Origin of the sequence: Algicella marina, assembly GCF_009931615.1 — a bacterium.
In the GTDB taxonomy this organism is placed as follows: domain Bacteria; phylum Pseudomonadota; class Alphaproteobacteria; order Rhodobacterales; family Rhodobacteraceae; genus Algicella; species Algicella marina.
Window position 1 is genome coordinate 3,166,937 of sequence record NZ_CP046620.1, and the last position, 230,686, is coordinate 3,397,622.

At 60.6% G+C, this 230,686-nt stretch carries 198 protein-coding genes, 3 tRNA genes and 1 pseudogene (2 of these 202 cut by a window edge); 80 read left to right on the plus strand and 122 right to left on the minus strand.

Annotated features, from left to right (window positions below):
• Nucleotides 1-919, minus strand: partial view of a quinoprotein relay system zinc metallohydrolase 2 gene (locus tag GO499_RS15630; RefSeq protein ID WP_161863050.1) — the 5' portion only. Its footprint begins 107 nt before the window's first position; only the first 919 of its 1,026 coding nucleotides appear in the window; the start codon lies at nucleotides 917-919; its stop codon lies beyond the left edge, outside the window.
• Nucleotides 920-1,040: 121 nt separating this feature from the next.
• Here GO499_RS15630 and GO499_RS15635 point away from each other — a divergent pair, with 121 nt between their 5' ends.
• Nucleotides 1,041-1,847: a quinoprotein dehydrogenase-associated SoxYZ-like carrier gene (locus GO499_RS15635; RefSeq protein WP_161863051.1), complete on the plus strand. Its 807-nt coding sequence runs from the start codon at nucleotides 1,041-1,043 to the stop codon at nucleotides 1,845-1,847.
• A 22-nt stretch (nucleotides 1,848-1,869) separates the two neighbouring features.
• Here the strand turns inward: GO499_RS15635 and GO499_RS15640 are convergent, their stop codons facing one another.
• The 23 genes from GO499_RS15640 to GO499_RS15750 form a co-directional block, all read right to left on the minus strand.
• Nucleotides 1,870-2,217, minus strand: a complete 348-nt coding sequence (locus GO499_RS15640; protein WP_284154773.1) for a hypothetical protein — start codon at nucleotides 2,215-2,217, stop codon at nucleotides 1,870-1,872.
• Nucleotides 2,217-2,867 (minus strand): hypothetical protein, encoded by a 651-nt coding sequence (locus GO499_RS15645; protein WP_161863053.1) that lies wholly within the window; start codon nucleotides 2,865-2,867, stop codon nucleotides 2,217-2,219. Before GO499_RS15645 ends, GO499_RS15640 begins: the two co-directional genes overlap by 1 nt.
• 65 nt (nucleotides 2,868-2,932) lie before the next feature.
• Complete coding sequence (locus tag GO499_RS15650; RefSeq protein ID WP_161863054.1) at nucleotides 2,933-5,164, minus strand: ATP-binding response regulator; 2,232 nt, start codon at nucleotides 5,162-5,164, stop codon at nucleotides 2,933-2,935.
• Entirely contained in the window at nucleotides 5,161-6,330 is a 1,170-nt protein-coding gene (locus GO499_RS15655) for an FIST N-terminal domain-containing protein (protein WP_161864020.1), read from the minus strand. Before GO499_RS15655 ends, GO499_RS15650 begins: the two co-directional genes overlap by 4 nt.
• A 6-nt stretch (nucleotides 6,331-6,336) precedes the next feature.
• The gene (locus GO499_RS15660; protein WP_161864021.1) at nucleotides 6,337-7,059 is read right to left on the minus strand and encodes a response regulator; all 723 of its coding nucleotides are present in this window, start codon (nucleotides 7,057-7,059) and stop codon (nucleotides 6,337-6,339) included.
• A 119-nt stretch (nucleotides 7,060-7,178) separates the two neighbouring features.
• Nucleotides 7,179-7,796: an S-(hydroxymethyl)glutathione synthase gene (gfa, locus tag GO499_RS15665; protein ID WP_161863055.1), complete on the minus strand. Its 618-nt coding sequence runs from the start codon at nucleotides 7,794-7,796 to the stop codon at nucleotides 7,179-7,181.
• Between the two features lie 74 nt (nucleotides 7,797-7,870).
• The gene (locus GO499_RS15670) at nucleotides 7,871-9,121 is read right to left on the minus strand and encodes a BatD family protein (protein ID WP_161863056.1); all 1,251 of its coding nucleotides are present in this window, start codon (nucleotides 9,119-9,121) and stop codon (nucleotides 7,871-7,873) included.
• Nucleotides 9,115-9,810, minus strand: a complete 696-nt coding sequence (locus tag GO499_RS15675; RefSeq protein ID WP_284154774.1) for a hypothetical protein — start codon at nucleotides 9,808-9,810, stop codon at nucleotides 9,115-9,117. Before GO499_RS15675 ends, GO499_RS15670 begins: the two co-directional genes overlap by 7 nt.
• Nucleotides 9,807-10,730 (minus strand): vWA domain-containing protein, encoded by a 924-nt coding sequence (locus GO499_RS15680; protein ID WP_161863057.1) that lies wholly within the window; start codon nucleotides 10,728-10,730, stop codon nucleotides 9,807-9,809. Before GO499_RS15680 ends, GO499_RS15675 begins: the two co-directional genes overlap by 4 nt.
• The gene (locus GO499_RS15685; protein WP_161863058.1) at nucleotides 10,727-11,680 is read right to left on the minus strand and encodes a VWA domain-containing protein; all 954 of its coding nucleotides are present in this window, start codon (nucleotides 11,678-11,680) and stop codon (nucleotides 10,727-10,729) included. The genes GO499_RS15680 and GO499_RS15685 overlap by 4 nt, the downstream gene beginning before the upstream one ends.
• On the minus strand, nucleotides 11,673-11,921 hold the full coding sequence (locus tag GO499_RS15690; RefSeq protein ID WP_161863059.1) for a hypothetical protein: 249 nt from the start codon (nucleotides 11,919-11,921) through the stop codon (nucleotides 11,673-11,675). Before GO499_RS15690 ends, GO499_RS15685 begins: the two co-directional genes overlap by 8 nt.
• Complete coding sequence (locus GO499_RS15695; protein ID WP_161863060.1) at nucleotides 11,914-12,291, minus strand: hypothetical protein; 378 nt, start codon at nucleotides 12,289-12,291, stop codon at nucleotides 11,914-11,916. Before GO499_RS15695 ends, GO499_RS15690 begins: the two co-directional genes overlap by 8 nt.
• 1 nt (nucleotide 12,292) lies before the next feature.
• Nucleotides 12,293-13,186: a DUF58 domain-containing protein gene (locus GO499_RS15700; RefSeq protein WP_284154775.1), complete on the minus strand. Its 894-nt coding sequence runs from the start codon at nucleotides 13,184-13,186 to the stop codon at nucleotides 12,293-12,295.
• Nucleotides 13,183-14,142 carry an AAA family ATPase gene (locus GO499_RS15705; protein WP_161863061.1) on the minus strand — a complete coding sequence of 320 codons (960 nt, stop codon included), beginning with the start codon at nucleotides 14,140-14,142 and terminating at the stop codon, nucleotides 13,183-13,185. Before GO499_RS15705 ends, GO499_RS15700 begins: the two co-directional genes overlap by 4 nt.
• A 90-nt stretch (nucleotides 14,143-14,232) precedes the next feature.
• The gene (locus GO499_RS15710) at nucleotides 14,233-15,189 is read right to left on the minus strand and encodes a hypothetical protein (RefSeq protein WP_161863062.1); all 957 of its coding nucleotides are present in this window, start codon (nucleotides 15,187-15,189) and stop codon (nucleotides 14,233-14,235) included.
• Nucleotides 15,190-15,313: 124 nt separating this feature from the next.
• On the minus strand, nucleotides 15,314-17,017 hold the full coding sequence (locus tag GO499_RS15715) for a thiamine pyrophosphate-requiring protein (protein WP_161863063.1): 1,704 nt from the start codon (nucleotides 17,015-17,017) through the stop codon (nucleotides 15,314-15,316).
• Nucleotides 17,014-18,372 carry a TRAP transporter large permease gene (locus tag GO499_RS15720; RefSeq protein ID WP_161863064.1) on the minus strand — a complete coding sequence of 453 codons (1,359 nt, stop codon included), beginning with the start codon at nucleotides 18,370-18,372 and terminating at the stop codon, nucleotides 17,014-17,016. The genes GO499_RS15715 and GO499_RS15720 overlap by 4 nt, the downstream gene beginning before the upstream one ends.
• Nucleotides 18,369-18,887, minus strand: a complete 519-nt coding sequence (locus tag GO499_RS15725; protein ID WP_284154776.1) for a TRAP transporter small permease — start codon at nucleotides 18,885-18,887, stop codon at nucleotides 18,369-18,371. The genes GO499_RS15720 and GO499_RS15725 overlap by 4 nt, the downstream gene beginning before the upstream one ends.
• A 1-nt stretch (nucleotide 18,888) precedes the next feature.
• The gene (locus GO499_RS15730; RefSeq protein ID WP_161863066.1) at nucleotides 18,889-19,923 is read right to left on the minus strand and encodes a TRAP transporter substrate-binding protein; all 1,035 of its coding nucleotides are present in this window, start codon (nucleotides 19,921-19,923) and stop codon (nucleotides 18,889-18,891) included.
• On the minus strand, nucleotides 19,920-20,714 hold the full coding sequence (locus GO499_RS15735) for a GntR family transcriptional regulator (protein WP_161863067.1): 795 nt from the start codon (nucleotides 20,712-20,714) through the stop codon (nucleotides 19,920-19,922). Before GO499_RS15735 ends, GO499_RS15730 begins: the two co-directional genes overlap by 4 nt.
• Nucleotides 20,715-20,966: 252 nt before the next feature.
• On the minus strand, nucleotides 20,967-21,800 hold the full coding sequence (locus GO499_RS15740; RefSeq protein ID WP_161863068.1) for a 3-oxoadipate:acetyl-CoA acetyltransferase: 834 nt from the start codon (nucleotides 21,798-21,800) through the stop codon (nucleotides 20,967-20,969).
• A 23-nt stretch (nucleotides 21,801-21,823) separates the two neighbouring features.
• Nucleotides 21,824-22,399 carry a hemerythrin domain-containing protein gene (locus GO499_RS15745; protein WP_161863069.1) on the minus strand — a complete coding sequence of 192 codons (576 nt, stop codon included), beginning with the start codon at nucleotides 22,397-22,399 and terminating at the stop codon, nucleotides 21,824-21,826.
• A gap of 84 nt (nucleotides 22,400-22,483) precedes the next feature.
• Entirely contained in the window at nucleotides 22,484-23,659 is a 1,176-nt protein-coding gene (locus GO499_RS15750) for a cytochrome P450 (RefSeq protein ID WP_161863070.1), read from the minus strand.
• A gap of 124 nt (nucleotides 23,660-23,783) precedes the next feature.
• Here GO499_RS15750 and GO499_RS15755 point away from each other — a divergent pair, with 124 nt between their 5' ends.
• Nucleotides 23,784-24,527: a GntR family transcriptional regulator gene (locus tag GO499_RS15755; protein ID WP_161863071.1), complete on the plus strand. Its 744-nt coding sequence runs from the start codon at nucleotides 23,784-23,786 to the stop codon at nucleotides 24,525-24,527.
• 218 nt (nucleotides 24,528-24,745) lie between these two features.
• On the opposite strand, the gene GO499_RS15760 is transcribed toward GO499_RS15755, so the two are convergent.
• On the minus strand, nucleotides 24,746-25,936 hold the full coding sequence (locus tag GO499_RS15760; RefSeq protein WP_161863072.1) for a multidrug effflux MFS transporter: 1,191 nt from the start codon (nucleotides 25,934-25,936) through the stop codon (nucleotides 24,746-24,748).
• Between the two features lie 1,490 nt (nucleotides 25,937-27,426).
• On the opposite strand from GO499_RS15760, the gene GO499_RS15765 reads away from it, so the two are divergent.
• Together GO499_RS15765 and GO499_RS15770 are read left to right on the plus strand one after the other, a co-directional pair.
• The gene (locus tag GO499_RS15765) at nucleotides 27,427-27,975 is read left to right on the plus strand and encodes a TetR/AcrR family transcriptional regulator (RefSeq protein WP_284154777.1); all 549 of its coding nucleotides are present in this window, start codon (nucleotides 27,427-27,429) and stop codon (nucleotides 27,973-27,975) included.
• Nucleotides 27,976-28,129: 154 nt separating this feature from the next.
• Nucleotides 28,130-28,969 carry an alpha/beta fold hydrolase gene (locus tag GO499_RS15770; protein WP_284154778.1) on the plus strand — a complete coding sequence of 280 codons (840 nt, stop codon included), beginning with the start codon at nucleotides 28,130-28,132 and terminating at the stop codon, nucleotides 28,967-28,969.
• Nucleotides 28,970-29,350: 381 nt separating this feature from the next.
• On the opposite strand, the gene mtgA is transcribed toward GO499_RS15770, so the two are convergent.
• The 7 genes from mtgA to GO499_RS15805 form a co-directional block, all read right to left on the minus strand.
• The gene (mtgA, locus tag GO499_RS15775; protein ID WP_161863074.1) at nucleotides 29,351-30,091 is read right to left on the minus strand and encodes a monofunctional biosynthetic peptidoglycan transglycosylase; all 741 of its coding nucleotides are present in this window, start codon (nucleotides 30,089-30,091) and stop codon (nucleotides 29,351-29,353) included.
• A gap of 55 nt (nucleotides 30,092-30,146) precedes the next feature.
• Nucleotides 30,147-34,673, minus strand: coding sequence for a glutamate synthase large subunit (gltB, locus tag GO499_RS15780; protein WP_161863075.1), 4,527 nt, complete (start codon nucleotides 34,671-34,673; stop codon nucleotides 30,147-30,149).
• Nucleotides 34,674-34,743: 70 nt separating this feature from the next.
• A complete protein-coding gene (locus tag GO499_RS15785; protein ID WP_161863076.1) occupies nucleotides 34,744-35,583 on the minus strand; it encodes an alpha/beta fold hydrolase in 840 nt (279 codons plus the stop codon).
• A gap of 15 nt (nucleotides 35,584-35,598) precedes the next feature.
• Nucleotides 35,599-36,243 carry a hypothetical protein gene (locus GO499_RS15790; protein ID WP_161863077.1) on the minus strand — a complete coding sequence of 215 codons (645 nt, stop codon included), beginning with the start codon at nucleotides 36,241-36,243 and terminating at the stop codon, nucleotides 35,599-35,601.
• Between the two features lie 10 nt (nucleotides 36,244-36,253).
• Nucleotides 36,254-36,688: a GFA family protein gene (locus GO499_RS15795; RefSeq protein WP_161863078.1), complete on the minus strand. Its 435-nt coding sequence runs from the start codon at nucleotides 36,686-36,688 to the stop codon at nucleotides 36,254-36,256.
• The gene (locus GO499_RS15800; RefSeq protein WP_161863079.1) at nucleotides 36,681-37,121 is read right to left on the minus strand and encodes a GFA family protein; all 441 of its coding nucleotides are present in this window, start codon (nucleotides 37,119-37,121) and stop codon (nucleotides 36,681-36,683) included. Before GO499_RS15800 ends, GO499_RS15795 begins: the two co-directional genes overlap by 8 nt.
• 134 nt (nucleotides 37,122-37,255) lie before the next feature.
• Nucleotides 37,256-38,728 (minus strand): NAD(P)-dependent oxidoreductase, encoded by a 1,473-nt coding sequence (locus tag GO499_RS15805; RefSeq protein ID WP_161863080.1) that lies wholly within the window; start codon nucleotides 38,726-38,728, stop codon nucleotides 37,256-37,258.
• A 390-nt stretch (nucleotides 38,729-39,118) separates the two neighbouring features.
• On the opposite strand from GO499_RS15805, the gene GO499_RS15810 reads away from it, so the two are divergent.
• The gene (locus GO499_RS15810; RefSeq protein WP_161863081.1) at nucleotides 39,119-39,922 is read left to right on the plus strand and encodes an undecaprenyl-diphosphate phosphatase; all 804 of its coding nucleotides are present in this window, start codon (nucleotides 39,119-39,121) and stop codon (nucleotides 39,920-39,922) included.
• On the opposite strand, the gene GO499_RS15815 is transcribed toward GO499_RS15810, so the two are convergent.
• Complete coding sequence (locus GO499_RS15815) at nucleotides 39,923-40,912, minus strand: complex I NDUFA9 subunit family protein (protein ID WP_161863082.1); 990 nt, start codon at nucleotides 40,910-40,912, stop codon at nucleotides 39,923-39,925.
• Nucleotides 40,913-41,081: 169 nt separating this feature from the next.
• Here GO499_RS15815 and GO499_RS15820 point away from each other — a divergent pair.
• A tRNA-Leu gene (locus GO499_RS15820) sits at nucleotides 41,082-41,168 on the plus strand.
• Nucleotides 41,169-41,209: 41 nt separating this feature from the next.
• Here GO499_RS15820 and GO499_RS15825 read toward each other — a convergent pair.
• Nucleotides 41,210-42,052, minus strand: coding sequence for a M15 family metallopeptidase (locus GO499_RS15825; protein WP_161863083.1), 843 nt, complete (start codon nucleotides 42,050-42,052; stop codon nucleotides 41,210-41,212).
• 256 nt (nucleotides 42,053-42,308) lie between these two features.
• On the opposite strand from GO499_RS15825, the gene GO499_RS15830 reads away from it, so the two are divergent.
• Nucleotides 42,309-44,609, plus strand: a complete 2,301-nt coding sequence (locus GO499_RS15830) for a serine/threonine protein kinase (protein ID WP_161863084.1) — start codon at nucleotides 42,309-42,311, stop codon at nucleotides 44,607-44,609.
• Here GO499_RS15830 and GO499_RS15835 read toward each other — a convergent pair.
• The 20 genes from GO499_RS15835 to GO499_RS15930 form a co-directional block, all read right to left on the minus strand.
• Nucleotides 44,574-45,329: a PP2C family protein-serine/threonine phosphatase gene (locus GO499_RS15835; protein WP_161863085.1), complete on the minus strand. Its 756-nt coding sequence runs from the start codon at nucleotides 45,327-45,329 to the stop codon at nucleotides 44,574-44,576. The two genes, GO499_RS15830 and GO499_RS15835, sit on opposite strands and share 36 nt — an antisense overlap.
• Nucleotides 45,326-46,003, minus strand: coding sequence for a type VI secretion system-associated protein TagF (tagF, locus tag GO499_RS15840; protein WP_161863086.1), 678 nt, complete (start codon nucleotides 46,001-46,003; stop codon nucleotides 45,326-45,328). The genes GO499_RS15835 and tagF overlap by 4 nt, the downstream gene beginning before the upstream one ends.
• Nucleotides 46,003-49,566, minus strand: coding sequence for a type VI secretion system membrane subunit TssM (tssM, locus tag GO499_RS15845; RefSeq protein ID WP_161863087.1), 3,564 nt, complete (start codon nucleotides 49,564-49,566; stop codon nucleotides 46,003-46,005). Before tssM ends, tagF begins: the two co-directional genes overlap by 1 nt.
• The gene (tssL, locus tag GO499_RS15850) at nucleotides 49,563-50,990 is read right to left on the minus strand and encodes a type VI secretion system protein TssL, long form (protein ID WP_348520784.1); all 1,428 of its coding nucleotides are present in this window, start codon (nucleotides 50,988-50,990) and stop codon (nucleotides 49,563-49,565) included. Before tssL ends, tssM begins: the two co-directional genes overlap by 4 nt.
• Nucleotides 50,991-50,995: 5 nt before the next feature.
• Entirely contained in the window at nucleotides 50,996-52,336 is a 1,341-nt protein-coding gene (tssK, locus tag GO499_RS15855; protein ID WP_161863088.1) for a type VI secretion system baseplate subunit TssK, read from the minus strand.
• Between the two features lie 63 nt (nucleotides 52,337-52,399).
• On the minus strand, nucleotides 52,400-53,707 hold the full coding sequence (gene tagH, locus GO499_RS15860) for a type VI secretion system-associated FHA domain protein TagH (RefSeq protein ID WP_161863089.1): 1,308 nt from the start codon (nucleotides 53,705-53,707) through the stop codon (nucleotides 52,400-52,402).
• Nucleotides 53,708-53,715: 8 nt separating this feature from the next.
• Nucleotides 53,716-54,003 (minus strand): PAAR domain-containing protein, encoded by a 288-nt coding sequence (locus tag GO499_RS15865; protein ID WP_161863090.1) that lies wholly within the window; start codon nucleotides 54,001-54,003, stop codon nucleotides 53,716-53,718.
• Entirely contained in the window at nucleotides 54,003-54,602 is a 600-nt protein-coding gene (locus GO499_RS15870; RefSeq protein WP_161863091.1) for a DUF6931 family protein, read from the minus strand. Before GO499_RS15870 ends, GO499_RS15865 begins: the two co-directional genes overlap by 1 nt.
• Nucleotides 54,603-54,609: 7 nt before the next feature.
• A complete protein-coding gene (locus tag GO499_RS15875; protein ID WP_161863092.1) occupies nucleotides 54,610-56,649 on the minus strand; it encodes a type VI secretion system Vgr family protein in 2,040 nt (679 codons plus the stop codon).
• 33 nt (nucleotides 56,650-56,682) lie between these two features.
• Nucleotides 56,683-59,391 carry a type VI secretion system ATPase TssH gene (gene tssH / locus GO499_RS15880; RefSeq protein WP_161863093.1) on the minus strand — a complete coding sequence of 903 codons (2,709 nt, stop codon included), beginning with the start codon at nucleotides 59,389-59,391 and terminating at the stop codon, nucleotides 56,683-56,685.
• A gap of 44 nt (nucleotides 59,392-59,435) precedes the next feature.
• Nucleotides 59,436-60,452, minus strand: coding sequence for a type VI secretion system baseplate subunit TssG (gene tssG / locus GO499_RS15885; RefSeq protein WP_161863094.1), 1,017 nt, complete (start codon nucleotides 60,450-60,452; stop codon nucleotides 59,436-59,438).
• Nucleotides 60,416-62,287 carry a type VI secretion system baseplate subunit TssF gene (tssF, locus tag GO499_RS15890; RefSeq protein ID WP_161863095.1) on the minus strand — a complete coding sequence of 624 codons (1,872 nt, stop codon included), beginning with the start codon at nucleotides 62,285-62,287 and terminating at the stop codon, nucleotides 60,416-60,418. The genes tssG and tssF overlap by 37 nt, the downstream gene beginning before the upstream one ends.
• Before the next feature lie 6 nt (nucleotides 62,288-62,293).
• Nucleotides 62,294-62,791, minus strand: a complete 498-nt coding sequence (gene tssE / locus GO499_RS15895) for a type VI secretion system baseplate subunit TssE (RefSeq protein ID WP_161863096.1) — start codon at nucleotides 62,789-62,791, stop codon at nucleotides 62,294-62,296.
• The gene (locus tag GO499_RS15900) at nucleotides 62,784-63,587 is read right to left on the minus strand and encodes a type VI secretion system accessory protein TagJ (RefSeq protein WP_161863097.1); all 804 of its coding nucleotides are present in this window, start codon (nucleotides 63,585-63,587) and stop codon (nucleotides 62,784-62,786) included. The genes tssE and GO499_RS15900 overlap by 8 nt, the downstream gene beginning before the upstream one ends.
• Nucleotides 63,588-63,662: 75 nt before the next feature.
• The gene (locus GO499_RS15905; protein ID WP_161863098.1) at nucleotides 63,663-64,154 is read right to left on the minus strand and encodes an Hcp family type VI secretion system effector; all 492 of its coding nucleotides are present in this window, start codon (nucleotides 64,152-64,154) and stop codon (nucleotides 63,663-63,665) included.
• Between the two features lie 90 nt (nucleotides 64,155-64,244).
• Nucleotides 64,245-65,732 (minus strand): type VI secretion system contractile sheath large subunit, encoded by a 1,488-nt coding sequence (tssC, locus tag GO499_RS15910; protein WP_161863099.1) that lies wholly within the window; start codon nucleotides 65,730-65,732, stop codon nucleotides 64,245-64,247.
• 1 nt (nucleotide 65,733) lies between these two features.
• On the minus strand, nucleotides 65,734-66,255 hold the full coding sequence (gene tssB, locus GO499_RS15915; protein WP_161863100.1) for a type VI secretion system contractile sheath small subunit: 522 nt from the start codon (nucleotides 66,253-66,255) through the stop codon (nucleotides 65,734-65,736).
• 39 nt (nucleotides 66,256-66,294) lie between these two features.
• Nucleotides 66,295-67,314, minus strand: coding sequence for a type VI secretion system protein TssA (tssA, locus tag GO499_RS15920; RefSeq protein ID WP_161863101.1), 1,020 nt, complete (start codon nucleotides 67,312-67,314; stop codon nucleotides 66,295-66,297).
• A gap of 159 nt (nucleotides 67,315-67,473) precedes the next feature.
• Entirely contained in the window at nucleotides 67,474-68,925 is a 1,452-nt protein-coding gene (locus GO499_RS15925; RefSeq protein ID WP_161863102.1) for a caspase family protein, read from the minus strand.
• A gap of 261 nt (nucleotides 68,926-69,186) precedes the next feature.
• Entirely contained in the window at nucleotides 69,187-70,071 is an 885-nt protein-coding gene (locus GO499_RS15930; RefSeq protein WP_161863103.1) for an adenylate/guanylate cyclase domain-containing protein, read from the minus strand.
• A 246-nt stretch (nucleotides 70,072-70,317) separates the two neighbouring features.
• On the opposite strand from GO499_RS15930, the gene GO499_RS15935 reads away from it, so the two are divergent.
• On the plus strand, nucleotides 70,318-71,397 hold the full coding sequence (locus tag GO499_RS15935; protein ID WP_284154779.1) for an OmpA family protein: 1,080 nt from the start codon (nucleotides 70,318-70,320) through the stop codon (nucleotides 71,395-71,397).
• Nucleotides 71,398-71,571: 174 nt separating this feature from the next.
• Here the strand turns inward: GO499_RS15935 and GO499_RS15940 are convergent, their stop codons facing one another.
• Both GO499_RS15940 and GO499_RS15945 read right to left on the minus strand, forming a co-directional pair.
• Nucleotides 71,572-72,936 carry a sensor histidine kinase gene (locus tag GO499_RS15940; protein WP_161863104.1) on the minus strand — a complete coding sequence of 455 codons (1,365 nt, stop codon included), beginning with the start codon at nucleotides 72,934-72,936 and terminating at the stop codon, nucleotides 71,572-71,574.
• Complete coding sequence (locus GO499_RS15945) at nucleotides 72,933-73,613, minus strand: winged helix-turn-helix domain-containing protein (RefSeq protein WP_161863105.1); 681 nt, start codon at nucleotides 73,611-73,613, stop codon at nucleotides 72,933-72,935. Before GO499_RS15945 ends, GO499_RS15940 begins: the two co-directional genes overlap by 4 nt.
• 156 nt (nucleotides 73,614-73,769) lie before the next feature.
• On the opposite strand from GO499_RS15945, the gene GO499_RS15950 reads away from it, so the two are divergent.
• Entirely contained in the window at nucleotides 73,770-75,197 is a 1,428-nt protein-coding gene (locus GO499_RS15950; protein WP_161863106.1) for a Do family serine endopeptidase, read from the plus strand.
• A gap of 136 nt (nucleotides 75,198-75,333) precedes the next feature.
• Nucleotides 75,334-76,629 (plus strand): MFS transporter, encoded by a 1,296-nt coding sequence (locus GO499_RS15955; protein ID WP_284154780.1) that lies wholly within the window; start codon nucleotides 75,334-75,336, stop codon nucleotides 76,627-76,629.
• Nucleotides 76,630-76,751: 122 nt separating this feature from the next.
• Here the strand turns inward: GO499_RS15955 and GO499_RS15960 are convergent, their stop codons facing one another.
• Entirely contained in the window at nucleotides 76,752-77,963 is a 1,212-nt protein-coding gene (locus GO499_RS15960) for an ROK family transcriptional regulator (RefSeq protein WP_161863107.1), read from the minus strand.
• A gap of 158 nt (nucleotides 77,964-78,121) precedes the next feature.
• On the opposite strand from GO499_RS15960, the gene GO499_RS15965 reads away from it, so the two are divergent.
• The 5 genes from GO499_RS15965 (at nucleotide 78,122) to GO499_RS15985 (ending at nucleotide 84,426) form a co-directional block, all read left to right on the plus strand.
• Nucleotides 78,122-79,147 carry a sugar ABC transporter substrate-binding protein gene (locus GO499_RS15965; protein ID WP_161863108.1) on the plus strand — a complete coding sequence of 342 codons (1,026 nt, stop codon included), beginning with the start codon at nucleotides 78,122-78,124 and terminating at the stop codon, nucleotides 79,145-79,147.
• 75 nt (nucleotides 79,148-79,222) lie between these two features.
• The gene (locus GO499_RS15970) at nucleotides 79,223-80,311 is read left to right on the plus strand and encodes an ABC transporter permease (protein ID WP_161863109.1); all 1,089 of its coding nucleotides are present in this window, start codon (nucleotides 79,223-79,225) and stop codon (nucleotides 80,309-80,311) included.
• A complete protein-coding gene (locus GO499_RS15975; protein WP_284154781.1) occupies nucleotides 80,308-81,078 on the plus strand; it encodes an ATP-binding cassette domain-containing protein in 771 nt (256 codons plus the stop codon). Before GO499_RS15970 ends, GO499_RS15975 begins: the two co-directional genes overlap by 4 nt.
• Before the next feature lie 251 nt (nucleotides 81,079-81,329).
• Nucleotides 81,330-82,793, plus strand: coding sequence for a phosphate ABC transporter substrate-binding/OmpA family protein (locus GO499_RS15980; RefSeq protein WP_161863111.1), 1,464 nt, complete (start codon nucleotides 81,330-81,332; stop codon nucleotides 82,791-82,793).
• Between the two features lie 307 nt (nucleotides 82,794-83,100).
• Nucleotides 83,101-84,426 (plus strand): aspartate aminotransferase family protein, encoded by a 1,326-nt coding sequence (locus tag GO499_RS15985; protein ID WP_161863112.1) that lies wholly within the window; start codon nucleotides 83,101-83,103, stop codon nucleotides 84,424-84,426.
• A 4-nt stretch (nucleotides 84,427-84,430) separates the two neighbouring features.
• Here GO499_RS15985 and GO499_RS15990 read toward each other — a convergent pair whose 3' ends face one another.
• Nucleotides 84,431-84,781 carry a DUF2794 domain-containing protein gene (locus GO499_RS15990; RefSeq protein WP_161863113.1) on the minus strand — a complete coding sequence of 117 codons (351 nt, stop codon included), beginning with the start codon at nucleotides 84,779-84,781 and terminating at the stop codon, nucleotides 84,431-84,433.
• Nucleotides 84,782-85,118: 337 nt separating this feature from the next.
• Between GO499_RS15990 and GO499_RS15995 the strand changes: the two genes are divergently transcribed.
• From GO499_RS15995 to GO499_RS16015, 5 genes are all read left to right on the plus strand, one after another.
• Nucleotides 85,119-86,699 carry a gamma-glutamyltransferase family protein gene (locus GO499_RS15995; RefSeq protein ID WP_161863114.1) on the plus strand — a complete coding sequence of 527 codons (1,581 nt, stop codon included), beginning with the start codon at nucleotides 85,119-85,121 and terminating at the stop codon, nucleotides 86,697-86,699.
• 174 nt (nucleotides 86,700-86,873) lie between these two features.
• Entirely contained in the window at nucleotides 86,874-87,374 is a 501-nt protein-coding gene (locus tag GO499_RS16000; protein ID WP_161863115.1) for a L,D-transpeptidase family protein, read from the plus strand.
• 339 nt (nucleotides 87,375-87,713) lie between these two features.
• On the plus strand, nucleotides 87,714-88,931 hold the full coding sequence (gene hemA, locus GO499_RS16005) for a 5-aminolevulinate synthase (RefSeq protein WP_161863116.1): 1,218 nt from the start codon (nucleotides 87,714-87,716) through the stop codon (nucleotides 88,929-88,931).
• Nucleotides 88,932-89,048: 117 nt separating this feature from the next.
• A complete protein-coding gene (locus GO499_RS16010; protein WP_161863117.1) occupies nucleotides 89,049-89,543 on the plus strand; it encodes a pseudoazurin in 495 nt (164 codons plus the stop codon).
• A 156-nt stretch (nucleotides 89,544-89,699) separates the two neighbouring features.
• Nucleotides 89,700-91,100, plus strand: coding sequence for an MATE family efflux transporter (locus tag GO499_RS16015; protein WP_284154782.1), 1,401 nt, complete (start codon nucleotides 89,700-89,702; stop codon nucleotides 91,098-91,100).
• Here GO499_RS16015 and GO499_RS16020 read toward each other — a convergent pair.
• Both GO499_RS16020 and GO499_RS16025 read right to left on the minus strand, forming a co-directional pair.
• Nucleotides 91,090-92,418, minus strand: a complete 1,329-nt coding sequence (locus GO499_RS16020) for a GH1 family beta-glucosidase (protein WP_161863118.1) — start codon at nucleotides 92,416-92,418, stop codon at nucleotides 91,090-91,092. The genes GO499_RS16015 and GO499_RS16020 overlap by 11 nt on opposite strands.
• A gap of 2 nt (nucleotides 92,419-92,420) precedes the next feature.
• Nucleotides 92,421-93,461, minus strand: a complete 1,041-nt coding sequence (locus tag GO499_RS16025) for a substrate-binding domain-containing protein (protein WP_161863119.1) — start codon at nucleotides 93,459-93,461, stop codon at nucleotides 92,421-92,423.
• 210 nt (nucleotides 93,462-93,671) lie between these two features.
• Here GO499_RS16025 and GO499_RS16030 point away from each other — a divergent pair, with 210 nt between their 5' ends.
• The 10 genes from GO499_RS16030 (at nucleotide 93,672) to GO499_RS16075 (ending at nucleotide 102,651) form a co-directional block, all read left to right on the plus strand.
• Nucleotides 93,672-95,033 carry an ABC transporter substrate-binding protein gene (locus GO499_RS16030; RefSeq protein WP_161863120.1) on the plus strand — a complete coding sequence of 454 codons (1,362 nt, stop codon included), beginning with the start codon at nucleotides 93,672-93,674 and terminating at the stop codon, nucleotides 95,031-95,033.
• A 73-nt stretch (nucleotides 95,034-95,106) separates the two neighbouring features.
• Nucleotides 95,107-96,108, plus strand: coding sequence for a carbohydrate ABC transporter permease (locus tag GO499_RS16035; RefSeq protein WP_161863121.1), 1,002 nt, complete (start codon nucleotides 95,107-95,109; stop codon nucleotides 96,106-96,108).
• Nucleotides 96,108-97,259 carry a carbohydrate ABC transporter permease gene (locus GO499_RS16040; protein WP_161863122.1) on the plus strand — a complete coding sequence of 384 codons (1,152 nt, stop codon included), beginning with the start codon at nucleotides 96,108-96,110 and terminating at the stop codon, nucleotides 97,257-97,259. The genes GO499_RS16035 and GO499_RS16040 overlap by 1 nt, the downstream gene beginning before the upstream one ends.
• The gene (locus GO499_RS16045; RefSeq protein WP_161863123.1) at nucleotides 97,259-98,911 is read left to right on the plus strand and encodes an alpha-glucosidase; all 1,653 of its coding nucleotides are present in this window, start codon (nucleotides 97,259-97,261) and stop codon (nucleotides 98,909-98,911) included. Before GO499_RS16040 ends, GO499_RS16045 begins: the two co-directional genes overlap by 1 nt.
• 57 nt (nucleotides 98,912-98,968) lie before the next feature.
• Nucleotides 98,969-100,060 (plus strand): ABC transporter ATP-binding protein, encoded by a 1,092-nt coding sequence (locus GO499_RS16050; protein WP_161863124.1) that lies wholly within the window; start codon nucleotides 98,969-98,971, stop codon nucleotides 100,058-100,060.
• 100 nt (nucleotides 100,061-100,160) lie between these two features.
• Nucleotides 100,161-100,520 (plus strand): ArsR/SmtB family transcription factor, encoded by a 360-nt coding sequence (locus GO499_RS16055; protein ID WP_161863125.1) that lies wholly within the window; start codon nucleotides 100,161-100,163, stop codon nucleotides 100,518-100,520.
• Entirely contained in the window at nucleotides 100,498-100,962 is a 465-nt protein-coding gene (locus GO499_RS16060) for an SRPBCC family protein (protein ID WP_161863126.1), read from the plus strand. Before GO499_RS16055 ends, GO499_RS16060 begins: the two co-directional genes overlap by 23 nt.
• A gap of 174 nt (nucleotides 100,963-101,136) precedes the next feature.
• Nucleotides 101,137-101,247, plus strand: coding sequence for a VOC family protein (locus GO499_RS19795; protein WP_284154783.1), 111 nt, complete (start codon nucleotides 101,137-101,139; stop codon nucleotides 101,245-101,247).
• A 46-nt stretch (nucleotides 101,248-101,293) separates the two neighbouring features.
• Nucleotides 101,294-101,983, plus strand: coding sequence for a 6-phosphogluconolactonase (pgl, locus tag GO499_RS16070; RefSeq protein WP_161863127.1), 690 nt, complete (start codon nucleotides 101,294-101,296; stop codon nucleotides 101,981-101,983).
• Complete coding sequence (locus GO499_RS16075) at nucleotides 101,983-102,651, plus strand: RluA family pseudouridine synthase (protein ID WP_161863128.1); 669 nt, start codon at nucleotides 101,983-101,985, stop codon at nucleotides 102,649-102,651. Before pgl ends, GO499_RS16075 begins: the two co-directional genes overlap by 1 nt.
• Nucleotides 102,652-102,657: 6 nt before the next feature.
• Here GO499_RS16075 and GO499_RS16080 read toward each other — a convergent pair whose 3' ends face one another.
• A complete protein-coding gene (locus tag GO499_RS16080) occupies nucleotides 102,658-103,629 on the minus strand; it encodes an endonuclease/exonuclease/phosphatase family protein (protein WP_161863129.1) in 972 nt (323 codons plus the stop codon).
• A 116-nt stretch (nucleotides 103,630-103,745) separates the two neighbouring features.
• On the opposite strand from GO499_RS16080, the gene hslV reads away from it, so the two are divergent.
• Nucleotides 103,746-104,306: an ATP-dependent protease subunit HslV gene (gene hslV, locus GO499_RS16085; protein WP_161863130.1), complete on the plus strand. Its 561-nt coding sequence runs from the start codon at nucleotides 103,746-103,748 to the stop codon at nucleotides 104,304-104,306.
• Between the two features lie 40 nt (nucleotides 104,307-104,346).
• Here hslV and GO499_RS16090 read toward each other — a convergent pair whose 3' ends face one another.
• On the minus strand, nucleotides 104,347-104,730 hold the full coding sequence (locus GO499_RS16090) for a DM13 domain-containing protein (RefSeq protein ID WP_161863131.1): 384 nt from the start codon (nucleotides 104,728-104,730) through the stop codon (nucleotides 104,347-104,349).
• Nucleotides 104,731-104,886: 156 nt separating this feature from the next.
• On the opposite strand from GO499_RS16090, the gene hslU reads away from it, so the two are divergent.
• The 3 genes from hslU (at nucleotide 104,887) to GO499_RS16105 (ending at nucleotide 109,001) form a co-directional block, all read left to right on the plus strand.
• Nucleotides 104,887-106,194 (plus strand): ATP-dependent protease ATPase subunit HslU, encoded by a 1,308-nt coding sequence (hslU, locus tag GO499_RS16095; protein ID WP_161863132.1) that lies wholly within the window; start codon nucleotides 104,887-104,889, stop codon nucleotides 106,192-106,194.
• Between the two features lie 89 nt (nucleotides 106,195-106,283).
• Nucleotides 106,284-107,771, plus strand: a complete 1,488-nt coding sequence (locus tag GO499_RS16100; protein WP_161863133.1) for a DUF2125 domain-containing protein — start codon at nucleotides 106,284-106,286, stop codon at nucleotides 107,769-107,771.
• 6 nt (nucleotides 107,772-107,777) lie between these two features.
• Entirely contained in the window at nucleotides 107,778-109,001 is a 1,224-nt protein-coding gene (locus GO499_RS16105; RefSeq protein ID WP_161863134.1) for an MFS transporter, read from the plus strand.
• Here GO499_RS16105 and GO499_RS16110 read toward each other — a convergent pair.
• On the minus strand, nucleotides 108,985-109,599 hold the full coding sequence (locus tag GO499_RS16110) for a Smr/MutS family protein (RefSeq protein WP_161863135.1): 615 nt from the start codon (nucleotides 109,597-109,599) through the stop codon (nucleotides 108,985-108,987). The two genes, GO499_RS16105 and GO499_RS16110, sit on opposite strands and share 17 nt — an antisense overlap.
• Before the next feature lie 15 nt (nucleotides 109,600-109,614).
• Complete coding sequence (locus GO499_RS16115; protein ID WP_161863136.1) at nucleotides 109,615-110,280, minus strand: Tim44/TimA family putative adaptor protein; 666 nt, start codon at nucleotides 110,278-110,280, stop codon at nucleotides 109,615-109,617.
• Nucleotides 110,281-110,397: 117 nt separating this feature from the next.
• Between GO499_RS16115 and GO499_RS16120 the strand changes: the two genes are divergently transcribed.
• On the plus strand, nucleotides 110,398-110,895 hold the full coding sequence (locus GO499_RS16120; RefSeq protein WP_161863137.1) for an FxsA family protein: 498 nt from the start codon (nucleotides 110,398-110,400) through the stop codon (nucleotides 110,893-110,895).
• 41 nt (nucleotides 110,896-110,936) lie between these two features.
• Nucleotides 110,937-111,440 (plus strand): protein-export chaperone SecB, encoded by a 504-nt coding sequence (secB, locus tag GO499_RS16125; protein ID WP_161863138.1) that lies wholly within the window; start codon nucleotides 110,937-110,939, stop codon nucleotides 111,438-111,440.
• Nucleotides 111,441-111,510: 70 nt separating this feature from the next.
• On the opposite strand, the gene dnaQ is transcribed toward secB, so the two are convergent.
• The 5 genes from dnaQ to GO499_RS16150 are packed head-to-tail and all read right to left on the minus strand — an operon-like array spanning nucleotide 111,511 to nucleotide 115,042.
• Nucleotides 111,511-112,200 carry a DNA polymerase III subunit epsilon gene (gene dnaQ / locus GO499_RS16130; protein ID WP_161863139.1) on the minus strand — a complete coding sequence of 230 codons (690 nt, stop codon included), beginning with the start codon at nucleotides 112,198-112,200 and terminating at the stop codon, nucleotides 111,511-111,513.
• Nucleotides 112,193-112,789, minus strand: coding sequence for a dephospho-CoA kinase (coaE, locus tag GO499_RS16135; RefSeq protein ID WP_161863140.1), 597 nt, complete (start codon nucleotides 112,787-112,789; stop codon nucleotides 112,193-112,195). Before coaE ends, dnaQ begins: the two co-directional genes overlap by 8 nt.
• Nucleotides 112,789-113,625: a shikimate dehydrogenase gene (locus GO499_RS16140; RefSeq protein ID WP_161863141.1), complete on the minus strand. Its 837-nt coding sequence runs from the start codon at nucleotides 113,623-113,625 to the stop codon at nucleotides 112,789-112,791. The genes coaE and GO499_RS16140 overlap by 1 nt, the downstream gene beginning before the upstream one ends.
• A complete protein-coding gene (locus tag GO499_RS16145; protein WP_161863142.1) occupies nucleotides 113,622-114,227 on the minus strand; it encodes a Maf family protein in 606 nt (201 codons plus the stop codon). The genes GO499_RS16140 and GO499_RS16145 overlap by 4 nt, the downstream gene beginning before the upstream one ends.
• Nucleotides 114,224-115,042, minus strand: coding sequence for a pyruvate, water dikinase regulatory protein (locus GO499_RS16150; RefSeq protein ID WP_161863143.1), 819 nt, complete (start codon nucleotides 115,040-115,042; stop codon nucleotides 114,224-114,226). Before GO499_RS16150 ends, GO499_RS16145 begins: the two co-directional genes overlap by 4 nt.
• Before the next feature lie 455 nt (nucleotides 115,043-115,497).
• Between GO499_RS16150 and hemJ the strand changes: the two genes are divergently transcribed.
• The 7 genes from hemJ to GO499_RS16185 all read left to right on the plus strand — a co-directional run bounded on the left by hemJ (nucleotide 115,498) and on the right by GO499_RS16185 (nucleotide 122,884).
• Nucleotides 115,498-115,941 carry a protoporphyrinogen oxidase HemJ gene (gene hemJ, locus GO499_RS16155; RefSeq protein WP_161863144.1) on the plus strand — a complete coding sequence of 148 codons (444 nt, stop codon included), beginning with the start codon at nucleotides 115,498-115,500 and terminating at the stop codon, nucleotides 115,939-115,941.
• 141 nt (nucleotides 115,942-116,082) lie between these two features.
• The gene (gene rho / locus GO499_RS16160; RefSeq protein WP_161863145.1) at nucleotides 116,083-117,354 is read left to right on the plus strand and encodes a transcription termination factor Rho; all 1,272 of its coding nucleotides are present in this window, start codon (nucleotides 116,083-116,085) and stop codon (nucleotides 117,352-117,354) included.
• Between the two features lie 45 nt (nucleotides 117,355-117,399).
• Nucleotides 117,400-118,704: a tRNA uridine-5-carboxymethylaminomethyl(34) synthesis GTPase MnmE gene (gene mnmE, locus GO499_RS16165; RefSeq protein WP_161863146.1), complete on the plus strand. Its 1,305-nt coding sequence runs from the start codon at nucleotides 117,400-117,402 to the stop codon at nucleotides 118,702-118,704.
• A 3-nt stretch (nucleotides 118,705-118,707) separates the two neighbouring features.
• The gene (gene mnmG, locus GO499_RS16170; protein WP_161863147.1) at nucleotides 118,708-120,585 is read left to right on the plus strand and encodes a tRNA uridine-5-carboxymethylaminomethyl(34) synthesis enzyme MnmG; all 1,878 of its coding nucleotides are present in this window, start codon (nucleotides 118,708-118,710) and stop codon (nucleotides 120,583-120,585) included.
• Complete coding sequence (rsmG, locus tag GO499_RS16175) at nucleotides 120,585-121,199, plus strand: 16S rRNA (guanine(527)-N(7))-methyltransferase RsmG (RefSeq protein ID WP_161863148.1); 615 nt, start codon at nucleotides 120,585-120,587, stop codon at nucleotides 121,197-121,199. The genes mnmG and rsmG overlap by 1 nt, the downstream gene beginning before the upstream one ends.
• Nucleotides 121,186-121,989: a ParA family protein gene (locus GO499_RS16180; protein ID WP_161863149.1), complete on the plus strand. Its 804-nt coding sequence runs from the start codon at nucleotides 121,186-121,188 to the stop codon at nucleotides 121,987-121,989. Before rsmG ends, GO499_RS16180 begins: the two co-directional genes overlap by 14 nt.
• A 1-nt stretch (nucleotide 121,990) precedes the next feature.
• Nucleotides 121,991-122,884 (plus strand): ParB/RepB/Spo0J family partition protein, encoded by an 894-nt coding sequence (locus GO499_RS16185; protein ID WP_161863150.1) that lies wholly within the window; start codon nucleotides 121,991-121,993, stop codon nucleotides 122,882-122,884.
• Here the strand turns inward: GO499_RS16185 and hemW are convergent.
• The 3 genes from hemW to rph are packed head-to-tail and all read right to left on the minus strand — an operon-like array spanning nucleotide 122,874 to nucleotide 125,345.
• Nucleotides 122,874-124,025, minus strand: coding sequence for a radical SAM family heme chaperone HemW (gene hemW, locus GO499_RS16190; protein WP_161863151.1), 1,152 nt, complete (start codon nucleotides 124,023-124,025; stop codon nucleotides 122,874-122,876). The genes GO499_RS16185 and hemW overlap by 11 nt on opposite strands.
• Nucleotides 124,018-124,629 (minus strand): RdgB/HAM1 family non-canonical purine NTP pyrophosphatase, encoded by a 612-nt coding sequence (gene rdgB, locus GO499_RS16195; protein ID WP_161863152.1) that lies wholly within the window; start codon nucleotides 124,627-124,629, stop codon nucleotides 124,018-124,020. The genes hemW and rdgB overlap by 8 nt, the downstream gene beginning before the upstream one ends.
• Nucleotides 124,629-125,345: a ribonuclease PH gene (gene rph / locus GO499_RS16200; protein WP_161863153.1), complete on the minus strand. Its 717-nt coding sequence runs from the start codon at nucleotides 125,343-125,345 to the stop codon at nucleotides 124,629-124,631. The genes rdgB and rph overlap by 1 nt, the downstream gene beginning before the upstream one ends.
• A 129-nt stretch (nucleotides 125,346-125,474) precedes the next feature.
• Between rph and hrcA the strand changes: the two genes are divergently transcribed.
• Entirely contained in the window at nucleotides 125,475-126,548 is a 1,074-nt protein-coding gene (gene hrcA / locus GO499_RS16205) for a heat-inducible transcriptional repressor HrcA (RefSeq protein WP_161863154.1), read from the plus strand.
• A gap of 46 nt (nucleotides 126,549-126,594) precedes the next feature.
• Entirely contained in the window at nucleotides 126,595-127,188 is a 594-nt protein-coding gene (gene grpE / locus GO499_RS16210; RefSeq protein ID WP_161863155.1) for a nucleotide exchange factor GrpE, read from the plus strand.
• A gap of 3 nt (nucleotides 127,189-127,191) precedes the next feature.
• On the opposite strand, the gene mutS is transcribed toward grpE, so the two are convergent.
• The 6 genes from mutS to GO499_RS16240 all read right to left on the minus strand — a co-directional run bounded on the left by mutS (nucleotide 127,192) and on the right by GO499_RS16240 (nucleotide 135,125).
• Nucleotides 127,192-129,825 (minus strand): DNA mismatch repair protein MutS, encoded by a 2,634-nt coding sequence (mutS, locus tag GO499_RS16215; protein WP_161864030.1) that lies wholly within the window; start codon nucleotides 129,823-129,825, stop codon nucleotides 127,192-127,194.
• Nucleotides 129,826-129,918: 93 nt separating this feature from the next.
• Nucleotides 129,919-130,521 carry a glutathione S-transferase family protein gene (locus GO499_RS16220; protein WP_161863156.1) on the minus strand — a complete coding sequence of 201 codons (603 nt, stop codon included), beginning with the start codon at nucleotides 130,519-130,521 and terminating at the stop codon, nucleotides 129,919-129,921.
• 8 nt (nucleotides 130,522-130,529) lie between these two features.
• A complete protein-coding gene (gene holA, locus GO499_RS16225) occupies nucleotides 130,530-131,561 on the minus strand; it encodes a DNA polymerase III subunit delta (protein WP_431309873.1) in 1,032 nt (343 codons plus the stop codon).
• Complete coding sequence (gene lptE, locus GO499_RS16230) at nucleotides 131,549-132,046, minus strand: LPS assembly lipoprotein LptE (protein ID WP_161863158.1); 498 nt, start codon at nucleotides 132,044-132,046, stop codon at nucleotides 131,549-131,551. Before lptE ends, holA begins: the two co-directional genes overlap by 13 nt.
• Nucleotides 132,033-134,606: a leucine--tRNA ligase gene (leuS, locus tag GO499_RS16235; protein ID WP_161863159.1), complete on the minus strand. Its 2,574-nt coding sequence runs from the start codon at nucleotides 134,604-134,606 to the stop codon at nucleotides 132,033-132,035. Before leuS ends, lptE begins: the two co-directional genes overlap by 14 nt.
• 27 nt (nucleotides 134,607-134,633) lie before the next feature.
• Nucleotides 134,634-135,125, minus strand: coding sequence for a DUF3576 domain-containing protein (locus tag GO499_RS16240; protein WP_161863160.1), 492 nt, complete (start codon nucleotides 135,123-135,125; stop codon nucleotides 134,634-134,636).
• 243 nt (nucleotides 135,126-135,368) lie between these two features.
• Here GO499_RS16240 and GO499_RS16245 point away from each other — a divergent pair, with 243 nt between their 5' ends.
• Complete coding sequence (locus tag GO499_RS16245; RefSeq protein ID WP_161863161.1) at nucleotides 135,369-136,280, plus strand: porin; 912 nt, start codon at nucleotides 135,369-135,371, stop codon at nucleotides 136,278-136,280.
• Nucleotides 136,281-136,689: 409 nt separating this feature from the next.
• On the opposite strand, the gene GO499_RS16250 is transcribed toward GO499_RS16245, so the two are convergent.
• Entirely contained in the window at nucleotides 136,690-138,564 is a 1,875-nt protein-coding gene (locus tag GO499_RS16250) for a polysaccharide biosynthesis protein (protein WP_161863162.1), read from the minus strand.
• A gap of 223 nt (nucleotides 138,565-138,787) precedes the next feature.
• On the opposite strand from GO499_RS16250, the gene GO499_RS16255 reads away from it, so the two are divergent.
• The 5 genes from GO499_RS16255 to GO499_RS16275 all read left to right on the plus strand — a co-directional run bounded on the left by GO499_RS16255 (nucleotide 138,788) and on the right by GO499_RS16275 (nucleotide 148,982).
• The gene (locus tag GO499_RS16255) at nucleotides 138,788-140,494 is read left to right on the plus strand and encodes a bifunctional sulfate adenylyltransferase/adenylylsulfate kinase (protein ID WP_161863163.1); all 1,707 of its coding nucleotides are present in this window, start codon (nucleotides 138,788-138,790) and stop codon (nucleotides 140,492-140,494) included.
• Between the two features lie 152 nt (nucleotides 140,495-140,646).
• On the plus strand, nucleotides 140,647-142,545 hold the full coding sequence (locus GO499_RS16260) for an autotransporter assembly complex protein TamA (protein WP_161863164.1): 1,899 nt from the start codon (nucleotides 140,647-140,649) through the stop codon (nucleotides 142,543-142,545).
• A complete protein-coding gene (locus GO499_RS16265; protein WP_161863165.1) occupies nucleotides 142,545-147,167 on the plus strand; it encodes a translocation/assembly module TamB domain-containing protein in 4,623 nt (1,540 codons plus the stop codon). The genes GO499_RS16260 and GO499_RS16265 overlap by 1 nt, the downstream gene beginning before the upstream one ends.
• 58 nt (nucleotides 147,168-147,225) lie before the next feature.
• A complete protein-coding gene (locus GO499_RS16270) occupies nucleotides 147,226-148,182 on the plus strand; it encodes a YihY/virulence factor BrkB family protein (protein ID WP_161863166.1) in 957 nt (318 codons plus the stop codon).
• Nucleotides 148,183-148,274: 92 nt separating this feature from the next.
• Nucleotides 148,275-148,982 carry a Crp/Fnr family transcriptional regulator gene (locus GO499_RS16275; RefSeq protein WP_161863167.1) on the plus strand — a complete coding sequence of 236 codons (708 nt, stop codon included), beginning with the start codon at nucleotides 148,275-148,277 and terminating at the stop codon, nucleotides 148,980-148,982.
• A gap of 3 nt (nucleotides 148,983-148,985) precedes the next feature.
• Here GO499_RS16275 and GO499_RS16280 read toward each other — a convergent pair whose 3' ends face one another.
• On the minus strand, nucleotides 148,986-149,786 hold the full coding sequence (locus GO499_RS16280) for a metallophosphoesterase (RefSeq protein ID WP_161863168.1): 801 nt from the start codon (nucleotides 149,784-149,786) through the stop codon (nucleotides 148,986-148,988).
• Nucleotides 149,758-151,260 carry a CpsD/CapB family tyrosine-protein kinase gene (locus GO499_RS16285; RefSeq protein ID WP_161863169.1) on the minus strand — a complete coding sequence of 501 codons (1,503 nt, stop codon included), beginning with the start codon at nucleotides 151,258-151,260 and terminating at the stop codon, nucleotides 149,758-149,760. Before GO499_RS16285 ends, GO499_RS16280 begins: the two co-directional genes overlap by 29 nt.
• A 251-nt stretch (nucleotides 151,261-151,511) precedes the next feature.
• Between GO499_RS16285 and GO499_RS16290 the strand changes: the two genes are divergently transcribed.
• From GO499_RS16290 to GO499_RS16315, 6 genes are all read left to right on the plus strand, one after another.
• A tRNA-Arg gene (locus GO499_RS16290) sits at nucleotides 151,512-151,588 on the plus strand.
• Nucleotides 151,589-151,645: 57 nt separating this feature from the next.
• Nucleotides 151,646-152,524, plus strand: a complete 879-nt coding sequence (locus tag GO499_RS16295; protein WP_161863170.1) for a tetratricopeptide repeat protein — start codon at nucleotides 151,646-151,648, stop codon at nucleotides 152,522-152,524.
• Between the two features lie 214 nt (nucleotides 152,525-152,738).
• Nucleotides 152,739-155,936: a glycosyltransferase gene (locus GO499_RS16300; RefSeq protein WP_161863171.1), complete on the plus strand. Its 3,198-nt coding sequence runs from the start codon at nucleotides 152,739-152,741 to the stop codon at nucleotides 155,934-155,936.
• 288 nt (nucleotides 155,937-156,224) lie between these two features.
• On the plus strand, nucleotides 156,225-157,568 hold the full coding sequence (locus tag GO499_RS16305; protein WP_161863172.1) for an 8-oxoguanine deaminase: 1,344 nt from the start codon (nucleotides 156,225-156,227) through the stop codon (nucleotides 157,566-157,568).
• A gap of 83 nt (nucleotides 157,569-157,651) precedes the next feature.
• Nucleotides 157,652-159,085, plus strand: coding sequence for a DUF6212 domain-containing protein (locus GO499_RS16310; RefSeq protein WP_161863173.1), 1,434 nt, complete (start codon nucleotides 157,652-157,654; stop codon nucleotides 159,083-159,085).
• A complete protein-coding gene (locus GO499_RS16315; protein WP_161863174.1) occupies nucleotides 159,082-161,715 on the plus strand; it encodes a glycosyltransferase in 2,634 nt (877 codons plus the stop codon). Before GO499_RS16310 ends, GO499_RS16315 begins: the two co-directional genes overlap by 4 nt.
• 100 nt (nucleotides 161,716-161,815) lie before the next feature.
• Here the strand turns inward: GO499_RS16315 and GO499_RS16320 are convergent, their stop codons facing one another.
• From GO499_RS16320 to ubiE, 8 genes are all read right to left on the minus strand, one after another.
• Nucleotides 161,816-162,478: a class I SAM-dependent methyltransferase gene (locus tag GO499_RS16320; RefSeq protein ID WP_284154785.1), complete on the minus strand. Its 663-nt coding sequence runs from the start codon at nucleotides 162,476-162,478 to the stop codon at nucleotides 161,816-161,818.
• Nucleotides 162,456-163,679, minus strand: coding sequence for a BtaA family protein (locus tag GO499_RS16325; RefSeq protein ID WP_161863175.1), 1,224 nt, complete (start codon nucleotides 163,677-163,679; stop codon nucleotides 162,456-162,458). Before GO499_RS16325 ends, GO499_RS16320 begins: the two co-directional genes overlap by 23 nt.
• Nucleotides 163,676-164,497 (minus strand): UDP-2,3-diacylglucosamine diphosphatase, encoded by an 822-nt coding sequence (locus GO499_RS16330; RefSeq protein WP_161863176.1) that lies wholly within the window; start codon nucleotides 164,495-164,497, stop codon nucleotides 163,676-163,678. Before GO499_RS16330 ends, GO499_RS16325 begins: the two co-directional genes overlap by 4 nt.
• Before the next feature lie 175 nt (nucleotides 164,498-164,672).
• On the minus strand, nucleotides 164,673-165,776 hold the full coding sequence (locus GO499_RS16335; RefSeq protein WP_161863177.1) for a site-specific DNA-methyltransferase: 1,104 nt from the start codon (nucleotides 165,774-165,776) through the stop codon (nucleotides 164,673-164,675).
• A gap of 86 nt (nucleotides 165,777-165,862) precedes the next feature.
• Nucleotides 165,863-166,381 (minus strand): ribonuclease HII, encoded by a 519-nt coding sequence (gene rnhB, locus GO499_RS16340; RefSeq protein ID WP_431309874.1) that lies wholly within the window; start codon nucleotides 166,379-166,381, stop codon nucleotides 165,863-165,865.
• A 76-nt stretch (nucleotides 166,382-166,457) separates the two neighbouring features.
• On the minus strand, nucleotides 166,458-167,102 hold the full coding sequence (locus tag GO499_RS16345) for a phosphoribosylanthranilate isomerase (protein ID WP_161863179.1): 645 nt from the start codon (nucleotides 167,100-167,102) through the stop codon (nucleotides 166,458-166,460).
• Nucleotides 167,103-167,108: 6 nt separating this feature from the next.
• Nucleotides 167,109-168,641: a 2-polyprenylphenol 6-hydroxylase gene (gene ubiB / locus GO499_RS16350; protein WP_161864032.1), complete on the minus strand. Its 1,533-nt coding sequence runs from the start codon at nucleotides 168,639-168,641 to the stop codon at nucleotides 167,109-167,111.
• Nucleotides 168,638-169,387: a bifunctional demethylmenaquinone methyltransferase/2-methoxy-6-polyprenyl-1,4-benzoquinol methylase UbiE gene (gene ubiE / locus GO499_RS16355; RefSeq protein WP_161863180.1), complete on the minus strand. Its 750-nt coding sequence runs from the start codon at nucleotides 169,385-169,387 to the stop codon at nucleotides 168,638-168,640. The genes ubiB and ubiE overlap by 4 nt, the downstream gene beginning before the upstream one ends.
• Before the next feature lie 394 nt (nucleotides 169,388-169,781).
• On the opposite strand from ubiE, the gene mutM reads away from it, so the two are divergent.
• The 11 genes from mutM (at nucleotide 169,782) to GO499_RS16410 (ending at nucleotide 181,480) form a co-directional block, all read left to right on the plus strand.
• Complete coding sequence (gene mutM, locus GO499_RS16360; RefSeq protein WP_161863181.1) at nucleotides 169,782-170,633, plus strand: bifunctional DNA-formamidopyrimidine glycosylase/DNA-(apurinic or apyrimidinic site) lyase; 852 nt, start codon at nucleotides 169,782-169,784, stop codon at nucleotides 170,631-170,633.
• 141 nt (nucleotides 170,634-170,774) lie between these two features.
• A complete protein-coding gene (locus GO499_RS16365; RefSeq protein ID WP_161863182.1) occupies nucleotides 170,775-171,551 on the plus strand; it encodes an enoyl-CoA hydratase in 777 nt (258 codons plus the stop codon).
• Between the two features lie 107 nt (nucleotides 171,552-171,658).
• On the plus strand, nucleotides 171,659-171,931 hold the full coding sequence (gene rpsT / locus GO499_RS16370; protein ID WP_161863183.1) for a 30S ribosomal protein S20: 273 nt from the start codon (nucleotides 171,659-171,661) through the stop codon (nucleotides 171,929-171,931).
• 354 nt (nucleotides 171,932-172,285) lie between these two features.
• Nucleotides 172,286-172,735, plus strand: coding sequence for a rhodanese-like domain-containing protein (locus tag GO499_RS16375; RefSeq protein ID WP_161863184.1), 450 nt, complete (start codon nucleotides 172,286-172,288; stop codon nucleotides 172,733-172,735).
• Nucleotides 172,736-172,835: 100 nt separating this feature from the next.
• Nucleotides 172,836-174,233: a chromosomal replication initiator protein DnaA gene (dnaA, locus tag GO499_RS16380; protein ID WP_161863185.1), complete on the plus strand. Its 1,398-nt coding sequence runs from the start codon at nucleotides 172,836-172,838 to the stop codon at nucleotides 174,231-174,233.
• A 134-nt stretch (nucleotides 174,234-174,367) separates the two neighbouring features.
• The gene (gene dnaN / locus GO499_RS16385) at nucleotides 174,368-175,483 is read left to right on the plus strand and encodes a DNA polymerase III subunit beta (protein WP_161863186.1); all 1,116 of its coding nucleotides are present in this window, start codon (nucleotides 174,368-174,370) and stop codon (nucleotides 175,481-175,483) included.
• Between the two features lie 91 nt (nucleotides 175,484-175,574).
• Nucleotides 175,575-176,669 (plus strand): DNA replication/repair protein RecF, encoded by a 1,095-nt coding sequence (recF, locus tag GO499_RS16390; RefSeq protein ID WP_161863187.1) that lies wholly within the window; start codon nucleotides 175,575-175,577, stop codon nucleotides 176,667-176,669.
• Between the two features lie 75 nt (nucleotides 176,670-176,744).
• On the plus strand, nucleotides 176,745-177,179 hold the full coding sequence (locus tag GO499_RS16395) for a VOC family protein (RefSeq protein ID WP_161863188.1): 435 nt from the start codon (nucleotides 176,745-176,747) through the stop codon (nucleotides 177,177-177,179).
• Nucleotides 177,176-177,796, plus strand: a complete 621-nt coding sequence (locus GO499_RS16400; protein WP_161863189.1) for a LysE family translocator — start codon at nucleotides 177,176-177,178, stop codon at nucleotides 177,794-177,796. Before GO499_RS16395 ends, GO499_RS16400 begins: the two co-directional genes overlap by 4 nt.
• A gap of 171 nt (nucleotides 177,797-177,967) precedes the next feature.
• The gene (gene gyrB, locus GO499_RS16405; RefSeq protein ID WP_161863190.1) at nucleotides 177,968-180,382 is read left to right on the plus strand and encodes a DNA topoisomerase (ATP-hydrolyzing) subunit B; all 2,415 of its coding nucleotides are present in this window, start codon (nucleotides 177,968-177,970) and stop codon (nucleotides 180,380-180,382) included.
• A 120-nt stretch (nucleotides 180,383-180,502) separates the two neighbouring features.
• Complete coding sequence (locus tag GO499_RS16410; protein WP_161863191.1) at nucleotides 180,503-181,480, plus strand: GGDEF domain-containing protein; 978 nt, start codon at nucleotides 180,503-180,505, stop codon at nucleotides 181,478-181,480.
• A gap of 51 nt (nucleotides 181,481-181,531) precedes the next feature.
• Here GO499_RS16410 and GO499_RS16415 read toward each other — a convergent pair whose 3' ends face one another.
• Both GO499_RS16415 and GO499_RS16420 read right to left on the minus strand, forming a co-directional pair.
• The gene (locus GO499_RS16415) at nucleotides 181,532-181,822 is read right to left on the minus strand and encodes an HU family DNA-binding protein (protein ID WP_161863192.1); all 291 of its coding nucleotides are present in this window, start codon (nucleotides 181,820-181,822) and stop codon (nucleotides 181,532-181,534) included.
• A gap of 136 nt (nucleotides 181,823-181,958) precedes the next feature.
• Nucleotides 181,959-183,446, minus strand: coding sequence for an AMP nucleosidase (locus tag GO499_RS16420; protein ID WP_431309875.1), 1,488 nt, complete (start codon nucleotides 183,444-183,446; stop codon nucleotides 181,959-181,961).
• Nucleotides 183,447-183,981: 535 nt separating this feature from the next.
• Between GO499_RS16420 and GO499_RS16425 the strand changes: the two genes are divergently transcribed.
• Nucleotides 183,982-184,587 carry a Crp/Fnr family transcriptional regulator gene (locus GO499_RS16425; protein WP_161863194.1) on the plus strand — a complete coding sequence of 202 codons (606 nt, stop codon included), beginning with the start codon at nucleotides 183,982-183,984 and terminating at the stop codon, nucleotides 184,585-184,587.
• Here the strand turns inward: GO499_RS16425 and GO499_RS16430 are convergent, their stop codons facing one another.
• Nucleotides 184,588-185,424: a carbon-nitrogen hydrolase family protein gene (locus GO499_RS16430; protein WP_284154787.1), complete on the minus strand. Its 837-nt coding sequence runs from the start codon at nucleotides 185,422-185,424 to the stop codon at nucleotides 184,588-184,590.
• 69 nt (nucleotides 185,425-185,493) lie between these two features.
• On the opposite strand from GO499_RS16430, the gene GO499_RS16435 reads away from it, so the two are divergent.
• Together GO499_RS16435 and GO499_RS16440 are read left to right on the plus strand one after the other, a co-directional pair.
• Entirely contained in the window at nucleotides 185,494-185,652 is a 159-nt protein-coding gene (locus tag GO499_RS16435; protein ID WP_161863196.1) for a hypothetical protein, read from the plus strand.
• Complete coding sequence (locus GO499_RS16440; RefSeq protein WP_161863197.1) at nucleotides 185,645-187,141, plus strand: ankyrin repeat domain-containing protein; 1,497 nt, start codon at nucleotides 185,645-185,647, stop codon at nucleotides 187,139-187,141. The genes GO499_RS16435 and GO499_RS16440 overlap by 8 nt, the downstream gene beginning before the upstream one ends.
• A gap of 37 nt (nucleotides 187,142-187,178) precedes the next feature.
• Here GO499_RS16440 and GO499_RS16445 read toward each other — a convergent pair whose 3' ends face one another.
• From GO499_RS16445 to puuE, 4 genes are read right to left on the minus strand one after another with little or no spacing between them, the layout of a single operon-like run.
• A complete protein-coding gene (locus GO499_RS16445; protein ID WP_161863198.1) occupies nucleotides 187,179-188,621 on the minus strand; it encodes a uracil-xanthine permease family protein in 1,443 nt (480 codons plus the stop codon).
• 24 nt (nucleotides 188,622-188,645) lie between these two features.
• On the minus strand, nucleotides 188,646-189,152 hold the full coding sequence (locus tag GO499_RS16450; RefSeq protein ID WP_161863199.1) for an ureidoglycolate lyase: 507 nt from the start codon (nucleotides 189,150-189,152) through the stop codon (nucleotides 188,646-188,648).
• Nucleotides 189,149-189,973 (minus strand): bifunctional allantoicase/(S)-ureidoglycine aminohydrolase, encoded by an 825-nt coding sequence (locus tag GO499_RS16455; RefSeq protein WP_161863200.1) that lies wholly within the window; start codon nucleotides 189,971-189,973, stop codon nucleotides 189,149-189,151. Before GO499_RS16455 ends, GO499_RS16450 begins: the two co-directional genes overlap by 4 nt.
• The gene (gene puuE / locus GO499_RS16460) at nucleotides 189,970-191,385 is read right to left on the minus strand and encodes an allantoinase PuuE (protein ID WP_161863201.1); all 1,416 of its coding nucleotides are present in this window, start codon (nucleotides 191,383-191,385) and stop codon (nucleotides 189,970-189,972) included. The genes GO499_RS16455 and puuE overlap by 4 nt, the downstream gene beginning before the upstream one ends.
• Before the next feature lie 132 nt (nucleotides 191,386-191,517).
• On the opposite strand from puuE, the gene uraH reads away from it, so the two are divergent.
• A complete protein-coding gene (uraH, locus tag GO499_RS16465; protein WP_161863202.1) occupies nucleotides 191,518-191,880 on the plus strand; it encodes a hydroxyisourate hydrolase in 363 nt (120 codons plus the stop codon).
• A 2-nt stretch (nucleotides 191,881-191,882) separates the two neighbouring features.
• Entirely contained in the window at nucleotides 191,883-193,109 is a 1,227-nt protein-coding gene (locus GO499_RS16470) for a urate hydroxylase PuuD (RefSeq protein WP_161863203.1), read from the plus strand.
• Here the strand turns inward: GO499_RS16470 and GO499_RS16475 are convergent.
• Nucleotides 193,103-193,783 carry a GntR family transcriptional regulator gene (locus GO499_RS16475; protein WP_161863204.1) on the minus strand — a complete coding sequence of 227 codons (681 nt, stop codon included), beginning with the start codon at nucleotides 193,781-193,783 and terminating at the stop codon, nucleotides 193,103-193,105. The genes GO499_RS16470 and GO499_RS16475 overlap by 7 nt on opposite strands.
• Nucleotides 193,784-193,800: 17 nt before the next feature.
• Entirely contained in the window at nucleotides 193,801-194,316 is a 516-nt protein-coding gene (locus tag GO499_RS16480; protein ID WP_161863205.1) for a hypothetical protein, read from the minus strand.
• A gap of 132 nt (nucleotides 194,317-194,448) precedes the next feature.
• Between GO499_RS16480 and GO499_RS16485 the strand changes: the two genes are divergently transcribed.
• Nucleotides 194,449-195,114 carry a hypothetical protein gene (locus GO499_RS16485; RefSeq protein WP_161863206.1) on the plus strand — a complete coding sequence of 222 codons (666 nt, stop codon included), beginning with the start codon at nucleotides 194,449-194,451 and terminating at the stop codon, nucleotides 195,112-195,114.
• A 5-nt stretch (nucleotides 195,115-195,119) separates the two neighbouring features.
• Nucleotides 195,120-195,653 carry a hypothetical protein gene (locus tag GO499_RS16490; protein ID WP_161863207.1) on the plus strand — a complete coding sequence of 178 codons (534 nt, stop codon included), beginning with the start codon at nucleotides 195,120-195,122 and terminating at the stop codon, nucleotides 195,651-195,653.
• A gap of 18 nt (nucleotides 195,654-195,671) precedes the next feature.
• On the opposite strand, the gene mtaB is transcribed toward GO499_RS16490, so the two are convergent.
• On the minus strand, nucleotides 195,672-196,940 hold the full coding sequence (gene mtaB / locus GO499_RS16495) for a tRNA (N(6)-L-threonylcarbamoyladenosine(37)-C(2))-methylthiotransferase MtaB (protein WP_161863208.1): 1,269 nt from the start codon (nucleotides 196,938-196,940) through the stop codon (nucleotides 195,672-195,674).
• On the minus strand, nucleotides 196,937-197,767 hold the full coding sequence (dapF, locus tag GO499_RS16500) for a diaminopimelate epimerase (protein ID WP_284154788.1): 831 nt from the start codon (nucleotides 197,765-197,767) through the stop codon (nucleotides 196,937-196,939). The genes mtaB and dapF overlap by 4 nt, the downstream gene beginning before the upstream one ends.
• Nucleotides 197,768-197,892: 125 nt before the next feature.
• Here dapF and GO499_RS16505 point away from each other — a divergent pair.
• Both GO499_RS16505 and GO499_RS19925 read left to right on the plus strand, forming a co-directional pair.
• A tRNA-Lys gene (locus GO499_RS16505) sits at nucleotides 197,893-197,968 on the plus strand.
• Between the two features lie 364 nt (nucleotides 197,969-198,332).
• Nucleotides 198,333-198,467, plus strand: a pseudogene (locus GO499_RS19925) (RidA family protein); the annotation flags it as partial.
• 283 nt (nucleotides 198,468-198,750) lie between these two features.
• Here the strand turns inward: GO499_RS19925 and GO499_RS16515 are convergent.
• The gene (locus tag GO499_RS16515; protein ID WP_161863209.1) at nucleotides 198,751-199,128 is read right to left on the minus strand and encodes a winged helix-turn-helix transcriptional regulator; all 378 of its coding nucleotides are present in this window, start codon (nucleotides 199,126-199,128) and stop codon (nucleotides 198,751-198,753) included.
• Between the two features lie 76 nt (nucleotides 199,129-199,204).
• Between GO499_RS16515 and GO499_RS16520 the strand changes: the two genes are divergently transcribed.
• On the plus strand, nucleotides 199,205-200,119 hold the full coding sequence (locus tag GO499_RS16520; protein WP_161863210.1) for a DMT family transporter: 915 nt from the start codon (nucleotides 199,205-199,207) through the stop codon (nucleotides 200,117-200,119).
• Nucleotides 200,120-200,132: 13 nt separating this feature from the next.
• On the opposite strand, the gene GO499_RS16525 is transcribed toward GO499_RS16520, so the two are convergent.
• The 20 genes from GO499_RS16525 to GO499_RS16620 are packed head-to-tail and all read right to left on the minus strand — an operon-like array spanning nucleotide 200,133 to nucleotide 227,448.
• Entirely contained in the window at nucleotides 200,133-200,684 is a 552-nt protein-coding gene (locus tag GO499_RS16525) for a hypothetical protein (protein ID WP_161863211.1), read from the minus strand.
• A 21-nt stretch (nucleotides 200,685-200,705) separates the two neighbouring features.
• The gene (locus GO499_RS16530; protein ID WP_161863212.1) at nucleotides 200,706-204,113 is read right to left on the minus strand and encodes a DUF6519 domain-containing protein; all 3,408 of its coding nucleotides are present in this window, start codon (nucleotides 204,111-204,113) and stop codon (nucleotides 200,706-200,708) included.
• 18 nt (nucleotides 204,114-204,131) lie between these two features.
• Nucleotides 204,132-206,279, minus strand: a complete 2,148-nt coding sequence (locus GO499_RS16535) for a hypothetical protein (RefSeq protein ID WP_161863213.1) — start codon at nucleotides 206,277-206,279, stop codon at nucleotides 204,132-204,134.
• Nucleotides 206,276-209,107, minus strand: a complete 2,832-nt coding sequence (locus GO499_RS16540; RefSeq protein ID WP_161863214.1) for a putative baseplate assembly protein — start codon at nucleotides 209,105-209,107, stop codon at nucleotides 206,276-206,278. Before GO499_RS16540 ends, GO499_RS16535 begins: the two co-directional genes overlap by 4 nt.
• The gene (locus tag GO499_RS16545; protein ID WP_161863215.1) at nucleotides 209,104-211,656 is read right to left on the minus strand and encodes a putative baseplate assembly protein; all 2,553 of its coding nucleotides are present in this window, start codon (nucleotides 211,654-211,656) and stop codon (nucleotides 209,104-209,106) included. Before GO499_RS16545 ends, GO499_RS16540 begins: the two co-directional genes overlap by 4 nt.
• On the minus strand, nucleotides 211,653-212,015 hold the full coding sequence (locus GO499_RS16550; protein ID WP_161863216.1) for a GPW/gp25 family protein: 363 nt from the start codon (nucleotides 212,013-212,015) through the stop codon (nucleotides 211,653-211,655). Before GO499_RS16550 ends, GO499_RS16545 begins: the two co-directional genes overlap by 4 nt.
• 4 nt (nucleotides 212,016-212,019) lie before the next feature.
• Nucleotides 212,020-212,340, minus strand: coding sequence for a hypothetical protein (locus GO499_RS16555; protein ID WP_161863217.1), 321 nt, complete (start codon nucleotides 212,338-212,340; stop codon nucleotides 212,020-212,022).
• Between the two features lie 12 nt (nucleotides 212,341-212,352).
• Nucleotides 212,353-212,862: a phage baseplate assembly protein V gene (locus GO499_RS16560; protein WP_161863218.1), complete on the minus strand. Its 510-nt coding sequence runs from the start codon at nucleotides 212,860-212,862 to the stop codon at nucleotides 212,353-212,355.
• Nucleotides 212,859-213,986: a hypothetical protein gene (locus GO499_RS16565; RefSeq protein ID WP_161863219.1), complete on the minus strand. Its 1,128-nt coding sequence runs from the start codon at nucleotides 213,984-213,986 to the stop codon at nucleotides 212,859-212,861. The genes GO499_RS16560 and GO499_RS16565 overlap by 4 nt, the downstream gene beginning before the upstream one ends.
• Nucleotides 213,983-214,345, minus strand: a complete 363-nt coding sequence (locus tag GO499_RS16570) for a hypothetical protein (protein WP_284154790.1) — start codon at nucleotides 214,343-214,345, stop codon at nucleotides 213,983-213,985. Before GO499_RS16570 ends, GO499_RS16565 begins: the two co-directional genes overlap by 4 nt.
• Entirely contained in the window at nucleotides 214,342-214,998 is a 657-nt protein-coding gene (locus GO499_RS16575; protein WP_161863220.1) for a hypothetical protein, read from the minus strand. The genes GO499_RS16570 and GO499_RS16575 overlap by 4 nt, the downstream gene beginning before the upstream one ends.
• Before the next feature lie 2 nt (nucleotides 214,999-215,000).
• Nucleotides 215,001-218,042: an eCIS core domain-containing protein gene (locus GO499_RS16580; protein WP_161863221.1), complete on the minus strand. Its 3,042-nt coding sequence runs from the start codon at nucleotides 218,040-218,042 to the stop codon at nucleotides 215,001-215,003.
• Nucleotides 218,039-219,754, minus strand: a complete 1,716-nt coding sequence (locus GO499_RS16585) for an eCIS core domain-containing protein (RefSeq protein ID WP_161863222.1) — start codon at nucleotides 219,752-219,754, stop codon at nucleotides 218,039-218,041. The genes GO499_RS16580 and GO499_RS16585 overlap by 4 nt, the downstream gene beginning before the upstream one ends.
• Nucleotides 219,751-219,981 (minus strand): hypothetical protein, encoded by a 231-nt coding sequence (locus tag GO499_RS16590; RefSeq protein ID WP_161863223.1) that lies wholly within the window; start codon nucleotides 219,979-219,981, stop codon nucleotides 219,751-219,753. Before GO499_RS16590 ends, GO499_RS16585 begins: the two co-directional genes overlap by 4 nt.
• Nucleotides 219,978-221,867: an ATP-binding protein gene (locus GO499_RS16595; RefSeq protein WP_161863224.1), complete on the minus strand. Its 1,890-nt coding sequence runs from the start codon at nucleotides 221,865-221,867 to the stop codon at nucleotides 219,978-219,980. Before GO499_RS16595 ends, GO499_RS16590 begins: the two co-directional genes overlap by 4 nt.
• Nucleotides 221,864-223,195: a Pvc16 family protein gene (locus GO499_RS16600; RefSeq protein WP_161863225.1), complete on the minus strand. Its 1,332-nt coding sequence runs from the start codon at nucleotides 223,193-223,195 to the stop codon at nucleotides 221,864-221,866. The genes GO499_RS16595 and GO499_RS16600 overlap by 4 nt, the downstream gene beginning before the upstream one ends.
• Complete coding sequence (locus tag GO499_RS16605; RefSeq protein WP_161863226.1) at nucleotides 223,192-223,938, minus strand: hypothetical protein; 747 nt, start codon at nucleotides 223,936-223,938, stop codon at nucleotides 223,192-223,194. The genes GO499_RS16600 and GO499_RS16605 overlap by 4 nt, the downstream gene beginning before the upstream one ends.
• Nucleotides 223,935-224,618, minus strand: a complete 684-nt coding sequence (locus tag GO499_RS16610) for a hypothetical protein (protein WP_161863227.1) — start codon at nucleotides 224,616-224,618, stop codon at nucleotides 223,935-223,937. Before GO499_RS16610 ends, GO499_RS16605 begins: the two co-directional genes overlap by 4 nt.
• Nucleotides 224,619-224,634: 16 nt before the next feature.
• Entirely contained in the window at nucleotides 224,635-225,150 is a 516-nt protein-coding gene (locus tag GO499_RS16615) for a phage tail protein (protein ID WP_161863228.1), read from the minus strand.
• A gap of 18 nt (nucleotides 225,151-225,168) precedes the next feature.
• Nucleotides 225,169-227,448, minus strand: coding sequence for a phage tail sheath C-terminal domain-containing protein (locus GO499_RS16620; RefSeq protein WP_284154791.1), 2,280 nt, complete (start codon nucleotides 227,446-227,448; stop codon nucleotides 225,169-225,171).
• A 413-nt stretch (nucleotides 227,449-227,861) separates the two neighbouring features.
• Between GO499_RS16620 and fzlA the strand changes: the two genes are divergently transcribed.
• Nucleotides 227,862-228,527, plus strand: coding sequence for an FtsZ-binding protein FzlA (gene fzlA, locus GO499_RS16625; protein ID WP_161863229.1), 666 nt, complete (start codon nucleotides 227,862-227,864; stop codon nucleotides 228,525-228,527).
• Nucleotides 228,528-228,547: 20 nt separating this feature from the next.
• Here fzlA and GO499_RS16630 read toward each other — a convergent pair whose 3' ends face one another.
• Nucleotides 228,548-229,735 (minus strand): Hint domain-containing protein, encoded by a 1,188-nt coding sequence (locus tag GO499_RS16630; protein WP_161863230.1) that lies wholly within the window; start codon nucleotides 229,733-229,735, stop codon nucleotides 228,548-228,550.
• 206 nt (nucleotides 229,736-229,941) lie between these two features.
• Between GO499_RS16630 and queG the strand changes: the two genes are divergently transcribed.
• Nucleotides 229,942-230,686: the 5' portion of a tRNA epoxyqueuosine(34) reductase QueG gene (gene queG, locus GO499_RS16635; protein ID WP_161864036.1), read on the plus strand. 254 nt of this gene lie beyond the right edge of the window; 745 of the gene's 999 nt are visible here — the first part of the coding sequence; it begins with the start codon at nucleotides 229,942-229,944; its stop codon lies off the right edge, out of view.

Below are 230,686 nucleotides of genomic sequence, written 5' to 3' on the forward strand. Positions count from 1 at the left end.
GTGCAAGGCTGGCACCGGCCGCAACCTCCCGGCGGGCGTCGCCTTCAAGAACGTCGAGATAGTGGCGAACCGGGGCGGCGGCGGCAGGCCAGTCCAGCACCGGCCCCCCGTGGCCCGGAACGACGCGGGCGGCCGGGATTGCTGCCAGTTCCTCCAGGACCGATTGCCAACCACCCAGCGATCCATCCAGTGCCGGCGTATGGACATGGAAGATCAGATCGCCGGTGAAGAGCGTGCCAGAGGTCTCATCCAGCACCGTCAGGTCGGTGCCGGTATGCGAGAGCGGCCAGGTGCGCAGCGAAATCATGCGGTCGCCGAGGTCGATTTCCATACTGTCTTCGACGGTAATCGTCGGTACGGCCACACTCGCCGGCAGTGTGTCCGCGGGATCGAGGCGGCCGATATAATTGGAGAGATAGGTCTGTTGACGGTCGCGCAGCGCATTCTCCAGCGCGTGATGACCGACGATTTCCGCCCCTGCGTCGACGAAGACCGGTGCGCCGAAGATATGGTCCGGGTGCATATGGGTCAGAATCAGGTGGGAGATCGGCAACTGGGTGCGGGCGCGAATGGCGCGGTAGAGTTCCTCGCCCGCGCGGGCGGAACCGCCCGAGTCGATCACGGCGACCGAACGCGCACCGATAATGAAACCACTGTTGGAGATGTCGCCGTAGGTTTCCGGCTCTGCATCTGCGATATGGCCGTGGTGGACGAAGACACCGGGGGCGGCCTCCGTCACCTCGGCGACGGGCCCCGTCGGGCGGCATTCCGTTCCTTCCACGGAATGGCCAAGCGGAGGGTACAAGACGAAAGGAACTCCGCATTCGGCCTGTGAGTCCGCCTCATGCCCGGGCACGAGGACCGCGCGGCAGACTTCCGGCTGCGCAAGCAGGCAGAGCGTGACGATTGCTTCGAACATCTATCCCCCCATCCCCACCGGTGCCGGGCTTGTGAACGCCGAGCCTAAAGGCGAGATTTATTTTTTTCACATTCAATGCTAATGTTGCGACCGGTTTATAGCGTTTTCCGGAGTTTTAGCCATGAAGTCTCTTCTCGCCGCCTCCCTTCTCGCCCTGATGGCTCAATCGGCGCTGGCCGCCGACACGACTGTCCGCAATCCGCTGACAGACGAGGGCAGTTGGGAGTATCTGCGCGAAGAGATGATCGGTGACGCGGTGGCACAAGACGGCGCAGCCGTGTTCGAAGTTGAGGCCCCTTACCGTGCGCATGATGCCGCGACGGTGCCGGTGACGATCCACCAGACTGGCGATGTGCCGATCAACAACTTCAAGGTGATCGTTGACGAGAACCCGGCGCCGATGGCCGGTCATTTCACGGTTGGCGAGGCGATGCTGCCGCTGGATTTCGAGCTGCGGGTGCGGGTGGACATGTATTCCAACCTGCGGGTCGTGGCGGAAACACCGGATGGCGTGTTCATGGACGGCCGGTTCGTGAAAGCCTCCGGCGGATGCTCTGCCCCGGCGACGAAAGACGCAGCGCTGGCGCTGGCCTCGATGGGCCAGATGAAGCTGCGGCAATTTGGCGATGCACCGATGGCCAGTGGCCAGAAACGGGAAGCGCAGATCATGATCCGCCATCCGAACTATTCGGGAATGCAGCGCGACCAGATCACGCAGTTGTTCATGGAAGCGCATTTCATCAGCGATCTGGAAGTCTACCAGGGTGATGACCTGCTGTTCACGATGGAAGGTGGCATCTCGATCAGCGAGAATCCGGTGTTCCGGTTCACCTACACCGACAATGGCGCACCGACGTTGCGCATCCGGGCCGAGGACACGGAAGGCAACGTGTTCGAGCAGGAACTTGCGAAAGACGCCCGGACCTGACGGACCGGGCAGTACCGCCACTTCAGAAACAGACGATTTCGGCTTCGGCCTGCGCCCGGCGCAGGTCTGCCACGGGCAGTTGCGCAGCCGGTGCGGAGCGGAAGATCGCCATGCGCTCCCCTCCCACCTGCTGCATGGAGAGAACGGTCTCCGCCTCCACGTATTTCTCATAAGGCAGGATCGACGCGATGGTGTCGATCGAGCATGAGCATCTGATGAGCACATCCTGCCCCTGCCCGTTGGCTGCCATGCAACCAAAGACATAATCGGCGCGGGCGGCAGTGGGATAGTCGTTCAACTGTTCCTCGATGCTCTGAGCACCGGCGGCAGTGGCGAAAAACGCGGCGGCGATGATTGTCAGGCAACGCATCATTCGGCCTCCTGCGGCATCAGGACGAGAGTCTGGAAATAGATCGGCTCCTCGCCTTCGTCACCGGGAACGGAGGCCGTGAGGGAATGATACCAGCCCGGAACGGCATCCGACATCACTACGGTCAGTGCCAGATCGCCATAGCCCTTCATTCTGTCCACGTTCGGGTCGCCTTCGAACGGTCTCAGCGTAATGCTACGGGTCGGGATTTCCTCGTCGCCAAACGGCTGCACGGCCTCGCGCACCTCCGATGGCTGCACCAGCGAGTCCTTCACGCGGTTGCGGATATAAAACGGGCTGCCGCCGGCCTGCTGGGCTACATCGCGGATGACGGATTCGTAAAAATACATGATCATCGGGTTGCCGACACTTGCGGGGAAGCTGCCGATCCGGCGGCTGCGGTCATCCTTGTGAAAGGAAAGGTCGGCCATGTTCTCATCGGTGATGGCGAGTTGCACGGAGCCGGTGGCATTTTCGGCCTGACCGGCGTCGGCGGCGATTTCCGTCGTCTTGGCGTAGGTGAGGGTGGTTTCGCGGCTCAATTCATCGAGCGTGCCTTCCTTGAACAGCAGGTCATAGGTCTCTGCTGATTGTGCAGGCAGGGCGAAGGCAATCGCCAGGATTGCCAGAGTGCGGGTGAAGCGATGCATTTCTCTCTCCTGTCTGGTGCGACCATACTCTGCGGCAGGTTCGTGTCACCGGATACTTTCGTCTTTTAACTTACGCCGGCAGCGCGGGTTTTCCAGTCTATCAGCGAGCGCAGGCGTGAAGGTTGCACGGGCTTGGTGAGGACCGAGAAGCGGTGGATGCTGCCGGCGGTGAGCAGGCTCTCCTCCCGGTTGGCGGTGATCATGATGGCCGGTATGTCGGTGCCGGTGCCGGAGCGGATCGCCCGGATCGACTTCATGCCGTTGTCGTCGTCATCAAGCTGGTAGTCCGCAAGGATGATGTCGGGCGCCATGCCGATCTCATCGACCAGTTTCAGGGCGGCCTCCGTGGAATCTGCACCAAGCACGCTGGCGCCCCAGCTTTCCAGCATCTGGGTGGTGGCGAAGAGGACGTTGGGGTCATTCTCTATGATCAGGACGATCAGATCCATGTCCTGATTGCGCGGACTGGGGGCTGGCGCTTTCTGTTCACTCCTGCCGAGACCTGCCTGAACGACCGGCAACTCAATTGAAAAGACGGAGCCGACACCCGGTTTCGAGCGGACCCGGACCTTATGGCCGAGGTGGCGGCACGCCCGTTCCACGATCGAGAGACCGAGACCCATTCCATAACCGGACTTGCTGGGGCCTATGCGGGTGAACTCCGTAAATATCCGATGCTGATCTTTCTTGGAAATGCCGATGCCTGTATCCCAGACCTCCAGCGCCACTGTGTCGCCCCGACGCCGACACCCGACGACGATACGACCTTTTTCGGTATACTGGATCGCGTTGACGACGAGGTTCTGGAGCGAGCGCAGCAGATAGCGCTGATCACTTCGCACCCAGAGGGAAGACGGCAAGATGGAGAGCATCAGGTCCTTTTCCTCGGCCATCTGGGAAAAGTCTTCCCGGATCGTGCGCAGTATATCCTCCACTGGGAAGTCGTTGACGGTAAGTTCGGTTCCCGTGGAGTCCAGCCGGGACACATCCAGCAACGCGTGCAGCAACTGTTCTATGGAGCGGAAAGAGCCTTCGAGACGGTTCACCGTCTCCGAGAGTTTCTCATCGCCGTTGAACTCCAGAAGATTGGAGATCAGAAGCTTGGCGGCGTTGATCGGTTGCAGGAGGTCGTGGCTGGCGGCGGCGAGGAAGCGCGTCTTGGAGGAGACGGCGGCCTCGGCCTCTTCCTTGGCGAGCCGCAACTGCTCTTCCACCTTGGCCTGTTGCTGATGCTGTTCACGCAGGCGGGCGTTTGCTTCCGTCAACTCGGCGGTGCGGTCCTGCACACGCTTCTCCAGCATCTCGGTTGTCTGGTATTCGACCGTCACGTCCATCACGTTGACAATGAAACCGCCATCCGGCAGCCCGTGGACCTGAATGTCGAGGATGGCGCCGTTGGCATGGCGGATGCGGCTGGCCAGCGTGCCCTTGACCCGCAAAATCTCCGCCCATCGCTCTATTCCCTGATCAGGATCGGCGGTGGCGATAAGCTGGTTCTTCTTGACGAATTCGAGGATCTGGACGATGGCGGTGCCCTCGCGGGTCAGGGCGAAGGGCAGGCCGAGGATCTCTCCGAACCTTGCATTGTTGATCAGGAGCGTGCCTTCGGCCGAGAACGTGCACACGCCCTGCGCCATGTGATCGAAGGCCGCCTGCAGGAAATGCGCCTGCTCGTCGATCAACCTGTCCTTTTCCAGCCTGTTGCGGCGAACGACGGAGGTGATTTCCGTCAGCAGGACCACATTGTTCTCGGAACTGGTCTGCTTGTGCGAGACCTGAAACCAGCGATCGTTGCGCAGCGCGATGACGAATGGTGCTGCGTGAGAGGGCTTGCGGTTGACGGAGGGCCTGCGGTTGCCCTCTCTGCTGATCTTGACTGAAGGGCTGGATTCCAGCGCACTGAAGAAATCATCGAAGGCCAGACCCGGCTGAATGGTCTCGGATATGTCAGGGATCAGTTTCTTGAACAGGTCGTTGAAGATTCTCAGGTGCCCGTCGGTAAAAAGGGCGAACCCGCCTTCCATGGAATCCAGCGCATCGCCGAGGTTGCGCTGCATCTGTTCGCGGGCAGTTTCCGCAGTTTCCAGCTGGTAGGAAGCGCGGCCAAGGGTGTCGAGGGCACGTTCAAGGTCGCGGGTTTTCTCCGAGACCTCGCCTTGCAGGGCGATGGCCGACTGGAACAGCGAGTAGGCGGAGCCGCCGATGTCGTGCTCTCTGTTCGCGCGGGAGATCAGCGCATCGATGATCTTGGACTGCTTCCTTACCTGAACCTCCAGCGGGTCTCGCGGGTCGATCAAAACGGCAGCCTCTCGGTCGTCGGGAAAAAGGCGATACCCACGAATGTCTGGTTCACGTGGACGCCCCGGTGCTGCTCCCCATAGGTGTTGAAGCCGAGGACACGGTGGGATTTCAGCAGTTCAGAAGCCGGCTTCGTCAGCCCGTTCTGCTCGATCTCCAGCCGGCGCAGGAAGCAATCGAAGCCGAGGATGAAATCGGGCTTCGCCCCCGCGCGATCCGGCAGGGAAAGACAGGTATCCATGGTCCGCAGTATCTCCTGGCCACGGCCAAGGGTGAGCAGGAGACCGTCGTCGATGGCGGAAAAGAAGGAGAGGGCGTTATCGCCGACGACCTGCTGGATCGCGCGGACATGCCAGGCATTGTGATTGCGCACGAGCACCGGGTTCTCGGCAAAGACCTGCGGCGAAAGATCGGCGATGTCGCGTTCGATGAGGCGGGCGTATTCCTGCGCCGCCGGGGAGCCGTTGATCTCCAGCACAAGCCGTTCCTCCGGTACCGCACGGGTAACGACCATGCGTTTTTCTGTGGGAAGAAAATGATCGAATCCGAGTTCGAGGAAGGAGAGATCGGTCTCCAGCAGCACGAGCAGCGCGGCATTGCCGTGGGCCTGGCCGCCATGAAGTACGAAAGTCTCGTCAAAGGCGAGGCCATGGCCGGCGGAACCGCCGCAGACAGGGACATCTTCCAGCCCTGCCTCCAGCGCGGCCACCAGAACGTCCTCCTGCTTGGAAAGGCCATCGGCGAAGATGAGGGCGAGACGGTTCCAGTTGGCCGTCCTTTGGAAGCGGGTGGAAAGGCGGCGTGCCTCTGTCGCCGTCTGCTCTATGGACACTGGCTTCAGCGGCTTGATCAGTGTGGAAGCACAGCGGAAATGATCCTTGGGAAAGGCGATGAGCAGCAACGCGTCATCCTGATATCCGCTGTTGGTGATCTGGCCTGCGGTGGTGCAGCCGAAGACCGGCGTGGAAGGCAACAATCGGCCCATTTCGCTGACGACGATGTGCGGATCAAGCGCATCCGGCACGAAGGCGAGGACGAAGCAGGAGCCGGTTTCGCGCAGGGATGCCAGCGCCTCGCGTACGGCGGCCACGGGATCCCGCGCATGGGAAACGCCCACCCCGACGAGTGACGGGCTGGGTTGTGTCTGGTGCACCGCTGCGTCCATCACTGGCTAGCTCAGCAGCGCGCGGGCATCCGCTTCGGAAAGGCTGGAATTCTCGTCGAAGCTGGCACTGCGGACCAGAACGGCGGCCTGTGTGCGGTTGTTTACACCCAGGCGGCGCAGCAGGGCTGTGATGTGTGCCTTTACCGTCGCTTCCGCCAGCGAGAGTTCATAGGCGATCTGCTTGTTCGGCTTGCCCGCGCAGATCAGGCGCATGATGCGGCTCTGCTGCGGAGTCAGATCTGCGATGCGCTGGGCGATTTCCTGCGCCGACATTTCCTCGGGCGTGGGTCGGGCAGAGGAAGAATATTGCGCCGGCAGGTACTTGCGCCCTTCCCGGATCGTCATGAGAGCTTCCTGAAGCACCTTGTGCGAGGAGTCCTTGGTGACGAAACCGGCTGCGCCTGCGGACATCATCGCCTGAATCGCCTCGGTCGAGGACTCCGCCGAGATCACCAGAACCGGCACATCGGGCAACTTGTCCTTGATCTTCAGAAAGCCCGAGAGGCCAGTGACGTCCGGCAAACGCAGATCCAGGATCACGAGATCGGGCGAGAAGCGTGCGCCGACCAGTTTCAGCCCCTCGTTGAGCGAGTTGGCCTTCTTGATCGAGCGCGCATCGTAAATCCGCTCCAGACTCGACGCGAGAGCGTCACAGTAGAGCGGATGATCGTCGATCACGAGAACCGACTGGATAATGACTTTGGTGTGCGTTTCCTTTTCAGAAATCATCACGCGGGCCCTCCCTAGGCTATGGAGAATTAAGACATCGCGCCCCGGGGGAGTCAACTCGATCGCGGCCTTTCCCACCTTGCAGGAAAGGCCCAAGCGACCATGCGGGGCTGTGGATGTCAGGTGCGGGACTTGGCCACGTGGGTTGCGATCGCATCCATCAGGGGCGGCGAGAGGCAATCATAGGGCTCCAGCCCCAGTTCCCGCAGGCGGCCGCGCACACCATCCATCCGCGACGGGTCCACACCGGTTTCGATGATCGAGGACACGAAGGCCGCGAACTCGGGCTGGGACCAGCCGGACTGGTCCGACAATTCCGTGTGAACGAAGTCGAGGCCGTGGAACGGGTGGCCGGTGTTCTCGATGCGGCCATACATATGGACTCCGCAGCCCTTGCAGGCATGGCGCTGGATCGCGGCGGTTGGGTCTACAACCTCCAGCTTGTCTTCGTTGGCGGTAACCTTCACGTGGTCACGACCGACAACTGCGACGACGGAAAAGATTGCGCCGTCCGGCTTCCAGCACTTGGAACACCCGCAGGCATGGTTGTGTGCTGTCTGCGCGGAGATTTCCACAATCACGGGATCGGTCGCGCATTTGCATTTGATAGTTCCGCCGGAAAAACTGCTTGATCCGGGTTTCACCCCTTTGTCTACGGCGGGGTGGATTTTCACAGATGCATATTGGTTCGCAGGCGGTTTTGCGCCGCCACCAAACAGGCTGTCGAAGAGACCCATTGTTCGCTCCCTATAAATTATTGGTTCTTGTTGGTCGTGCGCGAATGGTCTCTCAACCATTGGTATTAGGCAACTCAGCCAAAAGACTTGGTTTTGCTGCGTGGAAAATCACGGAAATCAAAGGCTTTTGCACTCTCTCCGCCGGCAAGTGACGCCCTGAACGACTTGTCGAAGGCCTTAAGGTCGAAGCCGGTATCGCGCTCGGCGAACAGGGCGCTGTCAAGCTTCCGGAGGAGTTCGAACCGTTCCTCGTTCGCCGGACGACGCGCAGAGAGTTCGCGGGCCGCACGGCGCAACGACGGGAGGTTACCGGCGGCTACGGCACGGCGATAAGCCAATTGGCGATGGCAGTCAGCGGCCATTTGCCGGGGCGCGGCGAAGGAGAGGACGCGACCCTGGCCCAATACCAACAGAAAACCCCCGATGACCGCAAGAAACAGTGCTGCCCGAACCGGCAGTGCGGCGAGATTGACGGGTTCGGCCGAGGCGACGGCACCGGGTGGCGGCAACTCGCCTTCCGCGTAGGCTACGCGCTGAGAGGAGATGACGACGTCCCGCATCAGCCGGTTTTCGGTATCAAAATAGGAGAAGGTGATTGGCTCAAGGATCGCTGAAGGCGGGTTCGCAGGCCGGATGGTCCATCGCCAGAAGGCGCGGGACACGGGGCCATGTGGCGAAAGTTCCACCAGCCGTTTTTCAGGATGGGGAAAGATATGAGCGCTGGGGCTGCGCAATTCCGGCATCGGCGGGATCATGTCCGGCGAGGCACCGACGGCTATGACCGTGATGATCCGCAACACGCCGTCGCCTTCGCCCAACTGGTCCGGTGCATTGGACCATGAATCTGAAATCTGCAACCTGCGTACCGGAAACCACCAGTCCTCCACGGCCGGTGCGGGCGCGACATCGAGTTGGACCGGTTCGGAATGGATGTCGTATTCGAACCAGTTGTTGTTGTCGTCCAGAAGGGTGAGGTGGTGGGTGAAGCTGCCGATCTCGATCTTGCCTTCCTCGTCGGGAAAGAGGGCCATGCGCCGTCGCATGTTTTTAACCGGCAAACCATCGACCATGCTCTCATACCAGTGATCGGAACCGAGTTGCATCCAGTTGAAGCCCGCAAGGTCCGGCATCACCAGCTTTTCACGGGTGATGTGGCGGCGATAGGTGCCGTGAATGGTGATCAGCACCATTTCCTGCTGAAAGGGCGTGACGTTCTGCTGGTCCAGCGTCACCGTCAGGCTGAAATCTTCCGGGTCCACCTCCGTCTGGGCGAGAGCGATGCCGGGCAGGAGGAGAAAAAGGAGGGCGGCAAAGACTCTCACCATGGTTCCTCCGCTTCCGGCTGACCGATTCCCGCCGCCTTGCGCCGCTTGTATTCATGCTTGATCCGCTCCGCCAGATAGGTGCCGGGCACGTCTTCCAGCGTTGCGAGCCAGCGTTCGTTGGCGACAACGAACTTGTCATCGAACACCTTGCGAACGCGGGCCTCGCCGGTGCTCTGCAATTCGGGCAGGCCAAGCAGCGGTGCGGCGTTGGTGATGCCGTCGCCGCCACCCGCCGCTCTTGCCGTGCCCTGAGCGACATCAGCTGCGACCACCTCGTCGCCCTCCTTATCCTCGAACCATTTGACCGGGGCCTCTGCCGATACGGCCGTTCCGGCGTAGAAGGCACGGACGAGGTCGAAGTTGGCCTGGGCCTCCTCGTCCGCCGGATTGGCGAGCAGGGCAATGTCATAAGCCTCCAGCGCGGCTGCGTAGCGCCCTTCCATCGCGGCAGCATTGCCGCGATTGAAAGCCGTGGCCATGCCACCGGTTCTGAAACTCTCGTCCGCCTGCGCGAAGTAACCAGCGCGGTACTGGGCAACACCCTGCCACGCCGGATCGTCGAAAGCGTGCGCCGCCAGCCCCGGCAGACCCAGCGAGAGCGCGAGACGACCAAACGGCGCGGTTCCGCCGAGCAGGTAGGCGGCAAGGAGGCTGATAACGGCGAGAGTGAAGAGGATAAGGCGGTTCATGCGCTTTGCCTTCGGAAAAAGCCGAGGGCGGGAAGCAGGGCCAGAAGCAGAAGGTAACGACCGAAATCTCGCCAGACCAGAAGTTGGTAGCTCTGCTGTTCCAGTCGCGAGGTGGCATCATTGCTGAGATCGGCAGCCAGCGCATTGGCTTCGTTCAACTCATAGAGTCGGCCGCCGCCGAGACTGGCAAGCGTTTCTGCCTGAGCGCGCATCTCGCCCGTTTCACGGGCCCGCTCCGTCGGCGCGTAGACGACAGAAAGCCGGCCGCCGATATCCGCGATCTCCGCAGCCTGTGCCAGCGCTTCGGGGCCAAGCCCGGCACCGTCTGTCATCAGCACGACATCGCCGGCCAGAATGCGGGCCTCGCGCAAAAGCTCCGCCGCACGGGAGAGACCGAGCGCCGGTCGCGTTCCGGTGTCCGGTACGGTTTCATCGTTGAGCAGCGTCATTGTGAAACCCAGATTGCGGGTGTCGGCCGTCAATGGTGCGGCGAGGTAGGCATCGCCCGCATAGACGATCAGGGCCCCCGGCTTCGTGGACAGAGCGTTCACCCCGACGCGGCCCATGGTGACGGTCGCGGGCCAGAGTGCACTGCCGGTCATCGAGGGGGAGACGTCCATCACGAAAATTACGCCATCGAGGTTGCGGAATGACAACGCATCGCGCCGTTCCAGCGCCGGGCCGGTCAGCGCAAGGGCCGTAAGTGCGGCGGCCAGCAACGGCAGGTGGTTGGCGGAGTGGCGCGGCGAAGTTTCCACCCGGCCGAGCGCCCGCATTGCCGCCATAAGGTCCGGGTCGATCACGCTTTCCCAATCGCCGATGCGGTTGCGACGTCGGTAGAGGCGGACAGCAAGAATGGCTATGGCCACGATCGCCAGCAGCCAGAACGGGCGAAGGAGGGAAAAGACCGCCAGTGTCATGCCCGCTCCCTCCACCCCAGCAGCAGGCAGCCGAGACCGGCGAGGATTGCCGGATAAATCCAAAGGTCATGGTAGATGGCCGCCGAGAGACCGGCGCTTTCGGTCGATTCCAGCCGGTCGAGATCCTGCGTCACGGCGACAAGGTCATCGGAGGTGCGGACGCGAAACATCGTTCCACCGGAAAGATCGGCCATGGACTGGAGCGTGGTGGCATCGACAACACCGCGTTCGTTCGGGCTTTCCTCCACCGATTTTGGGCCGAACGCGATGGTGTGCACGCGTACTCCCAGTTCGGCGGCCAGCTTGGCGACATCCCGCGGCGTTGCGGCGCCGGCGTTGCTGGCACCATCGGAGAGAAGGATGACGACGCGGCTTTCGGCCTCGGAAACAGACAGGCGTTTGAGGGCGATGCCCAGCGCGTCGGAAATGTTGGTGGCGCGACCGGAAACGCCGATCACGGCTTCCTCCACCGTTCGGGCGACGGATTCCACATCAAAAGTCAGGGGCGAGGCGAAATAGGCTTCCGACCCGAAGACGACGAGGCCCACACGGTCACCGCCACGGCGGCGGATGAAGTCGGCGCCAACTGTTCGGACAACGTCGAGACGGCTGGCAGTCTCGCCATCGAGCTCGAAATCCTCGCGCACCATCGAACCGGACAGGTCCAGCGCGATGACGAGATCACGGCCGGACATCGGCAGGGCACCGGAAGGTTGCAGCAAGCGCGGGCCGGAAATGGCCGTGACCAGCAACACCCAGATCGCGATGGGTAGCAACAGATTGGCGGAGCGGGCTCGGCCTTCAGCCCGGGACTGCCCGAGGATCGAACGGGCGACGCCTTCGGGGACGGTAAGAAGGGCTCCTTCGGCGGGGCGCGGGGCAAGCAGAAACCAGGCAAGTAGCGGCAAGGGCAGCAGAAGCAGCGCCCAGGGGTCCGCCAGTTCAGGCATTGCGCGCTCCGTTGACCATGGCTTCAAGATCGTCGTAATCGGGCTTGGCCGATTTGGCCTTGCGGGCCCCGTCCTCTGCCTCTTGCAAGGTGCGGACGAGACTGACTATGCGGGCGTCCACTGGCTCGCCGGTTCGGGCAGGTTTGCCGGTGTTGGTAGCGGGCATAACCCGGCGGAACAGCGTCAGCGGCAGCAGCACGAGAGCAGCAATTGCGAGGCGAAGCGTCGTTGTGTCAGGCATTGCTGATCCCCCTGATACTGGCCACGAGCCGCTCAGCATCCGGCAGCGGGCCTTTACGGTACAGTTCTTCGGTAAATTCGCGGGCGCGCGCGGGATCATGCGACCGCAGGATATGCAGGAGGCCAATGACGCGCATGTCCTCCGGCAGGCCGTCAAGACGGCCCATGCTTTCCTCCGCCGTGGGCGGACGTGGCGGTTGCTGTCGGCGGGTGACGAGCGGCAGGACAGCGCTGAACAGCAAGGCGACCAGCAATCCGAGACCGATGGCAACGGCCAGATCAGCAATGAGGCCGCCCGGCGCTTCGGCGGGCAGGCGGATATCCTGCATGGCGGCGATCATGTCATCCCGTGTCAGCCCCCGCTCCGACATTTCAGCCCCCCAGCGTCCGGATCATGGCCTCGGTGGAACCACCGGCGTCGAGGGTGATGCATGGGATATCGGCGGGCAGGGTGGCCCCGCGCGGTTCGGTCGCGCCCCGCCCGGAAACGCGGGCCCGCATGCGGCGGCCGCCGACCGCCATAGGGTACTGACCTGCGGGCAGATTGCCGAGGATACTGTCGCCGATCATCAGCACCCGCGGGTTGCGGCGGCGCGAAAGATCGCCAAGGACGTCGGCCAGCCCATCGCCCGGGGTGTCGAGGCCCGAGGCCAGCACGATCTCCGCACCGCTGGGTGTGATGCGGGAAATGCCGGTCAGTGCCTGATCGAGCGGCGGATCTGCTCGCGCGCCCGAAGGACCGGCCAGCGCGGCCTCGTGCGCCCGCGCCAGACCGCCAATGACGGCGAGCATTCCCCGGCTCCGCCCGCGTGGCGATACGGCGAAGGAGCCATCTGCCGTGAGGGCGAGCAGGGCCACACGCTCACCCGCCTCCACTGCCCGCCAGCCGGTGATTGCCAGCGCCTCGGCGGCGGCGACGGAGCGAAAGGCCCTTTGCATTCCCCAGAGCATGGAGGGTCGGAAATCAGCGACCAGCAGTGTCACCCTGTCGCGTTCCTCGTGGAAGCGGCGAATATAGAGATGGCCAGTGCGTGCCGTCGCGCCCCGGTCGATGTGGCGAAGGTCGTCGCCCTCGGCATATATGCGGTTGTCGGCGACTTCCTGGCCATTGCCGCGCCGCTTGATGACAAAACCGCCCGGCATTGCGGACACGGGTCCAGCGTCGCGGTTTTCAGCGCCGAGCATGTCCGCCCGCAAGGCAATCAGCACCGCCGGATCAACATGGGTTCCGGGGTGACTGAATGCCGATGCGGGCTGCGGCTTCACAGGGCTTCCGTTGCCGACAGGATGTCGGCGATGATGCCACGGGCCGTGCGGCCGTCGGCTGTCGCCCGCCAACTGAGCACCAACCGGTGAGAGAGAGCATCGCCGGCAACGGCTTCCACGTCTTCCGGAAGCGCATGGTCGCGGCCGCGAAGGTAGGCACGGGCCTTTGCACAGGCCGCAAGGGCAAGCGACCCACGGGGAGAGACGGGATGGTCGATTTCGGATCGGAACGGTTCGTCCCGCGTGGCCATGACCAGGCGGACGATGAAATCCCGCAACGCCGGTGACAGATGCACCGCCATCGCCTCTGATCGGGCGGCAGTGATGTCACCGAGATCGAGACTGCTGATCGCCCCGCCTGTGCCGGATTGCTCCGCTTCCACAAGATCGAGGATTTGCCGTTCCGCCACGGCGTCTGGCAGTTCGAGCATGATGTGGAGGAGAAACCGGTCGAGTTGGGCCTCCGGCAAGGGAAAGGTGCCTTCATGCTCTATCGGATTCTGGGTGGCGACGACGGTAAAGGGGTCGGGCAGCGGATGGGTTTCGCCGCCACTGGTGACCTGCTGTTCTGCCATCGCCTCCAGCAGGGCGGATTGCACCTTCGGAGGTGCGCGATTGATCTCATCGACCAGCAGCAGGTTGTGGAACACCGGGCCGGGCGAAAACTCGAAGGAGCCCGTCTCCGGGCGGTAGACGTGTGTGCCGGTCGCGTCCGAAGGCAGCAGATCCGGTGTGCACTGGATACGGGCAAAACTGCCGCCCTGTGCGGCGGCCAGCAGCTTGACCGCGCGTGTCTTGGCAAGGCCGGGTGCGCCTTCCACCAGCACGTGGCCGCCAGCGAGGATGGCAATCAGCAGGCGTTCGATCAGGACGTCATGGCCAATAAGCCCGGCGGTGAGCGTTTCACCAAGGCTGGCAATCTTCTGCGCGTGCAGCGCAGAACCGGTTTCCGGCATCATTCCCTCCCCCGCCCGTTAGCGGGCTTATCGGTTTGTTGGTGCGAGTGTGCGATTCCCGCGCCACCAGCACCATACAGCTTTTCGTCTTTATTTTCGTGTGTCGAGTCCGGCAAAGCCCGGCATGTGGCCGCATTCCGGGTCGACGATTTCGTCGGCGATTCCATCCGCCAGTGTCCTGTGCGCCATCTCCTCCAGATCGGTGAAACGGTCAGAGATGTATTGTAGGAATGCAGGCGAATTGGATGAGGTGAGGCGGGTTCGGGCGAGGGCGTGCAGCATGAAGAGATCGAACTCGCACAAACCGCCCGGGTTGCTGCTGAGCATACCTTCCATGTAGCGAGGATCGTTCCAGTTCATATGGCGGAGGTTGACCGGGGTTTCCTGGATCTTGGACAGGAAAGGGCCGGTGGGCTCGAACACGAGTATGTCGACGCCAAAGGAAAAGGCCTGGAACAGTTCCTCTGTCAGGATGGAGCGGTAGAAGCGCCGCTCAAGTTCACTTGGCTCAGGGCCACGCGGCTGTTTTACCAATAGATAGACGGCAGTGCCCTTCCGGCCGAAGTAGGTGATGGCCTGCGCGGGAGAAAATATGCGGTGATCACGATCCTTCGGCAAGCCGATGTCGAATGTCTCGTCGATCCAGCGCAGATCCCGGTTATAGGCGATGAACGGCGGGCGGCCGCTGTAAAGGCGGATGTAGGTTTGCGCCGGTCCGCATGCCGATGCGTCGGCACCACTGCTCAGAAAGCCTTCGCTGCGGTTGAAGATGTTCCGCAGAAGGCGGTCGAAAGTTGCCAGTGTGGCGCGGGTTTCGTTGTGGGGTTTCTCGCCGATCAGGCAGACAGAGCCCTGCGCGATTTTCTTGCTGTCCAGGCGCACCGGCGGCATGGAGGCATCGCGCCGAAGGACCGAGGACCGAAGTTCGTAGACCCAGCCTTTCTGGGCGAGGCTGAGAAACGCTTCCTTGTCCGGCTCGGCCGCGGCGGCACCGGCGAAAGCCGAGGCCAGGGAGAGAAACAGAACCGTCAGGAACGATTTTGACATGATTGAACTAGAATGCGCGTCCGGTCATTTGTCCAGAAATACGCAAGGAAATGCCATATGGATCACGATCAAGCCCTCGTGACCTGCAATCGTGGCGCGTCGGACAGCCTTGCCTTGACCTCGTTCAATCCGGAAGGATGCGGATATCCAGCAAAGCGAGCCTGCCCTTGGCGGTTGCGGCCAGCGCCTTTTCCAGCGCCGGGATAACATCTGCGGGTTCCCGGACGGTGCGTGTCCACGCCCGGCTCGCCTCTGCTGTTTTCGTGAAATCCGGAGAGGGTTTCAATGCCGTCAGCGGCATGCGGTTGGCGCGGGAGGCGAAACCGTCTGGATAGACGCCGGTGACGGAGTGCCGCACGGCGCCCCATTCCTCGTTGTTGAGAACTATGACCAGGATGCCGAGTTCGAGTGCCTCGGCGATCTGGTGGCAGACTGTTGGGTTGGCGAACATGTAGGAGCCGTCGCCCATCGTGGCGACGACCGTGCGCGTTGGATCGGCAAGTTTCGCGCCGAGCGCTGCCGGGAAGGACCAGCCTAGGCCGCCGGAATGCGGCTCCACCAGCCAACTGAGATGCTCTCGCCGTTCCAACGGGCCCAGGATCGTGCCAAGTTCCGACAGAACGGTGGACGTTTCGCCTGCCAGAACCTCGCCCAGACAATGGCTGACATAGGCTTTGGTGATGCCCTTGGCGGTGCTGGCGGTGGCCAGTTCGTGGCGGACTTTACGCTCGGCGGCAGCGGCCTTTGCCAAGGCAGTGCGGCGGGTGGGCAGTTCCGCGCCACGCGGCATGTCCGACATCTCCGCCATCAGCGCCTCCATAATCGGAGCTACCTCTCCGGTCAGCGTAAGATCCGATCGGAAGGTCCGGGTGGGGAAACGGCTGAACAGCGGGTCTGGACCGATATGAATGACTTTGGCATCCGGGTTTACCGAGTGCTTGTCAGGCCACCACGGTGCGAGGGCATTGATGACCACTACGACATCCGCCTCTTCCAGCCAGTGGCCGGGTTCCGGGCCAATGTGGCAGGGATGATCGGTTGGCAGGGCCAGCTGGGTGATCCACCAGCTTGGATAGGCGATGGCCCAGTCCTCCAACCATGCGCCGAAGGCCGTGAATGCCTCGTCGGATCCGAGACCGCGCTGCGCGAAGACGATGGGGCGTTTCGCATCCGCAATCATCTCCGCCGCAGCGCGGATGGATGCCGGGCTGGCCATGGTTTCTGATGGCTGGATCGCAGGCGGTGCGAACAGGCCTTGGGTATCGATCTGCTCACACAGAACTTCGCGTGGCAGTGACAGATAGACGGGCCCTTTCGGGGTTGAGTTGGCAATCGCATGTGCACGATCGAGCAGTGGGGCCATCTGTTCGGGGAAACGGAGTTCGTTTTCCCACTTGCAGGCCTCGCGCACCAGCGCCGCCTGGTCGAACATTTCCTGACCCCAACCGATCGGCACGGTGCGGGAGCCGAGTCGACCCGCCTCCGTCACCGGCGTCCGCCCCGACATCAGCAGCATGGGAATATGTTCGCATGCAGCGTTGATCGCGCCGATGGCCCCGTTGGCCAGACCGACATTCGTGTGCAACATCACCGCCTGCGCGCGTCCTGTCATCAGGTAGTAGCCGTGGGCCATGCCCATCGCGGCATGCTCGTGCGGGATCACCAGCGCCTGCGGCAGCTCCTGCCCACGCGCCCCTGCCTCGGCCAGCCCCTCGATAATCGGCGGAAAATCGGTGCCGGAATTGGCGAAGACATAATCGACGCCCAGCGCCTTCAGGCGTGGGAAGATGGCTCCGCCGGCCGTCATCTGTTCGTTTGCATCCGTCATCCCGCCAGCACTCCCGGCAACCAAAGTGTTATCGCTGGGAACGCCAGCAGTACGACGACACGGACAAGCTCGGCGCCGAAGAATGGCGCAACGCCCTTGAAGGTCTCGATCATTGGCGTGTCCTTGGCCAAGGCGGAAATGACGAAGACGTTCATTCCGACAGGCGGCGTGATCAGCCCCAGTTCCACGACGATCAGTGCAAGGATGCCGAACCAGATCTTGAGATCTTCCGTGCTCATCCCGAAGCCCGCTGTATCAGCCGTCGCGTACAAACCGCCGTTGAGATCGACCAGAACCGGCCAGAAGAACGGGATGACAAGCAGGATCATCGACAGGCTGTCCATCAGACAGCCGAGGAAGATCAGGGCGATCAGCAGGATGATCATGACCGTCATCGGCTCCAGCCCGCTGGCAATTATCCACTCGGCGGTGGCCTGCGGCAGGCCGATCCGGCTCATGTAGATCTTCATCAGTTCGGCGCCGAGCAGGATGAGGTAGATCATGCCGGTCGTGCCTGCCGTTTCCTTCAGCGACTGGATCAGGATGGCAAACCCGATTTCCCCACGGAGCGTGCCATAGAGCCAGACGAGCGCGACACCGATGGCGGCAGCAGGCGTCGGATTGTAGAGACCGGCATAGATGCCACCGAGGACGATACCGAAGATCAGCATGACCGGGATCAGGCCGGCAGTGGCGGCGATGAATTCCTCCCTGTCCACGTGGCCGCTGCGCGGGGCCGCGTCAGGGCGCAACGTGACGTAAAGCGCGATGGTGATTATGAACAGGATCACGGCCATGATGCCAGGGAGCAGAGCGGCCGCGAACATGGTGACTATGTTGGCCTCGACAATGATCGCGTAGATGATCAGCACCACCGAGGGTGGGATCAGGATACCCAGCACGCCACCGGCAGCCAGCGACCCTGTGGCCAGCGCACCGGAATAGTTGTAGCGCCGCAGTTCCGGCAAGGCGACCTTGCCCATGGTGGAGGCGGTGGCGAGCGAGGAACCGCAGACCGCCCCGAAGCCGGCACAGCCGGCAATGGCCGCCATCGCGGTGCCGCCACGCAGCCAGCCGAGCCACGCGTTTGCGCCCCGGAAAAGTGCCGAGGAGAGACCGGCGTGCGAGGCCAGTGCGCCCATCAGTATGAACATGGGTACGACCGAGAGGTCGTAGGTGGAGAACTGGCCATAGGCGAGCGTCTTGAGCTGGTTCAGCAAAAGGCCCGGTCCGTTGACCACGGCGATACCGATGCCGCCGACAAGGATCATGGCGTAGGCGATCGGCATGCGGATACCGATGAGCACAATCAGCGCGACGAGCGACCCTATGCCCAGCAGGATTGAATCGATCATTGTCTGTCAGCGTCCAGTACGGTCCCGCCGTTCTCCAGCAGCGTCAGGCAAGCGGCGACGGCGAGAAGGGCGAGAGAGACGAGGATGGGAATGAAGGCCACCCACGTCGGAAATTGCAGGATCGCGGTGGTGTACTCGTATTCCTTCTGGCTCTGCATGTTGGCGTAGTTGCGCCAGAGCAGCAGAAGGCTGAATATCACCGCGACGATGGAGCCGAGCAGCTTGAAAAACGCAATTGTGCGCGGTCCTGCACGGGCTGTGAAGATGTCCGCCGTGACATTGCTGCCTGTCAGTTCGCAATAGGGCAGAAACATGAAAACGGCGACGGCGACGCCGATTTCCGTCATCTCGAAATCGCCCGGTAACGGCACCCAGACGGCAGCGCCGATGACGGACAGCACATTCATGATCACAACGACCAGCAACAGGGCCCCGCCGAGCACCGCCCAGAGGGTTATGAGGCTGGCTGCCGCCCCGGAAATCCCGGAGCGGCTGGTTTCGAAGGAGTCGGTCACGTCAGCTCGCGCCGCCATTGGTGGCGATCAGTTCGCGAGCCTTTTCGACAAGACCGGCGCCATCGATGCCCTTGGATGAGACATCGTCGATCCAGCGGTCGACCACGGGCGCCAGGGCTTCGCGGAAGGCTGCGGTTTCCTCCTCCGACAGAGTGGTGTGTGTGTTGCCGGATTTGACGGCAAGTTCGATGCCGAAGTCATCGGTCGCGCGCCACACGTTGCCGACTTCGCCCCACCATTCGCGGCCGGATGCATCCTTGAATGCCTGCTGGATTTCCGGCGGCAGGCTTCCCCAGCGATCACCGTTCATGGACACCTGGAACGTGGTGGTGCCAAGGCGTTCCTTTTCCGCGCCTTCGATCTGGAACTCTGTCTGTTCCTGAATCTTCAGGGGTGCGATGATTTCCCAGGGGATCAGGGCGCCATCTACGACGCCCTTCTGCAGCGCGGGCGGAAGTTCAGGTACCGGCATGGCCACCGGGCTGGCGCCGAGTGCTTCGATCACCCATGCGCCGGTGCGCGTCGGAATGCGGAGCTTCTTGCCTGCGAGATCCGCCGGGCTGCGAACGTCGTCCGAACGCATGTGGATGGCCTGGCCCGCGTGGACGTGCAGGAACATGACTTCCAGACCCTTGTAATCGTCCTTCAGCGACTCCTCGAACATGTCGTACATCGCAAGGTTCGCCGCAACCGGGTCATTCTTGAAGACGGTGGGCAGTTCAAAGACTTCGGTACGGGGGAACAGGCCGGGTGTGTATCCGTTCACGGTCCAGATCAGATCCACAACACCATCGCGGGCCTGCTGAATGAGTTCGGGCGGGCGGCCGCCGAGGGTCATGGACGGGAAGATTTCGATCTTCACCTTGCCGCCGGAGTTCTCCTCCACGGCGCGGGCCCACGGCTCCAGCATCTCCGTATGCGAGGGCGCCTTGGCGCTGAGCATGTGATGCAGCTTGAATGTGTACTCCTGCGCCAGCGCACTGGTCGTCATGACCAGCGACGCCCCGAGGGCTAGTGCCACTGTCTTGATGTTCATTCTCTTCTCCCTTGCTGAACAGGTCGGTCGCTGCGCATGTTGGATTCTGCGGCAGTCACCATGGAAAGGCCCGGAATCATTTCTGCCAAGTCCTGATTGTCGAGCATCACGTAATCGAGATTGATCCGGGCAAGACGCGCGTGTTCCCGCGCTATGGCCTCTGCGCGCGCGCCCTCCCGGCTGGCGATCGCGGCAAGTATGTCCTTGTGCTGCTCCTGCCCGCGAAACAGGGAACGGCGGACATCCGGCACGTTGAAGTGGCTATGCAACAGCGCGTTCGGCGACGCGAGCGGCAGGCGGTAGGATCGCAGCACCTCACGCTCCAGCGTCTCGGAGCCGGAAAGAGCAGCGAGAGTGTCATGGAACTGTGCGTTGAGTTCGGTGTAGCGCTGGAAATCTGCGACAGCTTCATTCGTACCGAGCGCCGCGTCTATTTCAGCGGCGATTTCCTGGCAGCGGGCGAAGGCCGCCGGCTCCGGCCCGCGCTCCGCTGCAATGCGGACCAAAGTGCCTTCAAGCACGCCGCGGACTTCGATGGCATCAACGACGTCGCGGCGGGTGTGCCGACGAACCGTGCAACGGCCGGTCTCCGTGCGGGAGAGCAGGCCCTCTTCGACCAGCCGCGCCATCGCCTCGCGCATCGGCGTTCGGGAGATACCGAGAAGGTCGGCGGCGGCAGTTTCGGAGATGTGCTGGTCGGGGAGGAATTCACCGGACAGAATTCGGGAGCGCAGAGCGCGCAAGGCACGTTCCGACTGGTGCGTCTTACCGGAGTCCGCAGAATCGCGCACTGTCCCCCCCTGATGTTTTGTTATCTTTTTCCAAACGCATAACTTGTATACCGTTGGTCGTCAAAGAGAGATTTGATCGTTTCGCACCCTTGGGCATCTTGGCGAAAAATTCGCGCCTAAGAGCGGCGCTCTTGACGATAATCCGAGCTTAATGCGTAATGAAACTTAGGTTATGAAATTGGCTGCAATTCCGGCATCGACCATTTGCCGATGCCGAATTCGATCCGGTACATGCGTGCTTTGGTATACTGTTCAGGCCGCGAGGCCGAGGATCTGCCGGGCCTGCGCGACGGTTGCCACGGGACGTTCATACTTCGCACATAGGTCCGCCGCCCGGGCCACAAGAGCTGCATTCGATGGCGCAAGATTGTCGCGATCCAGCCGTACGTTGTCCTCCAGACCGGTGCGGGCATGGCCCCCTGCCGCAATTGACCACTCGTTGACCTTGATCTGGTTCGCACCGATCCCCGCCGCACACCACGGCGCGCCCGGCAGCAGGCGGTTCGTGGTGTGGACATAGAAATCAAACACCTCCTTGTCCGCAGGCATTGCGTTCTTCACGCCCATGACAAACTGGATGTAGGGGATGTCGCGGATCTTGCCTTCGGCATGCATTGCCGCCGCACGAAATATGTGGCTGAGATCGAAGGCCTCGATCTCGGGCTTGATATTGAAGGTCACCATTTCGGAGGCGAGCCACTCCACCAGATCGGGCGGGTTTTCATAAACGCGGGTCGGAAAGTTGTTGGAGCCGACAGTGAGCGATGCCATATCCGGCGCGAGCGACAGCATCCCGCCGCGCTCCTGCCCGGCTCCGGAGCGCCCACCGGTGGAAAACTGGATGATCATTCCAGGACAATGTTTCTCCAGCCCTTCCTTCAGCAACGCGAACTTCTCCGGGTCGGACGTTGGTGTTTCATCGGGGTTGCGGACATGCGCGTGACAGATGGTGGCCCCGGCCTCGAAGGCCTCCTGGGTACTTTCCACCTGCTCTGAAATCGTCACCGGAACGGCCGGATTGTCCTTCTTGCGCGGGACAGAACCCGTGATGGCCACGCAGATAATGCAAGGGTTCCTGTCTGACATGTTGGCGCTCCCGTTCTAGATTTTCAGACGAATTGCTCTGGTGCATATTTGAGCAGTACCGGCACGACAAGGTCTTCCTCGTCCACGAGGTGCCTGTCCAGCAGGCTTTCGAGACCGCGAACCTCACCCAGAAATGTGGCCAGCGGCTTGTCTGCCGCCTTGGCATCCTCGCTTTGCAACACACCGTTTGCCCGCTCGGCAAAGCGTTGCAGCAACGGGTCAAGCGCGTGGTGATCGGCCTCCAGGATGTCAAAGCCGCGCTCCAGGCGGGTATCCAGTTTCTGCAAGACCGGGAAATAATGCTGGTCTTCAATGGTGTGGTGGCCGTGAAGCTCCTGAAGCAGGACGGATCCGCGCCGGGACAGGACGGCACGATAGCGATCAAACTCCTTCCGGCCATCCAGCATCGCCTCGGTTTCCTGTCTGATCGCCTCCAGAAACGAACGGAAACCGAGGTGTCTGTCGAGCCAGAAGGAAATCAGGCCCGAGAAGTTTGGATGATCGGCCCATGCGTCCCTGTCGAACTCCGCAGTCAGAACGCGGAGGGCGTCGGGCAATCCTTCACGCTCCGAGAGAGCCAGATTTTCGCTGTCTTGCAAGTTCAAGCCTCCGATTGGGCTATCCGGTTTCAGCCATCAGGGTCTGTCAGCGTCTAGGATTCTGCAACCTGAGCCGCCTGGTCGTCACTCGAGGATCACAGGCATGTTTATGGGGCCGCGAAAACCGAAGCCTCGCCAGACCACGGATTCAGGCTCCGGCAAGCGCATGTTCGGGAAGCGTTCGAACATCATCGGCAGCATCACGTCGGCCACCGCCCGTCGCGCAACGTGGGTGCCCTGACAGAAATGCGGACCGTTGCCGAAGGCCTGATGGGGGTTGGAGGGACGATAAACCTGAAACTCCTCGCCGTTCTCGAAGAGTTCTTCATCCCGGTTGGAGGACGCCTGAATGGTCATCACCGTGTCGCCCTTCGGAATCTCATGACCGCGGATTTCCGTATCCTCGGTAACGAGACGGGACGAGGCCTGTATCGGCGCCACCCACCGCACACCTTCCTCGAAAGCTGCACGCCAATCCTGCCGGGCAACGACCTCTTCCTTCTGGTCGGGGTTGGTCAGCAAGCCATAAATTATGGTGCAGAGCGCATCGCGCGGCTCATTGATGCCACCGCCGATGGCTATCTTGATGTTGGCGTAAATCTGCGTCATCGGGATCGGATCATCGGCGTTGACCATGACGGAAAGAGCACTCTCGTTCGGTTCCGATCGCCATTTTTCCGCGAGTTTGTCGAAGAGCGCATCCATCTCGGCGTTGGCCTTGTCCGTCGCCTCGAAAAGCTCCGGCTGCCAGCCGAAATTGCCGGCACCGTCGATGAGGGTCTGGCTCCAGCGCTCCATTTCCTCGTCCGTTGCCTCTTCAGTGCCGAGCAGGATCGCGAGACCACGGGCGGCATAAGGCGCGGCAAGGGCGGAGAACAGGTCGACGACCTCGCCTTTCGGCAGACGGTCGAGGTAGTCGGATGCAACCTCCTGATACTTGGGAATCCACGTGCTCTGGATCACCTTCGGCGAAAAAGCCGGTGCCATGGCCATGCGTTCGCGCATGTGCTCCTTGCCATCCTTGCGCATGAGCGTCTGGCTGTTGAAGGCGCGTTGCATCGGCGTGTTGGGATCGTCGGAACTGAAGAGGACCGGATTGTCCTTCACGTACTTGGTATCGGCGGCCTTGGTCAGAAGCGTGCGGCCGACGGATTTTACCCGCAGTACGGGCGCCTCGGCGCGGAGGCGCCGGTAGATCGGATAGGGATCGTTCGTCAGTTGGTCGATGGTGATGGTTTCGTCCAGCGGGGCCAGGGCCATGATTTCCTCCGATATCCTTTGTTGGAATCGTTCTACGCCGATTTTCAATTTTGTCGACATTTTCGTGTTAATAATGCTAGATTCAAGCCGTGAAGTGGAAAAACGTATACATTTTGGGTGCGTAATGGCTGAATTGTCCAAGAAGAGGAGCTTCCAGCGGGCTTTGGAGCAACTGCGCTGCGACGTCATGGCGGGGCGATTCGATTCCGGGCAGAAACTTTCGGAGACGAGCCTCGCTTCGGCGATCGGCGTATCGCGGACGCCGCTGCGGGAAGCGATTGCGCAACTGGTTGAGGAAGGGCTGCTGGAACGGATGCCGAGCGGGGGGACACGGGTGCGGCGCATGACACGCGCCGACGTGGCCGACACCATCGAGTTACGGGGCACGCTGGAGGGGCTGGCGCTGCGCCGGGCGGCGGAGGCAGGGGTGGACGCCGGGCGTTTGCGGGGCTGCTCCGATATTCTCGATCGGATCGACGTGCTGCTGCAGGCGTCTGAAAACACCTTTGACTTCAATGGCTACGCGCGCGCTAACGAAGCTTTTCACACAGCGTTGCTGGCGCTCTGCCCCAGCTCCGTTCTGGCGGAGGAGGTGACACGGGTGTCCTTGATGCCACTGGCGGGGCCAAGTTCCTTCCTTGGCGGACAGGCGGAGCAACCGGAACTCCGGCGCTCCCTTCAAGTTGCGCAGGCGCAGCACCGGGCGATGGTGGAGGCGGTGGCGGCGCGGGAAAGTGCGCGGGCGGAAGCGCTGGCACGGGAGCATGCGCGACTGGCGCGAAGCAACCTCGAGTTCTTCCTTGGAGAGGGTGTCGGACAGGCCGACCGCATCCCCGGTTTCGCCCTGCTGAGCACCGCTGCGGAGTGACTTTCCGCCTATGGATTGGGTATGGTTGCGGTAAGGGCAATTGCCGACGCCGGATCTTGCGAAATCGCGTGATGGGGTTACCCCCAAGCAGCGGCTGCACCGTGCGACGATCTGCCTGCAACAGGCAACAGGATTGCTGTTTGTCGGAGGTTTCGTTGAAATTGCCCGGAAACCCTCGGCATTTCTGACAGGTCGCGAGTAATCGGATCAGACGGCGTTCAGGCCGAGTTTTCGGCTTTGATCCGCATCGCCCAAAGCACCGAAACCAATCCCGCACCGGAAGCCGCCAGCATCAACGAATGAAGGATCACTCCACCGCCTTCTTCGGGCAACACCAGGCCAGTCAAGGTTGTCAGTATTGCCCCACTGGCAACGACCAAAGCACCGTTCAGACCGGCGGCACTGCCTGCGAGACTGGGCCGAACCGACATCGCGCTCGTGTTGCTGCTTGGCATGGTAAGGCCGTTGCCGAGGCCCACAAAGATTGTACTGCCAAAGAAAATGATCGGGGTCAGGAATCCTGCCGTCATCACCAGGAGGCCGACAGCAAGCCCGATGCAAGCAGTGAGACGGCCCGTCAACATCATTGTTGTTGGCTCGTACTTTGGCGCGAGGCGTCTGGACAGGAAACTGCCAAACATGAAGCCTGCCGTGATCGTTCCGATGAAGAACCCCAGTTGGGCCGTGCTCACGCCGAACTCTGATGCAGCGACAAGTGGCGCACCTGTCAGGAAGATATAGAAGGCCCCCGTGGAGAATGCCGTGCAGAGTGAGTAAGCCCAAAACAACGGTTCCCTGAGGAGGGTCCGAAAGCGCTCCGGCGGTGCGAACCCGTGCTCGGCCCGGGCAGGCCTTGTTTCACCCAGATCTATCCAACAGATGACCAGCAGAACCAGACCGAGAACAGCGTATAGATAGAAGTTGGCGCGCCAACCGAAAGCGGTATCCAGCAGACCGCCGAGCATCGGGCCCACCATCGGGGCAATCGCCATGGTCATGCTTATGTAGCCAATAAGACCGGCCGCTTCACGCTCTGAAGTGGTATCTCTGACTATCGCAAGGGACAGTGCATAGCCGGAAATGATGCCGCCCTGAAGCATTCGGAAAATCAGAAATGTCCGGACATCCTGAGCGAGCGAACAGGCGACCGACGCGACAAAAAAGGAGGTGAGCGCAGCCAACAGAACGGGGCGCCTGCCTATGCGATCAGACAGTGGCCCGACAACAAGCTGAACAATGGCGGTTACAGCGAGATAGCCCGCGACCGCGAGACTGACCAGCCCATAGTCAGCCCCCAGATCGGCAGAGATGTTTGCAAGTGACGGCAAGAACATATTGAGCGACAGCACCGAAAACGCCGGCAGCAGAATGAGGGTTGCAAGGTGAGGCGGGGTTTTGGTTCGGGGCATGGCGGAAATCTTTGGCTTGGAAACAAAAAAGCCCCCGAACACGGTCGGGGGCGCATGGTAATGGATATGGAAACCCTTATCGGACCATGCACCTCTGGCTCACCACGACGACAGTTGTCAGTTTCATTTCCGGTCTCCTGCTGGGCTGAACGTAGGACGACAGCATAATTTTGGCAATGTCCGCGTTCGACGGATGTTTCGACCCGACAGGAACGTCGGTCGCGCCCGGCTTCGGTCAAATAGGGTGTGGAACGTTGTGCACCGTTGAGTCGGTGCCGCATTTTCTGAATCTTCAGTCGGGCGCGTCAAGCAATACTGACCTAAACGTCAAGCATTTCTGACCCAGACCAGACTTTGACTGCGACCAATCCAAGGATCTGGTCGCGGACTTTGCTGACCTTCCCGGATACAACTCGAATGTCGGCTAACAGTGTCCAGTTCGGAAGGTCTGTTGGATCGCAAGGAAACCAGTTAAACCATGTTCCCAGCTTTCAGGCCGTTTTCTTCTTGGCAGTGAGATATTTGATTACGCGCGGTTTGAGAGCGCTCGACAGAAATCGCGTCAGTGGATTGGCCAAATGACTCACGAAACAAAAAATTCATTCTCAAGAACAAATCGAAATTTGGTTCGGTATGTAGTATTTCCAGTCGCGGTACTGGCGTCGGCGGCCCTCATTGTTTGGTCGGCAGCCAGCTATTGGTGGTTTGACAGATATACGACAACATTCGTGGTCACCGCCCCGATTGACGTCATGTCGAATTGCACATGGGAGATAATCCAAAGTGGTTATGGCGACCCTGTTGCCAAGTTACCGGCATTCAACTGGGCGACATTCAAATGCGGTCTCGTCAAAACAGACGCCGGTTACTTCGCGCTTCCACAGAGCGGACATAGTTTGGTTCGCGACACTCGATCGGCGATGTTGGAAAGGCTCCAACAAGGTAAAAGCTATCACGCGGTTTATCATTCTCCCCAGCATGTGCCAGATCGTGACGGAAAGTTCGTAGGGAAAGACGGACAAATTAGGCTGGCGTCTCCGCCTCCTACTCTTCTTCGGCTTCTTGAAAGCTCTGAGTAGTTCTTGGTCAGAACAAGCGCCCCGATACGTAAACGGCTTTCGGTCATGTTTCGACCCGACAGGAACGTCGGTCGTGCCCGGCTTCGGTCAAATAGGGTGTGGAACGTTGTGCACCGTTGAGACGATGCCGCATTTTTCTGAATCTTCAGTCGGGCGCGTCAAGCAATACAGACCTAAACGTCAAGCATTTCTGACCCAGACCAGACTTTGACTGCGACCAATCCAAGGATCTGGTCGAGGACAAAGCTGCCTGCAAATCCAAACACTCGAAATTCTGCTTTGATCTATTCGGGCTTAGGGATGCTTTGGTGGGGCGTGGAGCCTTTGGCAAAACTCGGATAGATTTACCGGGCGGGTCGGTTGCACGGTCGCCGGCCAACATCGACATCAAACAGTATTTTCGGAGAAATCATGCCCCGCCCCAAGACCGTATCTGATGAGGAAGTTCTAGGTGCAGCTTTGGATGTCATGGCAAGCCGCGGTATGATTTTCACGTTGTCTGACATCGCACGGCATGTGGGTCTATCTCGGGCGACATTGATCCAGAGGTTCGGTGATCGGGATTCGATCCTCCGCAGGATTGCCGAGCAAGAGGTTGAAGCGACCCGTTTATGGCTTGAAGGACTTCCGATTATCGAGGGCGACGATGCGCTTTGGCAGTTTCTCGAAATGATCGTCAGCAGCATGGGACAGGGAGATGGCTTTTCTGCACGTGTTCAAATCGCAGCTTTCGAGTCGCGCGACGCCAAATTGCGATCACTGGCTGCCCAAAGATATGCCCTTGTCCAGAAGGCCATTGCTGCCCGGATTCCGAACAACGCGGAACGGTTTGAAACGTCGCAGCACCTCCACGCGATCATTGCCGGAGCCACAATGCAGTGGGTTGTCACTGATGGATCCGAAGGATTGTCCGATTTCGTCCTTCGCAGGCTTCGTTGGGCGGTGGACAACCTCGCGTAAGACTTGACCGTGCTTTAACTTAATCGATATATAACCAACATGTAGGTTATATATTTCGGGATTCGAGATGTACCGTCGGGGATTTCTTGGTGGGCTGGTTGCTTTTGGGGCATTGCCGCAGACCACTTTAGCTCAAATGAACGGGGAGCAAGATATGAGGATGATCAAGTCTCAGGGCATCCTTATCGCCACGCAAGTATTCGGCGTACCTGACGATCCGGCTCTGATTCTGGTGATGGGCGCGACGGCCTCGATGCTGGGGTGGCCCGATGCATTTTGTACCGCACTAGCGAACCGTGGGTTTTACGTCATTCGGTTTGATCATCGCGACACGGGGCAATCGACAACGGTGCAGCCCGGCGAGGCAAGCTATGCGGTGGAAGACTTGGCAGCCGATGTTATCGGGGTTATGGACGGCTACAATCTAGACAGCGCCCATATTCTGGGCATGTCTTTAGGTGGGTATATCTCGCAGATCGTTGCCCTGACCCATCCCGGCCGTGTCCGATCGCTCACGCTCCTTGCTTCGGAACCCCTCGGCTGGGACGGCCCCGCGCTGCCTCACATCTCGCAAGAATTCCTCGATCATTTTGGGATTCTGGCGTCTCTGGATTGGGCGAGCGAGACGGCAACAATAGAATTCCTGCTGACCAGCGAACGACTGAGCGCCGGGTCGGGCCAGGCTTTTGACGAAACCTACATGCGCGGCCGCATCAGGCAGATACTTGCGCGCACGACCAGCCCCGCCAGCATGTTCAATCATGCGATACTCGATACACGACAAGACTGGATAGGCCGTTATCGCGACATAACCGTTCCGGTTCTGATCCTCCACGGTTCGGATGATCCAATCCTCCCAGTTAAAAACGGTGAAGCACTTGCCGCAGGTATCGCAGGATCGGAGTTGATCGTCGTGGATGGTGTAGGGCACGAATTGCCTCTTTCCAAAGTCGAAACGATTGCCGACCTCATAGCGGGCGGTATCCCGCAATAAGGCGGCCTTCGACATTCCTTCAGGGACGCTCGCAAGCAGCCATTCGCTGCATAGCAGAAGATGGTTAAAGTGGGCTCGTAGTTGCAATTAGCTGCGGTGTTCACCGGTGATCACAACGCGGGGCTTTGCTACCGTTCGTCAGCTGATTGGAATATCAGCTATGAGATTGGCAGCTCGAAAGTCGCTTTCTCCGTTGAAACCATGATGGAAGTCCGAAATTTTTGGACATTCTTGTCTGCATAAATAATTGTGCGTGAAAGTCTCGTAGCCGGGGATGTCCTTTGCCATGACGACGAGGATGAAATCCGACTCGCCCGCAATACACTAATCGGCGTGCCCAGGGCCAAAACGCCAGAGCGGCCCCCCGTGCATCTCTTCCCCTCAGCCAAAGCGGAAACAGGCCGCCCGCCCCTCCGCCTCCAGCGTCCGCGCCCCGGCGGCAATACTCCGTGCCCGCCGCTGCAACCCGGCGGTCGGCTGGCTGGCGGAGCGATCCTTGGGGTTGGGCAGCACTGCCATCAACGCCGAGGAACGCTGCGGGCCCAGGTCCGCCGCTGCCATCCCGAAGTAGTGCTGCGCCGCCGCCTCCACCCCGAACACGCCGGTATCGAACTCCGCGACGTTCAGATACACCTCCATGATCCGCCGCTTGCCCCACAGCCCCTCGATCAGCACCGTGAACCCGGCCTCCAGCCCCTTGCGCACCCAGCTTCGCCCCTGCCACAGGAACACGTTCTTCGACACCTGCTGGCTGATGGTGCTGGCACCACGCCGCGCGCCGCCCTCCAGCGCCTCCTGAATGGCATCAAAATCAAACCCGTAGTGATCGCAGAACTTGGCATCCTCCGCCGCCGCCGCGCTCAGCGGCAGGTGGCGCGACATCCGCTCCAGCGGCACCCAGTCCCGCCGGAACTCGCCGTGTCGCACCCATTCGGCTGCCTGATAGTAGTTGATCGGTGGATTGACGAAGCGGAACATGCCCACGAAGAGCAGCAGGAAGACGCAGACGCCGACAATCGTCATCCCCGTCCACCGCAGCAGCCGCCGCCACAGTGCCGGTTTCTTCTTGCCCTTTGATTTCGCAGGCTTCTTCGCGGTCTTCGCCGGTTTTGCCTTCGCCATGCGCTGCCTTTCAATCCCCCCGCCGGGTCCACCCTAGCGGGAGGATTGTGTCAAGTCACTCGGCTGGTATCGCCGCTTCCTCGTCGGACAGCGGGTGCGACAGGCGGCTCAGCATCTCCTTCGGACAGATCTGCACGAAATTGCCAAGCTCCTCGTCCCAGTTGCGCAGGATATCTGCACCGCGCGGGCTTCCCGTCTCGGCCACATGGCTCTCGATCAGCTCCCTCAGCACGCTTTCCCAGTGGGCGGATTGTACCGTCTGGGAGATAATGCTCTCAGGGTTCATCCGCTCCTCGATCTCACCGTTGGGATCGTACAGATAAGCCATGCCGCCCGTCATCCCGGCGCCGAAATTGTCGCCGATGGCACCGAGGATCACGGCAACTCCACCCGTCATGTACTCGCACCCGTTGGAGCCGCAGCCCTCCACCACCACGTGGGCGCCGGAGTTGCGCACGCAGAACCGTTCGCCGGCACGGCCCGAGGCGAACAATTGCCCCGCCGTCGCGCCGTAGAGCACCGTGTTGCCGATGATCGTGTTCTCATGCGGCACCAGCGGGCTGCCAAGCGGCGGCCGCACGACGATACGCGCACCGGACAGACCTTTGCCCACGTAGTCATTGGCATCGCCGGAGACCTCGATCTTCAGCCCCGGAGCCCCGAAGGCTCCAAGGCTCTGCCCGGCGGAGCCCTGCAACTTCACCGTCAGATGGTCCTTCTGTAGCCGGTTCTGCATCCCGAAACGCTGCACGATGTGGCTGGAAACCCGCGTGCCGATGGTCCGCAGCGTGTTCTGCACCGCATAGGAAAGCTGCATCTTCTCGCCATCCTTGAAGAACGGCTCCGCATCCGCAACGATCTGGGCATCCAGCGTATCGGGCACCACCTGACGCGGCTTGTTGCGGTCATAGTGGATCGCCTCCGCCGCATCGACAGAGATCAGCAGCGGGTTGAGGTCGAGGTCGTCGAGATGTTCGGAGCCACGGCTAACCTGCGTCAGCATGTCGGCCCGCCCGATCACATCGTCGAGGCTGCGCGCACCAATGGATGCCAGAACCTCGCGCACTTCCTGCGCGTAGAAGGTGATCAGGTTTACCACCTTGTCGGCGTTGCCGGTGAACTTGGCCCGCAACTCGTCCTTCTGGGTACACACGCCCACCGGGCAGGTGTTGCTCTGACACTGGCGCACCATGATGCAGCCCATCGCGATCAGGGCGGCGGTGCCGATACCGTATTCCTCGGCGCCCATCATGGCAGCGATAACGATGTCCCGGCCCGTCCGCAGCCCGCCATCGGTGCGCAGCGTCACCCGGTCACGCAGCTTGTTCATCGCCAGAACCTGATGGCCCTCGGTCAGCCCCATCTCCCACGGCAGACCCGCGTATTTGATGGAAGTCTGCGGGCTGGCGCCGGTTCCGCCATTGTGGCCGGAAATCAGGATGACATCCGCCTTCGCCTTCGCCACCCCGGCGGCGATCGTGCCGACGCCGGACTGGCTGACCAGCTTCACCGTCACCTTGGCCCTCGGGTTTATCTGCTTCAGGTCATAGATCAGCTGCGCCAGATCCTCGATTGAATAGATATCGTGATGCGGCGGTGGCGAAATCAGCGTGACCCCCGGCGTCGAATGCCGCAGCCGTGCGATCAGTTCCGTCACCTTGATGCCGGGCAACTGCCCGCCTTCGCCGGGCTTGGCACCCTGCGCCACCTTGATCTCCAGTTCCTCGCACTGGTTCAGGTATTCCGCCGTCACCCCGAACCGGCCGCTGGCCACCTGCTTGATTTTCGCACTCGGATTGTCGCCATTCGGCTCCGGGTGGAAATGCGCCGGGTCCTCGCCGCCCTCGCCGCTGTCGGATTTGGCACCGATGCGGTTCATGGCGATGTTCAGCGTCTTGTGCGCTTCCGGGCTCAGCGCGCCCAGGCTCATTCCCGGTGTCACGAACCGCTTGCGGATCGAGGTGATGCTCTCCACCTCCTCGATGGGAATCGGCTCGGAAACCGGCTTGAAGTCCAGCAGGTCGCGCAGGTGGATCGGCGGTGCCGAACGCATCATCTGGGAATACTGTTTCCACAGATCATAGGAAGACCGGTCGCAGGCGCTCTGCAGCACATGCATCGCCTGCGCGCCCCAGGCATGGGTCTCGCCGGACCGGCGGGACTTGTACAGCCCCCCGATCGGCAAAACATCCTGTCCCAGCTTCCAGCCCTTGGCGTGAACCGCCTCCACCTGTTTCTTGATGCCTGAGACCCCGATGCCGGAAATCCGGCTCAGCATGCCGGGGAAGTATTCCGCAACCATTGCCCGCGAAAGCCCCACGGCCTCGAAGTTCAGGCCGCCGCGATAGGACGAAATCACCGAGATTCCCATCTTCGACATGATCTTCAGCAGGCCCTGGTTGACTGCTTCGCGGAAGCGCTCCACCGCCACGTCCAGCGTCTGGTCAAGCAGGCCACGCTTGATCCGGTCGGCAAGACTGTCCTCCGCCAGATAGGCGTTCACCGTTGTCGCACCGCATCCGATCAGCACCGCGAAATAATGCGGATCCATGCACTCGGCAGACCGGACGTTGAGGGAGCAGAAGGTCCGCAATCCCTTGCGCGTCAGCCATGAATGCACCGCGCTGGTCGCCAGGATCATCGGCATCGCCACCCGGCTCTCGCTCTGGCCCGCATCCGACATCATGATGTGCTTGGCACCGGCCCGCACTGCTTCCTCTGCCTGCTGGCGGATGTCCTCCAGCGCCTCGCGCAGGGTATTCCGCTCGCCGCCGGCGGGGAAAGTGCAATCGAGCGCCACCGCATCTTCGCCGAAATAGGTCGCCATCGCGTCAAATTGCGCGTTGGAAACCACCGGGCTGTCCAGCGTGACGATCTCGGTCTGGTTGTTGTCCTCGTCCAGCACGTTCTTCAGGTTGCCGAACCGAGTCTTCAGGCTCATCACCCGATGTTCGCGCAGACTGTCGATCGGCGGATTGGTAACCTGGCTGAAGTTCTGGCGGAAGAAGTGGCTCAGCGGCCGGTACTGTTCGCTCAGCACGGCCGACGGCGTGTCGTCACCCATCGAACCGATCGCTTCCTTGGCATCCTCCGCCATCGGTGCGAGGATCGTCTCCAGATCTTCGAGGCTGAACCCGGCCGCGATCTGACGCTTGCGCAACTCGTTGCCTTCGAACAGCGGTGCTTCCGCCTCCGTCTGCAGCACATCTTCCAGCGCGTTGATGGATCCGACCCACTCTCCGAATGGTCGCGAGTTCGCCAGCAGGTCTTTCAATTCGGTGTCGTGGAACAGCCGCTGCTCGGTCATGTCCACCGCCAGCATCTGCCCCGGGCCCAGCGCCCCACGCTCCACCACCCGGCTTTCGTCCACCGGCACCATGCCCGTCTCCGAACCGGCGATCACCAGCCCGTCGTTCGTCACCACGTACCGCATCGGCCGCAGCCCGTTGCGGTCCAGCCCCGCACAGACCCAGCGCCCGTCGGTCATCGCCAGCGCCGCAGGTCCGTCCCACGGTTCCATCACGGCGTTGGAATAGTTGTACATGTCCACCCAGGCCTCTGGCATCTTCGTGGCGATCTTGCTCCACGCCTCCGGCACCAGCATCGCCTTTGCCATCGGCGCCGACCGCCCGGCCCGCACCATAACTTCGAACACGCCGTCCAGCGCCGCACTGTCCGACGCCCCGGCCGCGACGATGGGCTTGATATCCTCCTGCAGATCCCCGAACGCGTCCGACGCCATCCGGATCTCGTGGCTCCGCATCCAGTTGATGTTGCCCTTCAGCGTGTTGATCTCGCCGTTATGCGCCAGCATCCGGAACGGCTGCGCCAGCCACCACTGCGGGAAGGTGTTGGTCGAATACCGCTGGTGATAGATCGCGAACGCACTCTCGAACCGCTCGTCCTTGAGGTCGGGGTAGAACTCCGCCACCTGCTCGGCCAGCATCATCCCCTTGTAGATGATCGACCGGCACGACAGGGATGCGAAATACAGGTCCTTCATCCCTGCCGCCTGCTTTTCGATCCGCCTGCGGATGACGTACAGTTCCCGCTCGAACGTCTCCTCGTCCACGCCCTTGGAGTTGCGGATCAGGATCTGCTCGATCTCCGGCCGCGTCGCATTCGCCTTCTCCCCCAGCACCGAGATATCCACCGGCACGTGCCGCCAGCCGTAGATGGTATAGCCCATCCGCAGCACCTCGGTCTCCACGATGGTCCGGCACGCCTCCTGCGCGCTGAAGTTGGTGCGCGGCAGGAACACCATGCCCACGGCCAGCATCTCGTCGCCCGGCTCGTGGCCGGTGCGCCGCACCTGATCGCGGAAGAAATCCACCGGAATCTGCACGTGGATGCCCGCGCCGTCGCCCGTCTTTCCGTCCGCATCCACGGCCCCGCGATGCCAGATCGCCTTCAGAGCCGTGATCCCGGCCTCCACCACCTGCCGCCGCGGCTGCCCGTCGATGGCCACCACCAGCCCGACCCCGCAGGACGAATGTTCCTGCTCTTCGCGGTAAAGACCGTCCTTCGCCAGACGCGTCCGTGCCGCTTCCATCTTCTCGGCCCAGTTCATGTCGTTCGTCATGGCTTCAACTCCTCGCTCGGGGAAGGCCGCTGGCCCTCCGGTAATGCTATGCCGGGTGCAATGCACCGTCTCATTGCGCCGCTCCTCGAACATCATCGGGATGCGGCACTTTCAGAATTTCCTTGTAGTACCAGTGGTTTGGATGCGTCTCCCAGGTCTCACCCGGCTGGCGCAGTCGTGCCTTCACCTGCCAGATCACCTTGCGGAACTTCTGGAAACGGTCCTCGAAGGCGGCGTCGAACAAGGCTGGCAGCGCGCCAGCCTCCTTCAACTTCGGCGTCACAGCATGGCCGATCATCGGCACGATGAAATGGCGGATGTTGGGGCCCTGCGGAAACCGCGACCAGTGCAGGATGTCGCACCCCTGCCGCCCGTGCAGCACGTAATAGGCGATGTCGTCGCTCATCTCTTCGCCGACGGGTCCGAGCGTGAATTCGGCAATCGCCCCCCGCTCCTCCGGCCAGCGCGGATCACCGGGCACCAGTTCGGGGTCCGGGTGATACTGCGGCCCGAAGGCCAGCACCGAATGCACGCCGAGCCGCTTCGCCAGCCGCATGGCGCCATAGGCCCCCATCGAGTAGCCCACCGCCAGCACCCGCTGCGACCCCCAAGCATCCAACTGCCCGCGCACGACCTCCACGACCTTTTCGGCCAACCCCTTCGTCTGATACCAGCTCTGCGTCTTGTCGGTCACGAAGATGCAGGCCCGCTCGCCGCCCTTGGAGGCCGTGCCGATGAATTCCGACTGCCCGCCACGCGCCGCGTAATTTCCGTTGAGCGAGGTGAACACCACCACTGCCTCCGTCCCGGTGCCGGGAATGGCGGAGATATAGAGCGTGCCGTCCTCGAAAAGACACTCCGTCCGCAGCCGCTCCCGTATCCGCTGTATGCCCTTGCGCAGGTTCAGCATGGCGTCACCCGATCCTCACTCATGCAAAGGCTCTCCGGGCTCGATCAGAAACTCGAAATTGGCGACCTCGGCTGCGATGCCACTCGCGCGCTCCAGCGCTGCCTGCGCTTCTTCGGACAAGACGACCGTCAGGCAGATATTGTGCGGGGAGGTGGGCAGATAGCATGTGCTCATTTTGGCATATCGCAGCGCCGGATACTCTCCCGCCGCCTCTTCCGGAAATACAGCCCTGAAGCCGGAACCATCGTGGATCGTCACGATGCCACCGCTCTGCCGCTCCCAGCCGAAGGGCTGCCTGCAGAACAGCAGATCAAAATCCGCGAAAACAGGCAACGCGTCTTCGATGACCACGTTAATCTCAAAAATCTCTTTGGTCAGCCCGCGCGTGACGGCCATCCTTTTTCTCTGCTCGGTCCGCGCGGGAATCCCCTCACCACGAACGCGAAACGGGCGTTCCATCCCTTCGCATCCCTCGTCGGGGAACGTGACCGTGGCCGTATTGGGTGCAACGTCTTCCGCACTCTGTGCAGCAGCAGGAAATACTCCGGTCAACAGCAGGCAAGCCAGGGCCACCGAAATCGCCCGCACGGAATTAAAGGCGAAGCCCGCCCTCCGGCCCGCCGCTGCGCTGTGATGCCCTGAATTGTTGCGGAACTTCACCACCGGAATCCTACTCCCCCGCCCCGATGGACTTCATGAATTCCTTCTCGGTCATCCGCACGTGATCGCCCGCGAAGGCGTAACCGTCCGGCTTGCTGTCCACGAAGATCTCCTTGGCCAGCGGCAACCCGTCGCGCGCATCCAGCGTGCCCACGCCCATCGCGTAGACGCCCTTGTGCGGGCCCTCCATCGTCAGCCGGTAATAGAGGTGCGAGCCGCAGGTCTTGCAGAAGGCCCGCTCCGCCCAGTCGGAAGACTGGTAGGCCGTGATGTTGTCCACACCCTCGAAGGTCACGCCGGCGGGGCTGGTGTCGAAGCCCACATGCACGCCGCCGCCCCAGCGCTGGCACATGCCGCAATGGCAGGCCGTCAGTGCATTGATCTCGTCCGTCACGGTGAAGGTCACGGCGCCGCACAGGCAACGCCCGGTTCTCGGTTCAGCCATCCGCCTTTTCCTTCTCAAGAAATGCCTCGAGTTCCGCCAGTTCTTCCGCCTCCGTCGTGCGCGATGTTCCGTCCACAAGTTGCATCCATGGCGCACGCTGGTCCACGAAGATCTCGGACTCCATGGTCAATCCATCCTGATCGTCCAGCAAGCCCGGCGCGACATAGGCCACGGGCCGGCCCTGCATCCGCCAGTAAAGCGTGGTACCGCAGGTGCCGCAGAAAGTCCGCTCACCCCAACCGCTGTGGCGATAGCTCGCGATGGCGGCCTCTCCGGTCGTTTCCAGAACGTCGGCCCGGATGGAATAGAGCGGCCCCCCGCCTGTCCAGCGGCGGCACTGGCTGCAGTGGCAGGCACTCACGCCACCGCCTTGCACGGCGATGCGCAGAGTAACCGAACCACAGAGACAGCGGCCTGTCCGGATATCGCTCATAAATCGCCCGTCCTCTCGTCGGTTGCCGAATTTGGTAATGATCGCTGACCTGTCGGTTTTCGAAACTTCGGCAAAACCGGCAAATCAGCCATACCAAACCCATACCAAACCCATACCAAACCCAGATCGGGCTTTTACTCCGCCGCTACGCTCTCGGCGGCCTTGGCGTTCAGGCTCTGGATGATGCTTTCCGCGGCCTCGCGACCGTCGCGGATCGCCCACACCACCAGCGACGCCCCGCGCACGATATCCCCGATGGCATAAACGCCGGGCAACGCCGTTTCCTTGGTGCCGAAATCGGCCTTCACCGTGCCCCAGCGCGTCACTTCCAGCCCCGGTTCGTCCCACAGTTTCGGCAGTTCCTCCGGTTCGAAACCCAGTGCCTTGATCACCAGGTCGGCGTCCTCGGTGTAGTCCGCACCCTCGATCACTTCCGGGCTCTGGCGGCCGGTGGCATCCGGTGCACCCAATCGCATTTTTGCGACGCGCACCCCTTTCACGCTGCCGGTCGGCGTTTCGCCGTCCGGGCCATTGCCTTCCCCGACGAAGCCGCGCGGCGCGGTCAGCCAGACGAATTCCACGCCTTCCTCTTCGGCGTTTTCCACTTCCCGCTGGCTGCCGGGCATGTTTGCCCTGTCGCGCCTGTACAGCAGTTTCACCGATTTCGCGCCCTGCCGCACAGAGGTACGCACGCAGTCCATCGCCGTGTCGCCACCGCCGATCACGACCACGTTCTTGCCGTCGGCGTTCAATTCGCCGCTGTCGTACTCGGGCACCTCGTCGCCGAAGCTCTTGCGGTTGGAGGCGGTCAGGAAGTCAATCGCGCGTACGATACCGTTCAGTCGCGCACCCGGCCCGCCCAGTTCGCGTGACTGGTAAACGCCGGTGGCGATGATCACCGCGTCATGTGCTTCCCGGATCTCCGCGAAACTGATGTCCTCACCGACATTGCAGTTCAATTTGAAGGTGATACCGCCCGCTGCCAACTGGTCGTTGCGGCGCGTTACCACGTCTTTTTCCAGCTTGAATCCGGGGATGCCGTAGATCAGCAACCCGCCTGCCCGGTCGTACCGGTCGTAGATCGTCACCTGAAAACCCTGCCGCCGCAGCATGTCCGCTGCCGCCAGCCCGCCCGGCCCCGCGCCGATGATGCCGATGGATTCCTTGCGTTCCTGCCCAGGCTGTATCGGCTTCACCCAGCCCTTTTCCCAGGCCGTGTCCGTGATGTATTTTTCCACCGCGCCGATTGTCACCGTGCCGTGGCCGGACTGCTCGATCACGCAGTTGCCTTCGCACAGCCGGTCTTGCGGACAGATGCGCCCGCAGATTTCGGGGAAGGTGTTGGTCGCCTGGCTGACCTCATAGGCCTCCTGCAACCGCCCCTCCGCCGTCAGTTTCAGCCAGTCGGGGATGTTGTTGTGCAGCGGGCAATGCGTCTGGCAGTAGGGCACGCCGCACTGGCTGCACCGCCCGGCCTGTTCGTTCGCCTTCTCCGCCGCGAATTCCCGGTAGATCTCGTCGAAATCACCCTTACGCTCTTCCGCCGCCCGCTTTGGCGGCGTGGCGCGGGCTACATCCACGAACTGCAACATCCTATTTTGCGCCATCAACCGGATCTCCCGAGACCATATGTTTCGCACCAAAGGACCGGCGACACGCCAGCCCACCAACCGCCCGAAACGGTCGTAACCTTTACAGATCAGCAGACATTTCCGCCTGGAATGCAGCTTTCATGATGCCCGGGCCGCAACCATCACCGCGCCAACCCAAAACACCAAAAACAACCCACATCCCCTGTGAGACCCGAGTCATAGCGCGGTCTAAAATAAAAATAAAGTCATACTTGCTGACCTAAATGACCGCGATTTGCACTTCTTCGCCAAAAACTCGCGCAATTTTTTCTATTTTAGGTATCAAACCGGACCTATCTATCACTCTGGCCCTGTTTACACTGAGATGATAGCACACGCTCATAAACATCGTCAGAGTTTTTCCACATGACCCTCGCACATCTTCTGATTCTTGCCATCGTGCAGGGCATCACCGAGTTTCTGCCTGTTTCTTCATCAGGACACCTGATCCTGCTGCCTGCGGTTATGGGCTTTGACGATCAAGGAACCGCCCTCGACATCGCAGTTCACGTCGGCACCTTGGGCGCAGTCATGCTCTATTTTTGCGCCGACATGATGCGGATGATCAGGGGAATCGTTCCGCTGTTGAGAGGAAATCTTGCGGATCCCGACGCCCGGCTAACTTTCCTGCTTGTGATAGCAACGATCCCAGTCGTCATTTTTGGACTGGCGCTGAAACTCACGGGTTTCGTCGATGCGCTCCGCTCGCCGGTCGTGGTCGGATGGTCGACCCTGATCTTCGGACTCGTTCTCTACTGGGCTGACCGCACCAACCCCGAAATCCGAACGGCAAAGGTTTGGACGGTGCGCCACGCCATAACCATGGGCCTATGGCAGGCCATTGCCCTCATTCCTGGCGCTTCCCGCTCCGGCGTCACGATCAGTGGAGCGCGTGCGTTGGGATACACGCGAACCGAAAGCGCCAGATTGGCGATGCTGATGTCCATCCCGACCATTCTTGCATCCGGCACACTCCTCGCAGGAGATGTCGTGGGCGAAGCAGACTGGAACCTTGCCAGACAGGCCGCCATAGCGGCTGCCTTTGCATTCGTTGCAGCCCTTGTAGCCCTAATACTGATGATGCGCCTGCTCCGCAGCATCAGCTTTACGCCCTATGTCGTCTACCGCATCTTTCTCGCCGTAGCGATCCTGGGCTACGCCTATCTTTGATCAGGCTTTCATGTGCTTGGCGGATTCAGTGATGTCGGAATACTGACCATACGGCCGGTAGCTGTACAGGTACTCTTCCAGAACGCCTGCCATTTCCACCGGTTCAATACCGAGTTCGGCGAATCCCTTCGCACCCTCGGAAACTACGTTGTCGTTCTCCAACAATGTCACCTGGTCGCGCGTCACGGGCGCAGGTAGCAAACCGCCGGACATCCTGCTGAGAAAATCAAATATCGAGCCCTGAACCCGCGCGACACCAAATGGAATTGGGGCAATCCATTTTCGGCGGCGAACCACCTTCAGCACTCGCTCCATCAATCCGCGGAACGTATCGACCTCCGGGCCACCAAGTTCATAAACTCCTGCTTCAACTTTTCCCATAGCGGCTTTCTCCGCAGCCTTGGCAATGTCGTCCACGTAAACAGGTTGAAATCTTGTGTCCGCTCCTATCACAGGTAAAAATGGTGCAATCCGCGCCATTCCGGCAAAACGGTTGAAGAATTGATCTTCCGGACCAAAGACAATTGAGGGCCGAAGGATGACCGCGCCAGGAAAGGCTTCGATCAAAAGTTTTTCACCTAGCGCCTTCGAACTCGCATAATCGCTCTCGCTGTCTGAGTCTGCGCCGATCGCCGAAATATGCACCAGGCTGGCCACGCCTTCTGCGGTAGCTGCCCGAGCAATTCGTCCTGCGCCGTCCGCCTGCACCTCTTCGAACGTCTGCTTTCCGCTGGGTGCAAGAATGCCAACCGCGTTGACCACCGCGGAGGAACCCAAAACTGCGGCAGCAACGCTCGCATCATCACGTATATTGGCGAAGACAGGCTCAACCTGCCCGACTGTACCATAGGTGCGGACGAACAAAGCCTCGTTGGGACGTCTCACAGCAACGCGAACCCGCCAACCTGATCGCGCCATGCGTCGCGCAATATAGCGGCCTACAAAACCGGAGCCACCGAAGATCGTTACGAGGGGTGATGCGTTTGTCATGACGAGCGCCTTCCTGAGGTTTCTCCCGAAATACCGCTCATGATCTAATGCAACAAGGATGAATTCCGGATGAAGCCAGATGGATCAGGTCGACCGCCGGGAAAACCTGCTGTTATCCCGTTGACACCCGTTTCCAGCGCGGCTAAACGGCAGGCTCCGAACAGCACCTGCCCAGGTGGCGGAATTGGTAGACGCGCTGGCTTCAGGTGCCAGTGTCCGAAAGGACGTGGAAGTTCGAGTCTTCTCCTGGGCACCACCGGTTCGAAACTCTAGGCACCAGTTTCGACAGAAAGGCTGTCAAAGCTTGCCTTCGGTACGCCATTTCAGAACCTGTTCCTGACTCACTTCGAAATGCATACTGTCCTCGCGCGAGAAGCCTGCACCCCAAATCCATCCCTCACTTCTAAAGAAATCGGCTAGGATCGTCAGGCCAAGTTGGGTGTAGCCGTCACCAAGTGTGTCTAGGTGGCCATCGATATTCAAATCGACCGCTAGTCCGAATGAGTGACTTGAAAGCGCGTTCCGACTCCCCCGAATTCGCCGTACACAGAGTGAGCCCGCTGTACTGATCCGGTCATGCAAGTCCGGGTCGCTGTCTCGGACATTTTCGAACACACGACGAAGGGAGTCGACCGCCGGGTCGAGCATTCGAACCTTGATAGGCCCAACGTCCGCGACGACAAGCTTGCCCTTCAGGGTTGGGTTCGTCATTGGCTCGCAAGTATCGCCCAACTCCTCCCGGGGGCGGCCCAGCGTTTGCTCAAGAAACCGCGGTCCGGCAACCGAAATGCCCTTGTTTACGTTTCTGCGGTTGGCAATCAGCACAACCTGCGCGTAGGCATCGATAATGGAATTGACACCGTCTCCCGGCAGGATTTCCTCCTGAGGTGAGCCAAGAGACACTGGAGGTATGGCAGAAGGTGACGGTGCCGGCGGTCTTTGCTCCAGCGCAGTCATCCTTTCCTGCATCGCTTCAATCTGCTGGCGAAGGTTCTCGATTTCGATGCGGGCACCGCTATCGACGGCTGGGCCACCAAAACTGTCTACTGGCGCTTCCGAGAGTAGCTTTGGTAACACAATCCAGACGACAGGTACCATTATGATGGCAACCGCTATCAGGATCGCTGGCAAAAACCGCATTTCCTTCCTTTCACTCGCCGCAAAAACGGGGCAAATACCTTGTAGCCACTTGCCAGACCGAAATTAAGGACATTGTTCGAGGTGTCATGTTCCGGCAATGGCGTTGTTCTGGTTCACACAGTCGTATAGTCTCTCGCAAGTAAGAACGGGCATCAGATGCAATTGAATTCAGGAACAATTTTTCCGGCTCTGGTTGGCCTTCAACCTCATCGAGGGGTCTTGATGCGGGCCTTTGTGCTCCCGGACATGTTGACCAATGCTTGAGAGTCGGCCGAGCGATACTTTTCAGCCTGACATGGTGTTGAACAACACCTATCGGATTGAGGGTATCATCGGGCGCGGCGGCACGTCGGAGGTATATCGAGCGCGCAGCGAGATCTCCCAGCGTGTCGTGGCGATCAAGGTCTTGAGATCCGAGTTTTCCGGCAATGAAGATTACCTTCTGCTGATGAAGCGGGAAGAGGAGATCCGGGAGATCCGGCACGATGCGATCGTCCGTTATTCCGAGAACCATCTGACACCGGAAGGCCATGTTTATCTGGTAATGGATTATGTGGACGGTCCGGGATTGGATGAGAAGCTGCACAGTGGCGGCCTGCCGGCAGACGATCTGATGACAATTGCCGCACGACTTGCCGATGGTCTGTATGTCGCACATGCCAGAAACATTGTTCACAGGGACCTTTCGCCGGACAATATCATTTTGCGCAATGGAAATCCGACCGAGGCCGTGATCATCGACTTCGGCATTGCCAAGGACAGCAACCCCGGCGCCGGTACGATTGTTGGTAACGAATTCGCGGGCAAATACTCCTACGCGGCCCCTGAACAGCTGAACGGAACATCGGATTCGCGGTCGGACATCTATTCTCTTGGAGCATTGCTGTTGGCTTCGTTCCGAGGCGAAACTCCAAACGTCGGACGTAACCCGATGGAGGTGATCGCCAAGAAAAACGAGCCGCTGGATACAAGTGGCGTGCCGGAACCGCTGAAATCGCTCATTGATCGGATGACACAACCGAACCCGGATGAAAGGTATCAGTCGGTTCTGGAGATTCTGGACGAGATCGACCCAGCTTTCCAGCAAACCGTAATAGGCGCACGACCAATCAGTGTGGTGCCGAGGCCCGAACAATCAACTGTTGGCATGACAGGCATTCCGCGGGAACCACAGTCGGCCAATCCCGCACGAAAAAAGGTTCCGGTTGTCATTCTTCTGATACCTCTGGCGATCGTCGCCGTGGCTGCAGGAACCTATTTTTCGGGCATCCTGGATCGTGACCAGCTCACTACCTCCGAAATGCAGCCCGTTGCAGAAAAGCCGATCGCCCAATCTATCCCACCCGCCGATACTGAAACAGTAGCAGTGTTACCGGCGGAGCAAGTGCCTGTTGTCGAACCGGAGCCGGAACCGACGCGCACTGCCGCGCCCGAGCCTGAATCCGCGCAAGGTATTCCCCGTGCCGACCCCTACACCTTAATCGGCGAGCGTAAGTCGGGCCAAACACTTCGTCTCGTCGGATATGCGCCGGACGTGGAGACCCGCGATGCGCTGGTTTCTCTCATCGAAGCCGAAGGTGGGGTGGCCGCCGTGGAAATTGCCTCAGGCGACATTTCCGATAACTGGGGCGATACGATGGTTGCCTTGATCACCGAACTTCGCGACTTGCCAGAATGGCGCTTTCTCGCCAGCGGAAACTTCGCCCGGGTGACAGGTGAAACATCGGACCCTGCATTGGCTGAGCGGATCGAAGTGGCATTTAGCCCGGTCTCTATGGACGAGGGATTGCGGGGCGTGGCCACAATCGACATCGTCGGCAATGTGATTCCGCGCGCTTCTGTTCAGGCTGTGATTGACAGGTTTGCCGATTGCGGCCCGTTGTTTCTGCCGCAATCCCCGAATGCAGGTTACGGCGAGGGCGCGGAAGTTTTGGTGGCAGGAACCATGGCGACTGCTGCCCGCAGAGACGAACTTTCGGCTACGCTGCAGAGCCTTGTGGGTGCGCGACCGATCCGAATGCGAACACAAATTCTGGGCGAAGACCTCTGCCGCATCGACCAGATGTTGCGCAACGTTCCGTCGGCGGGTATCCAGATCATCTACGGCTACGGCGCAAAGGACGACCTTAACGCGTCGAATGTCTACCGGGTAGGCGAAAACCCGGTGATTGCCATAAACCTGCCGGAGCAGATTCTTGACGGTTACGTTTGGGCATCTTTCGTCGACGTCACCGGCACCGCCTATCACCTCTTGCCGCATGCCAACCGAGCAGACAATAGCGTTCAGAGCCTGCGGGATGGCGAACGTGGATCAGTTGAGATCCGGCTGACCTGGCCCGTGGAGGATGCCCTGAGCCCGGACAAGATGGCATTCGTGGTGGACGACACAGCGCTCGGTACGGGCAAGTTGGTGGTTCTCCTTTCATCCGAGCCGCTGTTGCAAACGAACCGACCAGCCAGCGAGCCGGTAAGTGACTTCGTTTCAGCGCTGCAGGAAGCGGGCGTCGCCTCGGGAATAATCTCATTCGACAGCAGGCTGCTGATTACCCGCAGATGACCCGTCAGAAGGCACATCCACAACGATGATGGAGATGTTGTCGGCTCCACCACCGGCCAAAGCTATCTGAAGCAGTCGATCACAAACGGTCGTAATCGGCGTCTGCGCGATTTCGGATCTCAGCATTTCCATTGTCGTATATTTGGTGAGGCCATCGGAGCACAGCAGGAACCTGTCACCGGGTTTCACGTCTCCGCGAATTTTGTCCAGTTCCAGTTCATCGCCGACACCTACCGCCCGGGTAATTGCATTGGAATTGGGATGCAATTCCGCCTCGTCCCATGTCATCTGGCCGGCGAGGACCAGGTCGGCGACGATTGAATGATCGGTCGTGAGAAATTCGATTTCATTGTCGCGGAGCCGATAAAGACGACTGTCGCCTGCCCAGAACGCCACAAAATGCGATTCCGTCAACATAAGCGCCACGACGGTCGCGCCTATTGTAGAACCGCCGCGCTCTTTTGCTTCCTGAAGGATTGTATTGTGGGCACCATGGATGGCCTCACGCACCGCCCGCATCTGATCTCCTGGCGATAGTTCCGGAGAAAGCATTGCCACGGATTCCGCAATTGTCTGGCTGGCAAAATCACCAGAGGAGTGGCCCCCCATGCCGTCAGAGACGAGCCACAGTCTTTGTTCCGGCAAACTGAGGATACTGTCCTCATTGATCGTGCGCACTTTGCCTACATGGGTAACGGCACTGCAAAGAAATTCGGTCATTCTTCGGGCACCTCACTGCCGATCCAACCGATATCCAGAAACGCCTTCATATCGCTGGCTTCAGGCATACCCGTATGACACACCATGTATTCGGTTTCGCTCACTCTCGCGCTCCAGACGCTTACCTCCGGATACTGCGATTTAAGAAACCTTGCCGCAAGCATGTCTCGAATGTTTGTTGCACGGCCCGAAAGCCTCCAGCCATTTTCCGCCATTTTGCAATTGCGTCGGGAGACAACAGGAATTTCCCAATTCAATGCGGAGAGACGTTCCTTCAAAACCTCTCGGGACATAGTGTCTTCAAGCGCATCCAGCGCAACGCATTCCAGCGTCTCGAAGAGAGCCGTACCTGAGAGGTGAGCAAATACGGGACACTCGCCCTCTTCGAGTTGAGCTGCCAAAACCAGCGGAAATTGGCGGCCAACTCTGTCGACGGAGTTCATCATTACGCCGATCACGGGTGATGGGCCGGCCAGACCACCGGCCAGACCGAAACGCCAGATGGGGGCGGAGTTGTATACCTCGTTCCAGTTCGGACCGAAGTCGCCCTTTACCTGAACCATCCATCGCTGGATCCATTCGTCGAATGGGCCGACGAAGGCGGCAGGCAGTTCGATCCGAAAGAAATCACCCAATGCCGGCATTTTGCCGTAGGCGCCGAACGAACGCGGCATCAGAGTGACTTCGGACAATTGAAGGTAGAGAGCGCTGGCAGCGTAAACGGGTTCAGCACCGAACCTGTCTGCAAACGAAAAATTGCGATCCTGCCACCGATATTGAATATAACGCGGCTCCTGTCCGATGCATTGGTTTTGCGAACCTCGGCGCTGTCCAACAATCGGAACCAACCCCAAGGTCCATCCCTCACTATATTATTCTCACGCCCCGGCTCGCTGGGGGCGATCGCGACCTTTGCAATCCCGACGGCACCTGGCCAGCTGATGGCTTGAGGCGTCGGTTGGCCGCTGCGGTGATTGAATCCGACCTGCTGACCGTCAATTTCGAGAACCACTGCCAGCGCGTTGGTGTCGAGCGCTTCCGGCGTGATCTGGAAACTGATGGCTGGTGCCGCCCCCGAAGCAAAAAAAGTGTCGCGGATTTCTGCAGCCTTTTGCATCTCTTCCAGCACCTTCTGGGATATGCCAAGGTCGGCGCCGCCATTGGCTTGCTTCCAGGACCAAGGCCGGGTGCGTGTATCGACGAACTCGGACAGATTTTCCGCGAAGAACTGATCGATCATTCCTTGCGGTGCAAACAGGCGGGCAAAATCCTGCATGGCAACATCCGCCTTGGCGCGTCGGTTGATTGGATATCGATCCGAAAGAGCCTGCGTGCAGAATGGCAAGACCTGAGCCTGCCAGCGCGCATTGATCTGTGCGCGGGCTCCATCCGCAGTGATGTCCGAGGAACCCGACGATATTTGGTTCGACCACCGCTGGAGCGGACCATCAAGCCGGGCCGTCGCCTCCCGGAACCGGAACAATGCAGAGTTATCACCAGCTCCGCCGCCGCCTGCCAATTCGATTTTATTCAGTTCACGGTACACGTCACCGAGGATTGCGATGATGCCATCCAGTTCCGAAGGTTGGCCGTCAACCCGGGCGACTAAACTGGAAAGCCAGGCAAACCGCTCTTCCACATAACTACCAGGAGGCGCGGGCTGTCCGTCTGCACCGCTACCTGCGGCTTGGGAGAGCGCGCGGAGAAGAACGGCGTTCGTTCCTCTCGCCCGCTGCCGGACGAGTTGGCCTGCGACGGCTGTAGCACCATCGGGAACTTCGATTTCGGCAGACTGCGGCGGCTCGGCCAGCCGAGTCTCTTCGCTGATCGCGGTCAGAATGTTCACGACCGGCGATGTCGGCCCGGACAGTACGTTTGTTACGTCAACGGCTTGGCGGAGGCTGCCGAGCGGAATGATATCAACATCGCCCAGAATACTTTCATACCGCTCAGCGTAATCGGTGTAGTAGAGATCCAGCACGTCGCGGCTCATGGTCAGAAGTGCTGCCTCACTTTGCTCCGCCTCGCCACGCGGACCCAAGACCCAGCTTTCACGCTGAACCCTTTCGGCAACACTGAGTGCCTCATTCAGGAAGACCTCGTGAAACCCTTTCCTTGTGAAGATGCCTTCAATGCCCTCCGATAGCGGCTTCCCGGAGGGGCGGACGAGAACACGGCTGACGGCAGGACCTCCAATATCAGTCAGGCGCCATTCAGGTAGAGCCGTCGCCGCCGGGCTGTTGACGATGCCACTGTAGATTCGTTCCGCCAGTGGCAATTCGCTCAATAGAACTTGTACCTGCTCTACCAGAGGGCCATTCAATTCGATTGCAAGCATCGGCTGGGATAGCAGTTCATCGAGGTGGAAGGCGAAATCAGCACGGACTTGGACATTGGCCTCGCCCGGATAGGTCAGAGACCAGTCGATCTCCATCCAATCCTTGATCAGATCGCTACTCATCGGCCCCTGTAGCCCCAGCATTAGGTAGACCTTCAGGGCCTCATAGAGGAACTCGGAATTGTTTATGTTCCCCTGCATTTGTTCTTCTAGGCGGAGCAGTAGCCGAGGGAGAAAGTGCTGGTTGAGCGCGGAGCGGTAAGTCTGCGCGACTTGGTTTCCAACGTGCTCACCCTGATAGAGCCCAAAGCCAAGCCGGGCTGGAACTACGGCATCCGTGACTGCTGGGTTGGCAGGCAGATCCCTTAAAGTGTTAAGAGCCGGGAGGGCGTTCAGTAGATCGGAATCGCCAATCGGATTGCCCGGTATCGCAGAGCTTAGTGCGCGGTAGCGATCTATATCGGCTGTAGCAGTTGCCAAGAGCTGTCTGTTGCCGATGAAGCTATTCGCCCAGAATGCACCGCAGCCGATAGAAACGGCCAAGGCGGCGGCAATGGCACCGGCCCGAGCCCAGCGATAGCGACGTTCTACCTTGTCATCGGCGGAAACGAGACCAGCCTCGGGGAACATCACCTTGTCAAACAGGTTTGTGAGGAAATAGGACCGCCCTGTTCCCTGTCCAGAACCTATGGCCTGCCGGCCAATACCGAACGTTCGAGCCATGCCCATCATCAGGCGGTCGATTGGCGTGCCTTCCTGAGTGCCGGAAGTCAGATAAACACCACGAACGAAGTGCATGTCTTCAAAACGGCTGCCCTGAAAAACCTCGGTAAGGAAGTCTTTTGCAATCGCACGGATACTGGCCATCTGCATTGGGAAACCAGCAACCAGTGCCCGTCTTTCCGGGTCCGACTCTTCCTTGATACGTTTCAAGGATTGCGCGTTGAGCTGTCCGAGCAACGCGGAAAACTCTTCGTCGAAACGGGCGAGGATAGCCGGTTCGCCATCGTTCCCCTCAATCGGTAGCGTAAAGCCCCAAACCTGTTGGCGATCTTCCCTGCCAAGCGGCTCAAAAAACTCTGCAAAACCAGCCACTAGATCGGCCTTGGTAAAGAGAACGTAAATGGGAAACCTCACGCCTAGCCGTTCTCTCAGTTCCTGCAAGCGCGTTCTAACAGCCAGCGCGTGGCTCCTTTGTGTCGACGCGTCCTGCAACGCAAGATCCGACAGGGAAATAGAAACGATGGCTCCGTTGATGGGCTGGCGAGGCCGGTACTTCTTGAGCATCGTCAGAAAGCCCAGCCAGGCGGATTTGTCTGCTTCCCTGTCACTCTCCTGCGTGGTGTAGCGGCCTGCAGTATCCAGCAGTACGGCTTCGTTGGTGAACCACCAGTCGCAATTACGGGTACCGCCGACGCCACCTATTGCCGATTTGCCGATTTCCTCCGACAAGGGAAACTGGAGTCCGGAGTTCACTATCGCTGTTGTTTTTCCGGCCCCGGGTGGGCCAATCATTATGTACCACGGAAGTTCGTAAAGATGGCCTCCGCCTCGATTGGCCTTGCGAAGCTGCGTAATCGCCTGACGAAGCTTTGTGCGCAGGTCGCCAAGCTCGGCTGTCACCACATCGTCGCCCGTCGCTTCCTGGGCGACAATTTCCTCCTCCATCCTCTTGTCCTTACGGGCATTGCGCCACAGGATCAGAGCGATAAAGACGAGAGCAGACAGGCAAAAAGCGGCAACAGAAAAACCACGGGCGAGGCGGCTGTCAAATGGTCGGGCGTCACCGATAGCCAAGAGTGGACCGAAGAACCATATTGACAGGCTCAGCGCGATCGTCACGTAAATGATGATAGCCGGCGAAGAGACGAATGCCCGAAAGAACTTGCCCGCCTTCATTGCGCATCCGTCCTGACGATCGCAATCTCGATCCGGCGGTTCTTGGCGCGACCTTCAGGCGTATCATTCGCCGCAATCGGGGCATTGTCGGCAAGACCTTCTGCGCTGACGCGCGAAGGGTCTGTCAGTTTACCCGCCATTGTCTGCATGACGGATTTTGCCCTCGCTAGCGAAAGTGCCCGATTGTTCGGAAACCGCGCAGTGTTGATTGGAATATTGTCTGAATGGCCAACGACAATGATCGGGCCCGGTTCGTCATTAAGTGCTTCGGCAACCCGGTTTACTGCCGGAAGAAACTTGTCCTGCAGGCTGTCGGACGCCGAACTAAACATACCGTTGCCGGTCAACCTGATCGTGATGGTGTTGCCATTCTGGAAGATGGTCACGAGGCCCTCGGCAACCTCTTCTTCCAGAAACGCCTTCACCTTGTTTATCTGTTCAACCGGAGGCGGAGGCGGAGGCGGAGGAGGCGGCGCTCTTCTCAGAAGTTCCGGTCTCCCGACGGGCTCCAGAACGGACAGTTGACCCACAACCCGTTCTGTCTGGCCGCTGAGGGCATAGAGCAAGCTCGTGTATCCGACACCCAATAAGGCGGCGAGCGCACCGAATGCGATCAGGAGCGGGCGCCAAGCGGATCTGGCCTTATGCGCCTTTTTAACGCCATGCCAATGCGGAGATAGGTCATGCTCGATTTCCGACCGCTGTGCCTGAATGACCTCGGCGAGATTGCTGCGTATCTGCTGATGCTTGTCGCGACCATTTTCAGCAATGCGCAAGCGTCCCTCAAAGCCGAGCGACATGCACATGAACATGAACTCAAGCACGTCGACGTTTTGGCCGGGTTGTTGCTGAAGTTTGGCAAGCAGATCGTAAAATCTGTCTCCGCCCACAGTTTCACGATGGAAGGTGGCGACGAGCGACTGTAGGGCCCAGATGGATTGTCCGCCCCATGGTGTATTCAAGACCACATCATCCAGGGTGGCACAGATTGCATATCGCGCCATCTTCACCTGTTGTGGATCAATGCCAATTTGCAGAGCACGGCTCTCGAAGTTACGCACCTCGCCCACGACCGAGCGGCGCAATGCTTCCGCGTCGCGGTGCTGAGCGCGGTTACGGATCCGGCTGACAAGCGCAAAGAGCGTCGACCCGCAGGCATTGAGCCGATTCATACCAGTCATCGCCTGTGAAACCGGCGTTTCCTGCTGCCGGGGCGCAGTCGATACCGGACCAGCCCCTTGTGGCAGGCCGTAATCCTGCACCTCGGCTTGCCGTGCCTGCACCGGAGGGTCCTGCGGTGCAGGAGTTGCAGCAGCAACAGGCGGAGCAAGAGGCGCGACGGGGCGACGACCACCCGGATTGGGGCGGATCACTGTTTTTTCAGTGTCATCCGGCTCTGCAAAGGGGTCGTCGTCGGACATCATGCAATTCAGCCTTCCTGAATAGCCCAGAGTTCCATGGAAAGACCGGGGTACTCTCCCGAAACATGCACGGCGATCCCTCCCGAGGTCGTCATTTTTGCCCAGTGAGGACTGGAGCGGTCTAGTTCACAGTATACGACACCAGTGTGGTACGGAATTTGACGCGGAGCGACCGGTAGCGGCCGGATAGCAATACCCGGCAGAGCAGAGTTGACCATCTGCCGTATTTCCTCGACCGATCCGATCTTGGAATGGCCAGCGAAGTTTCGGCGAAGGTCTTCCGCCGGAACATCGGCCTTTACAGCGAGAACAAAATTCGCACCATCAATCAACTTGCGATCACCGATGACACCGACACTGATGCCGTATTTTCTGGGTTCGAGCGGGATTGAAACGGCATTTTGCTCCAGTACCGCTGAGAGGTACTGTCGCAAGATCCGCATCACGGGCGCAAACGAAGCGGCCAGATCATCGTGCCGATAGCCTGGAAACTCCGGCACTTGTCTTTCTGACGCCATGAAGGAAGACAGTTCGCCGGCAAGTGCCACGAATTGCTGAAATAGCCGTTCCGGGTGCAGTGGCTGGACTGTCAGAAAATGACGGATAACGGGCAAATTTCGGTTCACCGTTTGCAATAGCATGAAATCAGATACGTTAGATGCACCCTTTGCCGACCCCGCATCTGCCATGCGCGCAGACAAAGCGTTGGCACGGTGTCGCAACATACCCTCTAGTTCGGTGAGGAACGTTGCCAGCGGAGGCGCGGCACGGCAATCAAGACACGACGGTATGAACCCCTTGTCGAGTATAACTTCTCCGTTCGGACCAACTTCAATTATCCGGGCGACGGGGATTCTGAGCATGTCGGCAAGATCATCCGTTGCCAGGCCAAACGCCAGTCGGAGCTTGCCGACAGCCACAATTGATGCCTTTCGGTCCCGGCTCATGGTGTCCGTAATTTCCAATTCCGACGGAACAAAACGGGCAGCAGACGCCGTTGCGCCTGAAAGATCGACTTCCGCCGCCCCACGACGGCGCTCCGGAATGGTAATGAAAACAACGCAATCCTTGGAGTTGGCGGGCACTTCCAGCGCCACCGGATGATCCTCCGTCTGTGGAACGCGGAAAACCGCTCCATCCTGCGTCAGGCCTGTGCAGGCATGGATAGCGAATTTGCCCAGCTTCAGCGCATCCTCATCCAATTCGATTTCAGCAACGCCCCACGAATAAGGTGCAATGGATCGGGACAGGCCAGCCACCAGTGCCTCTGTATAGCGATCCGACTGCTGGAAATGATGGGGCTCCATCAAAAGCCCCTCTGTCCACAAGACCTTGCTATCCCAGGACATGGACCGCTCCCTCATTTACGACTGAACAACCACTGGGATCGAATTCCGATTGCGCGCTTGTTCTCATTTCAAACGGTCCAACTGATCCTGATATGCTCGCGCGAACTCTTTGCTGAAGAGCTCCTGAAAATCGTTCTCGGCTTGATCCGAGAGTTCACCATACATCTGCTCGTATTTCTCCCAATAGTTGGCCTTCTTGTTCTTCAGAAGGCCACCGCTCCCGCCCGTTTCCTCCATTTTTTTGACCACCGCCGCTGGATCAAGGCGCGAAAGCAGATTGTTCAGCGCCGCCTCCATCCCTGTGATCATTGCGATTTCGTGCGCTTTGATGTCGTTCAACGCTTCCTCTACGGCCTCTTGGGGCGGAAGGTATCCTCGCTGAGTTGGCTGCACGATCGCGTCTATGGCCTGCTCCGGACTGACTGAAAACTTCAACGGATTGTTGTGGCCCGAGGTGATTTGCGTCTGTTCCATTCGGAACTCACTTTTGATCGAACTGCGCGTCATCAGGATTTCACGCATCCCGATTATGCTGAGGCGCATGATCTGGCCAAGCCGAGCCATTGTGGCCGGCAGCTCCTGCTCAGGAATCTTTGCCAAGTCCGTCCCAAGCATTGCGAAGAACGCCGTCAGCGGATCTGTGTCGCCGGAAACCGGGCGCACATGCGGAGGCATCTGGGTCGCGGCAGGCAGGGGCTGTGTACGCACTTGCCCCTTTTCGGGGAGTGGCACTTGACGCTCCTGCTGGGAAGCGGTGCTCTGAAAATCATCTTCCCAGTCGTCCGGTATGATCGCATTGGACGGCCTGAAACTGTCGTCCACACCGTCGCCATGCTGCCCTGAAAACTGCGGTGCATCCTCTTCTTGTTTATTTTCAGCTGCCGGAGGCAGCAATTCATCCAGAGGATCGTTCGCAGGAACATGCCCTGGTCCCTTGGGAGACGATCCCCTGCCGAGAATATCGTCGAGAAAGTCATCATCGTCGTCCGGGAGGCTATGAGGGGCGTTCCGTTGAGGGCGGACAGGTGTCGGTGTCATCGGTGCCGCCGGCTCATCCTCAGTAATCTCCACTACCAGCTCATAGGTTCCAAGGACGAGGATGTCTCCGGATTTCAGTGGTTTGGGAGACGCTCCGACTGGAGACTTTGCGTAGTTCAGAAACGTTCCGTTGGTGGAAAGATCTACAACGAGGATCGAGCCGCCGTGATCCTCCAGAGCGCAATGTCGCTTGGAGATCAACCGTTCGGGGTCCGGTAGAACCATGTCGTTCTCCGGCCCGCGCCCAATCGTAAGGGCGCCGCCTGTCATTGTTACAGGTGCGCCGGTGCCGGGCACTGTACCCGTTGTCTGAAATCGGACCGTCACGGACATTTTGTCCCTTATCCTCCCGTCAGCACCGTCGGAGCCCCCAGCGTTACGGCTCCCCCCAGCGAACAGAGGTCGGTCAGTCTGGCAGCCGGCAGGTTCGAGATGAGAACCGTCATCGAACCCTTGGCAATGGGGTGGGGCGCCGGAGGGATCACACCCGGCACCATGTCAGTTACACGTGCTGCGGGCAAGCCGCAGACGAGAACCGTCGGAGCGCCCGGACCGGAGATCGGTGTCGGTGCACCCTGAGTTGCAGGGCAGATATGAATGTCGGTCAGGCGGGCTTGAGGAAATCCCATCATTCCTCCCCCTTCGCTTCGAAATCGTTTGGCAGACCATTGCCACCCCGGGCGATATCCACCGCTCTGTCGATAAGCCTGTCTGCAAACATTTCCATTTCGTCGCCATGCAACGCGAGGGCCTTCATGTTCACACCGAACGCCGCCATTTGAGAGGCGCCTGGCGGGGCAGGGTACTTGGAGAGTTCTCCTGGACCGAGCGTATCATCAGAATAGGCTACGGCGGTGGCGCAAAGTTGCGCGTCATCATCCAGTTCGGCGATGTCCAGAGCAGTCATCGCTTCCTGCCGCGTCGAGTCGCTCGGCTTGAAAACCCAAGTCTCAGCCGCTTCAAGCGTCGGAGATGGTCCGCTCGCCTCGACAATATCGCGGCCCGCCAGACAGGCCCACCAGATCCGCTCTCTTACCGGCAGAGAGACGGCAAGCAACCGCAGCATGTCGAGATGTGCCTGTTTTTCCTGCAACTCATCCAAGACGGTGGCAACAGGGGCGTTTGCGGGTGCATCAAGCTTCGTGTCCAACTTGACGTTGGCCATAGCAAGAATCCGCGCGGCCGGCTGACCCGATATTTTCGTCAGTCCCTCAAAACGTCCGGTCATGTGTCACTCAGTTTATCATTGTAAGCGACCCTTTAAGGGTCAGAATACCGTTTGCATTGACGGTTGTCATCGGCGCCTTCACATCAGCACTTATCTTGCCCTCGACAGCGACGGTGGGTGCCGAGATCTTCACACCTGAAGGATCAATCTTGATCGAACTCCCGCCCACCGTCAAAGTTATGGATTGTGCTGCAGTGATATCGATCTTGCCTGCCTTCACATCAACACTGTAGTTGCCCTGTTTTATTGTCGAGGACATGTCCTTCGTGACTGTAAGATCGCTCTTGCCCTCGACCGTCTCGTCTTTGTCCTTTTTGACAGCGAGGGTCTGGTTGCCATCCTTCACTGTGAATGTGTGGTTGCCGGTTTCCAGGCTCTCGGTCTTATGACGATAGATCGTCTGTGTCAGATCGCCTGCGTCCTGATGCTCCATACCGATGGTGATATCGGCATTATTCTTGATGATCTGGGTGTAGTCCCGCTCCGACTGGAAACGAACGAATTCGGAGTCTTTCTTGTCTTCGAATACAAGCTCATGAAAGCCGTTTCCACCTTGGGAAGAGTTGGTTTTCAGGCCGCTCTGCGTCTTGTTTTCCGGTAACGCATAGGGCGGCATGAACTTGTCGTTGTACAGCATGCCCGTGCATATCGGTCTGTCCGGATCACCCTCCTCGAACTGGATTACCACTTCCTGTCCCATGCGGGGCAACCACATCATGCCCCATTTCTTTCCACTCCATGGCATGACGGTGCGTACCCAGCAGGACGATCTTTCATCCTTTTGCCCGTCGCGATCCCAATGGAACTGTACCTTGATCCGCCCGAAACTATCGGTGTGAATTTCCTCTCCGTTCTTGCCGACCACTACTGCGGTCTGAAGGCCGGAAATGCTGGGTTTCTCTGTAGTTGATGGCTGGGCAAATCGGGTTTCGTAAGGGATTGCACGGAACTGGCATTCGAAGCTGCTCTTGCCAGGCTCTTCGGCCATTTCTTCCAACTCATGCCGGGCAACACCCTCTAACCGGAATTGCGCGTGTGTAATGGTGAACATTTTTCCTTTGTCTGCGCCATCTTCCGGTTGAAAACGCTGTCCAACGGCCATCATGCGCACATTGGAAACCCCGTTGCGAACCTCCTGCCGCGCTGCCCAACTTTGTTGGCGGGCAAGGGCACGACTGGAGCCCAAGTCTGCAGTCCTGTGGATACCGGGGTAGTCATACCGCTCTATCGCGGGAACCTTCTTTTTCGCGCCGCCGTCTTTGGGCGTCGGTGGAAGCTTCTTGGCCACGAGGTCCGTCGTCGATTTCTCGAAATCGTAGTCCGTCAACGTTACCGCCAGTGAAACCGAACGTTTTCGGCTTGACCAGTTCAGGATGTGTTGGTCCAGAAGTGCATTGCCAGAATTTTGTTCGTGGATTTCGATCTGCGCATGACCAGGGATGTCCTGATGGCAGGACACCTCGTCACAGAGGGTCATCACTGCTTCGCCACTAGAATGGTCAAAATAATAGTAGATGCCTTCCATCTCCATCAGCCGGCTGATGAAATCGAAGCTGCTTTCCCTGTACTGGACGCAATAGGTCCGCGCTTCGTAGCTGTTTTTCAAATTCAATTTGACAGAGCTCTCCAACCCGGCATCGCGGACAACTTCCATGATGATGTCGGTCGCAGACATTTCTTGAAAGATCCGGCAGTCAAAGTCCTGTGTCAGTCGCCAAACAAGCGGTTGGAGATCCACTTGAAACTGGGTGTATTTTCTCCGTTCGACGGGCACCCAGACCTCGCCGATTTCGGCGGCGGCGATGCAGATACCACTGAAATGTCGCCTGTCAGTGCCGTCCGGGCCGGCAGTTACCTGGAGATCAAACCCCGCTTCGAGCAAGTCGGCGGGGTTCACGCTGCCACTGGGCGCAAGAAATTCTACTGAGAAGTCCGGCAGTTTGCTAAATTGCTCCTCCACGGAAGCGGTGAGAAACAGAAGATCTTCACTCAGGTTTTTGCCTGAGAGCTGCACGGAGAGCGCATAGTCCTGATCTACAATTGCCATTTCACACCTTCTGGCCGCAGGTTTGCGGCGTAGTTACGCGTTAAAACTGTAAGTGAATTCGCCACCGGTCACGTCTATCGCCACCTGATCGATCTCACCGCCTTCCATCATCCGCTTGAGGAATTCCGCCGAAATTTCCGGCAGCATCGTATTTGTGACGATGGCATCTATCATCCTGCCACCGCTTTCCAGCTCCTGACAACGTCCCACGATTTCCTCCACTACCGCATCGGAGTAGGAGAACGGTACGTTGTGCGTTTCTGATACGCGTTTCTGGATGCGGCCAAGCTGAAGCTTGGTAATTTCGGCAATCATTGAAGGACTGAGCGGGTAGTAGGGTATCGTCACCAAACGCCCGAGAAGTGCCGCCGGAAAGATCTTCAGCAGTGGCTCGCGAAGGGCCTTGGCAATACCATCGGGCTCTGGCATCAGCTCCGGATCGGCGCAGAGATCCATTATCAGATCCGACCCTGCGTTCGACGTAAGCAGGATCAGCGTGTTCTTGAAATCGATGACCCTGCCTTCCCCGTCTTCCATCACGCCCTTGTCGAAGACCTGAAAGAAAATTTCGTGGACATCCGGATGCGCCTTTTCGACCTCGTCCAGAAGTACCACAGAGTAGGGTTTGCGTCGCACAGCTTCCGTCAGCACGCCGCCTTCGCCGTATCCTACGTAGCCCGGGGGTGCGCCCTTCAGGGAAGAAACGCTGTGCGCTTCCTGATATTCCGACATGTTGATCGTGATGACGTTCTGCTCTCCGCCGTATAGGGACTCGGCCAGCGCCAACGCGGTCTCCGTCTTGCCGACACCGGAAGTTCCGGCGAGGAGGAAGACACCGATGGGCTTGTTGGGATTGTCTAATCCCGCCCGGCTGGTCTGAATGCGTTTGGCGATCATTTTCATGGCATGATCCTGCCCGATAACCCGCCGGGAAAGATGTTCGTCAAGCGACAAAACCGTCTGAATTTCATCGCGGACCATCCGCCCGACAGGAATACCCGTCCAGTCACCCACGACTGTGGCCACGGCCTGAGCATCGACGATGGGCAGAATAAGCGGGTTTTCACCCTGCAACCCCGTAAGATCGTCATTTCTCCGCCGAAGCTCTGTCATCAGTTCTTCACGCTGTTCGACAGTCAGCGGACTTGACGCAACCTCTGCGGTTTCCGCAGGCGCATCCACCGCTGCTCCACCCTCTCGCAGTTTCGCGCGAAGGTCGATGATGTCACTGACAACGGCCTTCTCGGCATCCCAGCGTTCCGTCAAGCCTTTCAGGCGCTCCTCCTCACGGGCTTTCGCCTCTTCAGCAACTGCCCGGCGTTCAGCAGTATTGTATCCAGCGGTTTCATCACGCCCGATGATCTCCAATTCCGTCTCCAAGGTGGCAATGCGGTTTCGACTGTCGTCCACTTCCGCAGGAACGGCGTGCTGGCTTACGGCAACGCGGGCACAGGCTGTGTCCAGAACACTTACGGACTTGTCCGGCAACTGGCGCGCGGGAATGTATCGGGCCGAGAGCATGACGGCTGCCTCCAATCCTTCGTCCAAAACCTGCACCCGATGATGCTTCTCAAGCATTGATGCGATGCCACGCATCATCAATACGGCTTTGGAAATTTCCGGTTCCTCAACCTGAACAACCTGAAACCGACGGGTGAGAGCCGGGTCTTTCTCTATGTGTTTCTTGTACTCGGCCCAGGTCGTGGCGCCAATCGTCCGCAATGTGCCCCGGGCGAGGGCCGGTTTCAGAAGGTTCGCCGCATCTCCGGTACCGGCCGCGCCGCCCGCCCCGACCAGAGTATGCGTTTCATCCACGAACATGATTATCGGCACCGGGCTAGCCTGTACCTCGTCGATCACGCCGCGCAGGCGATTTTCGAACTCGCCCTTCATCGAAGCGCCGGCCTGCAGTAGCCCGACATCAAGAGCCAGAAGACGGGCCTCTTTCAGCGCCGGCGGCACATCGCCGCGCGCGATCCGCAGCGCGAAGCCTTCGACGACGGCAGTTTTGCCTACACCTGCCTCTCCTGTCAGAATCGGGTTGTTCTGTCGGCGCCGCATCAGCACATCCACGATCTGTCGGATTTCCTCGTCGCGTCCAACGATCGGGTCTATTTTTCCGTCGCGCGCATCTTGCGTCAGGTCCGTACAGAATTGCTGCAGCGCCTCTTCCTTACCCATCTGTGCAGGCGCCATTGCCTGTGAGTGGGTGCCCGGCGCCACACCGCCGCCAGTGTTGGAGCCACCCTGCGGTCGCAGACCTTCTTCAGGCGAACCGTTTGTGGCTGCTGCAAAGTCTTCTGCCAGATCGTCAGTCTTGATATGTCTGAATTGCTCCGAAACGCCAAAAAGCACGTTCCGTAGTCCGGGCGTCTTCAACATCCCCAAAAGGAGATGCCCTGTCCGCACCTGATTGGAGCTGTAGAGCAATGAACCGTAAACCCATCCACGCTCCATTGCGTCTTCAAGGTGGCTGGAAAGATCGGAGATTGCGCTGGCTCCACGTGGCAGGGCATCAAGTGCACGCGTCATGTCCGCCGCCACCCTACCATGATCCAAATCGTAGTGCGCGATGATCCTGTGCAGGTCACTGTCCTGCCCCTGAAGTATCTGGTAGAGCCAGTGAACGACCTCCACGTAGGGATTGCCCCGCAGCTTGCAGAAGACGGTGGCGCTTTCGACCGCCTTGTAGCCAAGGGAGTTCAGTTTTCCAAAAAGGGCGACGCGGCTGATTTCACTCATGGGTCTACACTTCTTCTGTCTGGGTGCGCTTGCGCATGTGGATTTCAGGAGGAATTTGGATGAAGCAAAAGGTCGTCGGCATCACGAGCGTGGGGGCCGGAGCCGATCCAGCCAACATGGCCGAGCCTGACATTTTTACCCAAAACCGGCTTGGGCACTTCTTCGGCACCGAGAACTAGGTTCAGGTCCCAGTCCAGCCTGTCACCGACGTGGTTGCGGACCACCGCTCTCAGGCGTTTCAGGGATTCGCCTCCCGGCAGAAGGCGCTGATAGTCCGCCAGCGCCATTGGTCCAATGACGATGCGAAATTTGGACGCGCGTGACCACACGCGGTTGCCTATCAGACTGCCCCGGCCAAGGCCGGTGGGCACGCCAATTCTCCAGCAATCCTCCGGCTCCAGTTCCAGCCAGCTTCCGATGAACTGCTGAACGCGCACTGGCGCCTCGAAGAATGCGGAGAGCATGTGCGCCAGACCTTCAGCGCTCTTGGTCTGCCGGCCCATGGTGGCGGCGAAATGCAACTTCACAGAATCGGGCATCGCATCGCGGTCAGCCATTGCCTTGCCGTGCAAACCAGCCAGAGCGGCAACATGGGATGAGAAATCATCCGAACCCTCTCGGTCATGCGAGGGGGCAGGCTGACCGGACGTCCATGCACGGAAAAAGAGGGTCATCAATCGGTGAATGAGCATGTCACCGAAGGCAATCAGGGTGCGGTCACCCTCATGCCGCTGACGATTTCTCGCATATTCGGTCATGTGAAGCGGCAGCGGTCCGTGTGGTCCGAACAGGCCAAAGAACCGATTGATCACCAGTGGCGGCCGCTTCCCCGTCGCCTTCAGGATTGACGCGAGGGTGGATGGTGGGAACGCAAGTTCTGCCTCCTGCCCCAGGCGCACCGGGTCATCCTTTGGCCTGCGGGTTTCCCCCATGCGCGGCTTGCCGCGGGAAGATGCATCAAGAATCCGCAGGGCGTGGAAGAGATGGAAACGCTCCGGCCTGGCCTGAAGCGCTTCCATCTGCTTCAGATCATTTGGCCGAGGCCCGTTTCCGGTCGCCATCGCGCGATTTCCCCTCTCTGCTGTGTCCTGAGAACCGTTTCAGTAAAACTGTTCAACGTGGCATACTTACGGAAGAAACGTTCCAGCACCGCTGCCATCAGATATGTGCTGGAGCCTTCGTAATTGTCCTCATCGAAGGTCAGTGTAATTTCCAGACCACGAACAGCAGTGGACAGAACTTCGTCGTACATCCGCCGTACGATCGGGCGGGTGGAGACGGAGACGAGACCCTCAAGTTGCTTGTCCACTATCCGGTCGCCAGGTGGTGCATAGATTGCGATCAACTCACGCAGGGCCTCGACGCCACCGTCTTCTTCCACAAGGGAAAGGTAGTTCAGGCTTAGATGGCTGATCAGCCGCCAAGCTGTATCTGCCAGCGCAAGTGTCGGCCGCGGACGCGTCGGGCTGACGGGAGTTGCGACCTTTGTAACGGGGCCGCCATCTGCCAGCTGGAACAGGTTGTCCGCCCCGGTAGCCAGCAGCAATGGCAGATCGCGGTTCGTACAACGGACCTTGACCGCAAGTTGGCTTAGGTTGGGACTGTAGGGAGCCTGGTTTCTGTCAACGAGTGAAAGAAATACCTCGGAGCCCAGGTAGGTCGTGCGCGCACCGGACAACCTTTCCCGTTCCGTACGTTGGCGCATCCGGCGGTTTTGGGCAAAATAGGCCCGCTGAAAGTTGCCCGCCGCCGTCACGTCGGTGCTGGAATAAAACGGATGAAAATCGACATCTTCGTCTCCATCGTTGCTGATGCCACGCACAGATTGGATGTCGTAAACCTCATAGTCGAGCGTGGCGGTCCTATCGACCACCACCTGATGTTCGGTCTGTCGTGCTGTCACCGGAACCCTGTCACACCGCTTCTCGAACAGGTTCACGGCAGGCACTGCGTGCAGATCGAACGCATCAGGTGTCACCATAGGAGCGATGCCGTCCATGCCGTCTCGCAGCAGGATGTAAATGTCCACCTCTGCTCCCTCTGCGCGGCTGATGCCCGAGGCCAGACCTGCCAGTTCAACGAAATGAAATCTTTCCGGCATCGCGAAGTATTCTTGCAACAATCGATATCCGTCCAGACTCTGGCGCGGGTTCGGTAACAGCGACTCCTCCGGCTCAAAGCCTTTGGGCTGCAAGGATGAATTCGTCAGGTGGTCCACCCAGTCATCCCGTCTGTCCGTTGAGCGGGCAACCAGACCAGTGTGTGCGGACATCAGCAATTCATGCAGTTGCCAGCCGCTGGCCCCTTTTTCACCGAGATAGATCGAGAGTTTGTCGAGCGGCAGTTCCGAAATCTTGCCTTCGTCCAACCGGCGCAGACGCAGCCGGATGGCCGCACGTGCCGGACGGTTGCCAGCCACGCCGGAGGCAACGAGTTCGCCGCGCCCATCGATATACTCCGCTTCCACCACCTCTAAAGGCCAAAGAGTCAGATCGTGCGAAGTACGAAATTGACAGGCTGTCTGCTGTCCTTCTCCGATCACTGAACGGAGTACGGTTTCACGTGGAAGCAGGTACCCTTCGGCAAGCCCACCGCCTACGTAATCCGGCGTGAAAGAAGCAATCATCATTGACGGTGTCGGCGCGAGATAGTGCGGATAGACGATCTCAAGCAAGTTTCGGGTGAATTCGGGAAACTGCTGTTCGATCTCCAACTGAACGCGGGCAGACAGAAAGGAGACGCCTTCCAGAAGGCGCTCGACATACGGATCTAGCACTTCCAGTTCATCCATCCCAAGCCGGGACGCTATTTTTGGGTAGGATTGCGCGAATTCTTCACCCATTTCCCGCAGGAAGGCGAGTTCGCTCTCGTAGTGCTTCAGAAGGCGCGTATCCATAATGCTTCAGCCCCTCCCGTCCAGTCTTAACTCACCGGTGGCGACGTCCACCTCGCTTCGCAGATAGACTTCCAACGGTAACGGTTCGGCCCACATGTCCGCCCGTATGTCGTAACTGACGACAGACGCCGTCTTCGTCTCCTCCGTTCTTAGGGTCACATGCAGTGAGTTGGGCAGGATGCGGGGTTCAAACCGAAGAATCGCTTCGTGGATCGCCTTGCGGATCGCGGCAGCCTTCTCCACTCCGGAAAACTCGCCGGCCACCTTGGAGATCCCGTAGTTCAGCACTGAGTTTGCGGCGTGGGGAAACAACTCCTCATCTATGAAAAACTCGGCATTCGACGTATTCAGGAGCCATGCCAGATCGCGGCGGAGGATCTCCCGTAGCTTTCGTATGTTAATCACACGCGAATCGCGGTTCTCCCGCATCTCCTCTGGCGCCTCGTCGGTCAGCCGATCGAGAAGCGATGGCTGAAGACGGTCCAGGATTGTCTGGTCAGCCATTGGAAGCGGGCCCATCAAAAGTGATCTCGCGGATGTCCATCAATGGAAAATCACCTGCCTCGGTAGCCATCATCCGCTGGCCGATACCGACAAACGTTTCTCCACCCAAATCCTGCCATTCCGTGCTGCGGGACAGTTTGGCCGCATCTGACCCGGTGGTCGCGGTGCCTGCGTAACGAGTTGGTATCAGGGCAACAATGTCGCTTGAGTTTGCCAAAGTCACATTGGCTGGCATCCAGACGCTGTCGCGCAGATCTTCCGGCTCTGTGAGCGTGATCTTTGTCAGCTGGTCCATTGGCACCCAAAAATATCGGCCGTTTATGACCATCTCGAACAGCGGCCCTAGGCGGGTGTCGGCATCGGCGAGCCACTCGAAAGGCTGCCCGTTGAGGGTACCCGAAACGATCGGTGCTGCTTCAAAAGCTTTATCGCGAAGTTCTGCTACAGTTTCTGTCTTTCCGGCTGCCAAAGTCTTCAGAGCCTCGATCAGAAGTGCGACCCATTCCTGCGGCTCACCGAAAATCAGCGGCTCTTTCTCACCCGCGAACACCTTTTCACGATAGACCTCACAGATAATCCCTTCCCGATATGTTTGAGCCATGGGAATTGCCAGGGCATCTAGTTCCGCGGAAACCTTGAGCTGAGCGACCGCCCGCTGCCAGTCTCCAAGGACACAGAGCAATTGGCTGAGGAAAATGCGGTGTTTCGCGGCTGATGGGTCAGATCTAACCGTATTCTGCAGTTCCGCGAGTGCGCCGGAAAGGTCTCCGTTTCTGAGCAGTTCTTCCGCTGACATGTGAGCCGTACCTTCCCTCAAAACGCAAATCTCCCGCGCCACCAGATGAACGGCGGCGCGGGAGTTTATTGGAGTTTATCCGTCGAACTTGGATTCCTGTGCGGCGATATCGTAGATCACCGTAACAGGCGTGTCGCCCGTGCCATCAGGCTTTTGCGGCACATATTCAAACTTCATCTGGCTGAAGTTCAGGGCTATGTTCTCGGTCAGTCGGTCCTCACCACCGGAGCCGCCCGTGGAAACGGAAGTCACGATGATGTCGTTGAGGTGGTAGACAATGTACTCCAGTTGCTTGCCGCCAGCCTTGCGGACATAGAGTTTGCCCTTTTTGATGTGCGAACCGAGGATGCTGGTTTCCATCAGTTTCGGCGAGGACTTGTCGACATACTTGGTGACGGAAATGTCGCCGAAGTTTGCGCGACCAGCGCCGCCGCCACTGCCCATGTGGGTGGTGCCGGAATTGCTGACGCCGAAGGACCAGGCAAGGATGTCGATGTGATCCTTGTGCGTCTTGTCCTGAGCCTCACCCTTGATGCCATCGAGTTCGAGGAACATGTCTACAGCCATTGGAATATCTCCTGTGTGTTACGTTGAACGCTATGAAGACTTTCTAGCGCAGGTTCTCCGCGGCAATCGTCCCGCGCAGAACACTTTTCCTTATTTTTCAGAAGGAAGTTTGGAGACGAGGCGCAAAGAGACAGAAAGGCCTTCCAGTTGGTAGTGCGGGCGAAGGAAAAACTTGGACGAGTAGTATCCGGGGTTGCCTTCAACTTCTTCGACCACCACCTCTGCCGCTGCCAGCGGATGGCTGGCTTTGTAGGCTTCGCTGGAAACGTCAGCGTTGAAATCGACGTAGTTTTCGATCCACTTCTGTAGCCAAGCTTGCATGTCATCGCGGCTCTTGTAGGAGCCGACCTTGTCCCGCACGATGCACTTCAGGTAATGGGCAAATCGCGTTGTCGCAAAAAGGTACGGCAGGCGGGCCGCAAGATTTGCGTTGGCGGTTGCGTCCGGGTCGTCGTATTCAGCCGGTTGGTGCAATGACTGTGCACCGATGAAGGCGGCAACATCGGAGTTCTTCCGGTGAATCAGCGGCATCAGACCGCTTTTGGCCAGTTCCGCCTCTCTCCGGTCAGATATCGCGATTTCCGTCGGACACTTCTGGTCGACGCCGCCATCATCCGTGGGGAAAGTGTGTGAAGGCAAGCCTTCAAGCGCCCCACCGGATTCGATCCCCCGGATACGAGAACACCATCCGTACTCCTTGAAGGAACGGTTGATGTTGAGTGCCATGCCATACGCGGCGTTCACCCAATTGTACTTGGCGCTGTCGGCACCCTCCGTATCTTCCTCGAAGGCAAATTCCTCCACCGGCTCCGTCTTGGCGCCGTAGGGCAGACGGCCGAGGAAGCGCGGCATGGCGAGGCCGAGGTAGCGGCTGTCCTCGCTTTCGCGCAGGCTCCGCCAGGATGCGTATTCCGGCGTTTGAAAGATCTTGGTGAGATCGCGTGGGTTGGCCAGTTCGGCCCAGCTGTCCATCTGGAAGAGCGAAGGCTCGGCTCCGGTGATGAAGGGCGCATGCGCTGCCGCGGCCACCTTCGACATCTCGCCAAGCAGTTCCACATCAGGTGGGCTGTGATCGAAATGATAGTCACCGACGAGGCATCCGTAGGGTTCGCCACCAAACTGCCCATATTCCTCTTCATAGAGCTTCTTGAAGATCGGGGATTGATCCCATGCTGTGCCCTTGAACTTCTTGAGCGTCTTGGACAGGTCCTTTTTCGATATATTGAGGACACGGATCTTCAGCATTTCGTCGGTTTCGGTATTGTTCACCAGATAATGCAGCCCACGCCAGGCGCTTTCCAGTTGCTGGAATTCCGGGTGATGCATGATCTCGTTGATCTGGTCCGATAGCTTCTGGTCAATCGCCGCCACCAGCCCCTCAATTGTATGGAGAGCGTCTTCTCCGATCAGAGCCGTGTTGGCTAGGGCCTGTTCAGCCAAAGTGCGGACGGCGTCCTCCACAGCCGCCTTGGCGTGATCGGATTTCGGGCGAAATTCCTTTTGGAGCAGATCAGCAAAGTCCGATGCCTCGATTGCTTCGCCGGCTGCGCCTTCGACCTGGGTTTCCTGTTCAGCCATATTACTCTGCGTCCTCTGCTGTATCGTCGCCCTCGGGTTTCGGTGCGGACGAAAGGGCCTTCATCAGTTCGGGGTCCTGCATCACCTTGACAATCAGTTCTTCCGCGCCTGTCTTTCCGTCCATGTAGGTGGCGAGGTTGGAAAGCTGGCTACGGGCTTCCAGCAACTTGCGTAGCGGTTCGACGTTGCGGGCGATCGCGGCGGGCGAGAAATCGTCCATGCTCTCGAAGGTAATGTCGACGGCCATGTTTCCCTCACCCGTCAGCGTGTTGGGGACGGAGAAGGATGCGCGGGGTTTCATGGATTTCATGCGATCATCGAAGTTGTCGACGTCGATCTCCAGAAATTTCCGGTCAGCTACGACTGGCTGCGGAACTTCCGACTTGCCTGCAAGATTGGACATGACCCCCATCACGAAAGGCAATTGCACCTTCTTTTCGGCGCCATAAAGCTCCACGTCATACTCAATTTGAACGCGCGGCGCTCGGTTGCGAGCGATGAACTTCTGTGAACTGTCGGCCATCTGAAACTCCTTGTTGGTCTGTTGGTAGGAGGCGGAGAGTTATTCGCTTTCCTCTATGCCGCCGATAAGATTGACGTTGGAAACGCCTTCCGGCGCCATATCCTTCATGATTGTCAGGAAGTCCGCGTTTACGAGCCGTTTGGCGCGGGCAAGCAGGACGGGAAGTGGGCTGGAGGGCTCATGCCGTTCGTAGTAAGCCATGATCCTTTCCAACGCGGCGGTGACGTCCGATCGTGAATTGACAGTACCGGGGGCGGACTGGCGGGTAGCCGCAGGTGCCGCACCCTCATCCGAAACTTCCACCTGTGCCTCCTCGATTTCCTCCAACGACGTTCCGGATGCGGCGCCAAGCCGGCTTTCAATCTTGCGAAGCATTTTGAGAACCGGCTCAAGTTCCGGGCCGTACCCAGGAGTCTTTTCGGCGAAAACCGCATCAACCGCAGCAATGTCTGCAAGCGCCGCGTGAGCAGCAGCATAGAAGCTTGTCAGCACGTCTGGGTCCGTGTCCTGAAATGCCGCGGAAATTGCGTTGGTATCAGGCGCGGGTTCCGCATCTGAAGGCAATTCGATTTCACCTTCGGCAATCAGTATCTCGCGCAATGAGAATCGTCCAAACGCCCGACTTTCTGTGAGTGGTGCCCTTTGCAGGCCACGCATTATTCCGGCCGAGTCGGTCAGCGAGAGAACAGCATTAATTCGCATGGTCGCGTCGCCATCATCCTCGTCGAGTTGCGGATGGCATGTGTCCCAGAAATTCTCAAGGCAACCGCGTAGATATGCCGTTGCTTCGGCAAAACCGGGTAGTCCGTTGAGGTGGAGATTTGCGCGGGCCAGATGAATGGCGGCGCGGAGGTCGTGGCTCTGCTCCAGAACCACTTTTGCCTTGGCGGCGACATCCATGTAGTCCGGCTCTTCGGCAGCAAGAACCCTGTCGCCTATCTGCTGCTCTTCTCGGGGCGCGGCCGCCAGTTGCAGGTCTGTAAATGCGGTTTCGTACTCGAGATTCTCGCCGCTTGGGTGCTCTTCCGAATGCGGTTGGAGAAGATCTAGCAGGCTCATGGTCCGTCCCTGGTCTCTTTGGCGCAACGTCGCTGCGCTTGGTCAGTTTCTCTACAACTGCACCCTAATCAAGCCCCCGGACGAAGAATGTAACGGAAGTGAAACTGACGACCCGAAAAGAAAAAACATATTCGCCAGATACTTGCGACCATGCGCGATTCAGCGGCAATCGTTACTGGCCCAGAGTTGAAGGTGTTTCTTGAAAGCGCCTCCGAACGGGTGTTGTTTGCTGAGCGAGCGCTCCTGGTTGGTGCCGAGGTAGACTTGCGCCTGCGTGCACAGTCGTTCCGGATTCCACTGGTGACAATCGCTGCAGGTCTTCTCGGCCCAGAACTCCTCTGGAAGATCCTCGATCGGTGGAAATAGCGGGCGGCTAAGGATAATTTCGGGAATTGTCATGCCGACCAGCTGTTCCGGGCCGGCGGCGACCGGGCTTGTCAGGGTGACCGGTGCCGTTTCTGAAGGTGCAGTCGCCACAGTTGCCGCAGGCACCGGTGATGGCAATGTTTCTCCGTTCTCGGCTGCCTTTTCCCTCAGGACCGAAACTTCGTACTGCGCGAGTTCGGCATAGGTGCCATTTGGGTAAGCCTGCAAATAGGCCTCGTAGTCGGATAGTGACCCGCTGACCCGGGCGGCTTCGATGAGATCTTCCTCACTGGCAATGGGGGCGGCCGTACGAGTGCTTGCCACGTCGGTAGGTGCAAGTTCTTCGGCGATCACTTCTGCCAGCAGGCTGCGCGCCTCATCAAAGAAGGCACTGTTGGGATTGCTGCGCATGAAAAGGGTGATCTGAAGCGCATCCCGCGATTGGCGGACGGCTTCCCAAGCCTGTAGTTCCGGATCGCTCGACGGTGCCGGCTCGTCACTCTTCGCGAAGATGAATTCGTCCGTCAGAGACGATGTCGACCATGGTGTCTGAGCACCGCGTGTCTGTGCCAGAACGTCGACACGTACCGTCTTAAATACCTGCTCGATGGGTGAGTTCTCAACCGACAGCGCCTTCGCGAGCGCTGCCGAAAAGGCACTGTTGCCGCCGCTTCGGCCATCCATTGCCACCGCGCCCGGCGCCGTGGCAAAGGCCATATAAGTGCCTGTTGGTGCCTTCATTTCCGCGAGACCCGTATCGCTGAACTCCGGAATGGATTCGAACGGATTGTCGCGGCAGGCATCCAGAATGAAGATATTGGTCTTGTTCTTGGCGGAAAACATCTGCCGAAGTACCGACCCCGCTTCAAGCGCCACCAAATCCAGATCCGCAGCGTCGGTGAGTTCCGTGTCCACTGGCAGGATATAGTTGGTTCCGAAGGACTGGACGCCGTGGCCAGCATAATAGAACAACCCGGTGGCATCACGACCGGCAGACCGGAGTTCCCTGCCGAAATCCGCGATTGTCTTGCGAAGCTCCTGCAGGTTGCTGTTGCTGGCCAGAGTCACCTCGAAATCCAGCTGTTCGAGTGTACTGGCAATTAGTTCCGCATCAGCGACCGGGTTCTTCAGCGAAGCGATGGTTTCATAGTCTCCGTTGCCGATCACCAAAGCGATCCGCTTCTCTGCGGAGACGACGGTCGCCCAGCTGCACATCGCCAGGCCCAAGACAATCATTCTCAGCATAGTCCGGAAACTCCTTTTCCTATGAGTCCTCTAATTGCAAATTACACAAATCATGCAATCAAGATGTGACTCACGTTACTATTTGCGTTTTCACACGACAATCGTGGCAAATTCACGGCGCTTTGCCGCGGCTATCAGTAGTGGCTCTTTCCTACCAAGTGCACAAAAGGCCGAGTCGGTTAAGAGTACAACCTCATTCTTACCTCAATTTCGGCTAGTTCTGCAGGGAAGGCGACGAAAATCACACTTGTCGTATTACTGTCAGGCCGGGGGCCTGGCCCGGATTTCCGCGATTTCGAAACTGATCGGCATGGCCGCCGGTTCAGAGTGGGGAACGCCGAGTGAGATGCTGCCCGCGCCGGTCAGCGCTATCGACTGGCGGCAGATCTCGATTTCCGACTGGTCGCCATTGATGACGAAACTGCCCGTGGAACTGTGGTCGACCAGTTCGACCAGACCACGCGTCACGGTCAGGCGGGCATGCTGGCGCGATACCCAGGCCTCTGGCAGTGAGAACGTGCAGTCTTCTGCCCGACCTATGGTGAATATCTCGCCCTCCGAGATGCGCCACTTCCGGTCGCCGCACGACAGGAGAGCGTAACTGTCGCGTTCGATGCGCATGGCGCGGGGATGCATCGTGACTGTGTGGACGAAAGCCGATCCCACCTGAACGTAGGAGTGTACTTCGGTCGGCTTCGGCTTACCCTTCAGGTGAAGAGTACCGATCGGGGTGAGCATTGCCTTGTTTTCCGGACTAAGCATCTGAAAACATTGGTCTCCCAGCAATACTTCACCGGGTTTGGCCAAGGATGCGAGGCGAGCGGCTGTATAAACCGGCTTGCCGTAGACATTTTCGTTGGAATGTACCATTTCGCCCCAGTAGATACCCGCATGGATCGAAAGCACATCCTCGGCGTGGCGCCTTAACATCTCAATGGAGGCCGTGAGGGCGTTGTTCGGGCCGTCAAACAGGGCAAGGACATCATCACCCTTGGAACTTACGAACTCGCCTCCTGTCTGGCTTATCACCTCTTTCAAGCTCTCGAGGCAGCGGTTGATTTCCGCGAGTGCGGCCGTGTTGCCCAGTTTTTCATAGAGCGGCGTGCTGCCGGAAATGTCCGCAATCAGTACGCAGGCGGCAGTCATGACAAACGAATTCCCCAAAATTCACTTAAAGATCACTCGATGAAACATCCTATTACAAGATACTTTTGCGCTAGAAATGACGCTCGTCACAGTTTTGCGCCTTTGTTGCAGATAATTTGCCGTTAAAGGCGTCAGGACGGAAACTAGGGAAGCGGAGTCTCCTAATCTGTCGCAATTGAAACAAAAGGGCTGTATGGCTTATGAAAGTCTGGCGAAATCGGTGGAATGAAAGAGATGATACCACAAATGCGTAATTCTTGGTTAAGTTTGCTATCCATTTTCGCCGCCACGCTGATGCTGGCAACCGGTGGCGCCAAAGCTCAGGATGGGCCGTTCGGCGATGGCTGGGTCCTAGACCGCTCGCAATCCACGCTCACCTTTCAATCGATCAAGAACAATTCGGTGGTCGAGGCCAGTACGTTCGCGACCTATACCGGAACGATCGACCAGTCCGGAACGGCGCAGGTGGAGGTTCAGCTCGACTCCGTCGATACCAAGGTCGATCTGCGAAATGTGCGTATGCGCTTTCTGTTTTTTGAGACATTTCAGTATCCTACGGCTACCATCACGGCGCAATTGCGGGAGTCTGATCTTGCCGACCTGCAGACAGTTCGTCGCAAGAACATCTCTCTGCCCTTCGTGATGGACCTTCATGGTGTCAGCAAGGATCTGACGGCGGATGTCACCATCACGCTGCTCGGGCCCAACCTGGTCTCTGTTGCGACCACCACACCACTGGCGCTGAACGTGGCGGACTTCAATCTGATGCCCGGAATCACGAAACTGCAGGAAGCGGCGAATGTTCAGATCGTGCCGTCCAGCACTATCACTTTCGATTTCGTCTTCGCCCGGAATGGTACCGAAGGTGCCGCTGTCGCGAGCGCGGTGACGAGCGATCCAGTTGTAGCCGAGGGTGACAGTGGGTCTTTCGCGTTGGAAACACAGGGAGAATTCGGGGCGGAGGAATGTGTGGGCCGGTTCGAGATCCTGTCACGGGCGGGGAACATCTACTTCGTTCCGGGCGGTGCCCAGCTCAACGATGCCAGTGTCGCACTGCTCGATACGCTGTACGACGTCGTCTCGCGCTGCCCGCAGATGATGATCGAAGTTGGGGGCCATACGGACTCTGACGGTTCCAGTGCCCTCAACCAGCGGCTTTCGGAGGCTCGGGCGCGGTCCGTGGCCAACTATCTGACAGGAAAAGGAATTCAGGCTGAACGGCTGGAGGTTCGCGGCTATGGCGAAGGCTCTCCGGTTGTTGCGAACGACACGCCGGAGAACAAGGCGCGCAACCGGCGCATCGAATTCAAGGTCGTCGGTCAGTAGCAATCGCGTGCAGTCCGCCCCTTCGGGGCCGGACGTGCCGTCGCCGTTTCCGGGGGGTTCGGCGGCGGCACAATTGTTTTTGGAACCTGCATTAACATGTCCTTGGCCCAATATGGATTTGATATGGGTTTGGTATGGTTTCGGTATGGCACCCGGTTCCGGGGCTGATTGCCGTTAACGAATTGGGTCAGCCGCGCCGGACACGGGAAACTCCAGCACTGCCCGGAGACCGGGGCTGTTGTCCTCCAGCAGCAGGCTTCCGCGATGCAATTCGGCGACCGCCTTGACGAGACTGAGGCCGAGACCCGCGCCTTCCGTCTGCCTGCTTTCATCCAGACGCACGAACCGTTCGGTTACCCGCATCCGCGCGTCCGGGGCTATGCCGGGGCCGGTGTCGGCAACGACCACGCGAGCCCGCCCACCATCGGCACCGACGGAAACGTTGATGGTAGCCCCTGAACCCGGGGCGTGTTTGAGCGCGTTGTCGAGGAGATTTGCGATGGCCTGTGCCAGCAACTGCCGCTCCCCGCGTATGCAGACGGCACTGGACAAAAGAGCAAGCGACATCTCCCTGTCTTCCGCCACCGGCTGGTATAGTTCGACGGCATCGCCGACTACCTGATCAAGAGAGATATCGGCGAACTGAGCGCTGTTGCCGGCTTCCGCCTGTGCAATTTTGAGCAAGTTCTCGAGGATTGCGGTGGCGGCATCAACCTCCTCCATTGCTTCTCCCATCACGTCCGGATCGCTGGCGGCAGCCAATTCCAAACGCGCGCGCAGACGGGTGAGAGGCCGGCGCAGGTCGTGGCTGATGCTGTCGGTGGCGATGCGCATTCCCTGCATGAGGCGCTCAATCCGATCCATCAACGCATTGACTGACCCCGCGAGCCTGTCGAACTCATCACCGGAAGGACCGATGGGCAAGCGACTGTCAAACCGGCCGGCGGCGATTTTCTCGCCAGCTTCGGCGGCAGCGGCGACGCGGGCGAGGACGCGGCGGGAAAGATAGAGTCCGGTGACGAGACCGAAAATAATCGTGGCGGCACCGATCCAGAGACCGGCGGTTACGAAAAGTCGCCGGGTCTGGGCCAGTTCTTCGGCATCACGGCCAACGAGCAGACGGTAGCCGCCCGAGAGGGTGAAACTTTGCGCGAAGGCAGAACGGGAAACCTCTCCGGTGCCGGTGGTGCGAATGATGGGCATCTCGAACGCGCCGTTCTCCGGCGCGGATTTGGGCCAGCTTGTCAGATTGCCGGCCAATGAGGCGTAGCCGGGCGTGACCAGCAGGTAGACGGAGTTGGTGCCGGGCTCGGCGCGGCTGCGCTGGCGTATGGTGGCAGCCAGACGGGACAGGCCACCAGCGGCAAACTGTTCCGACAGGCCCTGAACCTCGGCATCGATGGTGGCACGGGTCTGCCGTTCCACCAGACCGATTGTCGAGAAGTAGAGCGCGGTCAGTGCCAGTGCCATCGCAACAGTGAAGGCCAGCGAGTAGAGCGCTGCCTGCCTGAACGCGGAGGTGCGCCAAAGGCCCTTCACCCCTCGGCCCGAAGCATGTAGCCGGATCCGCGGATGGTGTGTAGCAGTTCGCGCTCGAAACCCTTGTCGATCTTCTGACGCAAGCGGGAGATATGGACATCGATGACGTTGGTTTGCGGATCGAAGCTGTAATCCCAGACACCCTCGAGCAGCATCGTGCGGGTGACCACGCGCCCAGCGCGGCGCAGGAGGTACTCGAGGATCTTGAATTCGCGCGGTTGCAGATCCAGCGTCTTGCCACCGCGGGTGACGGTGCGGGCGAGCAGGTCCATTTCCAGATCGGCGAGCGAAAGCCTTGTCGCCTCGGCCTGCTGGGGCGCGGCGCGGCGGGTCAGTACGGACAACCGCGCCTCCAGTTCCGAGAAGGCGAAGGGCTTCGTCAGATAGTCGTCGCCGCCTGCCTTGAGGCCCTTCACCCGATCATCGACCTGCGACAGTGCCGAGAGGATGAGCACCGGGGTGGCGTGGCCTTCCTCCCGCAATGTGCGGACAACGGAGAGGCCATCCATGTTGGGCAGCATTCTGTCCATGACGATGACATCGTGTGACTGGGAGAGCGCTGCCTCCAGCCCCTCGGGCCCGGTGGCTGCGAGATCAACCGTGTGCCCGGCCTCCCGCAGGCCCTGCGCGAGATAGGTGGCCGTATCGGCATCGTCTTCGACTACGAGTACGCGCATCTTCCGCTCCTGTTCCGAAAGGATATTTCGCACCTTGGAGCATAAATCTCAACGCGCGGCGGGTGCGCATGAACAAAGTTTAATCCGCCGGACAGGTGGAGTTCAGAGTGAGTGGCCAGCTTTGATGGCGAAGAAGACTGAACCGGAGTTGTAAACATGATCCTCAGAACATCCTCCCGCGCGGCGCTGCTGATCGCGGCGGCGATGGCCGCCGCCCCGATTGCAAGTGTGCCTGCGTTCGCCCAGGTGCCCGCGGGTTTCGAAGAACCGTCCTTCGCACCGTTGGTCAAAGCCGCGAAACCGGCCGTGGTTACCGTGATGGTAAAGGGAGCATCCGGCCCGGTGGCGCAGCCCGGCGGACAGAACGTGCCGCCGCAGTTGCGCGAATTCTTCGAGCGTTTTGGCCAGCCGTTCCCTGAATTCGAGCAGCGCACACCGCGCCAGCAACAGGGTATCGGTTCGGGTTTCATACTTGAATCCGATGGGCTGATCGTGACCAACAACCATGTGGTCGAGGGTGCCGAAGAGATCACGGTGCGGCTGGATGACGGCCGCGAACTGAAGGCGGAACTGATCGGTCGTGACGACAAGGTGGATCTTGCCGTCATCAAGGTCGAGGCGCAGGATCTGCCGGTGCTGGAATGGGGCGACAGTGACGCCGCCGAAGTTGGTGACTGGGCGATGGCGATCGGCAATCCGTTCGGCCTTGGCGGCACTGTGACGACGGGGATCGTCTCTGCCCGCGGGCGTGATATCGGTTCCGGCCCGTACGACGACTACATTCAGGTGGATGCCGCGATCAACAAGGGGAATTCGGGCGGACCGCTGCTGGACTTCGAAGGCAAGGTGATCGGTGTGAACACCGCGATCTACTCGCCTACCGGCGGCAGTGTCGGGCTTGGATTCTCCATTCCCGCCAAACAGGCGAGAGCGATCGTCGATGAGCTGGTGGCCAACGGCACGGTGGAACGCGGCTGGATCGGCGTGCGCATTCAGCCTGTGACCGACGAGATTGCCGAAAGCCTCGGGCTGGCAGGAGCCTCCGGCGCACTTGTGGTCGAGGTGACAGAGGGCAGCCCCGCGGAGAAGGCAGGATTGAAGTCGGGTGACGTGATCACCGGCTTCGCGGCTTCGGAGGTCGTTGAACTGCGAGACCTTACGCGGATTGTCGCTGAATCCGAGGTCGGCCAATCGGTGAAGATCGCCGTCTGGCGGAGCGGCGAGCAGATTACACTGGACATCGCGCCGGCGCTTCTGGAAACCGCAGCGCTTTCCGGACCGGGCGGAGCGACCGAGCCTGCCGGCCTCGGCATGAGCCTGCGGCCTTTGACCGGTGACGAACAGACTGCGCTGGATATTGAGGGCGGCCTGATCATCACCGGCGTCAGCGGCGGACCAGCGGCGGAGGCCGGGCTGGGCGAGGGTGACGTGGTACTGAGCGTCAACCAGCGGCCGGTGAATGCCCCCGAGGATGTCGCCGCCGCGGTGGACGCGGCGAAAGAGGCGAAGCGTGGTGCGGTGCTGCTGCAGGTTGTCCAGGGTGGTCAGCCAAGGTTCGTAACGATGAGTCTGCCTGTCTCCTGATCGTTCCATCCCTCGGAACACTGGAGTGTCCCACCTGTCCGGCATGGGGAGCTGAGCCCCGTGTCGGACTTTTTTTGTTTGGTTGGCTGTATCGGGTGGGGTAGCGTGTGCGCATACTCAAGGCCTTGATACGTATATGAATATTACGCCATTTAGCCGCTTCGTTGCCGCGAGCGGACTTACCAATCTCGGCGATGGGGTGGCTACGCTGGCCTGGGCTTGGCTGGCAACGCACCTGACAAGAGACCCGATGCTGGTGGCCAGCGTGCCGGTAGCATTGCGGCTGCCGTGGTTTCTGGGGGCGGTGCCGGCGGGGCTGGTGACGGACCGGGTGGACCGGCGGCACCTGATCCTGTGGATGGATGCCGTGCGGGCGGCGGCATTTCTGATCGTGACACTGGCGGTCTGGGCCTCACTGCCGCTGTCCGATGCGCCGGAGCGAGGCGTGGCGATGCCGTGGCTGTTCGCGCTGCTGCTGATTGCGGCGCTGGTGGTCGGACTGGCCGAAGTGTTCCGGGACAACGCGGCGCAGACAATGCTGCCGGCGCTGGTGCCGCACAATACGCTGGAGCGGGCGAACGGGCGGTTGTGGAGCGTGGAACTGGTGGGCAACCAGTTGGCCGGGCCGGCAATGGGGGCGCTGCTGATCGCATGGGCCTTGCCATTGCCGTTCGGCCTGAATGCGCTGGCCTATGCGATTGCGCTGGTTCTGGTGTGGCAGGTTCGCGGCTCGTTCCGACCGGAAGCGACCAAGGTGCGCAACTGGCGGCGGGAATTGCGGGAAGGGTTCGACTTCCTTGCCGGCGCGCACCTTTTGCGGACGCTGGCGCTGATCACCGGCGCGTGGAACCTGTTGTTCTCGATGGTTACGATCGCGCTGGTGCTTCATGTGCAGGAGAACCTCGGCCTTGGCGCCCCGGCATACGGGTTGATCCTTTCCGCGGGTGCCGCGGGCGGGATTATCGGTGGGCTGTGGGGCGGGATCGTGGTGCGCTGGCTGGGGCCCGGGAAGACGGCGCAATGGATGCTGGCGGTATCGGCGCCGGCCTTTCTGGCCATGGCACTGGCGTCTGGCCCGGTGACTCTGGCGATCGTGATGGTGGCCTTCCAGTTCAGCGGCATCGTCTGGAACATGGTTTCAGTTTCCTACCGGCAACGGTTCATTCCGAACGCGTTGCTGGGGCGGGTCAACAGCCTCTATCGTCTGCTGGCATGGGGCATGATGCCTGTGGGGCTGCTGCTGTCCGGGCTGTCTGTCCGGTTGGCCGAACATGTGGTGGAGCGGAGCGTTGCGCTGACAGTTCCGTTCGGACTGGCGGCGGTTGGCGCGCTTGCACTGGTTTTGGTGGGATGGCGAGCCCTTGGACGCGGGTTTGCCGAGACGGGCACCGTGAGGCCGCACAGTCGCCAAGAGACGGGCGCATCAGCATGAGCGAGAATACGACAAACACAGCGGCGATGGCCGGACCGAGGACACTTCGTGACGAGCGAGGAATATCGGCGAGGGGATAATATGGGAACGAGGGAACACCGGGTACGGCTGCGCCCGGTGATTCACTGGCGGAAGAGGACGCCGCTGTCGATCAGGAAACGGCCCATGAGCGGCAGGCTGGCAGAGCCGAGAGCCTGCGCTTCGTTGCCAAGGCTGCCTTCCTCGACGACGAACGGGCTGATGCCGCTGAGATCCTGGGTGGTGAGGGCTGCGGTGACGGCAGCGACAAGGCGGCTGCGGACGTGATCGGGGAATGGTCCGTCGATCATGACTGCGTCGAAATCTATCACAGAGCAGATGGATACCATCGCTTCGGCGATGCCACGGGCTGCCCTCTCCAACCACGTATCGAGGTGTGATCCAAAGGCCAGCCAGTCGCCGCCATCCTGCCAGAGAGGCTGCGGATCCATGCCGTCGGCGACGATCGCATCTTCGAGGAGATGCAGCGATGCACAATCGAGCAGTGAGACGCTCTTGCCAGCTTCGGTTATCCGAACGGTCGCGAAACCACCTGCATTGCCCGTCGTGCCCGGCCAGAGCGTGTTTTCGAGCACCACGCCCCCGCCAATGAAGTAGCCCGCGTGGACATAGGCATAGTTCGCGTGGTTGCTGCCGCGCCCGAACAGCAGTTCAGCGCCGCAGGCTGCCGTACAGTCATTCTGCGGAAAGACGGGCATGCGCACTATGGGTTCAAGCTGGGCCGCGAGGTCCAAGCCTTTCCAAGCAGCCATTGATCCGGGTTTTGCGCCGAGTTGCTTTTCCCAGTTCTCCATATTGAAGGGGATGGCGATGCCGAGACCGGCAAGGCGGCCTTGTTTGCGGACCGGCAGTTCGGCAACCATTGCCGGAAGCGTCGATCGGACGAAATCCACCACGGCCTCCGGTGTCGGATAAGCGTAGGTGCAGCCGAGGCTGTGGCGAATGGTTCCGGTGAAATCCATCAGGTACATTTCGGAAGACCGCCGATCGACCTTCAAGCCGATGGCGAACGCGCCCTCCGGATTCAGGCGCATCGGCGTCGATGGCTGGCCGACCTTGCCGCGTATGGGCTGGCCCTTGAGCAGAAGGCCGTCCGCCTCCAACTGGCGCATTATGACGGTAACGGTCTGGGCCGAGAGGCCGCTTCGGCGCGCGATATCTGCCTTGGAGAGTTCGCCATGCCAGCGCACGAGCGACAGCACGAGGCGTTCGTTATAGACGCGCACGCGCGCCTGATTGGCTCCACCCGTCGGATCAACAACCTGAGAGTGCGTCCCGCTCTTGCTATCTGGCATTCGTTACTCTTCCGGAAATTGTTTCAAAACTAGAATGTAGAGGTTTCGATAATTAGTCAATTCAATTTACCAATTGACAACATCGATGGTTTGGTGTGGGATAAAACCATAACCTGGCCCGGGACACTATAGGGCCAAAAATCTCTGGGAGGAGAGCCATGTCACTTCGCAAATACCTGTTCGCAGGAGCTGCCGCCTTTTGCAGCTCCGCGTTGCCAGCGCTGGCCGATGGCCACGAGATCGGCGCATGCCTGATCACGAAAACGGACATCAACCCGTTCTTCGTCAAGATGAAGGAAGGCGCGAGCGCCAAGGCGGACGAGTTGGGCATCAGCCTTAAATCTTACGCGGGCAAGGTCGATGGCGACCACGAAAGCCAGGTTGCGGCCATCGAAACCTGCATCGCCGACGGCGCAAAGGGTATTTTGCTGACGGCCTCGGACACCAAGGCGATTGTCGGGGCGGTACAGAAGGCACGTGAGGCCGGCCTGCTGGTCATTGCTCTCGATACGCCGCTGGAACCGATCGACGCGGCCGACGCGACCTTTGCCACAGACAATTTCAAGGCCGGTGAATTGATCGGTGCGTGGGCGAAAGCCAAGCTGGGCGACGCCGCCGCGGATGCGAAGATCGCCATGCTCGACCTGAACGAGAGCCAGCCTTCCGTCGGTGTGCTGCGCGATCAGGGCTTCCTGACCGGTTTCGGCATTGATGTCGGCGATCCGAAGAAGTGGGGCGACGAAACCGACGAGCGCATCGTCGGCAACGAGGTCACACAGGGCAACGAGGAAGGTGGCCGCAAGGCAATGGAAAACCTTCTGCTCAAGGATGACGGTATCAATGTGATCTACACGATCAACGAGCCCGCGGCGGCAGGTGCCTATGAAACGCTGAAAGCCTTCGGCAAGGAAGAAGGCGTGCTGATCGTGTCCGTGGACGGCGGCTGCCCGGGTGTGCAGAACGTGGCCGAAGGCGTTATCGGCGCAACTTCTCAGCAGTATCCGCTGTTGATGGCGTCTTTGGGCATCGAAGCCATCGCCGCATGGGCACAGGACGGCACCAAGCCGGAAAACACCCCCGGCCTCGACTTCTTCGACACCGGTGTGAACCTCGTGACCGACCAGCCTGCTGACGGTGTGGATAGCATTTCCGTCGATGAAGGTACGGAACGCTGCTGGGGCTGACATGCCCTGACTTCTGAAAGCAACGGATACGGCCTGCGCCGACGCGGGCCGTATTGATTACGAAGGGGGAGCGGAATGAGCGAACAGGCAACCGATAGCGGCGACAGCGGCCTGACCGGCGCTGACACGCGTCAGGCAGAGTTCGAGGTGCACAACAAAGGTGTTCTCGGCCATATCCAGCACGCGCTGCACGTAAACCCGACGCTGGTGCCGGTGATCATCCTGCTCCTCTCCGTCGCCGTGTTCTACGTCGCGACGGACGGCAAGCTGCTGACCGGACTGGCCATCAAGGTAACGCTGGAGCAAACGGCGATTGTCGGAATTCTCGCCTGCGCCCAGACGCTGGTGATCCTGACGGCCGGTATCGATCTCTCGGTGGGCGCTGTAATGGTTCTGAGCTATGTCGCGATGGGACATCTCGCCGTGACCTATGGTGTACCGACGCCTCTGGCCATCATCGGCGGCATGCTGGTTGCGATGTTGTGCGGTCTGGCCAACGGGCTGCTGGTGACGCGCTTGCGGCTGCCACCGTTCATCGTGACACTGGGGACCTGGCGGATCGTGCTGGCAACGGTGTTTCTGTATACCGGTTCGCAATCCATCCGGTCGCAGGATATCGATGCCGAAGCCCCCGCGCTGAAATTCTTCGGCGAACGGGCCGAACTGTTCGGCCTGCAATTCAAGATCATGGGCGTGCCGCAAATCTGGGCGCTGGTATTGATGATCGGAGTCTTCGTTGTCGGCTGGTATGTGCTGCACCGAACGGCGTGGGGCCGGCATGTTTACGCGGTGGGCGACGACGCACCGGCGGCTGAACTGGCCGGTGTCGCGACAAGCCGGGTTCTGATTTCGGTATACGTGGTCGCGGGGGCTGTCTGTGGCCTTGCAGCCTGGGCCGCGATCGGACGCGTGGGTTCAATATCGCCTTCGTCCTTTGCAGAAGCAAATCTCGAAAGCATCGCAGCCGTGGTGATCGGCGGCACTTCACTGTTCGGCGGGCGCGGCACAATTCTGGGCACGCTGTTCGGCGCACTTACCGTAGGCGTGTTCACGACCGGGCTGAAACTGGCCGGGGCAGACCCGCAATGGGTATTGTTCGCTTCCGGATGTCTGATCATTGTGGCGGTGGCCATCGACCAATGGATCCGGAGGGTTTCATCATGACGGACGCAGTTCTTCAGGCGCGCGGGCTGGTAAAGCGGTATGGCCGCGTCACAGCGCTCGACCATTGCGACTTCGACCTGATGCCGGGGGAAATCCTCGCGGTGATCGGAGACAACGGCGCGGGGAAATCGACACTGATCAAGGCTCTGTCGGGTGCGGTTCAGCCCGACCATGGTGAAATCTGGCTGAACGGGCAGACGGTGCGTTTCGGCTCTCCCATCGCCGCGCGCGAACACGGGATCGAAACCGTATATCAGACGCTCGCACTCTCGCCCGCGCTCTCGATTGCCGACAACATGTTCATGGGCCGCGAGATCCATAAGTCTGGCGTTCTCGGCAACATTTTCGGAATGCTGGACCGCACGAAGATGGAGACGCAGGCGCGGGCGGCGCTGAACGATCTGGGGCTCATGACCATTCAGAACATCCGCCAGCCGGTGGAAACTCTTTCTGGTGGGCAGCGGCAGGGTGTGGCCGTGGCACGGGCTGCCGCATTCGGATCAAAGGTCATCATCCTGGATGAACCTACGGCTGCCCTCGGCGTGAAGGAAAGCCGTCGGGTTCTGGAATTGATTCAGGATGTGAAATCACGCGGCATTCCGATTATTCTGATCAGCCACAACATGCCTCATGTATTTGAGGTTGCAGACAGAATTCACATTCACCGGCTTGGAAAGCGGCTGACCGTGATCAATCCGAAGGATTATTCGATGTCGGATGCCGTGGCGCTGATGACCGGGGCGATGCAGGCTGAAAACGCAGCCTGACGCGGCCTTTGCACCACTTAATTCTGTGTCCCAAATGTGGGGAAGTTCGGGCGAAATGTCGGGAACGTCACATTTGACCGGGTAATTTTCTTGCTTGGAAAGACATACGGAGCGCAGAATGTGAGCGTAGCATAGCCCAATAAATAGTGTGTTGTTCCATGTACCCAGTCCAGTATCGGGAGGTCCGGACCCGCTTTTCCGGCATATTCAAACCGCTTTCAGTTTCCTCCGCGGCGCTTGCAGTCGCGCTGATGTGCACGGCGCCGTCCGTTGTTTCGGGCGAGGAAGTTGTTCTGAAATCAAATGATGGCTCCACGTATCTCAAGGGCGACCTGCTCTCGTACGATGGAGAAATGTTCCGCCTCGGCACGACGATAGGCACCCTGCAGATCGCCGCGCTTTCGGTGGAATGCGAAGGGGCCGCGTGCCCCTCTGCCCGGACTTCCGAAATGCCATTGCGCGTGCTGGGGGGCACGCCAAAGGTCGCCGATCTTATCGGTGCTCTGGTTTTCGGATTGGGCGAGGAAATGAACACGCGGCCCCAACAACGGATGATCTCGCCTGAAAAAATGAGCTTTTTGCTGAATGGCACGGACCCGGATGATCCTCACCAGATCGTGGTGGCATCTGGTGACGCGGCAGCAGATACGCGAGCACTGCACGACGGACATGCGGACATGCTTATCGGCTCTCGGCTCGAGGTCGAGGGCGAGGATATGGCCAAGTACCTTCTGGCTCATGACGCGATGGTCGCGCTCGTTTCACCGCAGTCACCGCGAAACGCCCTGACCCTTCAGGATCTGTCCGGCGTCTTACGTGGAACCGTAACCAACTGGTCTGAGCTTGGCGGTCCAGACCTGCGTATCGTTCTGGCCTGGCCGGAGGACGACCCGGAACTGATGTCGGCTTTGACCGCAAGGTTCGGGACGTTAACCGAGCATGGACGACGCATGTCGGCGGACCGGATGGCGGACTTCGTGCGGCGCACACCCGCGGCAATCGGTTTTTCCCGCTACTCCAATCGCCGCTCCGCCAAACCGATGACCCTGGTCTCCGACTGCGGTCTTGTGACGGCAATCACTGATTTTACCATCCGGACAGGCGACTACCCTCTGTCCTTGCCGGTGAACCTGTATCACAAGGCGGGCGGTGGCGGTCCTGATGCGAATTCGCTGATCAAGTTCGCCATGTCGAGGGAAGGGCGGGAGTTGATAAGTGATGCCGGTCTGATCGCACCGGGCATGGCGACCACGGGGATCGATGCCCTGGGACCTTTCATGATCTCGGCAGTTACAGCGGCGCGCGGAGAGGCGGAACTGGCGGATATTCAGGATCTGTTCAACCATCTCGTGGGAGCGGAGCGCACATCTGCCGTCCTGCGGTTCGACTCCGGTTCCTATCGGATCAACGTGGCGACACATGGCGATCTCTCGGAGCTTGCCGCGGACCTTGCCGGAAGACTCGGTGACCATTCGGAACTGGTGATCGTGGGATTCACCGACGAAGTCGAGGCCAGTCAGCAGCGGCGGGATCTGGCGCGGGCACGCAGCGAAGCGGTGCGGGATGGACTGCTGGCAGCGGGATTGCCGGAGAACACGACCGCCAGGATACAGACCTTGGCTTATGAAGCCATAGCACCGATCGGCTGCAACAGTGACCCGGAGGGCAGGGCGCAGAACCGGCGTGTGGAACTCTGGGTGCGGCAGGCTTCGTGAGAGACCGTGGCGCACGCAATGTTAAGTCGGTGTTAAGCACTTAACCATAATTCTCTCCGTGTTGCGTTGATCGTAAAGGAGAGTTGTTGTGTTCGATCTGGCCACTTTCGCCGAACTTGGGAACGCCATGCTGGTGATTGGCGGGGCGGCGACCCTGCTATATTTCAGCTAAAGGCATTCCTGACCCGGACTGCGGCGGCAGGGAAGCCCCCGAGGGGTTTTCCGTTTCCAGCCGTGGCCCGACTCCGGGAGTGACAAATTCATCCCGATCTGGCCTCATGGCGCGGACACTGAAAAGGTCCCTGCCATGAGCCATGTTTTTCCCCGCCACTGCCACAGCAAACTTCCCACAGCTGTTGGGGGCGAGGGTTGCTACCTGATCGACAGCAACGGGAAACGTTATCTCGACGGATCCGGAGGCGCAGCCGTTTCGTGCCTCGGGCACGGCAATCCGGCAGTGACAGCGGCAGTGGCGGAGCAGATGCAGGCGGTCGCCTTTGCCCATACCGGTTTCTTCACGTCCGAACCTGCGGAAATGCTGGCGGACTACCTGATTGCACGGGCACCCGGCACACTCGATCGCGTCTATTTCGTGTCGGGCGGATCGGAGGCAGTGGAGGCGGCCATCAAGCTGGCGAGGCAATATTGCCTGGAACGCGGAGAGCCGGAACGTCGGAACGTCATTGCGCGGCGGCAGAGCTATCACGGCAACACCATCGGTGCGTTGGCGGCCGGCGGCAATGCGTGGCGGCGGGAGCCGTTTTTGCCGATCCTGCCCGAAATGAACCACATCGACCCGTGTTATGCCTATCGCTACCAACGCGACGGCGAGACAGAAGAGGCCTATGGGCAGAGAGCCGCGCAGGCGCTGGAGGAAGAAATCCTGCGGCTGGGACCGGAGAGCGTGATGGCCTTTATCGCCGAGCCGGTGGTTGGTGCCACTCTCGGAGCCGTGACAGCGGCAGCAGGCTATTTCACCGCTGTCCGTGAAATTTGCGACAGATATGGTGTCTTGCTGATCCTTGACGAAGTGATGTGCGGGATGGGCCGCACGGGTCACCTATTCGCCTGTGATGCTGACGGCGTAGCGCCGGATATCCTGTGCATAGCCAAGGGTCTTGGAGCGGGATACCAGCCCATCGGCGCAATGCTGTGCTCGAAGCAGATCTTCGACGCGATTGCGGACGGCAGCGGCTTCTTTCAGCACGGCCACACTTACGTCGGTCATCCAACGGCAACAGCAGCCGGGTTGGCGGTTGTGCAGGAGATCGAGTCGCGAGATTTAATTGCCCAGGTACGGCAGCGTGGACACGTCCTGCGATCAGCGTTGGAGGAAGCTTTCGGACAGCATCCCAACGTTGGCGACATTCGGGGGCGCGGGTTGTTCTTGGGGCTTGAACTGGTGGCCGACCGCCAGAGCAAGGAGCCGCTGGATCCGGCGATGAAGGTGGCGGCGCAAGTGAAGGCGGCGGCGTTCGAAGCCGGGCTTATCTGTTATCCGATGCCTGGCACGGTCGATGGGCGCAAGGGCGACCACATCCTGCTGGCGCCACCGTTCATCATCGAGGAAGCGCAGGTCGGGGAACTGGTAGAGAAACTGGATACGGCAATGCGTGCCGTGCTGCCGGGCTGAGCGGTCAGGCTCCGTCGACCGCGCGGATCAGCTTCCGCTCCAGTACCCGCATGACCGTCCGCAGATCATTGCCACGCTTGAGGATGTGACCATCCATGGCAATGACGGCGTATTGTCCCTGGGCATTCGCAAGTTTCGGACGTTTCTCGATGCGGTATAGCGGGTGTTCGGCGGTATGACGGAAAATCGAAAAGACAGCGACGTCCTTGAGCATGGCAATTCCGTAGTCCCGCCATTCGCCGGCGGCGACCATGCGCCCGTAGACATTGAGGATCACTGAAAGTTCGCGGCGGTGAAAGGCGACCTGCCCCTGCGGCTGCGGAAACGGGACAACGGTACTGACACGTTTGTTCATGAAAGGGAGTGTTCCCGATAAGCTTTCATTTGGCAAGTAACGCTACGTCAGCGGCAAAAATCGCACCCGCCCCAGATTGACCACATTCCGAGCAACACCTTGCCCCGAATCCTCGGGATAAGAAACTCGTTGCTCAGGCGAGCATTGTCCCGGCAGGTTGGTCATAAGCCCCCACTCATACCAGCCTGTCGGGGCCGCTCGCGGGGCAACGCTAAACCCCCCTCTCAAAATCAGTGCCGCAAACGCCTGTTTTGCATGCAATCCTGCCATTCGGGCTGGTAGCCGCATGCGCCCCGTCTATAGTGCCGGGCAATGTGAGAATGAGGGACCCGACAAGATGCGTGATTTCCAGATACCAGGCCGTTCCATGGTGATTGCCGATAACGGCATGGCGGCAACCTCGCATCCATTGGCCAGCAAGGTGGCGGTGCAGATCCTGGAGCAGGGTGGCAATGCGGTCGATGCCGCCATTTCCGCTGCCGTTCTTCTGGGCATTTGCGAGCCGCAGATGACGGGGCTCGGCGGGGATTGTTTCGTTTTGGTAAAGCCAGCGGGCGAGGAGCGTGTCATTGGGCTGAACGGCTCCGGTCGGGCACCCGCCGCTTTGGATGCCGGCGCCTTGCGTGCGAAGGCCGCTGTCATCGACGAAGGCAGCGCTGATGCCGTGACCATTCCCGGCGCCGTCGACGCCTTCGTGACTTTGGCAAAGGATTGGGGACGGCTGGGGCTGAAGACCTGCCTTGCCCCGGCAATTCACTATGCGGAACAGGGTGTGCCCGTGGCACCACGCGTGGCCTTTGACTGGGCGGAGGCCGCGGACAGCCTTCAGGGCACAGCGCGGGAGGATTTCCTGCTGGCAGGAAAGGCTCCGATGGCGGGACAGGTGTTTCGCGCACCCAAGCAGGCCGAAGCCTTGCGGGAAATCGCACTTGAAGGGCGGGCCGGTTTCTATGAAGGCGCGGTGGCCGAAGATATGGTGGGGGCGTTGCGCGCAGCCGGCGGCTGCCACACGCTGGAGGATTTTGCCGAGCAGCGCTGCGAGTACGTCGAACCGATCACCGGCACCTACAAGGGGCATGAGCTGATCGAGATGCCGCCCAACGGTCAGGGTGCCGTGGCGATCCTGCTGGCGAACATGCTTGCCGAGTTCGATATCGCCTCGATGGACCCGTTCGGGGTAGAGCGGACCCATATTGAGGCGGAGGCTGTGAAGCTGGCGTATGACGCACGAAATCGATTCATCTCCGATCCCTCCGAGGCCGGGAAGTATCTCGACCACATGCTTTCGACCGAAACGGCACGCAAGCTTGCGGCACTGATCGACATGGAGCGGGCGATGGACGGGCCGGGAAAACTGGCGGAAGCGGTTCACAAGGACACGATCTATCTGACGGTGGTGGACAGGGACCGCATGGCGGTATCGCTGATCTACTCGATATTCCATTCCTTCGGGTCCGGGCTGTCGTCCGACAAGTACGGCATACTGTTCCAGAACCGCGGCGCGGGATTCACACTCACCGAGGGTCATCCGAACGAGGCCGGGCCGGGCAAACGGCCGATGCACACTATCATTCCGGCGATGCTGAAGAAGAACGGGCGGATCATGCTGCCGTTCGGCGTGATGGGCGGACAGTACCAGGCGGCAGGACACGGGCGGTTTTTGACCAACATCGTGGACTTCGGCATGAATCCGCAGGCGGCAATTGACGGCCCGCGCGCGTTTCCGCACGACGGTGTGCTCGACCTCGAACGCGGCTATTCCGAAGCGGTCGGCCAAGGGTTGGCGGCGAAGGGCCACAAGCTGGCGACGCCAGAAACCGCGATCGGCGGGGCGCAGGCGATCTTGATCGACGAAGAGGGCGGATTGCTCTGGGGTGCATCAGATCCGCGCAAGGATGGTGCGGCGCTGGGTTACTGACGGATGCGGGAAGGGAAGGATGCCAGGCAAGGCGGGTTGTGTTCTCCCGTTGAGCCGTGGCGACATCGCATCAAATCCGGGCTTTTCACCAAATGCTAACTTGTTTTGCGACAAATTCTTGCCTTAAGGTTGCAGCCAAGCTGCGGCAAAGCAGCGTTCGAGGCAGAGACTGAGATGACACATGTACTGACAAAGCGCGGCCTGCTGGTCGGCGCCGCGGCCCTTACCGTATCCGCCTGTTCACAGGATATTTCCAGGTTGGCGACAGCTGATGCCGTCGTCGTATCCAAATCCAAGAGGGAGCTCTATGTCGTTTCCGGCGGCAAATCCGTGAAGAGCTACCGCGTGAACCTCGGTTTTTCACCGCAGGGCCACAAGGAAAAAGAAGGCGACGGCCGCACGCCCGAGGGCTTCTACTTCATCGACCGCAAGAACCCGCAGTCCGACTTTCACCTGAGCCTCGGGATCAACTATCCCAATGCGACCGATGTCGCCCGAGCGGAAGCGATGGGCGTGAAACCGGGCGGCGACATCTTCATTCATGGTGGCCCGCGCCCGAAAATCGACAAGGGTGGACCAGACTGGACGGCCGGTTGCATTGCCGTGAGTGACCGCGAGATCGAGGAAATCTACGCGATGGTGCGCATGGGCACGCCGGTACAGATACTGACCTGAACGTGGCCACCGGCCCGGGAAGAGTTGAATTTCCCGTGATCCAGATCACTGAATTCCGAATTCTCCACACTAAAACATTAATATGGTCAGCGCGTTGAACGCTGACCATTTGAGTGTTCGGAAGGGGAGAATGGCACTATTTGCAGGTATTCCAGCAATTCGGCCGAGTTCGGAAAGTGCAACGAGAGTCGCAAAACCGGTTGAAATGTGTATCTCTGGCGGAAGCAGGACCAGCCATTGGCCACGCTCCACGGGGTGGGTCTAGTGCGGCTTTGTGGCGCTGGATTCCTTTGGCACCCGATGCAATAAGGTTGTCCGGTAAAGATGAGAGAAGACGTGATGGATTTTGACGCGCTGTTCGAAGCCCAACTTTCCACCCTCCGCGCGGAGGGCAATTACCGTGTGTTCGCGGAACTGGAGCGCAGCAAGGGAGCCTTTCCCAGCGCCGTGAAACATGAAGAGGGCGGCAGTACCCGCGACGTCACCGTCTGGTGCTCCAACGATTATCTTGGCATGGGCCAGCATCCATCTGTCTTGCAGGCGATGCATGACGCTCTCGAACGCTCCGGCGCCGGCGCTGGCGGGACGCGTAATATCTCCGGTACCAATCACCATCACGTCGAACTGGAACGCGAGCTTGCCGATTTGCATGGCAAGGAAGCCGCGCTGCTGTTTACTTCCGGCTATGTGTCCAACTGGGCAACCCTGTCCACACTTGGCACTCGCCTGCCAAATGCGGTGATCCTCTCCGATGCGCTGAACCATGCGTCGATGATCGAGGGCATTCGCCATTCGAAATGCCAGAAGAAGATCTGGAAACACAACGATATGGCAGATCTGCGCGCCAAGCTGGAGGAATGTGGCCCGGACACGACCAAGATAATCGCGTTCGAAAGCGTCTACTCAATGGACGGCGACATCGCCCCCATCGCCGAAATCTGCGATCTGGCCGACGAGTTCGGTGCGATGACGTATATCGATGAAGTTCATGCCGTCGGCATGTACGGACCTCGTGGTGGCGGCGTGGCCGAACGGGAAGGATTGATGGACCGGGTGACCTTGATCGAGGGCACGTTGGGCAAAGCCTTTGGCGTGATGGGCGGCTACATCACCGGCTCCGCGGCGCTGTGTGATTTCATCCGGTCCTTCGCCTCGGGATTCATTTTCACTACCGCGCTGCCACCCTCGGTCGCCGCCGGTGCCCTTGCTTCCATCCGCCATCTGAAAGAGAGCGAAATGGAGCGGCAGCGGCAGCGCCGGCAGGTCGTCAAGCTGCGCGATACATTGGACAGGGCGGGCATCCCCCATCTGGACAACCCCAGCCACATCGTTCCGGTGATGGTGAAGGACCCTGTGAAGTGCAAGATGATCTCCGACATCCTGCTGAACGATTATGGCGTCTACGTGCAGCCGATCAACTATCCGACGGTGCCCAAGGGCACCGAGCGACTTCGCTTCACACCGGGGCCCGCGCATACGGACAAGGATATCGAGCATCTGGTGTTCGCGCTGGGTGAGCTGTGGAAGCATTGCGCACTGGCCCGCGCCGTAGCCTGAACGGCTTACCGCTTACCATCACGATTTCTCCGGATCGGTAAAGTTTCCGATCCGTTACTTTCCTGCTGCGTTTCTTCCGTTATCTAGAGCGCAGAGATATCCGAGGGAGATAGCCGAATGAAACTGACACGCCGTGAACATCTTGGTCTGATTGGCTCCGCATTTGTGGTGACGGCCAGCGGTTTACCGCTGGCTGCACGGGCAGAACCGAAAACGATCGAAGTGATGATGCTGAACAAGGATCCGGACGATCCCTCTCAGCGGATGGTCTTCAAGCCGGCGGTCGTGCGGGCCAATCCGGGAGACACGATCCGTTTCGTTTCTGCCGACAAGAACCACAACACCGAGTCGACGGCCGGAATGCTTCCGGAAGGTGGCGAGGAGTGGCGATCCAAGCTCAACGAGGATTTCGATGTCACTGTCAGTTCCGACGGTACCTACGGATTTCACTGCACGCCTCACAAGGCGCTGGGAATGGTGGGCCTGATCCTTGTCGGTGATGCCATGGTCAACTTCGAGGAGGCGAGGGGCGTGCGTCAACGCGGCAAAGCCAAGGCACGATATGAGGACTATTTTACACAGGCCGAGGAAATGCTGAAAGGTGAATCCTGACGCCACCGGCCACGACAACCAAGCCTCCAACGAAGCCCCGGTTCAGCCGGGGCTTTTTGCAATGAAGGCGTACGATTGCCATGGAGGTTGTTTTCTACTAGAGGGTTGGGTCCGGCCCCGGCGGCCGGAACCTGCCATTTTCAGAGAGCAAGCTGCTTGACCGTCGCCGAGACAGTACCGCCCCCGATTCAAGACCCGAGCTGGCCCGGACATTTCCGCGCAACCCTGAAACTTGGGCTGCCGCTGATCGGTGTGCAACTGGCGCAGATGGCCATTCATGTGACCGATACGGTGATGATCGGCTGGCTGGGAGCGGAGGATCTGGCCGCGAGCGTGCTGGCAACGCAGCTTTTCTTCGTGGTCTTCATCATTTGCACCGGCTTCGCCCACGCATTGGTGCCCCTCGCCTCGGCAGCGGCGGCGCAACACGATGCCCGGGGCGTGAGGCGTGCGACGCGGATGGGCATGTGGGCAGTCATGGGCATGGCGTTGATACTGGCGCCGGTGCTGTGGTTCTCGGATGCGCTGTTGCGGTCACTGGGGCAGAATCCGGAACTGACGATCATTTCGCAGGATTACTTGCGGATCGCCTTTCTCGGGATATTCCCGACGGTGATCGTGGCCGTTATGCGCAGCTACCTGGCAGCGCTCGAACGTGCGGGGATCGTTTTCGGGGCAACTATATCCGGCGTCGTGCTCAACGCCTTTCTGAACTGGGTGCTGATCTTCGGCAACCTGGGCGCACCGGCACTTGGCATCGAGGGTGCAGCCATTGCCTCAGTTGGTACGGTGCTGCTGACATGCATCGTGCTGGTGATATATGCCCGCTCCAAATCCGACCTGCGGCGATACGCGATCTTCGTGCGGATGTGGCGTCCCGACTGGGAAGCGCTGCGCGAGATATTTCGCATGGGGCTGGCTATCAGTGCGACGTTGCTGGCCGAGGTGGGCCTGTTCGCCGCCGCATCGCTGATGATCGGACGGATCGGCACAATCGAGCTGGCAGCGCATGGCATCGCTCTGCAGGTGATCTCGGTCATATTCATGATCCCGCTTGGTCTTTCATCGGCAGCGACAGTGCGGGCGGGACGGGCCATCGGCCGCCGAGACAGGATCGGGCTGGGCAGGGCCGGAGCGACAGTGCTTCTGCTGGCCCTGACGATCGCGACCCTGGCCGCGGTCTTGCTATGGATCATACCCGTGCCGCTGATCGGGCTGTTCCTCGATGCCGAGACCAATTCGGAAACGGCTGCGATCATTGCCTATGGTGTGCCGCTGCTTGCGGTGGCAGGCGCCTTCCAGATTGTCGATACCTTACAGGTAATCTCTGTCGGCTTGCTGCGCGGCATCAAGGATATCAAGGTTCCGATGCTGATGGCTGTAATCAGCTATTGGGGCGTGGGCGTACCGACCGCCTGGTTTCTGGCCTTTCGCATGGACATGGGTGGCGTCGGTGTCTGGACAGGGCTGGCCGTGGGACTTGGACTGTCATCGTTGTTGTTGACCGGACGGTTCCTGATGCGGGACCGCCTGCACCTGGTGAAGTTCAGCGCTTAAGTCCAGCCGTGAAATCATGCCAGCTCTGCTTGGGTGTGCGTGCCTGGGTTTCAAAATCGACATGGATCATGCCGAAACGCTTGTCGTAGCCGAAGGCCCACTCGTAATTGTCGAGCAGTGACCAGACGAAATAGCCTTTCAGCGGTACGCCGTTGTCGATGGCTTTGCGCGCAGCTTCGAAATGCGCTTCTAGAAAGGCGCTGCGGGCAACATCATCTATGCGGCCATCGGTGCCGATGACATCGGCAGAGGCCATGCCGTTCTCGGTTATGAAAAGTGGTGTGTCGCCGGTGTAGGCGCGGACAACCCTGTTGAGGAATTCGGTAAGACCCTCCGGGTAGATCTCCCAGCCCATTGCAGTTTTGGGCAGCGGTCCGGGGACCGTTACAATATCCCCGAAAAGGCCGCTCTCGCCACTCGTGACGAATTGACGGGTGTAGTAGTTGATGCCCACCCAGTCGACCGGCGCACCGATAGTGGCGAAGTCGTTCTGCCAACCGGCCGGCAGGTGACGTTCCAGACCTGCGAGCGCTGCCTGCGGATACTCCTTGTTAAATACAGCACCGAGGAACCATTGGTTGAACAATGCGTCGTGCAGGGCGGCGGCGGAGTTGGCCCTATCGCTGTCCGCCGCAGGAAATGTGGCCTCGAGGTTGGCGACGAGACCGAGATTGCCGATGCCCTGTGCGCGCAGGGCTTCCACGGCCGTACCGTGGGCAAGCAGGGTGTGATGCATGGCACGTGCCGCGGCGCGAAGATCCCGCAGACCGGGGGCATGATGCCCAAGAAAATGACTGAGCCAAGCAACGCACCAGAATTCGTTGATCGTCGCAGTCGCAGCCACGCGATCGCCGATGCGGGCCATGACGACCTGCGCATAATCGGCAAACCATTTGGCTATATCGGGGTTGCGCCAGCCCCCTCGATCCGCCAACGCCGCCGGCAATTCCCAGTGGTAGAGAGTGGCATAGGGCGCGATGCCACGAGCTAGCAGGCCGTCGACCAGGCGGTCATAGAAATCCAGGCCGTCAACGTTGACTGCGCCTGTGCCTTCCGGAAGTACCCGCGCCCAAGAGGTCGAAAAGCGATAGGCGTCCAGGCCGGCAGCCGCCATGAGATCGAGGTCTTCTTCCCAGCGGCGATAATGATCACAGGCGATCGCGCCATGCTGCCCGCCAACCACATTGCCGGGGCCGGTTGCGAAACTGTCCCAATGGGTCGGGCCGGCACCACCGTGCGCATGTCCCTCGATCTGGTAGGCGGAGGTGGCAGCCCCAAAGAGAAAGCCCTCCGGGAATGAACTGCGGGAAAATTTCATGGCTAGGCTGTCGCCCTTTCATTGGCAAACGGGCCCGGACCGATTGAAGGGCCATCAAGTTGTTCCACTTCCCACAGATCGGTTACCGGGCCGGGTTTGCGTTCCTCGATCAGGTCGATGAGGATCTCGGCCGCGCGCCGCCCGTGCCCCCTTATCGGTGAGCGAATGGAGGCGAAGACAGGACTGTCGCCGCCGTTGGGGAGGAAAGGCAAAGCGTCATCATGGGTAATGACGGAGATGTCACGACCAAGCATGAGGCCCCGTTCCGTGATTGCGCGATTGATACCAAAGGCGATCATCAGACTGGACGCGAGAAACGCCGTCGGTGGGTCGGCGAGGTCCAGCATTTCGTTGGCAGTCTCATAGCCATAGGGCTCTGTCATATCGGAGTGGCGTACCAATTCCGGCGCAACACTCAGACCGGCGGATGAAAGGGCATCGCAGTAACCGGCGTGACGGCGTTGTGCGAAGGTCATACTCTTCATTCCGTTGATCAGCCCGATCCTCCGATGACCGCAATGAATGAAGCGCTCCGTCGCCTGTCGGAAAGCCTTTCGGTTGCGGATATCCACCCAGGAGTATCTCGCTGCATCCTCTCCGCGTCCGTGCGCGACAAACGGCAGGCCCAAAGCCTCCAGAACCTCGAAGCGGCGGTCGTTAGCCAGCGGTGCATGAACGATAACCCCGTCAACATTTTGCGATGCGGCCATGGACTGGTAGGCCTCGATCTCGCGCTCCACCGAGACGACACTGACGATCATGTTGTAGCCACTGCTGCTGTAGACTTCGCCTGCGCCAGCCAGGAAATCCGCAAAGATCGGATTGATCATATCGTGTTCCGCCAGCGGCACGACGTGGCCTATGGCCATGGCGCGGCCAGTCGCCAGCCGTCGCGCCATGGTGTTGGCAGCGTAGCCATGACTTTTGGCTGCGGCCAACACGCGCTTGCGTGTTTCTGCGTTCACCTCCGGATAGCCGTTGAGAGCACGACTCACGGTAGTAGGCGAAAGCTCGAGAAGCTCCGACAATCGTTTCAGGTTCACTCTGCTGCGACCCTCCCAGGACCGTGGGAGGTTAGCCCCGAAGAGCTGTTTCGCGCAACCCTCGGGTGCAACTTCGGTGCGCGCGGCAGTTGACTGACCACGTCGATGGCTTCAAGCTTAGTGTTTCCAAAGCGGTTTGAATGATGGCGTCTGTTTGCGAATCGGGTGCTAATGGTTTTGACTGCAACAAGTCTTTAGGGAGAAAGCACAATGAAAAATATTCTTCTGGGGTGCAGCGCTGCGCTGGCGATTTCGGCAGGCGCCGCCTGGGCCGACAGCCATGTCGACCTGCTCTTCGCCCCCGGCGAGGATGATCAGTTCGACTGGGAGAGTTTCGAAGCGTTGAAGGAAACTCAACTGGATGGCGAGCAATTGACTGTGTTCGGCCCATGGCTGGGGCCGGATCAGGAACTGATTGAAAACGTGCTGGCTTACTTCGCCGCCGCCACTGGCGCCGATGTCAAATATACCGGTTCCGACAGTTTCGAACAGCAGATCGTGATTGATGCGGAAGCGGGTTCCGCGCCCAATGTGTCGGTGTTTCCGCAACCGGGTCTTGCCTCGGACATGGCATCTCGCGGCTTCCTGACGCCTCTCGGCGAAAAGACGGCAGCCTGGGTCGCGGACAATTACGCGGCCGGTCAATCATGGGTCGATCTTGGCACTTATGCCGGGCCTGACGGATCGGAAGCGCTGTACGGGTTCTTCTTCAAGGTCGATGTGAAATCGCTGGTCTGGTATTCGCCCGAGAATTTTGAGGATGCAGGCTACGAAGTTCCGGAGACGATGGAGGATCTGAAAGCGCTGACGGAGCAGATCGCTGCGGATGGAGAGACGCCCTGGTGCATCGGCCTTGGCTCCGGCGGCGCCACGGGCTGGCCGGCGACGGACTGGGTGGAAGACATGATGCTGCGCACGCAGCCCCCCGAAGTCTATGACGGCTGGGTGAGCAATGAGATTCCGTTCGATGATCCGAAGATTGTGGAAGCAATTGAGGAATTCGGGTGGTTCGCCCGGAACGACGATTTCGTGGCCGGCGGCTCCGGCGTTGTTTCTTCTACGGACTTCCGCGACAGCCCCAAGGGTCTCTTCTCGTCTCCGCCACAGTGCTACATGCACCATCAGGCATCGTTTATTCCCGCATTTTTCCCGGAAGGAACCGAAGTGGGCCTCGATGCCGACTTCTTCTACTTCCCGGCCTATCAGGGCAAGGATCTGGGTTCACCTGTTCTGGGTGCGGGCACATTGTTCGCCATCACCAAGGACAGCCCGGCAGCTCAGGCACTGATCGAGTTCCTGAAATCACCGATCGCGCATGAAGTCTGGATGGCGCAGCAAGGCTTTCTGACACCACACAAGGGCGTCAACACGGATGTTTATGCAACCGATACGCTCAAATCCATGGGCGAGATCCTTCTCGACGCCACGACGTTCCGGTTCGACGGATCGGACCTGATGCCGGGCGGTGTCGGTGCCGGTACTTTCTGGACAGGCATGGTGGACTACGCAGGCGGCAAGGATGCCGCGACCGTCGCCTCTGAGATCCAGTCTTCCTGGGAAGCGCTGAAATAAACACCCAGGCGTTACAACACTGGGGTATCCGGCACATCGGGTACCCCCCATAACAGATAAAAGGGAGTTGGCCATGCATCCGGCGTTGCAAGGCGTAATCACAATCATCCTCGGGGTCGGAGGGTGTATCGGCTACTTCTATTTTTCAAATCAGTTGCTGGACAAGGTGATATATCCGGCCAAGGGGCCGAATATCGGGCGCAACATCAACCGTGCGAACATGATCCGGCCCTGGCTGTTTCTTGCTCCCGCGATTCTGGCGCTTGGTCTGTACCTCGCCTACCCGGTGTTCGAGACGTTACGGCTATCGCTGACCGACCGCTCTCAGGGTGGAGCGTTTGTCGGGCTTGCCAACTACAACCAGATGTTTGGAGAACCCAAATTCTGGGAGGCCATGCGCAATAACATGCTGTGGCTGATCGTGGTGCCTGCCGCTTCCACCGCTTTCGGCTTGCTCGCAGCGCAGCTCACTGACCGGCTAAGCTGGGGCAACATCGCGAAGTCCCTGATCTTCATGCCGATGGCGATTTCGTTCGTGGGTGCATCCGTTATCTGGAAGCTTGTGTACGACACCCGACCTGTAGATCAGGATCAGATCGGGGTTCTGAACGCCATATACCTTTCGCTTGGAGGCAGCGAGCCTCAGACCTGGCTGACCAATCCTCCGTGGAACAGCTTCTTTCTGATGGTAGTGTTGATCTGGATACAGACAGGCTTTGCCATGGTTATCCTTTCGGCAGCATTGCGCGGGGTGCCGGAAGACACCATCGAAGCTGCGATCCTTGACGGGGCGTCGCCCATGCAGATTTTCTTCAAGATCAAGGTACCGCAGATCATGGGCACAATCGTTGTGGTGTGGACGACGATAACGCTGGTTGTTCTGAAAGTGTTCGACATCGTCTTCGCGATGACAAATGGCCAGTGGGAGACACAGGTCCTGGCCAATTACATGTACGACAAACTGTTCCGGGCAAATGATTGGGGGCTGGGTTCTGCCAGTGCCATGATCATCATGCTGCTGGTTACGCCAATTCTGGTGTGGAACGTCTACAGTGCCCGGAAGGAGATGCGGTGATGAGCAACATAGCCGGCACCAAATCGTCGCTGACCTGGGTCGTACAGATCTGCACCGCGCTAATGGTGTTCCTGTGGCTGTTCCCGACGGTCGGCCTGTTCGTATCCTCGTTTCGCACCGCCGACCAGATCGCCTCCAGCGGTTGGTGGAACGCGATGTTCCCCACCGAGCAGAACCTGACGCTGCGCGCGGCGGCTGCCGATGCGCAGGTTCAGGTGGGTGATCTATATGTGATCGAGGGCAATCTCTACGAGGACGGCGCCAGCAGCGGCACGATCTCGGTCTGGGGCACGTCCTCCCGCGATATTGCCGCCTATCAGGCAGGCGAGACGGCCGATCTGGAAGAGGACGGGATGCTTACCGTGATGGCCAACGGCGACTACCGGATCGAGAATACGCAGGAGTTCGAGGGTCGGCGTGGCCAGCGGGTTTTCGTTTCAGCAGAAACGCCGCCACAGTTTACGTTGCAGAACTACCGCAACGTACTGTTCGCGGGCAACAACACCGACAACATGGCCAAGGCTTTCTTCAACACCCTGACAGTTACCATTCCAGCGACGATCATCCCGATCCTCGTCGCGGCCTTTGCCGCATATGCCCTTGCTTGGATGGAATTTCCGGGACGGGCCCTGCTGATTGCAGCGGTGGTCGGCCTGCTGGTGGTGCCGTTACAACTGGCGTTGATTCCACTGTTGAAACTTCACAACGAGATCGGGATCGGGAAGGGCTACCTGGGGGTGTGGCTGGCGCATACCGGGTTCGGGATGCCATTGGCGATATACCTGTTGAGAAACTACATGGTCGGGTTGCCGCGCGACATCATCGAGAACGCACGTGTCGACGGAGCAACCGATTTCCAGATTTTTACCAAGATTATCCTGCCGCTTTCCTTCCCGGCCCTTGCGTCTTTTGCCATTTTCCAGTTTCTCTGGACCTGGAACGACCTTCTGGTCGCCAAGGTTTTCCTGATCGACGCGACGGGTGAAACCACGGTGATGACCAACCAGATTGTCGAACTGCTCGGTACCCGTGGCGGCAACTGGGAAATCCTGGCGACTGCTGCATTCGTTTCCATTGCCGTGCCGCTGGTGGTGTTCTTTGCGATGCAGAAATACCTGGTGCGCGGCCTACTCGCAGGATCCGTCAAGTAATGAACTTTGCCCTTCCCGTCGGCCAGCAAAGCGCCGTGACCAAAGACCCGGACTGGTGGCGCGGTGCCGTCATCTATCAGATTTACCCGCGCTCCTATCAGGACAGTAATGGTGACGGTGTGGGAGACCTATCCGGGATCATCCACCGGCTGCCTTATGTGGCGAGCCTCGGCGTCGATGCGATCTGGATTAGCCCGTTCTTCACGTCGCCGATGCTGGATTTCGGTTACGACGTTTCCAACTATCGAGACGTTGATCCGATGTTCGGGTCTCTGGGCGATTTCGATGCATTGATCGAACGCGCGCACGAGCTGGGCCTACGGGTCATGATCGACCTCGTTTTGAGCCACACCTCAAGCGAGCATGCGTGGTTCAAGGAAAGCCGCTCCAGCCGGGACAATCCGCGGGCGGACTGGTATGTCTGGGCTGACGCTAGGCCCGATGGTACACCGCCGAACAACTGGCTGTCGATTTTCGGTGGATCTGCCTGGCACTGGGACGCAGAGCGGTTGCAGTACTATCTGCACAATTTCCTTGTCAGCCAGCCAGACCTGAATTTCCACAATCCCGACGTGCAGAACTCGTTGCTGGATGTTGCCCGTTTCTGGTTGGACCGTGGGGTGGACGGGTTCCGTCTCGACACGATCAACTTCTATTTTCACGACAAGGAATTGACGGGCAATCCAGCATTGGAACCGGGGGAACGCAATGCTTCGATTGCGCCGGCGGTGAACCCCTACAATTTCCAGAACCATCTGCATGACAAGAACCAGCCGGAGAACCTGGAGTTTCTCGAACGATTCCGCTCACTTATGGATGAATACGAGGATATTGCTGCCGTAGGTGAAGTAGGAGATGCACAGTACGGGCTGGAGATCATGGGCCAGTACACCGAGGGCGAAAAGCGGATGCATATGTGCTATTCGTTCGATTTCCTGAGTCCGGAGCATATCGATGGCCGGCGGGTTTCCGAAGTTCTCAAACAATTTGCCGACAAGGCGCCGGACAGTTGGTCCTGCTGGGCGTTTTCCAACCATGACGTGATGCGCCATGCCAGCCGGTGGAACCTCGGGGAACCGGCGGTACGCTGTCATCTGGCCCTGTTGATGACGCTGCGCGGCTCGGCCTGTATTTACCAGGGTGAGGAACTGGGGCTGACTGAGGCATATGTTTCCTATGAGGAATTGCAGGACCCGTATGGCAAGGAGTTCTGGCCGAAATTCAAGGGCCGCGACGGTTGTCGGACACCGATGCCCTGGTCTCCGGAAGGACCGAATGGCGGCTTTACCGACACCAAGCCCTGGCTTCCGATGGCGATGGAACATCTGCCCAAATCCGTTCAGAGTCAGGAAGGCGATCCGAACAGCACGCTGAACTTCTATCGCAACCTCATCGCATTCAGACGGATGCGGAAGGTACTGGCAAAGGGAACAATCACCGTGCTTGATGCCAGTCGCGAAGTTCTGACCTTCACGCGGGACATGGAGGGTGAGGCCTCGATTTTCTGTGCGTTCAACCTGAGTGGCGCGGCACAGGTGGCACATTTGCCGCCGGGGCCGTGGGCAGAAGTGGAAGGCACAGGTTTCACGAGTATGCGGCAGGAGGGCCAGATAACCTTGCCCCCCTTCCAGGCGTTTTTTGCCGAAGGATAATACAAAGCGCCGGGGGCTGAACGCCCCCGCAGAAGGCGCGTCAGGGGAGGAAGACAAATGGCATCAGTTGAGCTGAGCAATGTCAGTAAATCCTATGGCGAGGTGGAGGTTCTGCGGAACATCAATCTCGCCATTGAGCAGGGTGAGCTTGTTGTCTTCGTCGGCCCATCCGGTTGCGGCAAGTCCACGCTTCTTCGAATGATTGCGGGACTGGAAACAATTACCGGCGGAGAACTGCAGATCGACGGCCGGAGGATGAACGAGACACCGCCAGCCCAACGCGGTATCGCCATGGTTTTCCAGACCTATGCGCTCTATCCGCACATGACCGTGCGGGACAACATGTCGTTCGGAATGAAGATCGCAAAGAAATCCAAAGCCGAGATCGACGCGGCGATAGAAAATGCAGCGCGAATTCTGCAACTGGACCAATATCTTGACCGCCTGCCAAAGGCACTCTCCGGCGGCCAGCGGCAGCGGGTGGCAATCGGTCGTGCGATCGTGCGCGATCCGAAGGTATTTCTGTTCGATGAACCCCTTTCGAACCTCGATGCCGCCCTGCGCGTGGCGACACGGATAGAGATTGCGCAGCTTAAGGAATCGATGCCGGAAAGCACGATGATCTACGTGACTCACGATCAAGTGGAGGCGATGACGCTGGCAAGCCGTATCGTCGTGCTTCATGGCGGCGATATCGAACAAGTGGGTGCGCCGTTGGAACTCTACGAGAAACCGCGCAACATTTTCACCGCTCGGTTTATCGGCTCCCCCGCCATGAACATGCTGGCTGGCGTTGTCGAACAGACGGGACCGGAGACCGTAGTAAAGACGGTAGAAGGTGGCCATGTAACGGTGCCCATTGCCTCCAATTCGGCAGACAACGGAGCGAAAGTCAGCCTTGGTATTAGGCCTGAGGACCTGGTGATTACCGATGGGGACACCTTTGCCTATGAGGGCGAGGTGAACATTGTCGAAGGGCTGGGCGAAACAACTGTCCTTTACTTCGATGCTCAGGGTAGCGACGGGGCGCTGGTGGCCAAGATTCCCGGTATAAACGCCTTTTCCAAAGGTCAGAAGGTACGGCTGACCGCCGCGCCGGAGAAATTCCACCTTTTCGACGCTAACGGTCTTTCCTTTCTTCACAGGTAGTTGCGTACGAGCACTAAGGGGTCGTGACGCTGATAGATAAAAGTTAGCCACTCAGCTAAGTTTTTGCTGGTATTCCACGCCATACGGGATACAAAGGCACATGGCTAAGTATGATTCTCTCCTGGACCTGCATTTTACCGCCCTCGGCGATCCCACACGCCGAGCGATCCTTACCCGCCTTGCCCGTGGTGAAGCGACAGTCAGCGAACTTGCCGCGCCCCACGATATGGCGCTGCCATCGTTTCTGGGACATTTGAAGAAACTGGAAGATGCCGGGCTTATCACCTCTCGCAAACAGGGGCGCATCCGCACCTGCACACTTTCACCCGATGCCTTCCTGCCGGTGCAGGACTGGTTGAGCGAGCAGAGAGAAATCTGGAACGGACGACTCGACCGGCTGGACACATATGTAACGCGCCTGATGAAGGAGAAGCAAAATGGAACTCGACCCGAAGACTGACCTGAAACTGGAGCGGACCATCGCGGCCCCGAGGCAACTGCTTTGGGAGTGCTGGACAACACCGGAGCACATCAAGCATTTCTTCGTACCGAAACCTCACAAGGTAACGTCCTGCGAGATCAATCTGCGGGTCGGAGGACGTTTCAACACGACGTTCGACGTAGAAGGCAATGAAATGACTAATGATGGCGTGTGGCTGGAGATAGAAGACGGCTACAAGCTGGCCTTCACCGACAGCTACACCGAGGGCTGGAAACCGAAGGCCGACCCGTTCATGACAGCGATCATTCTGTTAGAAGACATCGACGGTGGCACGAAGTACACCGCAATTGCCCGCCACCGCAGCGAAGAAGCGCGTCAAACACACGAGGACATGGGTTTTTATGATGGTTGGGGTACGGTCGTTGATCAGCTGGAGGCGTATGCCCAGAGCATTGATTGATTAACGCCGATCGGACCGTCGATCTTTGACGGGAGGAGGTGGGATTGGCTTTTTTCGCACGGATATCATGCCCAGAACGGAAAGTGCCGGCCGGTACTCAGGTTCTACCTGTGCCTTCTCCCCGACTGCGAAATTGACGACGCTCAGCGGCTGAATTCCGTTTTTGAAGCGCTGTTGGATGGCGGCAGGGTCTTCATGCTAGCGGACAGCTATGGGTTCAGCTCGCGCTTCGGCTGGCTCGCTGACCGGTTCGGCCTGTCGTGGCAATCGAACCATCCGGGCTGAGAAAAGCGTTTCATGTTGATGCCAAATCCGGTTAGGACTTGGCCTCATGATACCCAGCATACTCCATTACCAGAACCGTGAAGAACAGGCGCTTGATCTGTCAGAAATCGTGTCACGTGAATTGCAGGCCGCGCTGGACACCAACGGGCGGGCAACATTGGCTGTGCCTGGTGGCACGACGCCCGGGGCGTTTTTGACAGCCCTTTCACTGGCCCGACTGGATTGGTCGAAGGTGGCCGTGATGCTGACGGATGAGCGGTTCGTGCCCGAAAGCTCTGACCGATCCAATACCCGTCTCCTGCGCGAGACTCTGTTACAGAATGACGCCGCGGCCGCAAAACTGTTGCCATTTTATGCTGAGGCCGACGAGCCGGAAGACGTGATGGCGACGCTTACTGCCGGTATTGCAGAGCACCTGCCCCCCGATGTCTGCGTACTGGGCATGGGAGAGGACATGCACACGGCCAGTCTTTTTCCCGGTGCGGACAGGTTGAGCGAGGCGCTCTCTCCGAATGCGCCGCCCCTGCTGCCGATGCGGGCACCAGGAGCGCCGGAACCGCGACTGACACTATCGGCCCCGGTTCTGCGCGCCAGCGGCAGCCTGCATATCCTGATCACCGGCTCCGGAAAGCAAGAGGCGCTGGAGAAGGCGATGCAGGATGGACCAGAGGAGGAGGCCCCGATCCGGGCCATTCTCAACGCACCCTCGGCCGTGACCGTCCACTACGCGGATTGATGCACGGCACGTTGCCCACTGGTGTTCCGTACCGACCGCCGGAAGAGCCGCTGCTGATCCTGCACTCGGATGCATCGATACTGATTGTCGACAAACCCTCCGGCCTGCTGTCCGTTCCCGGCAAGGCGGACGGGCTTGGGGATTGCCTCGAAACGCGGTTGCGGGCGATACATCCGGAAACATTGCTCATTCACAGGCTGGACATGGCAACCAGCGGCGTGATGGTTTTTGCCCGCACTCCACTGGCACAAAGACATCTCAACTGGCAGTTTGAGCGACGGCAGGTGCGCAAGACCTACATCGCCCGGGTTTATGGTCATCCGGACACGGATGCAGGCGAAATCAACCTTCCGCTGATCGCCGACTGGCCCAACCGACCGTTGCAAAAGGTGTGTCATGAAACCGGCAAGCCTGCCGAAACACATTGGCAGGTGTTGGAACTGGAACGTGCGGCATCGCGACTGCGTCTGACGCCACGTACCGGCCGCAGCCACCAGTTGCGGGTACATATGCGCGAACTGGGGCATCCGATCCTCGGGGATACGTTCTATGCAAGCGGCGCTGCGCTTGCTGCGGCGGACAGGCTGCAACTGCATGCCGAAACACTGACATTCCGTCACCCCGAAGGTGGGGAATGGATCACGTATGAAGCTCAGACACCCTTCTGAAACCGCTCAGACATCGAGGACAACCCAGGCTGGATCATGATCCGAGCCGTCACCGCCGTGGCGGGTGCGGCGGTCTATGTGGGCAGACAGCAAACTGTCGCGCAATCCGTCGCTGAGCCAGATTTGATCGAACTGCTCATAGCGTGGGAATTCCGGTCCCGGCGGGTTGAAACGATGTGTCCATGTGGCCGATTGCGGGCCTGGACCCTGGCCCGACGTTTCCGGCTTCGGCGGGCGCGTTTCCGCCGCCATGTCGAGTGCGTTGATCATCGGATCACCGTCGATCGTGAACATCGGGGCGAGATCGGCACTTTGGGGTGGATCGTTCATGTCACCTGTCAGCACAAACCTTGAGCCCCGACGCTCCTGCCGTGAGATGATCGCGGCGATCGTTTCGGCCTGCCGCCGACGACGCAGATTGGCAGCGATTGCCCCTGCAACGGGATCTTCGCCGAAGGGCACGAAATGGGATTTCATGTGGGTATTGAACAGGGTCAGGTGCTTGTCACCGTTCGGCCGCAGGATCTCCACCTGAAGAAGGTCGCGCCCGAAGATCCGACGGCTCGGGTCATCCCGGTGCCGTGCTGCCTGATGTGATGTGATTGACCCGAGCGGCAGTCGGGAAAGGACACCGACATCTATCAGCCTCTGATCGTTGCCCTCGACAAGGACTGCCTCAGAGTACATGCCGCCGAGGTGATCACGGTTGAACTGCCGAAGGATCTCGATGTGCTCTACCTCCTGCACTGCCAGAACGTCGGCATTCATCGCCCGGATACGTTCCGCGATCATGGCAGTATCGCCCGGGTCCTTTGGCCGGACCAGCCTGCCCATGAAACTGCGGACACTGACCTGATCTTGCCCGAATGTCAGTTCCAGCCCACCGGCCTCATGCGGAGGCAGAGCCTCGATCTCTGCCTGGAAGTTGTAGCGCGAAAACAGGTTGTTGAGATTGAAAGTACCGATGGTGATCGTCATGTCCGTGCCCTTTTTTGGAAGCTTACCACGGAACCCGCGCAACGCGTGTGACTGCCCGCACATCTGGCATGCGGGGCACAGGCGGACTATATCACGGGGAACTTTGGAGGAATGAGATGAGCGAAAACGCATTTCCCGGCTGGCACGGCACCACGATTGTCGCTGTTCGCAAGGGGGGCAAGGTGGTTGTTGCCGGTGACGGGCAGGTGAGCCTCGGACAGACCGTGATCAAGGGCTCAGCAAAGAAGGTAAGGCGCATCTCTCCGGGCGGGCGCGATGTCGTCTGCGGTTTCGCCGGTTCCACCGCCGATGCCTTCACCCTGCTGGAGCGGTTGGAAACAAAGCTGGAGGCAACGCCTGGGCAACTGGCCCGGGCCAGTGTCGAACTGGCGAAGGACTGGCGGACTGACAAGTACCTTCGCAACCTTGAGGCCATGCTGATCGTCAGTGACGGCACCGACCTGTTTGTCATTACCGGAGCGGGCGACGTGCTGGAGCCGGAACACGACGTCGCTGCCATTGGTTCCGGCGGCAACTATGCGCTGGCGGCGGCAAGGGCGCTGTCCGAAACCGACGCGGATGCCGAGGCCGTGGCGCGGCGGGCCCTGGAGATTGCCGCGGAAATCTGTGTTTACACCAATGGCAACATGACGGTGGAGACGATCATCGGTGCTTGAGCCGGCGCACGGCCGAAACGGACCGTCGGCGCTATCCACATCACTTCAGTATGGCAAGTCCAAGCGGCACGTTGAATCGTTCGCACCAGATCCAGATTTCATTGTAACTCGCAGCGTCTATGGCGGCAGGCACGGCATAGGTCTGGGCACCGCTGTCGCTGGCCAGTGGCGCGAGAAGGGTAGCGGGATCGTAGCCATTGCGGCCGAGCGCAATTTTCGGATCCGGCGCACCATCGAACGAGAAGTCCGCGCCCAATTGGACAGTGAAACTACCACTCTCTTCCACCAGCGATGCCGTGCCGGAGGCCTCATGGCGTGATTTGCCGGTGAAGGTTCCGCTGCGAATCGTGGACGCGGCAAAGCCCACGTTGGCGAGAAGCGGTGAAGCAGCTATGGCGAGTAGAGTCGTGCGACGGCTGAGCATGGCTTTTTCCTTTCACGGATTGCGCCGGAACTATTGCCCGAAGTGAGGCGTTCGCCTATCCCCGCTCACGCACATGTAACGGGGCGTGAGAATTGCGGGTTGTGTTTCAGGCCCGCCTGCATATCTCTGGCCGGAGCTTAAAAAGGACAGGTACCCGTGACAGATCTTACACCACGCGAAATCGTCTCCGAGCTGGATCGCTTCATCGTCGGGCAGTCAGATGCCAAACGGGCCGTTTCCGTGGCGCTGCGCAACCGCTGGCGCCGTCGGCAACTTGGAGAGGATCTTCGCGACGAAGTGTATCCCAAGAACATACTGATGATCGGGCCGACCGGTGTGGGAAAGACGGAGATCAGCAGGCGGCTGGCCAAACTGGCACGCGCACCATTCCTGAAAGTTGAGGCTACAAAATTCACCGAGGTCGGTTACGTGGGCCGCGACGTGGAGCAGATCATCCGCGATCTGGTGGATTCGGCCATCGTGATGGTGCGCGAGTTCCGCCGCGAGGAAGTGACGACGCGCGCCCGGGAAGCTGCGGAAGAACGCGTAATCGATGCGATCGCCGGTGAGGGTGCCCGCGATCAGACTCGCGAAATGTTCCGAAAGAAGCTGCGCGACGGACTCCTTGACGACAAGGAAATCGAACTGGACGTCGCCGATACGACCAACCCGCTTTCGATGTTCGACATTCCCGGTCAACCGGGTGCCAATATGGGCATGATGAATCTCGGCGATATCTTCGGCAAGGCAATGGGCGGTCGCACCCAGCGGCGAAAGTTGCGCGTGTCGGAGAGTTACGAGGTTCTGCTGGCGGAAGAGGCGGACAAGCTTGTCGATCAGGAAAGCGTAGCCAAGGATGCCGTGAAGGCTGTTGAAGAGAGCGGTATCGTGTTTCTCGACGAGATCGACAAGGTATGCGCCCGCGCTGATGCCCGCGGCGCAGATGTCAGCCGTGAAGGCGTTCAGCGCGACCTGTTGCCTTTGATCGAGGGCACAACGGTTTCTACCAAGCACGGACCCGTCAAGACAGACCACGTTCTCTTCATCGCCAGCGGTGCCTTCCACATTGCCAAACCGTCGGACTTGCTTCCAGAACTGCAGGGCCGCCTTCCGATTCGCGTTGAGCTTCGGGCGCTGACCGAGGAAGATTTCGTGCGCATCCTGACGGAAACGGATAATGCGCTGACGCGACAGTATACGGCGCTGATGGCTACGGAGGGCGTGGAAGTGAGTTTCGCTGACGACGGCATCGCCGCGCTTGCACGGATTGCCGCCGAGGTGAACACGGCTGTAGAGAACATCGGCGCGCGGCGTCTCTACACCGTTCTGGAGCGCGTGTTCGAAGAACTCAGTTTCGCTGCCCCCGACAAAAGTGGTGAAGTAGTGGTGGTCGACGCTGACTACGTCGAAAAGCACCTCGGTGAGCTCTCGCGTTCCGCCGACCTGAGCCGATACGTCCTCTGATTGGGCTAAATGTGGTGATTAGCGTTGTTCGACGAGAGCATAATCGTGCTATCTCCGTCGGGCGGTGATTTTCTGAGGACAGACACTTCATGAGACAAATTATTGTTGCTTCAGTCCTGCTGGGCTCCGTTGCATCCCCGACACTCGCTCAGCCCGAGGACGTCCTTTTGGACATGATCGACGATGGCATTGAGGTGATGAGCGAAGACTCCGGGCTGACAATCGGGTCTCGTGAACGGGGAGATGACGGTAGTCTGGTGCTGCGTGACGTGGTGCTGAAACCGGAAGACAACGATGTAACGATCTCCACGGATTTCATCTCCTTTCTGCCCTCGGCGGCGAGGCCGAGCGAAGTCATCGTGAAGATCGCTGATGCCGTGGACATAGTGGTGGAGAAGGAAGGCGAACCGCCGCTCGAGTTGCTGTTGACTTCGGACATGTTCGAGCTTTCCACGGATTGGGTACGTGACATGGCAGGAAGCCCCGTCGTATCCGTGGCCGCCGGGGCTATCGGGATCAAATCGGAGACAGAGTCGCACCCGTTGCTGAAGGGACTGGACCTTTCCCTCAACGATCTTTCGTTCCGCTTCGCATTCGATGCTGACACACGTTCCTTCGATGGAGCTTTCTCGGCCGCGCGGATCGGCGGTCTCTACGATTTCATAGATCCCGAACAGAACCTCAGACAAAGTGGTGAGATCGAATACAGCCAGTACCAGTTTGGGTTCTCCGGTGAGAACATACCCAAGGACGAGACAGGTCTTACTGCCTTCGTCGATCAGGATGGATCGTTCAGTTTCGCCGGCGGTGCCGGACCCACCACATTCGACATCACGGTGGAAACTCCGGACATACCCGTGAGGCTTGCCGGCTCTGCCAATGCTGGAACTTTCGAGGTCTCGCTTAAGGACGGCCTGTTGAGTTACGTGGCGAATTCCGAGGGCTTTGACTACAGGGCGGAAACCATGTCACCGCTGCTGCCATTGCCCCCGTTCGAAATTTCGATGTCCGGGCTTGCGATGGATTTTCGCATCCCGGTGCGCACATCGGATACTACGCAGCAATTGAATGCGGATCTGGCGCTACGCGACCTTGTGGTAAGTGACTCGCTGTGGGGTTTGCTGGATCCGGAAGAAACGATTGCACGGGACCCGGCGACACTGCTCATCGACCTCGGCGCTGAGGTGGTGATCGAGAAGCCGCTGGTGGAGTCTCTCAACAAAGACGGGTCCGAAGACGTGGCCAACCCGATGGAAATCGGTTCCGTCACTTCCGTCGATATCGCAACGGTCAGGTTGAACGCTGGTGGCGCGGAAATCGCGGCAAGCGGGGATCTGACGATCGATAACGATGGCCCGATCCCGATGCCCGAAGGGTCCATTGACATTTCCCTGAATGGTCTTCAGGGCTTGACGCAGGCTTTGGTGGATCTGGGCCTTATCGAACAGCAGCAGATGGGAATGGCAATGGGCATGCTGATGGCCTTTGCGAAACCAGGCGAGGCTGCGGACCAGTTCACATCAACGGTCGAGTTCAAGGATGGCGGGATATCCGCAAACGGTATCCCGATTAAGTAGGTCGAATTGGCTAGACTTCAGTTTCTGAGAGACAACGCGCCCTGGCTGACCGCCGGGGCGCTTCTTACTTTCGGCTCCTCTTTCGGCCAAACCTATTTCATCTCGATCTATTCCGGTGTGTTTCGGGAAGAATTCGACCTGAGTCACACGGCATGGGGCAGCGTCTATGCCATCGGCACGCTGGCTTCGGCGGTGGCGGTCTTGATGCTGGGTGGATTGGCGGACAGATACCGGACCCGACTGTTTGCGACGATTATCATGCTGATGTTCGCCGGTGTGTGCCTCGTAACATCGCGCATCAACGCTGCCTGGGCCCTGCCCTTCGTCATCTTCGGATTGCGATTTTGCGGTCAGGGGATGATGTCGCACATCGCCATGGTTTCGGTCGGACGCTGGTTCGCCGCCGCGCGCGGGCGCGCGGTTTCTATCGCCGCCCTGGGCTTTTCGGCTGGCGAGGCGCTACTGCCGCTGGGGTTCGTTGCGCTGATGGGTGTTGTTGGCTGGCGGGCATCGTGGATGGTCGCGGCGGCAGTGCTGATGGTCATGATCGTGGTATTGCGAATGTTGCTACGCAATGAGCGGCATCCGAAGGGTGAGGCGGAAATCTTTGGGTCTGTCGGCATGGATGGGCGGCAGTGGTCGCGCGGGGATGCGTTGCGACACTGGTTGTTCTGGGTGACGCTGCCGGGCTTTCTGGCGCAACCGGTTTTTGGCACCGCCTTCTTCTTTCAGCAGGTACACCTGACAGAGATCAAGGGCTGGCCGCTGGCCGGGTTCGTGAGCCTGTTTCCGATCTACACCGCATCGTCCGTGGCTTCATTGCTGGTTGGCGGGTGGTTGGTGGACAGGTTTGGCGCAGGGCGCGTGCTGCCGTTCTATCTGCTGCCGCTGGCAGCCGGATTCTGCGTTGTAGCAGCCGCCCCGAGTCTGACCGTTGCGGCGTTCGGGTTGCTGCTGATCGGCCTGATGCAAGGCACCAGTGCGGCGACGGTCGGTGCCTACTGGCCCGAGTATTACGGCACCCGCCACCTCGGAGCTATCAGAGCCGTGGTCAGTGCGTTTCTCGTTTTCGCTTCGGCGCTCGGACCTGCTATTACCGGCTATCTGATTGATTTCGGTGTAGATTACCGCAAGCAGCTGGTCGGAATGGCCGCCTACTGCGTGGTGATGAGCTTCGTGTTGGGCCTAGCGATGGCGGCGACGCGCCGCACTGCTACCGTGACCGTCTGAGGTAGACGTAGTAAGCACCGCCGCCGCCGTGTTTCCGATGAGCGGGCAGGATCTGGACGATCAGATGAGCCGTGACACCCTGATTTAGCCATTGTGGAACGGCATGTCGCAGGATGCCTCGACGGGGGGCGATGGCATCGCTTTCCGGGCCCGGTGTGCGGCCTTTGCCGGTGATCACGAGGACGAGGCGGTGGCCCTGAGCGTGGGATCGCAGGATGAACGAGGTCAGCAGACCATGGGCGCGCTCTGCCGTCATGCCGTGAAGATCGACACGGGCATCGGGCGTCATCCTGCCTTTGCGAAGCTTGTCGTGTGTGCGCCTGTCGGTCCGGATCGGCGAGTCAGAGAGCCGCTCCATCGGATCCGGAGCGAGGTCGAAACGAACTTTCGGTTCCCCTTTCGGGCTGCGAGCAGAGTGCGGAAATGGCGTATGGGTTTGGTATGGTTTCGGTATGGTTTTGGTATGGCTGATATCCACCGCCGGTTTCGACGTTGAATCCGGCAGCTTGTCACCTTTGATCAGCGGCTTCGCCGTTTGGCGAACCTGATCCCAGAGCTCCTGATCCTCGGATGACAGTCCGCGCCGTTTCCGCGCCATACCTCCGCGCCGCTATCAGCCGCCGGTGGCGACGAGACGCCAGTTCGGATCGTCGCTGCCCATGACCCGACTGAACGTCCACTCGTCCTTCTGTTTCTTGATCTCGTTCTTGTCGCCTTCGACGACTTCGCCCTCGGCGTTTTTCACCACGGATGTCAGTTCGCCGACGTAGCGAATGGTGATGTCACCTTCGCGCGTCTCATTGTCGAAAGCGGCGTCGATGATCTTCATCTCACGGATGCCGACAAAATTGGCTTCCACCGTCAACTGCTTGTCTGCACGTTCAAACACCGCGGCTGAGAAGGGCTCGTAGACTTCGGGCGCGAGGAATTGCTCCAGCGTGTCCAGCTCTCCGTTCTCGTAGGCCATGAGAATGATCTCATATGCCTGACGGGCGCCATGGGCGAATTCGCTGACGGAGAAATCTGGTTCCACCCGTTTCATCGCGGCGAAAGCCTTGCCGGCATCGCTCTCCGGGTCGACGTGGTCGGCGATATCGGGATCGGTGCCGCCACCGTCTATCACCTCGAAACCACGTTTGTCCTTCGATTCCGTAGATACGGACTTCGGCTGGGTTGTCGGCTCGAACCCGTCGCGGGTGCCGAGAACATCCCTCAGCCGCAGAACGAGAAACAAGGCGACCCCTGCAAGAACGAGAATCTGTATCAGTTGGGAGCCCATGGATTTCCCTTTTTTGACCTGTTGCGGTGGATGCATCATCGCGTGTTCCTTATGTAAGGTGCTGAGGGCCGCAAGTCCATGCGGACAAATCCGCCCAGCCAGAGAGGTTGAGGAGACATGATTCTATTTCTGCTGTTCGTGGCAGTTCCGATCATCGAGATCGCGCTATTCATCCAGGTCGGCGGTGCCATCGGCCTGTTACCGACTCTGGCGATCGTCGTTCTGACGGCAATTGTCGGCACGCTGCTGATGCGCGTGCAGGGGTTGGCAACACTGAACAGGTTGCAAACGAGCCTGCGTAGCGGCCGAAACCCGGTGGACCCCATCGCGCATGGTGCCCTGATCCTCGTGGCCGGGGTGCTGCTGCTGACGCCCGGGTTTTTCACCGATGCAGTCGGCCTGTTGCTTCTGGTACCGCCGTTTCGCGCAGCCGTCATTCAGGCCGGTGCGGCGCGGATGGCCGGGAAGGTGGCGATGCGCGTTCAGCCGGGGGCACACGGGCCAGGGCCGGAAGCGGCCCGCAGCGCAGATGTGATCGACGGAGATTACACGGTGGAAGAAGAGGACGCGCCTGACGAGTCGCGCGGAAGCTCCGGGTGGACGCGACGCGACTGAGGCGCTAGACGATAGCCCAAGCAACGTGGAGAGGATTTTACATGGCCGAGGAAAATACAAACGGCGCGGCGCCCGAAGCGGCTCAGGCCCCGGCGACGCCCCGTTTGCAAGTGATCACCCAATACATTCGCGACCTGTCGTTCGAGAACATCGCGGTGCAGAAATCCATGAAGGTGGATGGCAGCCCGGAGGTTTCCGTACAGGTGGCGCTGGATGCGAACAAGCGTGACGAGAACGTTTTCGAGGTGATCACCAAGCTGAAGATCGACAGCAAGGTTCAGGAAAACTCCATCTTCATCATGGAACTCGAGTACGCCGGACAGTTTCGGGTGGAAAACGTGCCGGATGCACAGTTGCACCCCTTCCTGATGATCGAATGCCCGCGGATGATCTTCCCGTACCTTCGCCGGATCGTCGGTGACGTGACCCGCGACGGTGGCTTCCCGCCGCTGAACCTGGAGAACATCGATTTCCTGTCGATCTATCGCCAGGAAGTGGCGCGGCGTCAGGCCGAGAAGAAGCCGGAAGGCGCACCCGTTTCCTGAGAACGCGACAAAGGTTGAGTGAGGGGCCGGCCCGTGAGGGCTGGCCCTTCGTGTTTTCGTCTGTCCGCTTTCAGGTCAAGGTTTTCCAGACCGGATTATCGCCCAGCGTCTCGATGAAGGCATCGTGGCGCGCCTTTTCCTCCACCGACAGACGGGACGGAAGCGGTTCGGCGCGGGGTGGCGGCGACCAGTTGGCCGCGGTCATGGCTGCGTCGGTGCCACCGACAACACCGAGAGCGAAATCGGGCTGACGACCACCGATGAGTTCGAGGTAGACTTCGGCGAGGATCTCGGAGTCGAGAAGCGCGCCGTGTTTCTCGCGGGCCGAGTTGTCCACGTTGAAACGGCGGCAGAGAGCGTCGAGCGAATTCTGGGCGCCGGGAAAGCGTCGACGTGCAATTTCCAGCGTATCAACGGCCTGGCCGGGCGGTAGCTGCGTCTTTTCGCACCAGCGCAGCTCGGCATTGAGGAAACGCATGTCAAAAGCGGCGTTGTGAATAACCAGTTTCGCCTCACCGACAAAGTCTAAGAATTCCTGGGCAATCTGATGGAAGCGCGGCTTGTCGGCGAGAAACTCCTCGCTGATGCCGTGAACGGCGAAAGCCTCCTGCGGCATGTCGCGGTCCGGGTTGATGTACTGATGATAGGTGCGGCCGGTAGGAACATGGTTATGCAGTTCGACACCGCCGATTTCGACGATGCGATGGCCTTCCTCGGGGCTGAGGCCGGTGGTTTCGGTATCGAGAACGATTTCACGCATGGGTTTCTTTCGTCAGCGCTTCGATGATGGAGTGTACGGCATCGCGGGCCGGTTCCAACCCCTGCGAGGTGTCGATGATGAAGTCGGCCCGGCGGCGTTTATCGGCGTCTGGTGTCTGGCGGGCAAGGATTTTTCGGAAGGCATCCTCCGTCATTCCCTCTCGGTCGAGAACGCGTTGACGCTGGACGGATGGCGGGGCGGTGACCACAAGAATGCCGTCACAGGCTTGTTCACCGCCGGTTTCGAACAGGAGCGGGATGTCGAGCAGGACAAGCGGCGCATCCGAGGCAGTGAGGAATGCCGCGCGGTGCTCGGCGACCAGCGGATGGATGACGGACTCGATACGGGCCGGCAGGGTTTCGTCGGAGAGAAAGGCCTTTCGGAGGATCTTGCGGTCAACGCCCTTCGCGGTGATGGCGCCTGGCAGGATATCGGCAATGGCGGCAGTGCCCTTTCCGCCGGGGCCATAGAGGGCGTGAACAGTGGCATCGGCATCCCATACGGGCACACCTGCTTCGCGGAAGAAATTCGCCGTCGTCGATTTGCCCATGCCGATGGAGCCAGTCAGGCCGAGGCGGAACGTGGGCATCAGCCGGACAGCACGATCTGGCGCACGGTTTCGTCCACTTCCGGACGGTAACCGAACCAGCTTTCGAAACCCGGTATGCCCTGAAAAAGCAACATGCCAAGACCGTCGACCGTCGGATTGCCGCGTGCACGGGCGTCAGCAAGGATCTGGGTTTCCAGAGGTGTGTAGACCACGTCGGTGACAAGCGCACCTTCCGGTGCGTTTGCCAGCGAAAACTGGAGGTCCGGTTTGCCTGACATGCCGAGGGATGTGGTGTTGACGATCAGGTTGGTGTCTTCCGCGGCATCGGAGGCGCGATTCCAGTCGATGACGCTGATCTTGGCGCCGAACTGGTCGCGCAGGATTTCGGACCGTTGGCGGGTGCGATTTGCAAGACGGATTTCCGGCACACCGGCATTGAGGAGCGAGGAAACCACGGCACGCGAAGCTCCGCCGGCACCGAGGACGAGAGCGGGGCCGTTGCGGACATCCCATCCTGGGGCATTCTGGCGGAGATTTTCCAGAAAGCCGTAGCCATCCGTGTTGTCGGCACTGATCGAGCCATCCTCCCGGAAGGTGATTGTATTGGCCGCACCTATGAGCGAAGCCCTGTCGGAGACGGCATCGGCCATACTGAGGATCGTTTCCTTGTAGGGGATCGTCAGATTTACGCCGCGAAAGCCCAGTTTGGGGAGCGAGCGGATGGAGGACTCGAAATCCTGCGGCCGGATTCCGAGCGGGACGTAGTACCCCCTCAGGTTGTATCGCTTCAACCAGTGGCCGTGGAGCTTGGGCGACAGCGAATGCGCGACTGGCCAGCCGATGACACCGGCAAGGGGGGGCGTTTCGGCTGTCATGACGTCGCGATCCTCCGGGTTCTGAGAAAGGCCAGCACTTCGAGAAGGGGCAGACCGAGAATGGTAAAATAGTCCCCCTGCACGCGGGAGAAAAGTGCCGGTCCGTCCTCCTCCAGCTTATAGCATCCGACTGTGGCAAGCAGGCCATCGCCGTGGCGGGTGATGTAGTCCGCGAGGAAATCGTCGGAGAAATCGCGCATGACAAGCTGGACCTGACCGATGTGGCGCCAGACCGGTTCGCCGCCTTCATAGGCGACAGCAGCGGAGAGCAGGGTGTGGGCGGAATTGCGCAGGGTTCGGAGGATCTCCGCCGCTTCCTGTATCGTTTCGGCCTTGTCGAAAAGGCGGTCGCCCTGCACGAGGACCTGATCTGCACCGATGACCACCGCCTCCGGATGCTTCTGGGAGATCTTTCGGGCCTTCATCTCTGCCAGCGCATCGGCGATGTCACGTGGTTTTGCGCTTTCTGCGACCATCCCGGCCTTCAGGGCGGCTTCATCCACTCTTGCAGGAACGATTTCCGGTTCCACCCCGCACTGGCGCAACATTGTCGCCCGGATGGGTGAGGCGGACGCAAGGATGAGGCGGCGCGGTTCGGTCATGCGGATGCTTTCAGACGGATCAGGTTGCGGATCGAGGCCGCTGTTTCCTCGATGGAGCGGCGGGTTACGTCGATGACTGGAAGATCGTAGCGGGCAAACAGCAGGCGGGCCTCGACGATTTCATCCTCAATGCGCTGCCTGTCCGCATAGGTTTCCACGTCCTCGCGTTCCAGCGACTGCAACCTCTGGGTGCGGACCTGCACCAGCCGCGTAGCGGACACCGTGAGACCTATGACCAGACGTCCGGCCTCGATTGCCTCTATCAGGCTGGATGGCGCCGGACTCTTGTAGATCAGGGGAATGTTGGCAGCCTTTATGCCCTGATAGGCGAGGTAGATGCAGGTCGGTGTCTTGGAGGTGCGGCTGACGCCTGTCAGCACGACATCTGCGTTGCGCAGCCGATCCGGGCTTTGGCCGTCATCGTTCTGCATGGCGAAATCCAGAGCCGAGAGTTTGCTGAAATAGTCGGCGCTGACGATGTACTGTTCCCCCGGTCTGCTGGACGGCTGACAGCCAATGTGACCGGAAAGCACGGTAAGCAATGGATCGAGAAGGGCTACGGCCTGGATGCCATGCCGTTTGCACCTTTCAAGGAGAGCGGAGCGTGTATCATTGCGAACGAGTGTAAAGACGACGATGTCCGATTTCTCCCAAACTTCGGCCGGCAGATTTTCCAGATCCGACGGGCGCCCGATGAAGGAGTAGATTTCCATTTCGAGACGACAGCCCTTGAACTGGCTGGCCGCGGCCTGTGCCGCGAGATTGACCGTTTCACCGGTGGAATCGGAGATGAGCGTCAGCTGTATTTCAGTCATCGCAACCTGCAGGGACGTGCCTGTGGATTATTCCGTGGAAACACCGGGTGGGAATCGTGGGCTGTTTCGGGCAAATCGATCTCTTTCCGTTTCCATCCTCGCATCCCGTTTTCATTCCCCTTTGTCATGCACAGGGGCAATAAGGAAATTGGTCTGTGGAAAGGCTGGGTGGGAATCGCGAACAGCTGGGCTTGTTCAATATAGCTCTACGGTTATCCACAGTTCCATCCCGGCGTCTTATTGATATAACTCATTGATAACAATTTGCAAAAATCTACCAGGGGATAACCCTGAAATTCGTGGTTCAGCGCTGTGAGCAGAATGGGCCGTAAAGACATTATGCGAATAACGTCGGTAATCCCCGTTATCCACGCCGCTACTACCAAAACAATCTTTCTTATTATCTTTCTTTTCAAGTAAGGGTTTGCCTGAACCCGAGTTGAGAGACACGTGAAATGCTGGCAACCCTGTATCCTTGGATCAAGGCGATCCACATCATGGCCGTGATCGCCTGGATGGCGGGCTTGTTCTATCTGCCCAGACTGTTCGTGCATCATGCCGAAAGGGCAAAGCCAGGCAGTGAGCTTTCCGAGACATTCAAGATGATGGAACGTAAACTTCTGAGAATAATCATGAATCCGGCTATGATCGTCACCTGGATCATGGGGATTCTTCTGCTGATGACCGGCATTGTGGATTTCGGAAGTGAGTACTGGATACACGCTAAGTTGCTGCTCGTTCTGGCCATGACCGTGTTTCACATGTGGCTGGCGAAGTGCCGTAAGGCGTTCGAGACGGACACAAATGCCTACAGCGGGCGTACCTACAGGTTGATGAACGAGGTTCCGACCCTGCTCATGATCGTCATAGTTGTATTGGTTGTTGTAAAACCCTTTTGACGCGATCAGTTGACATTTTGTATAAAGAGACAATATACGCAGCAAAGCATTGGCGTTCGCCATCAAAAATGCAGCCTCCGACAAGACTCCACCGCTGAGTATGGACTGAGCCGCGAGCCCCGCGGCGTATAAAGGGTATCCATGGAATATACGGAACTTTCTCTCGCCGACCTGAAAGCGAAAAGCCCCGCCGACTTGCTGACGATGGCCGAGGATCTTGAAATCGAGAACGCCTCGACGATGCGCAAGGGCGACATGATGTTCGCCATTCTGAAAGAACTTGCGGAGGAAGGCGTAGAGATATCCGGCGATGGTGTGCTGGAGGTTTTGCAGGACGGGTTCGGGTTCCTGCGCTCGCCGGAGGCGAACTATTTGCCGGGGCCGGACGATATCTACGTGAGTCCCAACCAGATCCGCAAATTCTCTTTGCGCACCGGGGATACCGTCGAAGGTGTCATACGGGCGCCGCAGGAAAATGAGAAGTATTTCGGACTGGTGAAAGTCAGCCAGATCAACTTCGAGGATCCTGAACGTGCGCGGCACAAGGTCAATTTCGACAACCTGACGCCATTGTATCCGGATGAGCGGCTGCGGATGGAAGTTGAAGATCCGACGATCAAGGACAAGTCGGCGCGGGTTATCGACCTGGTGGCACCGATCGGGAAAGGCCAGAGGGGCCTGATCGTGGCGCCGCCGCGGACAGGTAAGACCGTGATTTTGCAGAATATTGCGGCCTCTATCGAAAAGAACCACCCGGAGTGTTTCCTGATCGTGCTGCTGGTCGACGAGCGGCCGGAAGAGGTCACGGACATGCAGCGGTCCGTCAAGGGCGAGGTTGTTTCCTCCACCTTTGACGAGCCGGCGTCCCGCCACGTTGCTGTGGCCGAAATGGTGATCGAGAAAGCCAAGCGGCTGGTTGAGCACAAGCGGGATGTTGTGATCCTGCTGGATTCCATCACGCGGCTCGGGCGGGCGTTCAATACCGTGGTTCCGAGCTCCGGCAAGGTTCTGACAGGTGGTGTGGATGCCAACGCATTGCAGCGGCCGAAGCGTTTCTTCGGTGCTGCGCGGAACATCGAGGAGGGCGGGAGCCTGACGATCATCGCGACCGCGCTGATCGACACGGGCAGCCGCATGGACGAGGTGATCTTCGAGGAATTCAAAGGCACCGGTAACTCGGAGATCGTGCTGGACCGCAAGATTGCCGACAAGCGTGTGTTCCCCGCGATCGACATCCTGAAGTCGGGCACCCGGAAGGAAGATCTGCTGGTGGACAAGGCCGATCTGACGAAGATGTTCGTGCTGCGTCGGATCCTGAACCCTATGGGCACCACGGATGCCATCGAGTTCCTGCTGGGCAAATTGAAACAGACGAAGAGCAATTCCGAGTTTTTCGACTCGATGAATTCCTGATAAATCCTGCGCCACCGGAGCCGGGGCTGGCTCGGAGGAGTGGCAATGCGGCGAGATACGATATTTGCGGAAGCTACGGTGCCGGGACGCGGGGGTGTCTCGGTCATACGTGTGTCCGGCCCGGATGCCTGGACTGCGGCGGAACGGATGGCTGGGGCACTGCCTGCGCCGCGCATGGCCGGGCTGAGGCAGATTTGCGATCCGGCGGACGGGCGGGTTCTGGACGAGGGGCTGGTACTGGCGTTTGAAGCGGGCGCAAGCTTCACCGGCGAGCCTGTTGTGGAATTTCAGCTTCACGGCAGTCGGGCAGTTGTTCGCGCGATCCTCGGTGCACTGGGCGGATTTGAGGAGTTGCGATTGGCCGAAGCCGGAGAATTTACCCGGCGGGCGATGGAGAACGGTAGGCTGGATCTCGGTCAGGTTGAGGCGCTGGGCGATTTGATCGACGCGGAAACCGAGGCACAGCGCTTGCAGGCGCTGCGGGGTATGGACGGTATTCTCGGCAGGAAGACTGCGGAGTGGAGAGCTGATCTTGTGCGGGCGAGCGGGCTGCTGACGGCCTGTTTGGACTTCTCCGAGGAGGAATTGCCGGACGATTTGAGTGACGAGATCCTGACCCTGATTGAACGAACCGCCGCATCGGTGCAGGAAGAGGTTCAGAGCGCTTCGGCGGGTGAGAGGGTACGGAACGGTTTCGAGGTGGCCATAGTCGGCCGCCCCAATGCCGGAAAGTCGACGTTGCTGAACGCTCTGGCGAGGCGTGATGTTGCGCTGACGTCCGATATTGCCGGAACGACCCGAGACATCGTGGAGGCGAGGCTTGATCTGAAGGGGCATCTGGTGACCCTTCTGGATACCGCGGGGCTAAGGGCGACGGATGACGTTGTCGAGGGACTGGGTATTTCACGTGCCCGGCAGCGGGCTGAGGAGGCGGACCTGCGTGTTTTTCTGCTTATGCGTGGCGAGTCACCAGACGACTTGGGTTTGACGGTCAGACAGGGGGATCTTGTCGTTGATGCCAAGGGGGATCAGCTGACTGGAGGGGTGTTTCCGGTATCGGGCCTGAGTGGTCTGGGCCTGGACAGGCTGCTTTCCGAAATCAGTGATGAAATTGTCGGACGCGCATCATTTGTTGCATCAGCGAGCAACTTGCGCCAGAAAGCAGCTCTTGAGGACGCGGCCACGGCGCTCGTTGCCGCTGATCAGATTATGCGGGCCGATAGTGGCGCACTGGATCTTGTGTCTGAAAACTTGAGAATATCGCTATTTAGTCTTGATCGACTTATAGGGCGGGTTGATGTGGAAGATATGCTAGATGTTGTATTTTCCAGCTTCTGTGTTGGCAAGTAGGGAATGTTTCACGTGAAACACTCTGGATTTGATGTTTTGGTTGTCGGAGGTGGGCACGCAGGGGTTGAGGCCGCCCGTGCTGCTGCACAGATAGGTGCGCGTACTGTACTGATCACGCATCGCCTTGACCGAATTGGAGAAATGTCATGCAATCCGGCGATCGGTGGGATCGGGAAGGGCCATCTCGTGCGCGAGATAGACGCTCTGGGTGGATGGATGGGCGTGGCAGCGGACTTTGCGGCCATACAATATCGATTACTAAACCGAAAAAAGGGGCCGGCGGTTCAAGGGCCAAGAACACAAGCTGATAGAGCTTTATACCGTCAAGCCATGCAGCGCCTTGTCAGTGACTGTGCTGGACTTGAAGTGATAGAGTCGGGTGTCCGTGGGTTTGTGTGGGAAGGCTCCGCTATCTGCGGCGTAATCTTGGATGATGGAGTTCAGCTTGCTGGTCGTTCTGTAGTTCTGACAGCTGGTACGTTTCTGAATGGTGTCATTCATATTGGCGAGAAACGAATACCGGGTGGCAGGGCAGGCGATCCGGCTAGCGTGGCTCTGGGCGACGAACTCTCAGCACTGGGTTTGCCGGTCGGACGGTTGAAAACGGGAACACCGGCACGATTGGACGGCCGGACCATCAATTGGGATGCCGTCGGAAAGCAGGATGCCGATGATGACCCAGTGTATCTCTCCCAGCGGACCACTAGCGTTCAACAGCGCCAAATCGCCTGTGGGATCACAGAGACCAACGAAGCGACGCACGAGATTATTGACCGGAACCTGATGAATTCGGCGCTTCACGCCGGCCATATCTCGGGCAAAGGTCCCCGCTATTGCCCCTCGATAGAGGACAAGGTTGTCCGCTTCTCGGAAAAGAGCTCTCACCAGGTATTTCTGGAGCCCGAGGGCCTCGTTGACCACTCCGTCTATCCGAACGGAATATCGACATCCTTGCCGGAAGAAATTCAATCGGCGTTTATTCGTACGATGCGAGGTCTGGAACAGGTTGAGATCTTGCGACCAGGCTATGCGATTGAATATGACTACTTTGACCCCAGGGCGCTGACGGCCTCACTTGAAGTGAAAGAGTTTGATGGCCTGTTCTTCGCTGGCCAAATCAACGGGACGACTGGTTACGAAGAGGCGGCGGCACAGGGTCTTGTTGCGGGGCTTAATGCAGCACTGAAGGCTTTTGGTAGAGAACCAAACCTGTTCCGCCGATCCGAAAGCTATATAGGAGTCATGATCGACGACCTTGTTACACTGGGTGTAACGGAGCCGTACCGAATGTTCACATCCCGAGCGGAGTTCAGGCTTTTGCTGCGTGCGGACAACGCCGACCAGCGACTCTCGCCCTTGGCACATCAACTCGGCCTTCTGTCCGAAGATGTCTGGCGTGGCTTTAGTTCAAAAATGAATGAGCTGAACCTTGCGAAAGAGAAGCTGGAGGCGTTGTCCGTGACCTCCGCTCAGGCACGTCGGGCTGGTCTGGACGTAAGCCAGGATGGCTCGCGACGGAGCGGCTTGGAGATGCTTTCCCTGCCGGGTGTGACGTTTGGTGACCTGATCAGTTTTGACACATCCCTGAGTAATGTGAGCGCCGATGTTCGCCAGCAGTTGTCGACAGAAGCGCTCTACGGGCCATATCTGGATCGGCAACGACGGGACGCTGCCATACTTGCGCAGGATGAAGGGTTCAGTCTCCCGACATGGATGAACTACGGCGCCATACCCGGCCTCTCTGCCGAACTGAGTGAGAAGCTGGCGGCTTTGCGGCCGGAGACGCTTTCGCAAGCGAGACGTATTGAAGGCATAACACCTACAGCGCTTTCCCTGATCATGGCCGTAGCCCTGCGCGGAGAAAAGCGGGCAGCAGGCTGATGGTATCGGTACAGGATGTTGTTTCACGTGAAACAATGGACCGTCTGACAGAATATGTTTCTATTCTCTTGAAGTGGAACAAGTCGATCAATCTCATCGGGCGTGCGACCGAAACCGACATTTGGAATCGTCATATCGCCGATTCCTATCAAGTCTTTGCCCATCGTCCGGCGTCTCCCACGCTGTGGCTCGATATGGGGGCAGGCGGGGGCTTACCGGGGATTGTGATCGCCTTGCTCGCCCAGGAGCTAAAAAATTCGTTGAAAACCGTCCTTATTGAAAGTGACCAACGGAAATGTGTCTTTCTGGAATCTGCCGCGAGAGCGCTGGACCTCGATGTTGTCGTAATTTCTCAGCGGATTGAAACTGCCGATTCCATTGGTGCCGATGTCGTTTCAGCCCGTGCGCTGGCGCCACTGGAAAAGCTTCTGGCCTTGGCGGGTCGCCACCGGGCCGAGGATTGCACTTTTTTGTTTCCCAAGGGCGTAAATCACAAGGCGGAGATTGCAGGTTCCGTTAACCTGGGGCATCCTCAACCAGACATATTGCTCAATCCGGTCAACCGGGAGAGCGTCATCCTCAGGTATGAATTCGGCAGCCATGCAAGCGACTGAAGCGATTCGCATCTCCTTCACCAATCAAAAAGGCGGTGTCGGTAAGACAACCACGACTGTCAATCTCGGCACGGCATTGGCGCTTGTCGGCAAGAAGGTTCTCATAGTCGATGCCGACCCTCAGGGTAATGCATCAACAGGTTTCGGAATTGGCAGGGCACGCCGCGCGGTATCCATCCATGACGTTTTGTCTCAAACGTCGGGCGTCGAAGAGGCGATTCTGCCCACGGGTATCGAAAACCTCGACATTATCACCGCCACTGTCGATCTCAGCTCCATAGACGTCGATCTGATCCACGAGAAGGACAGGTTTTCCAGGCTCCGAACCGCGCTTAGCAGCAGCTCGATGCCGAAATACGATTATATTCTCATTGACTGTCCACCGTCACTGAACCTGCTCACAATAGCGGCGCTGACGGCATCGGACTTCGTATTGGTACCATTGCAATGTGAGTTCTTTGCACTCGAAGGCTTGAGCCAACTCCTTGAAAGTATTAAACAAATTCGCGCTGCCTCCAATCGAGACCTCAAGTTGCTAGGGGTGGTGCTAACGATGTTTGACACCCGGAATCGTCTTTCGGATCAGGTGGCGATGGATGTGAGGGAGAACCTGGGGTCGCTGGTACTGGACACCATTATTCCGCGAAATGTCCGGCTCAGCGAAGCGCCATCTCATGGTGTTCCGGGCGTCCTCTATGATCCCCGGAGTGTCGGCAGCATTGCCTACCGCAAACTTGCGGCGGAAGTTCTCAGAAAGACAAGTGCCGTGCGGGCCGAAGGAGTATCCTGAAATGGCGACAGCAAAACGATCCTCAACACCGAAAAAAGGCCTCGGTCGTGGTCTCTCGGCCCTACTGGCGGATGTGGAGCAACCGGCGGAGTCCGGAGCGCAACCGGCTATCGCAGCCGACAAGGAACTGCCGATCGACGTGATCGAACCTAACCCGGACCAGCCGCGCCGCATGTTCAGGGAGGAGGCGCTCGAGGAACTTGCCGCCTCCATTCGTGAAAAGGGTGTCATCCAGCCGGTCATAGTACGCCCACACCCGTCCAAGAACGGCCACTATCAGATCGTGGCGGGGGAGCGTCGCTGGCGGGCCGCCCAACGTGCTTCCATTCACAACCTGCCCGTGGTGATCCGGGACCTCACCGATACGGAGGTACTGGAACTCGCCATCGTCGAAAACGTCCAGCGGGCCGATCTCAATCCGATGGAGGAAGCTCTCGGGTATCGCCAGCTCATGGACAGATTTGGCCATACTCAGGAAAAACTTGCCGCCAGCCTTGGTAAGAGCCGAAGCCACATCGCCAACATTCTCCGCTTGCTCACCCTTCCAGAGGTCGTCCAGGCAATGGTCAACACCGGTGCTCTCTCTGCCGGCCATGCCCGCGCTCTGATCGGGGCCGAGGATCCGGTGGCCCTGGCCCAACACGTGGTCGACAGGGGCCTCTCTGTGCGCCAGACGGAAGCGCTGGCAAAAGGCGCGAAGGTCAGCAGCGGCCGGCGTCTCGCCGCGGTGCCTGACAAAGATGCCGATACGAGGGCACTTGAGGCCGATCTTTCCGCCCACCTTAGGATGAGTGTGACGATCCGGCACATTTCAAAGTCAGGTGACGGCGAAATAACGATAAAGTATAAAGACCTTGATCAACTGGATAATATTTGCCAGCTACTTAATCAGTAATTAATCTTTCGATGACATGGTTGAGTATAACAACATGTTCTTCGGGAACAATCAAATGCCCATCCTTTATATAGACTAGACCATCCTCGAGTAATCTGCGTATTTCCAGCGTTGCACCATTCAGCGTGTTGTATCGCGTGATGTCCATACCTTCGCGAAGCCTCAGTGACATCAGCAGGTAGTTCTCGGCCTGATCCGACGCAGGGATCACAGTGGTCCGACTTACACCGGTACCATGTTGTTCGACCCGTTCCAGCCACGCCTCAGGCGCGCGCTCGGTCTCGGTAGTGTGCCTGTCGTTGCCTGCCGACAGGAAACCGACGGCACCGGGCCCGACGCCGAGATAGTCACCGCAACGCCAATAGATCAGGTTATGCCGGCATTCCGCTCCTGCGCGGGCGTGGTTCGAAACCTCGTAGGCAGGCAGGCCGATCCTTTCACAGAAGTCACGGGTCGCCAAAAACATGTCTGCGGCACGGTCGTCTCCCGGTAGTCCGCGCAACTTGCCGCGCCGTGCCAGTTCATGGAACCGCGTACCGGGCTCCAGAGTCAGCTGGTAGAGCGAGAAATGGTCGACGGCCATCGCCGCCGCTTCCTGCAATTCGGCCTGCCAGGATGCCTGGTCCTGATCCTGCCTTGCATAGATCAGGTCGAAACTCACCCGGTCGAATTGCGTTCTGGCGATCTCGAAGGCAGCGCGTGCTTCGCTGGCGCTGTGAAGACGGCCCAGACGCCTGAGGTCCGTATCGACAAGGCTCTGCACGCCCAGGGAAACCCGGTTAACTCCACCGGCAGCATACTCCCTGAACCGTCCGGCCTCGACGGACCCGGGATTTGCTTCAAGCGTGATCTCGATATCCGGGGAAAGACGCCAGAGTTGGCCGATCTCCGCGATGATCGCAGCCACGGTTTCAGGTTCCATCAGGCTGGGCGTTCCGCCACCGAAAAATACGCTGCTTACGACACGCCCCTGCCATTGCCGGGCCTGCATCCGCAGGTCATCCAGCAGTGCTCTTCGCCAGCGGGCGTGATCCGTTTCGGCTCGCACATGGGAGTTGAAATCACAATAGGGGCACTTTGACTCGCAGAAAGGCCAGTGCACGTAGATGCCGAAACCTGCCTCTTCCCAGTTCTCAACCATCTAGGAAACGGCTAACGAGCAGCCGAAACGCTTGGGCACGGTGGCTCATGCCATGTTTGCGGTCAGGGTCCATTTCTCCAAAAGTTTGCTTCTCACCGGCAGGCAGAAATACAGGATCGAACCCGAATCCCTTGTCGCCGCGCGGTGGCCATACGAGTTCACCCTCAACTTCGCCGCGGAAAACCTCGTCCTGCCCGTCGGGGAAGGCGAGACAGAGTGTGCAGACGAAGCGTGCTGTAAATGGTGCGTGCGCGCCGGTTGCAACGATTGCGTTCTGAACCTTTGCCATGGCCATCGAAAAATCCCGTCCGTGCGGGGTTTCGGCCCAGTCGGCCGTATACACGCCCGGTGCCCCATCGAGCGCATCCACCTCCAGGCCACTGTCATCGGACAGCGCTGGCAAGCCGGAACCGGTGGCTGCCGCATGCGCCTTGATCCGGGCATTGCCGGCGAAGGTTGTTTCAGTCTCCTTGGGCTCGGCAAGCCCTAGATCGCCTGCGGAGATCACCTCGATGCCGAAAGGCTCCAACAGCTTCGCGATTTCCCTAAGCTTGCCGGCGTTGTGCGATGCCAGCACAAGCTTGTCAGAGGCGAGGTTGGCCATCAGCCTGCCAAGGCTGCCTGCTGGGCTGCCGCCAACCGGTCGCATCCGATTTCCGCCAGATCGAGCAGAGCCAGCAACTCGTCGCGGGCGAAGGTGGCGCCCTCGGCCGAGCCCTGTACTTCAACCAGCCTTTTCTCGCCCGTCATCACGAAATTTGCATCCGTACCGGCAACGCTATCCTCGGCGTAATCGAGATCCAGCACCGGCTGGCCGCCGTAGATGCCGCAGCTCACGGCCAGTATCGGCGAAGTCAAAGGATTGGTCTTGATCTCGCCGGCATTCATCAACGATCGCACTGCCAGTGCCAGCGCCACCCATCCACCGGTGATCGAGGCACAGCGGGTACCGCCATCTGCCTGGATGACATCACAATCGACCGTGATCTGCCGTTCGCCCAGCGCTGGACGATCGACACCTGCGCGCAGGGATCTGCCAATCAGCCGCTGGATTTCCTGTGTCCGTCCAGACTGTTTACCGGCTGTAGCCTCTCGGCGGTTCCGGCTGCTCGTTGCACCCGGCAGCATTCCGTATTCAGCAGTTACCCAGCCCAGCCCGGAGTTGCGCAGCCATGGTGGCACCCGCTCCTCCAGCGAGGCTGTGCAGATCACATGCGTGTCGCCACATCTGATGAGGCAGCTGCCGGCGGCGTGTTTCACGATTCCGGTTTCGATCGAGATACTGCGCATCTCGTCACGGTTTCGGCCTGATGGGCGCATGACCCTCTCCTTGTCTGGTTTCGGGGCCTCTTACCGGGAAACGCGGATAGCGTCCACCGCCACCGCGCAATTGACGATGGCACGGGACACCCATAGATACTGTCTGTCGCAAGTAACGGACATGTGCCCATGACCAGCACCAAGGACAGCTACGCCGCACTCGATTCCCGCAGTCGCGATGTTTTCCGCAACATCGTCGAAAGCTACCTCGAAACAGGTGATCCTGTCGGGTCGCGCACGCTGGTGCGCAGCCTGTCAGAGAAGGTTTCGGCAGCCACTGTCCGCAACACGATGCAGGATCTTGAACATCTAGGGCTGCTCGACAGCCCGCACGTGTCAGCCGGCCGCATTCCCACCCAACTTGGATTGCGCCTTTTCCTCGATGGTTTCCTGGAGGTCGGCCAGATTTCCGAGGCGGAGCGGCAGGAGATCGAACGCTCACTGGACGACAGGTCTCCGGACATCTCGGCCATGCTGGATCGGGCAGGCGGGCTCTTGTCCGGTCTCACACAGGGCGCTTCCCTGGTGCTGGCGCCAAAATCGGAGGCACCGATCAAGCATCTCGAATTCGTGGCACTGTCGCCAGAGCGGGCGCTTGTCGTTCTCGTGACTGCCGACGGCCATGTCGAGAATCGGTTGTTCACACCTCCACCGGGCCTGACACCCTCGGCCATGCGCGAGGCCGCCAATTTTCTCAACGCCGTTCTCGAAGGCCATACGCTCAGTGAACTTGGCGCTGTCGTCACTCGGGAGATCGAGAACAGGCGTGCGGAACTCGATGCCCTTGCAACTCGGCTGGTCGAGGACGGAATTGCCATCTGGTCCGACTCACAGGAGAAGGAACCAAGCCGCCTGATCGTGCGTGGCCGTGCCAACCTGCTGTCCGGTGAAACGGATGAGGCCGATCTCGAACGGGTTCGCAGCCTGTTTGAGGATCTGGAACGCAAGCAGGACCTGGCGCAGTTGCTGGAACTCACCGAACATGGCGCCGGTGTCCGCGTTTTTATTGGTTCCGAGACGAAACTCTTTTCACTTTCGGGTTCCTCTTTGGTGGTTTCTCCTTATATGAACGCCGAACGCAAGATCATCGGAGCGGTCGGCGTCATCGGCCCGACGCGGCAGAATTACGGGCGCATCGTTCCGATTGTGGATTACACGGCGCAGCTTGTCGGCCGGCTGATCTCAGGCCAGTCGAAGCTGTAGCACCGAAAGCAGAAAAGGCCGGAGGCGGCCAGAGGACGAGAACGATATGGGCGAACCCGAAGAAAACGAATTTCTGGACGATCCCGAATCCCTGTTGGAGGAGGAGTATCACGACGATCCGAGCGACGAGGAGATCGAGGTCGACTCGCTCCGCGCCGAACGTGACGAACTCAAGGACCGGTTGCTCCGCGCACTTGCCGAGACCGAGAACCTGCGCAAACGGGCGGAGCGCGACCGGCGTGACGCCGAGCTCTATGGCGGTGTCCGTCTCGCACGGGATCTTCTTTCCGTGCATGACAATCTCGGGCGGGCTCTCGAAACCATCGACGACACGCTGCGGACGGAACATGCGGCGCTGGTCGAGGGGCTGGAATTGACGCAACGCGATCTTGTCGCCGTGTTCAACAAGCACAAAATTGAGGAGATCAGCCCGGAAATCGGTTCAAAATTCGATCCGAAGCTGCACCAGGCGATGTTCGAGGCACCGATCCCCGATCAGCCTTCCGGCTCGATCATTCAGGTGATGGCCAAAGGATTTGGCATCGGTGATCGGCTGCTGCGCCCGGCGCAGGTCGGCGTATCCTCTGGTGGCGGTCAGGCCGCGAAGTCCGAACCGGCAACCGACGAACCGGAAGAATAAAGCTCAGCCCTCGTCGTCGCAGAGGGCTTTCAACGCATAGACAAGGTCCAGCGCCTCACGGGGGGAGAGTGTGTCGGGGTGAACCTCCGACAGCTTCTCCTCCAAGGGCGATGGACCGTTCTTCACGATTGGAGCAGGGGATGGCGTTGCGCTGAAGAGTGGCAGATCGTCGACTAGCGTTTTCGCTGCCCGGCCACTTTCCCTGTCGCCTTCCTCAAGTGTCTGAAGCACTGTGCGCGCCCGTTCGATCACGGCAGCCGGCAAACCCGCCAGTTTGGCGACCTGTACGCCGTAGGACCGGTCGGCGGCACCTTCGCGCACTTCGTGCAGAAAGATCACGTCGCCCTCCCACTCCCGCACGGCCATCGTTACGTTAGCCAAGCCCGACAGTTTGGCTGTCAGGCTGGTAAGCTCATGATAATGCGTGGCGAAAAGTGTCCGGCAACCGTTGACGTCGTGCAAGTGTTCCAGTGTCGCCCAGGCAATGGAAAGCCCGTCATAGGTTGCCGTTCCCCGGCCGATCTCGTCGAGGATGACCAGTGCCCGCGGTCCGGCCTGATTGAGGATCGCTGCCGTTTCCACCATTTCCACCATAAACGTCGACCGTCCGCGCGCCAGGTCGTCCGACGCTCCGACGCGACTGAACAACTGATCGACAATGCCTATTTCCGCCTTGTCCGCCGGAACGTAGCTGCCCACCTGCGCCAGCAGTGCAATCAGTGCGTTCTGACGCAGGAAAGTCGATTTACCGGCCATGTTCGGCCCGGTCAGTAGCCATACGGGTCGGGCAGCCTTGCTCTCGGCCCCCAGATCGCAATCATTGGCAACGAAGGCTGCGGAATTGGCCTTTCGCAAGGCCAGTTCGACGACAGGGTGCCTGCCCTTGTCGATCCGGAACGACCGGTCATTGCGCATCACCGGCCGCACCCAGTCCTCGCCCGCCGCCAGATCTGCCAAGGCGGCGGCGAGATCAATTTCGGCGACGGCACGAGCCAGAACAGACAGGCGCGGACCTTCCGCCAGTACGGCCGTGCACAGATTACCGAAGATTGCCTTCTCGATGTCCAGCGCCCGGCCGCCCGCGTTGAGGATGCGGGTTTCCATCCGTGTCAGTTCCTCGCTGGTAAAGCGCAGCTGGTTCGCAGTCGTCTGTCGATGGCGGAAGGATTCGTTGTGCGGTGGAAACAGCATCTTTTCCGCGTGGGTGGCAGGCGTTTCGATGAAGTAGCCCAGCACATTGTTATGCTTGATCTTCAGCGCACCGATGCCGGTCTGGTCCTGATAGGTTTTCTGCAAACCCGCGATGACTCCACGGCCTTCGTCCCGCAGTTCGCGGGCTTCGTCGAGGTCTTCGTCATATCCTGCAGCGATAAATCCGCCATCGCGGGCCAAATGCGGCGGCTCGGCGATGAGCGCATCTTCCAGCAGCGTAGCCAGCGCCTCATGACCTGTGAGTGCGGCGGTGGCCTCGGTCAGCAATTCCGGAAGATCGACGACCGACAGGTTTTCCGCCAGTTCCGATGCGACGGCCAACCCGCCCCGCAAGGCTGCCAGATCCCGGGGACCACCGCGCTCCAGTGACAGGCGCGACAATGCTCGCTCCATGTCCGGGGCGCGACACAGGATGTCGCGGACACTGGCGGCCAGACTGGCGTTTTCCGTGAACAGGGCGACGGCATCGTGGCGTGCATTGATGGTGGCAAGGTCGGTGGACGGGCTGGACAGCCGCACCTCCAACAGGCGCGCGCCGGTGCCGGTGAGTGTCCTGTCCATTGCCGCCAGCAGGGAACCTTCCCGACTGCCCGCGAGGCTGCGCGAGAGTTCGAGATTGCGACGGGTTGCCATGTCGATCTGCATCGCACCGCCCGCCTGTTCCTTCACCGGTGGTCGGATCAGGGGCAACTTGCCCTTCTGCGTCAGATCCAGATAATCGATCAGCGCCCCAAGGGCCGCTGTCTCGGTCCTCTCGAAATTGCCGAATGCGTCGAGCGTGCTGACGTCGAACAGGTCCTTCAGCCGGGCCTCTCCCTGTGTGCTGTCAAAGCCCGATGGGGCGCGGGGCGTCAGAGTGACTCCCGCCTCCTCCACACCGTCGCGCAACGCCTCGGCCTCGGGCTCCGCGACCAGCAGCTCGCTCGGGGCGACGCGGGCCAGCATGCGTGGAAGGTGCGCCGGTGGCAGCGTCGTGACCTGCAGGTCGCCGGTGGAAACATCGACCCACGCAAAGGCCGCGCCACCGCGGATGGTAGCAAAGGCCGCAAGGAAATTGTGCTCCCGCGCGTTCAGCAGCGTATCCTCGGTCAGCGTTCCGGGCGTGACCAGCCGCACGACATCACGCTTTACGACCGCCTTGTAGCCGCGCTTCTTGGCCTCTGCCGGGTTTTCGAGTTGTTCGCAGACGGCAACGCGAAATCCCTTGCGGATCAGGGTCAGCAGGTAACCCTCGGCTGCGTGATGCGGCACACCGCACATGGCGATATCCTGCCCCTGATGCTGGCCTCGCTTGGTCAGCGCAATATCGAGCGCGGCGGAAGCGGCCTCCGCATCCGAGAAAAACAGTTCGTAGAAATCGCCCATGCGGTAGAACAGCAGCGCATCCGGGTAGCGCCCCTTGATCTCCAGATACTGCGCCATCATCGGCGTCACGTTACTGTCGGCTGCCACCCTGTTCGCCCTCTTGCCTCACCTGTAAGCGCAGACCTTAACGGGCGGGTTGCGGAGTGAAAAGGATCAGCTGAGAGCGGCGGCCTTGGCCAGTGACCGTTGCATTGCCGGGCGTTTGCGCAGGCGTCGCAGGTAGTCGCCGACGGGGCCTTTGGGGAGTTCCATTTTAGCACTGAGCGCCCAGCCGGCGCAGTGGCTGATAATGATGTCGGGTACCGTCAGGATCTCGCCGGAGATAAAGGGTTTGTCACCCAGTCTGGCTTCCAGCTGCTCCATCGCACGGGCGAACTCGGCCGCAGCGGTCTTTTTGACGGCTTCGACGCGCAAATCTTGCGGCAGAACAAACGCGTGCTTGGCCTTGGTCCACAGTGCGGCGTCGATTTCGCAGACGGCGAACTGGGTGGCTGCATCCTGCTGTGCACGCGCCAGAGACCCGGCGGGGTGAGTCAGCGATCCGTGTCTGTCGGCAAGCCACGTGAGGATGGCGACACTGTCGGTAAGAACAGTGTCATCAATCAACAGCGAAGGGATCTTGCCGAGCGGGTTATGCAGAAACGCTTCTTCCGATTGCGGATTTGCGGGTCGGACCTCGTACTCCTGTTCCAGCTCTTCCAGAGCCCAGATGACACGGAGGGCGCGCGATTTCGGAGTGCCGATGACGGTGTACATGTCGTGACCTACCTTCCGTGCTGCATGGCAATGCGTATCAGGAGCCTTTCGACCACTGCCATGCCTGGCAACGGCCGGGCAGAGCGGAGCGAGAGGTCAGTGTCGGTGATCAGTGCCAGCACCGGTTCCAACCGCATTACGCCCCAGCCGCGTGCCTGCCGCACCATCCTGTCGCGCCTTGGGCCGAATACCGGCGGCCGGGCGCGGGAGAGGGCGCTCTCCGGTCCCTGTGGGTCGGACGCGGCGGCATAAAGCAGCCGGAAATGACGCATCAATGCGATGCAAAGCGTCGTCGGGTTCGTACCCTGGCCACCTAGGCGGGCGAGGGCATCGCCCAGCGTGGCCACTGACCCTTCAGCCACCATGTGGATCACATCGTCGATGTCGGCATCGGCATCCTGCGGCGCCACCGCGGCGATGTCTTCGCCAGTCAGGGGCGACTCGTCGCCTAGTTTGAACAGCGCCAGTTTTTCCAGTGTCTGGCGAAAATCGCCGGGGTCGAGGACCCGGCCAAGCGCCATCAGATCGTTCATTGCGGCTGGGGGAACTTCGCGGATGCCGGCGCGGACAAGTTCGGCCTCCAGTTCCTCGCGGCTGGCAGGGTCAGTGTAAATGGCCGCTGCCAGCGCTTGCCTGTCACCTTCGAACAGCTTGCGTAGGGCGGACCGGGCGTTGAGTTGCCCGGCGGTGACGACCAGCATTGCGTCACCTTTTTGCCAGCTCGACAGAGCCTGCTCCATCAACTTGGCAAGTCCGTCGGTCGCGTCCTCGACCAGTACGACACGCTGACCAGGAAAGAACCCCTGTGCCTTGATCGCATCGTCAAGTCTCGCCGGGTCGCGGCGCAGATCGCTGCCGCTCATCCGTTCCAGGCGCATTTCCTCGGCGCCGTTCGGTCCAATCAGAGCCCGGATCAAATCCTGACGTTTCAACGCCACGCGCATCGCGTCCTGTCCGTGAATCAGGATCCCGCTCCGGCTGGTGTCGGGCCTGGTGAAGAAGCTACCGGCGTCGCGCGGGTTGAGCTTCACGGCATCCATTCCCCCGCACTGGCGGCCAGTCGCAGCACGATCTGATCGGCCAGCGAGACCGCAAGCCGCCGTTCCGCGTCCTGGCTGGTGATGTCGGTGGCGAAGGCCGAGGCGGTAGTGCTGTAGGCCGTGAAATTGCGTACGCTGTCAGAGAAGACCGGCACTTCGGACGCATAGTCGAACAGCGTGAATGCAGCCCTGCCGGTAACGCTGACGCGGGTGATCGTGTTGTCGGAGCGGATCGCCTGACCTTCCGAGGAGATCTCCGGTTCGATGCGCAGGAAGTAGCGGGGAGTTTCGGCACGGCCAAGCCGCGTCTCCAGACGCTGGCGCATCTCGAAGCCGAACCGGCCTTCGAGCGGTGCCACGGCTATGGAGTTCTGCAGGCGGGCGGCGGCAGAACCCTTGCCGTAGAGCGGTTCGAAACCGCAGCCGGGCAGGGCCAGCGTGGCGGCCAGCCCAGCGAGCAGAGTGCGGCGGTCAGACCACGACATTCACAATCCGACCGGGCACGACGATGATTTTCTTCGGGGTCGCGCCATCAAGTGCCCGTTGCACCGCGGCATCTTCGAGTGCCAGAGCCTCGACGGTGGATTTGTCTGCTGCAGCGGGAACCGTGATTTCAGTGCGGCGTTTGCCGTTGATCTGGATGGGCAAGGTGACACTGTCCTCGACCAGAAGATTTTCTTCCGGCTTCGGCCATGGCGCCTGAGCGACAAGGCCCGAGCCACCGAGTGCGGCCCAGATTTCTTCGGCCAGATGTGGCGTGAACGGTTGCATCAATTGCGCCATGACGGCAATCGCCTCGCGTCTGGCGACCGCAAGGCCCGGAGCATCACCTGCGGCTTTCGCAATGGCGTTGGTCAGTTCGTAGAGTTTGGCCAGCGACTTGTTAAAAGCAAAGCCTTCGATCCCGTCAGTCACGTCACGGATCGTACGATGGGTGGTCCGGCGCAGGGTCAGCGATTCCTCGCTCTCGCCGTCTGCCGCCTCAACCGTGCGGATTTCGTCGGCCAAGCGCCAAACGCGTTGCAGGTGCTTCCATGTCGCGTCCGCACCTGCTGCCGTCCACTCCACATCGCGTTCCGGCGGGCTGTCCGACATCACGAACCAACGGGCGGTGTCTGCTCCGTACTGATCAACAATATCGACAGGATCGACGACATTCCGCTTTGATTTCGACATCTTTATCGACGGGCCGACGATAACTTTTTCACCGGTTGCCCGCAGAGTTGCGCCATCGTCTGTGCGGATCACCTCATCCGGTGCAACCCAGCGTGTCCGGCCTTCGCCCGGCAGCGCGTAGGTTTCGTGGCACACCATGCCTTGAGTGAACAGCGCGTTGAACGGCTCCACCGCGCTTTCAGGCAGGTGGCCCGTGCGTTGCATCGCGCGGGCGAAAAAACGCGAGTAGAGCAGGTGCAGGATCGCGTGCTCGACCCCGCCGATATACTGATCGACGTTCATCCAGTATTCGGCTGCCGCCAAGTCCGTCGGCGTTTCGGCGCGAGGTGCGGTGAAGCGGGCGAAGTACCACGAGCTGTCGACGAAAGTGTCCATCGTGTCGGTCTCACGCTTGGCCGGCTTGCCACAGGCGGGGCACGGTACGTCTCGCCATGTCGGGTGACGGTTCAGCGGGTTGCCGGGCTGATCGAGGCTTACGTCGTCCGGCAGGCGGACGGGCAGGTTTTCCTTCTTCTCCGGCACCACGCCACAATCGTCGCAATGCACCACCGGGATCGGGCAACCCCAGTAGCGCTGGCGTGAGACGCCCCAGTCGCGCAGGCGGAACTTGGTGACGCCTTTGCCAAAGCCCTTCTGTTCGCAGAAGGCTATGGCCGCGTCGATGGCCTCATTACCGGTCATGTCCGGCCCGCCGGCAATCGGTTTGGTGAAGTGCACCGTTTCCGTTTTCGGCGGGGTGTAGGCCTCGTTCTCGACCGGCGTGCCGCCTTCGAGCGCGACGAAGGTGTCGATCACATCGAGCCCGTATTTTCGAGCGAAATCAAGGTCTCGCTGGTCGTGGGCGGGGCAGCCGAAGATCGCGCCCGTGCCGTAATCCATCAAGATGAAGTTGGCGATGTAGACGGGCAGGTGCCAATCGGGGTCGAGTGGATGCGCCACTTTCAGCCCGGTGTCGAAGCCCTTCTTCTCGGCCGTCTCCAGCGCTTCCTCCGAGGTGCCGATCTGGCGGCATTCGGTGTTGAAGGCGGCGATGTCGGCGCGCTCGGCCTCCAGCGTCCTGGCCAGCGGGTGATCGGGCGAGATCGCGGCAAAGCTCGCGCCCATCAGCGTGTCTGGGCGCGTGGTATAGACCTCCAGCCGCTCGAAGCCTGCGGGGGCGCCTAGCACGTCGAAGGCGAATTGCAAACCACGGCTCTTTCCGATCCAGTTGGCCTGCATCAGGCGCACCTTTTCGGGCCAGTCGGTCAGCGTGTCGAGCGCTGCCAGAAGCTCTTCGGAATATTCGGAGATCTTGAAGAACCACTGCGTGAGTTCCTTGCGCTCGACCAGCGCACCCGAGCGCCAACCGCGCCCGTTCTCCACCTGTTCGTTGGCCAGAACTGTCATATCCACCGGATCCCAGTTCACGGTGGCGTTGCGGCGGTAGACGAGGCCCGCTTCCATCATGTCGAGGAAAAGAGCCTGCTGCTGGCCGTAGTATTCCGGATCGCAGGTGGCGAATTCACGGGACCAGTCGATGGACAGGCCCAGCGGCTTCATCTGGTCGCGCATGTCGGCGATGTTCTGGTACGTCCAGGTGCCGGGGTGGGTCTTCTTTTCGATTGCGGCATTTTCGGCCGGCATACCGAAGGCGTCCCATCCCATCGGGTGCAGGACGGAAAAGCCATTCACCAACTTGTAGCGGGCGACAACGTCACCCATCGTATAGTTGCGCACATGGCCCATGTGGATACGGCCGGAGGGATAGGGGAACATCTCCAGCACGTAGTATTTTGGCCGGGAGGGATCTTGCTCGGCTGTAAAAACAGCTGCTTCCTCCCACGCGGCCTGCCATTTGGGTTCGATCTCGCGCGCATTCAGGCGGGACATTGGTACTTCCTTACTTGGGGTGCAGCCTCAGCTGCGCCGCCCCGCCTCTGCCACGCGGATCTGGCGCGCGCGGGTGAGGATGGCGTTCTCGATTTCCTTGGCGACGTCGTCGCTTACCGCGATTGCCCGCCCGCCGGACTGACGGAACACCGCTACGCGAAGAGAGCGGGCCTCAAGCGCCGGTTCGGTGATGTAAACCGTGACACGATAAGGCTGCGACGCACCGTTGACGCGTCCCCAGTCCGTGGCAATGACGCCGGAGAACGGATCCGCCGAGGAGATGGGAAGAATTGAAAGCGTGTCGAGCGAGGCCGCCCAGAGATAACGATTGACGCCGATCTTCTGATCTTCCTCGTTGTCACCGAACAGGTCAAAGAACGAGGAAGAGCGGCGCTGTGTCGGCCGTTCGACTTCGTCGCGACCAGCAGAAGACGTCACTTTGCTGTCAGCGTCGCTTCCGCACCCGCCAAGCAGCATCGTCGCCACGCAGATCGTCACTAATGTTGCCTTGGCCGCCATGGCTGTACTCCTGCCCCGTCAAGCTTTCCGGATTTTCTAACGAACTGGGCATCCTGCCACAAGAGAGAAGGGTTGCTGAGCCCTTTGCCACAGTGTGTCTTTGCTGCATCACGAAACTTTTTCACAGAAGGGCCGTGGGGCATTTGCTTGATCGACGCCCGGAATTTGAGCATGAAGCGAACGTACTCATCCGGGTGGACCTGGAGTGAGGTGCACTCTGAAACATTAATCTGAGGGAAAACGATGAAAAACGTTCTCTTCGCAACGACGGCACTGGTCGCTTTTGGCGGCGCTGCTTTCGCTGACGCACACGAAGGTGGCCCGGTCTCCTTCTCCGGTTCCGCCGAACTGGGTATCACCTACACCGACGCAGATGGCGCCCCGAACGACGGTATCGACTTCGTTGGCGACTACGGCCTGGACATCACGCTGTCCGGCACGTCCGACGCAGGCATCTCTTTCGGTGCAAACGTTGAAATCGAGCACGACGCTTCCAACGCCGGTACTGGCGAAGACATCGACGACTTCAACGTCTTCGTGTCCGGTTCCTTCGGTACCCTGACGCTCGGTGACGTCGACTCCGGTTTCGACTTCGTGTCCATCGGTATCGACACCGGCGGTCTGGCTGACGAAGCTGACTACTACGCATGGGATTCCGGCCTTGACGGTGCGAACGACGGCATCATCCTGCGCTACGACATCACCTACTCCGGCGTAACGTTCGCTGCATCCGTTGAGCAGGGCACAGGCGTTGAAGACGACGTTTACGCAGTTGGTCTCGGCTATGCCGGTTCCTTCGGTTCCGCTGACGTTGGCTTCGCAGTTGCCTACACAGAGCAGGACGAAGACGAAGTCATCCACATCGGTGCTTCCGTTGGCTTCTCCGGCCTGGACATCAAAGGTTCCTACCAGCTGGCAGAAATCGGTGGTGTTGACACGGACACGATCGAAGCATCCGTTGCTTACTCCACGGGCGCAATCACTGTTGGTGCCAACACGCACATCACAACGGGTGACGTCGAAGACGAATCCTACGGTGTGTTCGGTGAATACGACCTCGGTGGCGGTCTCTCCCTCGTGGGTGCCGTTTCCACGTCCAACATCTCCGGCGACGACGTGATCAACGCGGGCATGGGCTTCGCGATGTCCTTCTGATCCAACCGGATCACTGGATTTGGAAGAGCGGGCTTCGGCCCGCTCTTTCTTTTTGTGGATATGAAACGTGCGGCCCGTTCGGTTTTGCACCCGCATTTCCTCACTGCGACCAAGTTTTGCGAGATCCCGGAACGCATTGGCGCGGGTGGACAGACACCGGACTGCCACCCTGCTAGGTTCACGCGATTTGCGACAGCTCGCCGAAACCTGACAAGTCTCGCTTCCGATTCCAGCTATTCGTATGTCGGGTTTAGGGCCCGCTCCGCAGATTTTGCCGGCATTCAGTCAACAGAATTTGCGCCAATCTTCGCAGGTACGAGCGAGAGGGTAACGTCGTCGTCTGTGCATCCGCGCAGGGCGGTGTATCTGCACTCATGGCAGACGAGCGCACCTATTGTTTTTTGATCGATCAGGAAGACAGACGTTCTGCCGGGTTGCTTGGCTTGTAGCCGTCCAGCCGTCGCTCCAGCGTGCTGCGCAGGGATGGAATGTCGCCGGAGGTAACTGCGCCTTCTATCTCATGCAGGCTCGACGCGGTTTCCGTCTGTGACAGGTGGCCTTCCGCCGCCCGCAGGATCTTCGGATGCGGCGTGGCGATGGTGCTGTCGTCGATCAGAAGTTCCTCATAGAGCTTCTCGCCCGGTCGCAGGCCGGTAACCTCTATGGCGATGTCGCCATCGGGATTGCCGTCGTCCCGGACGCTGAGGCCGGAGAGTTCGATCAGGCTGCGGGCCAGATCGCGGATCTTCACCGGCTTGCCCATGTCAAGAACGAACACTTCACCTCCCTCGGCGAAGCTGCCGGCCAGCAGAACCAGTTGTGCGGCCTCCGGTATTGTCATGAAGTAGCGGGTGACGTCGGGGTGTGTCAGGGTGACGGGCCCGCCCGCCTGAATCTGTTTGCGGAACAACGGAATGACCGAGCCGGAGGAGCCGAGGACATTGCCGAACCGCACCATGGTAAAAATCGTCCCGCGGGAGCGTGTCTGGCGATCCTGGATCACCAATTCCGCCATGCGTTTCGTTGCGCCCATGATGTTGGTGGGCCGTACGGCCTTGTCGGTGGAGACAAGGATGAATCGCTGCACGCCAGCGGCCTCGGCCGCATCCGCTAGGGTGCGCGTGCCGAGGATGTTGTTGCGTGCGCCTTCGACGGCGTTGTCTTCCACCAACGGCACATGCTTGTAGGCAGCGGCATGCAGGACGATTTCGACGTCATACATCTGAAGGGTGCGAGAGACCCGCGCTGAATCGCAAACGGAGCCGAGGACAGCGACGATCTGCACGGTTGCGGGTGCAATCGCGCGCAATTCCATGTCGATTTGGTAAAGCGCATACTCACTCTGTTCATAGAGAACGATCCGCGCGGGCGACGTCTCCAGTATCTGGCGACAAAGCTCCGACCCGATGGAGCCCCCGGCTCCGGAAATCAGAATGGTCCTGCCGGTGTAGGCAGATGAAATCTCTGCGCTGGAGAGATCGACCGTGTCCCGACCGAGCAGATCATCAACCGAAACCGGGCGCAACTGGTCGCGCAGGGCGCGGCCGTCGAGCATCGTTTCGAACGACGGCAGCGTCAGAACCTCGACCTTGCTGACCTTCAACCTTTCAAGGATGCGGCGTTGCTTCGCCGGGGCGAGGGACGGCATCGCGAGAATGACCTGAGCAACACCGCGCCGGTCCACCAGGGTCTGCAAATCATCGGGCTGGAAGACGCGCAATCCCGACACCTCCACGCGGCGCAGGGCGGGATTGTCATCGAGAAAGCCGACCGGTTTCACATCCGGCGATCCCTGCAGCGCGGCCATGAGTTGCTGGCCTGTGCTGCCCGCGCCATAGATGAGCACCGCCTTCTTCGGTGTTGTGCGTGATTGAAACCGATCCATCAGATCGAGCAGGAACAGCCGACTGAAGACTGCGTAGAACAAGAAGACGGCGGCCCAGATGCCGGGAATGGAACGGGGTAGTCCGAAACGGTAATCCCAATCCAGTATGGCACAGACGACCGCCATGATGAGGGCGAATTGGCCAAGCCGGAGCAGCGCGCGGCGCTCGAACGTACGCAGGACGATGCGGGGAATGCCCATCCACCAGGAAAACGCCATGCCGATCAGCGGCATGAGGATGAACAGCCCTGTCGCTTCGGGAAAATACTGAACCGGCCACAACTCGCCCAGCCGCAATTGTAGGGCGGTGAACAAGGCAATGCACATGAAGATGCCATCAAGGCTGAGCAATACTGCTGCCTTCTGGCCACGCGTCATCGTATTGTGCAAATTACCCATTAAGCCCCTTCATTTGCTTCGCTTTCATCTACAGATAGAATCAAGCAAAAATACGACCGTTGAGATATTTGACTGCCAGAGTAATAAAATGGCCTGAATTTCCTGATTTTGGCCCAAAATGAGCGAAAATCAGCGCGTTTGCGTAGAGAGTTGCCCTTTGATCCGCAATCCTTTGCTGCTACACGGCAAGCAAATTCCAAAGTCTGAAATCCAGGACAGATTCATGAACAATCAAAACACGATGCCTATTCCCGAACTTTACGTCTCGCAGGAGAGTGCTGCGAAGCTCAAGACGGAAGCGGGCGAAATGCTCTCCTGGGATCTTTCTCCCCGTCAGATCTGCGATCTCGAATTGCTGATGAATGGCGGCTTCGCGCCTCTGAAGGGTTTTCTGACCGAAGAGGATTATGACTCGGTTGTCGAGAACATGCGGACGGCGGATGGCAAGCTCTGGCCGATGCCGATCACTCTGGATGTCAGCGAAGCCTTCGCCGACAAGATCGAACCGGGCACGGACATTGCGCTGCGAGATCAGGAGGGCGTGATTCTGGCGATCCTCTCCGTTTCCGACAAATGGGTGCCGAACAAGGCACGTGAGGCGGAAAAGGTGTTCGGAGCCGATGACCTGGCGCATCCGGCGGTGAATTATCTGCACAACATTGCCGGGCCAGTCTACCTCGGCGGTCCGATCACAGGCATTCAGCAGCCGGTGCACTACGATTACCGTGCCCGGCGTAACACGCCCAATGAGTTGCGGGCCTTCTTCCGCAAGATGGGCTGGCGGCGGATCGTGGCGTTCCAGACACGCAACCCGCTCCACCGCGCCCACCAGGAACTGACGTTCCGGGCAGCGAAGGAAGCGCAAGCCAACTTGCTGATCCATCCCGTTGTCGGCCTTACGAAGCCCGGCGACATCGACCATTTCACGCGAGTGCGCTGCTACGAGGCGGTTCTGGACAAATATCCGTCCGCCACCACATCGCTTTCACTGCTGAACCTGGCCATGCGTATGGCCGGCCCGCGTGAGGCGGTCTGGCACGGGATCATCCGCGCCAACCACGGCTGTACGCACATGATTGTGGGCCGGGATCACGCGGGACCGGGCAAGAATAGCGCGGGTGAGGATTTCTACGGGCCGTATGACGCGCAGGAATTGTTCAAGACTTATCAGGAGGAAATCGGCATCGAGATGGTCGATTTCAAACACATGGTGTGGGTGCAGGAAAAGGCGCAGTACGAGCCCGCGGACGAGGTGCAGGAAGGCATGACCGTTCTGAACATCTCCGGCACCGAACTGCGCCGCCGCCTTGCCGAGGGCCTGGAGATCCCCGAGTGGTTCTCTTTCCCTGAAGTCGTGCAGGAGTTGCGTCGCACGAAACCTGCCAAGGCAAAGCAGGGCTTCACGATCTTCTTCACCGGCTTTTCCGGTTCCGGCAAATCGACGATTGCCAATGCTGTGATGGTCAAACTGATGGAAATGGGCGGCCGCCCGGTGACACTGCTGGATGGTGACGTGGTTCGCAAGAACCTGTCTTCGGAGCTCGGATTCTCGAAAGAGCATCGAGATCTGAACATCAGGCGCATCGGCTACGTGGCATCCGAGATCACGAAAAATGGTGGTATCGCGATCTGTGCGCCCATCGCACCCTACACCGCGACCCGTCGGGCCGTGCGCGAGGATATCGAGCAGTATGGCACGTTTGTCGAAGTCCATGTCGCTACGTCCATCGAGGAATGCGAGCGCCGGGATCGAAAAGGCCTCTACAAGCTGGCGCGCGAGGGCAAGATCAAGGAATTCACCGGTATCTCAGATCCTTACGAAGAACCCACCAAGGCAGAACTGAAACTCGATACCCAGAATGTGGATGTCGACAACTGCGCACAGCAGGTGATCCTGAAACTGGAGAGCCTTGGCCTGATCGCAGGCTGATACATTCGATTTCAGCGGATTATCGCCGAAGCCTGCCCCTACCCGGCAGGCTTCATTTCGTTTGTCGTCGGAAAATACTGTGGTGGAGGGGCTTAAATTCTGCTGGATTGCACTAGAACAATAAGCAGGTTTGTAGGGAGTAAGTGCCTAAAGTGCCGTATCAGAAACTGATTGCCGTCGGTGCCATAGCCTTATGTATTTCGGCACCGGCCAGCGCGTTCGAGCTTTTCGGCTTTCGGATTTTTGAAGGTGATGCGGAAAACGACGATCGTGTCGAAATCCTGAATCCTCTTTCCTATACGGCGGAACCGGACATCCGGACATCCGACAAGGGATTGCGAAACAATTTGCTTTCCTCCTCCGATGTCTATCAACGACGGGATATGCCGGCCTCCGGCTCCGCCGGGTTAATCGTGACGGCCAAAGCAGACTATCGGCGGCTGTTGGCGACATTGTACACGGAGGGCTTTTACTCCGGCGCAATCAACATTCGGATCAATGGACAGGAGGCCGGGAACCTTTCCAATACGACACAGTTGGCCGAGCCTGTTCAGGTGACGATTTCCGTCGATCCCGGGCCGGAGTACCGCTTTGGTGAAACGCGGTTTGAGAACCGGCCTCCGAAATTCAGCCTCGGTGAAAACGCGCCACTGGATGCGGTTCGTCGGGATTTCATTGCCGGGGAAACAGCGCGGGCGGATGTGATTGACGAAGTCGGCAACGAAGCTGTCGATGCCTGGCGGCGGGCGGGGTTTCCGCTGGCCAAGGTTTCTGATCGATCCGTCATCGCCGACCACCCCGGGCGGCGTGTGGATGCCACCATCACACTTGATCCGGGCAGACAGGCTGCCTTCACGCAGCTGGGTGTGCGCGGGACGGAACAGGTAAGTCCGCGCTTCGTCCGCTATATGGCAGGCATTGAGCGGGGTGATCCCTTCACACCGGAAGCCATCAAGAAGGCTCGGGACAGGTTGACCCGGCTGGGCATCTTCAATTCCGTGCGTATCGCCGAGGGTGAAGTGATCCGTGACAACGGTCTGTTGCCGGTGGTCGCGGAACTGCGCGACCGAAAGCCGCGACGCATCGGTGTCGGCGCAACCCTCTCGACGCTTGACGGTCTTGGGTTGGAGGCATTCTGGCTGCATCGCAATGTGCTGGGCCGCGCGGAGCGGTTGCGGTTCGACGCCGCTGTCGGTGGTATTGGCAATGTTACGGAGCCGGAAGACTACGACTACCTCGCCAGTGTGAGCTATCGAATTCCCGGCGTCTTCAACCCCGATACCGATCTCGAACTCGGGGGGTCTGTGGAACAGAACGTATACGATCTGTACCGTGAGCGCTCGGTGTCAATCTACGGCGGATTTCGCCGTATCTTTACCGATCGGCTGGATGGCAGCCTGTTTTTTGAAACGTCGTATTCCCGCGTTGAAGATGATACCGGAACCCGCGAATTCCTGACGCTTTCCGCACCGGCCGAACTGACTTTCGACAAGCGCGATGATCCGAGCGACGCGACACGGGGCTACTATCTTTCCGGCAGCCTTACGCCCTTCTACGAAGTCGAATACGACTCTGCCGCCGTGCAGGGTACACTGGACGCGCGCGGCTACATTTCCTTCGGGGCAGAACGGGGAACCGTACTTGCCGGGCGGATCGGGCTGGGTACCGTGCTCGGCGGGGAATTGCGGGATCTGCCGCCTGACATGCTGTTCTTTGCCGGTGGAGGTGGGTCGGTTCGCGGCTACACCTACAAGTCCATCGGCACGGAAGTTGACGGCGACACTCTCGGCGGGCGTTCGCTTCTCGATTTTTCGGCAGAGATCCGGCAGAAGATAACGACCAACATCGGCGTTGTAGGGTTCCTTGATGGTGGTTACGTCACCGACGATACGCTGCCGTTTTCTGGTGTCGATCCGTTGCTCGGCGCTGGCCTCGGATTGCGGTACCGCACCGGGCTGGGGCCGCTGAGGCTGGATGTTGGCACACCGCTGAATGGCCGTTCAGGTGACCCGACTGTCGCGTTTTACATCGGTCTCGGACAGGCGTTCTGATGCGGTTCATTCCACTCCTTGCACTGATCGTTCCCCTTGCCCTGCCGGTTCAGGCCCAGGATGAGGTGGAGGCCGGTGACGATGACAACGGTTTCATCATCAACTTGTTGGAAGACCAGTTATCGACGGAAACGCGGACCATCAGGTTATCAGGCGTCTCCGGTGTGCTTTCGAGCTCCGCCAGCGTCAAGAGGATCACGATCTCAGACCCTGAAGGTATCTGGCTACAGATCGATGATGCGGTCATCGACTGGAATCGCTCTGCCCTGTTACGGGGACGGGTCGAGGTGGAGGAATTGTCGGCGGAACGTATTGCGATTCCGCGCAAACCGATCCCCGATCCGAACGCCCTGCCCCAGGCAGAAGCGGAGCCGTTCAGCGTGCCGGACCTGCCCGTCTCGATCGAACTCGGTGGCCTGAAGATCGACCAACTGGTTTTTGGCGAGGCGTTGTTCGGACTTGCCGCAGAGATGGAGGTCGAGGGGGCGCTGTCAATAATCGACGGCGAGTTCGAGACCACATTGGCGATGCAACGCCTTGACGGTCCCGGCGGTGAATTCGATCTTGCGGCCAGTTTCAGCAGTGCGAGCGAAGAGCTGAATGTCGATCTGAAATTCGCAGAACCTCCAGAAGGTATCCTTGCCAGTGCTCTGAACCTTCCGGAGCGGCCGGCTGTCAATCTTGAGGTTCAGGGCAGCGGGCCTCTATCCGATATCGAAATCGTGCTTGCGCTGGAAGTTGATGAGTCGCCATTGGCGCAGGGCAACCTGCATCTTTTCCAAAACGAGGGATTGCAGGCTTTCGAAGCGGACCTGACGGGACAGTTGCAGAATATCGTGCCGGCGGAATACGCGCCGTTCTTCGCGGGAGATGCCAGTGTCGCGGCAGCGGGAACAGCGCGGGCGGATGGCGGTTTCGCGGTCAGTCAATTCAGCGTTGTCACCGGCGGGCTTAATCTCAACGGCAGCGCGGTTACGGAAGCAAGCGGCTTTCTAGCCTCTGCACAGCTCAACGGCACCGTCGGCTCGCCCAACGGTGACGCGCTCACATTGCCATTCGGTGGCGGCGACACGACGGTTCAGGGCGGTACGCTGACCTTTTCATTCGGACAGGGCAGCGGTGATGAATGGGGCGGCGAGTTCGAACTTCATGATCTGGTCAGTGGCGATGTGCGTGCGGCTGACGTTCGGCTGGCAATCGACGGCGAGGCGCAGAACCTGCAGGAGCCGGCAGCGCGGGCGCTTTCCGGCGACGTGACGGCGGCGATCAGCGGAATCACCTCGCCCAGGGCCGAAATTGCCGAGGCACTGGGAGAGCGGATCGACGCATCTGCCGCCTTTGCATGGCAGGCGAATGCGCCGGTAACCCTGGAGAATCTTGTGATCGCGGGTTCTGGCGTGTCGCTGAACGCTGCGGGCGAGTTTGCAGACCTGATGTTCGATGGCAAGGTCGAGGCACGGGTGACCGACCTGGCACCATTCGCCAATCTTGCCGGGCGCAACCTTGGCGGCTCTGTCTCGTTCTCTTCCGAGGGCAGTGTCTCGCCGGTGTCAGGAGCCTTTGACCTGGAATTGCAGGGCCAGACCGATGGGCTGATGATCGGGGAGCCACAGGCGGATGTGCTGCTGTCGGGTCTCACCAGCCTTTCAGGTCAGATCGCGCGAAACGAAAACGGGATCAGCGCAGATAGCTTTTCGATCAGCAATGATCAGATCCAGCTGACGGCGCAGGGGCGATATGCCAGCACCGATACGGATTTTGCACTCACCGCTGCTTTGGCGGACATCGGGCTGCTGACGCCAAACGGGTCCGGTGAGGTAAGCGTGATCGCCCAGGCCATTGGCCCGGCGGACCGGATCAACCTTCAGGCAGAGTTGACGATGCCATCCGGACGGATGGTGGAGCGGTCTGTCGAAGGGCTGAAAGTGGGGTTTTTTGGCGAAATCGAGAATGGTGGCCAGATCATCGACGGATCGCTGCGCGGAGAGGGGATGATCGGCGACGCCGCATTGAATCTGCGCGGTATGCTGGCTGTGGATGACCGGCTGCGGGCATTCAAGGACTTCGCCCTGTCGCTCGGCGAGACGGAGGTTTCCGGCACGGTCGGACAGGGCGCTGACGGCAAGTTCGCGGGATCGGCAAGGGTGATCTCGCCCGATCTGTCGGTACCTGCGGCGCTGGCGCTTATGGAAGTAGAGGGCAGTGCCGATCTGAGGACCGTTATTTCCCGTTCCGGTGGCGGCCAGAGGCTGGAAGTTGCCGGTTACGTCAATGATCTGGCGGTAGGCGGGCAGCAGATAAGGGCGCTCGACCTCAATGTTGATGTTCTCGATATATTCGGCGTGCCTCTGGCTGCCGGCACGGCGCGCGCGTCCGGTGCGGTGCTGGGCGGGCAGGAAATCGAGGATCTTTCGCTGAGCGCTGAGCGTTCCGGGCAGGCTATGGACCTGAAGGCATCCGGCCGACTCGTGCGCGGGACCGAATTCGTGCTGGCCGGCGGGCTTTCCAATCTGGATCCCGGCTATCGGCTCGATCTGTCCGACCTTGTTTTGCGCGATGGTGAGCATGAGGCCGTTTTGCAGGAGCCGGCGACGCTTTCCGTGGTCGGCACTTCCATCGACTTCACGCCTCTGGAACTTTCGGTCGATGAGGGAAGCTTGCGGGCAGCGGGTTCGCTGGACGAGCAGTGGGACATCTCCGTCGATATCGCCAATCTGCCCCTTTCCGTCGCCGACCTCGTGGTGCCCGATCTGGCAGTTCGCGGGCAGGTGACCGGCCGTGCCGAGATCGGTGGGCCGAAGGCAAATCCGGACATCGATTTCCAACTTGATGCGACCGGCCTGACGGCGGCACCGATCACGCAGCAGGGTCTGCCGGAACTGAACGTATCCGCGCAGGGGCGCACGGATGCCAAGCGCCTGCAGGTAGATGCATCCCTGCAGGCAGGCTCCGTTCTGGATGCCAGAATTGCTGGGGCGGTGCCACTGGCAAACGAAGCTGGCAGTTTCGATCTCCAAGGCCGGATCGAGCGTCTGGATCTGGCGATAATCAATGCGTTCGCTGGTGATCGCGGCATCACGGGACAGGCCAACGGTGAGTTCACGGTCGCGGGCACACTGGAGAGCCCGACGGCTGGGTTTTCAATTGCCGGCACGGGCATCTCAGCCGATGCCATGCGGCAGAACGGCGTCAGGCCGGTGGCGATCCGGGCCGAGGGTGACTTCGCGGACGAAGTTCTGACGGTGCGCACGGCGGAACTGACGGGTGGCAACGGCTTGCAGTTCAACGCCAGCGGTACGGTGCCCATTACCCGCCAAACCGTGGATATATCCTTCCGGGGCAACTTACCGCTTTCTCTTGCCAACGTCGCACTGGCAGAGCAGGCAACCCAGATCAGCGGCACCCTGACAACGAATGGCAACGTGCGCGGCCCATGGTCCAGCCCCGCCTTCTCCGGCTCCGCCACTGTCAATGGCGGCACGATCGTCGATCCGTTGCGCAACCTGAGGCTCAACAACCTTGCACTGAACGCGGATTACTCCGGAACCGGCCTGAACATCCGCAACATTTCTGGCCAGTTCGAACAAGGCGGCAGCCTGCAGGCGCAGGGCCGTCTGGGCTTCGGGCGTGGCCTTCCGGCAGATTTGGCAATGAGGATAGACAATGCCCGCTACTCTGACGGTGAACTCGTGCAGACGACCGTTTCGGCCAATCTGGAAATAAATGGGCCCCTGCTCGGAGACGGGCGGCTTTCCGGCCAGGTCGACATTGGCAAGACAGAGATTACGGTGCCCAGCAGCTTTGGTATCCGAGAGGGCGTCCTGCTCGACGTTCAACATCTTAGCCTGCCGCGCGATGCGGCGATGACGTTGCAACGTGCGGGCCTGCCAGAGAGGGAAGAGCCATCTCCTGCCGGCAGCGGCAGTAACCTGCGGCTGGACATCACCATCTCCGCCCAGAACCAGATTTTTGTACGGGGGCGGGGGCTGGACACGGAACTTGGCGGCACCGTCGTGGTGCGCGGTCCAATATCGAACGTGCGGCCCATTGGCCAATTCGACCTGATCCGAGGGCGGATCAGCATCCTCGGTCAGCGAATCGATTTCGATGAAGGTTCCGTCAACCTCTCCGGCGACTTCGATCCGCGTATTCGTCTGGTGGCAACGACGATCGCCACCGATACGACCGTCAACCTGATTGTGGAGGGGCGAGTTTCAGACCCGGAAATCACGCTCACCTCCAGCCCGGAACTGCCTCAGGACGAAGTGCTGGCATTGCTGATCTTTCAGCGGAACCTGAGTGAACTCACACCGTTCCAGGTGGCCCAGCTTGCTACCGCAGCGGCCTCTCTGGCCGGCGGCGGCGGTGGTGGTCTGCTGGACAATCTGCGCAGTTCCACCGGCCTTTCCAACCTCGACATCGTGACAGGTGATGACGGAGAAGTGGGTGTGCGTGCTGGCGCATACCTGCGCGACAACGTGTATCTGGACGTGGAGGCGGAGGACGATGGCGACGCCAGGGCAACAATCAATATCGACATCACCGACAGCCTGCGTGGGCGAGCCACCTTCGGTAACGACGGTGACAGCAGCATCGGCATCTTCTACGAAAAGGATTATTGATCCGTGAGATGGCTTCAGTGCATCGGTTGCGGGTAGAGCAGTGACGCACGCGAGTTAAATGCCTTTCAATTCCAAGGTTACAATCAATCACCTTGTCCTTCAGCGGGACAAATTCGCCTTTCGGGACTGGCTCTCGATCATGATGCGTGTCGGCAATGGCATCGGCGAGAAAAATCTTTCCATGATGGCGGCAGGCATCGCGTTCTTTGCGATGCTGGCGCTGTTTCCCGGGCTGACGGCAACCATCTCCGTCTATGGTTACTTTGCCGATCCCGTGGTGGTGCAGGACAACATCTCGCTGCTGCGGCCGGTCCTTCCCGAGGAGGTCTATGCGCTGGTCGATCAGCGAGTCACCGCGCTCGTCACTTCAGAACGGACGACATTGGGTCTTGCATCGCTTGTCAGTTCGCTGCTGGCGACGTGGAGCGCACGGGCCGGCGTTACGGCGATGATCTCGGGCCTCAATGTCATCTGCCGGGAAGAAAACACCCGGAACTTCATCTGGAACATGGTCGTCGCCTACGGTCTGACACTGTTGATGCTTGTGGTGGTTCTGATGACACTGGCGACCGTGGTTGTCGTGCCCACAATCATGGCACTGGTGCCCCATGGAGACGACAGTAAACTGCTGATCGACGTGATACGCTGGCTGGTGGCGCTGATGTCCGTCACCATCGGGATCGGGGCGCTCTATCATTTCGGGCCCAGCCGCAGATCGCGTCGATTGCCCTGGTTGACCATTGGTTCAGTTTTCGCCGTGCTCATGTGGATCGTGGTCTCGACACTCTTTTCCATCTACCTGCGGAATTTCGGCAACTACAACGAGGTTTATGGCTCCCTCGGTGCGGTTGTCGCGCTGCTGATGTGGTTCTACCTTTCGGCTTTCGTGGTGCTGCTCGGCGCCGAACTCAATGCGGAGATCGAAGATCACGCCATCGACGTGATACGGGAGCGCTATCCGCATCTGCTGGCGCGCAACGATCCCATCATGCGAGAGATCATGGGAGACTTGTGATTTTAGTGTCCATGCGGTTACTTTCGCGGTCGGGCTGGAGCCTCCGCGCCCGCGCTTCTGGACAATCTCAGGCAAAATCGTAGAATTCGAACATGGTCAGGTACAACGGCAATCTCGAAGTCCAGTACCCCGAGGATACCCTTCTCGGCCAGTTGGAGCCTGCGACACGGACTGCACTCGAAAAGGTCTGGACAGTGACCCGTTATGGAAGCGGGCAGGTGGTTCTGGACCACGAGGAAGACAGTTTCGATGTGTTGTTTCTCCTGGAAGGGGCCGTCCGGGTTCACAATTTTTCCGCGAAGGGGCGGGAAGTATCGTTTTCGAATATTTCCGAGGGCGACTGTGTCGGCGAATTCGCGGTGATTGACCACGAGCCCAGATCCGCCAGCGTTCTGGCGACAGAGGAAAGTCGTATTGCGCGGGTTTCGGACACGCAGTTCCGCGAAATTCTTGCCACCCACCCAGACATCAGCTTCGCCTTGCTGAAGCGGCTTGTCGGCAAGTTGCGGGAAATGACACGCCGGGTTAGCGAGTTCACTGCCCACAAGGCGGATGATAGAATTCGACTTGAATTGATACGGATGTTCCGGGCGGTGGAATCCCGCGATGGTTCCGCAGAGTTGCGCAAGCCTCCGACACAGGCGGACCTGGCGGCCTTTGTGTTTACGAACCGGGAGGCCGTGGCACGTGAAATCGGACGGATGCGCAAGGCAAAGGTGCTGGAACGACGCGGGCGCGGAATGTTCGTGCCGTCAGTCGATGCGCTGGAAGAGTACCGGGCCGAACGACGTAGCGACTGAACGTCAGGCTCGAACCGAAACGAACTCGATTTTTCCGGGCTGAAGCACGGCAGTGGTCAGGCACCCCGTGTCGCTCGCGCCGGTGTCCACGATGAGATGTCGTGCTGAGAGTGCCGGCCTTCTTCCGGCCAAATGACCCTGAATGACCCATGATCCATCGGGACGGGGCGTCGCACGGCTGCGGTGACCCCATGTAAGTGTATCAGGCGACTGACGATGCAGTGGCACCATCGGGTCCGCCCCGGCGTGAGAAACGAAGATATTGCCGGAGCGGGTGCTCAATTTCAGGTCTCTCAGGAAGGAATGCACCCGCGGCGGAATTGCGTCTGCCAGTTTTTCCGCCAGCCTGTCCAGATCCGCCTTTGTTGCATAGAACGGATGCAGCGGATCAAGCCCATAGCTGCGCAGAGTAGCGCGTCCGCCATGCATCAGCCAGTCGATCGCCCGCGTCGGCTCACGCAAAAACTCCATCATCATGATCTCATGGTTGCCCTTCAGGCACGTTGGTGGTGCATTCCCGGCCGCAAGGTCTGCGAGAAGAGAGAGGACGCCTGCGCTTGCCGGTCCGCGGTCTACGTAATCGCCGACAAGAATGATCCTGCCGCCACTTCGCTCACGAAGTTTCCACACCCTTTCCAGCACGCGCTCCAGCAGGTCGAGACAGCCATGCACATCACCGATGACGTAGAGCGGTTCTTCCGGTGCCAGCGTATCGATCTGGTACGGATCGAAAACCGGAGAACGCTCCCGCACTCCAGTTTCCGGCAAGACGCGGTCAGGCAGGTAGTGAATGGTGCATGTCATTCTGATCTCCATAGCCCAGATACCGCATTGCATGAATGTTCTGCCGGTTGAGGACCATCCCGGACGGATTTGCGCCGGCGATGCGCAGTCCGTGGAGACCCTGCCTGATAGCGGTGAGAGGTGTGGTCTGCCACCGCACGACGTAAAGCAGTCGATCGGCCAGTGAGGCGACTGTCAGGGTTTCGGGGCTGGTCGCAACGGGGGGCGTGTCGATGATGATATGGTCATACTCCGACGCCGCCCAATCCAGAAACTCGGAAAGCCGGTCCGTGTCGAGGACATCGGCCGCATGGGCCGACGCTGCCTCTATGGGCAGAAAATCCAGAGACAGGCCATCCGGTCTGTTTCGCACCTCATGAAAGCTGGCGACGCCTGCCAGAAGGGAAAGTATGCCAACTTCCTGATCGCCGCTGAGACGCTTGGATAGCGTGCGACCTCGGGTATCGGTGTCGATCAAGAGCACTCTTCGTCCCCAGTTGGCAACGGATTGGGCGAAGAGGAGGGCCGTGGTACTGCAACCTTCGCCCGGACGGGTTGCGGTGAAGACGAGAAGCTTTGTCGATTTGCGTGTTCCGCGCGGCAGCACCTTGAAGCGAAGCCTGCGAACCGCATCCGCCAGCCGCGAGGCAGGACTGTACATAAAGGCGTTGATCAGAGATCTGTCCTGTCGGCGCGTTTCAGGCAACTGCCCGAGAACCGGAAGATCGCAATGAGTTTCCAACTCGTAACCCGACAGAATGGCGTGGCCCGTGAAGTGCCGCCGGCCACTCCACAAAAGCGCCGCGACGCCAAAGATCAGGGTGATGACGGACCGGATGGGCGCTGCCTTCTCCGCGAAAGAGAACCTTCGCTCCCGGTGAAGGCTGGAGACGCGGAGCGGCGACAGGGTCAGATCAATGGCCTTTGCCAGCGCGACAAGCCGTCTTTCCAGTGTCGTGTCGATCGCAGGGCCCCTAATGAGGGTTATGGGTGCGGCGACTTCCCTCGGTGTGAACGATCCGGACCTTTGCTGGAGATCAACCTGCTGTTCGCGGATTTCCTGCATCCTGCGGGCCAGAAATTCCAATTGAGTTTGTTGCGCCAGAATGACCAGCACGTCGGCCATTCTGCGGGCGCGATGAGTGGTTTCGGTTGCCGTGCTCCCGGTGAAGCGGAGTTGCAGGCTGTCGGAACTCCGTGTCCGCAACATTTCGACCTTGCCGAGGCGCGGCGCAATTTTGTTGAAGAGCGCGTCCACGTCCGGACCCTCGAGATACGGAAGATCGGTTGGCGACAGAAGATCGCCCAACTGCGGCTGGGGTGTGAGTTCCAGTGTTACGGTGACGCGATGGGCACGCTCCGACAGATACTGGAAAACAAGAACAGAACTCAGAAAGCCAACTGCAGCCCAGGACAGGAAACGCCATTTGTTGACAACCAGGAACAACAGAAACGACGCCCTGCCAGCCAGTTGAAGCTCTCGGTTTTCAGTCACGCCTCGGTTCTCTCTTGTGCACGGGGTGTCGCCGTGAGGACGGAATGGACGTCGGAGAAGCCGATCGGGTGTAATTCCTCCAACTTTCCCAAAATTGGCGTCAGTTTGGTAAAAAAAGAATTAAGTCACGCAAAATGCAGGTGACCTGCCGCCGTTTGCAGCAACCGGAGCGCGTTGCACCGGAGTACAAATCGCTTTGCAGAATATTTTTCTTTCAATGCCTTCCGCGCTTTCGTATCCCGGAGGGCGGAGACCTCGTGGCTCAACTGGATAGAGCAGCCCCCTCCTAAGGGGCAGGTTGCAGGTTCGAATCCTGCCGGGGTCGCCACATGCGAAGCCCGGAGATCCCGGCAGGGCTCTCCGGCCTAGTTGAAAAGAGGCGTCGGTGAGCGAGCGTATTTTCCTGCCAGTCAGACGCGGTGACGATGTTCTGGTTTACGAATATTTCGAAGTGCCGGCGCAAAGACGGTGGCAGTTTCGCGTCGTTCTTGCTGCGGAGTCGGAAGAAGGCGAGCTTGTCCGGACTGGCACCGGCATGATCACCGACGAAGAAATAGATTTATGTAAGGGCCTTGTCGCGCGGATGGACAGTGTTGTCGATGCATTCGAAGCCGTCAGGCTTTCCGACATTTCGACCTACCGCGGCCTGCTGGAAGCCGGGGAGTCCGCTGCCGTCGTCACGAATTCAATGTTGTTTACCAGCACCCTCTACCTCAACCTGATGCGGCAATGTCTTGTCGAGGAAAGTTCAGTCAGCCGATATGAATCCCGGGCGCCGTCGGAGCGTTTCGATATCGGCCTGAGCGCTTCGATCTACGACGGCCTTGTAAAGAGGTATGACCTGAAAAGGGCCGAAGCGATTCTGGATGCGGACCTGCCCCACGCCAAGCCACCGAAGCGTCTTCACCGTGAATGGTCCTATTTCTACAAAACCGCCGCAGAGATCAAACTTCGGCGCGGCAAGAAACAGGCAGGGGTCGGCTTGCTCGAGAAGGCGGTGCTTTGCCAGCCCGACGCTGCCACACATCGTCGCATCGCCAGCCTTCATCTGGATGTCGGTGATCGTCCCGCCGCCATCGCCGCCTTCGAAAGATCCCATGAACTCGAACCTTTACCGGCGAAACCGCGCCTAAGACTGGCCTGGTGTTATTTTCAGGAAGGGGATCGGCAGAAGGCGGCTGATTTCGCGGCAAAATCGCTCGATATGGGAAATGGGCAGGCCGGGAAGTTGCTGGAAAGGCTGAAAGAGGATAACTCAACCTGAAGAGGTCGCAGCCGCCTTAGGCGGTTCCCACAAGGGGGATGATCGCAGCCGCAGAACGCGGTGCGCAGAAAGGGTAGATGTCTTTCTGATTTGTACTGTAATTCACGAGTCGTTCGGTTAAGCACGGCGCGCAAACCGCTGGTCCAAATTTGGCCGGGTTTGAGTGTTCTGCGCAGCGTTGTCTGGACACCTGAGGAAGCTTTGGAAGGTAAGTATGCGGATCTGTTTTGTGGCGCTCGAAATTCTTGGTCCATTCAACGGTGGCGGCATTGCCACGGCGTTGGCCGGGCAGGCAGAGCACCATGCCAAATCTCATGACGTTACCGTTCTCTACGTTCATCCCGGACTGAAGCAAAAGGACGCCGCGCAGTGGGAAACCTTCTACGCTGCCCGGGACATCCGCTTCATCCGCGCGGAGTTCGACACATTTTACCCGCTAGACAGCATTCCCAAACGTTCCTTCGCGGTGAAACAGTACCTAGAGGAGATGGACGAGGCTTTTGACGTCATCTTCTTCCATGACTACCTCGGCCTTGGATACTACACCGCGCTGTCAAGGGCGCTGGGCCTCGGGTTCAAGGAAACGAAGATCGGCTCTGTCATCCACGGACCTTCGGAATGGGCGCGTTCCCTGAACATGGTCACCGACAAGCCGCGCGACCTGCTGCTCTATGAGGTGGAGCGCAAGCAGCTTGAGTATTCCGACTTCGCCGTTGCGCCAAGCCCGCATATCATCGACTGGTGCCGGGAGCAGGGATGGACTCTGCCGGACGATACGCGCGCCGTTTCCAACGTGCTGCCGCATCGACTGGACGTGCATACCGGACTGAAGCAGGGCGATGTTCAGGCGGTGGATGAAGTGTGCTTCTTCGGACGACTTGAGACCCGCAAGGGCATCTTCACTTTTCTTGACGCCATTCGCTACCTGCACAAGAATGATCTGGCGCTACCCAAGAAGATTACCTTTCTCGGCTCCTTCTGTGTGAACGGATTCCGGAATGCCGCCAGCACAGTACTGGAATATGCCGAGAACTGGGACTGCGAGTTTCAATTCCTGAACAATTACAGCCACGAGATGGCGATAAACTATCTGGTCGAGAAAAAGCCGCTGACGATTCTGCCATCGCGCGACGAATCCTTCGGATTGACGGCGTACGAGTGCCTGCATTTTGGCGTGCCCGCGCTGATCGCGGACCGCGGTGCACTGAAAACGCTGGCGGCCGAGCCGGAGCGGCAGGCGATTCTGTTCGAGCCTACGGCCAACACCCTGGCCCGCAAGATCGCTGGTGCGATCGAGGATGGTATGGTGATCGGCGCGGTCGATCCCATTCATCTGGCGGCGGAACAGGATTGGGACAGGCTCCTCGACGATCTGGATACGAAATCGCACAAGCCGGACCCGACGCGGGCGGTTGTATCGCTCGACCCGATCTCCAAACCCAAGCCGCGCAGCAAGACGGCAAAGGATCCACTGGTTTCCGTTATCCTCGTCCATCACAACCGCGTCTCCACATTGCGAGGTGCGCTGGCCAGCCTGATCTCACAGACCTACGAGAACCTCGAGATCATCATTGCCGACGACGGGTCCAGCGTGGCCGAGTTCGCGGCGCTGAACAGGCTGGTGGCTGAAACGGGTGATGATCGCATCCGGGTCTTCCAGCAGGAAAACCGTTATCTCGGTGCGGCCCGCAACTTCGGTGTCAGCCATGCAAGCGGCGAATACTTCCTCTTTATGGACGATGACAACATTGCCATGCCGACGGAAATCGAAACCTTTGTCAGCGTGGCACTGGCGACGGATGCCGACATCCTCAACTCCGTCTCGCAGATGTTTCGCACCAACGCGGGCGTTCGCGAAGCCTTCGATCTGTTCCTACCGGTCGGCCCGTCGCTGGAACTGGCCGTACTAGGCAATACGTTCGGCGATGCCAATGCGTTGGTGAAGCGCGAGGCCTTTGAGGATATTGGCGGATATACGGAACAATACGCCGTCGGCTGCGAAGATTACGAGCTGTTCACACGAGCCTTCCTGTCGGGCAAAAAGATGCAGCTTATCCCGGACTACCTTTTTGAATACCGGTCCGAAGACGACGGGATGATGAAAGAGCTGAACTCCGGCAAATACATCATCAACCAGACCCGCGGCGTAACCGCGCTGTTCGACACCCATCGCGACATCGACCTTGCACAGATGCGCCGGTTGATGCGCGTCGGCTTTTTCTCGGCAGTGTCCGAGGAATACGATTACTGGCGCCGCGAAGGCAGCAAGAAACGCCGTCATCCGCAACTAGAGGAGAAGCTGGCCAGTGCCCGAGGCGGGCCCAACGGCAGCGAGGCCTGCGAAACGGTGGCCCAGCTGATGGCGGCCGAAGGCATGATCAGCCAGGCGGTGGATCTGATCGAACGCAACAGGATTTCGCCGACGGACTCCATGCTCGCCCGACTTCAGCAGTTGCACAATCAGCACAAGAGCCGGGAAGAGAACTCCGGCCAGCAGCGTAACATCATCGTCAACCCCTCATTCGAGTTCTGGACGACAGGCAACCGCTTCGAGGGTATCAGCCCTTATCAGTACACCGCGAACGAATGGCTGATTCCCACGCCGAAGAACCGGCCAGGGCTGATAGTTTCGCAACGCAACGACAATGCGTTGCTGTCGCAAACACACGCCAGAACCGGCACGTACATGCGGCTGCAGCTGAACGAGGCAGACCCGGAGGGTTACCTGTTCCTCTCGCAGCGCAATTTCGAACTCGGCAGCGTTCTGGAGCGTGAAGTCGAGGTGTCCGTGCTGACACGCGCCTCCTATGAGGGTGATCTGATTGTTTTCCTGCGTGTGACCACTGACCCGGAGACGGGTGATTTACAGGACGTGCACCCCACGCAGACGGCCCGTGTATCTACGGACTGGCGGCGAGCGACCTTCTCCTTCAACCTGTCGGAGTTTCAGGTGGATGCAATGAAGACGAACTCTTTCCTGAGCGTTTTCATCGCTGTTCCCACTCATCACGTGCTTTATCTGGACGTCACGGACGTGACGATGGTGCCCAAGGGTAACAATGTCACGATCGCTCCCTACATCCGTTCGACGGAATTGCGCCGGGCGGAGCACCGGTGCTTCACCGTTGGACGCGATGCCCGGATCGAGCCGAAGGATAATCGACAGGCGCTCGTGCATCTGACGCCGGCGCAGGCGGAAAAGATCGCGTGGGATTCGCGCTACTTTGTGGTTTCACCCTGCGTGACGCTGCAGGCAAACGGGCTGGTGTTCGAGAGCAATATCCAATCCGTTAACTTCGATGACGCGGCCGAAGGATCTGCCAGTCTATTGATTACGCTGGATAAACAGCTCGAAGAAGGTGGCGTGTTGATCGACGACATAGTCGCGGTTTCCAACTACCTCGAGGGTTGATCTGTTTCGGAGACCCCGGCTGGAGTACCGGGATCTCCGGGTCTTGCAACCCATGGCGGCAGGCCCCCCGATCACTGACGTTTTCCGCGTACATTGCGGCTCCAGGCCAGCGATCTCCTGCACCACGGCTTTGTTCTAACAAAATTTTTTGAGAATGCACGTTTCGCAATATGATGATTGCTGCTTCAGCAACCATCTGTTGATGACATTCCACAATTCCGGCTTATTCATCGCCGGGCAAACGAAATAGTCCGCCGCAGACTTTGCTGGTTTTGGTATGGTTTCGGTATGAAAACCATACTTATCGAGAATGCACGCCTGCTTGTGACAATGGATGACACCCGGCGAGAGATCACCGGCGGATCTTTGCTCATTCGAAATGATAAAATCGTGAGCATTGGCGATCTGACCGGTGTCGACGCGGACCTCCGCATCGATGCGAGCGGCTGCGTGGTGACGCCGGGACTTGTGAACACCCATCACCACATGTTCCAGACCTTGACCCGTGCCGTACCCGGTGGACAGGATGCGGCACTCTTCGGTTGGTTGCAGACGCTCTATCCCATCTGGGCGCGGATGGGGCCGGAAGATATCCGTATCTCGACACTGCTCGGACTTGCGGAACTGGCGCTGACGGGATGCACCATGAGTTCCGATCACCTGTACCTTTTCCCCGGCGGGGCGAAGCTGGATGACAGTATCGCCGCGGCGCAGGAGACGGGGATGCGCTTTCACGCGACGCGAGGGGCGATGAGCATTGGCGAAAGCGAAGGCGGTCTGCCACCCGATAGTCTGGTGGAAGGCGAGCAGTCGATCCTTGAAGATTGCGTGCGGGTTGTGGACCGCTTTCATGACCCGAGCCCGGAAGCGTTGATCAAGGTGGCGCTTGCGCCATGTTCGCCCTTTTCCGTTTCGCGCGACCTCATGCGCGAAGCGGCGCTGTTGGCCCGTGACAAGGGCGTCATGCTGCACACGCATCTGGCCGAAAACGACGAAGATATCAGCTATTCGATGGCCAATTTCGGGTGTCGCCCAGGCCAATACGCGGAGGAACTCGGTTGGACAGGGCAAGACGTCTGGCATGCCCATTGTGTGAAGCTGGATGCGGAAGAGATCGACTTGTTCGCCCGGACAAAAACAGGGGTTGCTCATTGTCCCTGTTCCAATTGCCGTCTCGGCTCTGGCATTGCGCCTGTGGCAGCGATGCGTTCTGCGGGTGTGCCGGTGGGGCTGGGTGTCGACGGCTCCGCTTCCAACGACAGTGGCCATATGCTGGCAGAGGCTCGGCAGGCATTGCTGCTTCAACGCGCCGGGTTCGGACCCGAGGCGCTGAAAGTACGTGAGGCACTGGAACTGGCGACGCGCGGCGGCGCCGAGGTGCTGGGCCGGGGCGATGTCTGCGGCCAACTGACCGAAGGATTTCAGGCCGACATCGCCATCTGGCAGGTCGATGGGCTGGAAACGGCAGGTGCGTGGGATCCTGTTGCCGCCCTCGTGCTGTGCGGACCGATGAAAGTACGCGACATGCTGGTGGCCGGGCGCGAAATCGTTCGCAGCGGTACATTGCAGACCATCGATGGCGAGCGTTTGCTCCGCGACGCGACCGCCGCAACAGCGGCCCTGATGCGGTAGGGCGCATGGGGGAGAAGGGAGTTTTCATTCCTCCACGCATCCGCTACTTCGGGAAGCAATGAAAGCGATGGGGCTGAATCGGTATGGCAGGCAGTTTTGAGCCCGGGTCGGGCGCAGCGTTCACCCTTCTGTTCGGCGACGCTTTCAGCGACGTACCGAACTTGCCGAACATCGCGACACCCAGTCTCTCGCAGTGGATCTCCACGCTTGAAAACGTGGCACCGCTTGGCGCAAGCCCCATCCCGGCAGTGGCCAACCAGGTTATTGTCGGTGCGATCCTGACGGAGGAGGATGCTGCGGCGCTGGCCGCAAATGCCCAGGCCAAGGCATTGGCCGATGCACTTCAGTTTCCGGTGACATTGCTGACGCAGGAGACCACGGCGCTGGAACTTGCATCCATGGCGGCGGGACTGCTCGCAGCACATGCGGAAGCGGGTGAACGCGATGCCGCAGCGGAGCGGGCGGCGCTGGCCGAACTTCGCCAGCAGCATATGGACATGCAGTCGGCATATGCGCAGGTCGAGGAATTCGCCTATCATTCGTTGGCGCCGAAATTCACGCGCACCCAGGAGTTTCGCAATCACGAGGAACGGGCGGAGGTTGCCGCAGGTGGGCCGGCCCTGCTGCAGCGATTGCCGTTCTCGATGCATTCGATGGCGGCACTGGACGTGTGGCTCGCGGAACCCTCCGAAGGCGCGTTGGTGCTTGACCTGAAACGGGGCGTCGGACCGGATTTTCAGGGTCCGGTGGAACTGGCGCTATCCGGCCTAGCGCCGGGCTGGGTGCGTTTTGCTTTTCCGCGTGTGCTGACCGGCGCGCCGGAAGACGCCTTCGCCGAGATCACCTTCCGCGGTGAAGGCAAGGCTGTGCTGGCACTGAGCCACCCGTCGCCAGTCGAAGACTATCACCTGAAGGTCGGTGCCAAGACCCGTCCCTACCCGCTGGCCCTGCGCGGCTTCCGCGGCCTGCCCGGCGCATCGCTGCCGGACATGGCGATGGCGCGAGTGGCCCCGCCGGCGGACGGCAAGGCCAGGATGGTCATGGCGCAGGATCTCTGGCCAATCCGGCTGTTGCCGCGGCTGCACCGGCGGGTGAAATTCCTTTCGTACAAGGATTTTGTCTCTGCAGACTTCTGGGAAGACGAGAACGCTTTTATGGTGCATCCAAGTGTCGAACGCCCCGTCGTGGGCATTCTGCGCAACGTGTCGGTGAGCGCCCTGACAAAGGTTTCCGCGATCATCAACGTCGGGAACGAGAATGCCGGCTCGGTCGCCTTTTCTTTGGGCGTTGCACCGGCTGGCAAGGTGAAGCGTCTTCATCAGGCGATGGCACATCTGGTTCCTTGGACGGTGCTGGCAGCCGGTGAGTTCGGCGTGGTCGAACAGCGGTTGGCTGAACCGGCGGCGGGCAAGGTCGATCTCCTGCTCGCCACATCGATGGAGGGGCAGGAGAACAACGAAAAGGCCTGGGCCTTTTTCCGCGATTTCACATTCACCAATGGTCCTGCCACGGCATGAGCTTCGATCCGAAGATCGCGGTGGTTGTTCCCACCTACCAGCACAGCGGGCTTGTGAGTGAGGCGATCCGCACGGCACTGGCGCAGGTGGGCGGGCCTGAATACGTGATCGTGGCTGTGGATGATGGCTGCCCTTCGCGTGAGACGCGGGTGGCGCTTTCGGGTTGGTCGCGGCTGCATCCCGAGAAGGTACACTACCTCCATCAGGCAAACCGCGGGCTTTCCGGCGCGAGAAATGCAGGCATCGCCTATGCCAGGGGGCACTGGCCCGGATTGGACGCGATCTACCTGCTGGACAGCGACAACCGGCTGGAACCGCATGCAATGCAATTGTTCGGCCATCTTCTTGAGAATGACCCAGACGCGGACTGGTTCTTTCCCAATTTCGACATGTTCGGGCTGGAAAGCACCGCCCACAATGGCGGCCCCTATTCGGTTGCGCGGATGGCCAACTCCAACCAGTGCGAAGCCGGCAGCCTTGTTCGCAGCCGCGTTTTCGACGCCGGTATCTGGTTCGACGAAACCATGCGCAGCGGCTATGAGGATTGGGATTTCTGGCTGACGGCGACCGGCGCAGGTTTCCGGGGGCGGCGCGTGGATCAGTCATTCTTTCGCTACCGCAAGCGGCCGGAAAGCATGTTGGCCGGGTCGCACACCGATGACACCACCCTGCGGGAACGGATCGCCGAAAAACACCGCTGGCTCTATGCTCGCGACGGCGTTGCGCAAGCAGTGATGGCCGAAGGGCCGGTAGCGCTGGTGATCGACCTGCAGAGCGGAACGGGCAGCCTGCGGCACGGGCCGCGGCTGCTGGCGGAAGAGATGGATTTCCCGGCGCTGGCCGCCTACCTGTTTCGGGCCGTGGCTCAGCCGCAGCGGCATACCCTGCCACCCTATGTGCTGCTGGCCCGAGGCGGTGCAGAGCAGGTTCTGGACGATCCGCTCCGCGGCCAGTCCTGGCTGACTCATCTGGCGCAGGGGCTGGTCTACAACACGACGGCGACCTTGCGAATTGCGCCCGAGGTCGAAGAAGGCAGCTATTGGTTCACCACCGAGTATCACAGCGCACCGCAGCCCTTCCCCAACTTTCCACGTACACCGGGTGGCAGAAAACTGCGTGACAAACTGGTGGAGCGGGCGGAAACGCGATTTGGCGAGGCGGATATCGTCGGCCTTCGAACTCGGGCGATGGTACACATGCTCGATGCCCGCGATGTCGGTCAGGCGTTCCGGGAATTGACCGACAGGTCGCGGCCGCCGGAATGCATGGCCTACCTGCCTGAATGGCAATTGCCCGAGGGCACGCCCGGACTGCTACCGTTGTGGCGGAAGTTCACCGACCGGTTGCTGAATTGCCGTTTCGCGAACGATCACCGCCACAAGTTCCGCACATGGCGGGCCGATCCCGCGGTGACGGGACCGTCTGACTTGCCAGCGGTGTTGAGCAAGAACGCGCTCGACGGTGCCCCGCTGTTTATCGAGCGCAAGGGCGGCGAGAAACATATTGGATTTGTTCTGCCCATACTGAAGTTTGGTGGAGTGGAAAAATGCGCCATTGCCCTTGCGCGAGCGATGCGCGCCGAAGGTATTGTGCCTCACCTGTTCATTTACGGCAATCAGGACGCCGCCAACACGGAATGGCTGTACGAACCTTTCGAGTCGGTGCACATGGTTGGCAACGGTGCGTTGCGTGATTGGCGCGGGCCCCGCTACTTGGGAACCAAGATGGCGCCGGAACCACCCAAACCGGTTCTTGCAAGTATCCTCGGCCCTCTCTCGGGAATGGATGCGGTGATCAACGCTGGAAGCGCCGCGCTGCACCATGGGCTGGGACCGCTGAAACGCAAGGGTATCGTCACAGTGGCGTGGGAGCATCTGATCGAGACGGGCCCGTACGGCCGAAGCTACGGTACGCCCTACCTCGCGATTGCCTATGAGGGCGGTTACGATCTGATCCTGACCTGCTCCCGACAACTGGCTACATGGATGCGCGGCCAGGGTGTTCCGGGCCAGAAACTGCTGCCGATTCCGAATGGCCCCGGGTTCCCGATGTCGCCGGAGCGGGTGGCGGAAACTCTGGCGGAGCGGGCGAACCGCGACGCCGATGCGCCTGTCCGTGTCGGGTTTCTGGGCCGGATGGACAGGCAGAAGGGGTTGGACCGTTTCGTGCGTATCGTCGAGGCCTGCCGGGACCTGCCGCTTGAGTTTTCCATTACTGGCAAGGCCGTGCTGGACGGGGCCGAGATGCCGGTAATCCCGCCGGATTTGCCCGTATATCCTGCGGCCTATGAACTCGGTGACGTCGAGGCGGCTTTTGCCCGCATGGACATCCTGCTGATGCCATCCCGCGACGAAGGCCTGCCGCTGACGATCATGGAGGCGCAGCGTGTCGGCGTCGTCCCGATTGTCAGCAACGTCGGTGCGGTGCCGGAGGCGATCCGAAACGGCGAGACCGGCTATATCGTTGCCGCCGACCACGTGGTGGACGAAACGGTATCGCGTCTGCGGCAACTATGCGCGGACCGTGCGGAACTGGCCCGGGTATCGCGGGCGGCATCGGCGGACGCGGACAACTGGACTGTCAATGCGAAGGCAGTAATCGCCGCGCTTCAGGCGCGTTGGCGGGCGTAGTTCCACTACACCGAAACCGGGGCGCAACCTGCATCAGGTGGATGCCTCCGGCGGGGATATTTTTGGAAAGAAGAAGGACGCTGCCGATAAGTTCGCCGGATCAGGATAGCCTGAGAACGCCGTATTGCGCGTAGTCGCGGTAAAGGGCGGTATAGTCGAGGCTTCGTCCCGGTTTGGCGGCGGCGGATTCCAGCGCTTCGTGGAGGTCGGCGCGGGGGCTGACGTGGAATTTCGCCAGCCAAGCCTGTAACCCGCGGTTGAAGCTGCCGGGCAGGCCGCTGCCGGCGCCGAAATCGACAACATGAACGGAGTGGCGTCCCTCGCCCTGATGAATTGAGGAATGCAGGGCCGCCTCCCAATCGGGAATCATCGACAGGCAGTAGGACAGGATGATCCGGTCAGCGTCCCGCCCGAACAGGCTGGCGCACTGAAAATTGGTGGCATCGCCTTCGGCGACGGTGATCCGATCCGACAGACCGGCACGGGCGATGTTTGCCCGGGCTGTTTCCAGCATCTCTGCGGAAATATCGAAACCCGCCAGCCGGCAATCCGGGTACGTCCGTGCGACCTTTATGAGATTGCGGCCCGTGCCGCAGGCAACCTCCAGCACCAGACCACCGGGCGGCGGCGCCAGTTCGCGGATCAGTCGGTCGCGGCCGAGCAGGTAGTACTTGCGGGTGATGTCGTAGATGTGGCGCTGGCGGCGATAGACCGCGTCCATCAACGCGCCGTGACTGCCCTCAGCCCCTGAAGACATAGACATGTGTCGCTCCGTATATGGCGGAACGATCCTCCGCACTGAGTTTCGTGGACAGGTCCGGTTGGTATTCCCAGCGGTCAAGAATGTCCTGCCGGACACGACCGGGCAGGATGTCGGGCACGCCGCCGGTGCGGAAGACGACCCGCGCGCCGTCGGCGGCCGTGCGGGTAATCTCCGCCCAGAGAGCGTTAAGCTGGGTATCCGTCATCCAGTCCTGCGCATCCAGCAGGACATAGCCGTGCTTGCTCGCAACCGGACAGGCCGCCAGCGCCTCGGTCAGGGAAATGTTGTGCACCTCCACATTGGCAGCGGCGGCTTTCACGGCGTCGAAATGCCGTGCCTGCAGGTAGGGTGGCAAAGGGCCGGTGCCGTCGGATCGGTATCCTCGGTTGAAAGCGGCCCATGCGAAGTAGTTCTCCGACACCGGAAAATCACAGATCAGTTTGCGGATCCGGTGTTGCAGCACCGGCAACACATCGCCTTCGCCGTCGGCAGCCAGTTTGTCATACTGGGCTGGCGGGATGCCAAGACCGAAAAGGGCGGCGCGACGGCGGGCGAGAAATTTTACCAGCGGGCGTTTAAACTGGGGGGCAATCTCGGAATCGTAGAAGGCCTGCTGCTCCTCCAGTGTTCTTGCTGCGAGAAGTTTGTCGAACTTCACGCCGCCCAGCCACGCGAGCCAGTGGGCGGAGGTGAGAAACCGGCCGAGGACGCCATATCGATAGAAACCACGGGCGAACATGTTGATGCGTCGCGCCAGCACCCTCCGACCCTGCCAGTAATTCCGGGTTGTCTCATCCAGCTCGGGCGCCAAATGGCTGTCGAACAGCGCCGGATTGCTGGCCCTGTCGGCATGCCCGAAGAGATCGTAGAACTGTTCCTGTGTCAGCACCTCGGCCGCCTTCAGCTTCAGCCGGGCGAGTGCGACATGGGCGGGTGAAAGATCGACAACGAGTATGGAAGCAGGGCTGCGGCTGAGATAGCTCATCATGTTGCAGCCGCCCGAGGAGATGGAGACGAGGTTCTTCTCCGGTGTGATTTCCAGCGCCTCCATGTCGCAGTCCGGGTCTTCCCAGATCTGCGCATACACCAGTCCCTGAAACAGGCTGGAAAACATCCGCTCCAGCATACCTGTGCGGCTGAGTGCCTTGTTCTGGTGCACGGCGGCGCCAAGTTGTTCCCGCGTGGCCTTCGCGACACTCATTCGGCACCTCCGTGATATTCCAGCAAGTTTTCAGTCTTTTTCTTTCTGGGCGTGCGCGTGCGGTTGCGGGACTTGGTGGTGGCGGCCCAGTCGATCAGGCGCAGGGCCCCGGATTGATCTTCGACGACGGCCGTGCAGCTCTCTACCCAGTCCCCGGTGTTGACGTAGAGCATGCCGTCGACATCCCCGATGCGGGCGTGATGGATGTGGCCGCAAATGATGCCGTCGTAGCCGCCCCGCTCTGCCTCGTCGGCCAGCACCTTTTCGTATTCGCCGATGAAATTCACCGCCTGCTTGACCTGGCGTTTCGTCCAGTTGGAAAGGGACCAGTATTGCCCGCCCCACAACCGCTTGATCCAGTTCAGCCAGGTGTTGAGCCAGAGCATTGCATTGTAGGCGCGGTCGCCGAGATGGGCGAGCCATTTGGCGTTCATGACCACCACGTCATACTGGTCGCCGTGGATGACGAGCAGACGCTTGCCATCGGCGGTGACGTGGACGTCCTCCAGCTTCACCTCGATGCCGCCGAAATGCGTGCCGATATACTGGCGCATCACCTCGTCATGGTTGCCGGGTACGTAGATGATCGGTGTGCCCTCATGGGCCTTGGTCAACAATGCCTCGACCACGTCATTGTGGCTCTGCGGCCAGTGCCAGCCGCGACGCAGGCGCCAACCGTCGAAGATATCGCCGATCAGGAAGATCCGCTCGGCCGTGTGATGCTTGAGAAAGTCGAGCAGCATCTCCGCCTGACAGCCCCTTGTTCCGAGATGGATATCGGACAAGAACAGCGTGCGAAAGGTTTTGGCTTTGGGCAATAGGCCTGTCCGGTTGTTGTTTCACCGTTTTGCTACAGCCTTATAACAGCAGTTTTGCGACAATGGATACCGTTGAACGGGCGCGGCAAAGCAGAAAAAACCCCGCCCTCGGAGAGGGCGGGGCAAGGTGGGTGCGTGTAGCACCGGCGGTAAACCTCGGTTGGACGCGATCGTCTCAGGATTTCAGTTCGGCGCGGATTTGCTGGCGTAGCACGTCGATGGGAATGCGCTGGCCTTCGCGGGTAAAGCTCCAATATGTCCAGCCATTGCAGCTTGGCAGACCTTCCAGTTGCGCGGCGACCTGGTGAATGGATCCCTTGGTGTCGGAAGCAACCAGCGTTCCGTCCGCACGAACCTTTGCCGTTCGTTTGCCATTGAGGGATTGCAAGACTTCGCCGGGGTTCAGCATGCCGCGTTCGACAAGCTGGCCGAAAGGCACGCGCGGTTCGGCTCGTTTGGAGGTCGTCACCTCCAGTGACTGCGCATCGAAACGGCGGATGTTGGCTATGCGCTTCTCGGCGACCTTGCGGTAGCTTTCCTCACGCTCGATGCCGATGAAGTGCCGCCCGAGTTTCTTGGCGACTGCGCCGGTGGTGCCGGTTCCGAAGAACGGATCGAGGACAATATCGCCGGGGTTAGTGCTGCCGATCAGCACACGGTGAAGGAGTGCTTCAGGTTTCTGGGTGGGGTGAGCCTTTTCGCCCTTTGCATCTTTTAAACGCTCCGAACCGTTACAGATCGGCAACAGCCAGTCGGAGCGCATCTGAACACCGTCATTCAGCTCCTTCAGTGCTTCGTAGTTGAACGTGTACTTCGAAGCGTCGGACTTTCCGGCCCAGATCATCGTCTCATGGGCGTTCGTCAGCCGCTTGCCCCGAAAATTCGGCATCGGGTTGGTTTTGCGCCATACCACATCGTTCAAGATCCAGAAGCCTGCGTCCTGAAGGGCGGCGCCAACACGAAAAATGTTGTGATAAGAACCAATTACCCAGATCGCGCCGTCTGGTTTGAGTACCCTGCGCGCGGCTTTGAGCCATGCCCGGCTGAAGGCATCGTAGACTGCAAAGCTGGAGAACTGATCCCAATCGTTGTCGACTGCGTCGACAAGGCTGGAATCAGGCCGGTGCAAATCTCCCTTGAGCTGAAGATTGTACGGTGGATCCGCGAAAACCAGATCGACCGAATTCTCCGGCAGAGCGTTCATCTCCGCCACACAATCCCCGGCCAAAATCTGATCCACCGGCACCGGTTTTGCCGGAATTTTCGTTTTCGTTTTCATCTGCCTGCCAACCAATATTTGGTGCTTGAGGAGAAGATGATTCAAAAGCGAATCGCGGTCAATTTTTATTTGAATCAGTGGGTTAGTTAAATTTCTTCACACAATATCTTGTGTATAGGTTTGAAAGAACGCCTATGGTGAGGGGTAATCCCTAGGCTCTGAAGCGCCTGCTGATGCAACTTTACACCATATCCGGCGTTCGTCTCCCAACCGTAGCCGGGGTACTGTTGCGCCAGTGCAACCATCATTCTGTCGCGTGCTACTTTTGCAACGATAGAGGCGGCAGCAATGCTCGCGGATAGGTTGTCGCCTTTCACGATCGCCTGCGCCGGGCACGGAAAATCCGGCGGAATGCGGTTGCCATCGATCAGCGCGAAATGCGGAGAACTCGAAAGTCCGGCCACCGCCCGCCGCATCGCCAGGTAGGTGGCCTGAAGAATGTTGAGCCTGTCGATTTCTGCGACGCTGGCCTCGCCCAAACCGACATCGGCGGTCGCAAGAACCTCCGCCGCCAGAACTTCACGCCGCGCCTTGGAAACAAGCTTAGAATCCTTCAGCCCCACAGGTACGTTAGCCGGATCGAGAATGACGGCACAGGCGACCACCGGCCCGGCCCAAGGGCCGCGCCCTACTTCGTCGATCCCGCACACAGGCGCATCACACCGGCTCTCAAAGGCCAGGTCAGGCACGTGATACCGCGGCAATGAAGAGGTCGAGCAGATCCCTGTTGAGCACCATAGCTCTCCGCAGGCCCGAACACACATCGACCCCGAAGGGGCGGACGGCACGTATCGCCTCGACGACGTTATCAGGCCGCAGCCCGCCTGCCAGCCAAACCGGGACGGGACATTCGCGCACGATTTCGGCGCTGATTTTCCAATCATGCACACGCCCGGTGCCGCCTAGTTCTTTCACTGCCTTGTTGGGCGAGCCGCTGTCCAGCAGCAGTGCGTCCGCATGATCCCAGACGTCTCTTGCGTTGTCTACGGCGCTGGGACCGTTGACATGAATGACCTGGATGATCTGGCGCTTGGGCAATGCTTCCCGAAGCAGCCGGATATCGCGTGTGGCCACCCTATCCACCAGTTGAATGGCCGTCGTCGGGCAGCGGGTGGCATGGGCTATGATGTCGTCAGCCTGGGTTGCCGCCGTCAAAAGCGCGGTCTCCACCTGTACCGCGCGCGCGATCTCGGCGATGCGTGCATCCGGGATAGGGCCGGGGCCGGATGGCATCTCACCGACAAGGCCCAGCATGTCCGCCCCGGCAGAGAGCGCGAGTTGCGCTTCCGCCAATGACTGGATGCAGCAGATCTTGACCCTGGTCATGGTTCCTCAGAATGCGCTGACGATCAGCCCGATGAAGGCCACCAGCCCTCCGCCTGTAAACAACCAGCCCCACCACGGCAGCATTTCTGAGCGGTGGGATCTGCGGTTCGCAGGCTTGTTGGCGCGGATCAGCGCGTCTTCGGCCATGCCGGGCAGCAGCGGACCAAAACGGGAGAGAACGCGCACGGTCGTTGCAATGTCGCGCAAGACGGCCTGAGGGCCGAGATTGTCACGAATGTAGTCCTCGACAACCGGCTTGGCGGTTTCCCACATGTTCATTGCCGGGTTGAGGCTGCGGGCCACCCCTTCGACCACCACCATCGTGCGTTGCAACAGGATGAGTTCGGTACGGGTCTCCATGCCGAAACGTTCCGTGACGTCGAACAGATGGGCCAGGAGCTTGGCCATTGATATTCGCCGCGCATCCTGCCCAAAGATCGGTTCACCAACGGAGCGCAGTGCCTGAGCGAAAGCGTCCATGTCCCTATCCGCCGGCACGTAGCCTGCTTCGAAATGCACTTCGGCCACGCGATGATAGTCTCGCCGCAGAAAGCCGATCAGAATCTCGGCGTAGACGCGGCGGGTATAGGCGTCGATCCGTCCCATGATGCCGAAATCCAACGCAATGACGTCACCGTTGGGGGCAAGCTTCAGGTTGCCCTGGTGCATATCTCCGTGAAAGAATCCGTCGCGCAGGGCGATCTTAAGGAACATCTGCAGCACCCGCTCGGACAGACGGATGAGGTCGGCGCCCTGTGCTGCCAGAGCCGGGACGTCGCCGAATTTTGTGCCTTCGGCCCAGTCCAGTGTCATCACCCGACGGGCGGAAAGATGCCAGATCACTTCCGGAACCTGGAAGCCTTCGTCCTTCAGCGTGTTGGAGCGGAATTCGTCGGCCGCGGCAGCTTCCATTCGCAGGTCGAGTTCACCGACGACGACACTTTCGAAATGCTCGATCACATCCATCGGCCGCAACCGGCGGGCTGACGGTGAGAGCAGTTCGACCATCCGGGCCGCGAAGTAGAAGGCATCGACGTCGCGCAGGAAGGCACGTTCGATACCCGGACGCAAAACCTTTACGGCGACGGTGCGCCCAGTTTCCCGCTCCACCGCCTGATGGACCTGCGCCAGCGAAGCCGCGGCGATGGGCGGATCGAAGCGTGAGAAGATCTCTTCCACCGGTTGACCGAGTTCGTGGGCAACGGATTTTTTTGCCGTCTCCATATCGAAGGGCGGCAGCGCGTCCTGCAGCATTTTCAACTCATCTGCCAGTTCATCGCCCATCACATCCGGACGCGTGGACATGATCTGCCCGAACTTGATGTAGGCCGGGCCGAGAGCCGTGAGTGCGCGGGAGATCGGCGGCAGGTTCGGATCGCCGGCATAGCCCAGCCAAGCGAACGGCCAGCCCAGCACGCGGGCGGCAATGCGGAGGGACCGCGGGGCATCCAGTGCCTCAAGCGCCAGACGCATGGCGCCGGAGCGTTCGAATGTCGCGCCGGTGCGGATCAGCCGCCAAATATTGTGCGGACCTCTCAAATCTTCCAGCCCGAATGCAGGCACGCAATGCCCATCGACAGGTTGCGATAGCTGACCTGTCCGAATCCCGCGGTACGGATCATGGAGGCAAAGGTCTCCTGATCGGGAAATTTGCGAATGGACTCTACGAGATATTGATAGCTTTCACTGTCGTTGGCGATCGCCTTGCCAAGGCGGGGGATGACGTTGAAAGAATAGAGGTCATAGAGCTTCTGCATCCCCTGGTTTGGTAGCTGGCTAAATTCCAGCACCATCAGGCGCCCGCCGGGCCGAAGCACGCGGAAGGCTTCGGAGAGGGCGTCTCCAATCCGTGTAACATTCCTGATGCCGAAGGAGATCGTGTAGGTGTCGAAGCTGTTGTCTTCGAACGGCAGTGCCATCGCGTCGCCTACCACCCAATCGAGCACGCCGGCGTGCTTGCGCGTCTGCGCCCTGCGCTCGCCCTCACGCAGCATGTCCTCCGTCATGTCGAGCACGGTCGCACGGGCATCATCCTGCACTCGGTCCAGATAACGAAAGGCAATATCGCCGGTGCCGCCGGCTACGTCCAGAAGGTGCGTTCCGGGGCGCGGCGCAAGCCAATCCATCATCGCATCCTTCCAGATTCGGTGGATGCCGAGGCTCATGGCATCGTTCATCACGTCATACTTGGAGGCGACGCTGGAAAAGACACCGTGCACCATGCCGGCCTTCTCATCTTCCGGCACGTCCCGGAAGCCGAAATGTGTGGTGCGCTCGTCTGCCATCTGCCTGCCCTCTGCCACGATTTGTGGCAGACTATAGGGTGCGGACCGGAAAGAACAATTCCGCGCTTTTGTCGCGGGGTCGGCCCTGACAACGAAGTCGCGAAGGCTGAGTTGAAAGACCCGCTTTCAATTCCAGATGGAAAACACGGTACATGAGTGAAAAATGAACATATTTCGTTTCGTCTCTGGCTGTAAAAATGCCGTATTCCCGGCGTCCGTTGAAGACCGCTGCGTTCGCGGCGGGTCGATGGTCGTTGCAACTTTTTCCTGTGCCGTGTTCAGTCCAGGCACCGGAAAGGGCAGTCGCCCCGCTAGCGAATTCTGCCTGCGTTGTTCCTGCACAAGGTTTCGGTTCACCGAAGCCGGGGGCGAATTGGTTGAATTGAGATTTTAGATGCCCGAGTTACCAGAGGTCGAAACGGTCAGGCGCGGTTTGAAACCCGCCATGGAAGGCCAATCCATAGCCCGAACGGAAGTGCGTCGCCCGGATCTGCGCTGGCGCTTTCCCGACCGTATGGCGGAACGTTTGTCGGGCGTTCGCGTTAACAACCTGCGGCGCCGTTCCAAGGTGCTGATACTTGATCTCGATAGTCGTGAGTCACTTCTCGTGCATCTCGGCATGTCGGGCCGGATGCTGATTGAGGGCGAGATGCCGGGGGGCTTTCATCTCCCTCAGTCGGCTCCGGGCAAGCATGACCATGTCATCTTCAATATGGAATCTGGTACCCGTATCACCTTCAACGATCCGCGACGGTTCGGTGCCATGGATCTCTGGCCCACCTTCGCCCTCGACAAGCACCGCTTTTTTCGGAAACTTGGGCCGGAACCGTTGAGCAACAATTTCAATGGTCCGTATTTGGTGGAGCGCTTGCAGGGAAAGAAGGCACCGATCAAGGCGGCTCTGCTTGATCAGCGCATCGTCTGCGGCCTCGGCAATATATATGTATGCGAGGCGTTGTGGCGCTCCGGTATCGCACCGACACTACCCGCCGGCGACGTTACCGAAGATCGTTTGGAGGCACTGATCGGCCATATCCGCACAACACTGGAAGAGGCCATCGAGGCGGGAGGTTCCTCGCTGAAGGATTACCGAAAGGCGGATGGCGAACTTGGATACTTCCAGCATAGTTTCGCCGTTTACGGCAGGGAAGGCGAGCCCTGCCAGCGAAAAGGATGCGCGGGTTCCATCGACCGCATCGCGCAATCCGGCCGCTCGACATTCTGTTGCCTGACCTGCCAAACCTGATACCGGGCGGGGCGGACGAACAATATTTTCGCAGCACTCCGGCACCACAGGCGGCCCATGTTTCATCGCTCGCGCAGAGGCTTGCGCCGCTTGGCATCCGTGATAAGCATGGGCACTCAGGCGTATCGCAAGGGGTGACCCATGGCTTTTGAAACGATCCTCACGGAAATCGACGACCATATCGGCACCATCAGGCTCAACCGACCGGATGCGCTGAATGCGCTCAACGCGCAGCTTCTGCAGGAGCTTGGCAAGGCTCTGGCGTCGATGGATGACAACGACAAGGTGCGTGTGATCATCCTCACCGGATCCGAGAAGGCCTTCGCCGCAGGTGCTGACATCAAGGAGATGAGCGACAAGTCGTTTGTGGAGATGTTCGGCTCCGATTACTTCGGCCCGGAGGTCGAGGCGATGCTGAAGGTTCGCAAGCCCATTATTGCCGCTGTCGCCGGTTACGCACTCGGCGGCGGCTGTGAGCTGGCAATGATGTGCGACTTCATCATCGCAGCGGACAATGCCAAGTTCGGCCAGCCGGAAATCAATCTCGGCGTTATCGCCGGTATTGGCGGCACCCAGCGCCTGACCCGGTTCGTCGGCAAGTCCAAAAGTATGGAAATGCACCTGACAGGCCGGATGATGGATGCCGACGAGGCGGAACGCTCCGGCCTTGTCACGCGGGTCGTGCCCGCGAAGGATCTGATGGCCGATGCACAGAAGACTGCCGCCAAGATCGCAGAGAAATCGCCGCTTTCGGTGCTTGCTGCCAAGGAAGCGGTCAATCGTGCCTATGAGACGACGCTGCGTGAGGGCCTGTTGTTTGAGCGACGCCTCTTTCATGCGATGTTCGCCACGGAGGACCAGACGGAGGGAATGCAGGCCTTCGCCGAAAAGCGCACCCCGCAATTTCGCGGTAACTAGACCCGCCGAACCCTGCAAATTATTGGTTCATGGGCGTTGACTCGTACTTGCTCTCGGTTTAGAGACGCGCTTCATCTTATCAACAGTTAAGAACCGGAATGTAGAACATGGCAAATACGCCTGGATCCAGAAAGCGCGTACGCAAGGCCATTCGCCGTACCGAGATCAACAAGTCCCGCCGCACCCGCGTGCGCGGATTCCTGCGCACTGTCGAAGAGGCGATCGCCTCCGGTGATGCGGACAAGGCCAGCGCAGCCCTGAAGGCAGCGCAGCCCGAGTTGATGCGCAGCGTCACGAAGGGTATCCTTCACAAGAACACGGCGTCGCGGAAAATGTCCCGCCTGTCCGCACGCGTGAAGGCGCTCGGCGCAACCGCCTGACCCAAGGTCATTACCTGTTACGTTTTCGCGCGCCCTAAGGGGCGCGTTATTTTTTGGTAACAGAAATGTAATGTTCTCTTTTCGGTCCCGTTGCCCGAATCTCCGAACAACTTTAGAAAACTCGGACCTGCCCCGACGGCGGACGGGTTCAAGCATGAGAAATTCCGAACAAGTAAAACTGTCTCGAAAGGGATGGTTTATTTGCATTTATATTATGGAATTACTTGTGTGATGCGAATCTCAAACCGGGTGATCTAACTTTCCGTCAAGTCTTTCTTGTCGTTGAAAGCGCGGTGCTTCGCGACATAGAGTAACTGCAGCAAGTGATATTGGGCAACGAGAGGTGGATCGAAGATGACGACGGAAGCGCCCGCAAACGTTACAGAAATGTCGCCGGAAACGGCATATGCGGCGCTGACGGACGATTCGAACGCGATTCTCGTGGATGTTCGTACCCGTCCCGAATGGACTTTCGTGGGCGTGCCTGATCTTTCCTCAATTTCCCGGCAGGCTCATCTGGTGGAGTGGCGTGCGTTCCCCGACATGATGGTCAATGAGGCTTTTACGGAGCAGGTCGTCGCCGCTGCCGGCGGTACCTTGCCCGAACAGATATTCTTTATCTGCCGTTCCGGCGCCCGCTCGATGGAAGCGGCCCGCGCCGTTGCCGGTTTCGCCGCCGCGCAGGGTCTGCACTCCATGTGCGTGAACGTGGCCGAGGGATTCGAGGGTGATCTCAACCACGATCGGCACCGCGGAGGTTTGAACGGCTGGAAGGCCCGCGGCCTTCCTTGGCTGCAAAGCTGACGAGCCGATATGCATAGGGGAGTTGCCGTCTGCCCCGGTGAGTGACGGCGTTTTCGATGCCCGCGCAAAGCGGAAAACAGAAACAACAATCGGGGTAGTCATGTCTGCAGACCTTTGGCCGCGTGTTTGCGAGGAATTGCGTATTGTGATCGGTCAGGATGCCTTCTCGCACTGGATCGACCCTCTGCAGTTTCGTGGTTGCGAGGACGGGGTGGCACGTCTGGCGGCCCCGACGCCTTTCATCGGCAACTGGGTTTCGCAGCATTATGGTGAGCGTATACAGAAGCTCATCTGCAAGTCCGGCACGCCTGTCGTGCGTCTCGATTTCACGGTCTTGGACCAGCGCATGGCAAGGGCCCCGGCGGTCCCGGCAAATTCGGAGAAACCGGCCCGTTACGCAGGTGCAGCGGCCCAAGCGCCGGTGGCCACATCCATCGTCCGTCCGGCAGATACAGAATTGCCGGGCTCGCCGCTCGATCCGAAGTACAAGTTCGACAATTTCGTTGTCGGCAAACCAAATGAGTTGGCCCACGCTGCAGCCCGCCGTGTCTCGGAACCCGGCCCCGTTACCTTCAACCCGCTGTTCCTCTATGGCGGTGTCGGCCTCGGGAAGACCCACCTCATGCATGCCATCGCCTGGCAAATACAGGAGACCCAGCCGGAGGCCCGCGTGCTCTACCTTTCGGCAGAACAGTTCATGTACCGTTTTGTCCAGGCCCTGCGCTTCAAGGACATGCACGGCTTCAAGCAACTGTTTCGCTCCGTCGATGTGCTCATGGTCGATGACGTGCAGTTCATCGGAGGGAAGGATTCCACGCAGGAAGAATTCTTTCACACGTTCAACGCGCTGGTCGACCAGGGCCGTCAGATCGTCATCACTTCGGACCGGCCTCCAAACGAAATCCAGGGAATCGAGGATCGCATCATTTCCCGTCTGCAGAGTGGCCTCGTTGTCGATGTTCATCCGACGGACTACGAACTCCGCCTCGGCATCCTTCAGTCCAAGGCCGAGGCACAGGCCCGCCTGCATCCGGGAATTGAGGTCGATCACGGCATCTTTGAGTACCTCGCCATGCGGATAAGTTCCAATGTCCGCGTGCTTGAGGGGGCACTGACACGCCTCTTCGCCTTCGCCTCGCTTGTCGGCCGCCGGATCGACATGGAGATGGCGCAGGAATGCCTTTCCGATATTCTTCGCGCTTCCGAGCGCAAGGTCACGATCGATGAAATCATCCGCAAAGTGGCGGAACACTACAATGTCCGCATGGCGGACCTGCTCGGCCCGCGCCGCGCGCGTTCCGTCTCCCGCCCACGGCAGGTTGCGATGTTCCTGTCGAAGAATCTCACCACCAAGTCCCTGCCCGAAATCGGTCGCCGGTTCGGCGGCCGTGACCATACCACCGTCATCCACGCGGTGAAGAAGGTCGAGGAACTGCGCACCATCGATGCCCAGATCAGCGACGATGTCGAACTGTTGCGCAGGATGCTGGAAGCCTGATCCGAAACCGGGTCCGCATTGCAACATTTTGTGGCCGGGCATTGGTTTTCCCCTAGATTTTTCATTGAATCTCGCCCCCGTTTCGCTAACGTCAGGGTCCGTTTGCACGCGAGAAAAAGAGGACCCGGGGGCCCATGAAAATAAGCATAGAGCGTTCAGCCCTTCTGAAAGCCATGAGCCGCGCCCAATCCGTCGTCGAGCGGCGCAATACCATCCCCATTCTCGCCAACGTGCTGATAGAGGCCGAGGGTTCGGCGATCTCTTTCCGGGCCACCGATCTGGATATCGAGATTGTCGACAAATCCGATGCCATGGTCCTGCAGGCCGGGGCCACTACGGTTGGCGCCCACACGCTGCATGACATCGTCCGCAAGCTTCCGGATGGCGCAATGGTTGAACTTTCTGATGACGGCACGTCAGGCCGGCTGGAAATCCGCGCCGGGCGGTCGAACTTCTCGCTGGCCACATTGCCCAAGGAAGATTTCCCGGTGATGGCCAGTTCCGAGTACGACTGCAATTTTGCTATCGATGCAACGGTCCTCAACCGGCTGTTCGACAAGTCGAAATTCGCGATCTCCACCGAGGAGACTCGCTATTATCTGAACGGTGTCTACATGCACGCAGCCGACGGTGCCGATGGTCCGGCCTTGCGCTGCGTGGCCACCGACGGCCACCGGCTCGCCCGGATCGACGCGGCGTTGCCGCAGGGCGCGGACAACCTTCCCGGTGTCATCGTCCCGCGCAAGACGGTGCTGGAACTGGGCAAGCTATTGGCGGATGACACCCAGATCGCCGTTTCCGTGTCTGAAACCAAGATCCGCTTCGCCACCCCCGAGGTGACCCTCACCTCAAAGGTGATCGACGGCTCCTTCCCCGATTATTCCCGTGTCATCCCGCAGGGCAATACCAAACGGCTGGAAGTGGACGCGGCCGAGTTCGCAAAGGCGGTAGATCGCGTTTCCACCGTCTCCTCCGAGCGCTCGCGGGCAGTGAAACTGGTTCTGGACGAGGATCGCCTCGTCCTTTCTGTCAATGCGCCGGACAGTGGCGCGGCTGAGGAAGAACTGGCCGTCGCCTACGCGGATGAACCGCTGGAGATCGGCTTCAACGCCAAGTACCTTCAGGAGATCGCCGATCAGGTAGATCGGGAAAACGCGGTCTTTCTGTTCAATTCCGCCGGTGATCCGACGCTGATGCGCGAGGGCAACGACGAAAGCGCTGTCTATGTCGTCATGCCGATGCGGGTCTGAGGGCACCGTTCCCCCTTCTCGTTCGCTGCAAACATCCCCGCCGGAAGCTTTGGCGGTGGCCACTGCCATCGTTGTCTGATCGCTGACGCGCATGGCCCATCTCACGCATCTCACCCTCTCGCACTTTCGTAGCTACAAGCAGGCGACTTTTGCGGTGGGGGCCCGGCCCATCGCGCTCTTCGGGCCCAATGGCGCCGGAAAGACCAATGTGTTGGAGGCGATTTCGCTGCTGTCTCCCGGTCGCGGCCTGCGCCGCGCCGCTCCGGAGGAAATCGCGCGCGCGCCAGAGGCGGTAGGTTGGAAGATAAAGGCCGAACTCGATGGCATGGGCCACACCCACGAAATCGAGAGCCGGATGGAACCAGGCCAGTCCCGGTTGACACGGATCGACGGCAAGGCCGCACCGCAGACGGCGCTCGGCCGGCTGATGCGCATTCTCTGGCTGGTTCCGTCCATGGACAGGCTGTGGCTCGACGGCGCATCGGAACGGCGGCGTTTTCTTGATCGCATGACCATGAGTTTTGAGCCGGGTCATGCCGACGCGACCTTGGCTTACGAAAAGGCGATGCGCGAGCGTAATCGACTGCTGAAGGATCAGGTCCGCGACGCCGCGTGGTTCGCCGGGCTGGAAGCGCAGATGGCCGAACACGGCGCCGCGATCCATGCCAACCGGGCAATGACACTGGATCGCATTGCCTCCGCTCAGGCCGGGGCGGCAACGGCGTTTCCCCAGGCCGATCTGGCGTTGGACGAAGTTTCGACAGCGCAGGACAAGGCAACGCTCGTCACGGCGCTAGCCGAAAACCGCCCGCGTGATCTCGCCGCTGGCCGCACTCTCATCGGCCCGCACCGCAGCGAGTTGCAGGCGATATTCGCCGCCAAGGCCACACCCGCCCGTCTGTGTTCCACCGGTGAGCAAAAGGCGCTGCTGGTGTCGCTGATCCTTGCCAATGCCCGCGCCCTGGCCGAGGATCTGGGCGCTCCGCCGATCCTGCTGCTGGACGAGGTGGCGGCACATCTCGATGCCGGACGTCGTGCCGCGCTCTACGACGAAATCTGCGCCCTTCGTGCCCAGGCATGGCTGACAGGCACCGGCGCGGAACTTTTTGCCGAACTGGGCGACAGGGCAGATCACTTTGAGGTCGCCGAAAGTAACGTAGGCTCGCGGGTAAAGCAGGTCGGCTGATCGGCGGGCCCGTCGGGCAAATAGCATTGGACATCCCGACGGTTTTCACGCTTCCTGCACTGCAAGGAGAGTACCGTGATACCCCAACGCATTACCCTTATCACTCTTGGTGTGGCCGACCTCGCCGTCGCCCGTGCCTTCTATGCAAGGCTTGGCTGGCAGGAACATCCCTCCAGCCAGGAAAGCGTTGCCTTCTACCAGATGCACGGCGCCGTTTTCGGTCTGTTCGGAAGGGAGGATCTGGCCGCCGATCAGGGTCGCCCCGGCGCGGATCTTGGCACCGGTGCGGCGACCCTTGCCCAGAATTTTGCAACCGAGGCGGAGGTGAATGCCGCCTACGCGGCGGCACTGTCCGCCGGCGCTACGGCGCTCAAGTCGCCAGAGAAAGTCTTCTGGGGCGGTTACTCTGGCTACTGGGCTGATCCCGACGGACATGTCTGGGAAGTTGCGATGAACCCGTTCTGGCTTTTAGCTGACGACGGCTCGCTGACATTGCCGGAGACGCCGTGACGCTTGGCCTTTCGGAACTTGCGCTCTACACCTTCGCGCTGTTCATCCTGTTTCTTACCCCAGGCCCCGTCTGGGTGGCGCTGATCGCACGCGCACTTTCAGGCGGTTTTCATGCCGCCTGGCCGCTGGCACTGGGCGTCGTGATCGGCGATGTGCTTTGGCCGTTGCTGGCGATCTTCGGTGTCAGCCTGATCGTCAGCGTTTACGCCGATTTCCTGACGGTACTGCGCTATGCGGGTGCGTTGATCTTCTTGGTGATGGGCTTCAGTCTGATCCGCCACGCGGACAAGGTCATTGGCAAGGACAGCCGCCTCACCCGGCCCGGAATGATGGCGGGGTTTCTCGCCGGATTGTTGGTGATCCTCGGCAATCCCAAGGCGATCCTGTTTTACATGGGTGTCCTGCCGGGCTTCTTCGACATTACCTCTGTTACCGCATGGGACATCGCTGCGATCTGCGCGATTTCGGCGCTGGTGCCCTTTGTCGGCAACCTCTGTCTTGCGGCGATGCTGGGCCGCGTTCGGGCGCTGCTCTCCTCGCCGAAGGCACTGCGAAATATGAACCTTTCGGCCGGAATTCTGCTGATCGGCGTGGGCCTTTTCATCGCGGTGGCATGAGCGTTTTCCACAGCTTTGCCCACAGCCTTGAAAACTTTATTCATCGCATCTGAAAATCAAACGTAACATATTGAAAACGTGCAAAACTTATCGGGTCAATCAGGACGGCTGGAGCGTGACATTCGTGTCACAAACACCTAAAATGATGTCCAAAATAAAGGATTGTCCCGAATGTCCGAAAATGAGCAGCCCAAGGAAGAATACGGTGCCGATTCCATCAAGGTTCTGAAGGGCCTTGAAGCCGTGCGCAAACGGCCCGGCATGTACATTGGCGACACGGATGACGGCTCCGGCCTGCACCACATGGTCTACGAGGTCGTGGACAACGGCATCGACGAGGCTCTGGCTGGCCATGCCGACACCGTCAGCGTGACAATTCATGCCGATGAAAGCGTCTCCGTTTCCGACAACGGGCGCGGCATTCCCGTGGACATTCATGAGGAAGAGGGTGTCAGCGCCGCCGAGGTCATCATGACCCAGCTTCACGCAGGTGGGAAATTCGACAGCAATTCCTACAAGGTGTCGGGTGGCCTGCACGGCGTCGGCGTGTCTGTCGTCAACGCCCTGTCGGATTGGCTTGAATTGCGCATCTGGCGCAACGGCAAGGAGCATGTGGCGCGGTTCGAGGGTGGTTTCACGACCGAGCACCTGAAAGTCGTGGGTGACGCCAATGGCCGGCGCGGCACGGAAGTACGCTTTCTTGCCTCTACTGATACGTTTTCCAATCGCAACTACATCTTCAAGACGCTGGAACACCGGCTGCGGGAACTGGCATTCCTCAATTCCGGTGTCCGGATCACAATTCGCGATGAGCGGGGTGCGGAGGCACAGGAGACCGAACTGGTCTACGAGGGCGGCGTGAAGGAATTTGTGCGGTACCTCGACCGCTCCAAAACGCCCCTGTTGCCGGAGCCGATCTTCGTTGAAGGCACGCGCGACGACATCGGCGTGGAAGTGGCGATGTGGTGGAACGACAGCTACCACGAGAACGTGCTGCCCTTCACAAACAACATTCCGCAGCGCGACGGCGGCACGCACATGGCCGGCTTCCGCGGCGCTCTGACGCGGACGATCAACAACTATGTCGGCTCGTCTGGCCTGGCGAAGAAGGAAAAGGTCACGCTGTCGGGCGATGATGCGCGCGAGGGGCTGACCTGTGTGCTCTCGGTCAAGGTGCCGGATCCGAAGTTCAGCAGCCAAACCAAGGACAAGCTGGTTTCATCCGAGGTACGCCCCGCCGTCGAGGGACTGATGAACGAGAAACTCGCCGAGTGGTTCGAGGAAAACCCGACCGAGGCCCGCCACATCGTCGGCAAGATCGTCGAGGCCGCGCAGGCCCGGGAAGCCGCGCGCAAGGCGCGGGAGATGACGCGCAAATCCGCCATGTCCGTCGCCAGCCTGCCCGGCAAGCTGGCCGACTGTCAGGAGAAGGACCCCGCGAAATCCGAGATCTTCCTCGTGGAGGGTGACAGTGCCGGCGGCTCCGCCAAGCAGGGACGCTCGCGCCACAACCAGGCTGTGCTGCCCCTGCGCGGCAAGATTCTGAACGTGGAGCGGGCGCGCTTCGACCGGATGCTCGGCAGTCAGGAAATCGGCACGCTGATCACCGCGCTCGGCACTGGCATCGGCCGCGACGAGTTCGACATCGACAAGCTGCGCTATCACAAGATCATCATCATGACTGATGCGGATGTTGACGGCGCCCATATCCGCACTCTGCTGCTGACGTTTTTCTACCGCCAGATGCCCGAACTGATCGATGGCGGCTATCTCTACATCGCACAACCGCCACTCTACAAGGTCGCGCGCGGCAAGTCAGAGGTCTATCTCAAGGATCAGCCGGCGCTGGAGGATTACCTTATCGAGATGGGGCTGGAGAACACCACGCTTCATCTGGGCAACGGCACCGTCGTCGCCGGTGGCGACCTTGCGCGAGTGGTGGCGGAGGCGCGCGAGGCGCGGACCTACCTCAACGCCTTCCCGACGCTCTATCCCCGCCCGATCCTAGAACAGACGGCGATTGCCGGTGCCATGCTTCCCGGCAGGCTGGACAATGATCCGCAGGGCACAGCCGACAACGTCGCCGCTCGTCTGGACGCTATCGCCACGGAATACGAACGTGGATGGCAGGGGCGCCCGACGCAGGATGCCGGTCTGCGCCTGTTCCGCACACTGCGTGGGGTCGAGGAAGTACGCACCCTGCCCGGCCCCGTATTGCGCGGTGGCGAGGCGCGACGCCTTGGAGCCATGACTGACAGTCTGCAGGAAATCTATGGGCAATTGCCCAATCTCGTGCGGCGCGAAAAGATCATCCCGATCTCAGGCCCGTTAACCCTGCTCGCTGCCATAATGACGGAGGGAGAGAAGGGCCTTTCGCTCCAGCGCTACAAGGGGCTGGGAGAGATGAACCCCGGTCAGCTCTGGGAAACCACGCTGGACCCGGAGGCCCGCACGCTGTTGCAGGTGCGTGTCGACCAGGTTGATGACGCTAACGAGGTCTTCACCAAGCTGATGGGTGACGTGGTGGAACCGCGACGCGCCTTCATTCAGGAAAACGCCCTCAGTGTCGAAAATCTCGACATCTGATAGCCGGTCTGCCGCCATCGTCACGGATGACGGCAGACCCTTCGCATTGATGAACGTCACAGTTATCCGCAACCATCCCTGTTAACGCTCTGTTTAGGGAAGTTGATTAAGACCCGGATCATGGGGACGTTGAAAGCGACGGCGATGGGCGCGGACAATAATGGCATGTCGAACAGCGGTCCGCCGCCAGGCGTCGACAGCGATTTCAGCATCTTCGATACGATTCCGAACCCGATTTTCGTGAAGGACGAAAGCCTTCGTTACCTGTTCGTCAATGAATCGTTTGAGAGTTTCTATGGAATCTCTCGCTCAGCCATCATTGGCCGCAGTGACGCTTCGGTGTTCCATGATCGCGATATTCAGCGTTTGGAACGCGAAGACGAGGACGTGATCGCCGCCGGCGGTACGCTAGAAAGCCGGGAAACGGTCAGGTCCGATCATGGTTTTGCGCGCGAAGTTGTCATCCGCAAGAGCAGGCACCGCAACGCCAGCGGCAACTTCATCCTCGTCGGCATCCTGCACGACGTGACGGAGATCGCCCGCGCCAATGAACGGTTGGAAGCGAGCCAGAGTTTCCTGCATCAGCAATCCCGTCAGCTCTATCGCCTCGCGACAACCGATCCCTTGACGGAGTGTTATAACCGGCGTGCATTGTTCGAGGCCGTCGAACAGCGGGAAAAGCTGCACACGCCTCCGGTCTGCCTCCTGATCCTTGATATCGATCACTTCAAGACCATAAACGATAACAGCGGCCATGCCGTCGGCGATGCGGTTCTTGTCCATTTCGCACATTCGGTCCGCAGCATACTGCGGCCGCAGGACATGTTTGTGCGCTTCGGGGGCGATGAGTTCGCGGTGCTGATGCCGGCCACATCCCGCCTTGACGGATTGGCTGTGGCGGAGCGTATCCGCCGCCATCTGGCTGAAAAACCGCTTCAGGATGGCGATGCCGTCGTTCCATTGACGGTCAGCATCGGCGTGGCAGGCAGTGAGGATACCGATTCCGGCGTCGATCTGCCTGCCCTTTTGCGCAATGCGGATGAAGCACTGTATCGAGCCAAGAATGATGGCCGGAACCTCGTGCGCCAGGCGCAATAAAAAACGGGCTACTGAAACCCAGCAGCCCGTCAAACTGTAATGACAAAAAAATCAGGCGTTGATGACGTCTTTCAGAGCCTTGGCAATCGTTACCTTGGCAACGCGGTCGGCGTCCTTGTGAACCTGCTCGCCCGTGGCGGGGTTCCGAACCATGCGCGCCGGGCGCTCACGGCAGGCGAATTTGCCAAGTCCGGGCAGCGTCACTGCGCCACCGGCTGCTACTTCGTCAGTCACGATCTCGGTGAGAGCGGCGAGCATCGAATTTGCTGTCGTCTTGTCGCTATCGGTCTTTTCCGCCAGCGCGGCAACGAGCTGAGTTTTTGTCATTGGTTTCTGGGCCATCTAAGAGCTCCCTGGTTGCTTTTGTTTTCCGCCTATCGTCCTCGATTGGTGGAGCGACTTAATCCAATCCGATTCCAAAAAACAATGGAGAAATCCTTGTTTTGTTGGTTTTCTCACGTGAGGTGCACATATGCCGCTAGAGGAATGCGGTTTCCTCGAAGGAGCGCAACTTACGAGAATGCAGCCGCTCCAGCGGCATCTCACGCAGGGTCTCCATGGTGCGAATTCCGATCAGCAGATGTTGTGCTACCTGCGTTTTGTAAAATTGCGTGGCCATGCCCGGCAACTTCAATTCCCCGTGCAACGGCTTGTCGGAAACACACAGTAGCGTGCCGTAAGGCACACGGAAGCGAAAGCCGTTCGCCGCGATCGTGGCACTCTCCATGTCCAGCGCGATTGCCCGGCTCTGGCTCAACCGGTGCACCGGGCCGGACTGGTCCCGCAACTCCCAGTTGCGATTGTCGATCGTAGCAACTGTTCCTGTGCGCATGATCTTCTTCAGCTCGTAGCCTTCGAGGTTTGTGACGGCTTCCACCGCTTCCTCCAGCGCCACCTGCACCTCGGCCAGTGCCGGGATCGGTACCCAGACCGGCAGGTCGTCATCCAGCACGTGATCTTCCCGTACGTAGGCATGGGCCAGCACGTAATCGCCGAGCGATTGGCTGTTGCGCAGCCCAGCGCAGTGGCCAAGCATAAGCCAGACATGCGGGCGGAGCACGGCGATGTGGTCGGTGATTGTCTTGGCATTGGATGGACCCACGCCGATGTTGACCATGGTAATGCCGGAGCCGTCGGCCCGTGTCAGGTGATAGGTCGGCATCTGCGGCATCTTCGCGGATGCCATGCCATCTTCGCCATTGCGGGTCTGCACATGGTTGCCCGGCGAGACCAGTGCCACATAGCCGGACTCCGGGTCGCGGATCGCGGTCTCCGCATAGGCCACGAACTCGTCCATGTAGAACTGATAGTTGGTGAAAAGCACGTGGTTCTGAAAATGCTCTGGCAATGTCGCCGTATAATGCGCCAGCCGCGCCAGGGAGTAATCCACCCGTTGCGCACGGAACGGTGCCAGCGGCCGCATGCCCGTGTCATCCGCCGCACCTTGACCGTTGACGATACTGTCGTCGGTGGTGTTCAGGTCCGGCACGTCGAACAGGTCGCGCAATGGGCGGGCCAGATAATCCTCAATGGAGCCTTCGACATGCGTTCCCGGCTCCATTGCAAAATGCAGCGGAATCGGCGTCGGTGAATTGTCGACCACCACCGGAACATTGTGATTTTCGAGCAATAGGCCGATCTGCTGTTTTAGGTAGTTCTCGAACAGATCAGGACGGGTAATCGTGGCCCCGTACCATCCCGGCTCGGCAACATGGCCAAATGAAAGACGGCTGTCGATTTTCGCGTAGCTGGATGTCGTCAGCGTGATCCTGGGATAATAGGCGCGATAACGCCCCCTCGCTTCCCGACCGTGCATGATGTCGCTGAATTGCTGGCGCAGGAACTCCACCGCCGTCTGGTATCGCTCCATAAGGTCACGAACCGCTGCATCAGCAGAAATGTGTTCGCGAGGTCCGTCTTCTTCCGGTGAAATCAACGGCAGTTCCGGCAGGCTGCTCGGCTTCAATGCACTCTCCTGTGGCAATCGGATGTGAGGAAACTGGCACGCGAAGCGCAATGGCATCAAGCGAATTAGCAGGAAGGGTACGGTTGTGCCAAGTAGACCACCGTCATGCTCTGGTATCCCCCCCGAAAGCACAACGGTGGTCCTGGAACGCTGAAACGCACGAAAAGGGCGACTCAGACTTCCAAAGGTGGCCGCGTCCACGCACTTGGCAGGCGGAGACTAACACAACTCTCGGCACGAGATGTCGCCTAGGTTACACTCTCGATCAGAGATCTTATGATTCCGGCAAATTAACCATGGTCGGACAGCCGACGGATGCAACGGTGAATAATTCTTAATTGCGCCGCCATTCTGCCCGAATCTTTCGCATACTTAACCTGTTTTTGGGCCACAAATGCCCATAAATTCGGCCAGTTTATGTATCGACTGTTTAATAGGTAGGGCTGAGAGGTTGGCACTTGTAATGAACAACAGCGAACGCTTCCGACATCTTGTGAAATCAAGGGTTTTCTCTGACCTGTCGAAGCCATTCGCAATGCAGTTTCTGGATGAATGTCACGTCCAGATATATCATCAACGCACACGTATTCTCACAGAAGGATTGAAGCCGGAATCTGTCTACATGGTCGCCCACGGCACCATCGACATCTTCAACGAAAGCCCGCTTGGTCATCGCGTCCTGCTGCACAGGGCTGGACAGGGGGAAATTGTCGGCGACATCGAGATGCTGGCCGAGGAACCCTGCGTCGCAACCTGCGAAACCAGTGAGACGGCGACCCTGCTGATCTGTTCACGCAAACAGTTTCTGACGGCGATTGCGGCTGACAAGCAGTTCCTGCGCAATCTCATGAAGATCATCTCGTTGCGCCTTGATCGGTCCAACCAGTTCAAGGTGGTCGACCGGTGCTATCCAATAGAACAGCGGCTTTGCTCCTATCTTCAGTACCTCAGCTTGCGCACTCCCGTGATCACCGAGAACCAGCACTTCCTTGCGGAACTCATCGGTTGTTCCCGCCAGACCATCAACAGGGAACTGCGGGCACTGCGCGACCTGGGGGTTATCAGCACCCAGAACAGCCGGATTGAAGTATTGGACCCGGAGCGACTGGCCGATCTAGCCCAATCCCGGCTGCCGGACTGATCATCGCACGCGGGCCATATTGTAAGGCCGACCATTGGCCAGCGATGGGATGTTCCTCCTTGCCTCGGCCACTTTGCCGATCGGCAGGTCGACGATTTTGAGTGATGGTCCGTTATGGCCCATGTCGGCCAGCACCTCCCCCCACGGATTGACGATCATGCTGTGCCCCCATGTTTCCCGGCCATCCTCGTGCTTTCCACCCTGTGCGGCGGCAACAACATATGCGCCCGTCTCGATCGCCCGCGCCCGCAGCAACACCTCCCAATGCGCGCGCCCCGTTGGCACGGTGAAGGCCGACGGCACGAACAACAGTGTCGCCCCGGCTTGCGCATAGTCCCTGTACAATTGCGGAAAGCGCAGATCGTAGCAGATGCTCAGCCCCCACGGTCCCCAGGGCGTTTCCGCGAGCACCGCCGCGTCGCCCGGCGCGAAACGGCTGCTCTCCCGTATCGGCTTGCCGCCGGGTATGTCGGCATCGAATAGGTGGATCTTGGAGTATCGACCCAGAAGCCGCCCCGTCGGGTCGATCAGTGCCGACTGGTTCAGGAACCGCCCGTCGCCGGCCAACACCGGTGTCGATCCGTTGTGAATCCACAGCCTGTGGTCCGCAGCGATCTTCTGGCAGCCTTCGATGAACGGGTCGTCCTCCGGCAACGTGATTACTTCCCGCGCCGTCTTCGCATCCCGGTTCATCAACCCCGCCACTTCCGGCAGCGCCAGAACCTCTGCACCAGCCGACCTCGCCTCTTCGGCAAATCCGGCCACAGTGGCAATGTTTTCGGCGTGCGAAGTGCTGGAACACATCTGGGCCATTGCAATACGAAGCGTGTCTTTCATGACCAGCCCTTTCATCAGCGCTGAAGCAAATCAGAGCATCCGGCAAACGTCAAAGCCGCAGGATTGAAAATGGACGCCACCGGCGCTACCATTCCCTCGCCGACAGGGCGGCATCTCGGTTTGCAGAAAGCGCAAGCACCCGTATTTGTTAAGAAAACCATCCGGTTTTTCTCCATCACCCGGGCAGCGAACCGTCGGGTATTTTCGGAGGAAGACCAAGATGTCTGATCTTGAAACCTATCGTCGCGCCGCGAAAGTCCTGAAGAAAGCCTTTCATGCGGGAGACGCGCAGGCCTTGGCAACATTGCGTGCGCATGTTGTCACGGCCGAACCCAAGCATTCCGACTTCCTGCACGCCATAGCCAGAGAGGCTGGTGCCGAAAGTTGGCCTAAACTGAAACATGCGCTCGAACTCGCCGGCCTGACGCGCGAGGAACAGATGCGCCGTCTGATGCACGCCTCGATTTTCGGCCACGGCTGGAGGATCGACCAGTTGCTGGCCCAGGATCCGGGCCTCGCCCGTGGCAGCATGGCTCTCGCCACCGCGCTCTATCGGCGAGCGGATGTCGCGCGGATGCTGGAAAAGGATCCTACTGCGGCGACACGTGTCGAAGGCATCCGCAGCCCGATCCTCACCCTCGCCTTTTCGCGCTATCACGCTGTCGCACCGGCCGCGCGGGATGATATGCTTGCCATTGCAGAAATGCTTCTGGACCGCGGTGCGGATGTGAACGATTCCTACCAGCCGGAACCGAACTCGCCGCACAGGCTCTCGGCGCTCTACGGTGCCATAGGTCATTCCCGCAATCTGCCGCTGGCCCGCTGGCTGTTGGAACATGGCGCAGCGACGGATGATGACGAGAGTCTCTATCACTCGACGGAGATGGGCCATGCCGAGGGCCTGCGCCTGCTGCTCGGTCACGGCGCCCGTGTGTCCGGTACCAATGCCTTGCCGCGCGCCATTGACTTTAAGGATGCAGAGATGGTGCGCCTACTGCTGGAGCATGGCGCGAACCCCGACGAGGCGGTGGAGGATCACCCGTCCGGCGAGCCTATCGACTCCATTCCGGCGCTCCACCATGCCGCGCGGCGCTGGGCCGGGGCTGATGTTGCGGCACTCCTGCTCGATCATGGTGCGGATGCCACCCGCGTCTGGCATGGCCACACCCCCTATGCAACTGCACGTATCTACGGCAACGCCGAAGTTGCGCAGTTTTTGGCGTCGCGCGGCCACGCCACACCGCTTGACCCGCTGGAACAGGCCTTGGCTGCCTGCGCTGAAGGCCGCCCGGCTCCGCGTATCGACGGGTCGGCGCTCAGCTGTGCAGACAGAGAGATCATGGCGCAGGTGGTCCTCGAAAAGGACAGACTCTATCATCTGAGGGCATTGGTCGAAGCCGGCCTCGATATCAACGCGCCCGACTACATGGGGATGACACCGCTGCACTTCGCGGTTTGGGGCGGCCTGCCCGAACAGACGGCCTTCCTACTGACCCGAAATCCGGATCTCGACCATGTGAACAAGTACGGCGGCGACACGTTCGGAACCCTGATTCACGGAGCCGACAACCGGACGGACACGGCGGAGCGCGATCATATCGCCTGCGCCGACCTGCTGTTCGCCGCCGGCCTGCGCCCGACCCCGGTACAGTTGCGCGGCACGGGGTATGAGCCTCTGGCCCGGCATCTGGAAGACCGGATCGCAGAACTATCCTGAGGCAGACGGCCCCCGCCAAGGGCGGGGGCCGCCCCGGTCAGTCGTTCCGGTGTCCGGCCATGCCGCCGGAAACTTCCATGGGTTCGCCGTCGATGTCCTCCGGCAGGATCAGGTTCAGCACGATAGCGATCAATGCCGCCGGCAGAATACCCGAGGCAGCCAGCACTCGCAGCGAATCCGGCAGATATTGCAAGGCATTGGGTGCACCGGGTGCCATGTTCAGTACTTCCAGTTGCAGGCCCAGCCCGACGGAAAGCGCCGTCGCGAAGATCACCATGTTGCGCCGGTTCCAGTTCACATCCGACAGCATGGAAACCCCCGCTGCCACAACCATTCCGAACATTACGATGACACCGCCGCCCAGCACCTCGATCGGCACGGTGCGAATGACGCCCCCGACCTTCGGCACCAGTCCGCAGATGATCAGGAAGATCGCGCCGATGGTCACCACATGGCGGCTCATTACGCCTGTCATCGCGATCAGACCGACATTCTGGCTGAACGACGTGTTGGGCAGGCCTCCGAAAATCCCGGCAAATGCCGTGCCGATACCATCGGCATAGGTCGCACCTTGGATCTCGTCGTCGGTCGCCTCCCTTCCGGCGCCGCCCTTGGTAATCCCGGAGACGTCACCCACAGTCTCCACGGCCGATACGAACGCCATCAGGCAGAAACCGATGATCGCGGCGATTGAGAACTCGAACCCGTATTTGAACGGCTGCGGCAAGGCGAAGGCAGCGGCATTGCTCCAGCTTCCGGAGACCGCATCGAAACTCAGGATTCCGACGAGCAACGCATAGACATAGCCGACGATGATGCCGACCAGCACGGCAGAAACTGCCAGCATTCCCTTGGCATAGAATTTAAGCCCCAGAGTCACGAAGATTACGACGAGCGCCGCCGACCAGTTCAGGAAACTGCCGTATTCCGGGTTGTTGGATGCCTTCGCCGGTACGCCACCGGCTGCATATTCAATGCCGACCTTGACCAGCGCCAGCCCGATCATGGTGACAACCAGTCCCGTTACCAGCGGCGGCAGTGCGAAACGGATCTTGCCGATAAACGTCCCGATGCAGGCATGGAAAATGCCGCCGATGATGATGCCGCCAAACATCGCGGCCAACCCATCGACACCCTTGCCCGCGACCAGCGGGATCATGATGGGAATGAACGCGAAACTGGTGCCCTGCACGATGGGAAGTTTCGCGCCCACCGGGCCTACGCCGATCGTCTGGATCAGGGTGGCGACGCCTGCGAACAGCATCGACATCTGGATCAGGTACAGCAGTTCGGGAAAGTCTGGCGAATTGGAACCGAAGCCGAAACCGGCCGCACCAGCGATGATGATTGCTGGTGTGACGTTGGAGACGAACATCGCGAGAACGTGCTGGATGCCGAGCGGGATCGCCTTGTGAAGACCCGGTGTGAAGTTGGGGTCGCGCAGTTGCTCGGGCGTGCCGAGTGAAGCGTAGTTTGCCATTTCAAACCCTTCCTGATGTTACGCTTATGGCCCGTCTCCCGCAGGCCTCCTTGGTAATCGGATCTCTGGCGGATCCGTGAATTCGTATTCCTCGAGGTTGGGGGCATCGCCTACGTAATCCACGACGAGGAAATCCTGAGGCACCAGCGGGCAGAGAACGCCGTGCCAGACATTCCGGTGATAGTTCACGCCCTGGCCGGACGCGGTAAGGAAGGCGTGCAGCGTTCCGGGCAAGCCGCCATCATCCTCGGCCACCAGTACCACGAAAGGCTCTGGCGAAAGCGGCATGAATGCTTGGCTGCCGAGGGGGTGCCGCTCCACCAGTTTCGGTCGCAGCGGCGTGGCATAGGCGGTGCCCCGAAATATGTTCAGCCCCACCGCACCATCGGCACAATCGGCATGCGCCAGCGCATGATAGCGCCCGCACTTGCCATCGTTGATCAGCCTGTCCGCCTCGCCCGCCGCCTCGATCACATCACCAAAGGGTGCAAAGGCACCGGCGGTGAGTGGTTGGGCGGTAAGCACTGTCACTTGAGCCTCAGGCTCGGATGGCGGTGCATGTCCTTGTAGAGCAGATAGCGGAAACGATGCGGCCCGCCCGCGTAGCAGGCCTGAGGGCAGAACGCACGCAGCCACATGAAATCGCCCGCCTCCACCTCCATCCAGTCGGTATTCAGCCGATAGACTGCCTTGCCCTCCAGCACGTACAGCCCATGCTCCATCACGTGCGTCTCGGCAAACGGAATTACGCCGCCCGGCTCGAAGTTGACGATGTTGACATGCATGTCATGCGCCACGTCGTCCGGGTTAACGAACCGGGTGGTGGACCATTTCCCGCCCGTATCCGGCATCGCCGACGGTGTGATCGTGTCCTCGTGGGTCACGAACGAATGAGGTGGCGGCAGATCCCCGATCGGCTCGTAGGATTTGCGGATCCAGATGAAATCCGCCTTTGTGTCTGTCCGATTGTGCAGCTTCCAGTCGGTGCCCGGCGAGATGTAGACATAAGAGCCAGTGACGAGGGTGTGATGGGTGCCGTCCAACTCCAGCGAAAGCCCGCCTTCCAGCATGAACAGCACGGCTTCCGCCTGCGGGTCCGGTTCCGGCGCGTCGGTACCGCCGCCGGCCTGAACTTCCATGATGTACTGCGAAAACGTCTCGGCGAACCCGCTCAGCGGGCGGGCCAGCACCCATGCGCGCGACTTGTCCCAAAAGGGAAAGCGTGTGGTGACGATGTCGGTATGCACCATCTTCGGGATGACGGCATAGGACGGCGTGAACTTGGCGCGCCCGGTCAAGATGCGCGATTGCGGCGGCAGCCCGCCATCGGGGGACTGGTAGGGTTCGGTCATGAAAACATGTCTTTCAATCGGAGGAGGGCAATCCGCTCCACCTGTTTGCAGGCTTCGGCGAATTCCGTTTCCCGCTCTTGTGCAACACGCCGTTGGAAGGCTGCAAGGATATCCGCCTTGGTCAGACCCTTTACCGCAATGATGAACGGAAAGCCGAACTTCTCCTTATAGGTCTCGTTCAACCCGGTGAACGTCTCGCGTTCCGCATCCGTCAGCGCATCAAGCCCCGCGCCCGCCTGTTCGGCGGTGGAGGCTGCCGTAAGCTGTTTCGCGGCTGCCAGCTTGCCCGCAAGGTCGGGGTGAGACAGCAGCACACTCATCCGCTCGGATTCGCTGGCGCTGCGAAACACCCGCGTCAGGGCGTTGTGCAGGCCGATGGCGGTATCGTGCGCGGGCCCAAGCTCCAGCTTGTGCGCCCGTTTGGCGATCCAGTCGGAATGCTCGAACACGTCGCCGTAGGCAGTGATGAACTCATCCTTCTTCATCGCGCTCGGCCGCGCCCACTCTACCGGTGGATGCTCGCGCGCCCAGTGCTCGGCGATGTCGATCCGCCGCGCCAGCCACACCCTTTCGTGGCCTTTCACGTAGTCGATGAACCGCTTCAGCGCCGCCGCCCGCCCGGGTCGGCCGACCAGACGGCAATGCAGGCCGATGTTCATCATCTTCGGCGCACCGGCCAGCCCTTCGGAGTAGAGCGTGTCGAACGTGTCCTTGAGGTAGGTGAAGAACTGGTCGCCCGAGTTGAAGCCCTGCGGCGTGGCAAAGCGCATGTCGTTGCAATCGAGCGTGTAGGGAATGATCAGCTGGTCGCGTCCCTTGTGGTGCCGCCAGTAGGGCAGGTCGTCGTCATAGGCGTCGGAAACATAGGCGAACCCGCCCTCTTCGCTGACGATGTCCACCGTGTTGACTGAGCAGCGGCCGGTGTACCAGCCGGTGGGCCGCGCGCCCGTCACCTCCGTGTGTAAGCGGATGGCCTCCTGCATGTCGGCCCTCTCGGCCTTCGGCTCGGCGTCCTTGTACTCGATCCATTTCAGCCCGTGGCTCGCGATCTCCCAGTCTGCCGCCTGCATCGCCGCCACCTGCTCGGGCGAGCGTGCCAGCGCGGTGGCGACGCCGTAGACGGTGACGGGAACCTCCGCCTCCGTGAACATCGCGTGCAGCCGCCAGAACCCGGCCCGCGCCCCGTATTCGTAGATCGATTCCATGTTCCAGTGGCGCTGGCCCGGCCACTGCGCCGCGCCGACAATCTCGGAAAGAAATGCCTCGGATGCCGCATCCCCGTGCAGGATGTTGTTCTCGCCGCCTTCTTCGTAGTTCACCACGAACTGCACGGCGATCGCCGCATCACCGGGCCAGCGCGGGTTGGGCGGGGTAGGGCCGTAGCCCTGCATGTCACGCGGGTACCTTTTCATTCAATCCTCTTGAGTGACGCTTCACAGTGCAGAATTCCTGCAGCGTTTGAAAGATTTTGCGGCAATCTACCGCCAATCATTGGCTTTTGCTTACGTTTTGGCCACAGTCTTCGCAAGAGAGGAGCACCGCAAATGCCAACTTCCGGTTATCTTACGACACATGTCCTCGACACCGCCCGCGGGAGCCCAGCGGAGGGGATCGAGATCGCGCTCTACCGTGTCAGCGGCAATTCCCACAAGAAGATTGTGACGATGACGACGAACGCCGACGGCCGGACGGACAGCCCGATCCTTCCACAAGGCAAGTTCAAGGCTGGACAGTACGAACTGATCTTCTTCGCCGGCCCCTACCTCGAAGCCACCGGTCAGGCGGGTGGCGGCGTGAAGTTTCTCGACCAGATTCCGATCCGCTTCGGGGTCGATGACGCGGAGGGGCACTATCACGTGCCGCTGCTGCTCTCACCCTACGGATATTCGACCTACAGGGGGAGCTGAGCATGTATGATTTCGCCGTAACGTGGGACTGGATGGCGTTTGCCGTTCGCTGGCTGCACGTAATCACCGGCATCGCCTGGATCGGCTCGTCCTTCTATTTCATCGCCCTCGATCTGGGCCTGAAGCGCGACATTCCCGGCCCCGCCGATGGTGAGGAATGGCAGGTGCACGGCGGCGGCTTTTATCACATCCAGAAATACCTGATCGCGCCCGATGCGATGCCGGAGCATCTCGTCTGGTTCAAATGGGAGAGTTATGCCACCTGGCTTTCCGGCTTCGCCATGCTCTTCATTGTCTACTACGTGGGTGCGGATCTGTTCCTCGTTGACCCGCAGGTCGCCGACATATCGCCGCTGCTGGCGATTTTCATTTCGATGGCCTCGATCGCGCTGGGCTGGGTCGCTTACGATTTCATCTGCAAGTCGAAGTTCGGCGACGACAACACCCGCCTGATGGTCGCGCTCTACGTCATCCTCGTCTTTGTCGCGCTGTTCTACACGCAGGTGTTTTCCGGCCGCGCGGCGCTGCTGCATCTCGGAGCTTTCACCGCGACGATCATGTCGGCAAACGTGTTCTTCATCATTATGCCGAACCAGCGCATCGTAGTGGCCGACCTCAAGGCGGGGCGCACGCCCGACCCGAAATACGGCAAGATCGCCAAGCAGCGCAGCACGCACAATAACTACCTTACCCTGCCGGTACTGTTCCTGATGCTGTCCAACCACTATCCGCTTGCCTTCGCGACGGAGTACAACTGGATCATCGCCAGCCTGATCTTCCTCGTCGGGGTTCTGATCCGGCACTATTTCAACTCGATGCACAGCCGCACGGGCAAGCCCACGTGGGTTTGGCTCGCGGCCACCTTCCTGATGATCGTCATCGCCTGGCTCAGCACCGAACCCGGAATAGATCGTAGCGCTCCGCAACAAGAGGCCGCGCTGAGCAGCCGTCAATTGATGTTTGCCGAGGCGGAGGGTTTCGAGGAGGTCAGCCAGACCGTCATGGGCCGCTGCGCCATGTGCCATGCGGAAGAACCGGGGTGGGACGGCATCCATTGGCCACCAAAGGGTGTGGTGCTCGACAACGCGGCCGACATTGCCGCCCACGCGCGCGAAATCTACCTTCAGGCCGGTCTCAGCCACGCAATGCCGCCGGCCAATGCCAGCTATATGGAGCAAGCGGAGCGGCAAATGATCGTCGCGTGGTACGAGAACGCAGTCTCTCAATAACCCTCCGGCGCGAACTGGCCCTGAAACGATGACAACGCATCGCCGATATGGCGCCGCAAGCAGTCTGCCGCGGCATCGCCATCGCGCCGCCCGCAAGCTTCCAGCAGTTCCAGATGCTCCCTGTCGGATTTTTCCCGCTGGCCGGGGGCAGCTTTTGCCATGCAAAGGTAACGATCAGCTGCGTTGAACAGGATGTCGATCTGCGCCAGCAGCCGTGGCCTCGCGCAGGGCCGATACAACTCCATGTGAAACGCCTGATTGCGGATGCCGAACTCCAACGCGTCCACCCCTGAAATCCTGTCCTGAATCCGCGCGGCCGCGTCGATCTGTGCATTCGTCAGATGCGCCATTGCCGAACGCATCGCCAGCACTTCCAGTACCAGACGCATTTCATAGATGTCCGTCAGATCGGATAGCGAGACCGCCGCCACCCGCGCCCGCTTGTTGTCCTCCACGGTGACGAAACCCATCACCTCCAGGTGCCGGATCGCCTCGCGGATCGGCATACGGCTGACGCCGAACCGGTCCGCCAGCGATTCCTGCCTCAGCGGTTCGCCGGGTGAAATCGCGCCCTGCACGATGTCATCGCGCAGCGCCGCCACGATCTCGGCCACCTGGCCACCGGCAATTCTGACAGGCGGAAAAGCCTCCGCCGGGCGTGCGGGCAGTTTCATCGTGCCAGTATAGGCAGTCACATCGTTGACAGAAGGACAAAATTGTATCCAGAATTAAATTTATGTATCCAAATTTTGCACTCCGATTCCTGTTCGCTCTGATCCTCCTGCTCGCCGCAAGCGGAACGGCCACTGCAGAGTCGCGCCGTTTCTGCTTCGAACCGCCTCACAACACCCTCTGTCCGCACTTTCCGCAGGATCAACGCGACTTCAGCGCCTTCTTCGAATACCGGGTCATCTCCGCCCCCGCGCAGGATCCCTTCGACGAATATGCCTGGCAGGCCTTTGTAGCCCTCGGCTGGTCGGACGTTGCCGCTGATTGGGAACCGGCCAAAGCCAGTTGGCGCACTTTTTCCCGCCGCGCTGACATCCTCCCTTCCACCGATGCCTGCAGCGGCATTGCCCGCGGCTCTGAAACTGTGGTCGCCAGTCACCTTCAGTCCGACGGCAATGTCCTTATTGACCAGCACGGCAATTTCATCGTCTTTGAGACGCGCCTCAATCAAACGGTCGAGACGCATATCCTTGACCATTCCCTCGATTCAGCCGCCGGCCGGGCACAACACGGCATCGCCTTTCCCTCCGGCATCGATGCCACACGCCCCGCCAGCACTCTGATAAAAACCGCGTGGCGGATTCTCCCCCAACCCGACCCAGATTATGTCATGGCCGATGGTCTCATCGCCATCCCGGCCGCGGCGAGTGTCTCCGGCATAGCTACCTGCCGTCCCGCCCGTCTCGGTCTCGTCGGCATGCACATCGTCACCAAGGTCACCAGCGGTCATGGCGACAAGTGGATATGGTCGACTTTCGAACACCGCGCCAATGCGCCCGAGGCTGCCAACGCCCGAGAAATCAACTCCCTCTATGCCAAAGACCTCTTCCCCGGCGGCTGCCAGAGCCCGCAAAACACCGCCGCTGCGCTTCTGCACGATCCCGATTGCCCGGACTGCATTCCGAACGCCCCTCATATCGGCCCGGCCCTTTGGGCCGGTAAACCGCCCTTCGCGGTTTCAGCCGATGGCAGGCCGCTCCAACCAGCGCAAATCACCCGCTGTTGGAAGATCTTCGGCCCAACACGCAGCACCAATTCCATATGGCAGGCGATGCTCGGCACCTCTCCGCTCGCCAACTACATGCTGATCTCGTCGCAATGGCGCGGCGCCAATCCGGATCCGATCTTTCCCGACGGTGAACTCCCCCGGTACCTGACTAACACGACAATGGAATCGTTCCTCCAGACGGACACGTCCGGCACCTGTCTCGGCTGCCACGCCACCGCCCGCACGCCCGAAGGTGCGCCCGCCGATTTTACATTCCTCTTCCGGTGATCGACATGAACTCCACGCCAGCCATGCTTTTCGCCTTTTTCCTGATACCGACTCTACCTGCCGCCGCCGAAATCTGCACAGCCACTTTCACCACGGAAACGGAGGCCGATCATGGGAACTTGCCCAGTGGCACTACTCTGAACGGCAGCATCTCCTACCAGCCGGTGGACCCCATGCGGATGGGCAATGAGACGGTCAGCTACCTTGTCTCCGGCACCATGCGCGTCGAGGCGGCAGACGGCAGCTATGTCGCCGGCCGCCTTCAGGCCATCCATGTGACCCGCACGCCGCATTTCGCCGATTACGCGTCTTTCGACGCAAGTGACGTCACCGGCAATCTCGGCACCGTGGAGGCCTACGAAGACCCCATGCTCGTCACGCTCTTCGCGCCGCGCGGTTCCCTCACTACCTTCGATCTTCCACGTGATAGCGCCGGCTGGCAGGCTTACAGCCGCCGCCGGGTGTTCCAGGTGCACACACCCGATACGATGTGGACATTGCCGGGAAGGATTTCCGATTTCTCGATGGCCTGCGACTAGCGCCTGCCGCTCAGGGTGTCAGGCCGCCGCTTCGCCCAGCATCGCGCCTTCGTCCATGCTCACCAGACGTGCGCGCACCAGCGCACCCTCCGCCACCGGCTGCGTGAACCGGACTTCGGTGAAATCCCTCAGACGCCCCCGCTCGGGCGTTTCGGTCAGCACTTCCGCTTCACGGCCGACCTGCGCCGCCAGATGTGCCGCCACACGTGCTTCACCCGCGGCCCGCAAGCGCGCCGCCCGTTCCTTGATCGCCACGCCATCAACCTGCGGCATCTTCGCGGCCGGCGTGCCGTGGCGCACGGAATAGGGGAACACGTGCAGCCATGTCAGCCCGCACTCTTCCACCAGGTCCAGCGACCGGGCGAACATCTCTTCCGTTTCCGTCGGAAATCCCGCGATGATATCGGCGCCGAAAACGATATCGGGCCGCGCTGCCCGCATGTCGGCACAAAAGCGGATGGCATCGTCGCGCAGGTGCCGTCGCTTCATCCGCTTCAGGATCAAGTCGTCGCCCGCCTGAAGGGAAAGATGCAGATGCGGCATCAACCGCGACTCGGAAGCGATCGCCTCCACCAGCGCCGGGTCAGCCTCGATACTGTCGATGGAGGAAATCCGCAGCCGCGCCAAGCCCGGCACCAGCTTCAGGATGCGCTGCACCAGATCGCCCAGCTTCGGGACGGCGGGCAGATCCGAACCCCAGCTCGTCAGGTCCACCCCCGTCAGCACGACCTCGTGGTAGCCGCGTTCCACCAGCCTCTGGATCTGTTCCACCACCACGCCCGCAGGAACGGAGCGGGAATTGCCGCGGCCATAGGGAATGATGCAGAAGGTGCAGCGATGGTCGCAGCCGTTCTGCACCTGCACATACGCGCGCGCCCGCGTGCCGAACCCGTCGATCAGATGCCCCGCCGTCTCGGTGGCAGACATGATGTCATCGACCTGCACCCGCTCCGTCTCGCCAATGAAATCCGCACCGGTCAGGCCCGCCCATGTTTCGCCGCGCATCTTCTCGAGGTTGCCGACCACATGCGCCACTTCGGGCATGGCCGAATAGGTCTCGGGCTCCGTCTGTGCTGCGCATCCCGTCACGATGATTCTGGCACCTGGGTTGTCCTTCGCCAACCGCCGGATGCGCTGGCGGCTCTGGCGCACGGCCTCCGTCGTCACGGCGCAGGTGTTCACCACCACGGCGTTCTCAAGGCCGGCACCGGCCGCCAGTTCCTTCATCGCCTCGGTCTCGTAGGCGTTCAGGCGGCAGCCAAAGGTTTCGAACTTCGGCGCGCTCACAAGCCGAACTCCGCCGAGATCTCCGCCTCGAACACTTTCTGCGTCGGCCCGGTCAGCCAGACACCATCGTCGCGCCACGCGCCGTGCAACTCGCCGCCATCGACCACGATCGTCGCCACCCGCTCGGCCAGTCCCTTGCGGGCCGCAGCCACCAGCGCCGCACAGGCGCAGGATCCGGACGCGAGTGTGATGCCCACGCCCCGTTCCCAGATGCGCAGGCGCAGTCTGTCCGGCGCCAGTACCTGCACCATCTCCACGTTGGTCCGCTCGGGGAACAGCGGGTGAGTTTCGTATTCCGCCCCCTGCGCTGCGATATCCGCACCCTCGGCATCGCTGACGAAGAACACGCAATGCGGATTGCCCATGCTCAGCGCTCCCGGAGCGCCGGGAAGTGGCAGCGCCACCGTGTCGTGCGGCTCCGCCAGCGGCACATCGGCCCAGTCGAGCGCCGGGCGGCCCATGTTCACCCGCGTCAGCCCGTTTCCGGCCTCCTCGGCGATCAGCACGTCGAAATCCGTCCGCAGCCGCAGCCGTTCCGCGCCACTCTCCTCCATCAGCAGCCGGGCGATGCAGCGCGTCGCGTTTCCGCAGGCGGCAGAGAGGGAGCCATCGGCATTCCAAAATGTCAGCCTCGCATCGGCGGACGGGTCGGCATGGATCACCGCCAGTTGGTCGAACCCAACGCCACGATGCCTGTCGCCCAGCGCCTGCGCCAGCGCAGGCGTCACCTGATCGACACCCGCGCGGGCGTCGATGATCACGAAATCATTGCCGAGCCCGTGCATCTTGCGAAAGCGGACCGGCGCGGTGGACGCGCTTGTAACCATGGGCGCCATATAATCGAACAGCAGCGCTGACGCCAGTGCCGCAACCAAACCGTAACAAAGCCTCAAAAACTCCCGCGAATCCTCTTGACCCTCCGCCGAACCACGGCTAGGTGATCCCCTCGCGTGGGCCCGTAGCTCAGTTGGTAGAGCAACTGACTTTTAATCAGTGGGTCACAGGTTCGAATCCTGTCGGGCTCACCATTTTCCCCATGTCAGTCGTCAGACAACTTTGACCTTTACGTCAAAGATCTGACCCAGATGGAGAAACGGACCCTCGCCCATAGAGCGGCGAAGGTCTTAAAAGAGCCAATCTTGCTTTTAATCGGCGACGCAGCGAACGTCTGGAAAAGCAACGAATTGGATTCAATGGATCAGGAATTTGATTAAACAAGCAATTATCCCGAAAGCCATGTCGAGCATTTACAAGGACTGGAAAATGGCTCCTGGTTCCGAAGTGGACGGTTTCCTATTTTTGACAGGTTTCAACGGCATGGCGCTGGACGGCATAGTCTGAGAGGATGCCGCAAAGCAGATTGATACGGCTTTCGACCAAATTTTCAGTGTTTTGGAAGAAGCTGGAATGGACACCAGCCACATCGTAGAAATTACCAGCTACCACATGGGACTGAAGGAACATCTGGAAGTCTTCAAGGCAATTTGGGGAAAAAGGATATGTGACCCCTATCCCGCTTGGACTGCTGTTGAAGTAGCCGGGTTCGCTTCTGAAGGTGTCTTGGTCGAGTTGCGAGTCGTCGCCACCGCTAAACAGGCATTTCTGCGCGAGCAGCAAAAGCTCACTTTGCTCGCTCGCGAGCCTTTCCGGGTTTTGCGTCGAAGGGCTCGCCCGCTCCAGAAGTGCCTGACGTGGCCTACGGGCAGGGTTCGAAGGCTCCGGCATGTCGCCCGAGGGATGCATGGGTTTGGACGTGCCCCAGTTACCGCAACGGAAGGTGGTCGCAAGCAGGCGGGAGGACAGGTTGGTTTCACCGCTTACGGGTGGTCGGCTTCGGCTCTGCCCCGTTTCCAACTGACGGTACCCATTCCATCGCCCAGTCGCCGAGCGGTTCTAGATGGCCGAATAGCTCGCGGCCTGTCACTGTCAGCGCGTAACCGTCCGCTGCCTTCTCCACCAATTCGACGGAGCGGAGTTCCTTCAGACGGGTATTGAGGACACTGGGCGAGGCGGATCCGCAGCGGGACTGCAAATCCCGGAACGTGCGGTTGCCATCGGACAGATTCCAGAGAATGCCCATGGTCCAGCGACGGCTGAGCAGGTCGAACAGCACCATGATCGGCTGGCCGCTGCGGGAGCCGGGAACCGGATCGCCGTGGCCGGCTACGGGCCTCGAAGGTTCTGGCAACGGAAACTCCTTGCTACGAAAACAGTAGCGATGTAATTTGCTACGATTATCGAAGCACATTACAGGAGTCTCCGACATGAGCAAGTCGACGGTTCAGGACATTCTGCTTTGGCTCTTGCTGGCGATGATGTGGGGATCCTCCTATGCTGTCATAAAGGTAGGGGTCGCCCCGCTGCCGGTGATGGTGCTGGTTGCCGGGCGGATGCTGGTCGGCAGTGCCGTGATCCTAGCGGTGTTGAAACTGCGTGGGATGCGGCTGTCGCGACGGCTGTGCGACTGGGGTGCCTATGCGGTGACAGGGCTATTGGGCAGTGTACTGCCGTTCCTGTTGATCACCCAAGGGGAGAAGGTCGTGGACAGTGCGCTGGCGTCGATCCTAATCGGTGTGGCGCCGGTGGTGACGCTGCTGCTTGCCAACTGGCTGATCGCGGACGAGCGGATGACGGTGCGCAGTATTGCCGGCGTTTGTGGAGGGTTGGCCGGGGTGGCGGTGCTGGTGGGGCCTTCGGCACTGGGCGGCATCGGTGCGCATCTTGGCGGGCAAGTGGCAATTCTGGCGGCGGCGGTGTGTTACGCGGCCTCGACGATCTTCATCCGGCGATGGGTAAGGCGACCGGCGTTGGAAATGGCTGCGGGGTCGATGCTGGTGGGGACGGCTGTTATTTGCACGGTGGCTGCGATGAGGGGCGCGGATGTGGGCGCGGTGGACTTCGACCTGTCATCGCTGGGCACGATTGTCTATCTGGGGCTGTTTTCGACTGCCTGTGCCAACCTGATCTATTTCCACCTCGTGCCGCGCCTCGGGGCGACACGGATGGCGCAGGTGAACTTTGCCGTGCCCGTCGCTGGGGTGGTGATCGGCACGGTGGTGTTGGGCGAGGTGCTGACGGCGCAGCGTTTGCTGGCACTGACGATCATCTGCGGATCGGTGTGGAACGGGACGACGGGGCGCGGCCGGACTTGCCCGCCCCGCGGTTGCGTGGAGGCATGATGGAGGCCGCGCGCTACCTGCCGGAGTTGCGGGCGGATTCGGCCAATTTCTGCAAGACTTCCACGGCGGAGATAGCCTCTGTCAGTGCCTCCTGGAACAGCCCGTTGCGTTCCGCGTTCTCGCTGCGACGCTGAGCGATGTTGCGCTCGGCCGTCGCGACCAGTTCCTCGGCTTCCGGCAAGGTTCGGGCGAGGGTGCGGCGGAAGGCCGGGTCCTGAATCTGCTGGAGCGAGGCTGCCGCGCTGGCCTCGGCGGCGACGAAGCGGCCCTCGATGCGGGAGGCACTGGCCTGCAGACGGAGCCGGGTTTCACCGGCGAGATCTTCGGGTGCGGCGCGGGTGGCGAGCACCGCTTCGGCCAGTTCCAGCCCCCGGACAGCCGGGACGACGATGGCGGCACCATTGCGGAACCCCTCGGGCGTGGCGAGGCGCGGGTTGGCGCGCAGGAGCGCCGCCTCGGCCAGGCGCTGGGACTCGGCGCTGCCCGTGCCTTCGATGCGATAGACGCGGCGGGCCAGCGTGGCGATGCGCCTTTCGCGGCCCAGTGTGGCGATGCGTGTCGGCATTGTTTTCCCCTCTTCTCTGACTCAGGCCTGAAGGTTCAGCGCGGCGAATGGCTGGCCGAGCGTTGCGCCGTTCAGGACGATTTCCTCTGACGTGATATTGCCGATCGGCGTGGCCGCGCCGTTTGCGCCTGTCACCAGCCGGATGGACGTGCCGAAGGTGTTGTGGGTGATGGTGTTGGCCGACAGGCTGATGCGTGGTGCGGCCGCCTGCACGACATCGAAGACGAAGATGTCGTCGCGCACGCCCTGAAGATCGCACTGGTTGTTGCTGAAGTCGATGCTGCGCGCACCGGCGCCGATGATCTGCACCAACGGTTGTGTGACCATGCGCGACGAGCGCACCTGATTGCCCCTGATGCCGATCTGAGACGGGGCGCCCAGCGGTGTGGCGACGAAGCTGGCGGCGGCGACGCGGTAGACGGTTTCGCCGGCCGACAGGTAGGCGGCGGTGTTTGGCCGATAGGTCGGCAATTCTGCGGTGATATTGCCGACGGTGGTTCCTGGAGTGGTGTCGGGGTCGATCACCCTGTCCTGGCCGATCTGGATGCCGCGCCATGACAGGAAGTCGGACGCTGCGGCGGCAGGCCGGGCGATGATGCGATTGTCGCTGATCGTTACCGTCAGAACTGGCGGGGCGACGTAGATCCCGTATGCGCGTACCTCGGCGCTGTCCGGGCCGACCGCAATGATGGTGTTGTGGCTGATATCGATGGCGGCGGAACCCTGCACGGCAATGCCGGCAAAGACCTGCCCGTCCTGTCCGCCGCCGCCGATATCGTTTATGCCGTTGCCGACGATCTGGCCGGATGCGGCTGTCGTCAGCACGATACCCGCAGCCCCGAGTTCGCCGGTGATGCCGGTGATATCCTCGATGGCATTGTTGTCGATGGCGATGTGGCGGATTTCGGCCTCGGGGGTGGTGGCGATGCCGGCCTCGTCGCAACGGCGGATGAGGTTGCGCTTGATGAGGATGGTGTCGTGGATGCCGGAAATGCGGATGCCGGCGCCCGCAAGGTCGAAGATGGTGTTGCCGATAATCTGGGCGTCGGTGCGGGCCTCCGGCACGATATTTGGAACGAGCAAAATACCGTCGCCGCCTTCGTCACCCGCCGAAATTTCGCAATCCAGTATCCGGGCGGTGTCGGCCCCGATGAGAAGGGCCGTGCGGTCGGCTACGATGGTCGAATTGTCTATTGAGAGGCTGGCCGCCGGAATTTCGGCCCAGTTGATGCGGATACCGGTACCTGACGAGAACACGAGGTTGCGCGAGAGCAGCGCGGCGGAGATGTTCATCGCCACCCGGTCGAACTGCACGGCGATACGGCCGCCGAACAGGATGCAATCCAGCACCCGCAGTTCGGCGAAGGCGGCGAAGGTCAGGTCGCCGTCGGCATCCAGCCCGAACGTGGAACGAGAGCCCAACGCTATCGGGGCGACGACGACGCATTCCTCGACCTTCACGCCGATCTGGGTGCCGTCGAGCGCGATGCCGTGGTTGAAGCTGTCCTCAGGGTTGGGGCCGAAGACCAGGACGGCCAGGCGACGGAAGGCCAGAAGGCCGGTGTTGATGGCCGCGATTCCGTGGGCGAGCTGTGGGCTGCCGTTCTCATCCTCGTCCGGGGCAACGAGCAGGCTGAAGCGTTCAAGTTGGATGTCGTTGGCGGTCCGGACCTGAAAGGCCGCGCCCTCGCCCTGATAGAGCAGGATGGTTCCGAGGCCCTGCCCCGCGATGGTGAGGGCGTTGCGATCCTCCACGACCACTGGATCGGAGAGGAGGTAATTGCCCGCTTCGAGGCAGACGGTGCCGCCGGCTGCAGGGATCTGGTCGATGGCCTGCTGGATCGTCAGTTCGCCGGAGTTGTGCTGCTCGGCGGTGACGCAAACGGTGCAGAAGCAGCCTTCGCCATCGCCCTCAAAGACTGGCGGCCAAAAGGTTCGGCAATCGAGAATGCTGCCCGGAGCATTCGGCGTGCCGAAGGCAACGACGGCCAGACGGCAGTAGTGGCGCTGGATGCCGTCTGGCGGGGCCTGTCGCAGTTCCTCCACCTGGGTGCCGGCGGTGCGGGCGGCGAAGCGCCAGTGATCCATCGCGCGGTAGCTGCCGGGGCCCGCGGCGGTGGAAAATTCGACGGTGATGCCGTTTTCCAGCACCAAAGCGGTGCCAGCGGGCGGGACGGGGATGAGACCATCGGCGCCGGGGGCATCGAGGTCCACCCATTCGGTGCCGGCGTCGTCGGCCAGCCGGATGACACCGCGCTGATCCCAGCGGATCAGGCGGGTGCGGCGTATGGTGGTGGTGTCGCTGCCAGCGCCGGAGGGGATGAGCTCGGCATCGGCGATGGGCGTCTCAAACTCGATCTCGCGGGTCTCGGGGTGGACGTCGGCAATGCGCAGCATCTCGCCCGAGCGGTGATTGAATTCCCGGTGATTGTCGGTGAGTTCGACCCAGTCTCCGGCGCGGAAGCGCAGGATCTCGTCGCGACCTATGCGGCTGACGGTAACGCTGTGAGCGGTGGCGGACGGCGTGATCGTCTCCACTGCAGCGATGACAGAGGCGTTTTCGCGACTGAACTTGAAGCTGGCTGCCTCCTGTGCCGGAGGATTGCCGTTCGCGTCCGGTTCGCCGGGGGTGTGTATCTCCACACGATAGAACTGGTTCTCGATGCCGGAGTAGCCTTCGGTTGGCGGGACGAGGCAGGGATCCTCCGGGTCCTCGATGTCGCGGGTACCGGTGGTGAGACGGGCCGGGCTGGGGGCGGTGAGGGCCTCGAAGCCGGGGATGTCGGCGTCGGGTGTCGCACAGGTGGTGCCATCAGGTGCGGGGTGGGTGCGGACCTGCCAGACGGTTTGCAGGCGGGTGGTAGTGTCATTGCCGCCGAGGGCCGGCTCCAGCAGAGAAGGCATTTCGACGGGCGTTACCTCTCGCTGCCAGGCGACGACATAGGCGACGTGAGTGCCCTGGGTGACGAGGTCTTCCGGCGTTGGCCAGTAGGGCTGTGCACCGTAGGGTACGAAGTCGCCTTCGGGCGGGGGGATCATTTCGTCGAGCACGCCTTCCGGGCCTTCGCCGACAGGCGTGGTGGTGTCCGGGCGGGCGCGGTCGAATACAGGGTCCGACAAGGTCGGGGCCCCGCCAGTGAAATTGGCGGCGCCGTGACATTCGAGCAGAATACCGTCGAGGTACTTGCGGCCACGGCCGATCTCCAGCCCGTCACCCGCCGGGGTGAAGCGGATTTCGAAGCCGTCGATGGTTTCGCGCGGAACGACGGCGCGGCCGATGGTATCGACGGTTGCGGTACGGATGCGCCGTTCGAAGATGTCGACCATCTCGTTCCAGTCGCTGTCCAGCACCGGGCGTCCCTGCTGAAGATAGACGCTCGCGAAATCCCGGAGCGCGTTGAAGCTGTCTCTGCTGTAGTCACCGCTCATTGGTTCTCTCCTTGGACGTCACGTTTCATGGAAGATGCCGGCCTCCAGCCCGAAGCGGAGGTATTCCTCCAGCCGGATGCGGAGGTTGGCCTCGCGCTGGGGCGCGGCGATGAGGTGCCATACGCCCATCTCGCCATCATCGGACGCGCCCTCGCGGATCTCGAACGGCGCGGCGTCGCGTAGCTGGCAGTAGGCGGGGTGGCTGGCGGTCAGGGCCGTGAAGCTGGGCCGCAGCCAGCGGGTGATGCGGCTGGTGATCAGCCCACGGGTTGCGGGGGAGACGGCGCCGAGTTGTTCCTGAATGGCGATCGCGTGGTCGATCGCCAGTTGCGGCTGGCAGCGGTAGCGGCGGGGGGTCACACTGTCCTGTGGCAGCCATGTGAAGCGGATGCAGCCCTGTTGGCGGCGGACGGCGCGGACGGGTGCGGAGCCATCGTCGGTGCGGGCAAGGAGGATGCTGTCCGATACCAGCGGGAAGGCGCGGGCGTAGATACGGCCGATGACGGTGCTGGCGATTATGGTCAGCGCGCCGGCGGGTTCGGTTTCCGGCCCGGTGCCGAACAGCGCGCGGGCGGCGGGACTGTCGCCACTGTCGGCGGAGGCGGCATCGACGATGCTGTCGCGAATCTCGGCATTGGTCGTCTCGTGCATCCGGATCGGGCCGGAGATGCTGCGATCAAGAAAAAGTTCCAGCCCGGTGGTGGAGACGGTGAGGGCAATGGCGTTCGGGTTTGCCGGTTCTCCGGTTTGGCTGAAGGCGCGGCCGGGGACGAGGGTGCAGTGGCGGAATGTCACTTCCTTGAGGGAGATGCCGTCTGGGTTCTCGCGGATGTTGATGCGGCGACGTTCCAGCACCAGGCCGTCGAGCGTGACGCGGGCGTCGGCCGCACCTTGGATATGCAGGATACCATCGAGCCGCAGGATGGGGCGGATGCCGTCGGCGGCGCGGAGGACAACCTCGGCCCCGTCGCCGGCGCTGATGGTGACGGTTTCTTCAAAGACGCCATTTTCGGTAATTTCGACGATGCCGCCGATGGTGGAGATGGCGTTGACGGCGTCCTGCAGGGTTGCGTGGTCAGGGCTTGGATAAAGCGCGAGCATCTGCTCCGGGCGTTGCCGAAAGCTGGCGGCGCGGTTGTACTCCCCACCGCCGATGCGGGCCGGAAAGGCAGTGTGGAAACTGGTGGCGACGGTTTCGCCCTGATCCTCGGGAAAGGAGATGCGGCCGAGCGCTGGATCGACGCGGACGCGCTGGGGCGGATCGCCGGGCGCCGGGGCCGGATGTGGCGCGTGGTTCCAGCCCGGGCCGTCGTCCGACAGGTCGCAGGCTTCCAGCGCATCGGCGGAAAGCGCGGTGCCGCCGACGAAGATGGTGAAGGCACGGGGAGTGAATGCCGTCATGTCGGCCTCGAGCGCACGGCGCGATATGTGACCCGGCAGGTGGCGCGGCTCCGAGATGGAGGCGATGGTGGTTTCCGGCTCTGGCCAGTTGACCAGTTGCCGGGGTGCGCCAAGCGGGTCGAACAGGAAGCGGCGGGCGTCGACCTGCGTGGCGGGCACCTGCGTGTGTGCCATCGGGATCAGGCGCCAGAGGTGGAGGCCGATGTTGGGCAGGTTGTGCTTGCCGCCGATGCTCTGCCGGCTGGGCGATTGCTGGATCGAGCGGGCATCGACCGTGCGGGAGGTTCCGTCGAACGCCTTGTTGAGCGGTTCCATCGCCAGCGGGTCGTGCAGGTCGGGGCCGAGATGGTGATCGGCGCGTATGTGGTTCATGTGCTGACAGGTGGCGGTGAGCTGAAAGTACTCGACGACATGCGCGGGCCAGCCAGTGACATCCCGTGCGAGTTGTTCCAGCACGGCCGCCGTGCCCTTGCGGCGGCGATAGCCGATAGTGTTCGCCACTTCGGCACGGTTGCCGACGTCGGTGCCCTCGATCCGGTATAGCGGGCGGTAGCCGATGGTGCCGCCGACGTAGGGCGCGGCCCAATCCTCGCAGGTTTCGATGAAGAGATTGTCGAGCAGTTGCTCTATGTTTTCCTCCACCACTGCGCCTTCGCGGGCGAGGATGGCGGTGAGCGCGCGGAGCGGCTGGCCCTCGTCGGCGTCGCGGAGACGGTGGACGGCGGGAAGCAGGCGGTAGAGCGCTTCGGGTGTGATGCGGTTCATGCCATCACCTCCAGTTTTTGCAGCGGGCCGGGATGCAGGGTGAGGATCTCGGCAGGCAGGAGTGTGCCGTCTGCGCCACGTCTGCTGGGGTGGGAGACGAGGCGGGCATGGGCCGTGCCTGCAGTCTGTGGCGGCTGGCTGCGGGCGAGAAGATCGACATCGATGGCTGTGAGGCCGGGAACGGTGTGGGCGGCGGCGGCGATCTCCGACAGGGCGAGAGTTTGCGCGAAATCGCGGGTTTCGAAAGCAAAGGCGGACCGCAGAGTGGCCTCGGCGGCGGGAAGGACGGTTTCGGGATCATGGGCGCTATCGACGGCAACGCGCAGGCCGAGGCGGAAGAAGGCAGGCGCGTAGGAAAGAAGATCGACGCCGACCAGCGGATCGCCGAGGGAGCGGAAGGCGTTCAGCAGGTTGGTGTGGGTCGTCGAGCCCTCGGGAACCTCCGCGCCCTCCGGGCCGGCGACGGTGACGACGATGCGTCGCGTCTCGCCCTGCCAGACCCAGCGGGATTCGGCCTTGGCAATGCCGGGAAAGCCGAGGGCGAAATCACGGTAGTCGGTGAGGGAGACGACGCGCCCGAGGGTCAGGGTGTAGATGGGTGCGTTGCGGCGTGCCTCCGAATGTGCCTCCGGGTCCGCGCCGCCGGTGGCTGGCAGCGGGTTGAGGGTTTCCTTCAGGCCAAGGGGGCGATCCAGCGGCAGCGTCAGTTGTCCGGCACGGAGGTTTCCGGCCCGCCCGAGGCCCTTGGAATGCTCCGCCACGATATTGTCGCGGCCCGGCGTCGGACGGGCCCCGGATATTCCGTCGCCGAATTCGATGACGGTTTCGCCGGCATCGGTGAGCGAGGTCTTGTAGACGCGGGCTGTAGGGCCGCGGTCGTGGAGATCCGGCACTTCCTGCCATTCGGCACCGTCGACACGCAGGGTGAGCGTACTTTCCACCCCGGTTTCCGTAGGGGCGACGCGATGGGTGACGGGGGCCTGTTTCAGCGTGAATTTTTGGAAGGGACGGGACGGATCGCCGGAGCCGAGAATGTCGGTAACGCCTTCGCCATGCGCGGCGCGGGCGACATTGGCGTGGATACGTAGAGAGGCGCGGTCGAAAGCGGCGGCAAGGGGATTTTCAAGGATCAGACGGGTGAGAAGCTCCGACGTGGTGATGGCGCTGGAGAGTGTAGCGGATACGGCGATTTCGCTGACGTCATCGGGCGCAGGAATGGCCCGCATGAAATTGGGAATGACGACGGCAGTGCCGGTGAAGCCGCCATCCGTTTGCAGGTGGTACCGTGTGGTGATGGTGAAGGGAATATGTTCGGGCGAAGCCAGAAGCGTGACTTCCTGACCGGGGACGAGCGCTTGTACAGCGCCGTCGGCTGCGGTGATGGAAACGGTGGTTGCACCATCAAATCGGACGCGGGCGGGTTTGCCGCGGAACATGAGTTTGCGCCCGGCGGGAAGGCTGGTAAGGCGGTGGCCGAGTTCCACATCCGATCCGGCCACAATGTCGGTAACGGGATGCTCGGCGAAGGGGATTTCGGTGCTGCCGCCATAGACCGAGGTGCGGCGATAGTCATTGTCGAACGTGGTCAGGCCTTCGGAGGAGTCGAAGCTCAGGCGGGTTGTCTTGCCGCTGATTCCGTAACGGGCCTCGCTGTCATCCTTGGCGTCGAGGATCCGGTAGATTTCGACGAGGCCGGTGGGCAGCGTGAGTGCGACCCAACTGTCGGCGACGAAGCTCTTGTAAACCGCATCGAGAGCAATTTGACCGGTGCCGGGATGAGCGAAGGCCCAATCGCCGACATCCGTAGCCGAACCGACGATGCGGGAGGGCGAGGGTTGCGGCGGCGGGTTGCCCGGCAAGGCAATGACGAGTGGATCGGTGGTGTAGCCGAATTCCGCGCGCTGAATGGATGTCAGCATCCGGGGATGCGGCGCGTTGTAACCGAACAGCGACGCGCGATCCTTCAGATGGTAGAAGCGATGGCCGGACTGAGCGGCGTCACCCGGCGGCGTGACGGAGCCGAGTGGCCTGTCCCATGTGACGCGGGTGCGGTCGTTGGCGGCATCGGGTTCAACGGAGATGACACGACGGAAGTCCCAGAGTTCGGAGCCGGTGTCGGCGCTGGAGCCGTCAAATCCGCCGCGATCGTTGCCGACAATGAGAATGGCGTCGCCCACCTGGAGTGCGGGCAGTCCGGCCAGCCACGTGGATGTATCGCCATTATCGGGGAAGATCGGTCGGGTCAGGCGGGGGCGGAACGTGTTCCAGGCGACGCGGGTTTCGAGCGGCTCAATGGTCTCGAACACCTGTGGCATCTCGTCGGGGCCGGGCTGGCTCTGGATGCGGGTGCCTTCGGGGACCAGCAGTTCGGTAACATCGGGCTCGGCTGCGGGCGGGTCCTCCATCAGAATGACAAGATCGGTTTCCGCCGCCGCGCCGGGGTGAAGGCGGTAGCCGATGAGGCGGGCGAGTTCGTTGACGGAGAGCCGCTCCGTCGCCGTGCCGATATAAGCTTCGTTGGCGAGGCGTTCCTGATAAAAGGTGAGCACGTCGCAGGCGGCGGCCCATGCGTCGATGAGAGCGATGGAGAAGTCATCATCCTCGCGCGTGCCGAGCGCCTTCAGTTCCGGATAGGCGGCTGAGGCGAGGCGGGTGAGCATCGACGCCTTGAAGCTGGCGTGGTCGCCGGCGCGGAAGGCGATGGCCGTCAGGTTCGGACGGTTGGCCGTGGGCCGGAGGGTGGCGAGTTCGGTGCCGTCGCAGCAGCCACAGATGTCTGCCTCGAAACCGGAATCCGGGTGGCCGATGCGGATGGGTGCGTCGCTCATTTGCCGCCTCCCATCTCGATCTCCAGTGAACCGCGTTCCGGGTAGTTGGGGTCATTCTCCAGTTGGGCGATTTCCAGCCGCTGGAAGGTGACGACACCATCCAGCAGCGGCACCGGGCTGGTGGAGCCGCGGCGGCGGAAGCGGGTTGCCTCCACCGAGGCGACGCCTTCGATCTGCATGATCCGGGCATAGAGGCGGGAGAGGTAGAGCGGCTGGCCGAAGGTGAAACTATCGGGGTGGAAGAAACCGACGGTGCCGTCCGGCAGGCGGTTGGCGGAGAGCGTCTCCAGCACGGCAGCGCGGACCTGCGACCGGAAATGGTCCGGCCCGGCGCAGATGAAGAGGCCGATTTCCAGCGGCACGAAGCGCGGAGCATCGATTTCGAGATCGTAGCCCGCCATGCGGTAGAGATCGAGATAGGCGCGTAGGTCGGCCTCGAACTCCGGGGTTATCGGGCGGGCCGCGAAACGATCCACCGTCACGAAGACAGTGTGGCCATGACCGTTCCAACGAAAGGTGGCCGCGGCGCGCTGGACATCGCGGAAACGCTCGGCGCGGCGGGCGTAGTCTTCTGGCGTGACGCAGCGTTCCTGTCGGCGGTAGGCGAAGGGTGCGGCCTGCCGGACCTCTTCCATGCTTTCGCGGTCCACCCCGCCGGTGGCGGGCAGGGGGTTGCGGATCTCGGTGATGTTGGTGGCGGCGGTGATGGCATGGGCGATGGCGTCGTGGCCGACGTTGCCGACACGGCCGTTTCCGACGCGATATGTGGCGGCGAAGGCGGTGCCGGAGTTCGGGCGGCGCCCGTTGCGATCATCGCCGAAACGGAGGCGTGCCGTGCCGTCGGCCTCTGTCTCCACGACGAAATGCGGAGCTTCGGGGAGGGAATTCAGCAGATCCGGAAACGCCTTCCAGTCAGTTGAGGAACTGGCAACGTCCACCGCCGGACGACGTTCGGCCATGCCGGGATGGAGGACGGCATAGGCCGACGGCAGCGGCGGATCGTCGGGCAGTGGCGGGATGTTGACGGCGGTGAAGGGTGCGACCTGTGACACCGGGCCTTCCTTCAGCACGGGATGGAACCGCGGCGGAACAGGTCGTGGCGCAGGATGACGGCAGGGATCGTCCGATGGTTCCGGCACAAGATGCAGGTGCGGTTCTGGTACCGGTCCCAAATCCTCGTCGGCGATCGTCTGGCCGTGGTCCGCCAATAGAATGTTGCCGAGGGCGTGGGAGACATTGGTTGCAAGGCCGCCGCCGGCGGTGTCGTCGAGCCGGGAAGAGATGCAGAAGGGGAAGGGCAGTGCGTCTTCCTCGTGCCAGCGGATTTCGGTGATGGCATTGCCCGAAAGGTCGTCCGTCAGTCCCGCCTCCACCGCGCAGAGGCGGACGGCATGACGGATGTTCGGATCCGCGTCCGCGGCGAGACCGGTCCGGGGGCCGAGGCGTTCCTCGAAGATGAGGACTTCGCCGACCTGAAGATTCGGATAGTTGCCTGCCAGCGTCGCGCGGGTGGCGCCTTTCGGCAGGCAGCATTCAGCATCGCCCCACTCGTAGAAGAAGATCGCGTTGTGGTCCTCGAACAGACTTTTCGGTGCAAGGGATTCGAACACGATAGGGGAAAGGTTGTAGGCGTCTTCCTGTCGGTCCGGGTCGCCGATTGCCGGGTTGAAGCCGGCCAGACGGGTCAGGAAGGGTGTATGTGGGTCAATGGTAGTGGATGCACCCATCGGCAGATCCTCTATCTGCACCTGTATCCAGGCGCGGGCATTCGCGCCGTCGTGCATCCGGTAATCCACCAGCCGCGCGTGGCGGCGGATTGAGGAGCGACGGCGGGCGGTGGCGAGGTAGGACTCGGTTGCTACGGCATCCTGTGCGTAGGAAAGTCTGTCGGCCGTGTATGAGAGCGCCTCGACCAGTGTGATGCCGAGATCGGCGGGCGAGCGTTCGCGCCAGTCTGGCATGATCTGGGCCATACGGCCGAGCATCAGCCGACGGAAGGTCTGGTAATCCTTGGCAAGATAAGAGAGGGCGGGCTGCTTTGGCGGGTCTTCCGGGCAGATATGGCGCGGGGCGCAATCGAAATCCGTGGGGCATTCCACCTTGAAGGAAAAATCGATCTCCGACAGCACCCGGTCGAGCCCCGGAGGCGGCGATAGTGCGCCGGGCGCGTTGACAAGGCGGAGAGTGTAGCCAGCGTAGTCCCCGGCGGACGACGTGCGCAGAACGAGGACGTTCTGCGGTTCTTCCAGCGTGGCCAGCCATGTGACGAGGCCGGGTTCGGCGAGGGTGGCATCGGGAGCATCGGCGTGGGTGAGCCATTCGATCGTGACATTATCGATGCGCTCGCCGCCGGTGAGTTCGAGGTTGGCGAGCGTCAGGCCCGGGGTCATGTCGAGAAAGCGCAGGAGCAGGGTGCGCTGACGGGGGGTGTCATCCGGTGCCTCGTTATCCAGCACCTCGATGAAGTCGATGCCGTTGATCGCGGTGCCGTCGGCAATGGCTTCCAGCACCAGTTCGCGGCGGCGGGGATCGCAGCAATGGTAGATCATGACCCGCCCCCAAGGCTGAAGGTGGCGGTGGATAGCGCCCCGGAGCGCAGGATAGTGTAGGCGATGGTGACGGTGATCGTGGCGTCGACGGCCTCCGCGGCGATATCCTGCACGGTGATGTGCTGACCGAGATACTGCTGGAGTGCGCCACGGATCATGAACTCCGCCGTCGCCGCCGCCTCGGGACTGGCCGCGCCAAACACCAGTTGGTAGATGCCGGCGCCGAAATCGGGGCGGTTCACCCGCTCACCCGGCGAGGTGAACAGGATCTGCTCCATCAGGTCGCGGATATGTTCCTCCTCCGTCGTCTCGGCGGTACGGTCGCGGGCGTCGAAGTGGTATGGGAAATCGAGTTGCATGGCCTCAGCTTCCTATGACGCGGGTTTGCGACTGCACCGGGATGAGCGGAGTGCCGGTGGGCACGCATGTGGAGATGCTGTCGAGCAGCACGGCCGGCTGACCGGCGATGAGCACACGGGTGGCGGCGGCGATGTAGGTGCCGGTAACGCACGGGCCGTTGCCGCCCGCCGGAACGAAACCGCAGCCCGCGACCTGCCACGGTGACGTCTGCGCGACGGCGGGCTGACCGGAGAGGAGGACGCGCGGGTTCGGAGATGCCGGGATGGCCTGTCCGCCGTGGGAGCAGGTGACGGTGGCGCCGAGATGCAGCATTGGGCCGGGCATGGGTCTCCTCCTTCAGATGACGGTCAGCGCGCCGTTGTTTACGGTGACGGTTGGGCCGACAAGGGTGATGGACGCGCCGCGTCCGTTCTGGATGTAGATGCCGGTATCATTGACGATCAGCGATGCGCCGGCTGTGGTTTTGAGCACGATTCCCCCCGTCGGACCGGGTAAATCGGTGACGGTTACGCCGTTCTGCAGGGTGGTCTGCATCGTCAGGGACGACACGCCGGGCGGGGTGAGCTGGGCAAGGGCCGGCACCTCTGCTGCCGATCCGAAGAAGCCGCCCGTCCAGATCGGGTAATCGGGATCGCCCTTCTCGAACTCTATCCAGACGCCGGCACCGATGGGCGGCACGGCGATGTTGCCGGTCTGGATGCCTGTCATCGGGAAGCAGGGCATGCACCATGACGACAGGGCGATACCGGAGACATCGGGCACGATCGCCTGGATCCGGCCTGTCACCAGCGGGTCGACGTTGTTGACGACGGTGCCGCGATATTTGCCGAAATACTGCTGGGTCATGCCGGTACCGAGGCGCGGGTGGGGAGAAGACCGCTGCGTTTGAGGGTGAAGGATTGTTTGTAGGAGCCGCGCGACAGGTCGTGTGTGACGCTGTCGATGTAATGTACCCCGTCGAAGGCCCGGCCCGCGCCGCGCACGCCGACGAGGGAGCGGGCGCGGAGGATGCGGCCGTAGCGGAGGACATCTATCCGGCCGCGTCCCGAAACCGGGTCGGCCTTCTGCGCCGCCGCCGCAAAGCCGCGCACCACGGCTTCGAACGGGTTGAGGTTGGCGGTATTGGTCAGGCGATTGATCTTCGGCGGCAGCGGCGGAATGGCACCGAGCGGAGGCTGAAAAGGGATTTCGCCGGGGATGGGTATGGGGATCGGGGCCTTGGTGAGGGCGTTCTGGATATAGACGACGGGAATTTCGACCTCGTCCTTGCCGAAAGTGAAGGACAGGTCTTCGCAATTGGTAGAGAAGCCGCTCTCGATGGTGAGCGCCGGCTGCACTTCGCCGATGCGGATTTCCGGGCCCCAGTAGGCGATAGAGGTGGCGGGCGCGGGGCCGGGCTTGAGAAAGAAGGTATAGCCGGCTTCGCGGGCGAGGTTGCGGATATAGTCCAGATCCTTGTCCTGGTGGCGGGGGATCTTTTCCGTCGGCAGGGGCGGGCCTTCGAGGCTGGGTATGACCTGCGGGATGATGCCGAGCCAGGCATATTTCGCGAGGATGAGGTTAACCCGCGCGAAGGGCGGCATTGCAGGATAGGGCAGGCCCGAGAAGTCGAAGAAGGCCATCGTTGCCGTCAGGTCCTTGCCGGTGACGTTGAGGGTCGCAGGCTGGCCGGAGGTGCCGGGCTGCATGTCCGTCTTCGTCACGACACCGTTGATGAGGCTGGTGGCCTTTCCGTTGATGGTGGCGACAAGGGCGACACGCAGAATCGGCAGGGCGGAGCCACCCGCGAGCAGGAAGATGGTGTTGAGGGGCGAATCCTTCTCCAGCGCGAAAGACAGTTCGAAACCGGACTGGGTGTCGCCCGTGTTCTCCATCACCTTGACGGCCTGCAAGGCCTCCACCACGCCGCGCGGGGCGGGAACGGGCACGCCGGGGCCGAAGAGCACGGAAATGTCGATGCCCTTGATCACAGCTCCTCCTCCGGGCCGGGCACGCCCTGCGGCAGGGTGAGGCGGACCTCTGTGCCCGGTTTTTCAAGTTCCTCGGCAAAGAGGGCGCGGTTGGCGTCGCATATCTGCCAGAAGCCTTCCGGGTTGCCAATTGTGGCGGCGGCGATCTGATCCAGCCGCTCGCCTTCCGTCGTGATGCGGTAGGCCTGTGTCGCGAAAGCTTCAGGTGGCGGCACGAAGCGGCGGGTAACGTAGGTGACGATCCGCCCCGAGGCATCGGTGAGTGTCTTCGTCGGCAGTCCGGCATAGCGGCTTTCGGGCGGGAAATCTGTGGCCTCGACGATGCCGGCCTCGAACATGGCCTGAATGGGGTTCTTCATGGCAGAGCTCCCACGCCAAGGGCCGAGAGGGCGCCGCCGAGCGATTTGGTGGCGAGGTTTTCCTTGCTCTGAAGGTACGCCATGTAGAGGCCCGAGCCGCGATGCCGGAAGCCGAGATCATCAACGGAGAGGACGCGGAGCGACAGCGAGACCTTGGCGCGGATCGGGTTGAGCGTCGCGTCGAAATATTCCTCCGTTATTGACAGGGAGGTGACGCGGACAGGCACGATGCGTTTGGCCGACCAGACGAAAAGCGCGAGCGGCGTTTCGGCGGGTGTGATCTCGAAAGAGCCTGCCGTGGCCTGGGCGTTCTGCCGTTCGAGCTGGGCAGAGGTGGGGTGGATTAGCGTCTCCAGCGCCGAGAGGGCGGGAAAGATGCCGGATTCCACCGTGTCGGGGTTCTGATCGGGAAATTCGAGCTGGTCGGTGGCATCCATCTCAGCCTCCAGCGTGATCGTCTCCACCGCCGGGCCGGTGAGGCGCAGGGGCTGCGAGCGATCCGGCTCATCCGCGATCCCCTGCACTTCGAGCGAGCGCGAAAGCGTCTCCGAGGCATATTGCAGCGTGATAATCCGCTCCACATTGCCACTTTCGGGCGAGATCAGCACGAGGCCCGCACGGGTAAGCTTGGGGGATCTGGGGAAGCCTGTCATGGTCACTCCGTTATAAGGTTCGCCGTGGTGGTGGTTCTTCTGTCCGGGAATGTGCCGCGAGATCGGCCGGACGCGTCGAACATCTCGGCGGGGTCAAGGATGAGCCGGACCGTGTTCTCCGGAGTCGGGACACCGATTACTGTGAAATGGATAGCCCCGGCGACCATGTCCCCTTCGTGCATCAAAGCGACAAAGGCGGTGCCGTCCGCTCCGTCCGTATAGGCGAAACCGCTGGGCGGGGTTATTATACTCAGAGCCGGTTCCGATGCTATGAATTCACGGACCCGGCGAATGAGGTCCGCCCTTGTCGGTTGCTCGGGTTCCGGAGATTGTTCGACGCCGCCCACGGCCGGCGGTTCCGTAGTGCTTTCGCCACCTTCGGTCGTGCCCTCTTCCGTGTCGGGGTGGCTGGTGGAATTTGGGGGCGTTTCGAGTTCCGCGTCGGGTGAACTGCCCTCGCCTTCACTTTCGCTCTCGGCTTCCCCTCCCCCTTCCGCCTCGGCTCCGGACCGGATTCCCTCCACAGCGCGGGCGAGGGACGACATGATCTCGTCCAGCGAACGACCGCGCGCAGGGGCTAGCCGTTCGATCAGTTGGCTCGCCTCTTCGCGGGTCAGATCACTCGGTACCGTGGCGAGGAAGCGTCGGACGGCTTCGTCGTTGACCTCCGGACCCTCGCCGGAATTGCCGATCATGGAACGGAAGAGACGCTCCGCCTCGGGACTTGCGGATAGCCGTTCACGGAGAGCGTCCGATACGCCGGGGATGGGTTCCTGTTCCGCCGTGGCCGGCGGCGCGGGATCCTCGCTTTCGCCTTGGCTTTCGGAGCCACCAGGGGAGGCGGGCTGCGGCAATTCATCCGTGATCGGGCGACCCTCGCGACGCGCGTCGATCATCCGGCGAAGCGTTTCGGCGGTCGGCGCGGGGCCTGTTCCGGTTGCGCTCTCCGCGCTTGTGCTTTCGCTGGCCGTCGCCAGCATTCGCAGGTCTTCGTCCGAGAAAGCATCCGGATCGGCGGCGATGGCATCCATCATCTGCTGATTTATCGCGCGTTGGGCATCGGTGAGATCGCCGGAACGGGCCGCTTGCTCGAGAGCGGCACGAAGTTCGGGATCGGCCTCCAGCCGGGCACGAAGTTCGTCCGGCACCGGTATACCGTCCTGGGTCATGGCGTCGAAGACAGCTTCCAGCGGATCCGATCCGCCGCCCGGGCTGGCCTGCACCCTGTCCGAATAAAAGACAACAAGTACCGCGATTGCTGCCGCCTGCGCATATTTCTGGGCCGGGCCGCCGGCGTTGCGCTTCGCAAAGCTGTATAGAACCGCCCCTGCGGTGGCGACCATGGCAGCAATGGGAAGTTCGACGGGAACCTCCACGGGTTCGGGTCGAGGAAATTCAATTACATTGTCGTCGGGTTCCTCCTCCGGGCCTTCGGGCTCGTGGGGTCGCGGTTCCGGGCGTGTCTCCGGCCGTGTTTCGGGAACTGTTTCGGGCGGTGCCGGGACGGGTACGGGCACGTCAGGGGTTTCAGGCACGTCGATCGGCCGACGTTCTCCGACTGGGGGCGCCACTGGCGGGGCGACCGGGCCGTCGATCGGATCTTCGACGTCGCGATCGTCTTCGTCCGTCCGTCTTTCGCGTCGGCGCCGCTCCTCGTCTTCCAGTCTGCGCGTGCAGCGGCACCGGGGATCACGCACCAGTCGGGACCAGGGAGGGGCGCAGAAATACTGGTACACCCCCGCCTGTATGCGGCAGATGTGAATCTGCTGGCGCGGGCAACCCGGTGGATAGAATGGTTCAATCATCGGGAATTCCGGAGGCGGATCGCGTTCCAGCAGGCGGACCTCGTCGAACATGCCCCCCTCTCGCAGTTCGCGGGCGTAATCGTCCAGCTTGTCGAGAGCGGCTTGTCGTTGCCTGCCGGCATCATCGAATGGCTTCAGTTCACCGATGTAGATGACCCGCATTCCGTATTCTTCGGTGATGAGCGACAGATCGACTTTCGGCGTGAACGGCGCTGTTTCACCCTCTGGCACCGTAGGTACGGGAAATTCCATCGAACCGCCCGGCGGGATCATATCTGGGTATCTGCCGAAGAATGCGTACTGAACCAGACTGTGCACGAATGTGCCGGTGAAGGGGGCGCTTCCTATGCAAACGCCGCATCCGGCTGCGGCGCCGCGCCGCATCCGCTCCGGTGGACACTGGCGCTGGATCCTCGCCGAGCTGTCGCCGATGCGCGAGACAGGAAGGGCAGGCTGGCGCCTGAGTGTGGTTTGTCCATCTGCGTTGAGAGGTCCCCCACCCCCCTGCTGCAGCGTATGCGTCAGCTCATGCGCCATCAGCCTTCTGCCCTCCGTCGTCTCCGGGCTGAGCTGGCCGGGCGCGAAGGCGATGTGGTTGCGCAGGGTATAGGCGCGGGCGCCGATGCTGCGGGCGGCCTGTCCAGCGGTCGCGTCGGCGTGGAGGCGGACGGTGGAGAGGTCGTGGCCGAAGCGGGGTTCGAAATAGGCGCGCTCAGAGGGTGAGAGGGGGCGGCCGCCACGGGCGACGGCGGCGCCGGCGCGGGAGATTGCATTGCCGCTGGGTGATCGCCCGGGACGTGGGGATGCGCCGCCGGCCGGTGACGGGCCGGTGACGGCCTTGGCCTGCATCAACTCCTCTTCCTGACCCTCATCAATCCGCTGAATTACTTCCGGTTTCGTCTGAAGGGACTCTTCCTCGTCCTCCATCCGTTGCAGGCTCCCGTCCTTCGCCTGCATCATCAACTCTTCGTCCTCCTCTTGTCGCTGCATCGGTTCCTCCTGCCGTTGGACAAGCGGAGTGGCGGTGATGGGGGCCGGGTTGGCTGGCAGGGGGCTGGCGACGATGCGGTCAGCAATGCGGTCGGCCTCCTGCTCATAGGCATCGCCCGGAGCACCGATTGTCAGCTTGGGCTGAAGCGCATCGTCCTCGCGGCAACTGGCGCATGAACCGCCGCACTCGCAGGCCCGCTGGAGCGTCGCTGTGGCCGGAGCCTCGGTAGCGAGAGCGGCGTGGCTCATGGCGATTTCCTCGCCTTGCGTTTCATCTGATCAGGCGATGGCGGATCATGTGGTTCGGGTAAACCGTGATCGTCGGCATGGTTTCCGATGATGTTGGGGTCACCGAACGCGCTTTCCGGGGCTATGCCGCAGAGTGGATCGCCCGTCTGGCAACCTGCCTCCCGTTCCTTGGCAGGGCGGCTGTCCCATGCTTCGCGCAGCACTTCGAGCAGCGCGGCGTTGCGCGGGTCGTAGGGGTGCATGAGGCTGCGACCGATGCCCCGGATCTCCATGGCAGGGCGCATGCCGAACCGGGCGACGAGGCAACCACGGTAATCTGCACTGGTGCCGCCGAGGGCGCAGAGGTCCTGCTCGTTGAAGCGGCGGTCGGAGCGGCTTCGTTCCATCTTGGAGTGCTGTTTCAGCGCGTCCGGGGCTCGCACCATCTGGCGGCGGAACACATGGAGCCGGCGGTCGATCCGCATGTTCTCGTTGGTGGCGTGGCTCTCGATGTAGTCGTAGCGGTCCTCGAGACCGAGAAGGTGATGCGCCTCGTGCGAGAGTGTACCGGCACCCTTCACCCAATTGGTCGAATGTGGCCAGTCCTCCGGGTCGGTCTGCACCTCGAAGACATCATCCCCGGGCGTATCGACGAACTCGATATTCACCATGTAGCCGGGCTGGGCGGATTCCTTCTCGATGGCATCTTCCAGCGCCTTGACGTTCTCCACGTCCAGCGGCTGGCCGTTGGCGCCCACGGTCACGCGGACTTTCATGTACACCAGAATGTTTGTGGGATCGCTGTCGTCTATCAGGAAGGTCTTGCCCTGATTCCCCGTTGCCTTGCGCCAGCCCTTGTGTTCCGTCGGATGTGCGACGGCCTCCTCCATCTGCGAGAGGCCGAAGGCAATAGGATCCCATGCCGTAAAGATTCGAAGGGTTTCATTCCCTGCGCGTTGCGTCATTGCCGCACGTTCGTTCTTTGCGGTTTGCTTGCGGTTGGCCGGAACGGTGTCGAACAGGGCCTTGAGTTCCGTGATGTAGTACATGGGGCAGGCGCTGGCGCGGGCACCGTCGATGATCTGGTCGGCGGCCTCCTTCCCTTCCTGCGCAATCGGGTCTTTCGGGAATTTTTTGGCGACCTCGGCGAGCCGCTTGCTGTAATTCCCGTGGGCGTGAATCTCGTCCACCATGGTTTCAAAATCATCCATGTCGCCCTCCGGGATCCTATTCGCGTCCGAAGGACAGGTACGTCGGATGGTGCCGGCGCTTCCCTGCTGGAGTGTATGGGTGATCTCGTGTGCAAGGAGGTGCCGGCCCGCGGGCGTGCCGGGGCGGTACTGGCCAGGTGCGAAGGCGATGTGGTTGCGGTGTGCGTAAGCGGTGGCGCCGATGGCCTGCGCGGCACCGGCGGCAGTGGCGCCGGTGTGGATACGGACGGCCGAGAGATTACGACCGAAAGCGGGCTCCAGGAAGGCGCGGTCCGGGGCTGTCAGCGGCTGGCCGCCTGTGCGTATCGCCCGTGCGGCGCGGGCGACCGGTGCCGCCGCGGCGGGACCGGGCCCGACAGCCGAGGGACTGACCGTCGGCGAAGTTGCCGCCAAGATCGGAGCGGCGAGACCGCCGCGCATGATCCGGGCTGCCGTCTGATCGGCCTCCCGCTCCTGTACATCACCGAGTTGACCAAGGCGGACAGGGGGAGGTGTGGCGTGGCGTTTTGCCTGAACTCTCATCCCTGCACCGCCTTGACTGTTGCCGCAGCGACGCGCGATGACAGATTTTGCCTGCCGGAGGGGACTTCCGCCACCGCGTGGGCACGGGTGCCGGCGCCACCAAGGGCTTGCAGGCCGTGGGTCGCGACATGCGCGCCAATTTCCGCCTCCAGCGCGGCGGCAATTTCCCGGCGGGAGAGGCCCGGCGAGTCGGAGACGATTTCACCAATATGGACGCGAATTTTCATCTGAATGCCTCCATTTCCGCATTGGTGAACGGCTTTTCCAGTTTGGTGTACTCCCGTCGGGCGGCACGGCGGATATGGCCCATGGTCACCGGTTCAGGTGCCTGTGCGGCGAGATAGGCGGCGTTGAGCGCGATTGAGCGGATCGAGCCACCGGCGACGGAGAGGCGGGCGAGTGACGGTGGCGAAAGGCCTTCGGTGGGCGTGTTTTCCGGAAAGATGCGGCGCCAGATTTCGGCGCGCGCTGCTGTATCGGGAAAAGGAAATGTAAGGACGTACCGCAGCCGGCGGAGAAAGGCAGTATCGACAGCGCCCTTCTGGTTCGTTGTCAGGATAGCTAGGCCCGAATAGGCCTCCATCCGTTGCAACAGGTAGCTGACCTCGACATTGGCATAGCGGTCGTGGCTGTCCTTCACTTCGGAGCGTTTGCCGAACAGCGCATCGGCCTCGTCGAACAGCAGGATGGCACCGCTGTGCTCGGCGGCAGTGAAGATGCGGGCGAGGTTCTTCTCCGTCTCGCCGATGTATTTGGAGACGATCTGCGAGAGATCGATCCGGTAGAGATCGAGCTGCAATTCGCCGGCCAGCACCTCTGCGGCCAATGTCTTGCCAGTGCCGGAAGGGCCGGCGAACAGGGCGGCGGCGCCAAGGCCGCGCGGGCTTTTACCGCGCCAGCCCCAGCTCTCGTTGACGACCCAGGCGTCGCGCATGTGGCCGGTGAGATCGTGCAGCAGTGCAAGCTGATCCTGCGGCAAGACGAGATCCACCCATCTGGCGTTGCTGTCGATGCGGTCGGCGAGGCCATCGAGGGCGCGGCGGCCCTGCAGCCGGGCTGCCTGCCAGAGTTCGGGGGCGAGGGCCTCTGGCAGCGTCGCCCGATCCAGCGTGGCGGTGGCGGCGCGGATGGCTGAGGGTGCAAGCGCAAATTGCGACGAAATGCGGTCCAGTGCCGGGCCGAGGATGTCGGCCCTGTGCCCGAGGGCCGTGTGCCAGAGGGTGCGGCGTTCTGCGCGGCTGGCCTCCGGCAGGTCAAGGCGGAGGATCGGGGCGCGTTCCGGCAGGGCCGGGTCCTCCGCGGAGACGATGGTGGGACCGGTGATGGTATCGGCAAACCCCTCGTCCGTGCCCTCGAACAGCAGCGCGGAGCCGGAGAGGGCGAGTTCGCGGTCGAGCAGCACGGCAAGGGCATGCCTTTCCGCCCGCGCCGTCGGCAGATCCTCGGCGCGAATGCGAAAGAGGCTCAGGCCCATGGTCTGGGCGGCTGCGGCGGCAGTGTTGCGTTTGGCGGCGGCATCGGTGCCGGAGAGGAGGATGACGGGCAGGCGATCCAGCGGCGTTGACCACGCTTCGGTGATCTGCCCCGCAAGGGTGCGTTCGCGACTGGTCAGGTCCGCCTCCTGCCAGAGGGTTCGGACGACGGCGGTGAGGCGGGCATCGGCGTAGGTGTTTCCGAGCAGGGTGTGGAGAATGCGTTCATCCGTGCAAAGGGTTTGCTGGTATAGCGGGCCATTGCCGGTGAGTTCCAGCAGGCGCCAGCGGCGCAGGGGGGCTTCGGGTACGAGTGCATCCCAGATGGCGGGGCCGAGCAGGCGCTGGGCGAGGGCGGTGTCGCAGAGGCCGGTGCCATTGACGGCGTGGATGGCCTCGCCGGTGGCCGGGTCGAGTTCAGCCGCGGCGGAGAGGGTGAGAAGCTCGAGTTCCGGTTCGTTCAGGTGGAAGATGGCGGCGAGACGCGGCAGAACGCTGCTGTCGGGAACGGCGAAGGGCGGCGGCGTCTGGCCGGCGGCAAGGGCGCGAAGGCGACTGCGTGTCTGCTCCAGCGCATCCTCCAGCCCTTCGCGGAGCAGGGCGAGCGTCATTTCCGGGCCGGGAGGTTGAGTCAGGGTCATGGGATCAGCACCGTCTCAAGGCTGGGCGGGGAGGTGGTGCGGTCGATGACCGGGCTGTCGATGCCGTCGACCCGGAGCCTCACCGGCAGCGGCCCGGCGGGCAGGCCGGAGAAGGTGGCGCTGGCTTCCGAGACCGCCGTGGTGGGCGATGTGACGGGGCGGGAGGCCTGGCCCGCCAGGATTTCCACTGCCTGCCCGGCGCGGATCGGCGGGGCGCTGGTGAGGGTGAGGGTCATATCTTCCCCGGCGGGGGTGACGCTGGCTGCGCTGCGTGGGGCGAGGGCGATGGGCAGGGCGTTGGAGGTGCTGACGCGACCGTCGGTACTGCGCACGGAGACATCCACCAGATAGGAGCCGATGCGCCAGCTTGCAGGGTCGTTGGCCGTGCCGGCAAGGCTGGAGCCGGGGGCAAGCGGGGCGGCGGGTGGCAGGTCGACACTGAGCCTACTACCGGCGACGGGGGCACGGGGGGGGAGTTCGAGCCGTGTCTGCGTGCCCGGCTCGCGGAAGCGGACAGTAACTTCGGCGCCGTCGAGGGCAAAGCCCTCGAGACTTACTGCGCCCCCTAGGCGGATGACAGGATGGTCGTCAGCGGACAGCACGCGGGAGAGGGTCGGCACGGATGGGAAGAGATCCGGCCGCAGGCTGACGCCGGGATCGCGCCCGGTCACGGGATCGCGCAGCCCACCGCGCGAGAGCACCGGCAAGGTGGCACGGGTCGGCAGTTCACGCTCTATCAGTACGAGTGAGACATCATAGGCGACGGTGGTGCGATAGCTGGCCTGAAACGCTGTCCAGAGTTTCGACATGTCGTCCATCGACAGGGTGCGCGGCGTGATCTTCAGCATTTCCACCTGATCGGCGATTTCCGAGGCGCGGATCGGGTCGAATTCCTCTGGCAGGATCTCGTCGATCATTGCCAGTTCGAGGGCGTTGCGGATCGCCTCCCGCGGGAGCATCGCGGTTTCGTGGAAGAGTTGCATCGCGTATCCGAGCAGGATTTCGGCGTGCAGTTCCTCGCCCGAAACCGCAGTGAGGATGTAGTGCAGGTCAAGGGCGAGGCGGGGGCGACAGGTGAGTTCGCCGGCCTTGTTGCGCGTCGGCAGGTCCGAATTGCGAAGCGCTGCATTTGGCGAGACACGGTAGAGGAAAAGATTCAGTTGCGTCGGTTGGTCGGCAACATTTTCTGCCACGACGCGGTTTGGCGGCAGGGCGGTGACAGTGAAATCGGCACCCATGGCCTGACTGGCCTCGCCGTTGATCAGTGCATCGTTCAGCTTGTCCTTGAGCAGTTGGGTGACGGCGGCGATGGCGAGGACATTGCTCATGACGCCTTGCCCTTCAGATAGTCCGACAACGAAGCTGGAGGCGTGCGTTCCGCGCGCGGTTTGCGGGTCGTGGTTTTGGGAGCCGCGGTGCGCAGGTCGATACGGCCGATGTGGATGGAGATTTCGGACGGAGTGGTGTCGGGCGTGTCTGTGGCCGAGGTGCGCGCCGCTGGCGGGCGCGGTGAGGCGGCGCGGGGCGAGGCGGTCAGCGCCTCGGACAGGCGTTCGGTGATGGTGGCGGTTTCAGGGGCGAGCAGCGCGTCTGGCGGGCGTGGCGGGTGCGCGGCAGGTGGGAGGAGAATGGACGGTTTGAATTCAGGCGGCAGCGGCGATTGTGGCTGATCGCTGACCGCCGTCCGTTCCGGGGGCACAGGGGTAGCCTGGGGGTGGAGCGTGGCCTTTGCTGGATGGGGCGCTGCAGCGGGTACGGCCGCCGGGGAAGCGGGAGGGGTGCTCCTCCCGGCGGGGTGCTGCGCAGGCGGGAGCGCCGCCTGCGGCGGGGCCTCGCTGCCGGTATCCTGCCGCATGGGTGGCGCGGGTGGAGCCGGGTGTTCGGTTTGGGTCGGATTGGCGGCCGGTGACCGGGCATTGGCGGGCGGCACGGACGCGGCGGTTTCCGGGCCAGCGTCGTGGCCCTGATCAGGCACCGCCTGCCCGCCCTCGAACCGGCCTGGCAGGCGCGGACGCAGGCCGGGCTGGGCAGAGCCGGCGGCGCGGGCGGCAAGGCGGGACAGAACGCTCATTGCATCCTCGCGAGGCTGAGATAGGCGGCACGGCGCGGCTCCGACAGGTTGAGGATTTCGTGCTCCGACCAGCCGAGGGCCGCGGCGATCTCCGCGACTTCGCCGAGCAGGCGCAGGGCGCGGGCTTCCACTTCGGCCCAGAGGAGGGCAGGCACGTCCAGCGCTTCCTGCCATTTGGTTTCGCAGGTAGCGCAGATGAGTTCGGCGTTCAGTTCGGCGTCTGCGGCGCGGGCCTCGATCTCGGAATCGATGATCGGCAAAGCGGATGCAGGCAGGTTCTCGCGGCCCGTCAGGCGGTTGCGGAGGGTGGCCCGCAGGTCGGCACCGCCCATGGCGATGGCGAGGTCGCGGCTGGAGAGGGGGCGGAGGGGGATGTCTTCACCGTCCAGATCCAGCACCGACGCCTGCGCCTCCGGCAGGGTACGGGCGAGGGCCTTGGCGGTGAACTCCATTTCCAGCTCCTCCCTGCAGTTCGGGCAGGTGGCGCGGGCGGCGAGGACGGGGCCGAAGGTGGCGGCTCGCAAGCGCAGGAGCGCGCGGTCCCGCTCTGCCAACGGCAGGTCGGCCGGGTCGTGCTGACCCGCGGCCCAGAGCAGGACAATCGCCCTGTCCAGCGGGCGGCGGCCCGCACCGGCTTCCCATGCGGTGAGGATGCCGGAGGATGTGAGTTGCGTGGTCATGGCGTGCTTTCAGACGTCAGGCGAAGGAAGGTTCCGTTGGTTCCTGTACCTCGGCGTCACGGATCCAACCTTCGTTCTCCAGCTTGATCGACTGGATGGCGACGGCGTTGGCGTTGCTGTCGAGCTCCGGCAGCGCCTGAAATTCGGAAACCCAGCAACGGAACACCTGGTAGGCGATGGCGAGCTGGCCTGCCTCGTTGTACATTTCGATGATGATGTCTTTGCGGAAGTCGGCGAGGCTGACCTCGGCCCCCAGACCGCCCTGGACGTTCCAGACGAGGTTGGCCCAGCGTTCGAATTCCTCGTCGTGAGTCACGCCACGTTCAAGCATGATCGCCTCGAACTTGGTGCGTCCGGGGGATTTGCGGCCCGTGGAACTGTCGCCACCGACGCGATGCTCCACCACCTCGGTGCTGCGCTTGAGCGCGCCGACCTTGGAGATACCGGCGACGAAGCGGCCATCCCAGCGGACGCGGAACTTGAAGTTCTTGTAGGGGTCGAAGCGCTGCGGGTTTACGCTGAATTGAGCCATGTGCCTGTTCCTTTGCGCTTACTGGCCTTGCCCGGCGATCTGCTGGAGCGAGATGATGACGAATTCCGCCGGTTTCAGCGGGGCGAAGCCGACGAGAATGTTGACGATGCCGAGGTCGATATCGGCCTGTGTCGTGGTGCTGCTGTCGCAGCGGACGAAATACGCCTCCTGCGGGGAAGCGCCCTGGAAGGCTCCCTGACGAAAGAGGTTGTTCATGAAGGAGCCGACCGAGAGCCGGATCTGGGACCAGAGCGGCTCGTCATTCGGCTCAAAAACGGCGAACTGGGTGCCGCGGTAGAGGCTTTCCTCGATATAGAGCGCGGTACGGCGGACGGGGATGTATTTCCACTCGCTCGCGCGGGCATCTGCGCCGAAAAGAGTTCGCCCGCCCCATGCCACGGTGCCGTAGACGGGAAAGGTGCGCAGGCAGTTGAGCCCGAGCGGGTTGAGCACACCGTTTTCCGGATCGCTGAGCGTGTAGTCAAGTTCGCGGACGCCGCGCAGGCCGGCCTCGATACCGGCCGGGGCCTTCCAGATGCCGCGCTGGTTGTCCGTTCGCGCCCAGAGACCGGCAATGAGGCCCGAATTCGGAAAGGATCGCAGGCGGTTTTGCTGCAGCGGATCGCCGAGAAGGATGCGCGGGAAATAGGCGGCGGTATTGGTGCCGGAGAAGGGTCCGGCGTCGTCGGTGATCCACGAGCGGGCGTCGTCAAGCGTATCGACGTTGGGGTCGATGTCGACGATCATCATCGCGCGGCGTTCCTCGGCATATGCCATCGCCGCGGCAAGTGCTCCGGTGTTAGGGCCGGTGGCCGGGGTTCCTGGAAGGCAGAGGATGTTGAAGATGCTGGCATCCTCCAACGCGAAAATGCCGGTCTTCAGCTCTCGGTCACCGGTGATCTGGGCGGTTCCGGCAGGCGGCATCCCGTCAGAGCCGCTGGTGCCCGAGACCTGTGCCCCTGCCGTCTGACCGATGCCGGGCTGGTAGGCCCCGACGTTGTAGATGGCATCGGTGTCGGCGAGCAGCAGTGCGTCACCCGCCGCACCGGCACCACCGTTGGGTAGCGACAGGCCGAGCAGCGGATCGCTGCTGCCGGACAGGATGTGGATTGCCCCGTCCGCGGCGAAGACGGTTGCGTCGCGGAAGGCCGGGTTGGTTTCAGCCGCGAGCGCCGCGGCGATGACGGTCGCCGCCTCTTCCAGTGTCGTCGGCGTGGCGGCGAAGGCGATCGAGACGCTGGTGATGGCGGTGGAGAGATCCGTGAGGTTCACCAGGTCGATCTCCACCGTGTCGCCGGCGTTGATGGCGGAGAAATCGGCGACGCGGCCACCGGTGATCCCTTGTTTTGCGGGGCGGGTAAAGGATGCGCCTGCGACCTCGCGCCCGCCGTTGGCGATACCGAGATTGAGCACCTGCGCGGCGTTCTGGATGGCTGAGTTGCGGAATATGATGGAAGAATTCCGGCCGGTGGTGCCGGAGGTGGCGACGATGCCGGGCCCGCCGGGCGAGACATCGACACCGCTGATGCCGTCAAGCTGGTTGATTTGCGTCTCGATCCGGTCCGCGAGGTTTTGCAGCGTCGCCATCGTATTGTCGCCGGGATCAAAGAGAGTGATCTGATGGAAGACGCTGCCATCGACAGAAACCGCAAGCTGACGGTTGTCATCGGTGAGGCCGGCAATGGTGGCCGGGAGGATCTCGCCGCTCTCTGAGGTGCCAGCAACTGCTCCGGCGAGGTTGGCGTCTGCCAGTTCGATCAGGTCTGAGGCGGCGTTGACGGCGGTGACGGCATAGGTTGCGGACTGATCGTTCATCGACAGGTTGCGGTGCGTTTCCGACCGGAGGGTGACGAGGCGGCCATTCTGGTCCGCCACCTCCGCCACTGTCAGGTTGAAGGTGTTGAGCGGATCGGACGTACCGTAATCGACGGTGATGCGGAGGGCGTTGCCCCACGCACCCTCAGATGAGGCGGTGGCTGTCAGCGTGGTAGCGCCCGCGGATGTCTGCAAATCCACGGAGGCGGCGGCGGCGTTCTCGGCGATGCGCACGATCCAGCAGGTGCCGCCGCCATTCAGGAAGAAGTGACTTACGGCATAGGACAGGTCGCTGTCACGGTGCAGGCCGCCGAAACGGCGTTCGAAATCGGCGTAACTGAAGATTTGCACCGCCTCGTCCACAGGGCCGCGGGCGGTGTAGCCGACGAAGGCGGCAATGGAGGTGGGCACGCCCGCGATCGCGCGGGAGCCGCTTGGAACCTCCTGAATATACACTCCGGGATAGGAGACGTTGACAGCCATGATTGAGCTCCCTCGCTGGACGCATCAGAAGAAATGGCCAAGTATTGAACCGGCCGTGCTGAATTGTGCTTGTGGGAGTTTTGGCTGAATGGCCAATCAACGTAAAATCAAGGCGTACCTTTCAAATGCGTATAAATACGCGATAATAGTAAACGGCGATGTTCTACAAATTGCCCCCAATTCGATGCCAGACGGCACGCTACAAGGAGGCGGGAACGGGCGATTCGAGTCAAGTAGCGGACTTTGAATAACTGTGAGAATTATCAAATCTGCGGGTGCTTTCGCTGTGAATACTTCGGGCGCCCCGGCGGCCTTCCGCCGCCTTCGGCGTGCGTGTCCGGCTGCCGGTTGCAGGGGTTCTTGATTGCGGATGCGGCTTGCTTCAGAAGGGTGGAAAAGCTACCGGAGCCCTTATGCGTCGCCTGTATCATCAGCCCCTCTCCCCGTTTTGCCGCAAGGTGCGGCTGATCCTCGCCGAGAAGAAGGTAGAGGTGGAGCTTGTGGAGGAGAAGTTCTGGGAGCGGCGGATGGATTTCCTGCGTCTGAACCCGGCGGGTAAGGTGCCGATGCTGCGGATCGACGGCTTGATCCTGTCCGACAGCGCGGCGATCTGCGAATATCTGGAAGAAACCCATCCGACGCCGCAACTGATGCCGCGCGGTGCGCCGGAAAGGGCGGAAGTGCGCCGGCTGGTGGCTTGGTTCGATGACAAGTTCCATCATGAGGTGACGGTAAACCTTCTGTACGAGCGCGTGTACAAACGACTGATGAAGACAGGATACCCGGAGAGCGCCAAGATCAAGGCGGGCGCCAAGAACATCAAGTATCACCTCGATTACATCGGTTGGCTGATGGAGGGGCGGCGGTGGCTGGCCGGTGACGAACTGACGATCGCTGATTTCGCCGCTGCGGCCCAACTCTCCAGCCTCGACTATATCGGCGATGTCGACTGGGCACGGAACGAGGCGATGAAGGACTGGTACGCCAAAATCAAGTCGCGCCCCGCCTTCCGCTCCATCCTTGCGGACCTGATGCCGGGCTTCACCCCGCCCGCCCATTACGCGGATCTCGACTTCTGAGCGGCGACGGGGCTGCTGGCTCAGGCGAGCTCTTTTGCTTCCATCTTGCCAAGATGCGGCCGGGCCGGTGCGAAGGCACGCGGCTCGCCGGCCGCAAGCTCGGGGAAAAGGGCGAGTATCTCGCGTTCCTGACGCGCATCGAAGAAGGTCAGATCGCGGGCAAGCGGCTGGTAGCTCTCGGACCATGCCCCCTCTGCCATGACAATCTCATGGCTGTCGAACAGAAGATGGATGTACTCGACCTGCGCAATCTCGTGATCTACCACGACTGTCGTCTCGTTGATGAGATCGACCGCGGCGACAAGGGCTTCGGGCAGGCCGAACAGTGCCTTGGCGCGCCAGCCATACACCAGCATCCCGTGATGGCGGGAGACGCGCATGTCCCTCAGCGGGAGTCCGTCCGAAAGCGCGCCTTTGCGGATGAGCACGGGCCGAAGGCGCGGGTTCTCCGCAAGCCTTTCGCGGCAAAGCGTACGGCGTCCGATCCAACACAGCGGCTTCGCTCCACTGTCGCGCGTCATCACCAGATCGCCGGGCATCAGATCCTCGATGAGGCGCGGCCCCGTCGGCGTTTCGATCATCGTGCCGGGCGTGAAGCAGACGGCATCACCCGAGACGGTGATATCGTCAAAGGCGACATCCTCGTCCGCGGCGTTGAGGTCCTCGATGACGATCCGCATGTCGAGCGTCGAACCGGTACCGGAAATCGCGCCGGAAAACCCGGTGAAGGTGGATGTCAGCGCCGGGCCGTCACCGATCCCGTCGAAGTTCGTGTCCTGCCGGGCTTCCTCGTTCGTGAAGTCACCGCCCCCGCCGTCCGCGCTCTCGAAGGCCAGCACCGGAACGTAAGGCCCGCCGTCGATGGAAACCTCGATCCGCACGGAGCTCGTCATATCCCAGTCCTCGTCTCCGTTGGTTGCGTCGTCCTCTGCGAACAGGCCGCTGACGGTGAGGTTCTCGAAATTGGTAATGTCGATCGTATCGAAGGTGAGGGTGATGGAATCCACCGGGTTGGTGGCATTGTCCGTATCATGCACCGAATAGTAGCGCGTGCCCTGCACGCCGCCATAGGAAATATCGGCCGGCAGGTCTCCCTCCGTGACGATGCCGTAATAGTTCCGCGCGGCCGCGTCCGTCAGATCATCTGGCGCGCTGGCCGAAAACGTAAGCGTTGCGTCTTCGAAATCTTCCTGCAGCAGTGTGGGCATCTTGAAAGCTCCGGCCTTTCCTTGATCAGGGGTCAGCGTAAGTCGTTGCCAGACATATTCGGATTTGCGCGTTCCTATAGACTGAGCGATGGTCGCTGGGCAACCCCCTTGGGTTACCGTAATGGAAAGGTGCGAGAGGTTTGACTGGCGGAAGCGATCTGAAGACCGCCCTGTTTCAGGAGGCCCGCAAGGTCGGCTTCGCGAAGATGGGTGTCTGTCGCCCGGATGCCGTTCCCGAAACGGCGGAGCGGCTGTCCGCCTTTCTTGCTGCCGGCTACAACGGCGATATGGGTTGGCTGGCGGAGCGGACGGAGTGGCGGGGCAGCGCTGCCGCGCTCTGGCCTGAGGCGCGGAGCGTGGTGATGCTGGCCGAACCCTACACGCCGGACGTGGACCCGCTGGCACTGCTGGAGGAACGGGACAGGGGCAATATTTCCGTCTATGCCCGCAACCGCGATTACCATGACATCGTGAAGAAGCGGCTGAAACGGCTGGGTCGCTGGCTGGTGGATGAAGCGGGCTGCGAGATCAAGGTGTTCGTCGATACCGCCCCGGTGATGGAAAAGCCGCTGGCGGCGGCTGCGGGGCTGGGGTGGCAGGGCAAGCACACGAACCTGTTGTCACGGGAGCTTGGCAACTGGTTCTTTCTCGGCGCGATCTTCACGACGGTGGAATTGCCGGTGGATGCGCCAGGAGAGGAGCGTTGCGGCACATGCCGTGCCTGCCTCGACATCTGCCCGACAGATGCTTTTCCAGCGCCCTACCAGCTCGATGCCCGGCGCTGCATCTCCTACCTGACGATCGAGCACAAGGGGCCGGTTGCAGAGGATCTGCGGCCGCTGATGGGCAACCGGATCTACGGCTGCGACGACTGCCTTGCCATCTGTCCCTGGAACAAGTTCGCCGTCACGGCGCACGAGGCGGGCTACTGGGCGCGGGCGGAACTGGCGG

Coding starts and splice junctions, on each gene's coding strand:
- GO499_RS15635 (WP_161863051.1), top strand. CDS start 1,041: ATGAAGTCTCTTCTCGCCGCCTCCCTTCTCGCCCTGATGGCTCAATCG.
- GO499_RS15640 (WP_284154773.1), bottom strand. CDS start 2,217: ATGCGTTGCCTGACAATCATCGCCGCCGCGTTTTTCGCCACTGCCGCC.
- GO499_RS15645 (WP_161863053.1), bottom strand. CDS start 2,867: ATGCATCGCTTCACCCGCACTCTGGCAATCCTGGCGATTGCCTTCGCC.
- GO499_RS15655 (WP_161864020.1), bottom strand. CDS start 6,330: ATGGACGCAGCGGTGCACCAGACACAACCCAGCCCGTCACTCGTCGGG.
- GO499_RS15660 (WP_161864021.1), bottom strand. CDS start 7,059: ATGATTTCTGAAAAGGAAACGCACACCAAAGTCATTATCCAGTCGGTT.
- gfa (WP_161863055.1), bottom strand. CDS start 7,796: ATGGGTCTCTTCGACAGCCTGTTTGGTGGCGGCGCAAAACCGCCTGCG.
- GO499_RS15670 (WP_161863056.1), bottom strand. CDS start 9,121: ATGGTGAGAGTCTTTGCCGCCCTCCTTTTTCTCCTCCTGCCCGGCATC.
- GO499_RS15675 (WP_284154774.1), bottom strand. CDS start 9,810: ATGAACCGCCTTATCCTCTTCACTCTCGCCGTTATCAGCCTCCTTGCC.
- GO499_RS15680 (WP_161863057.1), bottom strand. CDS start 10,730: ATGACACTGGCGGTCTTTTCCCTCCTTCGCCCGTTCTGGCTGCTGGCG.
- GO499_RS15685 (WP_161863058.1), bottom strand. CDS start 11,680: ATGCCTGAACTGGCGGACCCCTGGGCGCTGCTTCTGCTGCCCTTGCCG.
- GO499_RS15690 (WP_161863059.1), bottom strand. CDS start 11,921: ATGCCTGACACAACGACGCTTCGCCTCGCAATTGCTGCTCTCGTGCTG.
- GO499_RS15695 (WP_161863060.1), bottom strand. CDS start 12,291: ATGTCGGAGCGGGGGCTGACACGGGATGACATGATCGCCGCCATGCAG.
- GO499_RS15705 (WP_161863061.1), bottom strand. CDS start 14,142: ATGCCGGAAACCGGTTCTGCGCTGCACGCGCAGAAGATTGCCAGCCTT.
- GO499_RS15710 (WP_161863062.1), bottom strand. CDS start 15,189: ATGTCAAAATCGTTCCTGACGGTTCTGTTTCTCTCCCTGGCCTCGGCT.
- GO499_RS15715 (WP_161863063.1), bottom strand. CDS start 17,017: ATGACGGATGCAAACGAACAGATGACGGCCGGCGGAGCCATCTTCCCA.
- GO499_RS15720 (WP_161863064.1), bottom strand. CDS start 18,372: ATGATCGATTCAATCCTGCTGGGCATAGGGTCGCTCGTCGCGCTGATT.
- GO499_RS15730 (WP_161863066.1), bottom strand. CDS start 19,923: ATGAACATCAAGACAGTGGCACTAGCCCTCGGGGCGTCGCTGGTCATG.
- GO499_RS15740 (WP_161863068.1), bottom strand. CDS start 21,800: ATGTCAGACAGGAACCCTTGCATTATCTGCGTGGCCATCACGGGTTCT.
- GO499_RS15750 (WP_161863070.1), bottom strand. CDS start 23,659: ATGGCCCTGGCCCCGCTGGACGAAACCATCACCATCGACCAACTGACG.
- GO499_RS15755 (WP_161863071.1), top strand. CDS start 23,784: ATGGCTGAATTGTCCAAGAAGAGGAGCTTCCAGCGGGCTTTGGAGCAA.
- GO499_RS15760 (WP_161863072.1), bottom strand. CDS start 25,936: ATGCCCCGAACCAAAACCCCGCCTCACCTTGCAACCCTCATTCTGCTG.
- GO499_RS15765 (WP_284154777.1), top strand. CDS start 27,427: ATGCCCCGCCCCAAGACCGTATCTGATGAGGAAGTTCTAGGTGCAGCT.
- GO499_RS15770 (WP_284154778.1), top strand. CDS start 28,130: ATGAGGATGATCAAGTCTCAGGGCATCCTTATCGCCACGCAAGTATTC.
- mtgA (WP_161863074.1), bottom strand. CDS start 30,091: ATGGCGAAGGCAAAACCGGCGAAGACCGCGAAGAAGCCTGCGAAATCA.
- gltB (WP_161863075.1), bottom strand. CDS start 34,673: ATGACGAACGACATGAACTGGGCCGAGAAGATGGAAGCGGCACGGACG.
- GO499_RS15785 (WP_161863076.1), bottom strand. CDS start 35,583: ATGCTGAACCTGCGCAAGGGCATACAGCGGATACGGGAGCGGCTGCGG.
- GO499_RS15795 (WP_161863078.1), bottom strand. CDS start 36,688: ATGGCTGAACCGAGAACCGGGCGTTGCCTGTGCGGCGCCGTGACCTTC.
- GO499_RS15800 (WP_161863079.1), bottom strand. CDS start 37,121: ATGAGCGATATCCGGACAGGCCGCTGTCTCTGTGGTTCGGTTACTCTG.
- GO499_RS15805 (WP_161863080.1), bottom strand. CDS start 38,728: ATGGCGCAAAATAGGATGTTGCAGTTCGTGGATGTAGCCCGCGCCACG.
- GO499_RS15810 (WP_161863081.1), top strand. CDS start 39,119: ATGACCCTCGCACATCTTCTGATTCTTGCCATCGTGCAGGGCATCACC.
- GO499_RS15815 (WP_161863082.1), bottom strand. CDS start 40,912: ATGACAAACGCATCACCCCTCGTAACGATCTTCGGTGGCTCCGGTTTT.
- GO499_RS15825 (WP_161863083.1), bottom strand. CDS start 42,052: ATGCGGTTTTTGCCAGCGATCCTGATAGCGGTTGCCATCATAATGGTA.
- GO499_RS15830 (WP_161863084.1), top strand. CDS start 42,309: ATGCTTGAGAGTCGGCCGAGCGATACTTTTCAGCCTGACATGGTGTTG.
- GO499_RS15835 (WP_161863085.1), bottom strand. CDS start 45,329: ATGACCGAATTTCTTTGCAGTGCCGTTACCCATGTAGGCAAAGTGCGC.
- tagF (WP_161863086.1), bottom strand. CDS start 46,003: ATGCCGCGTTCGTTCGGCGCCTACGGCAAAATGCCGGCATTGGGTGAT.
- tssM (WP_161863087.1), bottom strand. CDS start 49,566: ATGAAGGCGGGCAAGTTCTTTCGGGCATTCGTCTCTTCGCCGGCTATC.
- tssL (WP_348520784.1), bottom strand. CDS start 50,990: ATGATGTCCGACGACGACCCCTTTGCAGAGCCGGATGACACTGAAAAA.
- tssK (WP_161863088.1), bottom strand. CDS start 52,336: ATGTCCTGGGATAGCAAGGTCTTGTGGACAGAGGGGCTTTTGATGGAG.
- tagH (WP_161863089.1), bottom strand. CDS start 53,707: ATGTCCGTGACGGTCCGATTTCAGACAACGGGTACAGTGCCCGGCACC.
- GO499_RS15865 (WP_161863090.1), bottom strand. CDS start 54,003: ATGGGATTTCCTCAAGCCCGCCTGACCGACATTCATATCTGCCCTGCA.
- GO499_RS15870 (WP_161863091.1), bottom strand. CDS start 54,602: ATGACCGGACGTTTTGAGGGACTGACGAAAATATCGGGTCAGCCGGCC.
- GO499_RS15875 (WP_161863092.1), bottom strand. CDS start 56,649: ATGGCAATTGTAGATCAGGACTATGCGCTCTCCGTGCAGCTCTCAGGC.
- tssH (WP_161863093.1), bottom strand. CDS start 59,391: ATGAGTGAAATCAGCCGCGTCGCCCTTTTTGGAAAACTGAACTCCCTT.
- tssG (WP_161863094.1), bottom strand. CDS start 60,452: ATGGCGACCGGAAACGGGCCTCGGCCAAATGATCTGAAGCAGATGGAA.
- tssF (WP_161863095.1), bottom strand. CDS start 62,287: ATGGATACGCGCCTTCTGAAGCACTACGAGAGCGAACTCGCCTTCCTG.
- tssE (WP_161863096.1), bottom strand. CDS start 62,791: ATGGCTGACCAGACAATCCTGGACCGTCTTCAGCCATCGCTTCTCGAT.
- GO499_RS15900 (WP_161863097.1), bottom strand. CDS start 63,587: ATGTCAGCGGAAGAACTGCTCAGAAACGGAGACCTTTCCGGCGCACTC.
- GO499_RS15905 (WP_161863098.1), bottom strand. CDS start 64,154: ATGGCTGTAGACATGTTCCTCGAACTCGATGGCATCAAGGGTGAGGCT.
- tssC (WP_161863099.1), bottom strand. CDS start 65,732: ATGGCTGAACAGGAAACCCAGGTCGAAGGCGCAGCCGGCGAAGCAATC.
- tssB (WP_161863100.1), bottom strand. CDS start 66,255: ATGGCCGACAGTTCACAGAAGTTCATCGCTCGCAACCGAGCGCCGCGC.
- tssA (WP_161863101.1), bottom strand. CDS start 67,314: ATGAGCCTGCTAGATCTTCTCCAACCGCATTCGGAAGAGCACCCAAGC.
- GO499_RS15925 (WP_161863102.1), bottom strand. CDS start 68,925: ATGCTGAGAATGATTGTCTTGGGCCTGGCGATGTGCAGCTGGGCGACC.
- GO499_RS15930 (WP_161863103.1), bottom strand. CDS start 70,071: ATGACTGCCGCCTGCGTACTGATTGCGGACATTTCCGGCAGCACGCCG.
- GO499_RS15935 (WP_284154779.1), top strand. CDS start 70,318: ATGCGTAATTCTTGGTTAAGTTTGCTATCCATTTTCGCCGCCACGCTG.
- GO499_RS15945 (WP_161863105.1), bottom strand. CDS start 73,613: ATGCGCGTACTCGTAGTCGAAGACGATGCCGATACGGCCACCTATCTC.
- GO499_RS15950 (WP_161863106.1), top strand. CDS start 73,770: ATGATCCTCAGAACATCCTCCCGCGCGGCGCTGCTGATCGCGGCGGCG.
- GO499_RS15955 (WP_284154780.1), top strand. CDS start 75,334: ATGAATATTACGCCATTTAGCCGCTTCGTTGCCGCGAGCGGACTTACC.
- GO499_RS15960 (WP_161863107.1), bottom strand. CDS start 77,963: ATGCCAGATAGCAAGAGCGGGACGCACTCTCAGGTTGTTGATCCGACG.
- GO499_RS15965 (WP_161863108.1), top strand. CDS start 78,122: ATGTCACTTCGCAAATACCTGTTCGCAGGAGCTGCCGCCTTTTGCAGC.
- GO499_RS15970 (WP_161863109.1), top strand. CDS start 79,223: ATGAGCGAACAGGCAACCGATAGCGGCGACAGCGGCCTGACCGGCGCT.
- GO499_RS15975 (WP_284154781.1), top strand. CDS start 80,308: ATGACGGACGCAGTTCTTCAGGCGCGCGGGCTGGTAAAGCGGTATGGC.
- GO499_RS15980 (WP_161863111.1), top strand. CDS start 81,330: ATGTGCACGGCGCCGTCCGTTGTTTCGGGCGAGGAAGTTGTTCTGAAA.
- GO499_RS15985 (WP_161863112.1), top strand. CDS start 83,101: ATGAGCCATGTTTTTCCCCGCCACTGCCACAGCAAACTTCCCACAGCT.
- GO499_RS15990 (WP_161863113.1), bottom strand. CDS start 84,781: ATGAACAAACGTGTCAGTACCGTTGTCCCGTTTCCGCAGCCGCAGGGG.
- GO499_RS15995 (WP_161863114.1), top strand. CDS start 85,119: ATGCGTGATTTCCAGATACCAGGCCGTTCCATGGTGATTGCCGATAAC.
- GO499_RS16000 (WP_161863115.1), top strand. CDS start 86,874: ATGACACATGTACTGACAAAGCGCGGCCTGCTGGTCGGCGCCGCGGCC.
- hemA (WP_161863116.1), top strand. CDS start 87,714: ATGGATTTTGACGCGCTGTTCGAAGCCCAACTTTCCACCCTCCGCGCG.
- GO499_RS16010 (WP_161863117.1), top strand. CDS start 89,049: ATGAAACTGACACGCCGTGAACATCTTGGTCTGATTGGCTCCGCATTT.
- GO499_RS16020 (WP_161863118.1), bottom strand. CDS start 92,418: ATGAAATTTTCCCGCAGTTCATTCCCGGAGGGCTTTCTCTTTGGGGCT.
- GO499_RS16030 (WP_161863120.1), top strand. CDS start 93,672: ATGAAAAATATTCTTCTGGGGTGCAGCGCTGCGCTGGCGATTTCGGCA.
- GO499_RS16035 (WP_161863121.1), top strand. CDS start 95,107: ATGCATCCGGCGTTGCAAGGCGTAATCACAATCATCCTCGGGGTCGGA.
- GO499_RS16040 (WP_161863122.1), top strand. CDS start 96,108: ATGAGCAACATAGCCGGCACCAAATCGTCGCTGACCTGGGTCGTACAG.
- GO499_RS16045 (WP_161863123.1), top strand. CDS start 97,259: ATGAACTTTGCCCTTCCCGTCGGCCAGCAAAGCGCCGTGACCAAAGAC.
- GO499_RS16050 (WP_161863124.1), top strand. CDS start 98,969: ATGGCATCAGTTGAGCTGAGCAATGTCAGTAAATCCTATGGCGAGGTG.
- GO499_RS16055 (WP_161863125.1), top strand. CDS start 100,161: ATGGCTAAGTATGATTCTCTCCTGGACCTGCATTTTACCGCCCTCGGC.
- GO499_RS16060 (WP_161863126.1), top strand. CDS start 100,498: ATGGAACTCGACCCGAAGACTGACCTGAAACTGGAGCGGACCATCGCG.
- pgl (WP_161863127.1), top strand. CDS start 101,294: ATGATACCCAGCATACTCCATTACCAGAACCGTGAAGAACAGGCGCTT.
- GO499_RS16075 (WP_161863128.1), top strand. CDS start 101,983: ATGCACGGCACGTTGCCCACTGGTGTTCCGTACCGACCGCCGGAAGAG.
- GO499_RS16080 (WP_161863129.1), bottom strand. CDS start 103,629: ATGACGATCACCATCGGTACTTTCAATCTCAACAACCTGTTTTCGCGC.
- hslV (WP_161863130.1), top strand. CDS start 103,746: ATGAGCGAAAACGCATTTCCCGGCTGGCACGGCACCACGATTGTCGCT.
- GO499_RS16090 (WP_161863131.1), bottom strand. CDS start 104,730: ATGCTCAGCCGTCGCACGACTCTACTCGCCATAGCTGCTTCACCGCTT.
- GO499_RS16100 (WP_161863133.1), top strand. CDS start 106,284: ATGAGACAAATTATTGTTGCTTCAGTCCTGCTGGGCTCCGTTGCATCC.
- GO499_RS16110 (WP_161863135.1), bottom strand. CDS start 109,599: ATGGCGCGGAAACGGCGCGGACTGTCATCCGAGGATCAGGAGCTCTGG.
- GO499_RS16115 (WP_161863136.1), bottom strand. CDS start 110,280: ATGGGCTCCCAACTGATACAGATTCTCGTTCTTGCAGGGGTCGCCTTG.
- GO499_RS16120 (WP_161863137.1), top strand. CDS start 110,398: ATGATTCTATTTCTGCTGTTCGTGGCAGTTCCGATCATCGAGATCGCG.
- secB (WP_161863138.1), top strand. CDS start 110,937: ATGGCCGAGGAAAATACAAACGGCGCGGCGCCCGAAGCGGCTCAGGCC.
- dnaQ (WP_161863139.1), bottom strand. CDS start 112,200: ATGCGTGAAATCGTTCTCGATACCGAAACCACCGGCCTCAGCCCCGAG.
- coaE (WP_161863140.1), bottom strand. CDS start 112,789: ATGCCCACGTTCCGCCTCGGCCTGACTGGCTCCATCGGCATGGGCAAA.
- GO499_RS16140 (WP_161863141.1), bottom strand. CDS start 113,625: ATGACAGCCGAAACGCCCCCCCTTGCCGGTGTCATCGGCTGGCCAGTC.
- GO499_RS16145 (WP_161863142.1), bottom strand. CDS start 114,227: ATGACCGAACCGCGCCGCCTCATCCTTGCGTCCGCCTCACCCATCCGG.
- GO499_RS16150 (WP_161863143.1), bottom strand. CDS start 115,042: ATGACTGAAATACAGCTGACGCTCATCTCCGATTCCACCGGTGAAACG.
- hemJ (WP_161863144.1), top strand. CDS start 115,498: ATGCTGGCAACCCTGTATCCTTGGATCAAGGCGATCCACATCATGGCC.
- rho (WP_161863145.1), top strand. CDS start 116,083: ATGGAATATACGGAACTTTCTCTCGCCGACCTGAAAGCGAAAAGCCCC.
- mnmE (WP_161863146.1), top strand. CDS start 117,400: ATGCGGCGAGATACGATATTTGCGGAAGCTACGGTGCCGGGACGCGGG.
- mnmG (WP_161863147.1), top strand. CDS start 118,708: ATGTTTCACGTGAAACACTCTGGATTTGATGTTTTGGTTGTCGGAGGT.
- rsmG (WP_161863148.1), top strand. CDS start 120,585: ATGGTATCGGTACAGGATGTTGTTTCACGTGAAACAATGGACCGTCTG.
- GO499_RS16180 (WP_161863149.1), top strand. CDS start 121,186: ATGCAAGCGACTGAAGCGATTCGCATCTCCTTCACCAATCAAAAAGGC.
- GO499_RS16185 (WP_161863150.1), top strand. CDS start 121,991: ATGGCGACAGCAAAACGATCCTCAACACCGAAAAAAGGCCTCGGTCGT.
- hemW (WP_161863151.1), bottom strand. CDS start 124,025: ATGGTTGAGAACTGGGAAGAGGCAGGTTTCGGCATCTACGTGCACTGG.
- rdgB (WP_161863152.1), bottom strand. CDS start 124,629: ATGGCCAACCTCGCCTCTGACAAGCTTGTGCTGGCATCGCACAACGCC.
- rph (WP_161863153.1), bottom strand. CDS start 125,345: ATGCGCCCATCAGGCCGAAACCGTGACGAGATGCGCAGTATCTCGATC.
- hrcA (WP_161863154.1), top strand. CDS start 125,475: ATGACCAGCACCAAGGACAGCTACGCCGCACTCGATTCCCGCAGTCGC.
- grpE (WP_161863155.1), top strand. CDS start 126,595: ATGGGCGAACCCGAAGAAAACGAATTTCTGGACGATCCCGAATCCCTG.
- mutS (WP_161864030.1), bottom strand. CDS start 129,825: ATGATGGCGCAGTATCTGGAGATCAAGGGGCGCTACCCGGATGCGCTG.
- GO499_RS16220 (WP_161863156.1), bottom strand. CDS start 130,521: ATGTACACCGTCATCGGCACTCCGAAATCGCGCGCCCTCCGTGTCATC.
- holA (WP_431309873.1), bottom strand. CDS start 131,561: ATGGATGCCGTGAAGCTCAACCCGCGCGACGCCGGTAGCTTCTTCACC.
- lptE (WP_161863158.1), bottom strand. CDS start 132,046: ATGTCGTGGTCTGACCGCCGCACTCTGCTCGCTGGGCTGGCCGCCACG.
- leuS (WP_161863159.1), bottom strand. CDS start 134,606: ATGTCCCGCCTGAATGCGCGCGAGATCGAACCCAAATGGCAGGCCGCG.
- GO499_RS16240 (WP_161863160.1), bottom strand. CDS start 135,125: ATGGCGGCCAAGGCAACATTAGTGACGATCTGCGTGGCGACGATGCTG.
- GO499_RS16245 (WP_161863161.1), top strand. CDS start 135,369: ATGAAAAACGTTCTCTTCGCAACGACGGCACTGGTCGCTTTTGGCGGC.
- GO499_RS16250 (WP_161863162.1), bottom strand. CDS start 138,564: ATGGGTAATTTGCACAATACGATGACGCGTGGCCAGAAGGCAGCAGTA.
- GO499_RS16255 (WP_161863163.1), top strand. CDS start 138,788: ATGAACAATCAAAACACGATGCCTATTCCCGAACTTTACGTCTCGCAG.
- GO499_RS16265 (WP_161863165.1), top strand. CDS start 142,545: ATGCGGTTCATTCCACTCCTTGCACTGATCGTTCCCCTTGCCCTGCCG.
- GO499_RS16270 (WP_161863166.1), top strand. CDS start 147,226: ATGCCTTTCAATTCCAAGGTTACAATCAATCACCTTGTCCTTCAGCGG.
- GO499_RS16275 (WP_161863167.1), top strand. CDS start 148,275: ATGGTCAGGTACAACGGCAATCTCGAAGTCCAGTACCCCGAGGATACC.
- GO499_RS16280 (WP_161863168.1), bottom strand. CDS start 149,786: ATGACATGCACCATTCACTACCTGCCTGACCGCGTCTTGCCGGAAACT.
- GO499_RS16300 (WP_161863171.1), top strand. CDS start 152,739: ATGCGGATCTGTTTTGTGGCGCTCGAAATTCTTGGTCCATTCAACGGT.
- GO499_RS16305 (WP_161863172.1), top strand. CDS start 156,225: ATGAAAACCATACTTATCGAGAATGCACGCCTGCTTGTGACAATGGAT.
- GO499_RS16310 (WP_161863173.1), top strand. CDS start 157,652: ATGGCAGGCAGTTTTGAGCCCGGGTCGGGCGCAGCGTTCACCCTTCTG.
- GO499_RS16315 (WP_161863174.1), top strand. CDS start 159,082: ATGAGCTTCGATCCGAAGATCGCGGTGGTTGTTCCCACCTACCAGCAC.
- GO499_RS16320 (WP_284154785.1), bottom strand. CDS start 162,478: ATGTCTATGTCTTCAGGGGCTGAGGGCAGTCACGGCGCGTTGATGGAC.
- GO499_RS16325 (WP_161863175.1), bottom strand. CDS start 163,679: ATGAGTGTCGCGAAGGCCACGCGGGAACAACTTGGCGCCGCCGTGCAC.
- GO499_RS16335 (WP_161863177.1), bottom strand. CDS start 165,776: ATGAAAACGAAAACGAAAATTCCGGCAAAACCGGTGCCGGTGGATCAG.
- GO499_RS16345 (WP_161863179.1), bottom strand. CDS start 167,102: ATGACCAGGGTCAAGATCTGCTGCATCCAGTCATTGGCGGAAGCGCAA.
- ubiE (WP_161863180.1), bottom strand. CDS start 169,387: ATGGCAGACGAGCGCACCACACATTTCGGCTTCCGGGACGTGCCGGAA.
- mutM (WP_161863181.1), top strand. CDS start 169,782: ATGCCCGAGTTACCAGAGGTCGAAACGGTCAGGCGCGGTTTGAAACCC.
- GO499_RS16365 (WP_161863182.1), top strand. CDS start 170,775: ATGGCTTTTGAAACGATCCTCACGGAAATCGACGACCATATCGGCACC.
- rpsT (WP_161863183.1), top strand. CDS start 171,659: ATGGCAAATACGCCTGGATCCAGAAAGCGCGTACGCAAGGCCATTCGC.
- GO499_RS16375 (WP_161863184.1), top strand. CDS start 172,286: ATGACGACGGAAGCGCCCGCAAACGTTACAGAAATGTCGCCGGAAACG.
- dnaA (WP_161863185.1), top strand. CDS start 172,836: ATGTCTGCAGACCTTTGGCCGCGTGTTTGCGAGGAATTGCGTATTGTG.
- dnaN (WP_161863186.1), top strand. CDS start 174,368: ATGAAAATAAGCATAGAGCGTTCAGCCCTTCTGAAAGCCATGAGCCGC.
- recF (WP_161863187.1), top strand. CDS start 175,575: ATGGCCCATCTCACGCATCTCACCCTCTCGCACTTTCGTAGCTACAAG.
- gyrB (WP_161863190.1), top strand. CDS start 177,968: ATGTCCGAAAATGAGCAGCCCAAGGAAGAATACGGTGCCGATTCCATC.
- GO499_RS16410 (WP_161863191.1), top strand. CDS start 180,503: ATGGGGACGTTGAAAGCGACGGCGATGGGCGCGGACAATAATGGCATG.
- GO499_RS16415 (WP_161863192.1), bottom strand. CDS start 181,822: ATGGCCCAGAAACCAATGACAAAAACTCAGCTCGTTGCCGCGCTGGCG.
- GO499_RS16425 (WP_161863194.1), top strand. CDS start 183,982: ATGCAGTTTCTGGATGAATGTCACGTCCAGATATATCATCAACGCACA.
- GO499_RS16430 (WP_284154787.1), bottom strand. CDS start 185,424: ATGAAAGACACGCTTCGTATTGCAATGGCCCAGATGTGTTCCAGCACT.
- GO499_RS16435 (WP_161863196.1), top strand. CDS start 185,494: ATGGACGCCACCGGCGCTACCATTCCCTCGCCGACAGGGCGGCATCTC.
- GO499_RS16440 (WP_161863197.1), top strand. CDS start 185,645: ATGTCTGATCTTGAAACCTATCGTCGCGCCGCGAAAGTCCTGAAGAAA.
- GO499_RS16445 (WP_161863198.1), bottom strand. CDS start 188,621: ATGGCAAACTACGCTTCACTCGGCACGCCCGAGCAACTGCGCGACCCC.
- GO499_RS16455 (WP_161863200.1), bottom strand. CDS start 189,973: ATGACCGAACCCTACCAGTCCCCCGATGGCGGGCTGCCGCCGCAATCG.
- puuE (WP_161863201.1), bottom strand. CDS start 191,385: ATGAAAAGGTACCCGCGTGACATGCAGGGCTACGGCCCTACCCCGCCC.
- uraH (WP_161863202.1), top strand. CDS start 191,518: ATGCCAACTTCCGGTTATCTTACGACACATGTCCTCGACACCGCCCGC.
- GO499_RS16470 (WP_161863203.1), top strand. CDS start 191,883: ATGTATGATTTCGCCGTAACGTGGGACTGGATGGCGTTTGCCGTTCGC.
- GO499_RS16475 (WP_161863204.1), bottom strand. CDS start 193,783: ATGAAACTGCCCGCACGCCCGGCGGAGGCTTTTCCGCCTGTCAGAATT.
- GO499_RS16480 (WP_161863205.1), bottom strand. CDS start 194,316: ATGGTCAAGGATATGCGTCTCGACCGTTTGATTGAGGCGCGTCTCAAA.
- GO499_RS16485 (WP_161863206.1), top strand. CDS start 194,449: ATGGCCGATGGTCTCATCGCCATCCCGGCCGCGGCGAGTGTCTCCGGC.
- GO499_RS16490 (WP_161863207.1), top strand. CDS start 195,120: ATGAACTCCACGCCAGCCATGCTTTTCGCCTTTTTCCTGATACCGACT.
- dapF (WP_284154788.1), bottom strand. CDS start 197,767: ATGGTTACAAGCGCGTCCACCGCGCCGGTCCGCTTTCGCAAGATGCAC.
- GO499_RS16520 (WP_161863210.1), top strand. CDS start 199,205: ATGAGCAAGTCGACGGTTCAGGACATTCTGCTTTGGCTCTTGCTGGCG.
- GO499_RS16525 (WP_161863211.1), bottom strand. CDS start 200,684: ATGCCGACACGCATCGCCACACTGGGCCGCGAAAGGCGCATCGCCACG.
- GO499_RS16530 (WP_161863212.1), bottom strand. CDS start 204,113: ATGAGCGGTGACTACAGCAGAGACAGCTTCAACGCGCTCCGGGATTTC.
- GO499_RS16535 (WP_161863213.1), bottom strand. CDS start 206,279: ATGAACCGCATCACACCCGAAGCGCTCTACCGCCTGCTTCCCGCCGTC.
- GO499_RS16540 (WP_161863214.1), bottom strand. CDS start 209,107: ATGAGCGACGCACCCATCCGCATCGGCCACCCGGATTCCGGTTTCGAG.
- GO499_RS16545 (WP_161863215.1), bottom strand. CDS start 211,656: ATGATCTACCATTGCTGCGATCCCCGCCGCCGCGAACTGGTGCTGGAA.
- GO499_RS16550 (WP_161863216.1), bottom strand. CDS start 212,015: ATGCAACTCGATTTCCCATACCACTTCGACGCCCGCGACCGTACCGCC.
- GO499_RS16555 (WP_161863217.1), bottom strand. CDS start 212,340: ATGCCCGGCCCAATGCTGCATCTCGGCGCCACCGTCACCTGCTCCCAC.
- GO499_RS16560 (WP_161863218.1), bottom strand. CDS start 212,862: ATGACCCAGCAGTATTTCGGCAAATATCGCGGCACCGTCGTCAACAAC.
- GO499_RS16570 (WP_284154790.1), bottom strand. CDS start 214,345: ATGAAGAACCCCATTCAGGCCATGTTCGAGGCCGGCATCGTCGAGGCC.
- GO499_RS16575 (WP_161863220.1), bottom strand. CDS start 214,998: ATGACAGGCTTCCCCAGATCCCCCAAGCTTACCCGTGCGGGCCTCGTG.
- GO499_RS16580 (WP_161863221.1), bottom strand. CDS start 218,042: ATGAGCCACGCCGCTCTCGCTACCGAGGCTCCGGCCACAGCGACGCTC.
- GO499_RS16585 (WP_161863222.1), bottom strand. CDS start 219,754: ATGAGAGTTCAGGCAAAACGCCACGCCACACCTCCCCCTGTCCGCCTT.
- GO499_RS16590 (WP_161863223.1), bottom strand. CDS start 219,981: ATGAAAATTCGCGTCCATATTGGTGAAATCGTCTCCGACTCGCCGGGC.
- GO499_RS16595 (WP_161863224.1), bottom strand. CDS start 221,867: ATGACCCTGACTCAACCTCCCGGCCCGGAAATGACGCTCGCCCTGCTC.
- GO499_RS16600 (WP_161863225.1), bottom strand. CDS start 223,195: ATGAGCAATGTCCTCGCCATCGCCGCCGTCACCCAACTGCTCAAGGAC.
- GO499_RS16605 (WP_161863226.1), bottom strand. CDS start 223,938: ATGAGCGTTCTGTCCCGCCTTGCCGCCCGCGCCGCCGGCTCTGCCCAG.
- GO499_RS16610 (WP_161863227.1), bottom strand. CDS start 224,618: ATGACCACGCAACTCACATCCTCCGGCATCCTCACCGCATGGGAAGCC.
- GO499_RS16615 (WP_161863228.1), bottom strand. CDS start 225,150: ATGGCTCAATTCAGCGTAAACCCGCAGCGCTTCGACCCCTACAAGAAC.
- GO499_RS16620 (WP_284154791.1), bottom strand. CDS start 227,448: ATGGCTGTCAACGTCTCCTATCCCGGAGTGTATATTCAGGAGGTTCCA.
- fzlA (WP_161863229.1), top strand. CDS start 227,862: ATGCGTCGCCTGTATCATCAGCCCCTCTCCCCGTTTTGCCGCAAGGTG.
- GO499_RS16630 (WP_161863230.1), bottom strand. CDS start 229,735: ATGCCCACACTGCTGCAGGAAGATTTCGAAGACGCAACGCTTACGTTT.